This is a genomic window from Saccharococcus thermophilus (assembly GCF_011761475.1).
Classification (GTDB): domain Bacteria; phylum Bacillota; class Bacilli; order Bacillales; family Anoxybacillaceae; genus Saccharococcus; species Saccharococcus thermophilus.
This window is the reverse complement of sequence record NZ_JAASRS010000001.1, coordinates 575,070-805,755: the sequence shown is the minus strand read 5'-3', so window position 1 is coordinate 805,755 and position 230,686 is coordinate 575,070. Positions and strand designations below refer to the sequence as shown.

Here is a 230,686-nt window from a genome sequence, read left to right as displayed (position 1 = left end):
TTTCATTAAATCGTCTAAATAACTATTGCTAATTCCCGAATAGACCGTGCAATGTTTTGGTGTTTTCAGCAGCATTTCTTCGGTAAAAGGAATTTGCTCATGCGAAAATACCGTATTCACTTTTCCTTCTGGCGTCGTTCCATGAACTGGTAAAATGATCGCATCTAAATCGGCAAAATCGACTTCCTCGATTTGCATCTTCGTCGCTCCTGTAAAGTGGTGGGCTAATTGATCAAAACCGACTAAAGACAATTTCGCATCCAGCTCTACCAATTTACGAATTACTTCTAATTGCCGGGCATCCCCGCCGATAATGGCAACATGCATGCCTGTCAGCATCATTGCGTACGCTCACCTTCTTTATATGAAAACTTAATATGCCTCTGCCTCATTTCCTTTCACATCTTATGTAAAACAAGAAACATAGGTGAATATCCAAGGAAAGAAAAATGACCGCCATGTGGCGGTCACTGCGGTTTTTTTCTTATTCCTCGGGAAAATCAATAATCACCATATCGGCCCCGATTTTTCTAATATATTTCCACGGAACGCGAATTTCGCTCCCTTCTTTGCGAAAGCCAAACCATTTTCCTGTCGGAATCAATAGCGCCTGAATTTGCCCTGTTTGCTCGTTGATCTCCAAATCCGTCTGCCCCAGCACGCCAAGCCGTTCGGCCCGCCTTACATCGACGATCTCTTTGCCGCTTAACTCGCTTAGCCTCACCGCTTTTTCCCCCTTCCTTCTCCTTACTTATTATTGTAAGAGGACAAAAACAAAAAAATGCCTGCATTTTTGCAGGCTTTTTGGCTTCACGACGCCTCTCTGTTTCGCTACGAACCGATTTGATCCGGCAATTGGCCGCTTGGGCTAATCAAGGCAAGCGCGTAGTCTTCACTGAAAATCGCGCGCGCCAGTTCATTGACTTTTTCTACCGTTACACTATTAATTTCCTCAATCATTTCATCGAGGGTCCGGTGGCGTCCGAGCAACAGTTCATTTTTGCCGTTGCGGCTCATGCGGCTGTTTGTGCTTTCTAAACCGAGCATTAAACTTCCTTTCATCTGTTCTTTGCTATTTTGTAGTTCTTTTTCTGTAATTCCGTCTTCTTTTAATTTAGCAATCGTCTCTTGAATCGTTGCAAACAACAAATCGAGCTGATTGCTGCCTGTTCCAGCGTAAATCGCTAGTAATCCGCTATCTTGGTAAGAGGAGTGGTACGAAAAGACCGAGTACGCCAAGCCGCGTTGTTCGCGAACTTCCTGGAAGAGCCGGCTGCTCATGCTGCCGCCTAAAATGTTGTTTAAAATAATTAATGTGTAAATATCTGGATGACCGACAGGAAGACCATTAAAGCCGATGCATAAATGCGCTTGTTCCGTATCTTTTTGCCGCGCCAGCTTTTGCGTCTGAAAGGAAGGGGCTTTTGTTTCGCTCGCCTTCCGCTTCGCCGTAAAGGAGCCAAAATAGCTTTCCACCTGCTGGATAAAGCTTTCATCGACATTGCCGGCCACGGAAATAACGACGCGATCCGGCGTATAATAATCGGCCATATATCCGCGCAGCGACTCACCCGTAAACGTACGCAACGTTTCTTCCGTTCCTAAAATCGGGTAGCCAAGCGGGTGGTTCGCATAACACGCCTTGCTTAGCAAATCATGGACAATATCATCTGGCGTATCTTCATACATTTTAATTTCCTCAAGTACAACATTTCGTTCTTTTTGCAATTCTTCCTCCACAAAGGTGGAATGGAAAAACATGTCCGCTAGCATTTCGAGGGCAAATGGCGCATGCTCATCTAATACTTTCGCATAGTAGCAAGTATATTCTTTTGACGTAAACGCATTGACTTGTCCGCCGATGCTGTCAAACGCTTCGGCAATTTCCCGTGCCGTGCGCGTTTTCGTTCCTTTAAAAAACATATGCTCCAAAAAATGGGAAATACCGTTGTTTTGCTCCGTTTCATTGCGTGAACCTGTGCCAATCCACACTCCGATCGCAACAGAACGCATGGTTGGGATTTGTTCTAGCACGATCCGTACTCCATTTTTACAAGTATATTTGTTAATCAACTCCACGTTCCTCCTATTTTTTTACAATTCTCTTTTCATCTAATAATGTAGACATGCTACCAATTTCATATTTCTGCCGCTGAATCGAAACAATGAGCGGCTCCAACGCCTCGGCGGTTGATAGCGTCGGATGCATTAAAATCATGGCACCGGGATGGACTTTAGACATTACCCGTTTCACTATAACAGATGGCGACGGTTTTTGCCAATCAATTGTATCGACGCTCCACATAATCGTTTTCATTCCTAAATCATCGGCGATGTTAACGACATCGTCGCGGTAGCTGCCGCTAGGCGGGGCAAACCATTTGCATTTCACCCCTGTTGTCGCTTCAATCACTTCGTTCGTCTCTGCCAGCTCCTCGCGAATCTTGGCATTGCTTAACGACTTTAAGTCAGGATGGCTATAGGAATGATTGCCTATTTCGTGTCCAGCATCTACAATCATTTTTGCCATCTCGGGATGATTTTTTACCCAGCGCCCTTCCAAAAAAAAGGTTGCTTTCACATGATGTTTTTTTAACACATCTAGCATTTTCGGGATATATTCCTCTCCCCACGCTACATTGATAAGAAACGCGACCATTGGTTTATCGGGATGGCCGCGGTAAATTGGCGCCGGTGGCAAATCATCCAAATGGACGCGCGGGGGGATTTGTCGGAATACAATCTTTTGTTCGTCAAATTTTCCGTCTCTTTTCATGTTTTCATATGAGGCTTGCACATCGACTCTCAGCCCGTTATAACTCACATTTCGCACCCTCTCGACGAAAATCGGGAGGATTTTTTCGTTCCGATGTCGAATGAATCCTTGACACACAAGGAACGTAAAGGAGTTTTTCACTTATGAACGTTCAAGTCAAAAAGGTCTATCGCAATTCTTATTTGAATATAATAAGTGCCCTATTCAAGAAACTGGGTCTGCCTCAATTGATTGACCATCTCGTGCCCGTCGATCCGCAGTGCCAAACGCGAGTCAGCGATGCCGTTCAGGCCATCCTCTACAATGTGTTTGACGGCCGGCAAGCCCTTGTTCACTTGGAACATTGGGCTCAGGAGGTCGATTGTGAGAAACTCATCCGTCCCGATCTCCATCCTTCCTGGTTGAACGACGATGCGTTGGCCCGTCATCTCGATCGCCTGTATGAGGCTGGCATTCACAACGTCATCAGCACTTGCTTGATTCATATTTATCGAAAAGAAGGCCTTTCCCTCCGAGCCTTCCACGCCGATACGACGGACAAGACCGTTTACGGCGCGTATGAATCGGCCTCGTTAGAGGCCTTACAAATCACACATGGCTACAACCGCCATCATCGTTGGCAAAAACAGATCGGTTTCGGACTGGTCGGCAACGAGGACGGCATCCCGTTTTACGGCGATGTGCACGATGGCAACCTGCCCGATAAAACATGGAATCCCGAGGTGCTGTCTCGTGTCCATGAACAGCTGAAGCAGGCCAAAATCGAAGACGAATGGATTTACGTGGCCGATTCCGCCGCGATGACGAAAGAGACCCTGGCGCAAACCAAAGCGGCCAACGCCTTTTTGATCACCAGAGGCCCTTCGTCGCTCCGGATCGTGAAAACCGCGCTGGCCGAAGCGGATGCTGAGGACACGACGTGGAGCGATCCCTTTACGTTGGCGGAGAGAAACGGCGCCACGTACCGGGTATGGGAAACGGCCTCGACGTATGAAGGCCACCCCGTTCGGCTGATCGTTGTTGAATCGAGCGCGCTCGACCAGCGAAAAGGAAAGACGCTTGAAAAAGAACGAACCAAAGAAGCGGAGCTTCTTCGCGAGGAACAAGCCCGTTGGGAGCGTCACCCCTTCTCCTGCCGGGAAGATGCCGAACAAGCCTTGGCGTCCCTCAAGGCGTCCCTTCGCCCCCGGTTTCATCGGGTTGAGGCCGCGGTCGAAGAGATCGTACGCCTGAAAAAACGGCGCGGACGGCCGAAAAAAGGGGCGGAACCCGAGGTGGAGACGCTGTATTTCTTGCACCTTGACGTCGAATTCGACCAAGACGCGTGGGAACAGGCGAGACGGAAAGCGTCCCGGTTTGTCCTTGTCACGACCGTTCCGAAGGAATGGAAGGGCCAACCCATGGATGCCCAAGAGATCTTGAAGCTGTATAAAGGGCAGATCTCGGTGGAAATGAACTTCGCTTTTTTGAAAGATCCGTTTTTCACGGATGAGATTTACGTCAAAAAACCAGAACGGGTCGCAGTATTAGGCTATTTGTTTCTGTTGGCCTTGGCTATTTACCGCGTTTTTCAGCGCCGAGTGCGTCAGTTTATTACTCCAGAACACCCGTTGAAGGGTCCTGGAGGCCGCAAGCTGACCCGGCCGACGGGACAGGCGATTTTTCAGCTGTTTCAATATGTGAACGTCGTCCTGTTCAAGCTGCCGGATGGGCGCATCCAACGCTCACTGGATCGCTCCCTTACCCCTGATCAGCGAAGGATTCTGCAGGGATTGGGCATGGATGAGAGCATCTACGTGTAACGTGATACGGAACGACCAGCGATGGTAAAAAAAGGATTGCCATCGCTCGTTGTGTTGGTCAAAAAGTTATTCTGAAAAACTAAATAAAAAATCCTTTGTTTTGACCTTGTTAGGGTGCGAAATGTGAGTTATAACCAGGGATGGCCTTCCACACTCTATCGATCACCGCATCTTGCGGGGGAATTTCATACTGCTTTGCCTTTTCGGCAATCTCGGCATACAGCCGATCGTTTCCTTTCATCGCCATAATGCTTTGGGCTTGCAAACTGTTGATGTATTGGCTCACCGGTGGTCGATGAATGATGGCCCAAACAAAGAAAAACATGATGGCGACCGATAAATAGCGGAAATAGTCTTTATTCACATCCGTCCCCTCCTTTTTAATACTACAAATATGTAAGGAAGGGACAAGATAGAACACTCATCCCACAACAAAAGAGCCTTAAGGAACGAAATCCTAAGGCTTCATTTTATGACGCTCTGGTCGCTTTCCTCTTTTTTCCTTTTGCTGTTCTCGCAAAACGGCCTTTCTTGATAAATTCACACGTCCTTGTTTATCAATTTCCATCACTTTTACTAAAATTTCATCGCCGATCGACACAACGTCTTCTACCTTTCCGACACGCTCTTCCGCCAATTCGGAAATATGAACAAGACCGTCTTTGCCATTGAACAGCTCGACAAACGCGCCAAATTTCTCAATGCGTTTCACTTTGCCTAAATAAATTTGCCCGACTTCGACTTCGCGAACAATATCTTCAATAATCTGTTTCGCTTTTTGGTTCATCGCCTCATTGACAGACGAGATGAAAATCGTTCCGTCTTGCTCAATATCGATTTTGACGCCGGTTTCGTCAATAATTTTATTAATTTGCTTTCCGCTCGGCCCAATGACTTCGCGAATTTTTTCCGGATTAATTTGCATCGTTAAAATTTTTGGCGCATATTTGGACAGCTCTTTGCGCGGCTCGCTGATCGTTTGCATCATGTGATCTAAAATTTCCATCCGGCCTTTTCTTGCTTGGAGCAGCGCCTCTTCTAAAATTTCACGAGTCAAGCCTTTAATTTTGATATCCATTTGCAGCGCGGTAACGCCTTTTCTCGTACCCGCTACTTTAAAGTCCATGTCGCCAAGATGGTCTTCGATTCCTTGGATGTCCGTTAAAATCGTATAATGATCGTCACTTTTTACCAATCCCATCGCAATTCCCGCTACCGGTGCTTTAATCGGCACCCCAGCGTCCATCATCGCCAGCGTGCTTGCGCAAATGCTCGCTTGTGAAGTCGAGCCGTTCGATTCGAGCACTTCAGACACGAGGCGAATCGTATAAGGAAACTCTTTCTCCGACGGAACGACCGGTTCTAACGCCCGTTCGCCAAGCGCTCCATGCCCGATTTCCCGGCGTCCCGGACCGCGCATCGGCCCTGTTTCGCCGACGGAAAACGGCGGGAAGTTGTAATGGTGCATAAACCGCTTCGTTTCTTCAATGCCAAGCCCGTCCAATATTTGCACATCGCCAAGCGCCCCTAACGTACAAACGCTGAGCACTTGCGTTTGCCCGCGCGTAAATAGGCCCGAACCGTGCGTGCGCGGCAGAACGCCGACTGCCGAGGAGAGCGGACGGATTTCATCCACTTTGCGGCCATCCGGACGGATTTTTTCTTCGGTAATAAGCCGTCTTACTTCTTCTTTGACTAACTTATGTAAAATTTCATTCACTTGTTTTAACGTTTCTTCGTCCGCTTCTTGTTCTTCGTATTTTGCGATGACGCCCGCTTTTACTTCCTCAATCGCCGCATCGCGCGCTAATTTTTCCGGCACTTGTACCGCCCGTTTAATATCTGCTTCGGCAAGCTGCCGGATTTCCGCTTCAAGCTGCGGATCAAGCTCGTATAAAACGACTTCCATTTTTTCTTTGCCGACTTGAGCGGCGATTTCCTCTTGAAAAGCAATCAGCCGTTTTACTTCTTCATGCCCGAACATAATCGCCTCTAACATGATTTCTTCCGGCACTTCATCAGCGCCGGCCTCTACCATGTTAATCGCATCTTTCGTGCCGGCGACAACGAGATGAATATCGCTTTTTTCCGATTGTTCGACCGTCGGGTTAATGACAAACTCTCCATCAACACGGCCGACCGTAACGCCGGCAATCGGTCCTTCAAACGGAATATCAGAAATCGTTAAAGCAAGAGAAGCGCCAAGTAGCGCCGCCATTTCCGATGAACAGTCTTGATCGACGCTCATGACCATCGAAACGATTTGCACTTCATTGCGAAATCCTTCGGCAAAGAGCGGACGAATTGGTCGGTCGATCAAACGGCTCGCCAAAATCGCCTTTTCGCTTGGACGCCCTTCGCGCTTAATAAATCCTCCTGGAATTTTCCCGACCGCATAAAGACGCTCCTCATAGTTAACGGTTAACGGGAAAAAGTCGACGTTTTTTGCTTCTTTTGACGCTGTTGCTGTACTTAATACAACGGTGTCACCATATCGGACTAGCACCGCTCCGTTTGCTTGTTTGGCCAACTCGCCGATTTCGACCACGAGCGGACGCCCAGCCCAGTCTATGGAAAAAACACGTTTTTCTTGCTCCATATAAATAAGTACTCCTCTCTATGTACAAATCGAAAATAAACGAATGGATATAATATTAGTATGGGCGAATGATCGGCAATGTATCAATTCTCATTATTCATCATAGCGAAAAATCGTTTATATAACTAGCAAAAAAGCGGGAAATGCTCCCGCTTTTTTATTATCGACGTAATCCAAGTTTGTTAATCAGTTCACGATAGCGTGTAACGTCTTTATTGCGCAAATAAGTCAATAAATTGCGACGTTTCCCGACCATTTTTAGCAATCCGCGACGTGAATGATGGTCTTTTTTATGAACACGCAAATGTTCATTCAAATTGTTAATTTGCTCAGTAAGGATAGCAATTTGCACTTCCGGAGAACCTGTATCATTCTCGTGGATTTTGAATTGCTCAATAATTTCGCGTTTGCGCTCTTGGGTTAATGCCATCCTTCATTCACCTCCTCAGCATCGAAACCCCAATTACCTAGCAAGCGTCGGTGACTCGACTTGCCAAGCAATGGTTATTTTGCATACATTCATTAGAATACCTCTTTTTCCGGTAAAATGCAAGTATTTTCGTTGAGACTGCTAAAATATCTTTGCGTTTCTTCCTTATCGCGCTGAATTTGCGCAATCAACTCAGCGACGCTGGCAAACTTTTGTTCGCTCCTTAAACGCCGATGCCACTCGACCGTCACCGTTTCCCCGTAAATATCTTTTTCAAAATGAAAAATATGCACTTCAATATTCGGCAATCCTTCCCGATTCGAATGAAACGTTGGCTTATAGCCGACATTGCATACTCCCGGAAATACGTCGGAACCAATTTTTGCTCTTACCGCATATACGCCAAGCGCCGGCAATAAATAATCATCGTTTAGCGCGATATTAGCAGTCGGAAATCCGATCGTTCTTCCGCGGCGTTCGCCACCTACAACCGTACCCTCGATTTCATAAAAGCGTCCAAGCAAGCGGGGCAGCTGCTCGACTTTTCCGTTTTGCAGCAAATTCCGCACGTATGTAGAACTTATTTTTTCCCCGTCGATTGTTAGCTTTGGAATCACCGTTTGCGTAAAATGGCCGCGCGAATGAAGCGGCATCGTTTCCATCGTTCCTTTTCCGAAGCGGCCATAAGTAAAATCGAAGCCAGCAACGACATGTTTCACATGAAACCCGATGATATATTGATCGACAAACTGCTCCGGCAACAGCTGGGCGAATGTTGGCGTAAACTCAACCACATATAAATAATCGACGCCAAGCGCGGCGACGAGCTCTTCCTTTTTCTTTAACGGCGTAATGAAGCGAATGTGCTGTTTTTGCTTTCCGAGCACGACGGAAGGATGGGGATGAAAGGTCATCACTGCGCTTTTATATCCTCTTTCCGCCGCGATATCGACCGCCGTCCTTATTACTTCCTGATGGCCTAGATGAATGCCGTCAAAATAGCCAAGCACCATCACCGTAGGGGGAAGCGCTTCTTTTTGCAAATGATGCGGATGTGAAATAAATAACGTTTCCATTGCTCTTACTCACCTTCTATTTTTCCACTTTTTTGATCAGCAAAGTACTTTCAGCGGCTTCATCAAATGGGGCTTCGTCGGATGCTTTATATAAAGGGCAAGCGCCTCTCTTTCCTTCGTCACCATTAATACCGGCCCTTCTAGGGAGCGCAAAAATGAGGGAAGCGGCAATAGCGCCCCGTTTTTTACTTTCTCTGCTACTTTATCATTTATTTCATACTTCGGCAAATGAAAAAGCGCTTTTTCAATCGGCAGCAAAAGCGACTGCAGCCCCCCGCACTCAAGGCTCTGTTCAATTTGCGCAAATGTGACGCAGTCCTGTAACGAAAACGGCCCAGCCGCTGTGCGGACAAGATCGGACATATGCGCCGGGTAACCAAGCCGTTCGCCAATCATCACCGCTAACGTGCGGATATAGGTGCCTTTGCTGCAAGTGACGCGAAAACGGAACGAAACCGTGTTTCCGCTAAATTCGTCTTTTTCGTCGAGCAATGTCAGTTCATGGATCGTCACGATGCGGGTCGGCCGTTCGATTTCCACGCCGGCGCGCGCATATTCGTATAGTTTTTTTCCTTTCACTTTAACAGCGGAATACATTGGCGGCGTTTGCGCAATTTCTCCCGTCAGCTGCCGGAATACCGCTTCAATTTCGCTGCGGGAAATCACCCGGTCTACTTTTTGTGCAGCAATTATTTCTCCGCTGCTGTCTTCGGTTGTCGTGGCGATTCCAAGCGTTACCTCACCTTCATACGTTTTCGTCGCCCCTGTCAAAAATTCGGCGATGCGCGTCGCTTTGCCAATGCAAATCGGCAATACTCCCGATACGTTTGGATCAAGCGTCCCCGTATGGCCAACTTTTTTGATTTTCAACAGGCGGCGAATCCGCGCGACACAATCATGTGAAGTCATTCCCACAGGTTTGTCTAATAATAATACTCCGTCCATCAGCGCACCCTTTCTCCTGTAAACTAACCTATGTACATAATGGAAATGGATAGACAAATCGTCTATCCATCTTATTCCTCTTTGTTGGCATTTTCTTTTTTCTCGTCTTCTTGTTCGGTGGAAATTTGCCGGATTAATTGTTCAATACGGTTGCCATATTCGATCGATTCATCGATTTCAAAAAATATTTCCGGCGTTTTCCGCAAGCGAATCCGCTGGCCGATTTCTGAGCGGATAAACCCTTTTGCTTTTTCCAATCCTTTCAGCGTGTTTTGCCGCTGTTCCTCATCGCCTAACACGCTGATATATACTTTCGCTTGTTGCAAGTCGCCGGTGACACGCACATCGGTAACTGTGACAAAGCCAATGCGCGGGTCTTTTAATTTGCGGCCAATAATATCGCTTAATTCCTTTTTCATCTGTTCGCCAACACGAGTAGCCCGTAAATTCATCGCCTATCACCTCGATTAAAACCACTCAAATGTTGTGACCGTCCTTTCCAATTCTGGAAAGGAGTCGATCAAAGCAAGCGCCCGCTGCAGCTCGCGCTCGGTTGTCGCCCGGTTCGACGTAATCGCGACCATTCCGAGCTTTGTCCGCTGCCAGACGTTTTGGTGATCGATTTCGGCCACAGATATATTATATTTTTGTTTTAAGCGTGTCATTATTCGTTGCAGGACGGCCCGCTTTTCTTTTAACGACTGTGCATCATAAATGATGCATTCACAGGCGACAAAGCCGATCACTGTCTTTTCACTTCCTGCATAATGTAGGCCTCAATAACGTCTCCTTCTTTAATATCGTTGAAGTTTTTAATCGTCAAACCGCATTCATATCCTTGCATCACTTCTTTGACATCATCTTTAAAGCGCTTCAAGGAATCGATTTCTCCTTCGTAAACGACAATGCCTTGGCGGATAAGACGCACTTTGCTGTCGCGCGTAATTTTTCCATCGGTTACATAGCAGCCGGCAATCGTTCCGACTTTCGATACTTTAAACGTTTGCCGGACTTCGGCTTGGCCGATGACTTTTTCTTCGTATTCTGGATCGAGCATTCCTTTCATCGCCGCTTCAATTTCTTCAATGACCTTATAGATGATGCGATGCAGGCGAATGTCGACTTTTTCGGATTCGGCGACGCGTTTCGCATTGGCGTCCGGACGGACGTTAAAGCCGATGACAATGGCGTTTGAGGTCGTTGCTAAAAGAATATCCGATTCGGTAATCGCGCCAACAGCAGCATGGATAATTTTGACGCGCACTCCCTCGACATCGATTTTTTGCAACGCGTTGACAAGCGCTTCTACCGATCCTTGCACATCCGCTTTGACAATGATGTTTAATTCTTTCATTTCTCCTTGCTTAATTTGTTCAAACAAATCATCAAGGCTGACGCGCGTTTTGACGCTGCGTTGCTCCATCAATTGTTTTTGTGCGCGCGCTTCCCCGATTTGCCGCGCTTTTTTCTCATCCTCAAATACCATGAAGCGGTCTCCAGCCTGCGGCACTTCGTGAAGGCCGGTGATTTCGACAGGGGTAGAAGGGCCGGCTTCTTTCACACGCCGTCCTGTATCGTTGACCATTGCCCGCACGCGTCCGTAAGTGCAACCGACTACAATCGGGTCGCCGACGTGCAATGTTCCCGCTTGAACCAGCAGCGTCGCCACTGGACCGCGGCCTTTATCAAGTTTCGCTTCAATGACCGTTCCTGTGGCACGGCGATTTGGATTTGCTTTTAGTTCTTCCATTTCACTGACAAGCAAGATCATTTCTAATAAATTGTCGATTCCTTCCCCTGTTTTGGCCGACAGTTTGCAGTAGATCGTATCGCCGCCCCATTCTTCTGGGACAAGATTATACTCCATTAGTTCCTGCATCACGCGGTCTGGATTGGCATCCGGCTTGTCAATTTTGTTAATGGCCACAATAATAGGAACATTAGCCGCTTTCGCATGGTTAATCGCTTCTACCGTTTGCGGCATCACGCCGTCATCAGCAGCGACGACAAGCACGACGATGTCCGTTACTTGCGCACCTCTTGCCCGCATCGTCGTAAACGCTTCATGTCCCGGGGTATCAAGAAACGTAATTTTTTTGCCGTTGACCGTAACTTGATAAGCACCGATATGCTGCGTAATGCCACCTGCTTCTTGCTCCGTCACTTTCGAATGGCGGATGGAATCAAGCAGCGTCGTTTTTCCATGGTCGACGTGGCCCATAATCGTGACGACCGGCGGCCGCTCCACTAAATCTTCAGGGTCGTCAACAATTTCAATCGATTCAAAATTCGTTTCATCAATGACTACTTTCTCTTCTACTTCGACTCCGTAATCGGAACAAATAAGTTCAATCGCATCTTTATCCAAATCTTGGTTAATCGTCGCCATCACGCCGAGCATAAATAGCTTTTTAATAATTTCCGATGGCTCGCGACCAAGCTTTTTCGCCAGCTCGGCAACGGTCAGCGACCCTTCAAAGGTAATTTTTTTCGGAAGCTCTTTTTCTTTTTTCGCCGGCTGTTCTTGTTGCGCTGGCTGTGGCTGATGGACTTTCGCTTTTACTTTGCCTTTATTTTTCTTCTGCTGCTGATGGAAAATTTTCTTTTCTGCTTGTTGTAGCTGCAAATCGTGTTTTTTTCCTTCTTTCTTTTTGTTTGCGCCTTTTTTCTTTGGAACTTTTGCTTTGACTACTTCCTCTTCATCATCAAAATCATCGACATAACTTTTTGCTTTTACCGGAGCCGGACGTTTTTCCTTCGGAGCAGAAGCTTGCGGATGTTCATTTTTTTTATTGTACGTATGGTCCAGTTTCTCCACCACTTCCGGCTCTAATGTCGACATATGATTGGTTACTTCAATATTCATTTCTTTCAATTTATGAATCACATCTTTACTTGGCACATTATTTTTTTTCGCGTACTCATATACACGCATTTTAGACATAGATTCACCCCCATAAAGATCCATCGAGCATTGTTCGGAGTTTGTTTGCAAACCCTTCGTCCATAACGGCGACAACAACACGGGCGTCTTTGCCAATCGCATGCCCGAGCGTATAACGGTCTGAAACTTTCCGGAGCGGAACACCATAGGAAGAGCATTTATCCGTAATTTTTTTGGCCGTATTCTCCGACGCATCTTCCGCCAAGAGGACGAGTTTCGCCTTGCCGCTACGAACTTCCTTGACCGTTAGCTCCTCGCCCGAAATGACTTTTCCTGCTCGATTCGCTAGTCCTAGTAACGATGCCCAGCGTTCATTGCCCATTTTCGGCTTTTGTCTCCTTTTCCGCTAGCTGAAGCAGCTCATCATAGAGCGTATCGGCAATGTCCGCTTTTAAATGATGGGCTAAAATATTTTTCTTTTTCGCCAACAAAATGCACTCTTTATCTAGCGTAATGTACGCACCTCGCCCTGCCTTTTTCCCGGTCGGATCGATGGAAACTTCCCCATCTTTCGAACGGACGATGCGCACCATTTCTTTTTTTGGCTTCATCTCCCCGGTCACAACACATTTGCGCAACGGAATTTTCTTTTGGCTTGCCACGTCGGATCCCCCCTCACTCGATTTCCTCTTGTAAATCGAATGATTGGTTGCCATCATCTTCATTATTGACCGGCGCCTCTTCCGAATCAAGCAAAGTGGATTGCGCATATGGATCAATTCCCATCTCGAGCGCTTCCGATTCGCTTTTAATATCGATTTTCCAGTTCGTCAGCTTCGCCGCCAGCCGTGCGTTTTGCCCACGCTTGCCGATCGCTAATGACAGCTGATAATCCGGTACGATCACCGTCGTCGCTTTTTGTGCTTCGTTGACGATGACACGCAGCACTTTTGCCGGGCTCAATGCGTTGGCGACAAATTCGACTGGATCGGCCGACCAGCGGACGATATCAATTTTTTCTCCATGCAGCTCTTCGACAATGGCTTGCACGCGTTGCCCTTTTGGGCCGACACACGCCCCGACCGGATCTACTTCCGGGTTGTCGGAATGAACAGAAATTTTCGAGCGGTCTCCCGCTTCGCGGGCAATCGATTTAATTTCCACCGTTCCATCGTAAATTTCCGGCACTTCCAATTCAAAAAGGCGCTTGAGCAGTCCAGGATGGGTGCGCGACACAAAAATTTGCGGTCCTTTTGTCGTTTTTTCCACTTTTGTAATATACACTTTGATGCGATCATGCGGTTTGTACGTTTCATTCGGCATTTGCTCGCTCGCCGGCAGCAATGCCTCCGTTTTTCCAAGGCTGACGTAAACAAAACGAGGATCAACACGCTGGACAATCCCGGTCATAATGTCTTCTTCGCGGTCGAGAAATTCGGCGTAAATGACGCTTCGTTCCGCTTCGCGCACGCGCTGGGTAACGACTTGCTTCGCCGTTTGCGCCGCGATACGGCCAAAATCTTTCGGCGTCACTTCTATCTCCACCACATCACCGACTTGATAATTCGGGTTGATCCGCTGCGCCTCCTCTAAAGAAACCTCCAGACGCGGATCTTGGACTTCTTCGACGACATCTTTGCGGGCAAACACACGGATCGTTCCTGTTTCCATATTTAAGTCAACCCGCACGTTTTGTGCTTGCCCGAAATTGCGCTTATAAGCGGAAATAATCGCCGCTTCAATCGCTTCCATTACGACTTCTTTGCTAATGCCTTTTTCGCGGATAATATCCGCTAAGGCATCGAGTAATTGCGTATTCATGAAACGAAAATCCCCCTTTTACCATTAAAAAAAGATAACAGCAAGTCTAGCGTTCGCCACTTTTTCATACGGAATGTTGACAATTTTTTTGCGAGTTCTGTCTTTTACCATAATCGATACGGTAGTTCCGTCAAAATCGGTTAGTTCGCCCTCAAACTCTTTTTCTCCTTCAATCGGTTCATACGTTTTAATATACACATTTTTTCCGATCGCTCTCGTAAAATCTTTCGCGTTTTTTAACGGCCGTTCCGCCCCAGGCGAAGAAACTTCAAGGAAATAGTTATGCGGAATCGGATCGATTTTATCTAATTTTTCACTCAGTTTTTCGCTTACGATGCCGCATTGTTCGATATCGATACCGTGCTCGGAGTCAATGAAGACGCGTAAAAACCAATTTTTCCCTTCTTTTACATACTCGATATCCACTAGTTCCAAATTCATGTCGGCAAGAATTGGCGTGACTAGCTCTTCAACGATCTCTGTCACTTTTTTGCTCATTCTTTTCCTCCTAACGTAGAGAAACTGCATCGCTTCGTTATAATGAGAAAATCCCCTGCACGTTTGCGGGGAATGAAAAATAACCGGCATCCAATCAAGACGAAAGAGTGGGTTTCCCCACTCTTTGCTTACCCATTATCTTTACCAATTCCACTAAAACTATAACATATTGGAAAATATATTGCAATGGGCAAACAGAATAAAGGCCTGTTCGTCCACAATATTGCGACGCTAGTGAAAGCCGCGGGATGACAACGGCAAAACTAGAATAAAGAAAGCTGGTTATGATCTGGCAGCGAATCAAGGCAGCCGCGGCTCTCTAAATATTCAATCAGCGTTTTCGAAAGTTTTCCGCGCTGCTGCAAATCTTCTTTCGATAAAAACTCCCCTTCTTCGCGGGCGCGCACGATGTTGAGCGCTACGTTTGTGCCAAGGCCCGGGATCGCATTGAACGGCGGAATAAGCGAATTGCCGTCAATGACAAATTCCGTAGCCTGCGAACGGTAAAGATCAATATTTTTAAAGGAGAAGCCGCGTTCGCACATTTCTAGGGCGACTTCTAATACCGTCAGCAAGCTTTTTTCTTTCGCCGTTGCATTGATCCCTTTCGCATTGATTTCTTCGATACGCTTGCGAATGGCGGCAGAGCCTTTGATCATCGCGTCCAAATCAAAGTCTTCCGCTCGGACGGTAAAGTACGACGCATAGTATAAAAGCGGATGGTGCACTTTAAAATAGGCGATGCGTACCGCCATCAACACGTACGCAGTAGCGTGCGCTTTCGGGAACATATACTTAATTTTTTTGCATGATTCAATATACCATTCCGGCACGTTGTGCTTGCGCATTTCTTCCTCGAACTCCGGCGTCAGCCCTTTTCCTTTCCGCACCGATTCCATAATTTTAAAGGCAAGCGACGGCTCGAGTCCGCGGTAAATTAAATAAACCATAATGTCGTCGCGGCAGCCGATCACCTCGGAAAGCGTACACGTGCCGTTTTGGATCAGCTCTTGCGCATTGCCGAGCCAGACATCTGTTCCGTGGGAAAGGCCGGAAATTTGCACAAGCTCGGAAAAGGTTTTTGGCTTCGTTTCTTCCAACATCTGTCGGACAAAGCGCGTTCCGAACTCTGGAATGCCAATCGTACCGACGTTGCACATAATTTGTTCCGGCGTGACGCCAAGCGACTCGGTGCTGCTGAAAATTTTCATCACCTCAGGGTCATCGGTCGGAATCGTTTTTGGATCGATGCCGCTTAAATCTTGAAGCATGCGGATGACCGTCGGATCGTCGTGCCCAAGAATATCAAGTTTCAGCAAGTTATCGTGAATGGAGTGGAAATCAAAATGCGTCGTGCGCCATTCGGAACTCGTGTCATCGGCCGGATATTGAATCGGCGTGAAATCGTAAATTTCCATATAGTCGGGAACAACGATAATACCGCCTGGATGCTGCCCTGTCGTCCGTTTTACCCCGGTGCACCCCGCGGCGAGGCGGTCGATTTCCGCTCCGCGCAGCTGCAAGTTTAAATCGCTCGCATACCCTTTGACAAAACCGTATGCTGTTTTATCGGCGACCGTGCCGATCGTTCCCGCACGGTATACGTTATCTTCCCCGAACAGCACTTTCGTATAGTTATGGGCGCGCGGCTGGTATTCCCCGGAGAAGTTTAAGTCGATATCGGGAACTTTGTCGCCTTTAAAGCCAAGGAACGTTTCAAACGGAATATCATGTCCGTCTTTCTTATACTTCGTTCCGCATTTCGGACAGTTTTTATCCGGCAAATCAAATCCGGAGCCGACCGAACCGTCATTGAAAAATTCGGAGTGCTTGCAGTTCGGGCAGACGTAATGCGGCGGCAGCGGGTTGACTTCGGTAATTTCCGTCATTGTCGCCACAAACGAAGAACCGACAGACCCGCGCGAACCGACAAGATAGCCGTCATCCAGCGATTTTTTTACGAGTTTATGGGAAATGAGATAAATGACGGCAAACCCGTGTCCGATAATGCTTTTTAACTCTTTCTCCAAGCGCTGCTCAACAATTTCCGGCAGCGGATCGCCGTAAATTTCTTTGGCGCGCCGATAGCTCATTTCGCGAATTTCCTCTTCCGCTCCTTCAATGCGCGGCGTATACAGCTTATCTTTAATCGGCTTCACTTCGCCGATAAGATCAGCGATTTTTTGCGTATTCGTCACGACGATTTCTTTTGCTTTTTCCTCTCCTAAAAAGGCGAAACACTCAAGCATCTCATCGGTCGTGCGGAAATAGACGTCCGGCAGCTCATAACGGTTGAGCGGATTGGCCCCTCCTTGGGAATGAATTAAAATTTTGCGGTAAATTTTATCTTCCGGATTTAAATAATGAACGTTTCCGGTGGCAACGACAGGAATATTTAATTTTTCCCCGAGCATCACAATCTTGCGGATAATTTCCTTGATCATATTTTCATCTTTTACGTAATCCATTTCAATCAACGGTTTGTACACTTCCGGCGGATGGACTTCAAGAAAATCATAAAATTTGGCGATTTCCTCGACCTCTTCCGGCGCTTTTTGAATCATGTTATCAAACACTTCGCCTTTATCGCAGCCCGAACCGACTAAAATGCCTTCACGGTGCTGCTGCAGCACCGAACGCGGAATGCGGGGAACGCGATAAAAGTATTTGACATGCGATAACGAAACGAGCTTAAATAAATTTTTCAAGCCAATGTCATTTTGAGCAAGAAGCGTGACATGGAACGGCCGCGACAGCCGATATGATGCTTCTTCTTTCGAGTGCGCGTTTAACTCGTCATGATATAATATGCCGCGTTCCCCGGCGTCTTTTAACAGCCGCATCAACAAATATCCGGTTGCTTCCGCGTCATAAATGGCGCGGTGATGCTGGGTCAATTCAATATCAAACTTTTTACAAAGCGTGTTTAGACGGTGGTTTTTCAAGTCCGGATATAAAAAGCGCGCTAATTCGAGCGTATCGATTACTGGATTGGTCACTTTGCCAAGACCGATTTTCGAAAAACCGACGTTCAAAAAGCCGATATCGAAGCTGGCGTTATGGGCGACAAGGGTGCTGTCGCCGATCCAGTCATAAAAGCGGCGCAGCACATCTTCCACATCCGGAGCGTCTTTGAGCATCTCATCGGTGATGCCTGTCAGTTCAATCGTTGTAATGGACAGTGGATGATGCGGATTGGCGAAAGAAGTAAAACGGTCGATGATTTCGCCATCTTTTACTTTCACAGCGGCAAGCTCGATAATCGTGTTATAGACGGCCGACAGCCCCGTCGTTTCCACGTCAAAAACGACGTACGTGTCCTCCGAAAGCAAACGGTGCGCCTCATTGTAAGCGATCGGTACGCCGTCATCAACAATGTTTGCCTCCACGCCGTATAACACTTTCATATCGTATTTTTTCGCGGCGCTGTATGCTTCTGGAAACGATTGGACAACAGCGTGATCGGTCACGGCGATCGCCGGATGACCCCATTTTTTTGCCTGCTCAATCAGTTTTGTCACGGATGTGACGGCATCCATTTGGCTCATCGGCGTGTGCAAGTGAAGCTCTACCCGCTTTTCTCCTTCCGGCGCCGTATCTTGCCGCTCTTTTGCTTTTATTTCGTTAATATCGTTGGCGATGATGACAAGATCGCGGACGAACGTATCGTTTTGCACGCTTCCTCTTACTTTTACCCACATGCCTTTTTTGACATCGGCCATCAGTTCGGCATCTTCTTTATCACGGGAAAACATTTTCACTAAAATCGAGTTCGTATAATCGGTTATTTTTAGTGTTAATAACGTCCGTCCGCTTTTTAATTCGCTCATTTCTACGTCAAAGACATATCCTTGCACGACAACGCGCCGCTCTTCTTCGACGATGCTGTCCAGCGTACGGACTTCCTCGTCCTCTCTGATTGGATAGCCGATCACAAGCGGACCTGCCGGCACATCCGCCGCCTTTTCTGCATTCGCCTCTTTCGTCATCTCTGCAAGCGCTGCTAAAGCGCGCTCAGCATCTTCTTGCTGCTTTTGCGCTAAAAATTGCTCCATTTCTTTTTCCGGCTGCTTTACTTCCGTTTCAAGCTGCAATAACGGAAAGCCAAACGACTGATACACTTCCGCTATTTTTCTCGCAAAGCGACGTTTTACCGCGAGCGCTTCTGCTTCATTGCGGACGATAACAAATAGTTTATTCCCTTTCACCGTTGGAAATTGGTCGTAAAGCCACGATAAAAGCGGGGAAACTCCTTCTTGCAATTCTTTTAGGCAATGTTGCCAATAGCCGCGGACATCCGCTTCCGTAAAGTGCGGATCTACGGTTTGGATCGTATATTTTACGTTTGCGATATGATGAAACGCCTGAACTAATTTTTCCGTAAACAGCTCATACACTTGGAATGGCAAAATTTTCGGAAGCTGGAAGTAAAAATGCCAGCATTTTTGTTCCTTCTCCACTACTAGTTTGAGAATGCCCGCTTCGCGAAAATAAGGCGCGAATTCGTCAGACGTCAATTGCAACTGCTGCAACAATATTTGAAATCGTTCTTTTTGTTCTTTCGTTAACATGACGTCGATCCTTTCTCCTCTCAACGAAATTACCTGTCTCTTTCTATCATAACAAAAGGGCTGTCGGAAAAGTACCTTATCTACTTTTCACCAGCACAGCCCTTGTCCATTTTCTCTCGTTTGTCACTTTAGCAGGCGGCGAATCGTATCAATGAGTTCATTCACCGATACTTCCATCGCTTCGCCAGTTTGCCGCACTTTTACTTCAACGATTCCTTCACTCGCCCGTTTTCCAACCGTCACTCGAATCGGAATGCCAATTAAATCGCTGTCGGCAAATTTGACGCCGGCGCGTTCCGGACGGTCATCATATAACACTTCCAAACCAGCTTGTCCTAACTTTTCGTACCATTCATCGGCAAGCTGGCGTTGCTCTTCATTTTTTGCATTGACCGAAATAAGATGAACGTCAAACGGTGCTACGGCCGCTGGCCAGACAAGACCATTTTCGTCGGCAAACTGTTCGGCAATCGCCGCCACGAGCCGCGAAACGCCGATGCCATAGCAGCCCATAATCATCGTTTGCGAACGTCCATATTCGTCCAAGTAAACCGCATTCATCGCTTCGCTGTAACGCGTGCCTAATTTAAACACATGACCGACTTCAATGCCGCGGGCAAAGCGGATCGTTCCTTTTCCATCCGGCGACGGATCCCCTTCCTGAATAAAACGCAAATCGGCATATTGGGATACGGTAAAGTCACGTTCTGGATTTACGCCGACATAATGGTATCCTGCTTCATTTGCCCCACATACACCGTTGACAATCGCTTTTACCGCATGATCGGCAACGACGACAACAGATTCGCTCACACCGATTGGACCGAGCGAACCGACCTCACAGTTCATTACTTGCTTCGTTTCTTCTGGTGTTGCCAGCTCTACGACCGAGGCGTCAAATAAGTTTTTCACTTTGACGTCATTGGCCTCATGATCGCCGCGGACAAGCACGAGTACGTAGCGGTCATCCACTTTAAAAAGCAGCGATTTGATGCATTTTTCCGGCGTCACTTGCAAATAGGAAGCTACTTCTTCTATTGTTTTCTGCCCTGGCGTATGCACTTTTTCCAAATCGCGAAGCGGCTCATCACTTTTTTCGTATGTAGTAATAACTGGTGCCATTTCGATATTTGCCGCGTAATCAGAGGCGTCGGAATAGGCAATCGTATCTTCGCCGATATCCGATAATACCATAAATTCATGCGTATCTTTTCCGCCGATCGCTCCCGAGTCGGCAATGACGGCGCGGAAATTTAAGCCACAGCGACGGAAAATATTAGAATACGCTTCATACATTTTATTGTATGTTTCATCTAAACTTTCTTGCGATGTATGGAACGAATAAGCGTCTTTCATAATAAATTCACGGCCGCGTAGCAATCCAAAGCGCGGGCGTTTTTCATCGCGGAATTTTACTTGAATTTGATAAAGGGTAAGCGGCAGGCGCTTATATGTTTTTACTTCATCGCGCACGAGCGCCGTGATCATTTCCTCATGTGTCGGTCCGAGCGCAAAATCGCGTTCATGGCGATCCTTCAGGCGCATCAGCTCCGGGCCGTAGGAATACCAACGTCCGGACTGCTGCCATAATTCCGCTGGCTGCAACGCCGGCATAAGCAATTCGATCGCTCCGGCGCGGTTCATTTCTTCGCGAATAATCGCTTCTACTTTTTGCAGCACGCGCTGCCCGAGCGGCAAAAATGTATATACGCCACTGGCGCTTTGCCGGATAAATCCGGCGCGCAACAGAAGCTGGTGGCTTTTTACTTCCGCATCTGCCGGCACTTCTCGCAATGTTGGAATAAACGATTGACTTTGTCTCATCTTCTCGCAACCCCTTTTTCTCTATCTCTTTTGTTTTCCGGAAAGAAGGGAAAACAGGTCCCTTCTTTCACTCGCTTTTATAAGAAAAATTTTTGAATATCGTTCCATGTAACGACTAGCATTAACAACATAAGAAGCGCAAAACCGATAAAATGAACCATTCCTTCTTTTTGGCGGTCAATCGGCTTGCCGCGCAACGCTTCAATGGCGAAAAAGAGCAAGCGGCCGCCATCGAGCGCAGGAAGCGGCAGCAAATTGACAATGCCTAGGTTGATGCTTAAAATCGCTCCCCATTTCATTAAATAATAAATTCCCGACTGTGCGACCTTTCCGGTCGAAACGGCAATGCCGACCGGTCCTGACAGCATATCGAGCTTAAACTGGCCGGTCACTAGCTGCCCAAGGCCGCCAAGGATTTCTTTTGTCCAATAATATGTCTCCAGCATGCCTTGCTTTAATGAGCCAAACACCGATTTTTCCATCGGTCCGTACACGCCGATCAGGCCGATCGTCTCTCCCTGCACTTTTTTGGCCTCCGGTATGACCGTAACATCCATTACTTTCCCATCGCGCTGTATTTTAAACAGCAGCTTTTCTTCCGGATGGGAGCGGATAATATTGACGATTTGCGTCCATGTCTTCATTGGCTCGCCATCAATCGAAAGCACGATATCTCCTTGCCGAAGACCGGCTTCTTTTGCGGCGCCTTCTTTTGTCAGTTCACCGATGATCGGCTTGTCAACCGGATATCCTTGCAGCAAACCAATGATCAAAAATACGGCAAAGGCGAGTACAAAATTCATCAGCGGCCCCGCTAAAATCGTCATTGTCCGCTGTCCTAACGTCTTTGCCACAAATTGGCGATGATAAGGGGCGATTTGAATTTCTTGATGGTCAACAACAAAGAAAGCAGGCTCGTTTACCGAAAAACGTTCCAACTTTTCTTCGTTTTGATCGACATAGCCGGTAATATACATGCGATGCTCTAAATCCGCTTCCTCGACTTCAATCATTCTCGCATTCGGGTACTCGTCTTTATGATTGATAATAATTTTATTGACATTGCCATTACGGTCGAGCTCTAAACCGACCACTTGTCCCGGCTTCACTTCAATCACTTCCGGATCTTCGCCGGCCATGCGGACAAAACCGCCTAACGGAAGCAGACGAACCGTATAGACGGTTTCGTTTTTCTTAAAGGAGAATACTTTCGGGCCGAAACCGATGGCAAACTCACGGCATAAAATCCCTGCCCGCTTTGCGAATATCAAATGGCCAAGCTCATGGAAAAACACTAACGCACCAAAAATAACAATAAATGCAATGATTGGTTCCAATGTTTCAACCACCTTTTTTATAGTAGTGACTGAACGTATTTGCGCGTTTCCGCATCAATTTGCCGAATCTCCTCAAGCGACGGTTTTTGGACAAATTCATGCCGCTCCAGCGCACGTTCGATACATTCTTCAATAGCAAGAAATTCAATACGGCCGGCAAGAAAAGCGGCAACCGCTTCTTCATTGGCAGCATTCAATACCGTCGGCAGCGAACCGCCCCTCTTTCCTGCTTCGTAAGCCAAGTGCAGGCAACGATAACGCGCAAAGTCAATCCGTTCAAAATGCAGCGTACTTATTTCCGCCAAGTCAAGCGGTTTGACGCTATTTAGCGGCAAACGTTTCGGGTATGTTAATGCGTATTGAATCGGCACGCGCATATCCGGTGTGCCAAGCTGGGCGATGATGCTTGTATCGCGAAATTGAATGAGCGAATGAATGACGCTTTCCCGATGTAATAATACATCAATCTGCTCATAAGGCAATGCAAAAAGCCAATGCGCCTCAATTACTTCCAACCCTTTATTCATCATGGTTGCCGAATCAATCGTAATTTTTGCCCCCATCGACCAATTCGGATGGCGCAGCGCCTCTTCAACCGTTACATGTTTTAGCTCTTCCCGCGTCTTGTCACGAAAACTGCCGCCGGACGCCGTTAAAATAATTTTTTCGATATGCTCCCGTTTTTCTCCTTGCAGGCATTGGAAAATGGCTGAATGTTCACTGTCTACCGGCAACAAAGGAACGCCTTGTTTTTTCGCCGCTTCTGTCACAATATGTCCGGCCGTCACAAGCGTTTCCTTGTTTGCGAGCGCAATCGTTTTGCCTGCTTCAATCGCTTTTAGTGTCGGCACAAGCCCAACGCTGCCGACGACAGCCGTTACAACGATATTGGTTTTCGGGAAAACAGCCGCTTCTATTAGTCCTTCTTCCCCATAAATGATTTTTATTTTGCCGGCGTATTCGCTGCGCAGTTTATCGTACGCATCCCGATCGGCGACAGCAACGAGGCGGGGTGCAAACTCTTCAATTATCGCCCGTGCCATATCGACATTTTTCCCAATGGAAGCCGCCGCTAGCTGAAATTCATCTGGATGGGAGCGAATAACATCTAACGTCTGCGTGCCAATCGAACCACTCGCCCCCAATATACTAATATATTTCAATGTCTTCACTCCTAACTCCCTTATAGCGCTACGCTGATAAAAAAGTATAAAATCGGCAAAATAAATAATAAACTATCAAAACGGTCTAAAATTCCGCCGTGACCGGGCAAAATATTTCCTGAGTCTTTCACGCCGTAATGCCGTTTAAAGGCCGACTCAACTAAATCCCCCAGCTGCCCGAAGATAGAAAGAACGATGGTTATCACCAGCACAAAGCCGATGCTGTCAAACAGATTTGTTGTCCATTGGTAAACAACGGCGACGAGGGCGGCGCAAACGACTCCGCCGATCGACCCTTCTACCGTCTTATTCGGGCTGATTTCCGGCCAAAGTTTGCGTTTTCCAAAGGCACGCCCGATAAAATATGCCCCGATATCGGTTGCCCATATGATAAATAAGGCATACACGATATACGCTAAACCGACGGAACGGATTGTAATGAAATAATAAAATCCGCACCCTACATAGAGGATGGATAAAATGATAAACCCTGCTTCATCAAAGGTAAAAGCGTTTTTCGTTACTACCGTATACACCAGTAAAAGAAGGGAGGCCAATAATAAGAATCCGAGTTTGGTTCCATGGAATGTGGCCAGCTCCTTTTCATATTGCTGCGGCATAAGCAGCAGCCATAAAACGACAAAGCCGATCATCCCTTCAGGAGAAACGACGCGCAGGCGTTTCATGCGCAATAATTCAAACAGCCCGATCGTCGCTAATATATATGTTACTATTATAAACGGAAATCCGCCAAAAATAACAACCGGCAAAAATAAAGCGGCGGCAATTACTCCGGTAATAATTCGCTGCTTCATCGTGCTGAAACTCCTCCAAAACGGCGATCGCGCTTTTGAAAGGCAGCAATCGCTTCTAATAAATGTTGCTCGGTAAAATCCGGCCATAGGACATCGGTAAACCAAAATTCCGTATAGGCAAGCTGCCATAGCATAAAATTGCTTAACCGTATTTCGCCGCTTGTGCGAATGAGTAAATCTGGATCAACCAAATCTTTTGTCATTAAGTAAGAGGATATTAATTCTTCCGTAATTGCTTCCGGTGCAAGTTTCCCTTTTTGCACTTCCTTCGCAATCTGCTGCATCGCGCATGTAATTTCCGCGCGGCTCCCATAGTTTAAAGCGAAATTGAGAATAAGCCCTGTATTTTCCTTTGTTTCGCAAATCGCTTTTTCCACCGCTCTGCGGGTATGTTCAGGAAGCTGCTCCGTATGGCCCATAACCCGCACTTTTACATTTTCTTCAACCAATTCAGGAAGAAATGTCGTTAAAAACTGTTCCGGAAGCTTCATTAAATAATCCACTTCGCTTTTTGGCCGCTTCCAATTCTCTGTTGAAAAAGCATATAACGATAATATTTGAATGCCGAGTTCATTGGCAAAACGAGTAATTTTACGAACGACTTGCATCCCTTCGTAGTGGCCGACCGCTCGCGGCAGCGCCCGTTTTTTTGCCCATCTCCCGTTTCCGTCCATAATGATGGCGACATGTTTTGGGATCGGATTTCGCAGTATTTCTTCTTTTGTGTAGCTATCGGGTGAAAAAAATTCTTCCCCTTTATTTTTTCGGATTTTATTAAACATACTAGTCCTCCGCAGAAAATTTTTTACGATTCATCATATAGAGTGCTGAAACGACAATGATTGCCATTGTTCGATTTTTGCCTTTTCATTAATAGCAAAAAAACCTCCATAAACATAGAGGGTTTTTTTCCTTGGTTTGCTTATACTTCCATTACTTCTTTTTCTTTTTCTTTTGTAATGGCATCAATTTTAGCAATATGATCATCGGTAAGCTCTTGAATATCGTCTGTATAGCCGCGCAATTCATCTTCAGTAATTTCGCCGTTTTTCTCGAGCTTTTTCAATTCATCGTTCGCATCGCGGCGGATGTTGCGCACCGCGACTTTGGCGTCTTCTGAATATTTTTTCACCAGCTTCACCAGCTCGCGGCGCCGTTCTTCCGTCAGCGGCGGAATGACGATGCGAATGACCGATCCATCGTTAGATGGCGTCAGCCCTAAATCGGAAGCTAAGATCGCTTTTTCCATCTCTTTAATCACCGATTTGTCATAAGGCTGAATCACCAATAAACGAGCTTCCGGCACGCTGATGCTCGCAAGCTGGTTAATTGGCGTTTCCACACCATAATAATCAACCGTCACTTTTTCAAGCAAACTAGGATTTGCTCTCCCTGCGCGAATCGTCGCTAGCTCACGGCTAAACGCTTGCACCGCTTTATCCATTTTTTCTTTCGCGTTCTTAATCACATGTTGTGCCATCCTTATTTCCCCCTTACGATTGTTCCGATATTTTCACCTAAAACCGCACGTTTAATATTTCCTTCTTCGGTAATGGAAAAAACGATCAACGGAATATCGTTGTCCATGCATAGCGAAGAAGCGGTAGAATCCATGACGCCTAAACCTTGTTTAATGACATCTAAATACGATAATTCCTCATATTTCACCGCGTTGGAGTCTATTTTTGGATCCGCGCTATAGACCCCATCCACATTGTTTTTGGCCATTAAAATGACATCTGCTTCAATTTCCGCCGCGCGCAATGCAGCCGTCGTATCTGTTGAAAAATATGGATTTCCGGTTCCAGCCGCAAAAATGACAACACGTTTTTTCTCGAGATGGCGGATCGCTCTTCTTCGTATATAAGGTTCCGCTACTTGCCGCATCTCAATCGACGTTTGCACCCGTGTTTCCACCCCGAGATTTTCCAGACTGTCCTGAAGCGCCAGCGAGTTCATGACGGTGGCAAGCATTCCCATATAGTCCGCAGTGGCACGGTCCATTCCCATTTCGCTTCCCGTTTTTCCACGCCATATATTGCCGCCGCCAACAACAATAGCAATTTCCACGCCGAGCTCTGCTACTTCTTTCACTTGCTTGGCGATGGATTGAATAACCGCAGGGTTAATGCCAAATCCTTGTTCGCCGGCTAACGCTTCACCGCTTAACTTTAAGACAATGCGTTTATACTTTGGTTTTTCCATGTCAAACCTCCATGCAGCTAATTAGGAAAAACAATGATCATCATTCACAGAAAGAGAGAAAAACGGCTTTCTGATTTTTAAAAATAGGGAACACGGTGTGTGTTCCCTGTTGTTTTCCTTCATTGCTTTCTTACTTGGTTCATTACTTCTTCGGCAAAGTTATCTTGACGTTTTTCGATGCCTTCGCCGACTTCATAACGGACGAATTGTTTTACCGTTGCACCGTTCGATTCAACATATTGGCGTACTTTTACATCCGGATTTTTTACAAACGCTTGTTCTAGCAAGCAAACATCTTCATAAAATTTATTTAAACGGCCTTCTACCATTTTTTCCACGATATGTTCTGGTTTTCCTTCATTCAATGCTTGCTGTTTCAACACTTCGCGTTCATGTTGTACTTCTTCTTGCGGCACTTGGTCACGCGAAACGTATTTCGGATGCAATGCGGCGATGTGCATCGCTACATCTTTCGCCACTTCTTGGTTTGCCGTACCTGCTAATAATGTTAATACGCCGATGCGGCCTCCCATGTGCAAGTACGCACCGAAAACGTCATTATCTCCTTTTTCCATAATTTCAAAGCGGCGCAGCGTGATTTTTTCACCGATTTTAGCGATCGCTCCATTAATATGATCTTGAACGGTAGCTCCGTTGTCCATTGTTTGCCCAAGCGCTTCTTCCAGCGTAGCCGGCTTATGTTTTAACAAATGAGCGGCAAGCTCTTTTACTAACGTTTGGAACGCTTCGTTTTTCGCCACAAAATCTGTTTCTGAGTTCACTTCTAAAATAACGGCAGTGTTGCCATCTGTTTCAATAAGCGTTGTTCCTTCTGCCGCGATGCGGTCCGCTTTTTTCGCCGCTTTAGCGATCCCTTTTTCGCGAAGCCAATCAATCGCTTTGTCCATGTCGCCGTTTGTTTCCATCAGTGCTTTTTTGCAGTCCATCATTCCCGCGCCTGTTTTTTCGCGCAGTTCTTTTACCATTTGTGCTGTAATCGCCATCAAAAAAATCCTCCTTTAAAATCACATGTATGTATCGTTTAAACAAAATTCGCAAAGCAAATTTTGTTTTTTCCCGTATTCATTAGTATAGCCAAGAAGAGAGATTTTCTGTCTCAAAAAAAGGTGATAAAAGGCTTTCCCCTCTTATCACCTTTGTAAACCAATTACTCGGCAGCAACGACTGCTTCTTCGCCTTGTTTTGCTTCTAACACCGCATCAGCAATTTTCGAAGTAAGAAGTTTTACCGCACGAATCGCATCGTCGTTTGCCGGAATGACATAGTCGATTTCATCCGGGTCGCAGTTTGTGTCAACGATACCGATGATCGGAATGTTCAATTTGCGCGCTTCCGCAACTGCGATGCGTTCTTTGCGCGGGTCGATGACAAACAAAGCGTCCGGCAGTTCTTTCATGTCTTTAATGCCGCCTAAAAATTTCTCTAAACGTTCTTGCTCTTTCTTTAAGCGGATGACTTCTTTTTTTGGAAGCACATCAAAGATGCCGTCTTCCGCCATTTTTTCAATTTCTCTTAAACGCTTAATGCGTTTTTGAATCGTGGCAAAGTTTGTTAACGTACCGCCTAGCCAGCGTTGGTTGACATAAAACATGCCACAGCGTTCCGCTTCTTCTTTTACCGATTCTTGCGCTTGTTTTTTCGTACCGACAAACAAAATTTTACCGCCATTTGCTGCTAATTCTTTCACAAAGTTGTATGCTTCTTCTACTTTTTTGACGGTTTTTTGCAAATCGATAATATAAATGCCGTTGCGTTCTGTGAAAATATATTTTTTCATTTTTGGGTTCCAACGGCGAGTTTGATGTCCAAAATGAACACCAGCTTCAAGCAATTGTTTCATCGAAATGACTGACATGTTGGTTCCTCCTATATTTGGTTTTTATTCCTCCGCCCATGTCATCCTTAAGCAAGACTGACGACGTCACGTCAGCACCGTTGCTTAAATCAATGGACGTGTGTATTCACACCATGTAAAAATATATCACAACTGCCGATGACAAATCAAGCAATTATTGGCCTACTTTTGGTGGAATTTTAACAATAGCTCAATTTCCGTTTTTCCTTTATGGAGAATTTTGGCGATTTCTTCAATCGTTTTTCCTTGTTCGTAAAGCTGCCAAGCGTGATCGGCAAGAGAAAGAGCCGGTTGTTGACGTATATCTATAATGTCTTTTATCTCATCGATGTTTGGAAAATAGCTAGGGAGCGCTTCCGTTTCTGTTTCTTCGTTTGGCGCCGCTGTTTCGTTCCCTTCCGCCCGCGTCTTTGCGCTGTCTGCTGGCGGCGAATGATCCGGCCGGGAGCGGTTTGACAATATTGCCGCCAGCTCCGCTAAGAAGCGCTCGTTTTCTTCCTTCCACTCCAATAAATAAGTGGAAAAGGTTTGCTCCATCTCTTCCGTCATTTGCCGGTGCTGCTTTTCGACTTCTTTTACCTTCGCTAATCGCAAATAAAGCAAAATAATGATCCACAAGGAAAGCGCATGAAGAAGAAAACTAATCGTGAGTAAAAATGCAAGCATGGTTTTCCACTATCCTTTAATGTCAATCGTTTTTCCTTTATACGGATGCATATTGCCGCCATGTTGTTTGCGGCCGATATTGGCGCTCGTTCGCTTTTCGGTTACTTGCTTCCGCGCCCGCGCGTCTTGCCTTTTTGTCGCTTCCGCAAGCTGGGATTGCACCATTTGCGGGTGTTGATGCAACACATTTTGCATGTTCCCGGCTTCATATGTTTTCGGGAGAGCGATTTGCAGCTCCGCCAGTTTCATATCCATACCATCCACTTCCTTTCCCGTTTAAAGCGCTGCTTCTAAAATTTTACGCAACTTAAAAATCGCTTTGGAATGCAGCTGGGAAATTCTTGAGGTAGAAAGCCCTAAAATTTCGCCAATTTCCGTAAATGTCAGCTCTTCTTTATAAAATAAACTAATCACAAGCTGCTCCTTTTCACTAAGCTGCTCAATCACTTCCGCCAGTTTTTCGTACATCTCCTGTTTGATGACTTCTTCTTCCGGAGATGGCGTTTTTTCATCGCGAATGGCCAAAAGCGCCGTTTCTTCCTCCTCGTCCGTCATGACATGTTGAAAAGATAACACGTTGGCGAAAAAATCCTCGTTTACTACCGTATATACTTCTTCTTCTGTCATTCCTAATTCAGCAGCGACTTCTTTTGCTGTCACGGAGCGCATATACCGCTGCTCAAGCTTTTCGACCGTTTCCTCAATTTTTTTCGCCTTTTCTCTTATGCTGCGCGGAAGCCAATCCTCTTTGCGCAGTCCGTCCAAAATGGCGCCGCGAATGCGAAAGGAGGCATACGTATCAAACTTTAAGTCGCGGGAGGGATCAAATTTTTCCAAAGCATCATAAAGACCAATTAGCCCGAGGCTGACTAATTCCTGTTTGTTAATATTTTTCGGCAACGACACAGCGATTCGCTGCACATGATAATGAACAAGCGGCATATATAGTTGTACGAGCTTATCTCCAGCTTGCGGATCGCGATGCTCTACCCAACTATCCCAATATTTCCGTTCTTCGTTCACTAACACATGTGCCATATTATTCCACCCCGTTTATTGAAAATGCCGCTGTTTCCTTTGTTATATTTCTTTGATCCCATGATTAACGGTACGAATGGACAGCATTCCTGTCTGCGGATTGAACTCAATCGTTCTGCCGCTGCTGCCGCCGACATCTTCGGCAACGATTGGAATGCGAAAACGGTTTAACTGCCATTTTACCGCTTCGACATTTCTCGCCCCAATCCGCATCATGTCGCTGCTTTGCGAAGGGAAGGAAAACATTTGCGCCCCGCCGGCTATTTTTGCCTTTAACATTCCTTTTCTTCCCCCTGCCTCTAGAACAAGCTTGATGAGCGCCTCCACCGCTGTGTCGGCATATTTAGCCGGATTCATTATTTTCGATCTTGCCAGCGAGGAATCCGGAAGCATTACATGCGCTAACCCAGCCACTTCTTTCATCACGTCAAAAATGACAACGCCGACACACGACCCCAATCCAGAGGTGCGGATTAAATTTGGTGCGCGCACCACATTCATATCAGCAATGCCGACTTTTACGATATGAATCGTTTCGCTCATGGAAGCTCCACACCCAACGATCGAAAAATGGAGATGAACGAATCTGGATCAGGGAGCAGAAAGAAATGCCCATTGACGCTATCTTCCGGACGTCGCTCATCATATACTGCGGTGTCAATCAAAATGGCATAATCGCCGACGCGGGACAATTCAAGCAGCCCATATTGCAAAATTGCTCCAATCATATCGACGGTAAGCATTGGGACGGACGGATAAAGCGCTAACTGGGTAAAGTCTGCCAACGCAGAAAGATAGGAACCGGCAAGGATATTTCCTAGTTCTTGTAATGCTGATTGTCCTAATTCAGTCGGATGCTCGTGAAACGAAAATGTTTCGTCACCGGTCATCTGACGGATAAAGCGTTCCGCCTGCTCGAGCGACAATACGAAAAACATATTTCCCGGCGCGTCTCCTTCAATGCGCAAATATATGCACGCTACGACTTGCTCGGCCCCGCCAATCAGTTCCATGATTTCATCAAATGCAGCAATTTGTACATGCGGAACCGCCATTTCGATTTTTTTATTTAATAGCTTGGACAGGGCCGTTGCCGCATTTCCCGCCCCGATATTGCCGATTTCTTTTAAAATATCAATATGAGTGCCGTTGAGTTTGTGAATATCATCCATAAAGCAGTAGCTCCTCTCCAGTAATGCGGAAAATGAAAGGAAAACGACCTTACTTCTCTAATACTTTTTCTAAATTCAATAGGATCAACAGTCTTCTGCCAACTTTGGCAACTCCATGAATATAATCAACTTCCACTGCTCCAATCGCTTCCGGCGGCGGTTCCACGCTTGATGCTGGGATATCGAGCACATCATTGGCTGCGTCGACGATGAGCCCGACTTCCATATCTTCAATGGATACGATAATAATTCGCGTCTGTTCAGAGTACGGAACAGACGGAAAACCAAATCGCTCCCGTAAGTCAATAATCGGCGTGACGACGCCGCGTAAATTAATCACTCCTTTGACATAATGCGCCGTACGCGGAACGCGGGTAATATGCTGGATTTTTTCAATAGAGCGAACATATTGAACCGGGAGGGCATATTCTTCATCTTTTAGCCGAAAAGCAATGACTTTCCATTCAGTTCCTTGCATCACCGTCATGGCACGCTTCCCCTTCCAAATAAACGAATTATTTAATTAACGCATTGCAGTCAATAATGAGCGCTACTTGGCCGTCACCTAATATCGTTGCGCCGGAAATTGCAAAGACGGAGGTTAAATAGTTTCCTAATGACTTTAACACGACTTCCTGCTGCCCAATAAACGAATCGACAACAAGTCCTGCCATTTTTTCCCCTTTGCGAACGATCACCACGGAAATGGCTTCCTCTTCCTCCGCTGCTGCGGGCACTTCAAAAATGTCTTTTAAAAATACGAGCGGGACTACTTTTCCGCGGAAATCAATCACTTGTTGGTTGTACGCATGCAAAATATCTTCTTTTTTAATAATGGCGGTTTCAATAATCGACGATAACGGAATGGCGTATTTTTCTTGCTGAATTTCTACGAGCAATACAGAAATAATCGATAATGTCAACGGCAATTGAATCGAAAAAATCGATCCTTTTCCTTCCTCCGAATCTACCGTCACCGTACCGCCAAGCGACTCAATTGTGCTTTTGACGACGTCGAGTCCGACCCCACGTCCGGAAATATCGGAAATATGATCGGCGGTCGAAAAACCAGGCGCAAAAATCAGTTCATATACTTGCTTATCCGTTAAATTGGCGATGCCTTGCTGGGAAATAATTCCGCGATCGAGCGCTTTTTGCAACACTTTCTCCCGCCGAATGCCGGCGCCATCATCTTCAATTTCAATGAACACATGATTGCCGCTATGGTATGCTTTTAACTTTACAGTCCCTTCTTCCGGCTTGCCGCTTGCCCGGCGTACATCCGGTGTTTCAATGCCGTGATCAATCGCATTGCGGAGAAGATGAACGAGCGGATCGCCAATTTCATCAATGACGGTGCGGTCAAGCTCGGTTTCCGCCCCGATGATTTCCAAGTTTACTTTTTTTCCCAATTCGCGCGCCAATTGCCGTACCATGCGTGGAAAACGGTTGAACACGGTTTCTACCGGAACCATGCGCATGTTTAAAATAATCGTTTGCAAATCGCTGGAAATGCGCGACATTCGTTCGACTGTTTCGTTTAATTCAGGGTGGTTCAATTCGCGGGCAATTTGTTCTAACCGCCCGCGGTCAATGACGAGCTCCTCAAATAAATTCATTAAAATATCGAGCCGTTCAATATTGACGCGAATCGTTTTATTCGCTGCCGCCGTTTGTTTCACAACTGTATTTTTCTCCGGTGTTTTCTCTCTCTTCTCTTGAACGGTCGCCGCTTGCTGTTCGAGCGCCGCTTCATGTGCGGCTTGTGCAACGCCCGTTTCCTTCTGCTTATCCATATCGAGCGGTACAACGTCTACTTCTTCCACTTCAGAAACTTTCATCAGCCGCTCATATAATTGTTCTGCGGATTGTTTCGTCACCACCGCCAGCAGAAATTCTTGATCAAATTGCTCCTCTTCGAGCATCTCGACAGGGGGAGTCGATTTAATCACTTCGCCAGCCTCGTTTAATGCCTCAAAAATCATATAAACACGCGCGGATTTTAACAAACAGTCTGCCCGTAATTTCACGCGGATTTCATAGACGGAAAAGCCTTGCTCTTTGGCCTGCTGCAGCACATTATGTTCAAACTCCCCGTATGTTTGCGCAAGCGGTACAGAAGAAGTATTGGATGATTGTTCCGCTAAAGAGGCGGGAACTTCTCCTTGTTCAATCCGCTTTAACTGCTCCACCACTTCTTTTACGTCGCGTTTGCCGTCACCGCCTGCGGCAATCGACATAATCATCGCTTCTAAATGGTCGACTGCCTGAAATACAACATCCAATATTTCCGAGGTGACGGAAATTTTATGGTTGCGAATGCCGTCGAGCACATTTTCCATCTGATGGGTTAAATTAGCCAAATCTTCAAATCCCATCGTCGCTGACATTCCTTTTAACGTATGGGCAGAACGGAAAATTTCATTGACGATCTCCATATTTTCCGGTGCTTTTTCCAATTCCAGCAACTGTTCATTGATGGCTTGCAAATGCTCTTTGCTTTCGTCAATGAATACCTCTAAATATTGGCTCATATCCATTTCCTCTTCCCCCTTATCCTTCCACATATTTCATAATGGCTTCGGCGATCTCTTCTAAAGGCACGATAGCATCGACGACATTCGCTTGAATCGCTGCTTTCGGCATTCCAAACACAACCGCCGTCTCCTGCGCTTCGGCGATGACTTTCGTGCCGGCGCTTTCTTTTAGCTTTTTTAATCCCGCTGTTCCGTCTGACCCCATCCCTGTCATAATGACGGCTATTTTTTCGTAATCCGTTACGGTACTGAGCGATTCAAACAACACATCGACGGACGGACGGTGGCCGTTTCGCGGCTGCGACTGTTCGAGACGGGCCGTCAGTGTCCCTTTCGCTTCATGAACTAATAAATGGCAACCGCCAGGCGCAATATATGCCGTGCCGTTTTGCAACGTTTCCCCATCCTCTGCCTCTTTCACCGTTATAGACGAAAGCGCATCAAGCCGTTGCGCTAACGATTTCGTAAATCCTTTCGGCATATGTTGGACAATGACGATCGGCGCCTCAATCGTTGCCGGCAATTTGGTCAGTACATGTTGCAATGCGCGCGGCCCTCCTGTCGAGGTGCCGATGCCGACAATTTTTTTGCGCTGGGACGCCTGCTGGGAAAATGGATTTAGAAGCTGATTGGTAGCGATCCCGGTTGATTGGCTGCTTTTTGAAATGGCTCGTACGTTGGCGTGGTTCGCAAGCAGCACTTTCCTGATAAGCTCCTCCTTTACTTTATATAGATCGAGCGAAATCGAGCCGGATGGCTTTGCCACAAAATCAACGGCTCCGTGTTGCATAGCGGAGATCGTATGTTCCGCTCCTTCTGTCGTCATGCTTGATACCATGACAACCGGAAGCGGATGTTCCCGCATGATCTGCTTGAGCGTCTCAATCCCGTTCATCACCGGCATTTCCACGTCTAGCGTCACGACGTCGGGGTGCAGCTTGGGAATCTTTTCTAACGCTTCTTTCCCGTTTCTCGCCATTCCTACTACTTCGATATGTGGATTTTCCGAAAGGAAATCGGCGATTATTTTTCGCATAAAAGCGGAATCATCGACGACAAGCACTTTCACTTTATCCATGTGTTTTTCTCTACCTTTCTAGCAGAAAGTGGCGCAGTCTTGCAAAAAAGTTAAATGGCTTTGGATGTTTTTCCCGCCCGGTGATGCCGGCCGCTAAATAACGGTCCACCAGCGTATGCATGGCGCGGCTCGCTTTAGCAGCAGGATCAAACAGCAAAAACGGTATTTGTCTTGCTACTGCTTTCGTAACGGCACGGTCTTCCGGCAGCACTCCCAAAGATATGACCTCTTTATGCAGAAATTGTTTGGCTACCTGTTTCAACCGCTCTAGCGTCTCGCGTCCTTCCTTGTCCGTCTGAGCACGGTTTACAATGAGGTAAAGCGGAATCTCCTTTTCCTGCATATGCACATATTTCATCATCGCATACGCATCGGTAATAGCTGTCGGCTCAGGGGTGGTGACAACAAAAATTTCATGAACCGCCTTTAACAGATAAAGGCGATCTTCCGAAATGCCTGCCCCCATATCAAAAAGAAGATAGTCATATTGTACGGATAGCGATTGCAACTCCTTTAAAAAATAATCGACTTTTTCCTCGTCCATCGTAAAAATGTTTGTCAACCCCGTCCCGCCCGCGATAAAGGAAACGTTGTCCGGACCCGTTTTAATCAGCTCTCGCAGTGGAAGCCGTCTATCGAACAAGTCAATGATCGTCAACGGTGACGACTGTCCTAGTAAAATATCGATGTTTCCCATTCCAATATCCATGTCAAGCAATAATACCCGAAAGCCTCGCCTTGATAACATGATAGAAAAATTGAGAGAAAGATTCGATTTGCCAACCCCGCCTTTTCCGCTCGTAATGGCAATCGTTTTCGTGATTCGTTCCGGTACATTTTGCCTGTTTAACCGCAATCGCAAGTTTTCTGCCTGATCTCTCATCTTCCTTCGACCCCAAACAGCATGTTTATCATTTGTTCCGGCGACGCTTCGCTAATATCGTCCGGCACATTTTGGCCGTTGGTTACATAAGCCGCCCCTATTATACTCCATCATTAAATTAAACATTGCCCCGTAGCAAGACGTTTCATCCAGCTTCGTAAAAATAAAACGGTCAATCGGAACGAGCGCAAACTGTTCGTAGATCGTTTTCATATCTTCGTATTTTGCCGTGAGGGCAAAGACGAGAAACGTCTCCATTTCTTCATTAAAATCAATCACGTTTCGCAAATCTTTTACATATTGCGGATTGCGGAAATTCCGCCCTGCCGTATCAATAAAGACGAGATCGCGGTCGGACAATTTTTTCTTCGCCTCTTGAAAATCTTGCAAATTATAGCAAACTTCCAACGGTACGTTTAAAATTTTGGCGTACGTTTTCAATTGATCGATAGCCGCAATTCGATATGTGTCGGTCGTAATAAATGCGATGTTTTTTCCGTACTCCAAAACGCAACGGGCTGCGATTTTCGCGAGCGTTGTCGTTTTGCCTACACCGGTTGGTCCGACGACATTAATATATTTTTTTTGCAGTGAAATTCCTCCAAATGGAACGGATGTTAACGCTTCTTTCACGATTTCTTTGGCCCAGGCAATCACTTGTTTTTCCGACGCCTCTCCTCCATGGATGTACCATTTTTCCAATAAAGCGGCCATGATATCTTGCATAAACGGTGCGGAAATGCCTTGGCTTTCAAGCCGGCGCTGCACCTCGCCAAGCGGCGCCGGATAGAGGGCCGCAGCATTGGCAGAAAGCTGCTTTACCATCGCTTTCAGCTCTTTTAACTCTTGAAGCAGCTCCTGATTTTCTCCTCCTGTTTTTCCTTTAGAAAGCGAGGAAGAAAAGGAAATTTCCTCTCTTTTTCGCTCCGTTTTCGGACGAACCGACTGTGGGTCGACCGCGGCGATGACTTCGATATTTTTTTTCGTAAACAGCCCCAAAAATCCGCCTTTATGAACGACCTTAGAGTTTAAAATAACCGCATCGCTTCCGAGCTCGGCACGAATCATTTTCATTGCTTCCGACATCGACGGCGCAACAAATTTTTTTACTTTCATTCGATATCCACCATCCCAATGCTTTGAACTTCGACATTCGCTTCCAGTTCATTGTAAGACAAAACCGGCAAGTTTGGAAAATACCGTTCCGTCAATTGCCGCACATACATGCGCACAGCCGGGGAACATAGCAAAATCGGTGTTTGATTGGCAAATACGTGTTGTTCGAGCTGTGCGGCAATCGCCTCAATGATCGACTGCGACACCGCCGGATCGAGCGACAAGTAACTGCCATGCTCGGTCTGTTGCACCGCTTCGGCAACGGTTTTTTCCACTTTTCCGGATAGCGTAATCACTCTTAGCGGCTCGCCCGGAATCACATATTGGCTTGTAATTTGCCGCGCCAGCGCCTGCCGTACGTACTCCGCCAATATATCCGTATCCGTTGTCACGCGGGCAAAATCGGCCAGCGTTTCAAAAATAAGCGGCAGATTGCGGATGGACACTTTTTCCTTCAGCAGTTTGGCCAACACTTTTTGCACTTCTCCGACGGAAAGCGGGTTTGGTGTCACTTCTTCCACCAATACCGGATACGACTCTTTTAAATGATCGATAAGCTGCTTCGTTTCCTGGCGCCCTAGCAATTCATGTGCATGGTTTTTCAGCACTTCGGTAATATGGGTGGAAACGACCGATGGCGGATCCACAACCGTATACCCTAGCATTTCTGCTCTATCTTTCATCTCCTCCGAAATCCATTTCGCAGGAAGTCCGAAAGCCGGCTCTACCGTATCGATTCCCTCGATAGAGTCATCTTCGATTCCCGGACTCATCGCTAAATAATGATCTAAGAGCAGCTCGCCGCGCGCTACTTCATCGCCTTTAATTTTTAGACGATACTCATTCGGCTGCAGTTGAATATTATCGCGGATGCGGACAACCGGAATCACGAGCCCGAGCTCAAGGGCAAGTTGGCGGCGGATCATGACGATGCGGTCGAGCAAATCGCCGCCTTGTTTGGTGTCAGCAAGCGGAATGAGCGCATAGCCAAACTCAAACTCAATCGGATCGACATGCAGCAGGCTAATGACGCTTTCTGGACTTTTTAATTCATCCATTTCCGTTTCTTCCTTCTCTTCCTGCGAAGGTGCCGCTTCTTTGTGCGACTCCTGCATGGAGAAGCGGTATCCTCCGAGCGCAAGCAATCCAGCGATCGGAATCGTCAGCACGTCATTAATCGGCGTAAACAACCCTAACAAGAAAATCGTTCCCGCTGTAACGTATAGCATTTTCGGAAAGGCAAACAGCTGTTTCATAATGTCGCCGCCAAGGTTGCTGTCAGATGCTGCTCTTGTCACGACAATGCCGGTAGCGGTCGAAATTAACAATGCCGGAATTTGACTGACGATTCCGTCACCAACCGTCAACAACGTGTAGCGCTGCGCTGCTTCGGAAACGCTAAGCCCTTGCTGGACAACGCCGATGACCATGCCGAAAAGCATGTTAATCACGACGATGATCATCGCGGCAATCGCATCGCCTTTTACAAATTTGCTCGCCCCATCCATCGCGCCGTAAAAGTCCGCTTCTCTCGCTATTTTTTCCCGGCGTTGCCGCGCCTCTTGTTCGGAAATCATCCCCGCGTTTAAATCCGCATCAATGCTCATTTGCTTACCCGGCATCGCATCGAGCGTAAAGCGGGCCGCCACTTCTGATACACGTTCCGCCCCTTTGGTGATCACGATAAACTGAATGATGATTAAAATTAAAAACACAACAAAGCCAACGACAACGTTGCCGCCGACAACGAACGTTCCGAACGTTTCCACGACGCCGCCTGCTTCCCCTTTGCTTAAAATCGACCGGGTGGTAGAAACGTTTAGCCCTAACCGAAATAGCGTGAGCAACAGCAAAAGAGAAGGGAAAATGGAAAATTGCAGCGGCTCTTTCATATTCATCGACGTAAGGAGAACTAACAGCGCAAGCGAAATATTGATGATGATCAATACGCTTAAAAGCCATGTCGGTAGCGGGATGATCAACATTGCGACAATGAGGACGACCATTAATAATACCGATAAATCTCTTGCTTGCATAAAGTTCTCTCCTTACTGTTAAACTTTTCGTTTCAAGCGGTACACGTACGCTAAAATTTCCGCTACCGCTTTGAAAAATTCTTCCGGAATCATATCGCCAACCTCTGTTTGCTGATACAGCGCCTTAGCGAGCGGACGATTTTCCACGGTCACGACATCATGCTCTTTTGCTAGTTGTTTAATTTTTAGCGCTACATAGTCAACCCCTTTTGCTACCACCACCGGAGCATCCATTTTTCCGTCTTCATACTTCAGCGCAACCGCGTAATGCGTCGGGTTGGTGATGACTACATCGGCTTTCGGCACTTCCTGCATCATTCTTTTCATCGCCATTTCCCGTTGCCTTTGCTTTATTTTGGATTTAATTAACGGATCTCCTTCCGTCTTTTTGTATTCGTCTTTAATATCTTGTTTGGACATGCGAATATTTTTCTCAAAGTCAAAGCGCTGGTACAAATAATCGAAAATGGCGACAAACAGCAGCGCTGCGGAAGCATAAAGCCCCATTTTCACTGTTAAACTAGCTAATGAGCTTAATGTCGTGCTTGGCGATTGCGTTGTCAGCGACAAAATGCGGCCGAGCTGAAACCATAGCAAAGCAAATGTCACGATTCCGACAACGCCGATTTTTAAAAGCGATTTTAATAGTTCGACCACCGCGCGCAGCGAGATCATCCGCTTCAATCCCTGTATCGGATTTAACCTGTTCCAGTCTGCCTTTAACGGATCGGTCGTAAATAAAAACCCCACTTGTAAAAAGTTCGCCAAGCAAGCAGCAGCAACGGCCGCGGCAAAAATAGGGGCGACGATCGCCGCTACGCTTTTTAACAAAACGAGAAAAAGCCTGTGCGCCGAATCGATGGTCAGATCAAACCGCGCATATTGCGTAAGCGATTGTGACATAAAATGCAGCAGTTCTCCTTTATAATAAGTTCCCGTAACATCTAAGACGAGAAACACCGCAAGCATGACGATGGCCGTATTCATATCGGTGCTTTTTGCTACTTGCCCTTTCTCCCGCACTTCCTGCCGTTTTCGCGGCGTTGCTTTTTCCGTTTTTTCTCCGGCGAAAAACTGCAAATCAAGGCGCAACCCGTTCATTTATGTGCCTCCTAAAAGCTTCATGAGCCCGCGCATTGATACAAACATGATGTCAAATAAATGATGGACGGCGATAAACAAAGTCGCCATCGTTACGATCAGCAATAATAGCGCCGCCGCAATCTTTATCGGAAAGCCGACGACGAAAATATTCAACTGCGGCACAGTGCGGGCTACGATGCCGAGCGCCACATCGACTAAAAATAAGCAGCCAACCAGCGGAACGGACATTTGAAAAGCGATGGCAAACATCGCGCTCAACGATTTCACGATATATGAAACGGCATGGCCATTGGCGAATTGCGGCCAATGATCAAGAGGGATAAATTGGTAACTGTAAAAGACACCATCAAGCAAAAGATGATGTCCATTGACAGAAAGCAATAACAGTAAGGCAAACATATACAAATACTGCCCCATCAACGGGCTTTGCGCTCCTGTCTGCGGATCGATGACATTGGCAATCGCAAACCCCATTTGAAAATCAATCAATCCGCCAATGATTTGCACCGCCGCCATAATCAGCGAAGCAAACAGGCCGATGCCAAGGCCGACCAGCACTTCTTTGATCACCAGCAGCACATACATGCCATCTAAAGCGACCGTTGGTTTGGAAATGGCAAAAAACATCATCCAGCTAAGAAAAAAGGATAATCCAACTTTATATACTGTCGGAATCGTACGATACGAAAACAGCGGCAAAGTGGCAAAAAAGGAAGAAACACGCGCAAACACAAGCAAAAACGCCGGAAAATATAACAGTAACTGCTCCATCGTGCATCAGCCTATAAATTTTGTTAAATGATCAAAAATATCGTAGGCATAGGACACCATCTTCGATAGCATCCACGGCCCCAAAAAAACAAGGCCAACAAGGACAGCGACAATTTTCGGAACGAACGCGAGCGTCTGTTCCTGAATTTGCGTCGTTGCCTGAAAAATGCTGACTAAAAGCCCGACCGCCAGTGATAATAAAAGCAACGGCCCGCATACGATTAAAATCATATATACTCCTTGTTCTGCGATCCGAATCACCAAATCGGCACTCATCATGGCCACCTACTTTACTGAAAGCTTTCTAGCAGCGATTTGACGACTAAATACCAGCCGTCGACAAGTACAAACAATAAAATTTTAAACGGCAACGAAATCATGACCGGAGGAAGCATCATCATTCCCATCGACATTAAGACACTGGCGACAATCATATCGATGACAAGAAACGGAATAAAAATCATAAATCCCATTTGAAACGCCGTTTTCAATTCGCTGATGGCAAACGCCGGAACAAGCGTAGTCAGCGGAATATCCTGCACCGTTTTCGGCTTTTCGGCGCCGCTGTACGATAAAAACAGCGCCAAATCTTTCTGCCGGGTATGCTTGCTCATAAACTCCTTGATCGGTACGGACGCGCGTTCATACGCCTGCTCTAAATTAATTTTGTTGGAAAATAACGGTTGTAATGCTTGATCATTGATTTCCTTAAATGTCGGCGCCATAATGAAAAACGTTAAAAACAGCGCTAAGCCAATGAGCACTTGGTTTGGCGGCATCTGCTGCGTTCCGAGCGACGTGCGGACAAATGACAGTACGATGATAATGCGTGTAAAGCACGTCATCATAATTAAAATGCCGGGAGCGATCGACAGCACCGTTAACAGCAACAGCAGTTTGATGGATATGGAAACATTTTCCGGCGCAACTTGACTAAACATGCGGACAAACTCATTCATCAGATGCCGTTCCTTTCTGTTTCATCTGCTTCAATAACTCATTCCGCTTTACGGACAGCTCCTGCATTTCCCGTAAAAACATGGTGCGAAACACAGAGCGCGGTTGGCTTGGCTGCTGCCGTCTCGCCGCTAAATAATCGCGCAGCCGTTCTCTCCATTTGCTCGGTTCGAGCATTTGCTCGAGCCGCTCATTGTGCAGCGCTAAAATTTCTTTAATTTCGTCTTCCTCCGCAATCTCCCGCAACAGCTGAATCGATTCGCCGACGCCAATGACAAGAATGCGATTTCCTACTTTGATTAATTGGACGGATCGATTCGTTCCGACGCTTGTCCCGCCAAGGTGCTCGATCACTCCCTTTTTTCCGGAAAACAGCTGGCCGCGGCGATAAAGAAATTTGACCAGCCCATAAATTAACACAATCACAAATAGCGTCGCTCCGATTAAGTGAAGGATGTCGGAAACGGAAAAAGACGATGGCTGTGCTTGCTCTATCGGCGCCGTAGCGCTTTTAGAGGAATTGGTTGGTTGTTCGCATAAACTAGGATGCTGTAAACACTCTTTCACCGTCGGCGATTGCTGCGCAAAAACAGGAAACCCTGTTTGCGCAGCAGCCACGATGATGAAGCATAACCATAATAGAAGAACTCGTGACGGAAACAAATGAATTCCACCTCTTATATTCATCCGAGTGTTTTATTGATCGCTTCAATGACGCGGTCGGCCTGGAACGGTTTGACGACAAAATCTTTCGCGCCCGCTTGAATCGCGTCGATCACCATCGCCTGTTGCCCCATTGCCGAGCACATAATCACTTTCGCATTGCTGTCGATCTTTTTAATCTCCCTTAACGCGGTAATGCCATCCATCTCCGGCATCGTAATATCCATCGTCACGATATCCGGACGGGTTTCCTTATATTTTTCAATCGCCTGCCGGCCGTCAGCCGCTTCCGCTACTACTTCATGTCCATTTTTCGTTAAAATATCTTTAATCATCATTCTCATAAATGCTGCGTCATCGACCACTAATATTCTTGCCATTGCCTATAAACCTCCTAAAATTTTAATCTTTTTAAACGATCGCTCTGGCTAATAATATCGGTAACGCGCACACCAAAATTTTCGTCAATCACGACCACTTCTCCTTTAGCGATCAACTTATTGTTGACCAATATATCGACAGGTTCACCGGCTAGTTTATCCAATTCAATGATCGATCCGGCCGATAAATTTAAGATTTCCTGAACAGAGCGCTTGGTGCGCCCTAATTCAACTGTTACTTGAAGCGGAACATCAAGAAGAAGGGATAAGTTTTTCACTTCTGCATCAACAGGCGGAGAAGGTGCAAATTCGGCAAAATCGGCCGTCTGAATCTGCCTCTCTCCTGCCCTTGCGTTCGCCCCGAAATAGTTCGAAGATTGCGCATCGGACTGTTCTGTATGGCGCTGTGAAGATACCGCCTGCGCGGCATCGTGGGCCGAATGGGACGGCTGTGTGCTATTTGTTTCCGCCATGACAAATGATTTTTCGCTGTCCCGTTGTTCTCCATATACAGCGCTCTCCGAAGGCGCTTCCCCATGGCCATTAGGCTGAAGAAGTTGTTGTACAAGCTCTTTTGCGAAATCAACAGGCAATAGCTGCATAATGCTCGAATCGATTAAATTGCCAATTTTTAAGCGAAACGAAACTTTAATCAATATGTCTTCATCCGGCAAATACTCGAGCCCTTCCCCTTCTTTTATATCCAGCAAGTGAATGGTCGGAGGAGAAATGTCCACACGCTTTCCGAACACGGTGGACATCGCTGTCGCCGCCGATCCCATCATTTGGTTCATCGCTTCTTGCACCGCGCTTAGCTGAATTTCCCCTAAAGAATCGCTTGTGCCTTTTCCGTCCCCGCCTAGCATTAAATCGGCAATAATCGCCGCATCATCCTGTTTAATGACAAGCAAATTCGTTCCTAAAAACCCATCTGTATAATTCACTTGAATCGCTACATACGGCTGCGGAAATTCATTGGCGACATTTTTTCGCTCAATGATGGAAACGCTTGGCGTCGTAATTTCCACCTTTTGATTTAACAGCATCGACAGCGCTGTTGCCGAGCTTCCAAACGAAATGTTGCCAATTTCTCCAAGCGCGTCTTGTTCTAATGGGGATAATACGTCCTCTAATGTTGGAATGTCGTCGTTTCCGCCTACTCCGCGCAGCAGCGCGTCAATTTCATCTTGCGATAACATGCCATCATTCATCATCGTCATGTTCGCCCCCCTTAACCGTGCCTAAAATTTGAACCGCCAGCTTTTTATTTCTCTTTCCGGGTTGCCCAATAAATTTTGGAATATCGCCGACTTTCACTAAAAGCGGTTGATGAATCGACTGCGTAAGCTCAATCACATCGCCGACTTCCAACTGCAAAAATTCTTCAATCGTAATCGTCGCCGTGCCAAGTTCCGCAACAATCGGCAGCTTGGCAAAACGAATCCGTTCCTCGAGCGCTTTTGCTTCCTCGGGGGAGCTTTCTTTTTTCTGCGCCTGCATCCAATAATGAACCGATAATCTTGGCATGATAGGCTCAAGCACAACATGCGGTATACAAATATTCATCATTCCGCTCGTCTCGCCGATTTGTGTGTTCAGCGAAATGACCACCACCGTATCATTCGGCGATATCATTTGCAAAAATTGAGGGTTTACTTCAAAATCAGCTAAAACGGGATCGATGTCGGCAATAGATTCCCAGGCATCGCGCAAATTGGCAAACGCTTTATCAAACAAATTGGACATAATCCGCGTTTCAATTTCGGTCAGGTTATCTACTTTATTCATGCTTGTTCCTCTGCCGCCCATGACGCGATCAAGCATTGCGTACGCAATATTAGGGTTTACTTCCATCAAAATGTGCCCGTTCAGCGGCGGAACTTCAAAAACGTTGATGATCGTCATTTTTGGAATAGAACGAATAAATTCCTCATACGGAATTTGATCTGCCGATGCCACCGATATTTGCACATATGTCCGTAGTTGCGCAGAGAAAAACGTAGTTAATAATCTAGCAAAATTCTCATGAATGCGCGTCAAACTGCGAATTTGATCTTTCGAAAAGCGAAGCGCCCGCTTAAAATCATAGACTTTGACGCGCTTGCCTTCCTCTTCTTTTTTTAACTCCTCCGCGCTCATTTCCCCAGTAGACAGCGCCGCTAAAAGCGCGTCTATTTCGCTCTGTGATAATACTTCGCCCGCCGTCATAATCGTCTTCCCCCCTTTACGGTACAGGCTATTGGAGGATAAAGGAGGTGATGTATACTTGCACTACTTTTCCTTCTTGCATGATTTGATTAATTTGTTGTTTCAACCGTTCTTCTAACGCGACCATACCTTTTTTCCCTTTGAAATTCTCCGCTTTCATTTCCGAAAGTTCTTCAATAATAATATTTTTAATTTGAAAATCGCGTTTTTCCGCCTCATCCTTACCATCTTTACTGTCCATTTGAATTTTAAAGGAAATTTTCACGTAGCTCCCATCTGCTAGATTCGTTGTAACATCCGGAATATCGATCGAACTGGCGACAATTTCATCCGCGCTTGGCGCGCCAGTTTCTTTTTGGCCGGTTAGTTTCATCACCGCAATTAATGCTACAGTACCAATAAGAGCAATAATGACAAGGATCATGATCATCGTTTTAATTAGTTTATTGCTTTTCACTTTCGGATCCTCCTAAATCTCCCAGTAAGCGCAACACCGCCGCTTGCCGATAAAAATCATTGACTAAATCGACAACTTCCTGTACGGATTCGCGGACAACCAATTTCTTTCCATTGGTCAGTGTAATCGTCGTATCCGGAAAGGCCTCCACTTGTTCAATATAAAGCGCGTTGAGCACAAACTTTTTGCCATTGAGCCTAGTCAGTGCAATCATGTATGTATTAGGGTACTAGACGGCGGCTAGTACCCTCCCTCCTTCACTATTTCTTCAAATTGACAAGCTCTTGCAAAATTTCATCCGATGTCGTAATAATGCGGGCGTTGGCCTGGAAGCCGCGCTGGGCGACAATCATTTCCGTAAATTCTTCCGAAAGGTCGACGTTGGACATTTCCAAAGCACCGGAGACGATGGTGCCAGTTCCGCCTTGTCCAGGGTCGTTCAGATCCGTCAAATCTACTCCAGTCGCTCCTCCTTTGTCAATAGAACCAGAGTTTGCTGTTTCTCTAAATAGATTCTGCCCTGCCTTCTCTAATCCATCATTATTCGCAAATTTTGCTAATTTAATTTTTCCTGCTGTTTGTAGATTACCGTTACTATCAACATAAGTCACAGTTCCATCAGAACCGATGCTAAAACTTTTAGCGTTTAGAGGAATGTTAATTTTACCAACAGTTCCTGTAGCTGTATTTGGGCTCGGAGGCTGATTATAAGGTTCTCCCATTAAATATAAACCATCGGCATTAACAATATTTCCTTGTTTATCTAAATAAAAATTTCCCGCTCTCGTATATACTGGATTAACAACTGCATTACTATTTACACCTTCTCCAAGTACAAAAAACCCATCTCCAGAAATGGCTAAGTCTAACGGACGTCCTGTTGTTTGTAAGCTACCTTGGGTATGAACGGTATCAATCGCTGCCAACTGCGCACCCAATCCAACTTGTTTTGGATTAACGCCGCCGCGGTTTGCTGTCGGACCGCTTGCCCCTGCAATTTGCTGACTCACTAAATCTTTAAAAATCGTTCTTCCTTTTTTAAATCCATATGTATTGACATTTGCGATGTTGTTCCCAATTACGTCCAGCTTTATTTGAAAATTTTTCATTGCACTAATTCCCGAATACATAGAACGAAGCATTGTGATTCCTCTCCCTTTCGCTTATTTATTCGATTCGACTTTCACAACCGAATTCGCTGCAACTACGGTGCCGTTATCAAGCTCAAGAAAAATTTGATTGTCTTTTTGCGATACCGATTTTACTGTCCCGCTTTTGATCGCCTCACCGTCTTGCCAATAGACGTTTTTGCCAATCCACTCACTGTAGCGAAGAAGCGCATCATGCTGCGTCGTTTGCATCCATTGCTCCAGCATGTTCGAAATATTGATCATCTGCTCTAACGAAGAAAACGTCGCCATTTGCGCAATAAAGTCTTTATCTTCCATCGGGTTTAGCGGATCTTGATTTTCCAATTGGGCGAGCAATATTTTTAAAAAATCATCTTTTCCTAATATTTGGTTTCCTGTTTTTTGCTCCGGCGGCTTATAGTTGTCAAGCAGCAAGCTTGCATCAATGCCATTTGTCGTCATTTTTCTCCCCCCTATGCTTCCGCATCCAACATTTCCACCGCAAAATGAGAAAGCGGCTGTTTTTTCAGTTTCTCTTCTTTTCGCTGCTGTTGTTGTTTTTGTCCGTGTTCCCGCTCCCCTTGATAAAATCCGGGAGTATGTCGCTCGTCCGTCCATACGTTCCATTTTTCCACGGTGATATTCCCGGTATCTAACATTTGACAGAGCTGCGGCAAATTAGCGTCTAACAGCTCTTTGGCAGAATCGGTCGATACGATGAGCTTCGCTGTTAATGCTCCATGTTCCCGCACTACTTTTACCGTCAACGTTCCTAAATGTTCAGGATAAAGGCGGATAACGAGCTGTGCATTTCCATTTTGGAAACGGGTAAAACGGCTTGATTGGAGCACCTTCGTCAGCTGCTGAAGAAACGATTCGCTTTCTTGCTGTTCTGGCAACGTTTGCTCCACTGTGATCACCGGGATATTCTCTTGTGACGTCACCATCGTTCCATTCAGCGGCGACATAGGAAACAACTGTGCCATGTTCTGTCTTTCTATTTTGCTAGCAGTCGTCGGCGAAGAAGAAAAATCCTTATGGAAATTGCCAGGCGAAAGAGAAAACCGATTCAATAACGAACTGTCCAGTTTTTTGCCTTGACCGAAAACCTCCTCTTCCCCCTTGGCTTGTTCCATCCACTTTTCTAGCAATTGTTGCAAAAAGGATCGCAAATCCTGATTTCCTTTACTTACCTTGTCGGGCAATAACGACATAAGCCAATCTTGTTGCGATTCGCTTGCAAGTTGATCCGTTATCATGCTGCTTAGTTGTCTGGGTGATATGTTAATAGCACCATTATTTATTTGCTGGAGGATGCGCTCGATCGCCTCTTTTTCTCCAGCATAATTGCCTTGTTTGATTGCGTCGTCAGTAAAGACCTTCGAAAAATCTTCCTGCTTCGCAGCTGGCATGCCATTAAGCAGAAAAAGAAGACAAGCTTGCCATTCTTCCGTCCCTCCGTGGCCGACTTTCTCATCTCGCGCTGATGAAGAGCGTCCTTGCGCAAGGAATATGTTTCCTTCGCTATCCTTCGCGGTTGTTTTCATATTCGCAAGCAATTGCTGAAATGGACTGCATGCTTCTTTTTCCCCTGCCAGGTTTGGAGCGGATTTTTTCGACGATCCTGCGATTGGCTGTTCTAATAACGGTAAATATATCGCCGCAAGTTTCACTGTGCCGCCCCCTCCACTGCTTGATTTTCTTCCGCGCGTCTTGCCAGAATGGACGTATACTTCGCTGCCTGATCAGGCGGCATTTTTTCCAAAATCGCCGCCGCTTTGTCGCTGTCTAATGCTGATAAAATCGCAAGCACATCACTTTCCGACATATTGGTTAAAATCGCTGCGGCGTTTTTCTCCGACATCGCTTTATACATATTGGCAACATCGTCCATCGTCATGACTTTGTTTTGAATGGCTTCCGTTTTTGCCGATTGCGCTGACGCTGACTGTTGCTTTTGCAAATTTTCAAGCGATTGTTTCAATTGGTCCACTTCTTGCTGTTTTGCTGATAATTCGTTTTCTAAATGGCGAATCTGCTTTTTTTGGTCGGCAATCGTAGCTTTTTGCTTTTCAATTGTTGCCACTAATTTCTTTTCTATCTTTTGCACATCTATCCATTGCGAAATAATCGGAATATGGCGGCTATACGTTTTGGCTGCATCAACGAGATTGACTCCGGCAATCGCCATAATGACAAAGGCTAATGCCACGGCAAATAATGTCGGGATCACAATAATGAATAAAAACCATTGCCATCTGCTTTCTTTTTCTTCTTTCTCCACTTCTTGATTCGGCATCATCCTCTAATCTCCCCGATGTACAAAACGTTGAACAGAAATTTCATCCATCCATTTATTTTCAACTCTTTTTTCTGCAAGCCGGACAGCTTGCATATATTTTTCTTTTATTTTTTCATACTTTTTCACTTCAATATTGAGCTCCGTCAGTTTGCTTTGTTTACGCTGCATTTGTTCTCTTGCCTGCATGACAAGAATTTGATAATGATGGATCGTTCTCTCTAGACTGGCGATATACTGTTGGAAGTGGCGGATGTCTTGGACGGACAACCCCAATTGGAGCTTTTGCTTATGCATTTCTTCATGCTCCTCTTTTTGTTTCAGCAAATGGTATAATTTTTCCGCCGTCTCCTCAAAGCGCCGCACCGCTTCATTGTATTCTCTCATCGCCAGATTTTTTTCATTTTCTTTCATCGACAACACTTTTTGCAGCTTAAACGCGTACTCCATGTTCTTCACCCTGTTTGAACGAGACGAAACAGCATTTCAATGCTTTCATCCCTCGTCATTTTTTCATTCACATCTTGTTTGCAAAACGACATGATTTTCGGATAAAACCGAATCGCCTCATCAATTTCCCGTGAAGATCCCCGCTTGTACGCCCCTATATTGATTAAGTCCTCCGAATCTATATACGTAGACAGGAGCTGGCGCAGTTTATCTGCCGCTTGCCGATGTTCTGGGGTGACAATATGGTTCATCACACGGCTTACGCTTTTTAATACGTTAATCGCCGGGTATTGCCCTTTATTGGCTAAACTGCGCTCAAGGACAAAATGGCCGTCCAAAATGCCGCGGACCGTATCGGCAATCGGCTCATTCATATCATCGCCGTCTACTAACACCGTATAAAAAGCGGTGATCGTGCCGTGCGAGTTCGTTCCTGTACGCTCTAGCAGTTTCGGCAATATTGCAAATACGGACGGCGTATAGCCTTTTGTTGTCGGCGGTTCACCGACCGCCAGCCCAATCTCGCGCTGCGCCATTGCCACGCGCGTCACTGAATCCATCATAAACATGACATCCATTCCTTGGTCACGGAAATATTCCGCGATCGCGGTGGCGGTATACGCCCCTTTCACGCGCATCAGCGCGGGCTGATCGGAGGTGGCAACGACGACAATGGAGCGCGCTAATCCTTCCGGGCCAAGGTCTCGTTCAATAAATTCACGCACTTCGCGCCCGCGTTCGCCAATTAACGCGATCACATTGATATCGGCGCTCGTGTGACGGGCAATCATCCCCATCAACGTGCTTTTGCCGACGCCGGAGCCGGCAAATATGCCGACGCGTTGCCCTTTGCCAACGGCAAGCAAGCTGTCGATAAGGCGCACTCCTACTTCAATTGGTTCCGCGATCGGCGGTCTTGACAGCGGATTTGGCGGATTGCGTTCGATCGAAATCGGCTGCAATCCTTTCGGCAAAGGCCTGCCATCAAGAGGAAATCCAAGCGGGTCGAGCACTTGGCCGATCAACGAAGCGCCGACATGCACTTGCAGCGGCCTTCCCGTCGCTTCCACCATACATCCCGGCGAAATATGCTGAACGGTCGAAAATGGCATTAACAAGATATGCTGCTCTTTAAATCCAACTACTTCCGCCGCGATTTTTTGTTTTTGTCCGCCGCTGCCGACGTGAATATAACAGAGGTCGCCCACGGAACTTTCCGGCCCTTTTGCTTCAATCATTAAACCGATGACACGCGATACTTTGCCAAAACGTTTATACGTGTCTATCTTGTCCATTTCATCAAGGAGTGCTTGCCAGTTCAGCGGATATCCCTTCTTTCATTCGCGCGGCTAGCTTTTCTTTTATTTGCATGAGCTGTGTATCCACGCTCGCATCGATGCGCCCGAACGGCGTTTCAATGATACACCCATACTCTTGAAGCTGATCGTCTGGATGAATAAATAAATCGACTTCATGAGAAAATAACGATTTTAATTCTTCTTTTTGCTTAGCCACTGTTTCATAGGAAAGCGGATGGACGTAAATCGTCACTTCCGTTTGCTCACGCACTTCTTGCAGGACCCGCTTTACTAGCGATAAAAAATAATCATGCTCTTTTCCTAATGTTTCGCCAAGAATGCGCTCCGCCACTTTGATGCCAATGCGCAAAATCGTTTCTGCCGATGCATTGATTTGTTCGTAAAACTGCGCGTTTGCCAATTCCGTAATATGACGGGCCTCGGCGATCAGCTGTTCATAGTGCTGCAATGCTTCTTGGCGGCCATGCTCAAACCCAGCGTGATATCCTTCCTCACGCGCGGATTGGACCAGCTGCTCCTTTTCGATGCGCCATTCCTCTTTTTCTTTCAGCACTTGCCGGCGCACCGATTCATAATATTGCTCAGCTTCCTGCTTGATTTGCGCCGCTTCCTGTTTTACTTGTTTCATGATCGTTTCGTAGTCTTCCGGCTGTTTTTCCGTTTCATACGGCTGCTCGAGAAAAAAACGTTTAATCTCAATCGTTTTTTTACCCATGCGATTTTTCAGTGACGGTGCTTTAATGACGTTAGACAATGATATCATCTCCTCCCCCACGGGCAACGACAATCTCTCCTGCTTCTTCGAGGCGGCGGATTACGGCGACAATCCGTGACTGCGCTTCTTCGACATCGCGCAGACGGACAGGCCCCATATATTCCATTTCTTCTTTGAACGTTTCCGCCATTCGCGTCGACATGTTGCGGAAGACAATTTCTTTGACTTCATCGCTGGCTACTTTCAGCGCCAACATTAAATCATTGTTATCTACTTCGCGAATGACGCGCTGGATTGCACGATTATCAAGAGTGACAATATCTTCGAAAACAAACATCCGCTTTTTAATTTCTTCGGCAAGTTCGGGATCTTGAATTTCCAGAGCATCGAGAATTGTCCGCTCTGTGCTGCGGTCGACTTGATTCAATACTTCAACGACCGCTTCGATGCCACCCGTCTGCGTATAGTCTTGCACTACCGTTGTCGATAGTTTTCGCTCTAAAATTTGTTCTACTTCGTTTATAATGTCAGGCGAAGTGCTGTCCATTAAGGCGATGCGCCGCGCCACATCGGCCTGCATTTCTTGCGGCAAAGAGGACAAAATCTGTCCTGCCTGCGCCGGTTCGAGATAAGAAAGGATAAGGGCGATCGTTTGTGGATGCTCATTTTGAATAAAATTTAAAATTTGCATTGGATCGGCTTTACGGGCAAAATCGAACGGCCGCACCATCAACGCCGATGTCAGCCGGTTGATGATGTTCATCGCCTTTTCCGGGCCGAGAGCCTTTTCTAACACTTCTTTCGCATAGGCAATTCCGCCTTGGGCAATATAATCTTGCGCCAGTGCAATTTGATGAAATTCTTCCAGCACTTCTTCTTTTTCGTCTGTCGTTACTTGGCGGACGTTAGAAATTTCTAACGTCAGTTTCTCAATCTCTTCTTCCGACAAATGTTTATAAACGGAGGCGGAAACATCGGGGCCAAGGGAAATGAGCAGAATCGCCGCTTTTTGCCTCCCCGTCAGTCCCCCTTTTCTGTCACGCTTTGCCATTTACCGTTCCTCCTACTCTTCCGATAACCACGTTCTTAACAATTTGGCAAATTCATCCGGCTTTTCTTTCGCCAGCCGCTCTAGCTGTCTGCGGCGCATGGTCGCCTCTGTTTCATGCGCTTCGTGAATGTCTGGAACTTGTTGCACAACCGGCTGGTCGAAAATTTCTTCTTCCTCTTCCTCGTCTTCCCGGCGCCGGCGCCACAATAAAACGGCCAGAACAATAAGCAGAACAAGCGCTGCGCCGCCAGCAATATAGACCCACATTGGGATCGTCTGTTTTGGTTGGGTAAACATTGTTTTTCCGTTAAAGTTTTGCACAGAAACGACAACACGGTTATTAATATCTTGATCGGTTAATGTTTGTCCGTACCCTTTATCAATAGAAGTTCTGACAATTGTTCCTAATATTTTTTGAATGTCATTGATCGTCTGCGGAGGCAGCGAACTTGGATTTTTCGGATCAGGCGGCTCTACCATCACTTGAATGCCTAAATCGCGAATTTTATATGGGCTTTCGACAATATGTCTTTTAATTTTATTTACTTCATAATTGACCGTCTCTTCCGTCCGCTCGTAATCGCCGTTTGTTTCGCCTGTACCGGCTTGATAGCTCGGCACTGCGTTTTGTCCTGTACCGACGGTGCCGCCAGGACGGGCGCCGTTGCCGGAATATGTTTCCTTAATGCGCTGCACGCTTACGGCAATGCCTTCGTTATTTTTTCTATCGACAGGGGTGACAAGATCTTCTTCCCGTTTTTCTTGGGTAAAGTCGACATCCGCCGTTACGGACACGACTACTTTATCTTGTCCCATCATCGTTCCTAACATTTGCTGAACTTGCCGCTGGATATCGCGTTCAATTTGTCTTTTTATTTCTTGCTGCGCAGCAAACGTAGTTCCTGTCGAATTTTCTCCGTTATTTTTTAAATCATAATACTCAAAAAATTGATTCATAATGACGATATTATCTGTAGGGAGATTAGGAACGCTTTTCGAAACAAGATGATACAGCGCTCTAATTTGCTGATCGCTAAATTGGTATCCTGGTTTTGTTTTTAAGACGATCGAGGCGGACGCTTCTCCTTTATCGTCCCCAACAAACACACTCGGCTGCGGGAGACTAATCATTACTTTCGCATCCTCAACACCGTCAATACTTTTAATTAAATTGGCGAGTTCATTTTGCATCGCTTCCAGCTTGACCATGTTAAATTCGTTATCAGTCATCCCAAAGCTGGCGTTTTTCCCAAAAAAAGAATAATCAATAACGCCGCTGTTTGGTATTCCTTCTGCCGCTAATTCTACTTTTAGCGAGTCGGCCTGATCTTTTGGCACTTCGATCGTCGTGCCGTTATCAGTTACTTGCGATTTAACACCGCGCTGGTCAAGCGTTGCTTTGATTTGTCCCGCCTCCTGCGGCGTTAAATTGCTGTATAGCGGCACATACTCGGTTCTTGTCGCAAAAAAGACGATCGCGCCAACAGCCGCGATGAAAAGGGCAAGACCGGCAATAGCCATCCATTTTTGTTTTTTTGTTCTTTCTTTCCAAAATAAAGTGAAGCGATTCATCCATTCCTTTAATTTATTTAATATATTGCTCATATTATTCCCCCGGTTATATCACCATCGATGCGTTATATTTGCATTCGCATCATTTCTTGATATGCTTCAATTACTTTATTGCGGATTTCTAATGTAAGTTGCAAGGAAATGCTTGCTTTTTGCGAAGCGATCATTACTTGATGCAAATCGACGTTTTCGCCGTTTACTAGTTTTTCTGTCAGCCTATCGGCCTGCACTTGCTCATTATTGACTTTATTGATCGCTTCTTTTAAAAAGTTGGAAAACTCTTTTTGCGCCGCCATCGGCTTTGTCTGCATGGCAGCATTCGCAGCTTGCGAAAACAATGAGCGCCCAATTCCCTGAATCATCTTGTCCATTCCCCTCTACGATTATTTCCCAATCTCTAACGCCTTCATCAACATTCCTTTCGACGCATTAAATACGGTGACATTCGCTTCATAGGAACGCGTAGCCCCAATCAAATCGACCATTTCCTTTAACGGATCGACATTAGGAAGCCGGACGTAGCCGTCGGGTCCTGCATCAGGATGGGAAGGGTCGTAAACAAGTTTAAAAGGACTAGGATCCTCAACGATTTTCGTTACTTTTACCCCGCTTCCAACAGAATCCGGGCGGTCCATGGCTGCTTGTAAATATGTAGCAAAACCTTCCTGGCGCGGCTCCATCACCACTAATTTGCGGCGATACGGCTCCCACCTTCCATTTACAAGCCGTGCCCGCGTCGTATCCACGTTGGCCATATTGGAGGAAATCACATCCATGCGCAGCCGCTGGGCCGTCAGGGCAGATGCTGTAATATTTAAACTTTGGAAAATAGACATATATTATTTTCCTCCTTTAATGACCGTTTTTAACTCCGTCAACTTTCCGTTTAGCTGCTCCACCAATGCGTTGTAATAAATTTGATTTTCCGCTAAATTCGACATTTCCTGGTCTATATCGACATTGTTTCCATTATGATTGTAAACTAGATTCCCCCTTGTCGTCACGAAAAATTTTTGATCGGTAGTATGGAGAAACGGCAGATGTTTCGGGTTTGTCCGTTTTGCTTCAAACGAACCGATCGCGCGATCTAGTTCCGTCCTAAACTGGACGTCTCTCGCTTTATAATTGGGCGTGTCTACATTGGCAATATTATTGGCAATCACTTTTTGCCGCAATGACGCATAATCAAGACCTTGTTCTAGCATTCTGATTGTATGTGAGAACAGTGACAAAGGTATCCCCTCTTTTATCCTAGTTTTTCGACAATATATGCTAATATTCATTTTACGAGAGTGAAAAAAACTTGCATAGCCGGAATATTGTACTATTTTTCATACTAAAGATAGGGCAAATTGGCGAAATTTGTTTTTTTACTCATTATATTAGCAAAAAAAATGGACCTAAAGGTAGCACATGCCCCTTTAGGTCCATTTATGATCAGCTTGATTTCAATTTTTCTAATTCCGTCAAAAATTTATCATTTAAGACTTTAATATATGTTCCTTTCATGCCAAGCGAACGCGATTCAATAACACCGGCGCTTTCTAGTTTGCGGAGGGCATTGACAATGACCGAGCGGGTAATGCCGACGCGGTCAGCGATTTTACTTGCGACAAGCAATCCTTCCGTACCTTCTAATTCTTCAAAAATATGTTCGATCGCTTCTAGTTCGCTATATGACAATGAGCTGATCGCCATTTGCACAACCGCTTTGCTGCGCGCCTCTTCCTCAATTTCTTCCGCTTTCTCGCGCAAAATTTCCATGCCGACAACGGTTGCGCCGTACTCCGCCAAAATGAGATCATCGTCATTAAATTCACGGTCTAATCTTGATAAAATAAGGGTTCCAAGGCGTTCACCGCCGCCGTTGATCGGCACGATCGTCGTCAAGCCCGTTTTAAATAAGTCGCGATTTTCCACTGGAAATGCGGTATATTCGCTATTAATATCGATATTAGGGGATGTTTCCGTAATGTTAAATAAGTTTTTCGTATATTCTTCCGGGAATTGACGCTCTTCGAGCATTCTTTTCATTCGTTCGTTTTCAATTGATTGCTTAATGGCAAAGCCAAGCAGTTTGCCGCGGCGACTGACGACAAATATGTTTGCTTCGATGACTTCACAGAGCGTTTCCGCCATTTCTTTAAAGTTTACTGGTCGTCCTGCTGCTTTTTGCAGCATTGCGTTAATCTTTCTTGTCTTTTCTAATAAATTCATTGATGGATTCTCCTTCCTTTTTATTGTTACAAAATAAATTCGCTTAAATCTTTGTTTTTGACAATGTTGCCTAATTTTTGTTCCACATACTGTGGTGTAATGACCACTTTGTCTAGCGTAATATCCGGAGCTTCGAACAATAAATCTTCGAGCAGTTTTTCCATGATCGTGTGAAGGCGTCTTGCTCCGATATTATCGGTCGTCTGGTTTACTTCAAAGGCGACTTCGGCAATCTTACGAATAGCATCGTCAGAAAATTCGAGATTTATACCTTCCGTTGCCAAAAGCGCCTTATATTGTTTAATCAGTGCGTTATTCGGCTCTACCAATATCCTTACGAAATCGTCCACCGAAAGTTTTGTTAACTCGACGCGAATCGGGAAACGCCCTTGCAGCTCTGGGATTAAATCGGACGGTTTCGCCATATGAAACGCCCCGGCAGCGATAAACAAAATATGATCGGTCTTTACCGGACCGTATTTGGTCATGACCGTTGAACCTTCGACAATCGGCAAAATATCGCGCTGAACCCCTTCCCTTGACACATCGGCGGAAGACGTCGACGGTCCGCTGCGCGCAATTTTATCGATTTCGTCAATGAAAATGATGCCGGATTGTTCGGCAAGGCGAACCGCCTCTTGCGTGACTTCGTCCATATCAATGAGCTTTTGCGCTTCCTCATTCGTCAGCACTTTGCGCGCCTCGCTCACTTTTAGTCTTCTTTTTTTGCGGCGCTTTGGAATAAGGCTGCTGAGCGCATCCTGCATATTCATTCCCATTTGCTCGATGCCGGCTCCCTGCAGAAAGTCAAACAGCATCGGTTGTTGCTCTTCCACTTCGATGGTCACCATTTCATCCTCTAGCTGGCCGTTGGCAAGCTGCCAGGCGACTTGTTTCCGCTTTTGTTCGATATGCTCGTCTTCATGCCCTTGATTCGTATCTTGCTGATACGATTGCCCGCCCCCAAATAATAGCTCCAGAGGGTTTTTGATCGTTTGCTTTTGTCTTCCTGGCACTAACAGTTCAACAAGCCGCTTATTCGCCTGCTGTTCTGCACGGTCTTTCACTTCGTTCATTTTCCGCTCCTTCACTAGCCGCACGGATGTTTCCACAAGGTCGCGCACCATCGATTCGACGTCGCGGCCAACATACCCAACTTCCGTAAACTTCGTTGCTTCCACTTTCACAAATGGCGCCCCGACTAGCTTTGCCAGCCGTCTCGCAATTTCTGTTTTACCAACCCCCGTCGGACCGATCATCAAAATATTTTTCGGGACTACTTCATCGCGCAATTTTTCGTCAAGCAGACTACGGCGGTATCGGTTTCTTAACGCAATCGCCACCGCTTTTTTCGCTTCTTTTTGCCCAACGATGAACTGATCGAGCTTCTCGACGATCTGCCGAGGCGTGAGCGTTTCCGACATCGCTGTCCCTCCTCCCATTTTACAATTCTTCCACAATAATGTGGTCGTTTGTATACACACAAATATTAGCCGCTATTTCTAGCGCCGCTTTGGCGATCTCCTTCGCCGACAACTGATCCCCCGCGTATTGCTTCAATGCGCGCCCTGCCGCTAGCGCATAGTTTCCTCCAGAGCCGATCGCCAGCATTCCATCATCTGGTTCAATCACTTCTCCAGTTCCTGATATGAGAAGCAAATGACGTTCGTCCATGACAATTAGCATTGCCTCCAAACGGCGCAATACTTTATCACTGCGCCATTCTTTCGCCAGTTCCACCGCGGCGCGCGGCAAGTTGCCATTAAATTCTTCCAGTTTTCTTTCAAACATTTCAAACAAGGTAAACGCGTCGGCCACCGAGCCGGCAAATCCGGCTAACACTTTTCCTTGAAATAATCGCCGTACTTTTTTTGCCGTATGTTTCATGACTACCGCATTGCCAAATGTGACCTGGCCGTCTCCTGCCATCGCCGCTTTTCCATTATGACGGATCGCAAAAATCGTCGTCGCGTGAAACTGTTCCATCGCTTTTCCCTCCTTGCCGGCGGCAAAGTTATGCGCGCGGATGCGTATGTAAATAAATGTGGCGAAGCCTGTCTTTCGTGACATGGGTATACACTTGCGTCGACGAAAGGTGCGCATGCCCGAGCAATTCTTGGACGGTACGCATATCCGCTCCTTCATTTAACAAATGGGTTGCAAACGTATGCCTTAATACGTGCGGGCTAATATGTTGCGTAAGCGCCGCCTTTTTGACGATTTCATCCAAAATATAACGTGCCCCACGAGGTGTCAACGGATTGCCGCGGGCATTGACAAACAAATACGCATGATTCGTTTTCGCGTTTTCAAGAAGCTCGCGCCGCCCTTGCCGGATATAGCGTTCTAACGCCTCTTTCGCAAAACGGCCAAACGGAACATAGCGTTGTTTGCTTCCTTTACCATAAATTAAAATTGTTGAAACAGAAAAATCGATATCGGAAAGCTGAATGTGACAACATTCACTAATTCGGACACCGGTTGCGTAAAGAAGCTCGAGCAACGCTTGGTTGCGCTGTCCGACCGCCGTATTAACATCATTGACAGAAAAAAGGCATTCTAATTCCTGCGGGTATAAAAAATTAGGAATTTTTTGTTCTTTTTTCGGCAGCGCTGCAAGCGCAAACGGATTTTCCTTTACTTTCCCCTCCCGCAGCAAAAATTTATAGAAGCTGCGCAGGCTGGAAATTTTCCGCGAAATGGAGCGGCTTGACTGCTTTTGCTCGTAAAGCTTTGTTAAATAAAGACGAACGTCGCTATATGTTACTTCATGCAAATGCCCGATCCCCTGCTCATTCATAAATTCGAAAAACTGTTCAATATCCCGTTGGTAACACACAATAGTATATTGTGAATAATTTTTTTCGATTTGTAAATATTCTACGAACAATTTTAACGCAATTTTCGAATTTTCCATTCTTCACACCTCACAAGGGCTACTAAATAGTAACATATATTAGTAGTCCTTGCAATCATTTTTTATAAAATTCTGAATTGTGTCCAATGCGCGCTGTGCGTAACGTTCGTTGCGCCGCTGTTTATCTTTGATCTTTTCTCCAAGCGGGGCAAATAAACCGAAATTGGCATTCATCGGTTGGAAATGTTTCGGATCCGCCGACGTGATATAATGGGCCATGCTGCCGATGGCTGTCTCAGGCGGAAAGACGACAAGCTCTTGCCCCAATACGAACCGCGCCGCGTTGATGCCGGCGACAAGCCCAGACGCCGCCGATTCGACATACCCTTCCACTCCGGTCATTTGTCCCGCGAAAAATAAATCGTCGCGTTCCTTATACTGATACGTCGGCCGCAATAATTTTGGGGAATTGATAAACGTATTGCGGTGCATCACACCGTAGCGGACAATTTCCGCATTTTCGAGCCCCGGAATCAAGCGAATCACTTCTTTTTGCGGTCCCCATTTTAAGTGAGTTTGGAAGCCAACGATATTATACAACGTACCTGCCGCGTTGTCTTGGCGAAGCTGGACCACCGCGTACGGCCGTTTTCCTGTACGAGGATCTTCCAAGCCGACCGGTTTCATCGGTCCAAATAAGAGCGTCTGTTTTCCGCGGCGCGCCATCACTTCAATCGGCATGCATCCTTCAAAATAAATTTCCTTTTCAAATTCTTTTAACGGCACTGTTTCCGCAGAAATAAGCGCTTCATAGAAACGATCAAACTCTTCTTCTGTCATCGGGCAGTTGATATAAGCGGCTTCCCCTTTATCATAGCGCGATTTCACATACACTTTTTCCATATTGATGCTATCTTTTTCAATAATCGGAGCAGCAGCATCGTAAAAGTACAAATATTCTTCTCCTGTCAGCTCTTTAAGCCGCTCCGACAAAGCTTGCGACGTTAATGGTCCGGTGGCAATAATCGTTGGACCATCAGGAATGTCTGTGACTTCTTCGCGAACTACCGTTACGTTTGGATGGCCTTGCACAAGATTCGTAACGCGCTCGGCAAACTCATGGCGATCGACGGCCAGAGCTCCTCCCGCCGGGACGGCGCAGGCATCCGCCGCTTGAATAATGACGGAGTTCAGCCGGCGCATTTCCTCCTTCAATACGCCGACTGCGTTCGTCAACGAATTCGCACGCAACGAGTTGCTGCAAACCAATTCAGCAAATTTATCCGTATGATGGGCAGGCGTTTGTTTTACCGGTCGCATTTCATAAAGACGGACATGGATACCCCGGTTGGCAAGCTGCCATGCCGCCTCACTGCCGGCTAGCCCTGCCCCTATTACATTGACTGTTTTTTCGCTCACGTTGTATTCCTCCTTTATTCACTTAAGATTGCGGCTCTTCCACATAGTCACATGCCGCGCATTGCACTTGCACGCCTTTTTTCAGTTTCTTTTCTACCAGTAGTTCTCCACACTTCGGGCAAGGACGAACGAGCGGCTTATCCCATGAGACGAAGTCACATTGCGGAAAACGGTCACAACCGTAAAAAATCCGCTTTTTCTTGCTGCTGCGCTCGACAATATTGCCTTCATGGCATTTCGGGCATTTGACGCCAATCTCCTTGACAATCGGCTTTGTATTGCGACATTCCGGAAAATTCGAGCAAGCAACAAATTTGCCGAAACGACCCATTTTGTATACCATTGGGCTTCCGCATACTTCGCAGTCGATTCCCGCCGGTTCGTCTTTAATCTCGACTTCTTTCATTTCTTTTTCGGCGATTCGCAGCCGTTTTTCAAATTCGCGGTAAAAATCGTCGACCACTTTGACCCATTCTACTTTGCCTTCTTCAATTTCGTCCAAATTTTTCTCCATTTTTGCCGTAAACTCGACATCAATAATTTCCGGGAAAAATTCTAAAATAAGCTCCAACACGATTTCTCCGAGTTCAGTCGGGACGAAACGCTTATTTTCTAACACGACGTAGTTTCGCTTTTGAATCGTATCGAGCGTCGGCGCATACGTCGACGGCCTGCCGATGCCAAGTTCCTCTAGCGTCTTGACAAGCCGCGCTTCCGTATATCGAGGAGGCGGCTGGGTAAAATGCTGCTTCGGTTCAATATTTTGGCTGATCACCGTCTCTCCTTCCTGTAAATCGGGAAGAAACCGGTCTTGCTCTTCCGTCTGATCGTCCGTTCCTTCTACGTACACTTTCATAAATCCCGGAAATTTAACTTTGGAACCGCTAGCGCGAAAGACGACCCCCTCATTTTCGAGTTCAACGCTCATCGTATCCAATACGGCAGCGGCCATTTGGCTGGCGATAAAACGTTCCCAAATCAGCTTGTATAACCGGTACTGATCGCGGCTTAAATATGGCTTTACCTTTTCCGGGTCGCGAAACGCAGATGTCGGGCGAATCGCTTCGTGGGCATCTTGCGCGTTAGCGCTTTTCTTCTCTTTTCGTTTTTCTTGCGTGACAAATTCCTTGCCAAATACCGATTCAATAAAAGTGATTGCTTCTTGTTGGGCGCTTTCGGAAATTCTTGTCGAGTCCGTGCGCATATACGTAATTAACCCGACCGTTCCCTCGCTGCCAAGATCAATTCCCTCATACAGCTGCTGAGCGATCATCATCGTTTTCTTGGTGCGAAAATTCAATTTGCGCGCTGCTTCCTGCTGCAAAGAAGAGGTAGTAAACGGCGGCACAGGATTTCGCTTTCTCTCCTTTTTCGTTACCGTCTTGACGATGAAATGATTGCCGTTTATTCGCTGCAGCACAGAAGAAACGTCCGCTTCCTTTTTCAAATCCATCTTTTCCCCGTCGACGCCGTAAAAAGAGGCAGTAAATGTTTCGTTTCCTTTCATAAACTCCGCTTGAATCTTCCAATATTCTTCCGGCTGAAACTGTCTAATTTCTTTTTCGCGATCGATAATGAGGCGCAGTGCGACAGACTGGACGCGTCCCGCGCTTAATCCTTTCTTTACTTTTTTCCAAAGCAGCGGGCTGATGTTATAACCGACAAGCCGATCCAAGACGCGCCGAGCTTGCTGCGCATCGACAAGATTCATATTGATCGAGCGCGGATGCTGAAACGATTCTTTAATTGCATCCTTAGTAATTTCATGAAAAACAACCCGGCAATCGGAATGTATGTCAAGATCCAGCATGTTCGCTAAATGCCAGGCGATCGCTTCCCCTTCGCGATCCGGGTCTGCGGCGAGAAACACTTTTTTCGCTTTTTTTGCCGCTGTTTTTAACTCTTTAATAATCTGGCCTTTTCCGCGAATCGTAATGTATTTTGGTTCATAGCCGTTATTTATATCAACGCCCATTTGGCTTTTTGGCAAATCCCGAACATGTCCCATGGAAGCTTTTACTTTATATTTTTTTCCTAAATACCGTTCAATCGTCTTCGCTTTCGCTGGCGATTCCACGATGACAAGGTAATCTGACATCCAACTTCCTCCCCTAAGAGGTAAATTTAAATCTTCATTATTATTAATGATTCTTATGATATTTGTCAAACAAGATATGAAAAAAAAAATGCATACGCCCTGTCATAAAAGATAAGGAAATTCCTCCGATATATCGGCTGCGCAATGAACTAATTTTGCCCCTTGCTGGATGAGCATGTTCGGTCCTTTCGATTGCTCTAAAAAAATCGGACCGGGAACGGCAAACACTTCTCTCCCTTGCTCCAGCGCAAAGAGAGCGGTGATTAGCGAGCCGCTTCTCTCTTTTGCCTGGACAATGACCGTTCCAAGCGATAGTCCGCTAATAATTCGATTGCGCAGCGGAAAATGCCATTTTTGCGGCTGGACATGCGGAGGGTGCTCTGCTAAAACGAGATGTTCTTCCATTAATCGGGCTGCTAGTTTTTGATTTTGCCGCGGATATATATGGTCAAACCCTCCGCCAATCACAGCGATCGTCTTTCCGCCGCTTTCGATCGCCATTTCATGGGCCATTGTATCGATTCCAATGGCAAGGCCGCTGACGATGACCCAGCCATCGGCCGCCAGCGGCGGAATTAATTGCCGCAGCGATTCAGCCCCCTCTTTTGTCGGCCGCCTTGTGCCAACAATGCTAATCATTTTTAAATTAGACAAAAGCTTCGTATTTCCTTTTGCATATAGCACCCATGGCGGCTCGTATATATGTTTTAACAAAGGAGGATAGTCCAAGTCAAAAATAGTGATGACGCGAATATTTTTGTCCCTATATGTTTTTATCATACTTTCAATCCGAGGGGAATGTAAATCTTGGAAAAAGAGAGTGCGCTGTTGCGGGGATAAAGGCAGGGATGTTTGCAAAACATCTGGAGATAGGGCGAAGATGGAGAGAAAAGTTGGATCCATGTCAAATAAACGGCGTATCGTTTTCCATCCCGCTCCGCGGCAATGATGCAAATGAATCAGCCGTTCGCGAACAGAATCGTACATCTTATTCTCCTTTCTACCAAGTTTTATATAAAATATCGTCCCGCATGAAAAACAATGCGGGACGATGAATGGTTATTAATGGGTTTTACATTTTTCGTAAAGTCCGCGTTCTTTTAAGACGGAAATTAGCGTTTCCCCGATGACGGCCGGCGTTTCTGCCACTTTAATGCCGCATTCGTTCATTTTCTTGATTTTTTCCGCCGCTGTTCCTTTGCCGCCGGAAATGATCGCACCGGCATGTCCCATCCGTTTTCCTGGAGGCGCTGTTTGACCGCCGATGAAGCCGACGACCGGTTTTGTCATGTTCGCTTTTACCCATTCCGCCGCTTCCTCTTCGGCCGTACCGCCGATTTCGCCAATCATGATGACGGCATACGTTTCTTCGTCTTCGTTAAACGCTTTTAACACATCGATAAAGTTCGTGCCGTTGACCGGGTCGCCTCCGATGCCGACCGCTGTCGATTGGCCGATGCCGGCTTGTGTCAATTGATGAACCGCTTCGTATGTTAACGTGCCAGAACGGGAAACGATGCCAACATGACCCTTTTTATGAATGTAGCCAGGCATGATGCCGATTTTGCATTCTTCCGGCGTGATGACGCCCGGGCAGTTAGGGCCGATGAGGCGCGTTTTTTTGCCTTCCATATACCGTTTTACTTTTACCATATCCAAAACCGGAATTCCTTCGGTAATACAAACGACAAGGTCTAATTCCGCATCGACCGCTTCCATAATCGCATCTGCGGCAAATGGGGCTGGAACGTAAATAACGGACGCGTTAGCTCCTGTCGCCTTTACCGCTTCTTCAACGGTGTTAAATACAGGAACACCTTCCACTTTCGTTCCGCCTTTACCAGGTGAAGTGCCGCCTACAATTTTTGTTCCGTACTCGAGCATTTGTTTTGTGTGGAATAGCCCTTGCGAACCTGTAATCCCTTGAACGATGACTTTGGTGTCTTTGTTAACAAAAACGCTCACATTTCTCCCTCACTTTCTTAACGTACTAGCTCGACTATTTTTTGTGCGCCGTCTGCCATCGAGTCAGCAGCGGTAATGTTTAGACCCGATTCTCGCAAAATCTTTTTCCCTAGCTCGACGTTCGTTCCTTCGAGACGGACGACAAGCGGAAGATTGAGACCGACTTGTTTCGTTGCTTCAACAATGCCGCTAGCGATCACGTCGCATTTCATAATGCCGCCGAAAATATTGACAAAAATGCCTTTGACGTTCGGGTCAGAAAGAATGATTTTAAACGCTTCCGTTACTTTTTCCGCGGTCGCGCCGCCGCCGACATCCAAAAAGTTTGCTGGCTCGCCGCCGTAATATTTGATAATGTCCATCGTCGCCATCGCCAAACCAGCGCCATTGACCATGCAGCCGATATTGCCGTCAAGCGCGATATAGTTCAAATCGTATTTCGACGCTTCGACTTCTTTCGGATCTTCTTCATCTAAGTCGCGGTATTCTAAAATGTCTTTATGGCGGTACAGTGCGTTCGAATCAAAGTTCAGTTTGGCATCCAGCGCCATTACTTTGCCGTCGCCGGTGACAACAAGCGGGTTGATTTCGGCGATCGAGCAGTCTTTGTCAACAAACACTTGGTAAAGCCCCATCATAAATTTTACCGCCTGGTTGACAAGCTCTTTTGGAATATTGATGTTGAACGCTAAACGGCGCGCTTGAAACGCTTGCAATCCCACTGCTGGGTCAATATATTCTTTAAAAATTTTCTCCGGTGTTTTCGCCGCTACTTCTTCGATTTCGGTTCCGCCCTCTTCCGAACCCATTAAGACAACGCGGGAAGTCGCGCGGTCGACGACTAAGCCGATGTAATATTCTTTTTTAATATCGCAGCCTTCTTCAATAAGCAAGCGCTTTACTTCTTTTCCTTCCGGACCTGTTTGATGGGTGACAAGCACTTTTCCTAACAGTTCGCTCGCATATGTACGAACTTCATCCAAGCTTTTCGCTACTTTTACCCCTCCGGCTTTTCCGCGTCCGCCGGCATGAATTTGCGCTTTAACGACGCAGACAGGAGTCCCTAATTCTTTTGCCGCTTCTACCGCTTCCTCAACCGTGAATGCTACGCGGCCGTTTGGCACGCTAACGCCGTAGCTTCTGAGGATTTCTTTTGCTTGATATTCATGAATATTCATGCGCCAACCTCCTATGTATAAACTAAAAAAATTCTAGCGCTTTCATTTTATAATGACCCTTTCTATATTGTCCACCTTTTCGACACAAAATTGAAAAATTTTAAACTAGCAAAATCTCCTATTCCCTTGCTGGAAACAGGTTCATTCCATTTTTGCCTGCCGGTCTAAACGATAAATAAAAGCAAACAATTCGGCAACAAGGGCATATAAATCTTCAGGAATCATTTCATTTACTTCCAATTCGCTTAATAATTGGACGAGGGACGGATCTTCCTGGATCGGAATGCCGTGGTGTTTGGCCGTGGCAATGATTGCTTCCGCGACGTATCCTCTTCCTTTCGCCACTACCACCGGGGCCTCATGCAAGGTTGCGTCATAGGAAAGAGCTACCGCCTGCTTTTTTTCGTTTTTCATATACGGTAATCCACCTCGCTATAGCGCTTGTGAAACGCAACATCAACAGGATTTTTTTCTTGTTTCCATGTCTCGGTTTTTAAAGCGGAGAGCCGATATCCATGCAAAGCAAGCCGCTCTTTTAACATCGGCTGCAAGGCATTTGCCAGCTTAAGCAAACTCGGGGTATGATTAAACACGGTAACATGGACAATCCGTTGCTGAACACGCACATCGACAACCGTTTCTTTTAATTGGTCTAGAAAGAGGCAAAAAACGATATGGCAGTAGTCAGGATCGATTTTCCCGTCTTTTCGTCTTTTCCCTTGCCAGTAAATAGCGGCGTCTGTCTGCTCCGTGCCGAACCGGAACGGAAATTGCATAAATAGATGCTGTATCGGTCCTTCCGCTTGGGATAAGAGCTGTTGGCCGTTAATGTGGTACAGAAGCGTCTCTAGCGTTTCTTTTAATGTCGGCTCATGGACGTTTTCTAACGCCTGTAAAAGAAGCGACTTTAGAGAAGTTAACGCCGACTCGCTTAAAGTGCTCGTTTTTAACGCACGGCGGATCTTCGCTTCATCGCCAAACCCAAGCTTTAAGAGCGATTGTTTCAGCAGATGAAACATCGATAAAGCAATATCCGAGTCAGCCAACGCGGCAGAAAAAAGCCGTTGTTCCTCATCCGGAAGCAGTCCGTCCTGATAGGCGGCAAAAACGGTTTGAAAACGCTCGAAAAATGTTTGTTCGTCAAACGAAGCGAATAATAACTGCAACTGCTGCTTTACTTGCGCGAAATCTCTTTTTTCCATCGCCGCTTGCAGTTTGGCTAGCTCGTCTGCGGCAATTTTCGGTACGGACATCCCCAGCCTGTTCAACAATTGCTGTGCGGCTTTTTGCTCCGGCTGCTGTAATGATTGCAGCAATTTGACAAGACTTTCATAGGCGTAAATCGGGGTGTTTGCAATTTGCCCGACATAGCGGCGCAACGCCTCAACCGGCTCCGGCTGGTGCACAGGCAGCGAAGCGAGGCGGCTTTCAACGTATTGCAGCTGCTGAAAAAGCGGTGGATTCGTTTTCACCGCCAGCAGTGAAAAGAAAATATCTTTTGTCATCGGGAGGCGATGGGCCAACATATATCTGAAAACAGATAGCCCCTCTTTTTTATGTTCAAGCTTTTCTACTAATGAAGCGATCAAAAACAGTTCTTCTTTCGTAATCGGTATTTTTTCCGCCAACGCAAAACGTAAAAGCGGGTATACATCTTTTGGTAATTTCCATTTTTGCAGCAAATATTGCGCCGCTTCCTCGCCTTGCAAAGAAACTGGAAGGCGGCCTTCTAACTGTTTGTCAATCGGTTTCCAATACACGGCGCCGTTTTCGTTTTTTACTTCAAATAAATACGAATCCCCAACTTGCAGCGATGTTTGCAGGCGCGCGGTAACAAGCTCTTCCCCGACGCGCACTAGCGCTTTCTGTTCTTGTCCTATTTCTCCTTGTATGCTCTCAATTTTTCCAATAATCACTTGTCCGTCGCGAAAGCGGTGATAGGTTGCATCATGGGCGGGAGAAACCGGAAAAGCTTTGCCGATGCGCTCCATCATACTTTTTTGTCCCCCCTTGCTTCATGCATCCGCCGCGGCGATGATCTCTTTCACCGGCGAAAAGGAACGGCGGTGCTCCTCAATGGCACCGTACGTCCGAATGGCCTCCAGATGTTGACGCGTGCCATATCCCATATTTTTATCAAATCCATATTGCGGGTAGCGCTTTGCCAGTTGCTTCATAAAGTGGTCGCGCGTCACTTTGGCAATAATCGAACTAGCCGCAATGGACACACTGTTGGCATCGCCTTTAATAATGCTTTGCTGCGGCGTGGCAATCGGGAGAGTCATCGCGTCAATTAATAAATAGTGAGGTTGCGGGGAAAGCTGTTGCACCGCCTTGACCATCGCTTTTTTTGTCGCTTCATAAATGTTAATTTCATCAATTTCTGCCGCAGTGACAACGCCGATGCCGATAGAAATGGCGCATGATTGAATGATATGGAACAATTGTTCCCGCTTTGCTTCCGACAGTTTTTTTGAATCATTTAAGCCGGGAATATAGACATCTTTTGGCAAAATGACCGCCGCGGCAACAACCGGACCGGCAAGCGGCCCTCTGCCCGCTTCATCAATGCCAGCGATCCACTCGATTCCTTGTTCATGCAATTGCTTTTCATAGCGGGTCATTGCTTCCCATTGCCTTTTCGCCTGTTCTTCCTGTTTTTTTCGCTTCCACCAGCGTGCCACCAGCTGCTGCACGCTTTTTCGCTCATCTTGCATAATCTCTTTTAACAATGGATCATGTTCATCATGAATTTGCCGCAACAATGCCTGGATCTCTTTGACCGTATATTGCTCCATGCTGCTTGTCCTCTCTCCTTTTCTATCATTTATATCGGCATCACTGCAAAAAAATAAAGCCCGGGTCAAGCGGGCTTTATACAGTTGGGGATTCGAAACTAATTCTTCCTAGTTTTTCGGTGCGGATATCATGGAGCACAATTTCCGCCACTTTATCGTAATCGACCGCTCCCCCGCTCACGAGACAGCCGCGCCGTTTGCCGATCGCATCGAACAATGCCACGATTTCTTCCGGAATATCAGGAAGCGAATAACGCTCCTTTAATCGCTCTGGGTAATGTTCCTTCAAGAAGGTTAGCGCGTATACCGCCACATCTTGCAAGTTTAAAATCGTATCTTTAATCGCGCCGGTCGTAGCCAGCTTCAAGCCGACCTCTTCCTCCTCAAACTTCGGCCATAAAATTCCCGGCGTATCCAAAAGTTCCATTTCCTTGCCGACTTTAATCCATTGCTGCGCTTTTGTCACTCCCGGCTTATCCCCTGTTTTTGCGATATTTCTGCCGGCAAGACGATTAATCAGCGTCGACTTTCCGACATTGGGGATACCGACAATGAGCGCGCGCATCGGCCGCGGGTTTTTGATTCCTTTTGCCGCCATTTTCGCAAATTTATCTTTCAGCATTTCCTTCGCTGTCGATACAATTTGCCTGATTCCTGTGCCCGTTTGCGCATCGATCGCGAGCGCACGCAGCCGCTCTTGTTCGAAATAGGCAATCCATTGCTCGGTAACCGTCTCATCGGCCATATCCGCTTTGTTTAATAAAACGATGCGCGGCTTGTTGCCAAGAATTTCGTTAATCATTGGATTTCGCGATGATAGCGGGATGCGGGCATCAAGCAATTCAAACACGATGTCGATTAACTTTAGCTTTTCCTGTACTTCTCTTTTCGCTTTGGCCATATGGCCGGGAAACCATTGGATCGTCATGAAGCATCACCTGTGTATCGTTTTATTTCACAATCCCAGCATCAGACAGCGGCCAATAGACGATGCTGGCTTTGCCAACGACTTTGTCCATTGGGATAAATCCGATATGGCGGCTATCTTTACTAAAACGGCGGTTATCTCCCATCACAAACAAGCAGTTTTTCGGCACCGTTTTTCTACCAGTAATTTCTTCCAACGTGAACGGTTCGGTCAGCGGTCCATCAACGACTTTCTTTTTATATTCGTCCAAGTACGGTTCCTTGTACGGCTTTCCGTTTATATACAGCGTGTCGTTTTTGTATTCAATATGGTCGCCCGGCAAACCGATGACCCGCTTAATATAGTCTCTCCCTTCTTCGGCATGAAAAACAATAATATCAAAGCGGTGCGGTGTGCCGATTTTATAAGAGAGCTTATTGACAATCATACGGTCATGGTCATGAAGAGTCGGCATCATCGATAGCCCGTCGACAATAATCGGTGCGAAAATAAAATAACGAATGCCTCCCGCCAGCAATACGGCAATCACGATTGCTTTGATCCATTCCCGAAATTCACTTTTTTTCTTTTCCATCTTTCTCCCACCTAATGACTTTTTATTATTATGACATAAGATATGTGAAAAAAGGAGCTTGCCATCAAGCTCCTTCTTTCTAACGAACCAACTATGTTCCTTATTTAATCGTTTCTTTAATGCGTGCTGCTTTGCCGCGAAGTTGACGCAGGTAGTACAATTTCGCACGACGCACTTTACCGCGGCGAACAACTTCTAACTTGGCGATTTTCGGCGTATGCACTGGGAACGTACGCTCTACGCCAACACCGTAAGACACTTTGCGGACGGTGAATGTTTCGCTGATGCCAGCGCCGCGGCGTTTAATCACAACGCCTTCAAACACTTGGATACGTTCACGGTTTCCTTCGATAACTTTCACGTGAACGCGTACCGTATCGCCAGGACGGAAGTCTGGCAAATCTGTCCGCAGTTGCTCTTTCGTGATTTCTTGGATTAAATGATGCATCATTTTCCACTCCTTCCAACAGATGTTCATGACAATGCTTATTCATCATTGCAGCGGAACATCGTTTTCCATCCTTAAGCAAACCGCTTAAGTCACACAAGGAATATACTAGCATAAAATCACACCGCGCGCAATAGTTATTCCTTCTCTTTTTTCCATTGTTCAAGCCACCGTTTTTGCTTTTCTGTCAACGGGTAGTTTTCCAGTAAATCAGGGCGGCGTAAAAACGTGCGCTTTAGCGATTGCTGCTCCCGCCATTCTTCAATCAGGCGATGATTGCCCGATAAAAGCACATCGGGGACTTTCATGCCGCGAAAATCGGCGGGACGCGTATACTGCGGATACTCCAAAAGTCCCGAGCTGAACGAATCATGGACAGGGGAAGCTTCGTTACCAAGCACGCCCGGGAGAAGCCGGACAACGCTGTCGACAATGACCATTGCACCCAATTCTCCGCCCGTTAATACGTAGTCTCCAATGGAAATTTCATCTGTCACTAAATATTCGCGAATGCGCTCATCATATCCTTCATAATGGCCGCAAATAAGCACCAAATGCTCCTCTTTCGCCAGCTCTTCCGCCTTTTTTTGCGTATAGCGCTCACCTTGCGGGCAAAGCAAAATAATGCGCGGATGCGGAGAGTCTTTTGTGACATGGTGAACGGCGTCAAAAATCGGCTGCGGCTTTAGCACCATTCCGGCCCCGCCGCCGTACGGATAATCGTCGACTGTTTTATGTTTATTGTCAGCGAAGTCGCGAAAATTGACAACATGGATGGAAACGGCTTTCTTCTCTTGCGCTTTTTTTAAAATCGACTCATTCAACACACCTGTGAACATATTGGGAAATAACGTTAATATATCGATTCTCATCATTCCAGCAGCCCTTCCATCGGGCGAATGGTAATTGTTTTGGTGTTTACATCGACACTTTTCACAACGTCTTCTATATACGGAATAAGCACTTCTTTTCCGTTATTCCGTTTTACCACCCATACATCGTTGGCGCCCGGAGTTAAAATTTCTTGCACGGTTCCGATCGTTTCCCCTTCTTCTGTAACGACGGTACTGCCGATAATTTCATGAAAATAATATTCTCCTTCATCCAGCTCGCCAAGCTGGCTTTCCGGCACCTTTAACATTGCCCCTTTGAACTTCTCGACAAGATTAATGTTGTCATATCCTTCAAAGGAAAGTAAATCAAACGATTTATGAACGCGGTGGCTTTTGACCGTCACTGCAATTGGCTCTTTGGATTGTTCGGTGAAAATATAAAGCGTATTGCCTTTTTTATAGCGTTGTTCTGGAAAATCGGTACGCGAAATAACGCGCACTTCGCCGCGGATTCCATGCGTGTTGACAATTTTGCCGACGTTAAACCATCTTTCCATCTCATCCATCCCTTCTTAACGAATTTCTTTGACAATACCGTCTTCAATGATAATCGCACGTTTGGACATGACGTTTTCCCAATTGTCACCGACCTGCACGTCGATGAGCGCCTGCACTTCACGCTCTTTTAATTCGCTTCCTAACGGTAGGATATGTAATTGTTCGAGCTGAAAATCGAGAAGTTTAATTTTCTCCAGCCTCGCATCCATTTCTTTCGCAAAGTATTGCTTTAGAAGCGAAGAGGAATATTTTCCTGTTTTTTCAAGCCGTTTCTGTTCAAACCGCAATTGGTCGCATTCGCGCATGAGTTGCTGTTTTTGCGCCATAAACGCTTTCTCGAGCGTCTGTTTGCTTTTTTCGGTGACGATTTGCCTTACTTCAATCGTTTGAATGATTTTCATAACGTCACTCCCAACAAAAAGGATATAGAAAAAGGGAGAGGAAATGACCTCACCCTTTTTCTTTCACTTGCACGATCACTCTTTTCGGCTGCTTCGCCGAAGCAGCGTAAACGACCGTGCGGATGGCATGAATCGTGCGACCTTGTTTGCCAATCACTTTTCCGATATCTTCTTTGTGCACCGATAATTCATACGTGATAGATTGTTCATCTTCGCTGTTTGTCACTGATACTTCTTCCGGATGATCGACAAGCGCTTGAACGATCGTTTCAATTAATTGTTTCATGCGCATCCCAAACTTTATTTGCCGTATTTTAAGTTATGGAATTTCTCTAAAATGCCTTGTTTGGATAGAAGATTGCGGACGGTATCAGATGGTTTTGCACCGTTTTGCAGCCATTTCAGCGCAAGTTCTTCGTCAATTTTGATTTCCGCTGGTTCTGCAAGCGGATTATACGTACCAATTGCTTCGATGAAACGGCCGTCGCGCGGAGAACGAGAGTCCGCAACCACAATACGGTAGAAAGGTTTTTTCTTTGCACCCATGCGTTTTAAACGAATTTTTACTGCCATGTTAATTTCGCACCTCCGTAAATAGTTCACACAAGATAGTATATTAACAATAATTGTGTAGTTTGTAAAGGGTTTTTTCTTAACACATCATTTCCTACATAAATGGGAATTTAAACCCTTTTTTCTTTCCTTTTGGTATATTGGTCATCATTTTCATCATCTTTTTCATTTCGTCAAACTGCTTTAACAGCCGGTTGACTTCCTGTACGGACGTGCCGCTTCCTTTGGCAATCCGCTTTTTCCGGCTTCCGTTAATAATTTCCGGATATGTTTTTTCTTCTTTCGTCATCGAACGAATAATCGCCTCGACGCGGCTAATTTGCTTCTCATCGATCTGGATGTTGTTCAATCCTTTGATTTTATTGGCACCCGGCAGCATTTTTAAAATTTCGTCGAGCGGTCCAAGCTTGCGCACTTGCCCGAGCTGCTCTAAAAAGTCATCGAGCGTAAATGTCGCCGTGCGCATTTTTTGTTCAAGCTCTTTCGCTTTTTCTTCGTCGACGGCGGCTTGCGCTTTTTCAATAAGGGTCAATACATCGCCCATTCCTAAAATGCGCGAAGCCATGCGCTCCGGATGAAACGGCTCGAGCGCATCTAGCTTTTCGCCCATCCCGACGAATTTGATCGGCGTGTTCGTAACCGCCCGAATCGACAGCGCCGCCCCGCCGCGCGTATCGCCGTCCAGCTTCGTTAAAATGACGCCGGTGATGCCGAGCTGTTCATGGAAGCTTTGCGCGACGTTTACCGCGTCTTGCCCGGTCATCGCATCGACGACAAGGAAAATTTCATCCGGCTTTGCTACTTCTTTCATCTGTTTTAACTCATCCATTAGCGCCTCGTCAATATGAAGGCGTCCGGCGGTGTCAATGAGCACGTAATCGTAATGTTCTTGTTTTGCTTTTTCAAGCGCCTGCTTGGCGATTTCCACCGGACTGACTTGGTCGCCTAAAGAGAAAACCGGCATATTGAGCTGTTTGCCGAGCGTTTCAAGCTGCTTAATCGCCGCCGGGCGATAAATATCGGCAGCGACCAAAAGCGACTTGCGATTATACCGTTTCCGCAGTAAATTCGCTAATTTTCCCGTTGTCGTCGTCTTTCCGGCACCTTGGAGACCAACCATCATAATGACGGTCGGCGGACGGCTGGCGACGGCAATTTTGCTTTGTTCGCCGCCCATCAGTTCCGTCAACTCTTCTTTGACGACTTTAATGACTTGCTGCCCTGGTGTTAAGCTTTTTAACACTTCCTGTCCGACCGCGCGTTCGCTTACGCGCTTGACAAAATCTTTAACGACTTTAAAGTTCACATCCGCTTCAAGAAGGGCAAGGCGAACTTCGCGCATCATTTCCTTTACGTCGTCCTCCGTCACTTTCCCCTTGCCGCGGATTTTGTTCATCACGTTTTGCAAACGTTCCGATAACCCTTCAAACGCCATCTGTTTTCACCTCCTTATTCATTCTAATTCTTCTAGTTCTTTAATCATATCGAAAAGTTGCTGGTCCTCTCCATATTTTTTTAAAACATAATCCTTTAGTTGGTCCATCAGCTGCTTTCGTTTTTGAAACTTCTGAAAGAGCGATAATTTTTTCTCATATTCTTCTAGCATTGCTTCCGTTCTTTTGATATTATCATAAACAGCCTGGCGGCTGACTTCATACTGCTGTGCGATTTCGCCGAGGGAGTAATCATCTAAATAGTAAAGCGACATATAGCTGCGCTGTTTTGGCGTCAGCAATGCCTGATAAAAATCATACAAATAATTCATTCGCGTTGTTTTTTCGAGCATGAAACTCCCTCCTCTCTTGTTAAGTGAAACACCTTTACAGATGATTAGTGTAGCTTTTTTTCTTATTTCTGTCAAGATTTTATCTTTACAAAACAAGGCTGGCTAAAAAGGCGCCATCTCCGCCTTTTCGCCAGCCTATCGCATTTTTCTAAACCACCTTTATTGCTCGCTTTTCTCCTCAAATAAATCGGCAAACAATCCGTATACATATTTTTCTGGATCAAACGGCTGCAGATCATCCATTTTTTCGCCAAGGCCGACAAACTTCACCGGAATATGAAGCTCGTTGCGAATCGCCAGCACGATGCCGCCTTTTGCCGTGCCGTCAAGCTTCGTCAGCACAATGCCGGTGACGTTGGTTGCTTCTTTGAAAATCTTTGCCTGGCTCATTGCGTTTTGTCCGGTTGTTGCGTCAAGCACGAGCAATACTTCATGCGGCGCCCCCGGAACTTCCCGTTCAATGACGCGTTTTACTTTTTCAAGTTCTTTCATTAAATTGACTTTGTTTTGCAAGCGTCCGGCCGTATCACATAAAAGCACGTCAACCCGGCGCGCTTTCGCCGCCTGGATGGCGTCATAAACGACCGCCGCCGGGTCAGAGCCGGCCGATTGTTTAATCACTTCGGCGCCGACGCGCTCGCCCCAAACTTCAAGCTGTTCAATCGCACCGGCGCGGAACGTATCGCCGGCCGCGAGCATCACCGTCTTTCCTTCCGATTTTAGCTTATGGGCAAGCTTGCCGATCGTCGTCGTTTTTCCGACGCCGTTCACTCCGACAAACAATATGACCGTCAAACCGTCTTTCTGGATATTTAACGCCGCTGATTTTTCATATTCTTCGTCATCGCCGCGGTAAATCTCGACAAGCTTTTCGGAAATCACTTCTCGCATTTCTTGCGGGTCCTGTATATTGCGGCGCTTCACTTCCATTTTCAGCTCATCAATTAAATCCATGACTGTCGTCACACCGACATCGGCGCTAATCAAAATTTCTTCCAGTTCTTCAAAAAACTCTTCATCGACTTTTCGATAACGGGCGATTAAGTCGTTGACGCGCCCTGCAAGCGAATCACGCGTTTTCGAAAGACCTTGCTTAAACTTTTCGGTAACCGAATCGGCTTGCTTTGTAATTTTTTCTTTCAGCTTTTTGAAAAAACTCATATCGACGCCATCCTTTCTTGTCATGACTTAACGAGTTGTTTCGAATCTTCCAGACGGACGGAAACGAGCTTCGACACGCCCGATTCTTGCATCGTCACCCCATATAGCACATCCGCTTCTTCCATCGTGCCTTTTCGATGGGTGATGACGATAAATTGCGTCTGGCTGCTGAACTGTTTTAAATATTGTGCATAGCGATACACATTCGCCTCATCAAGCGCCGCTTCAACCTCGTCGAGAACGCAAAACGGCACCGGACGCACTTTTAAAATGGAAAACAATAAGGCGATGGCCGTCAGCGCCCGTTCTCCGCCGGAAAGCAGACTTAAATGCTGTGGCTTTTTCCCCGGCGGCTGCGCGACAATATCAATGCCAGTCTCAAGCAAATTGTTTGGATCGGTCAAGCGCAAATCAGCATTGCCGCCGCCAAACAGCTGACGAAAGACGTCGCCAAAATGGGAGCGAATTTGTTCAAACGTCGATAAAAACCGTTTTTTCATCTCTTGGTCCATCTCGTCAATCACTTGATGGAGCGTTTCTTTCGCCTGCTGCAAATCGGCTTTTTGTTCGGTTAAAAACTGATAGCGCTCCGATACCCGCTCATATTCATCAATCGCTCCTAAATTTACCGTGCCGAGCTCTTCGATCGCCAGCTTGATTAATTTTACCCGTTTACGCGCTTCTTGGACATCGGCCGTCAATGGATAGGCTGCTTTCGCCGCTTCGAACGAAAGGGCATATTCTTCACGAAGGCGGGCTAATAAATTTTCCAGTTCGACATCGAGGCGGTTTAGCTTGACTTCCTCATCTTTTACGATATCGGCGAGCTGTTTATGCTGCCGTTTCTTTTCCTTCCATTCCCGCTCTAAATGTTCCAGCTGTGCCTGGTACTGAAGCCGCTGTTCGCGGCGGCTGGCAATGAGGTCGACCGTTTTTTGCTTATCCTCTAGCTTTTTGTTCCGCAATTCTTCTAATTCTTCTTCGCTAGAATGGCTGGAACTCATCTCCTCCATTAAATCGGCAAGTTCTTGCTTGGCTGTCTGCAGCTGCTTTTTCGTATCGGCAAGCTCACTCGTAAGCTGCTCTACTTTTTCTTGCGTGTTTTTCAACCGTTGCTGCGTTTCGGCAAGAGCGATTTTTTGCTCGGTCATCGCCGTCTGCAACGCTTCTTTTGACGTTTGTTCCGTCTGCTTTTGCGTTTGCAGCTTATTGATTTCCTCATCCATTCCCCGCAATTTTTCTTCAAGATGATGAAGTTGCTCTGCGATAACGGCGAGCCGCTTTGTCATCTGTTTTGCTTCTTGCTCATCATTCGCTTTTTCATGGTCATAAAGGGCGAGGCGTTCGTTCATATTTTTTTCTTGCAATTGCAGCTCGCGCAATTCGCCTTTTACTTCCTGAAGCGTAAAACGTTGCTCCTCTATTTGTTGACGGAGCGCAGCCAAATTCGTTTCTTCCTGTTGAATTTGTTTCTTTTTCGCTTGTACAAACTGTTCGAGCTGTTCGGTTTTTTCCTCCATTTCGCGCAGTTTGGCCGAAATCGTCTCCAGCTCGCGATTTCGGCTTAGCAACGAATTCGTCTTTTTCGCGACGCCGCCGCCAGTCATCGCGCCGCCAGGGCTGACAACATCGCCATCGAGCGTGACAAGGCGGTAACGATAGTGAAGCAGGCGCGCTAATTCATTCGCTCCTTTTAAGTCGGTCGTGATAATGACGTTTCCAAGCAAATTGGCGATGACAGAATGGTAGAGGTTTTCATAATGAATCAGTTCGCTGGCGATTCCGACAAATGCCGGATGCCCTTTCACCAAGGCAAGCTGTTCGGCAGGAACCGTTTTCGCCTGTATGACATTCATCGGCAAAAAAGTCGCACGGCCGTACGCATTGGTTTTTAAATAGTGAATCGCCTTGCGCGCCACTTCTTCATTTTCGACGACAATATGCTGCATCGCACCGCCGAGCGCAATTTCAATCGCTGTTTCGTAGCGGTTTGGAACTTGGATCAGCTCGACAACTGCACCATGGACGCCCGGGAACTGCGCGCGCGCTTTTAACACTTCTTTTACCCCTTGGAAAAATCCCGCATAGTCTTGCTGCATTTCCTCGAGCAGTTCTTTTCTCGATTTTGTCTGTTGCAAATATTGGTACGCTTGATACAGCATCGCTTCTTTCTTTTCTAAATCCGTTTTCAGCGCCGAAACTTCTCCTGTTTTTTGCCTTAGCAGCGCTTCCGCCTGCTCGAGCGCCTTCTCGAGCTGTACACGTTTTTCGTCTAACGCCGCATATTGTTGCCGCAGCTTTGTGCGCTCGTCCAAATATTTGCGGTTTGCTTCAGCAAGTACAGCTTGTTTTGCCTGCAGTTTTTCTAGCAGCGTTTGCAGATGGGCGCGTTCGTTTTTTAAGGCAGCTTGTTCATGGACTAATTCGATATAATCGCTTTTTAATTGTTCGATTTTTTCTTCAATATTCACATCATAGGCCGAAAGGGAAGCTTGCTTTTCCTTTAATTCGGCTTGCAGCGTGGCCACCGCTGTTTGCAGCTCGGCAAGCTGCGTCTGTTCGCTTCTTAACACTTGTTCCATGCGCTCTTTCTTCTCGGCAAGGGAGGCAATCGCCTCTTCGAGCTGTTTCTGGTATTGGGCCGCATTTTTCTTGCGCTCTTTTAATACTTCTTTCTTTCCTTCGAGTTTTTCTAATTCTTCGCTCGCGACAAGCAGCACTTGCTGCAGCCCGTCAATCGATTCATCGAGCGCCGTAATGTGGTCGCGGAGCTGTTCGATGTCCGCTTCCGCTTTTTGCAGCATGCTAGAGAGCTGGATTTCTTCATTTTGATGCTGCTCAAGCTGCTGCTTTAATGATGTCCACTGCCCATAAAGCTGTTCAATGTCGTGCACCATCAGCGCTACTTCAAACCGTTCCAGCTCATCGCGCTTTTCCAAATAGTCTTTCGCGATCGATGCCTGCATTTTCAGCGGCTCTAGCTGCTGCTCCAGCTCGTGTAAGATGTCGCTGACGCGATGCAAGTTTTCCTGCGTTTCGGCAAGCTTTGTTTCTGCCTTTTTCTTGCGGATTTTATACTTTAGCACGCCGGCTGCCTCTTCGAAAATCGTGCGTCGTTCTTCCGGCTTGCTGCTTAAAATTTCTTCGACGCGGCCTTGGCCGATAATCGAAAACGCTTCTTTTCCAAGCCCGGAATCCATCAATAAATCGACAATATCTTTTAAACGGCAAGGCTGCTTATTAATAAAAAATTCGCTTTCCCCTGAGCGATACACCCGGCGCGTGATGCTTACTTCTTGATAATCAAGCGGCAGAAACTGGTCTTCATTATCAAGAGTAATCGTCACTTCCGCGACATTAAGCGGTTTGCGCGAATCGCTGCCGGCAAAAATAATATCTTCCATCTTCGCCCCGCGCAACGATTTTGCGGACTGCTCGCCGAGCACCCAGCGGATCGCATCGGTAATGTTGCTTTTTCCGCTCCCGTTTGGACCGACAACCGCCGTCACTCCGGGAACAAATTCGATGGATACGCGATCGGCAAACGATTTAAATCCAATAATATCTAAACGTTTGAGGAACATTCATACCACGCCTCACAATCTTTCCTATGTTGTGCGATCAATAGCCACAAAAAGGGCTGACTATTGGTAAGAGCCAACCCTTTATTGTTTCTCCAGTGTTCTTAATGTTTCGAGCGCCATCTGCGCCGCATGCTGCTCCGCCTCTTTTTTCGACTTGCCAACGCCGATGCCAAGCTCCTTCCCGTTCAGCGAAACACGGGAAACAAATTCTTTATTATGCGCTGGACCTTTTTCCTCCAAAATCGCATATTCCAGCACACCGATGCCATCGCGCTGCACAAGCTCCTGCAATTGGCTTTTAAAATCCATCACATGAGAAAAAGCACCTTCATCAATTTTCGGGAAAATCGTTTGTCCCAAAAATTGGACGACCGCATCCATTCCTTGATCTAAATAGAGCGCGCCGATAAACGCCTCGAATACATCTGCCAACAGTGCCGGTCTCGTCCGTCCGCCTGTCAGTTCTTCGCCCTTTCCTAACAGGACGAGCTCGCCGAACGACAAAGCGTTGGCAAACTTGACAAGCGAAGGCTCGCAAACAATCGCGGCCCGCAGTTTCGTTAGCTCTCCCTCGCTCATATGCGGGAACTTTTTAAACAAATATTGCGAAACGGTAAGCTCAAGCACCGCATCGCCCAAAAATTCGAGCCGTTCGTTGTCTTCCTGCGGCCGTCTCCGATGCTCATTCACATACGATGAATGAGTAAAAGCCTGAATGAGAAGCTGTTCATTCGCAAAAAAAATGCCGATTTTTTTCTGCAACTCTTTAAATTTCGCTCTCCTTTTTTCATGAGTGCGCTCTTTATCTTTTGGTTTTGACATATAGAAAGCCCTCCGACTTCATTCGACGCAAAAATCAATCGTATACTTCTTTTATTATATCCGCTCATCCGTTCGTTACACAGATAAAAAAGCAGAGAAAGCCCCGTTTTGGGCAACGGGACTTTTCTAGATATTACATGTGGCTTTTTATGTAGTTCACAGCGTCTCCTACTGTGACAATTTTTTCCGCTTCTTCATCGGAAATTTCCATATTAAATTCATCTTCTAATTCCATTACGAGTTCAACGATATCTAGGGAGTCAGCGCCAAGATCATCTTTGAAAGATGCATCTAGCGTTACTTGCGATTCTTCGACACCTAGACGGTCTACGATAATTTTCGTTACGCGTTCTAATACGTCTGCCATTCGATTCACCTCCCTTCATGATTATAGTAGATTCGGCTAGAAAATACTAGCCGCTATTTGAAATTTACATCACCATTCCGCCATCGACATGGAGCGTTTGTCCGGTCATGTAGCTGGCTGCGTCCGATACGAGAAAGGCAACGACTTTGGCGACGTCTTCCGGCTCGCCAAAGCGAGCGAGCGGAATTTGTTTTAACATTTCCGCTTTTAATTCGTCGCTAAGACTGTCGGTCATGTCCGTCGTGATGAACCCTGGCGCGACGGCATTGACCGTAATGTTGCGGCTGGCAAGTTCCCGCGCCGCCGTTTTTGTCAATCCGATGACCCCTGCTTTAGCGGCGACATAGTTTGCTTGCCCCGGATTGCCGCTGATGCCGACGATGGAAGCGATGTTGACGATGCGGCCATAGCGCTGTTTCATCATCGGCCGCGTCACCGCCTTTATACAATGAAATACCCCTTTTAAGTTCGTATTCATCACCTGATCCCATTCTTCCTCTTTCATGCGCATCAATAAATTATCGCGGGTAATGCCGGCATTGTTCACTAAAATATCGATGCGGCCAAACTGCTCTAGCACCGTTTTTACCATGCGCTCGACAGCTTCGGCGCTGGAAACGTCCGCTTGGATCGCCACCGCCTCTTTGCCCATCTTTTTGATTTCTTCGACCACTTCATACGCTTTTGCCTCGCTGCCGGCGTAATTGACGGCTACATTTGCCCCTTGACGGGCAAGTTCGAGCGCAATCGCCCGGCCGATGCCACGCGACGCTCCCGTGACAAGCGCTACTTTCCCTTGCAACATTCTTTTACTCTCCTTTCACAGCCGCAACGGTTGATTTCAATGTTTCTAAATCATTGACAGCATGCACGCGCACGTTGCGGTCAATTTTTTTCACCAGCCCGGATAGCACTTTCCCTGGACCGATTTCAATAAACGTATCCACTCCTAAAGTGATCATCGTTTTTACTGATTCTTCCCAGCGCACTGGAGAATATAACTGTTCGATTAATAAGCGCGAAATCTCTTCTTTTTTCACAACCGGCTCCGCGGTCACATTGGCGATGACCGGAATTTTCGCATCGTGAATAGCAACGCCGTTTAACACTTCTTGCAATTTGCCGGCCGCCGGTTTCATTAAAGACGAATGAAACGGCCCGCTTACCTCGAGCGGAATCACTCGTTTGGCGCCGCGCTCTTTCGCCAGCTGACCGGCTTTTTCCACACCTGCTTTCGAACCGGAGATAACAATCTGGCCTGGGCAGTTTAAATTTGCCAACTGCACCGGATCTCCTTGCGCTGATACTTCGTTTGTTACCGCTTCAAGCGCCGCGGCGTCCATTCCTAATACAGCCGCCATCGTTCCTGTGCCGGCCGGCACCGCTTCTTCCATAAACTCACCGCGTTTTCGCACCGCATAGACCGCATCAGCAAACGAAAGCACGCCTGCTGCCACCAACGCTGTATATTCTCCCAAACTATGGCCGGCAACATAATCGGCTGTAATCCCTGCCTCTTTTACTTTTTCAAGCAGGGCGATACTTGTCGTCAATAAAGCCGGCTGGGCGTTGTACGTTAACGTCAGCGTCTCCTGCGGGCCTTCGAAAATAAGCGAGGAAAGCGAAAATCCTAAACGTTCATCGGCGGCTTGAAACAGTGCACGCGCATTGGCATCGCTTTCGGCAATATCTTTTCCCATGCCTACCGTCTGCGATCCTTGTCCTGGAAAAATAAAAGCGATTTTCCCCATAGATTTCCCTTCCTTTACGAATGGTTTTGTTCGAGCGACTCTTTGATGGTGGCGATAATGTCGTTGGCTACCATTTCCCGCGCCTGGCGCACCGCGTGAAAGATCGCATTGGCATCGGACGAACCGTGCGCTTTAATCACCGGAGCGTTTAAGCCAAACAGCGCCGCTCCGCCATATTCGGAATAATCCATCATCTTTTTTAATTGAACGAGTCTCGGCTTTAACACGGCTGCCGCTAATCTGCTTGATAAACTGCTTGTCAACGCCTGCTTTAACATCGAAAATACGGATATCGCCGTGCCTTCGATCGTTTTGAGCGCGACATTGCCGGTAAACCCGTCAGTAACGACAACATCAGCGACACCTTGCAATAAATCGCGCGCTTCGACATTGCCGATAAAATGAAGGTCCGTCTCTTTCAAAAGCTGAAACGTGCGTTTAGCGACATCGTTTCCTTTTTGATCTTCTGTTCCGACATTCAACAAGCCAATGCGCGGCTGGGAAATGCCTCTTACTTTTTGGGCGTATACATGTCCCATTAACGCGTACTGCAATAAATGTTCCGGACGGGCATCAACGTTGGCGCCGACATCTAAAAATAAAAATCCTTCGCCGCCGACGGTCGGAAGCGTCGGAGCGAGCGCCGGCCGATCAATTCCAGCGATCCGTCCGACAACAAACAGTCCTGCCGCCATTAGTGCGCCCGTATTGCCAGCTGAGATGCAAGCGTCGGCTCGTCCTTCTTTCACTTCTTGCGCCATCAACACCATTGACGCGTTCTTCTTTCTTCTCACCGCCCGCACCGGCTCATCGGTCGCCTCAATCACTTCATCGGTATGAACGATCGTAATTCGTTCCTCATTCGTAAGGTGCGAGCGAATTTGCGCCTCATCGCCAAGCAGCATAATATGTACATCGGTAAAATGCTGCACCGCTTTCATCGCCCCGAGCACGATTTCTTTTGGAGCGTGGTCTCCTCCCATTGCATCAATCGCGATCTTCATAGCTGTCTCCATCCTTTTTCTCATTGTTGGATCGATACATTTCAAACGTTCCGGAAAAAACGAGCTCCTGCCCGACATAGCTGTTGACTTCGACGATCGTCCGGCCGTTTTCTTTTTCCCCAACTACTTTTGCTTTCGCCACAACGCGTTCATTTTCTTTTACTTGCCTCGTAAAACGGATATTTGCTTTGGCCGTCAAGGCAAGTTCATCGTTGATGACGGCAACGGCAAGCGAGTTGGCCTGAGCAAACAAATGATGGCCACGGGCAATGCGGTTTCGTCTAAACACATGTTCCGCTTTCACATCAAAAATAGAAATCGCGCTATGGTCCGGCTCGATATCAATAATTTCACCGATCACTTCCTCGAGCGGAAGCGCCCTTACTTTATCTGCCAGCGACTGCTTTGCAACATGCTTAATGCGTTCGCGCAACTCCGGTATCGACAGCTCCAGCCGGTCCAAGCGGATCGTCTGGACGCTGACCGAAAATTTTTCCGCTAACTCTTCATCGGTAATAAACGGATTTTCACGAATCGTCTCTTGCAAAAGCCGTTGTCGCTCTCGTTTGCTTTTTCTCATCTGTTTACACCGCCCAGTTTTATGACTAGGTACTAAAAGTAATATATAATATCAAAAAAAAGAATGCAAGCAAAAAAAGCGGTCTGCCGTATAAAAAGACAGACCGCACATCTTTTTCTATCAATCTAGTTTTTCGCCGTCCAATACGCCCGACTCTTGCAAATAAAGGCGCAAGCATTGATATGACTCATCATGCCAAAACGCTTTCGATTCAATCAGTTTCGCCGCATCGCCACGAGCGACTTCTAAAATGCGATAATCATGCACGATATCTCCAAATCGAAATTCCGGCATGCCGCTTTGTTTGGTGCCGAAAAAATCACCTGGACCGCGCAGCTGTAAATCTTTCTCTGACAGCACAAATCCATCCGTCGTTTCCGTCATAATGCGCATGCGCTCTTTTCCGATTTCGGATTTCGGGTCGGCGATCAAAATGCAATACGACTGTTCATCGCCGCGGCCGACCCGGCCGCGCAACTGGTGGAGCTGCGCCAAGCCAAACCGTTCGGCATCATAGATAACCATGACGGTAGCGTTTGGCACGTTGACTCCTACTTCTACTACAGTAGTGGAAACTAACACTTGGACGCGGTTTTCGCTAAACGCCTTCATCACTTCTTCCTTTTCTTCCGCGGAAAGACGCCCATGCATCAGTCCGATGTTGTATTTTCCTCTGTAATAATGCGTAAGCATGCTATGGACATCAATCGCATTTTGCACATCCAACTTTTCCGATTCTTCAATCAGCGGACAAATGATATAAGCCTGCCGTCCTTTTTGAATTTCTTTTTCGATAAAATCAAGCACCCGCTCGAACATATGGTGCTTGACCCAATACGTCTTCACCTTTTTTCTTCCTGCCGGCATTTCATCAATCACCGACACATCCATTTCCCCAAACGCGGTGATGGCGAGGGTGCGCGGGATCGGGGTGGCCGTCATCATCAATACGTCCGGCGACTGCCCTTTTTCACGCAAAACGCGGCGCTGCTCGACGCCAAATCGATGCTGTTCATCCGTAATGACTAAACCAAGTTTCTTAAAATTCACTTCTTCTTGAATGAGCGCATGGGTGCCGATCATAATATCAATGTCGCCGGCGGCGAGCTGCTCTAAAATTTCTCTTCGTTTCTTTCCTTTCACCGAACTCGTTAAGAGCGCGACCTTGACGTCAGTGGCGGCAAATAGCTGCCGCATCGAGTGGGCGTGCTGTTCCGCTAAAATTTCCGTAGGCACCATCAGCGCCCCCTGGTAGCCGGAGAGAACGGTGGCGTATAAGACGACGGCCGCCACGACCGTTTTTCCTGAACCGACATCACCTTGAAGCAGCCGGTTCATGCGATATGGGGCGCGCATATCGGCAAGAATTTCCGCGATGACGCGCCGCTGCGCATTCGTTAGCGGAAATGGCAGCTGCCCTATAAAAGCGTCCAGCTTTTCTGTGGAAAACGAATGGGCGATTCCTTGCGAATATTCACGCGCTACTTTGCGCAGCGCATGAATTTTCAGTTGAAACAGCAAAAACTCTTCATATACCAGTCTCCGTCTCGCCTGTTTCAATTCTTCATGCGAACGCGGGAAGTGGACGGAGCGCAGCGCTTCTTGCTTAGAAACGAGCCGGTAGGCGCGCCGGATCGAAAGCGGGAGCGGGTCGTCGATCGCCGCGCCGTATTGCGTAAGTGCCAGCTTGATGAAACGCCGCATTCCTTTCACTGTAATCGAGCCGCGCACGGAATAAACAGGCTCGATTTCTTTTGTTTGCGGGAGCGGCCCGAGCTTCACTTCATAAGCGGTAATCGTCTGGCGGTGCTGATCCCACTTGCCGATAACCGTCACCGTATCATCCATCGCTATTTTTCCTTTTAAATAAGGACGGTTGAAACAAACGACCGTGATTAAATACCGCCCGACAAGGAGACGAAACGTTAGGCGCGATTTTTTTTTCGTATAATACGTAAGAGAAGGCTCGCTATGAACCTTCCCCTCGACCGTTACTTTTTCATCATGTTTGACTTCCGCCAAATCTTTTAGCTCATAATCTTCATAACGATATGGAACATGCATAAGCAGCTGTTCGATCGTGGTAATTCCCATTTCTTTCAGCGCTTCGCTCGTCTCTTCGCCGATTCCTTTGATTGCGGTAACTGGCTGTTGCAACTCGCGATTCACCGTTATTTCGCGGAAACGCCGAAAATTTTCGCCGCTAAGGTGCGGCCTGTCGGCGTTGCTGCTAACCCCCCTTGTGCAGTTTCTTTTAATGCCGTTGGCATCATTTCACCAATGCGGTACATTGCTTCAATCACCTCGTCGCACGGGATGCGGCTTTTAATGCCGGCAAGCGCCATATCCGCCGCCACCATCGCATTTGCCGCCCCCATCGCATTTCGTTTGACACATGGCACTTCGACCAAACCGGCGACAGGGTCACATACTAATCCTAACATATTTTTTAAGGCAATTGCCATCGCTTCTGCCGCCTGGCTTGGCGTTCCGCCGGCCAGCTCAACAAGCGCGGCCGCCGCCATGCCCGCAGCGGAGCCGACTTCCGCCTGACAACCTCCGGCGGCGCCGGAAATCGAAGCGTTATTGGCCACCACATAGCCGAACGCGCCAGCGGTAAACAAAAACTCGATCATTTCCTCGCGCGTCGGTTTTAATTTCTCTTTCACGGCAAAAAGCGTGCCCGGAACGACTCCGGCCGACCCCGCCGTCGGCGTCGCGCAAATAACGCCCATCGCCGCGTTCACTTCGTTCGTTGCCATCGCTTTGCTGACGGCGTCTAAAATCGTTTCTCCCGATAAAAAGTTTCCCTGGCTAATATATCGCTGCAATAATACTGAATTCCCGCCGGTCAGCCCCGACCGCGAAACGACGCCGGCCAATCCTTTTTCCACCGCTTGTTCCATTACTTGTAAATTTTTGTCCATTTGCGCGAAAATGTCCTCTCGGCTTCTTCCCGTCACCTCGATCTCTTGGCGAATCATTACTTCGGCAATTTTAATGTTTTGGCTTTCCGCCAATTCCACCAGTTCTGCAACATTGCGAAACATTCAATTTCCTCCCTTTTGCAAACGCTTTCGTTAGTCGACAAGCTTTGTTACTTGAATAATATGCGGCAATGTTTCGAGCTCGCTGATTACATGCTCGTCAAGCGGTTGATCAACCTCAATCGTCATCAGCGCCTCTTTGCCTTTTTCTTTCCGCGACACTTCCATATGTCCGATATTAATCGCATATTTTGCCAGCACGTTGGCTACCGCGGCGATCGTTCCGTACCGGTCATTATGCATAATCAAAAGCGCTGGGTGATGGCCAGATAATTTCAGTTCAAACCCATTGAGTTCGGTAATTTCAATTTTCCCGCCGCCGATCGAAATGCCGACAAGCTCTAGTTCTCCCTGTTCATCCCCAATCCGCACCCGTGCGGTGTTCGGGTGATTCGGAATCGCTTCTTCTTCATAAAAAATAACTTCCATTCCTTCTTCTTTCGCAATTTCAAGCGAACGCGGAATTCGTTCATCAAATGTATCGAAATCAAGGATACCGCCGACAATGGCGACATCCGTCCCATGTCCTTTATACGTTTGCGCAAACGAACCATAAAAAGAAATGTGCGCCCACTTTGGTTTTCTGCCAAATAAACCGCGCGCCACCCGCCCGATGCGCGCCGCTCCCGCCGTATGGGAGCTCGACGGTCCAATCATAATCGGTCCAATAATATCGAAAACGCTTTTATATTTCATATTTTCTCTGCTCCTTCATTGCACAATAAAATAGAAGGGAAGACTCCCTTCTATTATTCTAACATATTATTCAACAGAAAAGATAAACGGATATAGCGGCTGTTTTCCGTCGTGCACTTCCACTTCAACGTCCGGATACGCTTCCTCAATATAGGAAACGATCGCTTCCACTTCCTCTTCCGTCGCGTCTTCTCCATGGATCATCGTAACGATTTCGCTTTCTTCATCGATTAACGCATCAAGCAATTGCTTCGTTACGGAAAGCTTGTCTTTTTCTGCGACAATAATTTTATTGTCCGCCAATCCCATGTAATCGTCTTTTTCAATTTCTACTCCGTCGATGGTGGTATCACGCACGGCGAACGTTACTTGCCCTGTTTTCACGCGCGCTAAAGCAGCGGTCATCGCTTTTTCATTTTGCTCTTCGGAAAGCGACGGATTAAACGCTAGCAGCGCCGCCATGCCTTGCGGAACGGTTCTCGACGGAATGACGATTACTTTTTGGCTGACGACCGTCGCCGCTTGCTCTGCTGTCATAATAATGTTTTTATTATTTGGCAGCACAAATACGGTTTCCGCGTTTATGCTTTCAATGGCCTTTACGATCTCCTCCGTGCTCGGGTTCATCGTTTGCCCGCCTTCAATGACGGCATGGGCGCCGATGCTTTTAAACAGCTCGGCAACGCCGGATCCCATTGCGATGGTCACGATTCCGTATTTTTCCGTCTGTTTCGGCTTTTCTGCATTGGAAGCGGTCTGGCGGTCTTCGTTTATAATGTTGGCGTGCTGCTGGCGCATATTTTCAATTTTAATGTTGATTAAACTGCCATATCTCTGTCCGTATGTCAATACTTCACCAGGCTGTTCGGAATGAATGTGTACTTTGACGAGCTCATCGTCTGCTATGACGAGCAACGAATCGCCAAACCGGCTTAAATCTTGGCGAAACGCGTCTTCCGAGAATGGATGCTTTTGCAGTTTATCCGGTTCGAGCCGCACCATAAACTCCGTGCAGTAGCCAAACTCAATTTCATCGGTATGAATATGGCTTTGCGCACTTTTATGATGTTCCGCTTTCACTAATTCTTCCATGGAAACTTCCGCCGTTTTCCGTTCGGCAACGTTTTCACCTTTTAGTTCGCTTAAAAATCCTTCATACACGTAAACGAGGCCCTGGCCGCCGCTGTCAACCACGCCTACCTCTTTTAATACCGGAAGCAACTCCGGCGTGCGCCGCAAAGACGATTTCGCTTCTTTCACGACTTCTTCCATGACAACGGCAATATCTTGTTCTTTTTTCGCCACTTCGACCGCCCGTCTTGCCGCATCTTTCGCCACGGTAAGGATCGTTCCTTCGACCGGCTTCATCACTGCCTTATAAGCCGTATTGACACCAGCTTCAAGTGCCGCAGCGAATTCGACGCTGTTAATTTCCTTTTTCGTTTCCACCGCTTTGGCAAACCCGCGGAACAATTGCGATAAAATGACGCCCGAGTTTCCGCGCGCGCCCATCAACAATCCTTTTGCCAACGCGTTTGCGACTTTGCCTATATGGTCGGAAACATTATTTTTTACTTCCTTCGCACCGGAAGTCATCGATAAATTCATATTTGTACCCGTATCACCGTCTGGAACTGGAAAGACGTTCAGCGCATCGACGGCCCTTGCATTGTTCGATAAATGAGCCGCCCCTTGAAAAACCATTTCGGCAAAACGTCTTCCATCAAGTGTCCTAATTGTCACCTACTAATTCCTCCTTACTACGGATTCGTCACCCGAACCCCTTGAACGTAAATATTGATCGATTGGACAGAAAGGCCCAACGTTTGATCAAGCGTATATTTTACTTTTGTTTGTACATTATGGGCTACCTCAGAAATTTTCGTGCCATAGCTGACAATAATGTACATGTCGATATGTACTTCGCCGTTTTCCTCGCGGACGATCACACCTTTAGAAAAGTTTTCTCTCCGCAAAATTTCCGAAATCCCATCTCTAATTTGGTTTTTCGATGCCATTCCAACAATGCCGTAGCAATCGACCGCGGCGCCGCCGGCAATCATCGCAATGACGTCATTAGAGATTTCGATTCGCCCGTATTTCGTTTGCAATTCAATGGACATGCTCGTTTCCCCCTTTGCCATAGTTCGCATAGCTACAAACATTGTACTATAACGCTATCCTTTTTAAAAGTTCCCCCATCACCCACTAGTATTATTTAGCCGAAATTAAAAATATATGTCAAGGATATTTTCTTGAAAGAGAAAACGACATCTATTGCAATCTCATTGTTTGTATGATAAATTATAATAGTGTTTTTAGACGCACAATGGAAAGCAAGACGAGTAAGGAGGGAAAAAGGATGGCAAAATGCTTTGTAACGGGAAAGAAAAAATCTTTCGGCAATTCGCGTTCTCATGCGATGAATGCAAATAAACGCACATGGAAAGCCAACTTGCAAAAAGTTCGTATTTTAGTTGACGGAAAACCAAAACGTGTTTGGGTTTCTGCCCGCGCATTAAAATCGGGAAAAGTACAACGCGTGTAATAAATTTAAAACAAAAAAGCACCAAAGAATGGTGCTTTTTTCTTATCCTTTTTTAAAGGCGTTTAACATGGCACGTACAATTCCGCCAAGGAATTTTGGCAGTTTAATGGTATAAAATTTCATTCCGATTCCCTCCTCACAGCCGTCGTAACGAACTTTCCCTCACTCTTTATTAAGTATATTCTTCAGGCTACAAATCGTACCTATCAGCAACGATGAAAATCACTGCTTCTTATCATCATTAATATGCCTTCGGAAAAGGAAAAAGTACCGGAAGATTGGATAAGTTCATTACTAATACATAGTGTCGAACCGCGAAAAATATGACAATTTGTTAGCGGATATTTAAATCCTTTTAGCGTCAGTCCTTTAATATCGCGGGAAACCGGAATGTAAGAAACATAGCGATACCGCTCATCGTAAGAAATAGTGTACGTGCCAGGGAGATGGACGGTCATCACATTTTGCCGGTCAATCATTTCAATGTCTCGATTGGCATATTTGATCAGCAATTGCACATTGCCAAACAAATGATCCAGCCTGCCGCCGGTCGCTCCGAAAATCCGGATTTTATCCGCTCCTTGCTCGACCGCCCAATCAAGGGCGATTTCCATATCGGTTTTATCTTTTTCCGCCGGCCATATGTCAAGATCATTCAGCGTTTTTTGCAGTGACACCATTTCTTCCTCTGTCAACGAATCAAAGTCGCCAAACGCTTTGACGGGTCGAATGCCTGCCTCAAGCAGCGTCTTTGTCCCGCGGTCCACCCCCAGCCACCGCACCTGTTGGCCGTCATATTGGTGCAAAGAAGGAAGCTGCTCGCTTGGTCCGCCGCCGACAATGTGAATCCACATATGTCTCCTCCTCCCCCTTCTTCAACGGAAAGAAAAGCAGAAGGCGTTTACCCTTCCGCTTTATATGGTCCGCGAAGTGCGCGAATTGCCGCGGCGCGGTCGCGTTTGTTATAGATGGCCGAGCCGGCCACAAGGACATTCGCTCCCGCCTCTACGCACAGACGAGCCGTTTCCGCGTTAATGCCGCCGTCTACTTCAATTTCCACCGATAAATTCCGTTCTTTTACGAATTGCGCCACTTGGCGAATTTTCGGCAATACGGACGGAATAAACTTCTGCCCGCCGAATCCAGGATTGACAGTCATCAATAACACTACATCGACATCTTCGATGATATGTTGAATCATTTCCACCGGCGTGTGTGGATTTAACACCACTCCCGCTTTGACCCCATTCTCTTTAATAAGATGGATCGTGCGATGCAAATGCGGGCACGCTTCCACATGAACCGATAAAAAGTCAGCGCCCGCTTTGGCAAAAGCGGGGATATACCGATCAGGCTGCTCGATCATTAAATGAACGTCAAGCGGCAAGTTCGTGACCGGGCGAATGGCCTCGACAATGAGTGGACCGATCGTGATATTCGGAACAAAATGTCCGTCCATCACATCGACATGAATATAATCCGCTCCGCCCTGTTCGACATCGCGGATTTCCTCCCCTAAAAAAGCAAAATTCGCGGATAAAATGGATGGTGCAATTTTGATCATCGTTCATACCTCGGCTTTCGTTCTTTCATTTCTTCGACAAAACTCAAGTAGTTCTCGTACCGGTAAGAAGGGATTTGCCCTGATTCCACTGCCTCTCTTACGGCGCATTTCGGCTCGGCGACATGCAAACAGCCGCGGAACTTACATGCATCACTGAGCTCGCGGAACTCTGGAAAATAATGCGGCAGCTCCTCGATTTCGATATCATCTAGCTCGAGCGCGCTAAAGCCTGGCGTATCGGCGACGAGACCGCCGCCAATTTCCAACAGTTCAACATGACGGGTCGTATGTTTGCCGCGCCCTAAATGCGCAGAAATATCGTTTGTTTTTAATTGCAAATCAGGACGAAGCGCATTTAAGAGCGACGATTTGCCGACGCCAGATTGCCCGGCAAACACAGAAATTCTTCCGTCCAAATAGGAAAGCAGCCTCTCTACTCCTTCATTGGTGACGGTAGAGGTTACGATAACGTCATAGCCGATGCGCTGATAATCGCGGATATATTGTTCGATCATTGGCTTTGTTTCCTCATTCACTAAATCCATTTTATTTACGACGATAATCGGGGCAATTTGCTTTGATTCGACAAGGACGAGAAAGCGATCGAGAAGTTTAGGACTAAAATCCGGTTCCACGGCGGAAAACACTAAAATCGCCTGCTCGACATTGGCAATCGGCGGACGGACGAGCGAGTTTTTTCGTTCGTATATTTCCAAAATATATCCTTCGTTCTCGCTTGTCGCCTGAAAAACGACGTGGTCGCCGACAAGAGGGGTGATTTTCTGTTTGCGAAATACTCCTCTGCCCCGGCATTGAAACACGTTTCCTTCTGACAACACGTAATAAAATCCGCTTAGCGCTTTAATAATCTTTCCTTCTGCCATAGCCTCACTCCTTTGCGCGATCGTCTGGATACGGAATCGTTCCTTCGTCTTTAACGACATTGTTGACAATGACGCGGTAATATGCCGTCTCCTTATACGGAATTTCAAATTCCACCGTTTCCGTAACCGGCTTCGTTAAACGATACGTTTTATACGGAGTTGTCATATTATGATTGGCATCTTGAATATACAACTGTGCTTCGACAACCTGCCCATTTTCTTCCGGTTCATACGGAATGACGATATCTTTGACGACTGTTTTTGTCGGGATCGGCTCTTTGCCCCGGGAAATTACGACCGTAATCGTATCCCCTTTGTCGACTTTTTCATTCGCTGCTGGTGTCTGCGAAATAACGAGCCCTTCCGGCACCTTGTCGGAATATTCGTATTTTATCTCCACACGCAGCTGTTGTTCGTCCGCGTAATCGCGCACGCTCTTTTCCGTATATCCTGTCAAATCTTTTAACGTAATCTTTTCCGGACCTAGACTGACGGTAAAAATAACTCCCGTTTCATCAGGCACCACTTCATCCCCGGCATACGGGAATTGATCGATAATCGTACCAAGTGGTTTATCGCTATAACGTTCATTGCGCTTAATGTTGGAAAAACCTTCGTTGCGCAACTGCTCTTCGGCTGTGTTGATATCTTCGCCGATAAAGTTGCCAAACTCCACTTTCTTTTTGCCGGCGCTTTTGTAAATAATGACGCCTGAACCTTGTTTCACCGTCATGCCCGCTTCCGGTTTCGTGCGTACGACCTTTCCTTCTTCTATTTTATCATTTTCGACGTCAATCGTATCTTTAATCTCTAACCCTAGCGACGACAGCTGTTCAACCGCCTTGTCATAATCTTTATTGACGACATTCGGCATCGTCACTTCTTTCGGAAAAATCAAGCCTGGAAGCCACGTAACCGCGCTCACTCCAACCGCCACGAGAAATAAAAAGGCTGCCGTAAGCCAGACGATCCACTTCCGTTTTGCTTTCGGCTTTTCCGCTTTTGGGCCTTCTTCCTTTTTTTCTTCGTACACCATCGTTTCCTCTTCGAGTCCGGCGCTTGCCGGATGATCTTTTATAATCGGGATCGCCTTCGTTACTTCCTCATCGTCGGTGGGAATGATAAATTTCTCTTCATTCATCCGTTCTGGATCTAAAGCGGTGCGAATATCCTCATTCATTTCCCGCGCCGAACGGTAGCGGTAAAACGGGTCTTTCGCCGTCGCTTTTAAAATAATATTCTCAACGCTTTGCGGAATGCTAGGGTTCCAAGCTTTCGGCGAAGGCGTTTCCGCCTGCAAATGTTTAAGCACGATCGATACGGCGGACTCTCCGGAAAACGGAAGCCGGCCGGTGACGAGCTCAAACATGACAATGCCAAGAGAATAAATATCCGATTTTTCCGTTGCCACTCCGCCGCGCGCTTGTTCCGGGGACAAGTAATGAACCGATCCAAGCACGGAATTCGTTTGCGTAATGGTGGTGGAGCTAAAAGCAACAGCAATACCGAAATCGGTTACTTTCACATCGCCGTTTTCATCAATCAAAATGTTTTGCGGCTTAATATCGCGATGAATGACTCCATTTTCATGTGCATGGGCAATCGCAGAAGTCAATTGTTCCATAATATGAAGCGCTTTTGAAATCGGCAAAGGGGCGTGCTGCTGAATATATTGTTTTAATGTACAACCGCGCACATACTCCATGACGATATAATAAATCCCCTCATCTTCGCCGACATCATATATGGAAACGATATTTTCATGATTCAAGCTCGTTGCCGCTTGCGCTTCACGGCGAAACCGCTTAATAAACTGTTCATCGTTGGCAAAATCAAAACGCAATACTTTTACAGCGACATCCCGTTCCAATATCATATCTCTGGCCAAATAGACGTTGGCCATGCCGCCGCCGCCGATTAAGCTTATCATTTTATAGCGGTCGTTTAATCGTTTGCCGATGAGCACGCGGATCACCTACTTTCACGTTCCAATGAAAAATCGATAATCGCCAACGTAATATTATCTTCTCCTCCCCGTTCATTAGCTAAATCAATTAGCGCCTGTGCCTTATGTTCAAGCGGATCGTCCGCGGTCAAAATATGTACCATCGTTTCTTCCGATACTTTGTTCGATAGACCGTCCGAACATAACAGCAGCATATCATGCTCATCGATGCTGATCGTTTTGATATCCAGCTTCACGTCCCTTTCCGTTCCAAGCGCGCGCAACAGCACATTTTTCCGCGGATGGTGCTCCGCATCTTCCTTGGAAATTTGCCCGGTTTTTACTAATTCATTGACAAGCGAATGGTCTTCTGTCAGTTGTTGAAATCTGTTCTTGTTGAAAAGATAGCAGCGGCTGTCGCCAATATGGCCGACGGTAACAAATTGATCGGTGCAGATCGCGCTGACAATCGTCGTTCCCATCCCTTGGCATTCTTCATTCTGCAAGGAATGTTCAAACAAAATGCGATTGACCTCCGACACATGATCTTTCAGCCATTGTTCGGCGGCCGCGGGCGATGAAATATGTTCGGACTGTTCCCATTGTTGCTTTAAATACGAAATCGTCATTTCACTCGCCACGTCTCCGGCGCGATGTCCCCCCATTCCATCGGCGACAACCGCTAAATAATGACCATCTTTATTTTGAAAAACACCGCCGCTATCTTCATTGTGAGCACGAATTTTACCGATATCGGTTTGAAAAACGGCTCTCATTCTTTCACCTCGTCTCTTCTTTTCGCTCCTTCGCGCGAAGCTGCCCACATGCTGCGTCGATATCATGTCCTTGTTCGCGGCGAATGGTCACATTAATTCCATGTTTTTTTAGCGCCCGTTCAAAGGCAAAAATTTGATCGCGCGGTGTGCGCACATAATTTCGTTCCGGCACGTAATTGACCGGAATTAAGTTAACATGGCATTTTAATCCTTTAATCAGCTCCGCAAGCTGCTCGGCATGCTCGATCTGATCGTTGACTCCGCCGAACAGCCCGTATTCAAACGTGACGCGGCGCCCCGTCTTTTCAATATAATAACGAACCGCCTCCATCAGCTTTGGCAGCGGATACGCCTTATTGATCGGCATGAGCTTCGTGCGCAGCTCCGTCGTCGGGGCATGCAATGAAATGGCAAAATTCACTTGCATTCCTTCATCGGCAAATTGATAAATTTTCGGGATAATCCCGCTTGTCGACACGGTAATATGGCGAGCGCCAATATTTAACCCCTTTGCATGGTTAACGATTTTCAAAAACTTGATCAGTTCATCGTAGTTGTCAAACGGCTCGCCGATCCCCATCACGACGATGCTGCTTACTCGCTCGCCGTACTCATCGAGCGCTTTTTGCACTTGGACGACTTGCGCGACAATCTCCCCCGCTTCTAAATGGCGTTTCAATCCGCCGAGCGTAGAAGCGCAAAACGTGCAGCCGATGCGGCAGCCGACTTGTGTCGTCACGCAAATCGAATTTCCGTAATGATGGCGCATAAGCACGGTTTCAATCGAAAATCCGTCATGCAGTTCGAACAAAAATTTGATCGTGCCGTCTTTCGACGTCTGTTTGACAATGGTTTTTAACGTGGTGATGGCAAAATGTTCGCTTAATTGTTCGCGCAGCGCTTTTGGCAAGTTTGTCATTTCCGAAAAATCGGTTACCCGTTTTTGGTAGAGCCATTCATATATTTGCGTCGCGCGAAACGGTTTTTCGCCGCGCTCAACAAGCCAATTTTTCAGCTCCTCTAACGTCAGCGAATAAATCGATGGCAAATGCGCTTTGATTTCGTTTTGTTTGCGTGCGGTCGTCTTTGTTGTTTCCAATGAAGCTACACCTTCTTTCGTAATGATGCGATAAAAAATCCGTCCGAGCCAAAATAGTGAGGAAGGAGATGCAGCTGCCCGTTGCGGACGTATGGCTGCACTTTTTCCGGCAACCGCTCCTGCATCGTTTCATCTGGCGCAAATTCCGGATGGTCGTTTAAAAACTGGGAGATCACTCTTTCATTTTCTTCAGGGTCAATCGTGCAAGTGCTGTATACAAGCGTTCCGCCTCTTTTTAAGAGCGGTGCCGCCGCCCGCAAGATTTCTTGTTGCAGCCGGGCGAGGGAAGGAATATCTTCTTCCGTTTTGGTGTATTTAATATCCGGCTTGCGGCGAATGACGCCAAATCCGGAACACGGCGCATCTACTAAAATTTTATCAAACGATTCTTTTTCAAACCGCTCGCCTAAACGCCGGCTGTCAAGCACATAGGTGGAAATGTTCGTCAACTGCAGGCGCTTTGCCTGCTCTTCGATCAACTTGACCTTATGGTCGTGAATGTCTGCCGATACGACTTGCCCGGTATTGCGCATTAATTCGGCGATATGGGTGGACTTTCCGCCCGGTGCCGCGCAGCTGTCAAGCACGCGTTCCTCTTCTTTCGGACCTAGCGCTCTTGCCACCAGCATCGAGCTTTCATCTTGAATCGTGATCAATCCTTCGCGAAATGCCACGGTGTGGGCGAGATTCCCTCTCCCGGCGCAAATCGCCTCCGCGGCGACTTCACCGCGCGCGACTTCCATTCCTTCCTGGCGGAGCCGCTCCATCGCGTCCTCTACCGTGATTCGCGCCGTATTCACTCTTGCTGTTTGCTTTGGCGGAAGCAAGTTTGTTTCACACATCCGTTTTGTTTCGGCAAAACCGTATTGCCCGACCCAGCGCTTGACAAGCCAGTACGGATGGCTTGTCGCAACAGCCAACCGCTTGACTTCATCTTTAATGTTCTCAAGCGGCGGCACACCTTGACGCTGGATCGAGCGCATCACTCCGTTCACAAGCGAAGCCGTTCCTTTATGCCCGCGTTTTTTCGCGATTTCCACCGCTTCAAAAATCGCGGCGCGGTCGGGAACGCGGTCTAAATATAATACTTGATAAAGGGTCAAGCGAAGCAGGATGCGGACCCACCGCTCCAGCTTGCGCGCTTTTGCCAAAAAAGGGGTTAAATAATAATCGAGCGTGTCGCGCCGCTGCATTGTCCCATATACAATTTCCGTCAGCAGCCCGACATCTCTTGCAGACAGATGATTTTCCTCAATGGCTTTATTTAGTTGCAAGTTGCTGTACGCTTCTTTTTCCTCAATCGCCAACAGCGTTTCTAACGCAATTTCACGCACGTTTTTCGTTTTCATGTTCCTCTCCTAGCTTCATTCCGATAGTAAGATGAGCGCCGGCGCCGCGCAAAAACTGCGCCGCTTCCATCCGCTTTTTGCCGGCCGGCTGCAGCTCCATAATTTTGATTGCTGTTTCATTGCCGGTCGCCACAACGATTCCGTCATCGACAATATCGACGATCGTCCCTGGTTCCGCTTTTTTCGGTGCAGGAATTTTTTCCCCCCACCAAATTTTCCATACCTTTCCCTCTTGCGTCGTATAAGCGACCGGCCATGGGTTTAAGCCGCGGATATGGTTATAAATCTCTTCTCCCGATTTTGTCCAATCAATTTTTTCTTGTTCGCGTTTAATATTATACGCAAACGTCGCTTTTTCCTCGTCCTGTTTGACCGGAGTCAGCTTCCCGGCAAGCAGCTGCGGAATGGTCTCTGATAACAGTTTTGCCCCGGCGATGCTTAATTTATCATGCAAGGTGCCGACCGTATCGGTTTCCGTGATCGGCACTTCTACTTGGGTTAAAATATCGCCGGCATCGAGTTTTTCTACCATATACATAATGGTGACGCCTGTTTTTGTTTTTCCCTGCAAAATCGCATAATGAATCGGCGCGCCGCCGCGCAACTCCGGAAGCAAGGAGGCATGGACATTAATGCAGCCATATTTCGGCGCCTCAAGCAACGCTTTCGGCAAAATTTGTCCGAACGCCGCCGTTACAATTAAATCCGGTTTTAGCGCCAGAACTTGTTCGTATTGCTCTTTTTCACGGATTTTTGTCGGCTGCAATACCGGAATTCCATGTTTTTCTGCTTCCACTTTCACCGGCGGCGGCGTCAGCTCCTGCTTTCTTCCTTTCGGTTTGTCGGGCTGGGTGACGACGCCAACGACATCGTATCCATCTTTCATCAGTTGTCTTAATATCGGAACGGCAAAGTCCGGGGTTCCCATAAATACGATTCTTGTCATCCTTCTCATCTACCCTTCTATTTCCTCGGGATCATAATAACGGATTACTTTCGAGGTAAATAATATTCCGTGTAAATGATCGATCTCGTGCTGAAGCGCACGCGCCAAAAATCCTGTCGCTTCAAGTGTAAACGGCCGGCCGCGGCGGTTTTGGGCGCGGACTTTGACATAATCGGCCCGCTTCACTTCCCCAAACAGCCCCGGAAAGCTTAAGCAGCCTTCCGGGCCGGTTTGTTCGCCGCGCGCTTCGAGAATAACCGGATTGATCAGTTCAATGCGGCCGTGTTCATCGCCGACATCGACGACGGCAATTTGTTTAGCAATGCCGACTTGCGGGGCGGCTAAGCCGACCCCGTCGGCATCTACCATCGTATCATACATATCGTTTAACAGTTTGATCAGCTTGCGATCAAAATTCGTTACTCGTTCACATTCCTTTTCTAAAATTTCTGCTGGGTATGTCACAATTGGTAAGACGGCCAATGAAATTCCTCCATTTACATCATCATATATGGATTCGTATCGATCGTGATCGATAAATCACCTTGGGAAACATCATGCTGATAGCGGTCAATAATCGTTTTTAGCACGCTTGTCATGTTTGCCTCCCGCTTGTATTTTATCATGCATTGATAGCGATATCTATCATGAAGGCGGGCAATCGGCGAGGCGACAGGACCAAGAATAATCGCTTCCTTCGACAGCTGCGCCCGCAAATATGCGGCAATTTTTTCCGTGACCGCCACCGCTTTCGTAATTTCCTGGTGAGATACGGTGATCAATGTCAAATAGTAAAACGGCGGATAGCCGTACATTTTGCGGAGCACCATTTCCCGCTGATAAAAAGCGGCGTAATCGTGTTTGGCGGCAAGGGCAATGCTGTAATGCTCCGGCGTATACGATTGAATCACGACCTCGCCTGGAAGCTCATGGCGCCCGGCGCGTCCGCTTACTTGCGTAAGAAGCTGGAACGTTTTTTCCGAAGCGCGGAAATCGGGAAGATGAAGCATCGTATCCGCCGCTAGTACGCCGACAAGCGTCACGTTTGGAAAGTCAAGCCCTTTGGCGATCATTTGCGTGCCAAGCAAAATATCGGCCTTTCCTTCCCCGAATTTCGAAAGCATCTGCTCATGGGCGCCTTTTCGGCTTGTCGTATCGACATCCATGCGAATGACGCGCGCCTCGGGAAGCAATTTCGCCAATTCTTCTTCCACTTTTTGCGTCCCCGTTCCGAAAAAGCGAATATGCTCGCTGCCGCACGACGGACAACGGTGCATCGTCGGTTCTTCATGCCCGCAATAATGGCATTTCAGCCGCTGCCCGGCACGATGGTATGTCAGCGAAATGTCGCAATGCGGACAGCGAATGACATAACCGCAGTCACGGCACATGACAAACGTCGAATAGCCGCGCCGGTTTAAAAACAAAACGGACTGCTCCCCTCTAGCAAGGCGTTCTTTCAACTTTTCGAACAACATCCGTGAAAACATGGAGCGATTGCCGCTCCGCAATTCTTCACGCATGTCCACAATATGGACATCCGGCATTCCGTTGTCGCTAATCCGTTTCGGCAGTGTCAATAGTTCGTATACCCCTTTTTTCGCGCGCGCAAACGTTTCAAGTGAAGGGGTGGCGCTGCCGAGCACAACGGGGCAGCCGTGGAAGCGGGCGCGGTAAATCGCGACATCGCGGGCATGATAGCGCGGATTTTCTTCCTGTTTGTAGCTTGCTTCGTGTTCTTCATCGATAATAATCATCCCTAAGTTTTCAAACGGCGCAAAAATCGCAGAACGGGCGCCGACGACAAGCTGTACTTCTTTGCGATGAATCTTCCGCCACTCATCATATTTTTCGCCGACAGACAGTCCGCTGTGAAGCACGGCCACTCGCGAGCCGAAACGGCCTTTAAAACGCTCGACCATTTGTGGCGTCAGCGAAATTTCCGGAACAAGGACAATCGCTTCTTTTCCTTGGCGCAATACTTCTTCCATCGCCTGCATATATACTTCGGTTTTTCCGCTTCCCGTCACGCCATAGAGCAAAAATACGCTATGCTCGTTGGCTCGCACGCGTTTGACAATGGCTGAAAGCGCCTTTTCCTGCTCCGCGGTGAGCGGCAGCGGCTTCGTTTTCGCAAATGTGCGATGTTCATACGGGTCGCGGTACACTTCGGTTTCCTTTTCCACAACGAACCCCTTTTCGACTAGCGATTTCACCGAAGCATACGAAGCGGATGTCTGTTCGATCAGTTCTTGCAACGGCACCGCCTCGTTCTTAGAAAGAAGAAACGTTAACACTTGCTTTTGTTTCGCCGCTCGCGCTGGCATCGCCTCCATGGCTTGTCGTATTTCTTCCGGCGGCATGGCTAATTGAATATACTTGATTATTTTTTTCCCCGCTTTTTCTTTGACCTGATAGACGACTTCCAAATACCCTTGTTGAATCGCTTTTTGTACCGTCCGCCATAATTTAGCCTGCTCGACATCTTTCCACGCAACGGCGGAACGGCCGGCAAACAGCGCCTGTATTTCTTCCGGCAAAAGCGGCCGGTATTCTTCACGAATGAGATGGATTTCCTTCTCATATTTTGCCTTCATCGCCGCCGGCAGCATCGCCTGATAAGCGGAAATGGCAAAGCAAAGCGTCGTTTCCGTCAAATATTTTCCGAGCTCAAGCAGTTCTTCGTTTAATACCGGCGTCACATCCAAAACGGCCTCGATTGGTTTCAGCCTCTCTACTTCCGAGTGTGATTTAATTTCCACCACAAACCCTTGCAAACGCCGCGGGCCAAACGGGACAGTGACGCGCATACCTGGCTTGAGAATATCTTCCCATTGTTCCGGAATCATATAATCAAACGGACGATCGGTTTGCCTAGAAGGAACATCGACAATGACAGATGCTATTTTCATCGAATCGCCTCGATATATTGATGGATTTCTTTTAAAATCTCTTCCGCCACTTGTTTTTTGGACATCAGCGGCAAGGAACGGACAGAGCCGTCTCGTTTAAAAATGGTGACAATATTGGTGTCGCCGGCAAATCCCGCACCCTCTTGGGCGACATTGTTGGCCACGACCATATCGAGCCGTTTGCTTTCTAGCTTTTGCCGGGCATACTCCTCGAGATGATCGGTTTCCGCGGCAAATCCGACTAAAATTTGCGACGTTTTTCGTTCACCGAGCGTTTTTAAAATATCGATCGTTCTTTCCATTTCAATCACATAGTCACCCGGCTGTTTTTTTATTTTTTTCTCAAACGCGTGCTTCGGGCGATAGTCAGCCACCGCCGCCGATTTAATGACGATATCCACCCGAGGAAAGCGTTCCATCACCGCTTCATACATCTCCTGCGCTGATTCGACGCGAACGGTTTTGACATTCGCCGGCGCCTCCAATTCCGTCGGGCCAGAAATAAGCGTTACTTCCGCGCCAAACCGCGCTGCCGCCTCGGCAATCGCATATCCCATTTTTCCCGTCGAACGATTGGAAAAAAAGCGGACAGGGTCGAGCTTTTCCCGCGTCGGTCCAGCCGTCACTAGCACCTTTTTTCCTTTTAAAAATGGATTGGCGCTAGAAAAAAAGCTTTCGATATTGGCAATAATTTTCTCTGGTTCTTCCAGTCTTCCTTTTCCAACATATCCGCAAGCTAAATATCCTTCCGACGGCTCGATAAAACGGTAGCCGAAGCGGTGCAGCGTTTCGATATTCGCTTGCACCGCCGGATGTTCGTACATATGAACATTCATGGCCGGCGCGATCCATACCGGCGCTTTTGTCGCCAAAATCGTTGTCGTAATCATATTATCGGCGATGCCGTTTGCCAATTTTCCAATTGTATTGGCTGTAGCAGGTGCAACAAGAACCAGATCGGCCCAGTCGGCCAAATCAATATGAGCAATCACCGCTGGATTTTTCTCTGCAAACGTATCGACGTAAACTTCGTTGCGTGATAGCGCCTGAAACGTCAGCGGAGTGATAAACTGACAAGCGCCTTCGCTCATCACCACTTTCACATTAGCGCCGCGCTGGGTTAATTGGCTCGTCAACGCGGCCGCTTTGTAAGCGGCAATCCCCCCGGTCACACATAATAAAATGTTTTTTCCATGCACCATGTTTCAAACACCTCGATTATGCTTTGTAAAAAAATAACAACCTAACAGTTAGGTTGTTATTTTTCTTCTTCTACTAATTCGATATGATCGGCCGCAATTTCCTCCAATGCTTGCCCGACAAATTTTTTCGATACCGGATTTTTAATCGTTAATTCGGCATTGTCTTGAAGCTGGCGAGCCCGTTTTGCAACAACGGTCACCAGTTTATATTTCGAATCCACTTTTTGCATCAATAAGTCGATGGAAGGATATAACATCTTTCATTCCACCTCCAACATTTTTTTGTAGCGTTTGGCCACGCGCTCCCGCCGGCAATGCTCGGCGATCACGATCGCTTTAATTCGCTCGCAAGCGAGCTCGACTTTATCGTTTTCCACGACATAGTCATACGCATCCATCATTTCTAGCTCTTCTTTTGCCGCTTTTAGTCGGTTTTGAATGAGCTCTTCCGACTCGGTCCCACGCGAAATAATTCGCTTTTCCAATTCGCTTAAGCTCGGCGGAGCGAGAAAAATAAATAAACCTTCCGGAAATACTTTGCGCACTTTCATCGCGCCCTGCACTTCAATTTCCAAAAAGACATCTTTTCCTTCCGCGAGCGTCTTTTCTACATAGTCAATCGGCGTTCCGTAATAATTGCCGACGTACTCCGCCCATTCAAGCAGCTTGTTTTCGCGAATCATTTGCTCAAATTCTTCGCGCGTTTTAAAGAAATAGTCGACACCGTCGACTTCCCCTTCGCGCGGTTTCCGCGTCGTGACGGAGACAGAATAGTGCAAATTAATGTCCGGCTGGGAAAACAGCGCTTTTCGCACCGTTCCTTTGCCAACACCAGATGGTCCTGATAAGACGATCAACAATCCTCTTTCACTCATAAATGTATAAAACCCTACCCTTCCTCCGATAAATCGTCGCTTCCATATAAACGGTTGGCTACCGTTTCCGGCTGCACCGAAGATAATATAACATGATCGCTGTCCATAATAATGACAGCGCGCGTTCTCCTTCCATGAGTGGCATCCACTAGCTTTCCGCTTTCCCTTGCATCTTGAATAATCCGTTTAATCGGTGCCGAATCGGGGCTGACGATCGTAATTATCCGAGCGGCGGATACCATATTTCCATATCCGATATTAATAAATTTAATCCCCACGAAACGTCCACCTGCCATAAACATTATTGTTGCCGCAATGAAACCGTTCTAAACAGCTACTCGATATTTTGCACTTGTTCTTTTATTTTTTCGAGCGCGCTTTTCATCTCTACAACTTGCGCGGCGATGCGGCTGTCATTCGCCTTTGCGCCGATCGTATTGACTTCGCGGTTTAACTCTTGTACTAAAAAGTCAAGCTTCCGACCGATTGACTCGTCTGTTTGCAACGTTGCGGCAACTTGCTGAAGGTGGCTGCGAATCCGCTTCAGCTCCTCATTAATATCCGCTTTTTCCGCAAAAATCGCCACCTCGGTTAAAATACGTGACTCATCGGCAGGAAGTGGAACAAGCTCATGGATCCGTTTCAGCAACCGCTCGCGATAATGTTCAATCACATCCGGCGCCCATTTTTCAATCGTCTGCACCCCTTTTTCAATCTGAGTCAGCTGCGTCTTGATATCAGCAAGGAGTGCCTCACCTTCTTGCTTACGCATGAGCGCAAGTTGTTCCGCGGCTTCTTTCACTGCGGCAAGCAAAAGTTGTTCCATTTCCTCATTGGCGCTTTCTTCTTCCATAATTTCCGTCACGCCTTCGAGCTGAAACAGGTGAGCAAGCGTTACACGGTCGTGCAGGGCAAACTCTTCATTCGCCCTTTGCAAGCTATGATAATAATCCTTCATTAATTCCCAATCAATATGTAATTTACGTTTGACTAAGCCTTCGCCTTCGATATTGACAAAAACTTCTACTTTTCCTCGTTTGACGTACGGCAAAATGGCTTTTTTTATTTTATCCTCAAAAGCCATCCATTGTCTAGGGATGCGGATGGAAATTTCACAAAAGCGATGATTTACCGACTTCATTTCCACTGTAATGGTAAGCTGTTCATTTTTTTTCGTGCTGCGTCCAAAACCTGTCATGCTATAAACCATGTCATCACATCCATTTATGTGAAATGCCAAAAAGAAAAGGTCATAGAGTCACCCTCTATCACCTTGGATATTATATCATATCTCCTTATTATTTTCTCGTCAAAAACGAACCGGAAAATAAAAATGTCGGAAGCGCGGCCAAACCAATAATCAACAGCCAATCTAATAAAGTGATCGGCATCGTATGGAAAATTCCTTGCAGCGGCGGATAGTAAATAACAACGAGCAACAATAATATGGAAACCATGACTGCGCCGACAAGATAGATATTTTCGAACGGGTTGCGGTCAAAAATGGAGCGCTCGCAGCGGCAGTCAAACACATGAATGAGCTGCGCCATCACTAATGTCGCAAACGCCACCGTTTGCGCATAAACAAGGTCGTTTCCGCTTCGTCCGTACGCCGTCATAAATGCCGCCAGCGTCACCGCCCCGATGACAAGGCCGCGGCTGATAATCTTCCAGCCAAGCCCGCGGGCAAACACGCCTTCTTTCGGGTGACGCGGCGGACGTTTCATCACATTTTCCTCCGCGCGGTCAAGCCCGAGCGCCATCGCCGGCAAACCATCGGTGACAAGGTTTACCCATAAAATTTGGATCGGCACAAGCGGAAGCGGGAGGGCCAACAGCATCGCAAACAACATCACCAAAATTTCTCCGACGTTGGACGCAAGCAAATAGCGAATAAATTTGCGAATGTTTTCGTAAATGTTTCTGCCTTCATGAATCGCGGCTTGTATCGTCGCAAAGTTGTCATCTAGCAGCACAAGCGAAGCCGCTTCTTTCGCCACATCCGTTCCGGAACGTCCCATCGCCACGCCGATATCAGCCGCTTTAATCGCTGGCGCGTCGTTTACACCATCGCCTGTCATGGCGACAATATGTCCTCTGCGTTGAAGTGCTTTCACAATTTTTAATTTATGCTCCGGCGAAACGCGGGCAAACACGTAAATATCATCGACGACTTCCTCAAGTTCATCCACCGAGAGGCGCGACAATGTTGGTCCGTCCATCACTTTTCCATTCGGCGGCAACACCCCGAGCTGCTTGGCGATCGCTTTCGCCGTCAATACGTGATCACCGGTAATCATCACCGTTTTAATGCCCGCTTCTTTGCATTGCTGCACCGCTCTTTTTACTTCCGGCCGCGGCGGATCAATCATTCCTTGAATGCCGAGAAACACAAGATTTTTTTCCGCTTCCTTTTCCGATGCAATGCGTTCATGCGCGCGCAGCGGGCGATAAGCGATCGCAATCGTGCGCAGCGCCTGGCTCGCCATCGTTTGAATCACGTCTTGAATCGTTTTTTTCCAAGCTGTCGTCATCATTTGTTCGCGGCCGTTCCAATATAGTTGGGTAGAAATATGCAGTAATACATCCGGCGCCCCCTTGGTAATGATAAATCGGCGTCCGCTTTGATCCCTCACGATGACCGTCATCATTTTCCGTTCCGAATCAAATGGAAATTCTTGTTCGATCGTAAATGTATGATGCAGCCGTTCCCTCGCCAATCCAGCTTTCATCGCAGCGACAAGCAAAGCGCCTTCGGTCGGATCGCCATCGATGTAGCGCCGTCCCCCTTTTTCTTTCAGATGGGAGCCGTTGCAAAGCATTCCAAACATGAGCAGCTGTTGCAAGACCGCCTCTTTTTTGATGTCGATTGCGCGCCCGTTTTCATAAAATTGCCCTGATGTCTCCAACCCGGCTCCGCTTATCGTCCACGTTTTGCCATTTGCCCATACATGCGTGACGGTCATCATATTTTCCGTCATTGTTCCCGTCTTATCCGAGCAAATCACCGAGGCGCATCCTAACGTTTCCACCGCTGGCAGCTTGCGGACGATCGCGTTTTTCTTAATCATCCGTTGCACGCCAAGCGCAAGCGCAATCGTGACAATCGCCGGCAGCCCTTCCGGAATCGCTGCGACCGCTAGCGAAACACCGGCTAAAAACATTTCATACAAACTGTGTCCTTGAATGACGCCGATCGCGACGACAAGAACGGTAAGCAAGAGCGCAACGACAATTAAAATTTTCCCGAGCTGTTCCAACCTCCGCTGCAGCGGCGTCATGACGGTATCGGCTTCTTGGAGAAGGTTGGCGATTTGCCCCATCGCCGTTTTCATTCCTGTCGCAATCACAATGCCAACTCCGTTTCCTCTTGTCACCAGCGTTCCCATAAACGCCATATTATGTAAATCACCGATCGCCGCGTGATCATGGAGAAGCGGAGCCGCAGATTTTGCCGTCGGCACCGATTCCCCCGTTAGCGCTGATTCTTCAATTTCCAATCCTTTCGCCTCGATTAAGCGGACGTCGGCACCGATTCTGTCTCCGCTTGAAAACTTTATAATATCGCCGACTACCAGTTCCTGCGACGGAATTTTCACCCATTCACCATCGCGCAATACCGTTGCTTGCGGCGCTGATAACTGCTTCAGCGCTTCTAGCGATTTTTCGGCGCGCCGCTCTTGGAAAAAGCCTAAAATCCCATTCATCAGAACGATGACGATAATTGCAACCGCGTCCACATACTCGCCAAGCAGCCCGGAAATGACCGTCGCCGCAAGAAGCACGAGCACCATAAAATCTTTAAACTGATTCAAAAACAATAAAAGTGCCGACTGTTTCTTTGCTTCTTTTAATTCGTTATATCCGAACCGCTTCAGACGTTTTTTCGCTTCTTCCGCCGTTAAACCCGTCGTGAGATTGGTGTTTGTTTCTTTCGCCACTTCATTCGTCGCGAGCGTATGCCACTGCATGTTCATTTCTCCTCCCTCTTTTCCTTTCTATGAAAGCTTATTCAGACATGTCCGAAAAAATGATATGATATGTTATTGATGAAGTAACAAAACAAACAGAAAGGTGTTTTTTATGTCATTCGATGGAGTGTTTACCTATGCGGTCGTAAAAGAATTACAGCAAACGCTTGCGGGAGGGCGCATCACGAAAATCCACCAGCCAGCTGTCCATGAATTGGTTCTGCAAATCCGCTCGCACGGGCGAAATTATAAATTGTTGCTTTCCGCGCATCCGAGCTATGCGCGCGTTCATTTGACGAACGAAACGTATGACAATCCAGCCGAACCGCCGACATTTTGCATGCGGCTGCGCAAACATTTGGAAGGAAGCATTATTGAAGCGATCCGCCAAGTTGATTTTGACCGGATTATCATCTTGGAAACAAAAGGACGGAACGAAATTGGCGATATTCATACAAAACAATTAATAATTGAAATCATGGGGCGGCACAGCAACATCATCTTAGTTGACAAAGAAACGAACACGATTATCGACAGCATTAAACATCTCTCTCCTGCCGTTAACCGCTATCGTACCGTGCTTCCCGGCCATGAATATATCGCGCCGCCGTCGCACGGAAAAATCAACCCGCTCGAAGCGGCCGAAGAAACGATCGTGAAAAAAATCGATTTTCATGCCGGCAAACTAGCAGACCAGCTCGTCGCCACATTTTCCGGCATCTCGCCGCTGTTTGCGAAAGAAGTGGTATTTCGCGCGGGACTTGCAAACCGGGCGACACTGCCCAAAAGCTTTATCACGTTGATGGATGAAGTGCGCGCGCAACGCTTTTCGCCAACGATGTACACAAATGGCGAAAAAGAATGGTTTTACGTGCTCCCGCTCACCCATCTGCAAGCGGAAGCGAAACCGTTTGCCACGCCAAGTGAACTATTGGACCGTTTCTACTTCGGCAAAGCCGAACGCGATCGTGTGAAACAGCAGGCACATGACCTTGAGCGGTTGATCGCCAATGAAAAAGCGAAAAACGAAAAGAAATTGCAGAAGCTAAAACAAACGCTAGAAGAGGCAAAACAGGCGGATACGTATCGCCTGTACGGAGAGCTGTTGACCGCCAACCTATATGCGGTGAAGCGGGGAATGAAAGAAATCGAAGTGATCAACTATTACGACGAAAGCGGCGCGACGGTGACGATTCCGCTCGATCCGCAAAAATCGCCGTCGGAAAACGCACAAAGTTATTTTCAAAAATACCAAAAAGCGAAAAACTCGCTGCAAATCGTCCAAGAACAAATCGAGCGGACAAAAGAAGAAATCGCTTATTTCGATACGCTTCTCCAGCAGCTTGAAACGGCCGCGCCGAAAGATATCGAGGAAATTCGCGAGGAGTTAATCGAGCAAGGATATTTGCGGGCTCGCGCCACCAAACAAACGAAAAAGCAGAAACAGCGGAAGATCGAGCTGGACCGCTATGTCGCGAGCGACGGCACGGAAATTCTGGTCGGGAAAAACAACAAGCAAAACGATTATTTAACGACAAAACTGGCGCATAAGGACGAGATTTGGCTGCACACGAAAGACATTCCCGGCTCGCATGTCGTCATTCGCAGCAAAAATCCTTCCGAGCAAACGATTGCTGAGGCCGCCAACCTCGCCGCCTACTTCAGCAAAGCGCGCCAATCGGGCTCCGTTCCTGTCGACTACACGCGCATCCGCTATGTGAAAAAACCAAGCGGCGCCAAACCAGGCTTTGTGATTTACGAAAATCAGCAAACGATTTACGTCACGCCGGATGAGGATTTGGTGATTAAAATGAAAAAAAATACCTGACATGTTCAGGTGTTTTTCCCTTCTTCTCTAGATCCTTTGTTCTATCAAACGCTTTTTAACAGTGACAAAAGGATAAGAAACAGACTATATTTGATTGTGAACAAGAAATAAAGAGAGGGAATGCTGCTTAATGCATTTCCTCTCTTACATTTTTTATTTTTGCGCAATGTTTACCTCAAACTGAAATGGCTTAATTTCAATATCATAGTTGTCAGAACTTCCCTCAAAATAAAATTTGACAGCTTTTTTATTCACATTGATAGTCGGGAAAGGTATAATTGCTTCAACGGTCGTATTAGGCAAAATATCAGATGGGATTTCAGGATAAACAGACGCTATAATTTTATGATTTTATACCCGTGGTGCTAGTTGAGTTTTAACACTCAACTAGCCCAAGAACAACAAGGGAGTAAGCCAGTAAAATACCATCCAGCGCCGTTTCAAATCCAGAAACCGAGTTCGCTCGAATCTCGGTGATCCGATACGAATCGACTAAAATCGAAAACACGGTTTCCACCACTTTACGTTTTCGCTTCATCCACTGTTTCCATGCGTCCGATTGGCGAATTCGCTGATTTTTTCGAACGGGCGTCCAAAAAGCGACCCGGTGCTCTTCGTACAGCTTCTTTTGCAGCTTTTGGCTGATATACCCTTTGTCACCGAGGTTATACGGATGTGGAATTTGCGTCATGACGGTTTCAGCGGCCACCCGGTCGTGACAAGACGCTTCGGTGACAACATATCCCATCGGAAGCCCTTGGTCGGTGACCTGCAGGTGAAGTTTCAACCCATAGAAAGTGATCCTTTTGGAAGCACAATAGCCAATATCGGCAATTCCACGGAATCGTTTGACGCGATGCATTCGAGCTGAATGACACAGCTCGATCGGCAAGCTGTCCACGACCGCATACGCATGGTGTTGCCCGCGCTTGGCCAACTGGTGTCGAATCCACTTGATCGCAAAGCTAAGCGCTCGGCAGCGACGGTTGTACCGAGAACGCTCAGGGAACAAGGCCTTGGGAAACAAATTCCCAATCACAAACCGGTGCCAAGCCCGTTCGGAAGTGAAGCCCAACAACTTTCCAAGGACATGGATGGTGATGATGACTTCGTCTTTCTGTTTCAACAAATGACGATTTCGACGTTGAAGATGAATCTGGATACTCGATAGTTGAGCCGATACAAAAAGCAAAATCGATGCATATTGTTTTTGAAGTTTGACACGATCTGTTGTAAAATGAAAGTGCTCTTGCATGGGAACTTCTCCTTTTGATGTTTGGTTGCACTTTCATTTTAAGGAGATCCTCATGCAAGGGCTATTTTTATGCTTGTCTGATTTTATCTAGCACCACGGGTATGATTTTATATATTTGGCTATTGTTTGCAAAACCGTTTCCAAATCTTTTTCGCAAAGGGTTCCGACTTTATATAAAAGATCTCTTTTATTTATAGACCTTAATTTTGTACAGCGAACGATTGCAGGATTTACTAGTCCTGCTTCTTCCCAATACTCAACTACAACATCAAACTCACTTTGCACTGACGAACTTGTCACTTTTTCAGTCGCAACATTTAATTCAACAATAGTAGCACTATCACTGCCGATAATTACTCCAAGTTTCCTTTTTGAATCTCTTTTGTCATGATATATCCAGATTTCTCCTTTCATTAATCTCCACCCTCTTCCAAGTCTTCACGTTCCTTCTTTACTATGAATCGTTCTTTCGAATAATACAAGTGCAATTGGCAGAAAAATTGAAGTTTTAGCTCCTGTAGAAAATTACCGAAATACTTCTTCCAAGTTTAATCCAGCCCTGGAAAACAAACGGATTGAACAACGCCTGTCCCTGCTTTGATATCGGCTTGCTCATATAATCCTTCCTCATTTAACGCATAAACCGTAATCACGTCCTTCATCGGATTCACAGTCCAATATGCTTTCACACCGTACGACTGCTACCAGAAAAATGAAACAATATCACGAAAAAGAGCGCATAGCCTCATGTGCTCTTCTTTGCTTGCATTGATTTTACTTCCCCCACTCTTCCGGGTTTTCCCGCCATTTGCGCAAGGTGGAGAGGTCTTGTTCTGTCACGACGCCTAGTTCGACTGCGGTTTCGATGAGTGTATCGTAATCCGTCAGTGTATACACTTCCACATTATTTTCTGCAAACGCTTGTTTTCCTTTTTCCAATCCGTATGTAAAAATAGCAACAACGCCAAGCACATGGCAGCCCGCTTCCCGCAATGCGCGAACGGCATTCAAAGAGCTTCCGCCTGTAGAAATTAAATCCTCAATGACAACGACCTTTTGCCCTTTTTCCACTTTACCTTCAATTTGCTTCCCTTTTCCATGGCCTTTTGCTTGGCTGCGCACATAGCACATCGGCAAGTTTAACCGTTCGCTCACCCAAGCGGCGTGCGGAATTCCCGCCGTTGCCGTACCGGCGATTGCTTCGGCGCCTGAAAAATGCGCGCGGATGAGCGTGGTGAGCCCATCGGCAATCGTGCTTCGTACGTTTGGATACGCAAGTGTAAGACGGTTATCACAGTAAATCGGTGATTTCAACCCAGACGACCAGGTGAACGGTTCATTTGGCTGCAGCGACACCGCACCGATTTCGAGTAAGTGTGTAGCGATTTCTTTTTTCATTCTTTCTCTTCTCCCTTCCATTCCTGTTGCAAACGTTCGTAAGCCGCAATTGGATTTTCTGCACGGGTAATGCTTCTGCCAACCACAATAAAGCTTGCGCCAAATTTTTTTGCTTCATATGGCGTGACAACGCGGACTTGGTCGTTTTTTTCGTCATCGGCAAAACGAATCCCTGGAGTAACGGTCAAAAAGGCTTCTCCGCAATGTTTGCGGATCAGCGGCACTTCTTTTGCAGAACAAACGACGCCGTCAAGCCCGCTTTTTTTTGCCAGGGACGCGTAATGGAGCACCGTTTCTTCCATCGAACGGTCGATCCAAAGTTCATTGCGAAGCATTTGCTCGCTTGTGCTTGTCAGCTGCGTGACCGCAATGCAATATGGACGGCGCGCTCCGTTTGGCGTTCCTGCTTCTAGCCCCTCCAGCGCCGCCTCCATCATCACCGTTCCCCCAGCGGCGTGGACGTTGACTAAGTCGACACCTAAACGTGCTAAACCTTGCATGGCGCGCTTGACCGTATTCGGGATGTCATGGAGCTTTAAATCAAGGAAAATCCGATGTCCTTGTTCTTTTAAGTAATGGATGATTGCTGGACCTTCTTGATAGTATAATTCCATGCCGACTTTGACGAATAATGATTCACGCGGAAACGATTGTAAAAATGCTTTTACATCCTCTCCTGTTGGAAAATCAAGCGCCACAATAAACGGGGTTTCCATCTTTTTTCCAGCTCCTTCCCGTGCATTCGGAAATGTGATCGATGCCAAGCTCATCCAAAAGCTCTGGCAGTTCGGCAATAATGTTCGGGCAAACGAACGGGTCGATAAAGTTCGCCGTTCCAATTGCGACGGCGCTGGCGCCGGCGTAGAAAAATTCAATGACATCTTCGGCTGATTGAATACCGCCCATGCCGATAATCGGTATCGAAACGGCTTGGCTTACTTCGTAAATCATGCGGATCGCAATCGGTTTAATCGCTGGTCCCGATAACCCCCCGGTCCGGTTTGCTAAAATCGGCTCGGCGGTTTTCACATCGATGCGCATGCCAAGAAGCGTATTAATCATCGTCAAGCCGTCCGCTCCCGCCGCTTCGATCGCCTTCGCCATTTCGACAATGTTGGTCACGTTTGGCGTGAGCTTGACATAGACCGGTACTTTGGAAACTTCTTTCACGCGTTTCGTCAATTCCGCGGCGATTTCCGGAACGGTGCCAAACGCAATTCCGCCTTTTTTGACGTTCGGACAGGAAATATTGAGTTCGAGCGCGTGAACGTTTGGCGCTTTCGAAATAGATTCAGCGACTTCGACGTATTCTTCCATCGTCGAACCAGCAATGTTGGCGATAATCGGCACGTCAAATTGCGCAAGCCACGGTAGTTCTTCTTCCATCACTTTTTCTAAGCCAGGGTTTTGCAGACCGATCGCGTTCAGCATTCCGCTTGGTGTTTCCGCTACCCTTGGCGTCGGGTTGCCAAAGCGGGGCTCCTTCGTTGTCGCTTTAATCATAATCGCGCCAAGCACGCTTAAATCGTACAGCTTTGCGTATTCACGCCCAAACCCGAAGCAGCCTGACGCTGGCATAATCGGATTTTTGAGCGAAAGACCTGGAAGTTCTACCGCTAATCGGTTCATAATACCACCTCCCCGGCTTTAAACACTGGACCGTCGCAGCATACTTTTTTATACGCCGTTTCGCTGCCAGGGACGCGGCAGACGCAGGCAAAACACGCGCCGATGCCGCAGCCCATCCGCTCCTCTAGCGAAAGATATACGTCTTTGTGCGGAAACGCTTGTTCCAGCGCTTTTAACATCGGTTTCGGACCGCACGCGTACAAGACGTCGAATGAAATCGCCCGCTCATGGATGACATCGGTGACAAATCCTTTCGTTCCGTGAGAGCCATCGACAGTGGCGATATACGTTTCCCCGAACTCGGCAAACTCCCGTTCATAAAAGACGACCTCTTTCGTTTGAAAGCCGAGCACACTTGTAACCACTACATCTTTTTCGACAAGCCGCTTTGCTAGTTCATAAAGCGGAGGAACGCCGATGCCGCCGCCGACAAGAAGCGCGCGCTGTCCTTTCTCTACAGCGTCAAGCGGAAATCCGTTCCCGAGCGGGCCGAGCACGTCGACCGTTTCCCCAGGCCGTTTTTCCGAAAGCAATGTCGTTCCAATTCCTTCTTTTCGATAAATGAGCGTACATTCCCTCGCGCCTTGATCGATGCGGCAAAGGCTGAGCGGACGGCGCAGGAGCGGGTCCGCTTGCGAAGTTACTTTCACATGGACAAATTGGCCTGGCTCGTTCATTTCCTCGACTAAATAACCGGTTAATGTGATGGCATAAATGTTTTTAGCAATTTGTTCATGATGAACAATTTTCATCTGTTCCCGTTTGATCATGCCCGCACCATCCCTTGCGTCAGCGCCTTTGTCGAAAACGTCATCGATTCGATGACTTGAAGCATCGCCCGTGCCGTATCCAGCGAGGTTAAACATGGAATACCGTTTTCCACCGCTTCGCGGCGGATGCGGAAGCCGTCGCTTTCCGGCTGTTTTCCTTTTGTCAGTGTATTGATGACGACTTGCGCCTTTCCTTGGCGAATCACATCTAAAATGTTTGGCGATGCGGAATGGATTTTATTGACGACCGTGACTGGAATGTTCACCGCTTTTAACACTTCTGCCGTGCCGTTTGTCGCGAGCAGCTGATAGCCGATTTCGCAGAAACGTCTTGCCAGTTCAATCGCCTCTTCTTTATCTTTATCGGCAACCGTCAATAAGACAGCTCCGTATGGACGAATATGAATTCCCGAAGCAACTAGCCCTTTATATAACGCTTTTTCAAATGTTACGTCTTTGCCGATCACTTCACCGGTTGATTTCATTTCCGGACCGAGCGAGATATCGACGTTGCGCAGTTTCGCGAATGAGAAGACCGGCGCTTTCACATATACTCCTTCGCTTTCTTGTTTCAAACCTGTTTCATAGCCAAGGTCCGCGAGCTTCGCGCCTAAAATGACTCTTGTCGCGATATTCGCCATCGGCACGCCGGTAATTTTGCTTAAAAACGGAACCGTGCGGCTTGAACGCGGATTCACTTCCAGCACGTACACTTCGCCTTGATACATGACAAACTGGATGTTCAATAGTCCAACAATCCGCAAACCTCTTGCCAGTTTAATCGTGTAATCGACGATTTTTTGCTGGATGTCCTTCGTTAACGTTTGCGGCGGATAAACGGCAATCGAGTCGCCGGAATGCACGCCCGCCCGTTCGATATGCTCCATAATTCCCGGGATAAACACCGTTTCTCCGTCAGAAATCGCGTCGACTTCGATCTCTTTTCCGATTAAATAACGATCGATGAGAACCGGGTGCTGCGGGTTCACTTTGACGGCATGCTCCATATAGTGCAATAGCTCTTCTTCTTGATACACGATTTCCATTGCGCGGCCGCCAAGAACGTACGATGGGCGAACGAGCACCGGATAGCCGATTTCTTCGGCAATCCGCACCGCTTCCTCGACGGAAAAGGCCGTTTTTCCTTGCGGCTGCGGGATGCCTAGCTCCGATAACGTTTGTTCAAATTTGTCACGGTCTTCGGCGCGGTCTAAGTCCTCAAGCGACGTTCCTAAAATGCGGACGCCGCGCGCCGCTAATTCGGCCGCCAAGTTGATTGCCGTCTGGCCGCCGAATTGTACGATAACCCCGATCGGCTTTTCTAAATCAATGACATGCATCACATCTTCAATGGTTAACGGCTCGAAATATAATTTGTCCGATATGCTGAAGTCTGTGGACACCGTTTCCGGATTGTTGTTGATAATAATCGCTTCATAGCCTGCCTGTTTAATCGCCCAGACCGAATGAACGGTCGCATAATCGAATTCAATCCCTTGCCCGATGCGAATTGGTCCTGAGCCGAGCACAACGACGCTTTCTCGGTCGGTGACGACCGATTCGTTTTCGTCTTCGTACGTGCTGTAGTAATACGGCGTTTCTGATTCAAATTCCGCCGCGCATGTATCCACCATTTTATATACAGGAATGATTCCTGCTTGTTTGCGCATCTCATAGACGTCGCGCTCACTCTTGTTCCAAAGCTTGGCGATAGCTACATCGGAAAAGCCCATTTCTTTCGCTTTTCGCAGTACTTCGATATCTCCCTTATAGTCACGAACAACGTTTTCAAAGCGGACGATGTTTTCGATTTTGGTTAAGAAAAATCGGTCAATTTGGCTCCACTCGTGAATTTGCTCGACAGTAAAACCGCGGCGAAGCGCCTCGGCAATATAGAAGAGGCGTTCATCTCCCGCTTTGCGAATCCGCTTTTCGATTAACTCATCCGATACATTTTCGGCATCTTTAAGTTCGAGATGGTAGACGTTCGTCTCAAGGGAGCGAACCGCTTTTAACAGTGACTCTTCTATCGTCCGTCCGATCGCCATCACTTCGCCTGTCGCTTTCATTTGTGTGCCGAGGCGGCGGTTGGCCGATTCGAATTTATCGAACGGAAAGCGCGGAATTTTCGTCACGACGTAATCGAGCGCTGGTTCAAAGCAGGCGTACGTTTTTCCTGTCACCGGATTAATGATTTCATCTAACGTTAAGCCGACGGCAATTTTCGCAGCGAGCTTGGCAATCGGATAGCCCGTCGCTTTCGAGGCTAACGCCGATGAACGGCTGACGCGCGGGTTGACTTCAATCACGTAATAATGGAAACTATGCGGATCAAGCGCCAGCTGCACGTTGCAGCCGCCTTCGATGCCAAGAGCGCGAATGATTCTTAGCGACGCGTTGCGCAGCAATTGATATTCGCGGTCACTTAGCGTTTGGCTTGGAGCGACGACGATCGAATCGCCGGTGTGAATGCCGACCGGATCGATATTTTCCATATTGCAGACGACGATCGCGTTATCGTTGGCGTCGCGCATCACTTCATACTCGATTTCTTTATAGCCGGCGATGCTTTTTTCTAACAGGCATTGATGCACCGGACTCAGTTTTAGTCCGGTCGAAACGATATCCACCAGTTCTTCTTCGTTCGTACAAATGCCGCCGCCCGTGCCGCCGAGCGTAAACGCCGGGCGAACGATGACCGGATAGCCGACTTTTTCGACAAAGGCGTACGCTTCTTCTAAACTATGAATAATTTCGCTTTCCGGAACCGGTTCGCCAAGTTCGTTCATGAGCGCGCGAAATTGTTCTCGGTCTTCCGCTTTTTCAATTGCCTCTAATTTTGTTCCTAAAATTTCAACGCCGCATTCTGCGAGCACCCCCGCTTTAGAGAGCTCCACCGCCAAGTTTAACCCGGTCTGTCCGCCAAGCGTCGGCAAAATCGCATCAGGGCGTTCTTTGCGGATAATGCGGGAAACGAATTCAAGCGTGAGCGGCTCCATATATACTTTGTCGGCAATTTCGGTATCGGTCATAATGGTTGCTGGATTGGAGTTTACTAAAATGACTTTGTATCCTTCTTCTTTTAGCGCTAAACACGCCTGTGTACCCGCATAATCAAATTCTGCTGCCTGGCCGATGACAATCGGGCCAGAGCCAATGACTAAAATCGTTTCAATGTCTTGGCGTTTAGGCATGAACGATTTCCCCTTCCTTTTTAAACTCTCGAATCATTGCGATAAACTCATCAAATAACGAGTTGGCGTCTTCCGGACCGGGAGAGGCTTCCGGGTGGTATTGCACCGTAAACGCCGGATAATCAAGATGCCGTAGTCCTTCTACCGTGCCATCGTTTAAAGCGATGTGCGTTACTTCTAATCTTGTGTGTTGCAATGATTCTTTTTTGACAGTATAACCGTGATTTTGCGAAGTGATCGCTACTTTTCCCGTCGCCAAATGCTTCACTGGATGGTTTGAACCGCGATGGCCGAATTTCATTTTTTCCGTATCGGCGCCGCAGGCGAGCGCGAACAGCTGATGGCCGAGGCAGATGCCGAAAAGCGGCACTTTTCCAAGAATTCCGCGAATCATTTCAATCGCTTCCGGCACATCTTTCGGGTCGCCGGGGCCGTTTGATAACATTACTCCGTCCGGATGCAAACGAAGCACATCTTCCGCGGTCGCATTATATGGCAGCACGATCACGTCGCAATTTCGTTTATTTAATTCACGTAAAATGCCATGTTTCATGCCGAAGTCAACGAGGACGACGCGATAGCCGCGCCCCGGGCTTGGATACGGGCTTTTCGTTGAGACACGCTTCACTTGATCTCTCGGCAGTTCTGTTGTTTTTAAGTATTCGACAACCTCCTGCACGCTCACGTCCAAATCGCAGATCATTCCTTTGAGCGTCCCGTATTGGCGGATAATCCGCGTTAATTTTCGCGTATCGATTCCCGATAGCCCCGGGATCCGTTTTTCTTTTAAATACTGATCAAGCGTCATTTCGTTTCGCCAATTCGATGGTGCGCCGCACACTTCTTTCACAATGAAGCCGTGAACATGCGGTTCAATCGACTCAAAATCATCGCGGTTAATGCCATAGTTGCCGATGAGCGGATATGTCATTGTTACAATTTGTCCGCAATAAGAAGGGTCGGTTAAAATTTCTTGATAACCGGTCATTCCGGTATTAAACACTACTTCTCCGACCATTTTTTCCGTGCTTCCAAACGCGTCCCCGATAAAAAATGTACCGTCTTCTAGTACAAGTTGCCGTTTCATTTACTCTCTTCCTTTCTGCCAAACTAGTTTTCCGTTAACAAACGTCATCACCGGCCAACCCTTGCATTTCCAACCGGCAAATGGGGTATTTTTCCCTTTGGATACAAACGTCTGCGGATTAATCACTTCTTCGGCCTCTAAATCTATAATCGTAATATCCGCCCGCTCGCCGACGGCAAGTTTTCCAAGCGGCAGACCAAAGCTTTGCGCTGGCCTAATCGTCAGCAAGTCAATTAACTGTTTTAACATCAATGTGTTCGTTTCGACCAAATAGGTATAAAGGAGCGGAAACGCCGTTTCCAAGCCGACAATGCCAAATGGAGCGGCATTGATTCCTTTTTGTTTTTCCGCTTTCGTATGCGGGGCATGGTCAGTTGCGATAAAGTCGATCGTTCCATCAATCAGCGCCTCAATTAACGCTTCGCGGTCTTCTTTGCTGCGAAGCGGCGGATTCATCTTATAATTCGCGTCCGGATTTGGAATATCCTCATCGCACAAAAGAAGATGGTGCGGCGTCACTTCCGCGGTGACGCGAATGCCTGCCCGCTTTGCATCGCGGACAACGCGGACCGATTCTTTCGTGCTGATGTGGCATACATGGTAGTGACAGCCTGTTGCTTCCGCCAGCAGCACATCGCGCGCGATATGAACCGATTCGCATACGGACGGGATGCCATTTAGCCCGTGGCGGCGCGCAAATTCGCCATCATGCACCACACCGCGATTCGTTAACGTGTTATCTTCGCAATGGGCGACAATCGCCATATCCAGTGCAGCGGCTCGCTTCATCGCTTCATACATCATGCCGGCAGACTGCACTCCTACCCCATCATCGGTAAACGCGAACGCCCCCGCTTCTTTTAATGCGGCGAAATCAGTCAGTTCTTCACCTTGCTGACGCATCGTAATCGCAGCGTATGGAAGCACATGGACATAAGCCGTTTCGCGAATCCGTCCGCAAAGCCATTCCATTTGCTCTTTCGTATCCGGCACCGGATTGGTATTTGGCATCGCCGCCACCGTCGTAAAACCGCCTTTTGCTGCCGCTAGTGTTCCGGTTGCGATCGTTTCCTTTTCTTCGCCGCCCGGTTCGCGCAGGTGAACATGCAAATCAATAAATCCAGCTGAAATCAACTTCTCTTGTACATCGATGACTTCATCCGCTTCTTCTCTATGTAACTCCGGTCCGATTGCGGTAATGATTCCGTTTTCGATTTTTAGTTCCGTCCGTTCGATCACACCATCTTTATTGAACGACTTGCCATTTTTCAAAATAATTGCCATTGGCCATTCTCCCTTCAATTGCTCGTTTTAATACAGCCATTCGCACATAGACGCCGTTTTCCATTTGCTTAAAAATGCGCGAGCGTTCCGATTCAACAAGGCTGCTGGCGATTTCGACATCCCGGTTGACCGGTGCCGGATGCAAAATAATGCTGTTTGCTTTCATCTTTCTCGCCCGCTTCAGCGTCAGTCCATAGCGCTCATGATACTGTTCTTTTGTCAGCCCCATTTTTTCCGCGTGCCGTTCATGCTGGATGCGCAGCAGCATGACGACATCCGCTTCCGCTACTGCTGTATCGATGTCCACGTACATGCCATACGGATTCGCATCGTCTTTCCATTCTTCCGGACTCGAGAATAACACCTTCGCTCCCAGTCTTGTCAACACCTCGGCATTGGAGCGGGCGACGCGGCTGTGACGAATATCGCCGATGATTGCCACAGTCAACCCGGCAAATGCGCCAAACTCTTGGCGGATGGTGAGCAAATCTAAGAGCGATTGGGTCGGATGATGCCCGCAGCCGTCGCCGGCATTAATAATCGGAATACGGATGGAATGACGGAGCGCCTCAAAATACGCATCTTCCGAATGGCGAATGACAACGGCGTTCACTCCGATGGACTCAAGCGTGCGGACCGTGTCGTACAGCGTTTCTCCTTTTTGCACGCTCGACATATCGGCATCAAACGGAATAACATGAAATCCGAGTTTCCGTTCCGCCATTTCAAAACTGCATTTCGTGCGCGTGCTCGGTTCGAAAAACAAATTTGCGACAAAAACGGGTTCTGTTGCTTTCCAATAACCTCCTTTTGAAAACCGCTCCGCTTCATCCAACAACTGGTTAATTTCCGTTATAGATAATTCCGTTAATGTAAACAAATGAGTCATTGTTTCTCGCTCCTTTTTCTATTTCTGCGATCCTAGGAATCTCATAAAAAAACCCCTGTCCAGTGGACAGGGTGTTACGCTGTTTGTGGGGAAAAAGAGCCGCATGCAGATAGATAACGGCTGCTCCTACCTTTTTTATACAGTAACACCCTTTTAAGTCTCTCTGGACTTAATTAAAAGGTGCAATTATGCCACATGATCGTTATTATTTTCCGTTTGCACTTCAAACATGTTTTCTTGCACTTCCGGCCGCCCCGGCAAAATAAGGTTTAAGATCACACCGCAAATCGCCGCCAGCGCCATGCCTTGAATTTGAAAGCTATCGGTGATTTTTAATACGGCGCCACCGATGCCAATGACTAAAATAACAGAAGAGATGACTAAGTTGCGTTTGTCGCCGAAATCGATGCGGCTGTCCACCAGCATGCGCAATCCTGACGATGCGATGATGCCAAAGAGCAGAATCGATACGCCGCCCATGACTGGAGTCGGGATCGAGCTGATCAGCGCAGTTACTTTGCCGACAAAGCCGAAGATAATCGCAATCACCGCCGCTCCTGCGAGCACATAGACGCTGTATACGCGCGTGATCGCCAGCACTCCGATGTTTTCACCGTACGTCGTCTTTGGCGGACCGCCGAGAAGCGCGGAAATCATCGTCGCCGTTCCGTCACCTAAAATAGAGCGGTGCAAACCCGGTTTTTGAATGAGATCGCGCCCGACGACTTTACTTAACACAAGCTGATGTCCGATATGTTCCGATAGCGTTACTACTGCAACTGGCACCATGAGCATAACAATATCCCACGTAACGTGCACCGGATAATCGACAAACGGCAGGAGGAAATCCGGCATTTCGAACCATTTTGCTTCCGCAATTTTCGAAACATCGACCACTCCAACGATCAGCGCGTATATATAACCGACGATAATTCCGACTAATACCGGAACAAGGCTGAGTATGCCGCGCAAGAACACGGAGCAGACGATCGTTGCCGCCAGCGTAACAAGCGCAACCGAAAAGTACGTGAAACTGTATTTGCCATCCGGATTATTCATCGCCATTTTCACTGCGGTATTCGCTAATCCAAGGCCGATCACGATGATCACCGGTCCGACGACAATCGGCGGCAACAGCTTCATAATCCAGCGATAGCCCGCTTTTTTGATGACGAGTGCAACGATGCCGTACACCAATCCAGCGAGAAAGCTTCCGATCATCGCCGCTCCCGGTCCACCTGCCGTTTTCGTCGCGATAATCGGTGAAATAAAGGCGAAGGAAGAGCCAAGATAGGCAGGTACTTGCCATTTCGTAATGATTAGGAAGGCAAGCGTCCCCAATCCGCTCGTAATGAGAGCGATCGACGGGCTTAATCCAACTAAATAAGGCACTAAAATCGTCGCGCCGAACATCGCGAATAAATGCTGCAAACTAAGCGTAAGCCATTGCATGGTCGATGGACGATCTTGAATATCCAATACCGGTTTGTTCATCATTACCAAACTCCTTTCTCGTTTTACACAAAAAACCCTCTTTGCCCTTGAGGGTGCAAAGAGGGTACAGAGATAGCCTACGCGCCTATTCTGCCCTTTTGCAGCCTCACGGGACTGCGCTTAAAAGGGATGACATTTACTTTTCATGAATGCTCACTTGATCCAACTCATCCACTTCGGTTAGCTCGACGACAATCAACTCCGAACTCGAGGTCGGCACGTTTTTGCCGACGAAATCAGCGCGAATCGGCAGTTCGCGATGGCCGCGATCCACCAACACCGCAAGCTGAATTCTCGCCGGACGCCCGAGGTCCATCACCGCATCCATCGCGGCGCGCACCGTGCGCCCTGTAAACAGCACATCATCGACTAAGATGACCTTTTTATTGGTCACCTCAAACGGTACGTTCGTTCCTTTCACCAGCGGCTCGTGATCCGCTGTTTTGACCGTTAAGTCATCACGATACAAGGTGATATCCAACTCACCGACTGGAATGGAACTGCCTTCAATTTGTTCAATCCGCTCTGCCAGCCGTTTCGCTAAATAAATGCCGCGTGTTTTAATGCCGATCAACACACAGTCTTCAATTCCTTTATTGCGCTCGATAATTTCATGGGCAATCCGCGTCAGAGCGCGGCGAATCGCCTGTTCATCCATCACGATGGCCTTTTGCATGTCGCTTCACCTCCACAAAAAAATCCTCCCGCCTGAGAAGCGAGAGGAACCGTTCGTACACACAATAAGGACATGCCATGCCTTTTATTTCCTTGATCCGACCCCTTCTCAGCCTCACAGGACTGAATTTAAAGGTTCTTATTCACTTGATTTCATTGTATGTGGTCTTGACGGCGTTGTCAATCATTTTTTCGCAGCCATTGTAAAATCTCTTCGAATTCAGGCGGAAGCGGCGCTTCAAATTCCAAATATTCGCCGGTGCGCGGATGCGTAAATCCGAGCACGCCGGCATGCAGCGCTTGTCCGTCGATCGGCAGTGTCTTTTTCGGCCCGTATTGCGGGTCGCCGGCAAGCGGATAGCCGATATACTTCATATGGACGCGGATTTGATGCGTTCTTCCTGTTTCCAGCTGGCATTCGATAAACGTATAATGACGGAAACGTTCGAGCACGCGGAAATGAGTGACCGCCTCTTTTCCATTTTCCTCGGTGACCGCCATTTTTTTGCGGTCTCGCTTATCGCGGCCGATCGGCGCGTCAATCGTGCCGTAATCGTGCGGAATCACTCCATGAACAATCGCTTTATACTTGCGCGTCACCGTTTTTTTCACGAGCTGATCGACAAGCGACTGATGCGCTATATCGTTTTTAGCCACCATCAATAAGCCGGACGTATCTTTATCAATGCGATGAACAATGCCTGGGCGCAGCACGCCGTTAATGCCGGACAAATCCGTGCAGTGGGCAAGCAAAGCGTTGACGAGCGTGCCGCGCATATGCCCGGGAGCTGGATGGACGACCATGCCGCGCGGTTTGTTGACGACAAGCACATCCGCATCCTCATAATAAATATCAAGCGGGATATTTTCCGGCTCGACATGGAGCGGCTCCGGCTCCGGCGGACGGATAACGACCACATCCCCTGCTTCGCATTTGTAATTCGCTTTCACAGACCGATCGTTGACGGTGACGAGTCCGTTCTTGATCCACTGCTGTACTTTCGAACGCGACCATTCTTCATTTAACGCGGCAATGACCTTGTCAATGCGTTCGTTGTCGTATTCTTCGTCAATGTGAAACTGAATGACTTCCATTTACTGATTCTCCTTTTCTGGTGTCGCGAAGAAAAACACTTTGATAAAAAGAAGAACAACGCCAATCGTCAGCGCTGAATCGGCAATATTAAATACCGGAAAGCTGTATGTACCAATATACGTATGGATAAAATCGACCACTTCTTTACGGAAAAGACGATCAATAAAATTGCCGAGCGCCCCGCCGAGCATCAAGCCAAGGGCAACGCCAAACAGCCTTTCTCCGCGCGGTAAGCGCTGGATATACACGATGAGTCCGACGACAACAATAACGGTAATCAAATAAAAAAGCCAAAACTGTCCTTGTAAAATGCCCCACGCTGCACCGCGGTTGCGATGGGACGTAATGTAAAGCACGTTCGGAATAATGGCAATGCTTTCCCCGAGCCGCATATACTTCACGATAAGCCATTTTGTCCACTGATCGATGGCGATGATCGCCAGCGCAATGATATAGTATATCACCATAATACCCCCACTCACGTTTATCATACCTAATGCATTGTAGCATAATCAGGTAATGATAGACAATTGAATGATGCGATAAAAATAGCGGAGCCGCCGCAGTTTCGGCAACTCCGCCAGCATTAAGCGGAATAATGTTCTTTCACAATATGGGCGCAACGAGGACATAATGTCGGATGATCCGCATCTTCTCCTACTTCCGGCGTTACCACCCAGCAACGCTCGCATGTTTCTCCTTCCGCCGGTTTGACGACGACGGCCACATTGGCCAATTTTTGCGCATCTTCCGGAGCGTTTTCATAATCTTCCGCAATCGCAAACTCGGATACAATAAACAGCTGTTTTAAATCTTCTTCAATCGATTGTAAAAGCTGGCGCGCTTCTTTTTTCGGATACACGACGACGCTTGCGGTTAACGATTTGCCAATTACTTTTTCATTGCGCGCCACTTCGAGCGCTTTTAGCACATCATCGCGCAAGTTCATAAACGCATCCCATTTGGCGATCAACGCTTCTTCGCCATCGAGCGCCACCGGCTCCGGCATATCGACAAGCTGAACGCTTTCCGCTTTTTCTTTGCGATTTGGAATATGCTCCCACACTTCATCGGCTGTATGCGGCAAAATCGGCGCAACCAGTTTCGTCAACGCGACGACCGTTTCGTACAATACCGTTTGAATCGAGCGGCGGGCATGGTCATTGGCCGCTTCAATATACAAAATATCTTTAGCAAAATCTAAGTAAAACGCGCTTAAATCGACGGTGCAGAAATGGTTGACATCATGGTAAATGGCAGCAAAATCATATGTTTCGTATGCATGTTTTACTTTTGCGATCAACCGGTTTAATTTAGCAAGCATATAGCGGTCCACTTCGCGCAATTTGGTTGTCGCAACGGCATCTGTTTCCGGGTTAAAGTCAAATAAGTTTCCGAGCATAAAGCGGAACGTATTGCGAATTTTACGATACACTTCCGACACTTGTTTTAAAATGCTGTCGGAAATGCGGACGTCGGCTTGATAGTCGACGGAAGCAACCCAAAGCCGCAAAATATCGGCGCCTAGCTGTTCCATTACTTTGGCCGGCACGACCACATTGCCGAGCGATTTGCTCATTTTCCGTCCTTCGCCGTCAAGAACGAATCCGTGGCTCAATACCGCTTTATACGGCGCTTTTCCGGTCACGGCGACCGCCGTAGACAGCGACGAGTTAAACCAGCCGCGGTATTGGTCCGAACCTTCTAAGTATAAATCGGCCGGGCGCTGCAAATCCTCACGTTCCAAAAGAACCGCTTGATGGGAAGAACCAGAATCAAACCATACATCCATAATGTCTGTTTCTTTCGTAAAGATGCCGTTCGGGCTGGACGGATGGGTAAATCCTTCCGGCAACAAGTCTTTTGCTTCGCGTTCAAACCAAACGTTCGAACCGTATTGGCGGAATAAATTCGATACGTGTTCGATCGTTTCATCGGTAATAATCGGCTCGCCGTTTTCCCCATAAAAGACTGGAATCGGCACACCCCATGCGCGCTGGCGGGAAATGCACCAGTCGCCGCGGTCGCGAATCATATTATGGATGCGGACTTCCCCCCACTCTGGGATCCATTTTGTTTCTTTAATAGCTTCGAGCAATTCATCGCGAATTTTATCGATGGATGCAAACCATTGTGTCGTGGCACGGAAAATCGTCGGCTGTTTCGTGCGCCAGTCGTGCGGATACGAGTGCGTGATAAATCCAAGCTTTAACAACGCGCCGACTTCTTCTAATTTTTGTGTAATGGCTTTGTTTGCTTCATCGTAAAACATTCCTTCAAAGCCTGGCGCTTCGCTCGTCATATAGCCGCGTTCGTCAACCGGACAGAGCACATCCAGACCGTATTTCTGCCCAACGATGAAGTCGTCTTCCCCATGTCCAGGCGCGGTGTGAACACAGCCCGTACCGGCGTCAGTCGTTACATGCTCGCCGCAGACGACCAAAGAATCGCGGTCATAAAACGGATGTTTGGCCACGACGTACTCTAAATCTTTTCCTTTGACCGTTTTTGCCACATTCCACTCATTCCAGCCGATTTCTTTGGCAACCGCTTCTAGCAATGCGGCGGCAACAACGTATTTTTGGCCGTTTGTTTCGACGACTTGATAGTCTAAATCCGGATGAACCGCGATCGCCAAGTTGGCCGGAATCGTCCATGGCGTGGTCGTCCAGATGACGATTTTTTCGTCTCCGTCCAATACGCCTTTTCCGTCTTTAACCGGAAATGCAACATAAATCGATGGCGAACGTTTGTCTTTATACTCAATTTCCGCTTCTGCCAATGCCGATTCGCTTGACGGAGACCAATAAACCGGCTTTAAGCCTTTATAAATCAGCCCTTTTTTCGCCATTTCGCCAAACACTTTAATTTGTTGGGCTTCATATTCCGGCTTCAGCGTAATATACGGGTTTTCCCAGTCGCCGCGCACGCCAAGGCGCTTAAATTGCTCGCGCTGGTTGTCAATTTGTTCGTACGCATATTGTTCGCAAAGCTTGCGGAATTCCGCAACGCTCATCGATTTGCGGTCGATGCCTTTTTTCGCGAGCGCCGTTTCAATCGGCAGGCCGTGCGTATCCCAGCCTGGGACATATGGTGCGCAATAACCGCTCATTGATTTATAACGGACGATAATATCTTTTAAAATTTTATTTAATGCATGCCCCATATGAATATCGCCGTTGGCATACGGCGGCCCGTCATGAAGCACAAACAACGGACGGCCTTTTGTCCGTTCCTGCACTTTACGGTAAATGTCCATTTCTTCCCATTTCTTTTGCATTTCCGGCTCGCGTTTTGGCAAATTGCCACGCATTGGAAAGTCAGTCTGTGGCATTAACAACGTTTCTTTGTAATCCATATTCATTCCTCCTTCAATTGTATGATCTATCACCCTATCATCCATATCGAATTTTCATCATATAAGCGGATGATCGTTTTTCCGCGGCGCACCGCCCCCGCCAACCATGGCGGAAAAGCATGCCCTGTTATTTTGCGAGACGCTGAAAAACGGAAAAACCGCCCTCTCCCAAAAAGGGACGAGAACGGTCTCGCGGTACCACCCTTATTGACTATGTATACCATAGCCCACTTTGCATTCGTAACGTGAATGACGCGCCATGGCCTACTTTTCCGTTCGGCATGGAACTCCAGGGTGATCTTCACTCTTTCGCTTATGCCAGGCTTCCACCATCCCCAGCTCGCTGTAATAAGCGGTGAAAGAGCTACTGTCCCTTTCATCGTAAGTACATATGTCCGTTTTATTGGATATTATATGCGAAAAAATCGGCTGCCGTCAAGATTGCGACAGCTCTTCCTTTTTTTCCGCGTCCATTTCCGGGACTTCATATTCCATTAAATCATCCCAGTCGTTGCTATTAAGCATTTCGAGCTGCGCTTCGACAAGCATGCGGAAACGGGTGCGAAGCACTTTCGACTGCCGCTTTAAGTCTTCAATTTCCATCACGATTTTCCGCGACTTTGCCAGCGCCTCGCTAATGATGCGCTCCGCGTTTTTCTCCGCCTCTTTGATGATGAGCTTCGCTTCTCTTTCCGCGCTGCGCTTTATTTCTTCCGCCGTTTCTTGGGCGACGAGAATCGATTTGTTCAATGTTTCCTCAATATTGGTGAAGTAATTGAGCTTTTCCGTCAATTCCGCTACCTTTTCTTCCAGCTGCTTTTTTTCGCGAATCACCATTTCGTAGTCTTTAATCACTTGATCAAGAAACTCATTGACTTCATCTTCATCATAACCGCGAAATCCACGGCTAAATTCTTTATTATGAATATCTAATGGCGTTAAAGGCACAACGGCCACCTCCGTTTGCATAGTTCCTTTCCTTATCATTCGACATTTTTCTATAAATTCCTGCCATTATTCGATTATTTTTGCAGACCGATGCGGACAAGCCACTTCTCTTTTTTTGTCTTCCCTTCAATGTCCATGATTTTACAGCGGCCAAATCCGCGTGCCGAAAGAACATCTCCTTGCCCGCATTCAAAATGTGCCTGCTCGACTACTTTCCAATTTACTTTGACAAGCCCGTTTTCAATGGCGGATTGCATTTTCTGCCGCGAGACGCGAAAAGCTTGGGACAAGATCGCGTCTAACCGCAATGACGAAACGGTAATCAACGCATCTTGCCACGTTTCTTCCAGCATTATGATGTCTGAAAGCGGCTTTTTTTCTAATGAAACAGTCGCTTTGCCAATCGCGTGCAAATGGAGGCGAATATACTCTGCCACTTCATTTGCCGCAAGAAATTGTATTTGTTCCTCCTTGCGCAAAATATCGCCAAATTTTCCACGCCTTAAACCAAGCGACATCAGCGCCCCTAACACTTGCCGATGCTCTAAGCTGACAAATTTGCTCGCATAACGGACTTCAAATAAGGCAATTTCATAATCCTCTTCTCTCGGCTGAAAATACGGCGGGTACAGAAGCGCCCGCTTCCGCTCCACAAACGGGGCGCCGCCAAAAAAGGAAACGCGGACTTCGTCATCGCGGCCGATCACGCTTTGGACAATCTGCTGCTCACGCGGGTCTAAAAAGTCGGTAAGCTTAGGCGCGTACTGGCGCTTAACTGCTTCTTGCCACTCGAGCACCTGGTCAATAAAATGATGCTCCTCTTTGCGAAAATGCTGGTATATTTCCATTGATTCACTCCTAACTTTCATGAAGAAAGGAACCCTCTTTCTGGATTCCTTACACTAAATTTAACATATTAAACAAGGCATGCAGTCCTCTTGTGGCAAATTCCAACACTAAGAAAGCAATGATCGGAGAAACATCAATCATCCCAATCGGCGGAATAATGCGGCGAAACGGTTCTAAATACGGCTCGCAAATCACCGCCAGCATTTGTCCAAATTTGGTGTCACGGGCGTTAGGAAACCATGACATCAGAATGTAAATAATGAGCGCATACGAATAAATTTGAATCAATGTCGTCAAAAACCAAAGCAAGCTGTCCATAAACGGCTACCACCTCTTTATTGTTCTATCGTCCTCGTTATCAATCGAAATCGAGCCACTTACATCGACGTTATCTGGCGTGCATAAAAAAATTTTCGTACCGACTTGCTGAATGTCACCGCCGATGGCATAAACCGTGCCGCTTAAGAAGTCGACGATTCGCTTCGCCTGCTCGTGCTGAATTCGCTGCAAATTGACAATCACCGCGCGCCGGTTTTTTAAATGGTCTGCAATCTCCTGCGCCTCCGCATATGCCCGTGGCTCAATTAACACCACCTTCGATGACTTTTGCACGCTTTGCAAGCTTACGACATTCCCTTTTGCATTTCCTTTTGCAAGCGGCTGCTCCTCTTCTTGCCCGTATTCCTCTTCATATTCTTCTTCATACTCCTCATAATCTTCCTCTAAAAAATAATCTTTAAATTTTTTCATTAACCCCATCGATTCCACCTCCTAAAATTGTTTGCCGACTAGCGATGTGCCAAGCCGAATAAATGTTGCGCCTTCTTCAATGGCAATCACATAATCATTGGACATTCCCATTGACAATTCCGTACATGGCGCATTGGCAATCTGTAATGCTTGTACATTTTCTTGCAATAATTTTAATTGACGGAAACACGCCCGCAATACCGCCTCATCATCGGTATAAGGCGCCATCGTCATTAAGCCAACCACTTGAATATGGGAAAAATCGCTCAGCTGCTCAATAAAAGGAATGACTTCCTCTACAGCTAGTCCATGTTTCGTCGCTTCGCCAGAAACATTCACTTGCACAAAGCATTTCATCGGCTTTGTCGCCCGCTTTTCAATTTCTTTCGCCAGCGACATGCGATCCAACGAATGGATATAGTCGACTTTATCAATGATATTTTTTACTTTTCGCGACTGCAAGGTGCCGATAAAATGCCATGTCGGTTTGTCGCCCAACACGCTATATTTTTGCAGCAGTCCATCATCGCGGTTTTCACCTAAATCGGTAATGCCGGCTTCTAGCGCCTCGCGCGCCCGCTCTACACTTACATATTTCGTTACGGCGACGATGCGAATGTCGGCAGGGTCGCGTCCGGCACGCTGGCACGCTGCTTCAATGTTTTCGCGAATTATTGCTAAATTGTCGCGGACCGTCATTATTTTTCCTCCTTCCTGCCGATAAACGCCATCATTCTTCCCGTTTTGCCTTGATCGCGGCGATGGGAGAAAAACAAATGATCGGCACAGCTTGTGCAGTATGAAGAAACATAAATATGGTCTTTGCGGATTCCAGCCTTCATTAGCAACATCTGATTCAACGCTTTTAAATCAAGCGCATATTGGCCAGGGCTTACTTGCCGATACACAAGCGGCTGTTCTCCTTGCAAAACGCGATCAACATGTATGATCACGCGATCGTCGACAACATAGCAGCAAGCACCAATCGAAGGACCGACCGCCACATAGATGTCGGCAAGCGGAATATGTTCGCGCTCGTGCCAAAGCCGGATCATTTCTCCGGCAATATTTTTTACCGTTCCTTTCCAGCCGGCATGGGCAAGCCCGATCATACCGTATTTTGGCGCCATAAAATAAAGCGGTACGCAATCAGCAAAGCATAAAGCAAGCAACAATCCTGCTTCGTCTGTATATAAACCGTCCGCGTCCGCTATGGCGGATGGATGATCTGTCACCCCTCTTCCGCTTTGGCTAGCCGTTACCTTTTCAATACGAACGCCATGTATTTGCTCGCAACAAATCCACCGCTCGAGCGGAAATTGCAGCAAATCCGCCAAACGCTGGCGGTTGCGGACAACGACAGCACGGTCGTCGCCGACATGTAGCCCCAAATTGAATGTCGCAAACGCGCCGCTGCTCATTCCACCTTGTTTGGTCGTAAAGCCAGCCGTTACTTCCGAGAACGGATACGACGATTGCAGTAACAGCAGCTCCTTGTCTACTTGTTGAAAAATGTCAGGCATTTTCGTCAACCTCATGCTTTTTTGTTGATTTTTATCACTTTTTTTCCTATTTTATCATAGTTTGCTTAAACGTGATAACCATTATTTATCATTTAGCGTAAACGTAAGCATCCATCTCTACTCACTGTCATGCAAACGTACTAAAATAACGTCCGCGCCAATTTTGACGATATTTTGCCACGGGATGACAATTGCTTCTTCGCGTCCGAATAAACCGAGCATTTTTCCCGCTCCTAAAATGATTAACGAGCGGATTTTTCCTGTCTCTAAATCGATATCGATATCGCCAATATTTCCTAGTTTCTTGCCGTTTGCTACATTGACGACGTCTTTCGATTGAAATTCGGAAATTCTCATCATTGTAAATCCCCCGCTTTCTTCTCTTATTCATAACTATATGAATATGTGTAACAGCTTATGTAAAAAAGAAAAGAGCTGCCAGCAGCAGCTCTTATACTTGAATGTTTTTGTTCATTTGCCGAATCGCCGCTTTTTCCAACCGCGATACTTGCGCCTGGGAAATTCCAATTTCTTCGGCCACTTCCATTTGCGTTTTTCCTTGAAAAAAACGTTTGCGGATAATCATTTTTTCCCTTTCGTTAAGGCGCCGCAATCCTTCTTTTAGTGCGATTTCTTCGATCCATTGGCTGTCCCGGTTGCGTTCGTCGCTTAATTGGTCCATCACGTAAATCGGATCGCCGCCATCATTATAAATCGGTTCAAATAAGGAAACAGGGTCTTGAATCGCATCGAGCGCAAACACCACTTCTTCATGTGGAACGCCCAGTTCCTTCGCAATTTCTTCTGTCGTCGGTTCTTTCGATGTCTCACTCATCATCCTTTCGCGCACTTGCAACGCTTTATAGGCAATATCGCGCAATGAGCGGGAGACACGGATTGGATTATTATCGCGCAAATATCGGCGAATTTCGCCGATAATCATCGGTACTGCATATGTGGAAAATTTTACATTTTGACTTAAATCAAAGTTATCAATCGATTTCATAAGTCCGATACAGCCGACTTGAAATAAATCGTCGACAAACTCTCCGCGGTTATTAAAACGCTGAATCACGCTTAACACAAGACGTAAATTACCATTCACTAATTTTTCTCTTGCCTCCAAATCCCCTTCTTGCATTCGTTTAAACAGTTCACGCATTTCTTCGTTTTTCAATACTGGAAGCTTGGATGTGTCTACGCCGCAAATCTCAACTTTGTTTCTTGTCAAGTTGTTCCCTCCTATCAGGAGATGCTAAGTCGTCAGTTTTCAGTATCCCCTGCGGAAGGAAAAATATGCACTTCTGTCCAATGCATAAAAAAGCGACGATCAAACGAATCGCCGCCGTTTTACATCATCTTATTGAATTCCTTGCGAAGCCGCTTAATAATTCGCTTCTCTAATCGCGATATGTAAGATTGGGATATGCCAAGCAAATCGGCAACGTCTTTTTGCGTTTTTTCTTCTCCACCTGAAAGCCCAAAGCGAAGTTCCATAATTTGCTTTTCGCGCTCGTTAAGCTGGTGCAGTGCATTAAATAAAAGACGCCGATCAACATCTGCTTCCAAATCTTTTGTAATTACATCATCTTCTGTGCCAAGCACATCCGACAATAGCAATTCATTGCCATCCCAATCAATGTTTAACGGTTCATCAAACGATACTTCGGCACGGACTTTATTATTGCGCCGCAAATACATTAATATCTCATTTTCAATGCAGCGGGACGCATAGGTGGCCAGTTTAATTTTTTTCTCCGGGTTAAACGTATTTACCGCTTTAATCAATCCGATCGTTCCGATGCTAATTAAATCTTCAATATTAATTCCTGTATTTTCAAACTTACGCGCGATATAGACAACAAGCCGTAAATTGCGCTCAATAAGCAGTGATCTTGCCGTTTCGTCCCCGGCAGAAAGCTTTTCGATCAACATTTCTTCCTCTTCTTTTGTCAATGGCGGGGGCAGCGCCTCACTGCCGCCGATATAATATACTTCATCCGTTTTAATTCCTAACTTCGCCAATAGTTTATAGAAAAAATACGTGATGCGAATTTTCCATGTTTTCATGAAAATCCCCCTTCTAAATTAATAAAAAGTGAGTATGATATAGTAACGAATTATGAAGCAGTAAGCTTTCTTCCCCTTTGCACCATTTTCGGATGTATAATGCACTCGTATTCTCCATCTGTGGACAATTTTGTTTCGTTTAATCCGACGAGCCCTTTTTCGACTTCAAGCCATTGCCTTTCATAGAAAATCATAATGCGGTCCGGTTTCACCGCTATTAAAAATTGCTGCTCGCTTCCGACAACCCGGTACGGGATGATGCGCAGCCGATGCATCCACTTTTCAAACACGGGATGATTCGGCCCATCCAGCGCTGTTTCCAGCCGCAGCTGTTGCACTAATTCCTCTGGCAGCACTTCTTTTACTTTTTCCATCTCCACAATCATGACCGGTATTTTCGATATGGGGTCGTATAGCTGATTGCCGCTGTCAATCAGTCCTTTTAATGAAAGCGGCCTGCCGTCAAATACAATAACGACGTCCACAATATGCTCAAACCGCAGCTTTTTTTCGCGAAGTCCATTGATGCGTGCGCGGGAAAACAGCCATAATGCTGGAAATCCGACTAAAACAAACATCCAGCTGACCGGGTCGCCGACACCGAGCGAATATGTTGTCAGCATGCCGCGGTGAATATCAATTTCCCGCTGTAAAAAATAATGCACTGCGACCATACCTCCACCGACGGTAAAGGTGGCAAAGTAAAACGCAAATAAATTTTCTAAAAAATACCTGATACGCTTAAACCCGAAAGCGGTGAAAACGATCAGAAAGGAACAGAACACCTTTATGACAGGGTGCTGAACATACAAAGAAAACGGAGTAAACATCATAACAACAAGCAGGGAGCCAATAAACGCCCCGGCAAGCACCCGCCACCACACGACATCCCTCTTTAGCATGATCGCCGTCAGCCAAAGTAGCAGAGCGTCAAAGCACAAATTTAACAACCAAATAACATCTAAATAAACGGCCAACCAAATAGCCTCCTTTTTCTTACACCAAACAAGCAGTTTCTGAAAATAGTATATAGTACATCTTATTGGAAAGTCTGTCAATTTATGATGATGAAAAACAGGAATTTTTGTCAAAGAAACAAGAAAAGCGGAGGCGGCTCAATTTCGCCTAAAAGCGGCCCGCGTCCTGCGGGCAACGGCGAAATGTCGCCATCCTGGCTCCGCGAAACGCGCTAAGGAGAAGATTATTTTCATGTAAAACCGATTGGTTGGAGATCAGCCACGGAAAAAAAAAGAGCACGAACCATAAAAGATTCGCGCTCTTTCATTTAACGGCGGCGATTGCGATTGCGGAGAAACGCAGGAATATCAAGCGGATCTTCGACTTGCGCCGAACGCAAAGCCGCGTAATCTTGTGGTGCTTCTTCGCGCTTTTCCCGCTTCGGCGCAGGGGTTACTTTCGGAATGGTGCCGATTCCGATCCGCGATGGGCGCGACTGCGAAGCTACATTTTCATTAAATCCTGTCGCAATCACCGTCACGATAATTTCATCTTTTAAGTTTTCGTTAATCACGGAACCGAAAATCATGTTCACATCTTGATCGGCTGCCGATGCCACGATATCAGCGGCTTCTTGCACTTCATAAAGGCTTAAATTCGTCCCGCCGGTAATGTTCATCAATACCCCTTGGGCGCCGTCAATCGACGTTTCTAACAGCGGGCTCGAAATCGCTTTTTTCGCTGCCTCCGCCGCCCGGTTTTCGCCGCTGGCAATCCCGATGCCCATCAACGCCGATCCTTTTTTGGACATAATCGTTTTCACATCGGCAAAGTCCAAGTTAATTAAACCTGGCACAGCAATTAAATCAGAAATGCCTTGCACCCCTTGGCGCAGAACGTTGTCAGCTTCGCGGAATGCCTCCAACATCGGCGTGTTTTTATCGACGATTTCTAAGAGGCGGTCGTTCGGAATGACAATGAGCGTGTCGACGGCTTCTTTCATCGCCGCGATTCCGCTGGCTGCCTGTGTCGCCCGCTTCCGCCCCTCGAATGTAAACGGACGGGTAACTACCCCAACGGTCAATGCGCCTAATTCACGAGCGATTTGGGCAATGACCGGAGCAGCTCCGGTTCCCGTTCCCCCGCCCATTCCGGCTGTCACAAACACCATATCGGCGCCCTTTAGCGCTTCTTCAATTTGTTCCTTGCTTTCTTCTGCCGCTTTTTTTCCAACTTCCGGATTCGCACCTGCTCCTAAGCCGCGCGTTAATTTCGCCCCAATTTGCAGCTTTGTCGGTGCTTTCGATAAATTTAACGCCTGTGCGTCTGTATTGACCGCAATAAACTCCACACCTTGTACACCATGTTCAATCATCCGATTGACGGCGTTGTTGCCGCCGCCGCCAACCCCAATCACCTTAATCGTTGCCATCTGATCAATCGTAGTGTCAAACTCCAACATGACTAAATCCTCCCAAATTCAATCTCTATTCAAAGAAATATCCGAAAAATCTTTTCACCTTTTTCCCAATATTCGCTTCTTTCTTTTTCTGTTTCGGCTGTTGCTTTTGCGGCTGCCTTTCTACCGGCTCCGCCACGGTAGCAGCAACCGGAACCGATTTTCCCTGCAGCATCGCCTGCCGATAAGCAAACTTAATTAATCCGACTCCTGTCGTATATTGAGGATCGCGAACGCCTATATAATCAGGCATCGCAATGCGGACGCTGCTTCCTAATACGACATGAGCCAACTCCAATATTCCCGGCATATTGGCGACACCGCCTGTAAGCACATAGCCGCCAGGTAAGTCGCGAAATCCTAGCTTGCGAATTTCATGTTGAACCATTTGAAAAATTTCTTCCAATCTCGCCTCAATGATATCAGCAATTTCCAATTGGCTAAACTGCTGATGCTGGTCAGTCCCGATAATCGGCACACTGAACACTTCTTCTTCCGAGGCATGATCATAAAAAGCATGTCCATGCTTTAGTTTAATTTTTTCTGCATCTTCCGTTGTCGTGCGGAGTCCGATCGCTAAATCTTTTGTAATATGATCGCCTCCTACTGGCAAAACGGAAGTGGCCTGCAAAAATCCTTGTTCAAAAACGGCGATCGTCGTGGAACCACCGCCAATATCAATCAATGCGACTCCCAGATTTTTTTCATCATCGGACAATGCGAGAGATCCAGCTGCCAGCGATTGCAAGCAAATATCGCTGATTTCCAAGCCAGCCCGTTCCACGCAACGGAGTAAGTTATGTAAAATCGTTTTCGCGCCGGTGATAATGGTCCCTTCCATTTCGAGACGGACGCCGAGCATACCGCGTGGATCATGGATTCCATCCAATCCGTCAACGATAAACTGCCTCGGGATGACGCCAATAATTTCTCGATCTGGAGGAATCGATACGACTTGCGCGGCATCCATCACGCGAGCAACGTCTTCATCAGTAATTTCGCGGTTTTCACTGGAAACGGCGACGATGCCGTGGCAGTCTTGCAGTTGAACATGATTGCCTGTCACACCGACAATCACGCGGCGAATCGTTAAACCAACCATCCGCTCCGCTTGTTCGACCGCCCGCTTGATTGATTGCACCGTTTTATCTATATCAACAATGGACCCTTTTTTGAGCCCTTCCGATTTTACATTTCCTACTCCAATAATGTTAATGGATTCGTTTAACATTTCTCCGATGATGACTTTAACACTGGATGTGCCAATGTCAAGACTAACGACGATCTCATTGCTGCTCATCTTTTGGTACCTGCCTACTAAAACCGTATATGTACCGCCTCCATCAATCATTCTAGTATTTATGTTTTCGCGGTCTATTTACGTATTTTAGTAAGCAGTGACACCTCCTTTTAGGCTAAAATTTATAGATCCCAGTAGCCAGAATCTTTCAATCTATAACAGTCCGATTATGGATTAGATCATTTGCTATAAAGGCAATGAAATTATTTTTGGTACCGTCAAGAATTTTGTGTAATATAATGGGGGTAGGGTTTCTCTGAAATGGATTTGGAATGAATAGGGAACTAGTTTCCTCCACACAGGAGACTGAATATTCAGTCTCCTGTGTGGAAAGGGAGAATCCCCCTATTTTGTTTATTTACAGTATTTGGTTAATGATAACGTTCTTCAAACATTCGCTCGAGGGCTTCCTGTGCTTCGGCAAATCCTCGCAACTTTCGCCCTGCCCATTTCTCATTAAAATCTTGAATGGTCAAATATACGATTTTTTCAGCGGCTTCTAAACTATTCAAACTGTTCATCGGCTTTAGACGTTTCCGAATCTCCTTGATCGTTCGTTCAATGGCATTCGTCGTGTAAATCACACTTCGAATACTGCTTGGATAATCCATAAATGTAAGGAGGACATCCAACTCATTGGCCCAAGATTGAACTTCTCTCGGATACTTGCTTGACCATTTCGACTCAAACTGTTGAAACATCTGTAACGCCATCTCCTTATTCGGCGCGCGATAAATCAGCCTGAGATCCTCGGCCACTTCAAATTGGTCTTTTTTCCGAACACGATGGAGCGTGTTACGGACTTTGTGAACGACACAACGCTGCACATCGGCTTTCGGATAAACCGCCTTAAAGGCTTCCTCCAACCCTGGTAGTCCATCGAATATGCCCAGAAGCACTTCCTTGGCGCCTCTTTGGTAGAGGTGTTGAAGAATTTCCTGCCATACATAGGCGCTTTCTTGTCCTCCCACAAAGAAATCAAGAATTTCGCGATATCCTTCTTCGTTCACCCCTAACACCACATAAATGACTTCTTTCTCCACGGTTTCGCGACGAAGTTTTACGTATAAACCATCCAAATATAAGACGGAATAACGCTTGTGCAGTGGACGAGTGTGCCATTTCTCGATGTCTTCCTTCACGACATCGGTAATACGGCTGATCGTCGCAGGAGAATAGGTGCTTCCTAGAATTCGTTCGATAAACTTGCCAATTTCCCGTGTACTCATGCCACTTTGGTACATCCTAATGATTGCTTCCTCCAGCCAGCCGGTGTGCCGTTGGTAAGGGGCAAACAACTGTGTTTGAAATTCTCCGTTTCGGTCTCTAGGGACCAAAAGACCTTCAATCCGGCCATATTGCGTATCTAGATTTCGTTGATAGTAGCCGTTTCTCATATTTGATGTTCCGGCCTGTTCTATTTCGAGGAAATTCTTGATTTCTTCCCGCATGATCAGTTCTAATTTTTCCTTTACAAACTGACGAATGACACTTTCCAGTTGATTTGCCCAGTCGACATTCGGTATACTTTTAGACATAGGTAGGGTTCTCCTTTCTCTGGAATGTTTGGGTTCAATCAGAGAATACCCTACCTTTTTTATTTTGATCTAGTAAAATGCTTTACACAAAATTTTATACATCATCTTATTTTTTACTCCATATAATTCAACATGTCAAGAAACTTTCCCTTTTTTCCAATTAACTTTTTTCACGGTTTTGCCGCCTTTCCATCCATTCAGTAAGCAGGAGACGACGGATGACGGCAATATTTTGGAAAAGACGCACCCCAAACGCAAATACAGCTGCTAAATACAAGTCTACACCAAGATGAACACCAAGAAAAGTTAAAGTTGTTGCTAAAATGATGTTAAAAAAGAACCCTGTTATAAATACTATTTCGTCATACGTCTGCTGTAAATGGGCGCGAAACCCACCAATTAATGTATCAAATGCTGCCAGAATTGCAATGGATAAATAATTAGAATATTCGTCGGGAACGCGCAAGTCTGTCCAAAACCCAACGAGGAAACCGATCAATAAGCCGATGAGCGGAAGCCACATGCTATTTCTCCTCCTTTTTGGCCTTTACCGTTTCCATATATTTCACATTCCATTTTTCGTGAGAGGGTGGAATCACGACCATTGCCAACGGCTTCGAAATGGTAAGCTGCAAATTTTCCACAATAAAATCATCTCGGATCGTCGATACATTTAGGCGGTTGTATAACATTTCAGCATCATCGGAAATTACCTTCACTTCAATAGGCAACGAAGAAATTTTGCGGTCCCCAATTTTCGTGATGCCATTGACATCGCGAATCGCCGTTGTGTTTGTAATCCGCTCGTCGGCAATAGCAATTTCTTTCGCACCATACATATTTAATTCATTTATCAGCCGCTGTAACAGCTCGGGAGACACCGTTTCTGTAATCGGGCCGACATAATTGTCGGAATAAAACGGTTCGATCCTCAGCACGACGCCTGGGCCTTCCGCTTTCGTCAAGCCGGCTTCCTGCTCCAATTCCCTTACCGTTTCACGCAAAACCGCTTCTTGGTTTGAGCGCTGCTTTTGCTTATAGTCCCGTAATTTTCCCTCATAGTCTTCCATTTCAAGCAGAAGCTGCCGTTGCAGCTGCTGTTCTGTTTTTAAATCGGCGCGCAATTCCCAAATATCGCGCGTATCGCGAATTTTCGGGTGCGATGTTGTTTGCAGTCCAACAGCGAACATAAACCCAAAAATCGTCGTAATACAAGTGAAATAGATCGTTTTCTTACGCTCCAATCATCTTCACCATTCTTTCTATACAGACCGTTTACGGACGATGAGCCGGAAAAATAGGATCTAGCACAATTTCGTCTTTACTAGTAATCTTCACCGTTATGTTATCTTGCACAAGCTGGTCCATTACCCCGCCGGGAATATTCAACGCGGAAATGAGAACGTCCGGATTGCCAATCGCCGAAATAATAAAAGGGGCGGCATGCTGCGTACCATCCACTTCAATGACAGGGCCGTTGCAAACAATATATGAACGGTGAGAAATCCGCTGGCCGTTAATGGCGATGGCTTCCGCCCCGGAAATAAGGAGTTCGTGAATCACTTTAAAAACGTGCTGTTCATGAACGATGTAGTCGGTCGCGCTTTGCTCCGAAGGGACATAGGAAGCGTCCGATAACGTTACTTCAATTCCTTTCCCTTTCACTTTCGCTTCTCCGACATACATGCGCAAATTTTCCGCTTCTTTAGCCAAACTGGTACGCACTGTCCGCTCGTTGGCTAACGCTTTTTCCATGTCGGTCACTTCGCTTTGTTTTTGCACTAACTCGTTTTTTAATTTCCGGTTTTCTTTTTGGATTTGGATCAGCTGTTGCCGGTACTCATATTCCTTTTGCCATTGCCGGTCCGTGATGTTTCGTCGCGCCGCTTCCTTTTTTGTATACTGATACGAAAACGCGAGCATCATTCCAAATATAAAACAGATGAAAGAAAGGATGACACGATTATTTTTTTGTTTTCTCATTGTCATCCTCCTTTTTTGGCGGTTGATAAGGAGTAAAATAATTGCTCACTTCTAGATGGATGACTCCTTTTACGTTTGGATCCAATTGCCGCACAATAGCCGGGTATAACGACATTTTCTCAGCAAAATTGTGTATGCTCGTGCTTACTTCAAAACCGTCGTTCATATAAACAGTAACATGATCAGGAACATCATTGTTTGGCGTATAATGAATTTCCGAAATGGCATTTAATACCGATGGGGAAAGTTGCGCCAATTGTCCTGTCATTTCTTGTATGTCTTCTCCCTTTTTCCAGTTCACTAAAATTGGCGCATCACTTGGCGCGGTTTTCGATGTATGTTTTTTTAATAGGTAACCATTTTCTAAAAGCGGGAAAAAGGTTTGTCCGTCATAAATATAAGCGATTCTTCGCCATTCGTTCACGCGAATGATGATGGTATTTGGGAAATGTTTTTCTACGGATACACTCTTCACTTCCGGATGTTTCTCGAGATTTTGCTTTACTTCGTCCTCTTTTACTTTCCAAAAGCTTGTCCGTTTCGTTATGCCGCTTAAGGCAATAATTTGCCCAGCCGGGAGATGCTCATTTCCCTTTACTTCAATGTGCCGGACGTTGCTTAATGGAGACTGAAAATAAAGCACGCATAAGATAAAAAGAAAAAAGAAAGAAATATACACAATTAAACGGCGATTTGCTTTTTGCCTACGCCGTTCTTTCAGCTTCGGTACCCGCTCCTCAAGAACAACTACTTTTCCTTTTTCCAAAATGATTCACCGCTTTCTGCCCTAAACTCGAAAGCATGGTTATAAAAACAAACGGCACACGCAGATGCCGTTTGTTAGACAAAAGAAAAACTCGTTTTCATTATATCATAATTGTTTTAAAATAGAGAGCTAGATTTTTACAACTTTCGTCCAATAATCTCCACTTCTGTCTGCAAATGAATCCCATATCGTTCATAAACGGTTGTTTTCACAAACTGAATTAAGTCGAACACATCTTGTGCCGTTGCTGTCCCTGTATTGACAATAAAGTTGACATGCTGCTCGGAAATTTTCGCGCCGCCGATAGCATATCCTTTTAAGCCGGCTTCCTCAATCAGTTTTCCGGCATAATGCGGCAAAGGATTACGGAAAATGCTGCCGGCACACGGCTTATCCCACGGCTGTGTTTCCCGGCGGTAATCTTTGTTTTTCCGCATCTTTGCCATAATTTCTTCGCGATTTCCGGATGCGAGCTGAAGCTCAGCGGCAAGACAAATTCCACGTTTTTTCGTCTGCAGCACAGAAGTGCGATAGGCAAATTCCATTTCCTCGTTCGTTAGCCATTGGATCGTTCCGTCTGAGAATAAAATAAGCGCTCTCTTCACAATTTGCGACATATCGGAACCGTGAGCCCCCGCGTTCATATAAACGGCTCCTCCGACCGAACCGGGAATCCCGCTGGCAAATTCCAAACCGGATAATCCTTGTTTGCTCATTAGCGTAGCGAGACGCACCAATGAATATCCGCCACCGACCGTCACCGTTTCCCCGTCGGCATGCAGCTCATCGAACCCTTCTCCGATTTTCATCACTACTCCTTCCACTCCTGCGTCAGAGACGAGCAAATTCGAACCACGGCCAATCGCGCGCCAAGGCACTTGATGCTGTTGGATAATCGCCATCGCTTTCTTGAGGCTTTCTACGTTGTCCGGTTTAATAAATACGTCGGCTGGGCCGCCGACTTTCATCGTTGTATGATTCGCTAACGGTTCCATTTCTTTTACTTTTCCGACATTGGCGCTTAATAGCTCTTTCACCATCGCCTTCATCACTGTCATCTCCTTTCCTAGCCGCCTATGTATATACGTATGCGCAGTGTATAGTAGAGGCCACCGTTTTCACATATAAACAAAATGAGAGGGTGTCTCCCCGTATTTAGAGAGATACCCTTTTTCTCTTTTTTATGCGCATCCAAAATATTATATCCCGTCTGGCGATATGGCGTTTGTTTGGTCAATATCTTGCATGTTTGCTAATATTTAATAACACGCCGATCGCCATCAACATCAGCGTCAGCGACGAACCGCCGTAGCTTAAAAACGGCAGCGTAATCCCCGTTACCGGCATTAATCCTGTAACAACGCCAATATTAATCATCACTTGAATCGCTACCATACAAATAATGCCGATCGCCAGAAAACTCCCGTATAGATCCGGCGCTCCAAGCGCGATGCGGACCCCACGCCAAAGCAGCAGGCTAAATAGCAACAATACAAGTGATCCACCGATAAAGCCAAGTTCTTCTGCTAGAATTGCAAAAATAAAGTCCGTTTGCGGCTCCGGCAAATAAAAAAACTTTTGCCGGCTTTGTCCTAATCCTAAGCCAAACAACCCGCCAGGACCGATCGCATAGAGCGATTGAATGATTTGAAACCCGCTGCCAAGCGGATCTTCCCACGGATTTAAAAAGGAAGTGATCCGCTTAATGCGGTACGGCGCTGACAAAATAAGAGCAGCAAAACCTGCCAGTCCGAGCACCCCTAGCCCGATAAAATGGCTGATGCGCGCACCGGCGACAAAAATCATCGCAATGCACGTCCCAACCATAACGGTTCCCGTTCCTAAATCGGGCTGAAGCATAATCATTCCAAACGCCGCAAATACCAATGCTAACGCAGGCAACAGCCCTTGTTTAAACGATATAATGTTTTTTTGGTTTTCCGATAAATATTTGGCCAAAAAGGCAATCATGGCAAGCTTCATAAATTCAGACGGCTGGATCGAAAAAGCACCGACACCAATCCAGCTGCGTGACCCGTTACGAACCATGCCGATACCCGGAATTAATACAAGAACAAGCAACACAAAACAGATGATCAGCAATGCTTTCGACCAATCACGCCATGTCCAATAATCGATATTCATAATAAAGAACATGGCAAAGATGCCGACCCCGGCAAACAAAAGCTGCCGCTTGGCAAAGAAAAATGAGTCATGAAACTTATATTCCGCCCAAACGGCACTGGCGCTGTACACCATAATCAATCCAATGGCTAATAAGGAAAACGTAAGGATGATTAACAAAAAATCAGGCGTAGACTTTTTCCGCGGCAATGCCCAACACCTCTGCTTTTTTATACTGGGGGAAAGGCTGTCCTTTCCCCTCTATTTCAACTTATGCACGGCGTTGATAAAAATGTCCCCTCTTTGTTCAAAAGTTTTATATTGATCCCAGCTTGCACACGCCGGCGATAATAAAATGACATCGCCCGGCTGCGATAATCGGTAGGCAACCGGCACGGCTTTTTCCACATTATCGACATATTCAATCGTTTCTATTCCCGCTTGTTTGGCGATACGGGCGATTTTTGGCGCCGTTTGCCCAAACAAGATGATCGCTTTGACATTGCGCAAATAAGGAAGAAGGGCATCAAATTCATTGCCGCGGTCTAGTCCGCCTGCTAACAAAATAACCGCATCATTTTCGAAAGCGGCCAGCGCTTTTTGCGTCGCCAAAATATTCGTTGCTTTCGAGTCATTGAAAAACCGTCTTCCGTCAATCGTGTCCACGTATTGCAGCCGATGTTTCACTCCGGTAAATGTCGTCAACACTTGATGAATCGCTTCATTGTCTACGCCTGCTAATTTGGCTGCAGAAATCGCCGCTAATATATTTTCCAAATTATGTTTCCCTGGCAGAACAATATCGGAAACAGCAATAACCTTCTCATCATTCCAGTAAACCATGCGGTCTTTTATATAAGCGCCGTGTTCGAGCACTTTGGTCGTCGAAAAAAGAATTTTTTGCGCCTGAATGTTCTCGGCAAGCTGCATTACCAGCTCGTCATCTGCGTTGACAACCGCGTAATCTTCCTTTGTCTGGTTTTTAAAAATATTGGCTTTTGCCTGCGCGTAAGCCTCCTTGGTGCCATGGTAATCTAAGTGGGCGTCAAAAATGTTTAATAAGACAGAGATATGCGGGCGAAACTCACGAATTCCCGCAAGCTGAAACGAAGAAAGTTCCGTCACAAGCCATTGATCCGCCTTTGCCTTTTTCGCCACTTCACAAGCAACCAAGCCGATATTTCCGGCAAGCAGCGGCTCTTTTCCGCCTGCCTGCAGCATTTCATAAATTAAAGTGGTAGTCGTTGTTTTCCCGTTCGAACCGGTGATACCGATAAACGGCGCTTCGGAAATGTGGTAAGCTAACTCTACCTCCGTTACCACCGGCAATCCTTTTTCGAGCGCCTTTTTTACTATCGGATTTGTATAGGGAATCCCTGGATTTTTCACAACGAAATCAAACGGCTCATCCAACAGCTCAGGCGGATGGCCGCCGCAAATGACTCGAATTCCTTCTTGCTCTAGCTGCTTCGCTTTCGAATTCTCTTCAAACGATTTTTGATCATTAACGGTGACAATAGCGCCTAGCTCATGAAGGAGCTTCGCCGCCGCAAATCCACTTTTCGCTAAACCGATGACTAACACCCGACGATGTTGATAGAAAGCTGTCTGTTTCAATTAGATCCACACCTCGATATAAATTCCTAGCATTGCAAATAGTAAGCCGACTGCCCAGAACGTAACGACGACACGCCATTCCGACCAGCCAACAAGTTCATAATGATGATGCAACGGGCTCATGCGGAATACGCGTTTTCCCGTTGTTTTAAAGGAGATGACTTGAATAATTACCGATAACGTTTCAATGACAAAAACGCCGCCAATAATGACGAGCAAAATTTCCAGTTTCGTTAAAATGGCGACGGCAGCGATAGCCCCTCCTAACGCAAGCGATCCTGTATCTCCCATAAACACTTTCGCCGGATGGGCATTAAACACTAAAAAGCCTAACACCGCTCCGACAACGGAAACACAGAAAATCGCAATATTATACTGACCTTGGTTCCAAGCGAGAACGGCATAGGCGCCAAAAGCGATCGCCGCTGTGCCAGCCAATAATCCGTCCAGTCCATCCGTTAAATTGACGGCATTCGAACCGCCAACAAGCATAAAAATAAGCAAAAACACATATCCCCAGCCAAGGTTAACGGAAAGATCGGTTCCCGGAATATGTAAGGCAGTAGAAAAACCGTTGTGCTCATAGACAAGGAAAAAGATAATCGCGATAATCACTTGTCCGATTAACTTTTGTTTGCTTGTCAAACCAAGGTTTCGCTTCATCACCACTTTAATCATATCATCTAAAAAACCAAGCACTCCGTAACTGACCGTGACAAACAAAAGCAAATATGTTTCCACAGAAAGAGTAGAGAATTTTTTTGTCATCCATAACGTGGTGACAACGAGGGAAAGCAAAATCATAATGCCTCCCATCGTTGGGGTGCCTGATTTTTTTTGATGCGATTTTGGCCCTTCTTCCCTGATGCTTTGCCCAAATTTTAACCGTCGCAAAAACGGAATAAAAATTGGTGATAATATTACCGTAATGATAAATGAAAGAGCGATGGCAAAAACAATGACTTGTTCTAGCATGAATGGTCACATCCTTCTTTTCCTTGGGCATCCATCCATTTCTGCTGCAGACGTTTTAACGCACCAAACACCGCTATATCATATGAATCATTTCGTCCATTATGCGCAGAAACCGTTAGATGAAATATCGTTTTTTCGACCGCATCACTGTCCCACTGCATATATGAATCTAACAGCTTTTCTAGCGTCTGAAGCGGCGAGGTGACAAAAAAGAGCGGAAATTGATTCGGAATGTAGCGCGGCAATTCTTCTTCTTCCTGCCAAAGCGCTGCAATCGCGCCATTTTCAATGGCAATTTTTAATGTTTCCGCTCCACGCCCAAGCGGAACAAACAACCCTTTGGGCGCATGTTGGTGCGGGTCGACAAAAACATGGCGAAATTGAATCGTATCATCGACAATCCCGCGAGCTTGTTTGCACAGCCGCTTCACCATTTCGTACGTCAACATATGCCCCTTCTCTCCTTAATCACTTCGCGGGCAACGGCGCGATCATCAAAATCCATGATGCGATCGCCAATAATCTGATATGTTTCGTGCCCTTTGCCAGCAATTAAAATAATATCCCCTTCTTCCGCCTGCCCAATGGCATAGCGAATCGCTTCTTTGCGGTCGACCATCGTGACATAGCGCGCGCCGGGAACACCCGCTTCCATATCGCGCAAAATTTGCTCCGGTGGCTCGGACCGCGGATTGTCGGAAGTAAAAATCGCTACATCCGCGTACTTGACCGCTGTTTGCGCCATCAGCGGCCGTTTCGTGCGGTCGCGGTCGCCTCCACAACCGACAACGACATACACGTTTTTCTTGGCAAATTGCCGAATCGTTCGGAGAACATTTTCGAGACTATCTGGCGTATGTGCATAATCGACGATTACTGTAAAGTTTTGCCCTTCATCGACCGTTTCAAACCGCCCGGCAACACCGCTTATGTCTTCTATCGCCTCGACAATGACAGGGAGAGGAAAACCGGATACGAGGCAGGCAGAAGCGGCAGCCAGCAGATTATATACATTAAACAGACCGATTAATTTTGTCCGCACTCGTACCGTACCGTATGGGGTGACAAGATCAAACGCCATCCCATTTGGTGCTATCTCAATCTGCTTTGCCATAATATCACTGTCTGTTTCAATACCGTATGTAATGACGGTTGCTGCCGTCATATGCTTATAATATTGAGAAGCAGGGTCATCATTATTTAATATGGCGAACTTTGGCCGCTTATGGTCATAGCGGTTGCCAAGCTGAGCAAACAACAGCCCTTTTGCGTTGCGGTATTCGTCCATCGTTCCATGATAGTCAAGATGGTCTTGCGTCAAATTCGTAAATACGGCCACATCATAATCACAGCCGTGCACCCGCCCCATATGAAGAGCATGGGAAGATACTTCCATAGCCGCTATCTCCACACCTTCATCGACCATTTGCTTAAACATACGTTGCAACAATAGCGATTCTGGTGTTGTATTTTGCGTCGGATATGCATGGTCGCCAATTTTCACATTTACCGTCCCGATTAATCCTGTTTTTTTCCCTGCTTTTCTGGCGATGTGCTCTATTATATGAGTCGTTGTCGTTTTTCCGTTTGTGCCCGTAACGCCGATTAAATGCAGTTTATGCGTCGGCTGCCCATAAAAAGCGTCGGCGAGCACCGCCATTGCCCGTCGGCTGTCCCGTACAACAACAACAGGCACATCGACATCAAGCGGCCGTTCAGCAATGATCGCTGCCGCCCCATTTTCAACCGCCTGTCTGGCGAAGTCATGGCCGTCAACGGTAAATCCTTTGATGCAAATAAACAACGCTCCTTTTTTTACTTGCCGCGAATCCATTTCGATCGAAGAAATGTCTGGGTTCTCACCGGCATACGCTGTAAAGTCGTGCAAATACGAAAGCAGTGTCTGCAACTTCACTATTGTTCATCCCTTTCGCTTCATCATAGTTCGTTTCTAGCGGAAAACAAACAAGCAGCGGAAAAAGGGGCGAGACAGAATCGATGATGATTTGCATCAGCCGCCCCCTAAAATGTATCCCACGCTTTATTGTGTTTTTTCTTCCGAAGATGGCGTCTTTTTCGCCAAATAAACGCGGATCGTTGCCCCAGCTTTTACTTTTGTCCCCGGCTCCGGGGCTTGTTCCACGACAACGTCGCCTTCTCCACTAACATCTAATTTTAAGTCAAAAAGCTGCTGTTGCAAGTCTTTTTTTGATAAACCGATTAAATTCGGAACTTCAATCATTTTCGGATCATTCCATGCCCGCTCTTTTTCTAGTTGCTCTTTTCGCGGTTTTACGCCAAGCACACGCAAGCTGTCTTCCATAATTTTTCCGACAATCGGTGCTGCAACAACGCCTCCAAATTGCACGGTGCCTTTCGGATTGTCAACGGCAACATACACGACAAGCTGTGGGTCGTCTGCCGGTGCGAATCCGATAAAGGAAACGATATAGTTATTTTTTAAATAGCGGCCATTTTTCGCTTTTTGTGCCGTTCCTGTTTTTCCGCCAACCCGATATCCTTCCACGTAAGCGCCTCTCCCTGTTCCCTGGGCGACCACGCTCTCTAAAGCATAACGGACTTGCTTGGACGTTTCCTCGGAAATAACACGTCGCTTCTCTTTTGGCGTATTGCGGCTAATCACTTTTCCTGTTTCTGGATCGATCCATTGTTTGGCGATATATGGAGTATACAAAATTCCGCCGTTGACCGCTGCGGAAACGGCCGCTACTTGCTGGATCGGCGTCACCGATACCCCTTGGCCAAATGCCGTTGTTGCCAGTTCCACCGGGCCTACACGTTTCAAATCAAACAAAATGCCGGTTCCTTCCCCTTGCAAATCAATTCCCGTTTTTTCACCAAACCCAAACTTCTTAATATAATCAAACAATTTTTTCTTTCCAACCCGCTCGCCGAGCTCGACAAAACCCGGGTTGCACGAGTTTTGTACTACCTCTAAAAACGTTTCACTGCCATGTCCTCCTCTTTTCCAGCAACGCAGCGTAGCACCCGCCACTTTGACATATCCAGGGTCATAGAAATGATCTCTTAATAAATTTACTTTTTTTTCTTCTAACGCTGCTGCCAGCGTAATAATTTTAAATGTTGATCCAGGTTCATATGTACTCCAGATCGGCAAATTGCGGTTGTAAATTTCCTGAGGGACATTGCGATAGTTTGCCGGATCAAATGTCGGCCGGCTCGACATCGCCAAAATTTCCCCTGTATTCGGGTTCATGGCAATCGCAATAATGCCGTCTGGATTATACCTCGCTTCCGCAATGTCGAGTTCCCTCTCGACAATCGTTTGAATGCGTGAATCAATCGTCAGCATCAAATTCAAGCCGTCTGTCGGCGGTGTATATTCATCCGTCATATTTGGCATCCTTTTTCCCTTCGCATCGGAATAAAATTGCACCGACCCACGCTGACCGCTCAATTCTTTATCGTAATAAAGCTCCAGTCCTGTCAATCCTTGATTGTCGATACCGGTGAATCCTAACACATGGGACAAATAGCTGCCAAACGGATAGTAGCGTTTCGTATCCTCGGCAATATATACTCCTTTTAAACCGAGGGCGCGAATTTCTTTTGCTTTTTCGTTTGAAATTTTTCTCCCTTCCGGAATGCGTTCAATCGACGTTTTTTTCGTAATACGTTTATATATCTTCTCGACAGGCGCATTTAACACTTTCGCTAACTTTTCTGCCGTATCGGCCGGATTTTCAATTTGCCGCGGAATCACGTATACGGTCGGAGCGCTCATATTGGTGGCAAGCGGAACACCGTTGCGGTCCAAAATTTCTCCGCGCTTCGGTTCGAACGGGATGTTCCTGCTCCATGAATCTTTGGCCCGCTCAGTCAGCGTATTTCCTAATATAAATTGCACATAGCCAAGGCGAATATCGATAATCGCAAAAATGAGCACCCCAACGAGCAAAACAACCATCAGCCGTTTACGCACGGTGACATGGGAAACGCGCATATAGCAGAACCTCCTTTATGATGGGCTCGTTCCACTATATGCTTGTACTCCCCATTATAGAACGGCCGAAATTACTCCTGTGGACCGTCGCTTTTTCTATCCGCTGCTTCTTTTTGTTTTTGCATTACCGCTTCATCCCATTTGCGCGGCTCTGCCAGTTCGACAATTAAGTAGTCGCCTTTTTTAACGATTGCCCCTGGGCGAATATTTTGGCTCACCACATACCCGTTTCCTTTCACGCTAGTCTGAAGCCCAAGAAGTTCCGCTACCTTCATGACATCACGCAGCGACCAGCCGCGGACATCCGGCATCACCGCTTCGCCGTCCGTTTTTAGCACGACTCGTTCTCTGGCGATAATGCGATCTCCCGCTCGCGGTATATGTTCTTCAATTTGCTGCCCTTTTCCGATGACGACCGGAATAAGTCCTTTTTCTTTTAACTCCTTCACCGCTTCTTCTGTCGAACGGCCGACATAAGAGGCTATTTCCATTCCAACTGCTTGCTCCTTCACCTTCTTATCCTGATTTGGCGAAGGCTGAATGTGCAAATATTGCAGACTGTTTTTCATCACGCTCGTAAAAATACGAGAAACCGGTGCAGCGCCCGTCTCTGTATATGATAATTTCGGCTGCTGGACGGCTACATACATAATGAGGCGAGGATCTTCTTTCGGAGCCATTCCCAAAAAGGAAAAAATATAATTTTCTCGGCCTATTAAATATCCCCCATTCGGTGATGGGATTTGCGCCGTTCCCGTTTTTCCGGCCACCCGGTAGCCTTCGATTTGATATGGACGCCCCGTCCCATGCTCGGAAGTAACGACCGTTTCCAATATATCTAACACTTTATGCGCCGTATCTTCCGTAATCGGTTGGCCGACCACTTCCGGCTCGTGTTTCATTATGACCTTTCCCGTATCGGGATCAACGATACGGTCAATCACATACGGTTTCATCATTTTTCCGCCGTTAGCGATCGCGGTAGCCGCCTGAATTTGCTGAATTGGCGTTACTGACGTCCCTTGTCCGAACCCGGTTGTAATCCGCTCAATCGGATAGCGATAATGAATTTGTCCTACCGCTTCTCCAGGAAGATCAATGCCAGTTTTTTGGTCAAAGTGAAACCGGTGCAAATATTGCAAAAAGCGGTCTTCTCCGAGCTTTTCTTTGACTAAAATCGCAAAAGCGACATTGGAGGAACGCTGGACGCCCTCGTTAAATGTAATCGTTCCCCAGCCTACTTTATTATGGTCGCGGATAACATTCGGTCCTACTTTATAGGCACCGGAGTGGTATTGCTCATTGCCGTTATACACCCCTTCATTAATCGCGGCAGCAAGCGTAAAAATTTTCATCGTCGATCCCGGCTCATACGGATACGAAATCGCATCGTTAAAATAGTTGGTAATATCGCGTTTATTCGGGTCAAAGCTTGGTCTTGTCGCCATCGCTAAAATTTTTCCTGTTTTTGGGTCGGCGACAATCGCAATGATTTTTTTCGGCCTATATTGTTTTTCAACCTCATTCATCGCATCTTCCAAAAACGATTGAATTTTTCCGTCAATTGTTAAATATACATTGTCGCCGTTATTAGGCGGAACGATCTTTTCCTTCGTATTTGGCAGACGGAAGCCGTTTATATCTCCGGCAAAAGAAACGTAGCCGTTCTTTTCACGCAAATACTTATCCAACTTTTTCTCAAGCCCCATTTTTCCGACTGTTTCGTTGTTCTCCATTTTTTGTGCATAGCCAATGACATACGAAGCGAAATTCCCGTTTGGATAAAACCGTTTTGTATCACGGATAAATCCGATTCCTGGAAGATGGAGCGCCTCAATTTTTTGCTTTAGCTCATAACTAATATTTCGCCCATGGGAGCCAAATTCCACTTGTTTGGCATTTTTCGTTAAAATCTTCTCGACTTCATCGACCCCCATGTTTAACAACGGAGCCAGCTTTTGGGCGGTCCTGTGCGGATCGACAACATGTCTTGGATGCTTAGGATCGATCGTCATCTTAGGGTCAAGAATAGCAACAACGGTATAGGACGGCACATCCTCCGCAAGCACCTCGCCGTTCCGGTCAAAAATGGTTCCGCGTTTTGCATCAAGCGTCCGTTTCTGTTTGTATTTTTCTTCCGCCTTCACTGCCAACACCTGGCCATCGGCGACTCCCGTTACTTGTAGCTGAATAAAACGGGCAAATAACACAAAAAAGAGCAGACCGAATAGGAAAAATAATACAGCTGCTCCTTTATGTGTATTTTTATGCTTTTTCATATCCATCGGCAATCATTCCTGTACAACTTTTACATTGTTTTCGTTTAACGAGAGGCCGAGCTCTTTCGCCTTTTGCAAAATCCGTTCGTACGTGCTTAATTGTTGCACTTCGACATATAAATCACGGTTTTGTTTTTGCTGTTCTTGAATCGCTTCTTCCAGCTTTTGAATTTCTTTGTTCGTTTGATAAATCTTCACTTGGTTGGACACCATATGTACAGCCGTGTACAAAACAAACAGGCAAAACGAGAGAAACAAAAGCTTTTCCCCTAACGTAAAACGAATGCGCAGCTTTCGTTGTTTTCTCGTATGGGGACGCGACGATGGGCGCTGCTGTTCGTGAATTTTTACCGCTGTATTGTTCATTCTTTTTCCCTCCTGTTTATAAATGTTTTATCTTCTTTTTCTTTCATACCGGCGATAGATGGAAGCTTTTTTGTTTATAGCTTTTCGGCGATGCGCAACTTCGCAGAGCGCGCCCGATGGTTTTGTTCCACTTCTTCTTCGGAAGGAACGATCGGCTTTTTCGTAATCATTTTTAGTACGGGGCGGTGCTGATCAGGAATAAGCGGAAGTCCGGGAGGAAGCTGTGGACCTTGGCTTGCTTCTTTAAAAGCCACTTTACAAATCCGGTCTTCTAACGAGTGAAACGTAATCACACTAATTCTTCCACCGCGTTTTAATAAATCAATCGCCTGTGCAATCGCTTCTTTAAATGCTTGCAACTCATCGTTGACAGCGATGCGGATCGCCTGAAAAATTCGTTTCGCAGGATGTCCTCCGCTCCGTCTCGCTGGCGCCGGAATCGCTTCTTTAATGATGTTTACTAGTTCTCCCGTCGTTTCAATTCGCCTTTCTTTGCGCACTTCTTCAATTTTTCGCGCCACCTGTTTCGAAAATTTTTCCTCACCATAATGAAAAAAGATATGGACCAGCTTTTCATACGGCCAATGGTTGACGATGTCATACGCCGTTAACGATTGTTCGCGGTTCATCCGCATATCCAATGGCGCATCATAGTGATAGCTAAACCCTCGCTCCGGTATATCCAGCTGCGGCGAAGACACTCCTAAATCAAATAAAATCCCGTCTACTTCTTCCACTCCGCGCGCCGCCAGTTCCTCTTGCAAAAAACGAAAGTTTCTATGAATAAACGTTACTTGTTTCTCGTAACGGGCTAACCGTTTTCGCGCATGTGCGATGGCCATATCATCTTGATCAAAGGCAAATAAACGGCCTTTTTCTGACAATTGCGAAAGCAAATACTCGCTATGCCCGCCGCCGCCAAGCGTGCAGTCGACATAAGTTCCATCCGGTTTGATACAAAGCCCATCTACTGCTTCTTTTAATAGTACGGTTGTATGTTGAAACACATGTTCACCACCTTTATCACTCATTGCTGCGTATTGATCCGCCTCATCGCAGCATAGCTTGTCTCATTTCTAACAGGGCGATCGTTTATTTATTATACCGCAAAACCTAACAAAATTTTAGCTTTTTTTGTAAAAACACGTCTTCTTCTGTTTGTTTTTGTCATATTTCGGCGTAACCCTTATCATTGCGAACATACGTTTTTATTTTACTTTTTTTCCATCAATTGTATGGTGTAACTATTTATTCATTCTAATAAAAAAAAATCCTGCAACAAACAGGATTTTTCTTTTCGACTTTTTCTTTGAAAAAGCCTTATATATATACAATTTTATGCATTCCGTTCCAATGGTCATTCCATTGAAAAAGTTTTTCTACAAAACCAAATCCGTATTTGTTAATGTAATAGAAAATGTTCCAAATCCGTTCCTGCGGCGCTTTATTCGGTCTTAATGCCATTTCCACTCGCAAAAATTTTTGTAATTGCACTTCATATTTCCTCATTAACGCCCGCTGCAACGTTTGCTGAAGAAAATCGATTTGTGCCTGCACAAGAGTAGCATTTTTCGCCAACACTCCCGCTAATCCGCGGTCAATTTCCATACCGATTTCCCTCAGCGGGCGGTGAATCTCCTCGATTTCCTCCTTCGCTTTCGCGAATATGTCTTCAAGCGGATAACGGGTTTTTTCCGCCAGCCATTGTTGTTTTACCGTTTCGATCCGTCCGTTGAGCACATCCATAATATCAATGCCGATGTCGGCTAGATCGGTTTGGATGGAGCGCTCAACAATCGTCATATGAAGGCGTGGAACAACAGGTGGCATTTGTAAACCAAAGATGGAGAACGTCCCTTTCAGCTCAGCCCAGTAAGCGATTTCTCCAGGCCCGGCCACAAACGCCAGCGTCGGCAGCAAAAATTCTTGCATAAGCGGGCGGGTTACGACATTATTGCTTAGATGTGCCGGCTTTGTTTTGGCCAGTTGCATCAATTCCTCTTTCGCAAACAGGACTTCTCCTTTTTTACTGCAAAACATCTCTTTCTGCGGATCATATTCAAGCAGCCAACGTTCCCGTCCATCATAATAAAATAAATTGGCGGAATGTGGATGGATATCGAGCATCTGTTGATATCCGAGCTCGCGAAGCTCTGCTTGTTTTTGCAGCACGGCAGCCGTTACATCGCGATGGCGCTCGATCAAAGCAGCAAAAAAGTCACCCTCAAGCGCGCGCAACCCGGCATCGGCCGCATTCAGCACAACCAAACCTTCCGAAGCAAATAGACGCAAAACGATTGAAGCGAAAAAGTCGACAAATGTTTGCGATTCATCCAAACATTGGAATAGAAAATCGAGCAGCTTATTGGTCGTCTCTGTTTCCCCGTATGTTTTGACAACATTAGCAATCCATTCATAACCGCTTTGACGGTCTAGCGGCACATCCGCCACCATACGTTTTTCCTGTGGGAGGTGAGGATAAACGTATTTTTTCATTTTCCCGCCTTCACTAACGTACACGTGATTGACTTCGGCGATATCATGATCTTCACCGGCAATCCAAAAAAGCGGGACAACCGGCACTCCTAATTGCCTTTCTTGCTCTTTCGCAAGCTGGATGATTGTAATGATTTTGTAAATGGTATAAAGCGGACCGGTCAACAGTCCCGCTTGTTGCCCTCCAACAACCACTACGCTTTCTGGATCAAGCAGTTTTTCGATATTCTCCATCGTTTTGACGCTTGCCGAAAACTGCTTATGATAGGAACGCAAATAGGACACTAGCTCGCGGCGGGAATACGTTCTTTCTTTTATGTCAGAAAGCCGCCTCCGGAACACATTCTCCGCTTCGAGCGAATAAGAAAAGCCTTTTTCTGTTGGAAAAGTACCATTTATGTAATCGGTTGCTAACGGTGTAGTAGCCGCCAAAGGAACCTCGCGAACTTCCATGTGAAAAAACTCCCTTTCTTTATGTATGTTCTTTCATGAGTATAGCATTTCTTTTTGGTAAATGAAAAAATAGTTGCTCACTACTATCCGCCGTTTTTCTTTACAAATTAGCCAGTACTCTCGTCACCATGCCATAGACAAGCAAACCGACATAAAGCGAGGAAAACAATAGAAAACTCGCCCGCCAAAACAGCCGGAAAACCGGGACCAAATGAAAATCTGCTTTTTTCCTCCAATATCCGATCGCAATCAACATATGCATCACTAATAAAAAGAGAATAATATACAATAAATACGATTTTCCCGACAAAATGATAAGCAAATAGTGAACAGCAACAATAAAAAAAAGCGTAGACACGTTTACCGCTGCGTAGAACGATTTTCGTTTTCTTTTCCATACCTTGCGTGCGCAGAAATAGACAAAGAAAAAGGCGAATAATGGCACCGTGACAAATGTCGCGATCAGCCGGGCCAGCAGCTCACCCATTTTTTTCTCCTCCTTCCTCCATCCCCTTTACCGCATAAAACAAAAATCGCACAAGCGGCAGCGATAGGCCAAGTTCGTCCCCTTTTTTTAACACATATCCCAAAATAGCGTCCACTTCCGTTTTGCGCTGTTGTGCAATATCCATCAACATCGATGAATAATTTTTGGCCGTTTTTTGACAAATGCTCACAATATGCTTCCATGCCGCCTCACGGTCCTTAATTGGCAATACTTGTTGCAATTCGGAAAACAACAGTTTCATCATTTCGTAATACGGCGCCACTTGCAGCAACTTTCCGTTTGGAACGCGTAAAAGTGCCGTCAATGGATTAATGACGGCATTAACAATCAATTTTTTTACTAGCATTTGCTCCCAGTCATCAGCAATTTCAAACGAAAAATCAGGAATACATGTTGCTGCTAGAGGAACAACGTCTTGCAATGTGCCATATAAGCTTGCTAGCACAATTTTTCCAATTCCGGTATGCTCTACAGTACGGTCGTCCCGCTTTATTGCGCCATGCTCCACCACACCGACAATCACATTTTTTTCGGCAAAAGAAGCTAGCTTTTCCACATGCCCCATTCCATTTTGTAAAAATACGACGTTGCGAACATGTTGAAACCGATCTTTGCTGTCAAGGACGGCCTCCATATCGTACTGTTTCACCGTGACAAACACAATATCATCATGAATGGCTGCTTGGGCAAACGGCATCGCCCGCAGAGAAATGCATGTCGTTTCCCCTTTTTTTTCAAGCAGCAAACCCTCATCCATTAATCGCTTTGCTTGCAGCGCTCGCCTTGTGTACACAGTGACTTCATATTCTTTGCCTAAATATGCGGCGACTAACAAACCGATCGCTCCACCGCCGACAATGCCAATTCTCACAACATTCCCTCCGCTTTCCAACTAATTCATGTTAGTCCTATTTTAGCAAACAAGCGCTTCCTCCGTTAAGAAAAAAAGCTGACGAGAACGTCAGCTTTTTTGGCTACTCTGCGTTTTCCGGGACGAGATTTTGCTCGTGTTCGTCTTTTTTTTCTTTTTGCCCCTGCTCTTCAAGCACAATCATTTTTCGCGCGCGTTCCATAATGGCAAGCAACGTTTTATACTCTGCTTGAATGGCCGATAGTTCTTTTTGCAGCGTCTCTTTCTCCGTCTGTAATTTCGTAACCATTTGTTGCAATTGCTCCATATCTTTCTTCAAGGCTCTGTTTTCATCTGCTATTCTTTGCCAGTCACGCGCCTTTTGCCCATATGTTTGCAAAAAGGTGATCACATCGGACCATGTTAAGTTTTTCTCTAGTATTGCTTCTGCCTGCTTTTGTCCCTTATCTTCATTAGATGACGCTACTTTTTTGCGCTCCTTTCGCTGCCTTTTTGCCAGCTCAATTTCTTCTTTATACTGCTTTCGCACATAAGAATTCCAGCGAAAACCGCACGCAGCTGCCGTTCGCGACAAACGCCGCCCTACTTCTTCAAAGGCTTGAAGCTGTGTGCCACCTTCGCGAATATAGCGCAAGACCACTTCCGCTAATAGCAAATCTTCCTCTTGCGTCCATGCATCCTGGCGTACACTTGTCATCTTCTTCCCCCCCTAATAGCCGCTTTTTCACTATATGTATGCGGCTAGTAGAAACGATAGAAGGAGAAAATTAGGATTTCTTCAAAAAAGCCTGCACCGCCTTTTCATGTTCTTCCGCGCCCCACAATTCGGCACATCGGCTGATTTCGGCAAAAAACCTCATGCGAAATTCATCGCTTTTCCATTTTCCTATCGCCGCCAGCTTATAAGCACGCAAGACGGCAACCGATTGCGATACGTATGGAGCGAGCAATTGCCGACATTCTTCCCGAAGATCGTTGCCGGGCAACACCGCATCGATCCATCCATATTCTTTCATGGTCTCCGCCTGGATTCTTTCCGCACGCAGCAATATATTCAGCGCTTGCGTATAAGAAAGCTTTTCAAAAAGCATTGTCGCTCCGCCCCAGCCGGTCGTTATTCCCAATTTTCCTTGAATAAAGCCGATTTTGCTTCCCGCCTTCGCATAGCGGAAATCACAGGCAGACGCCAGTTCACAGCCGCCGCCCATCGCTGCACCATTGATCAAGGCAACCGTTGGTTTAGACAGCGTAAGCAACGAATATAAAAGTTCACCCATCCTTTTTAACATTTGTCTTGCGCCTTCAGCTCGCAGATGCTGAAATTGGCTTAAATCACCGCCGGAACAAAACGCTTTCTCGCCCGTTCCGGTGATGACAAGCATTTTTGCCTGCTGATCATTTTCCACCAGATTTATCGTTTCTTCTAATTTGTCCATCACTTCAAAATTAATAGCGTTGCGTTTTTCCGGACGGCAAATCGTAAACCATACAATTCCATTGCGGTCATGCTCTATGATCGCTACAGCCATGTCTTGCTTTCCCCCTTTCTTTACAATCAATTGGGCATTCAGTGCCGATTTTCCTGCTTGCCTATTGACCTTTTCTCCCACTTACTTCTGGCGGAAATGGGGATTCTCGCTTGGTATAAAAAAACAACAAGCACAAGTTTTTACTCTTGTGCTTGTTGTTAATGATTCCATGAATTATTTGTTGACAACTTCTCTTCCTTTGTAAGTTCCGCAAGATTTGCAAACGCGATGCGCTAATTTCATTTCACCGCAATTTGGGCATTCTACCATGCCCGGCACTTGCAATTTAAAGTGAGTGCGGCGCAGTCTTTTTCTTGTTTTCGATGTTCTTCTAAAAGGTACTGCCATGCTTCCCACCTCCTTATCAGCATGTCAAAGTATTAGCAAAAATCCGGATTCAACCCGGGTGCTTCGCTTATTCCTTTTTGTCCTTATCAAAAAACTTCGCTAGGCCAGCCAGACGAGGGTCGATCTTCTGTTTTACTTGCTCTTCTACCATCTCTTCCCAGCGATCTTCCTGAATCACTTCCCAACCTTCTCCGGACTGGGGAGCCCCGTCTTGCGCCGTTCCTTCTTCTGCAAATACTTGCAGCGGAATTTCTAGAAGGATAAGCTCTTTAATAATCGGCAGCAAATCTACTGTTTCATTTTTTACTAAATGTGTATCTTCATCTGATACGATATCGTAATCATTCATAAAAAACGTTTCCGTCGTTTCAATGGAAAATGGATACGAAACGTCAACTAACGTCCGCGAACAAGGCAGAACCATTGTTCCCGATACAGAAAAGTGAAAGGTAAACTTTGTCGAACCGATATCCGCCTTTCCTTGTACATGCACCGGCGAAATATCGCGGATCGATGTATCCATTTGCTTTAGATCGGAAACATCGACATATTCGTCAATCACCATTTCCCTATGATGAAACTGGTGAAGTTGATGAACGGTCCATTTCATAAAAAATCACCTCAAGACAACAAAGAAAATTATACGTTTCGTTTCTTTATTTGTCAATATTTTTTCTTTACAGTATAATTGTTGTCAGTTTCTATCCAATTTATCACCTTGCTTGATCAAATTCATTGATAGGGAGAAGGCAGATGAAAGCGGTTGGAATTATTGTCGAGTATAATCCGTTCCATAACGGACATTTATATCATCTGCAAGAAACGAAAAAACAAACCGGCGCCGATTGTGTCATTGCCGTCATGAGCGGAAATTTTCTGCAACGCGGAGAACCGGCGCTCGTATCAAAATGGGCACGCACGAAAATGGCGCTCTCAGCCGGAGTCGATATCGTGATTGAATTGCCATATACGTTTGCCGTTCAAGCGGCGGAGCGATTCGCTAACGGCGCGGTGATGCTCCTTCATGCTTTACATTGCGCGGAAATTTGCTTTGGGAGCGAAAATGGAGATATAGCGGCATTTCTTGAAGCAGCCGCAACATTTTTTCAGCAAAAAGAGAAACACGACCGTTATGTACAGGAAGCGCTGCAAAGAGGATTAAGCTATCCGCAGGCAAACGCGGAAGCCTGGAAACGATTCCGCAGTGCTGCTCTTGACTTAACAAAGCCAAACAATATGCTCGGCTTCGCTTATGTGAAAGCCATTTTGCAACATGAACTTCCAATCACTCCGCGCACGATCCGCCGCATCGCCTCCAACTATCATGATGAAACCTTTTCCCACCCGTCCATCGCCAGCGCTACAAGCTTGCGGAAAGCGCTGCAAGGGTCGCCGGACAAGCTCGAAATGATCGCTCCATACATACCTGCGGCGACAAAACAAATATTAAAGCAATATCACGACGCATATGGAACCCTTCATGAATGGGAAGCCTATTTCCCTTTTTTAAAATACCGCATCATGACGGCAGAAGAAGCAGAACTTCGCCAAATCGCCGGCGTCGAGGAAGGAATAGAATACCGTCTTAAGCAAGCAATCGCCACTGCCTCGACGTTTTCCGCGTTTATCGATAAGGTGAAAACAAAACGATATACATGGACGCGGTTGCAACGAACATGCACCCATATTTTAACGAATTTTACAAAAGAACAACAGAACCAAACGGAAACGCCGACATACATTCGTCTGCTTGGCATGACGGAAAACGGACGCCGTTACTTGCAGCTTGTAAAAAAAGATCTATCATTGCCGCTAGTCACGAAAGTAGCAAAATTAAAACTTGACTCGATTTACGAGCAAGAAAAAAAAGCGGCCTCTGCTTATGCCGCTATATTCTCCGAACCACTTCGCACACAAGTGCTAAAAGAGGAGTACGCAACCGCTCCGATTCAGCTGTAACAATCGCCGATGAACGCTGAAACTATTGCATATGTTTTAAATAGCGGATCGCATCATCAAACGTATCGACCGGGACAATTTTCATCTTTGTCCCGATTTCTTTTGCCGTTTTCACTGCTTCGCGATAGTTTGAGTCGGCTGCGCCGTGCTCATTAGGGGCAAAGAAAATTTCCGCTCCTTCGCGGTCAGCAGCGACAACTTTTTGCGAGATGCCGCCGATTGGACCGACTTCCCCGTCTATATTGATCGTGCCGGTGCCGGCAATTTTATGCCCTTTCGTAATATCTTCCTTCACTAATTGGTTATAAATTTCTAGAGCAAACATTAGCCCGGCCGACGGCCCGCCAATCTGTTCAGAGTCAATGTGGACAGGCGGATTCGTAACGATGTCATAATCGGTTATAAGCGAAATCCCGATGCCTATTTGTTTCGGATCATGCGGGAATGGCATTAAGGCAAGCGTCGCTTCTTTTTGTTTTTTGCCGCGAACAAATGTAATATGAACTTTATCTCCTTTTTTCTTTGAGCGGATATATTTTATCATCTCGTCCGATGTAGCCATCTTTTTCCCGTCTATTTCCACGATACGGTCGCCGACTTTTAGATGTCCGTGCGCCGGCATATGCGGCAACACGCTCATCACATATATCCCGTTTGTTTTATAGGAAACAGGCTTTCCTGCTTTTTTATACGCAACAGCAATCGCCGCTTCCTTCGACTGTTCCATCATCTGGAGCTGGCGCATCGTATATTCTTCATCGCTTTCCCCATCTTGTTTAATTTCTTCAAGCGGATAAAGTTCATAAAACGGGCGAACGTGGGCGAGAAGATAGGAAACGGCATTAGCCCTTCCCATTTTCACAGTCGTTAACATAAACGTTCCCGCATCATCATCGCCATGTTCGACATGAACAAGCGGTTTTAAATCTTGCGCAGTTCCCGGCATTGTGACATAGTAGGGAAGTTTTATAAAAATCATCAGCAAAGCTACGGTGACGCCAAAGAAAAACGCCACCACATATGTTCGTTTCTTCATCAGCGCGAATGCTCCTTCCACTTTTCAATTGCTTGGCGAATTTTTGCTATGTCTTTTCTTGCTTCCTCTTCTCCGATCGCGATAATCTCTTCGATATCAGTAAATGCGCGTGAACTATACGCCTCCACGCGCGGACGAATCATCACATCCGAGGCAAGCTGCCGATGCGAAACGATTTCATCCTGCAAAATATCAAGGCTTTGTAAAATGACATCAAATATCGAAGTAATTTCGCTATTCACATTCACTGGAGAAACATCGACGGCAATCACTATATCTGCCCCCATCTCACGGGCAACGGAAACAGGAACGCGATCGACCACCCCGCCGTCTACAAGCAACCGTCCATCAACCTCTGCCGGAACAAAAATGCCAGGAATGGAAATGCTAGCCCGCACCGCACGAGCCACATCGCCTTGACGAAACACCACTTTTGCGCCTGTTTGCAAGTCGGTGGCGACAATCGCTATCGGAATTTCTAGTTCCTCTATTTTTTTGCCCTTGGTAAGGAGCCGGATAAACTCAGTAATTCGCTTTCCTGCAATCAGTCCCATTTTTGGAATCGTCAAATCGATGAAATTATTGCGGCGAAACGACTTTGCTAGCTTATATAAACGGTCAAGGCCGAGACCGCTGGCATATAGGGCAGCGACAAGTGCCCCGATGCTGCTTCCGGCTATATAAGAAATCGGGATGTTCTCTTCCTCCAATACTTTCAGCACTCCTAGATGGGCAAACCCTCTCGCCCCTCCTGAACCCAGCGCCAATCCGATTTTCGGAAACACTATGCCTCTCCCCTCTATACGGCAGTCTTGTTTTCATCTTATGGTCTAAAACTCCCCCCTATACTCGTATATTAGATTATATGAGGTTGTACATCGCAATAAGACGTTCAAAGGGGGAGAGAAAATGTGTCTTCACCAGGGGGAAAAACACATATGAAACGAAAAGCCAAAACCGTTTTTCTCGCTTCAGCTGTCACTTTATTTGCTTTTTCCTTAATTTGTTATCCACAGCAATCACTAGAAGCGTCGATCCGCGGTTTAAATATGTGGTGGGAAGTTGTATTTCCATCGCTATTACCTTTTTTTATCGTTTCCGAATTATTAATTAGCTTCGGCGTCGTAAATTTGCTTGGCGTTTTGCTAGAGCCGCTCATGCGCCCCCTTTTTCGCGTTCCTGGCGTCGGCGGATTCGCCTGGGCAATGGGCATGGCATCGGGATATCCATCAGGAGCAAAATTAACAACCCGTCTCTACCAGGAAAAACAAATTTCCGCCATCGAAGCAGAGCGGCTGGCTTCATTCACGAATTCATCCAATCCATTATTTATTTTCGGTGCGGTATCGGTCGGATTTTTCCATGACCCGAATCTTGGTCTTATTTTAGCCGCTTCCCACTATATCGGAAACATCTGTGTAGGCATGATCATGAGGTTTCACGGAAAAACAGAAGAAAAAGCAAAACCAAAGCGGCGGCGTCACATCTTTTCCCTCCCTTACGCTTTCCGTGTCCTTCACGAAACGCGCCTGAAAAACGAGCAACCGCTTGGGAAATTGTTAGGAGATGCTGTACGCTCCTCCGTCCAAACCTTGTTAATGATCGGTGGATTTATTATTCTCTTTTCTGTCGTTAATAAACTGTTTTACATGATGCATATTACCGAACATATCGCTCTTATTTTTCAGTACGTCCTTCACTTGTTTCAAATGCCGAAAGAACTTAGCATTCCAATGATTTCCGGCCTATTCGAAATTACGCTCGGCAGCCAAATGATCAGCCAGACGGAGGAAGCCGAATTGCTGGAAAAAGCGATTGCGACAAGCTTTATTCTCGCCTTTGGCGGATTTTCCGTACAGGCGCAAGTAGCAAGCATTCTCGCGGAAGCGAATATTCGCTTTAAGCCGTTTTTCATCGCAAGAATCATGCACGGATGCTTTGCCTCTTGCTTTACATATGTATTGTGGAAGCCTCTTTATTTGCGCGCCGTTGGCAATAATGCAGGGATCATCCCAGCGTTTTTCGCAGTTCATTCCGCAAGCGGATGGAGCAATTACTGGAAGCTAATGCAGCAGTTCGGCCCGATTGTGACGATCTCCTTTTTATGTCTTTATATATGGCTTACTGCTGCAACTATGCTCAAAAAAAGCAATAGCAACAAATAAAACGAGGCTGACTTAAAAGAAACGTTCTTTTAAGTCAGCTGTTTAGCTGTTAATTGTCATCCCCGTTAGAAGCAATAGCTGCAAATTTTCTTTTCAGCGCTTCCTCGACAACAGGCGGCACTAAATCGGAAATATCGCCGTTATACTTTGCTACTTCTTTTACAATGCTCGAGCTCAAAAAGGCGTATTGGCTATTTGTCATCATAAAAAACGTTTCGATATTTTCATCAAGGACGCGGTTCATCGATGTGATTTGCATTTCGTATTCAAAGTCAGAAACAGCGCGCAACCCACGCAAAATGGCATTGGCATTTTTACTGCGCGCATAATCAACAAGCAGGCCGTGGAACGACTCTACATAGACATTAGGAAACGGCCGCGTGACCTCCCGCAATAGCTCTATCCGCTCTTCTACGGAAAACAGCGGTTTCTTAGAAGAGTTGTTCAAGACCGCCACATACACTTGATCAAACACTTTTGCGCCCCTTTTAATAATATCTAAATGGCCATATGTAACCGGGTCAAAGCTTCCCGGGCAAACTGCAATGCTCGCCATTTTCCTATTCCCCTTTCTCCTCATCCATATACCGATAAATCGAAACTGCGGTAATCCCGTACGTCTCTTGTTTCCATTTGCACAGGCCTCCTACCCGTTCAGGAAGATGTATTTCTGCAGCATGTTCGGCAACGACAACACCGTCTTTTTCAAGAAGATGATGGTTATCAATAAAAGAAAGAAGTGACGGCAACTTTTGCTCTTTATACGGAGGATCAAGAAAAATCACATAAAAGCGAAGCCCCCGTTTGACAACTGCCTTTAACGCCCGCTCGGCATCATTCCGGTATATTTCTGCTTGTTCGTGGAGATCACACATCGCCACATTTTTTTTAATGGTTTGCACCGCTTTGGCGTTATGATCGACAAAAATGACCCGATCGAGCCCCCGGCTTAACGCTTCAATTCCTAGGCCGCCGCTGCCGCCGAATAAGTCTAGGCCAATACCTCCGGAAAAATATGGACCGATCATATTAAATATTGCTTCCTTCACTTTATCGGTCGTCGGTCTCGTTGACATTCCTGGAACCGCTTGCAGTTGTCTACCTTTACATTTTCCAGAAATCACTCTCATCTTTTTCACCACATTTTGGCACTAATTCGCGTTATTTCAACATTTATCGTATCATAAAGTTTATTATAGTAAAACAGGCGAATTTTTCATAGCGGCATGTATAGAAATCGGTAAATTGTCCATAATGAGTAATGACAACATCCATGCGGATGTTGTTGCCAACCACGGAGAAGACTTACGTTTCCCCATAAGTTCTTCCTCCGGTTTCTCCTCTCCCTTTTCTTTTCCTTTCGTTTACTTGTTCCTCCGGTGCGCGGGGGCAAGTAAATGTAAAGGACCCCTGCAGACAAAGTTCTGCAGGGATTTTTTTTGTTTGGAAAGCAAGCGCAAAATTTATATTTGACTCACATTTCGCACCCTCTCGACGAAAATCGGGAGGATTTTTTCGTTCCGATGTCGAATGAATCCTTGACACACAAGGAACGTAAAGGAGTTTTTCACTTATGAACGTTCAAGTCAAAAAGGTCTATCGCAATTCTTATTTGAATATAATAAGTGCCCTATTCAAGAAACTGGGTCTGCCTCAATTGATTGACCATCTCGTGCCCGTCGATCCGCAGTGCCAAACGCGAGTCAGCGATGCCGTTCAGGCCATCCTCTACAATGTGTTTGACGGCCGGCAAGCCCTTGTTCACTTGGAACATTGGGCTCAGGAGGTCGATTGTGAGAAACTCATCCGTCCCGATCTCCATCCTTCCTGGTTGAACGACGATGCGTTGGCCCGTCATCTCGATCGCCTGTATGAGGCTGGCATTCACAACGTCATCAGCACTTGCTTGATTCATATTTATCGAAAAGAAGGCCTTTCCCTCCGAGCCTTCCACGCCGATACGACGGACAAGACCGTTTACGGCGCGTATGAATCGGCCTCGTTAGAGGCCTTACAAATCACACATGGCTACAACCGCCATCATCGTTGGCAAAAACAGATCGGTTTCGGACTGGTCGGCAACGAGGACGGCATCCCGTTTTACGGCGATGTGCACGATGGCAACCTGCCCGATAAAACATGGAATCCCGAGGTGCTGTCTCGTGTCCATGAACAGCTGAAGCAGGCCAAAATCGAAGACGAATGGATTTACGTGGCCGATTCCGCCGCGATGACGAAAGAGACCCTGGCGCAAACCAAAGCGGCCAACGCCTTTTTGATCACCAGAGGCCCTTCGTCGCTCCGGATCGTGAAAACCGCGCTGGCCGAAGCGGATGCTGAGGACACGACGTGGAGCGATCCCTTTACGTTGGCGGAGAGAAACGGCGCCACGTACCGGGTATGGGAAACGGCCTCGACGTATGAAGGCCACCCCGTTCGGCTGATCGTTGTTGAATCGAGCGCGCTCGACCAGCGAAAAGGAAAGACGCTTGAAAAAGAACGAACCAAAGAAGCGGAGCTTCTTCGCGAGGAACAAGCCCGTTGGGAGCGTCACCCCTTCTCCTGCCGGGAAGATGCCGAACAAGCCTTGGCGTCCCTCAAGGCGTCCCTTCGCCCCCGGTTTCATCGGGTTGAGGCCGCGGTCGAAGAGATCGTACGCCTGAAAAAACGGCGCGGACGGCCGAAAAAAGGGGCGGAACCCGAGGTGGAGACGCTGTATTTCTTGCACCTTGACGTCGAATTCGACCAAGACGCGTGGGAACAGGCGAGACGGAAAGCGTCCCGGTTTGTCCTTGTCACGACCGTTCCGAAGGAATGGAAGGGCCAACCCATGGATGCCCAAGAGATCTTGAAGCTGTATAAAGGGCAGATCTCGGTGGAAATGAACTTCGCTTTTTTGAAAGATCCGTTTTTCACGGATGAGATTTACGTCAAAAAACCAGAACGGGTCGCAGTATTAGGCTATTTGTTTCTGTTGGCCTTGGCTATTTACCGCGTTTTTCAGCGCCGAGTGCGTCAGTTTATTACTCCAGAACACCCGTTGAAGGGTCCTGGAGGCCGCAAGCTGACCCGGCCGACGGGACAGGCGATTTTTCAGCTGTTTCAATATGTGAACGTCGTCCTGTTCAAGCTGCCGGATGGGCGCATCCAACGCTCACTGGATCGCTCCCTTACCCCTGATCAGCGAAGGATTCTGCAGGGATTGGGCATGGATGAGAGCATCTACGTGTAACGTGATACGGAACGACCAGCGATGGTAAAAAAAGGATTGCCATCGCTCGTTGTGTTGGTCAAAAAGTTATTCTGAAAAACTAAATAAAAAATCCTTTGTTTTGACCTTGTTAGGGTGCGAAATGTGAGTTGCGAGAAATTAATAACCGCCATAACCACCATATCCGCCTAGGCCCATACAAGAACACCCTACAATAATCAGTAAAACGAATAAAACAACAACTAAGGCAAAAGCGTTACGAATTCCATCACTCATCTATAACACCTCCCATTGAGTATTGGGGGATAGCTAATTTCGATCCCTATTTTTAAGGTATGTTTTTAAAAAAAATTAGATTGGACAAACTCATCAACTGATAAGAAAATTCCACTTTTGTCTATCATTGCACATTTTGTGTTTTTGATTAAAATATCAAACAACAGCAAACCTTTTGTAAACTATTTTTTTCATTAATTTATTAACACGTTATGTGTTTTATCAGTAATGGAGGGATTGCTTGTGAATTTTGTTGCTATCGATTTTGAAACTGCTAACTAATTAAATATTGTAAAAGGTAAAATGTTTGAACGTGGGTATAGACCAGTTGGAATGAAGAAATTTCAACACTCTAATTTAAAAGATCTTGTAGCACAGACAGATGAGTTTTCCCCTGATCATCCGTTTTTTTAATAAAAACGTTGTTTTTACTGGGACGTTGAAGTCGATGGTACGCAAAGAAGCAGTATTCGAGTGATCATGGACATATATGAACATGTCCTCTAGAAAGCAAACGATGAAGCCGCGAATAAATTCAATCTTTATTTGCCAATATACCGTCACAGGTAAAATAAATGGCTGGGTAGTTGTTGACGAAATCCGTCAATGCCCTAAATTACCCTATTTTATTTGAAGCCAATATGGTAAAATCCTTGTGGCAACGGGTTTTTTCCTACTTTACTATTTTGCATCCTACTAGGTGCGTGGGACTGGCAGCGCGAAAGTCGCCGGTTCGAACCCGGTATGTTTAATTGGAAAAATCCTTGCATGGCAAGGGTTTTCTTTTTTGCATACATAACAAAAAGAGGAAAATTGCGCGTTGACTCATATGTAAGGAGGAAAGAAACCAATGAAAAAGTTAGCCAGTTTGCTCGTAGCAGCCTTATTCACTCTCTTTTTTTCAACCAGCAGCTTCGCCCATCGGGGCACACTGGACGAACTAGGCGGACATTTCCGTAACTCGGACTGCATGTACTTGTTGCATGAACCGACAGCGCTCGCGTTGCAGGCCAAAAATAAAACAGAGCTTGTCCAGTTGATCAAAAAATACAATAGCAATGCCAAGTGCACCCGGCAGCTGACGGCGGATAAAATTGACTTAGAAGGGCATACGCTAGGCGGAACGTCTGCAACAAAATCAGGTTTGTCGGCCACATTGCGATTAGGAGAAAAATATCCCGCAACATTAGTGAAGTGCGTTGATGGAGATACAGCCAAGTTTATCGTCAACGGCCGCGAATATACAACCCGCTTTCTATTCATCGATACGCCGGAAAGCACGATCGAAATCGAGCCGTTCGGAAAAGAAGCAAGCCGATTTACTTGTTCCCGCTTAAAACAAGGAAACATTACATTGGAAACCGACGGCAGCACGCTGTTCGACAAGTATCATCGCTTGCTTGCCTGGGTGTGGGTAGGAAACAAATTGCTGCAAGAAGAAGTGACTAAAGCAGGGCTTGTCGAAGATTTCTATGATTATGGAAACTATAAATATGAAAACAGAATCCGCGCCGCCATGGCGGAGGCGAAACGAAACGGCATGGGTATGTATAGCCGTTCCTCCGCGCAAAAATCAAATTCTTCTCATCAGCAGCAAGCGGCGGAAGAGAAAAAGAAAACGGAAGAGGAAAAAACAGCCCCTTCACCAAACTCGTCAGAAAAGAACAGCACGGCGAAACAAGACAACCAATCAAAACAGTCCGATAAGCATCCGTTCCTTTACTTGTTCATTGGACTGGCCTTGGCTGTCATCATTTACGCTGCCGTACGAAAATAACTTGATGCGACTGCCCGCAGCGGCCACGCCGAAAAAACAAAAAAGGAGCTAACGACTAGCTCCTTTTTGTTCTATCATCATGCATAATGGCGTACCAGGACCCGCTACTGCTCCGGCAGCAGATCTTCAATCACGGATTGTTCGAATGATGGCGCCGCGGCAGAAAAAGAAGCGCCGTTTAGTCGCTTAAAACCATATTCCTCTAACCGCTGTATTTGCTCCTCCGTCAAGTCAGTATAAGCAATCACCGAAGGTGTGCCAGATGATTTGTAAATTAAGCTACCCGTTACCGGACATTGAAACGCATCAGCAACAAAGCCTTCGCCATCTTGAATCGTAAATAAACGAACCGGCATGACGTTCATATACTTCCCTCTTTCTGCTGGTATCTGTTATTATGACTGTCCCATTTTTCGCATTTTATACAATTCTTTTTCCGACAATGATTAAATCGCGCTCAATCCCATCCAATTCCGCCACTCGCGGAAGGTGCCCCCACGTTTCGAATCCGAAGCGCGAGAACAGGCGCAAACTCGGTTCATTATGGGCAAAAATAAAGCCTAACAGCGTTTTAATCTGGAAATTTGGCGCTTCCTCCACCGCTTTTTGAAGCAGCTGCTTGCCGATTCCTTTCCCCCGATATGCTTCAGAAATGTAAATGCTGATTTCCGCTGTATGACGATAGGCCGGTCGTCCATAAAACGATTGGAAACTGAGCCAGGCGCATACGCGACCGTCTTGTTCCATCACCCACAGCGGCCGTGTATGCGGGTCATGAGCAAAAAACCACGCCTCTCTGCTTTCTACCGACACCGGTTCGAGGTCCGCGGTAACCATTCTGGTCGGAATCGTTTCATTATATATTTGCACGATTGCTGGCAAGTCTTCTTTTTTCGCATCCCTGATCATCATATCCCCACCTTATTTCAATGTGCACTTCGTTAACGAAAACAGGTTAAGAGGGAGTATAATCATATATATGTAACGAGAAAGGAGAGTGGTTATGAACCGAACGGTAATCGTTTATCTCGTCTCGCTGGCCGCGTTTCTTGGCCCGTTTACGCAAACGATTTACACCCCTATTTTACCAGAAGTAACAGCCGATTTTGCTACTTCTTCGTTTTTAGTGAATTTAACGATTTCGATTTTCACATTTTTCTTGGCCATGATGCAAATGGTATATGGACCGTTGACAGACATAAAAGGGCGCCGCAATGTTCTCTTAGCAGGCATCCTTCTTTATACCGCGGCATCACTCGGCTGCTTTTTTTCAAACTCTATTTATGTTCTTCTTGCCTTCCGAGCGTTGCAGGCAATCGGTATCGCAGTTGGGTCGGTCGTCGCCGCTACCGTGATCGGTGATTTATTTGAAGGAAAAGAACGTGGAAAGGCGATGGGTACTTTCCAAATGATGGTATCGCTTGGCCCAGTCGCCGGGCCGATCGTTGGCGGATTTCTTGGCGGCCGATTTAACTTTCACACCGTATTCCTTGTTCTTGTTTTCGTCGGGATGCTTATATGGCTCGGCAATTTTATTTTTCTAAAAGAAACAAAACCGGAAAGCCAAACATCGAAAGCCTTTCAGCTTCGCGATTTTGCCATGATCCTTCGCCACCGGGCTGGTTCCTCGATTATTTTATTAGGATTTATACAATATTACGCGCTCTATAATTTCCTCGTTTTTTTGCCCGGCATTCTGACGGAGCGATACGGACTATCGGCAGAGGAAAAAGGGATTGTTTATTTGGCAATGTCGTGCATGATTGTCGTCGGCAGCTTTATCGGCGGACGCATCCAAGGCTATTGGAAAGATAGACATATTATTTTAGCGACATCATATTGCACAGTTCTATCCATTTTCCTTTTTCTTCTCGTTTCCTATATATCAATTCCTCTCTTAGTCCTTGCGATCGCGTTGTTTGGCCTGTTTTTAGGAACGTCCTTGCCGGTGCAGACGACGTTGCTTACGTATGTATTTCAAGCAAACCGCTCTACCGCCATTGGCGTCTACAATTTCTTTCGCTACATGGGAATGGCATTCGGACCAATGGTCGGCAGCGTATTATTCTCGTTAGGCGGATACAGGCTCGTATACGGATTTGCCGATGCCGTCTTTTTGGCCTGCTCGCTGCTATTGACCATGCGTGTTATGCGCCTAGGCAAACAATCGCCTTCGATAGAAAAGTCATAAACGAAAAGGGCTGCTCCGTGCAGAAGCAGTTCCTTTTCTTATCTCCATGTTACGGATATCCCGTTATCATACAAACGTTGAAAAATGGAAAAATGAACGACAAATTCCGTAAACGAATACGCTTCACCTGCCAAAAACGCATAGCTCTCAAAAAAAGCCGCCAGCACGTCTTCATCTACTTCTTCCAATAGGCGCGATGACAAGAGCGGATAGTAAATTTCTTCCCACCAGCGCTCATATCCGTATTCGGCAAACATTGACTTTATCTGTCCGTCCGTCATTTTGCACGTCCCTTCCTTCGTTATTTCTTTCTATACCAGTATCGTTTTTTCCAAAAGATGCAAACAAAAAACGCCGAAAACACGGCGTTTTATCGTTCTTCACTTAATTCGGTTACCGGCACGTCGCGCTGCTCACGAAGATGGCCATCACGCAAATGGACCGTAGCCATTTGTTTTTCCTCATCATAGCCGTCAATCCAGACAGATACACCATTATAATAGACAGGAATATCCGCCGGGGATGAAACAATTTGTTTGACGCGATTCATATCCATGAAACCATTCCTCTCCTTTCACCTATTCATCATGTAGTATGAAAGCGAAAAGGAATTTTTATGCAAAAAAAAGAGCAAAACGGTCAACACTAACGTTGTAAAACAATGGACCCAACGGAGGAAAATGATGAAAAACTGGGATATACTCATATCGTATTTACGCCTTCCTGCCTTTGTGCGATTGCTGCTGATGGGAAGTTCGTTGTTAATTCTTTTCGGCCTGCTTATTCATCTCGTCGAGCCGTCCACATTCCATAATGTATTCGATGGAATATGGTGGGCGATTGTCACCGCGGCAACGATCGGCTACGGCGATATCGTCCCAAAAACGACAGCGGGGAAACTCGTCGCCATTCTCCTTATTTTGTTAGGAACAGGGGTGATTACGACGTATTTCGCGTCCGTATCAGCAACCGCCGTGGCAAAAGAGACGGCATTATTGAACGGACAGCTGCGCTATAGAAAAAAGGGGCATGTGATCATCGTCGGCTGGAATGAACGGGCGCGCGAAGTGCTGGTACAATTAACGAAATCCCACCCATCTTTTCGCTGCGTGCTTATTGATGCGACGTTAAACGCGCTGCCGATTTCCTCTAAAAATATCCATTTTATCAAAGGAAACGCCAGCTACGATGACGTACTGCAGAAAGCAAACGTCACTGAGGCGCAAATGATTTTGATTACCGCCGACCCGCATAAAACCGAAGCAGAGGCGGACAAAGACTCGATTTTAACACTTCTGGCCGTCAAAAGCCTGAATCCTTCCATCTATGCCATTGTCGAAATATTAACTGAGCAGTACGTCAACAACGCACGCCGGGCGGGCGCTGATGAAGTAATTCAAACCAACTTGCTGTCCAGCTTCACGATGGCGAACAGCCTTCAGTCGCCGGGCGTATCGAAAGCGCTCGAAATGCTGCTCTGTCAGCTTCACGACAGAAAACTGCAGCTAATCGATGCCGAAGAATGGTGCATCGGAAAAACGTTTTCCGAGAGTGGCCAGTTGCTATTGAAAAAGCAGATGGTGTTAATCGGTATCATGAGAGGGGAAGAAGGACATATGAATCCTCCTCCGCAATTCATGATTGAACGTGGAGACCGCCTGTTTGTGCTCAGTCCTTAATCAAGCAGGCGACGTTCCAATTCTTGAACAAGCACCTTCCCGACGTTAATATATGTTTCCGGAAATGTCGCATCCGGATCTTGCGGCTCGGAAAATTGGTTCAAAGCCGCACCAAGATTTCCGACATCGGCATGGTCATCTAAGCCTTTTTGATATTGATGGGACAATAAAAACGGCCGGCCGATCTCCACCGTTGTCCCATGCGAATCGAGCTGTCCGTCCACCGCTTTAAACGGAACACGCAAAAATTGGTATCCGGCCTCATCGGCAATTTTATAGTCAAAATAACCATGATCATAATCCCAATTGCCGCCAATCATATAGCCGAGCGGTTTTAATTGCTGTTCTAGCTTATACAACTGAAATGTTTTTCCTTCCAAACGCGATGGAATTTCAATCATATCAAACACCCTCCTTTTTCCTTTATGATTTCCTATTTTGCGGCAATTAAAATCAAATTCGTTCCCTTGTATATGCTGGAAATAGATAGGAGATGACAAACAACATCAAACGTCTATACATAACAAAAAAAGCCCTTCCTGCTACGGAAGGACTTTTTGTTTCTGCTTTCTGCAATTTCTTATTTCAACCGCTTTTCTAACTCTGCTCTTTTATCTTCATAACCTGGCTTGCCTAAAAGAGCAAACATATTGACCTTATAAGCTTCCACTCCAGGCTGATCAAATGGGTTAACGCCTAATAAATAACCGCTCATCGCGCACGCTTTTTCAAAGAAGTAAACGAGATAGCCGAATGTATATTCATCTAATTTCGGCAGGGTGATCACTAAATTTGGCACACCGCCGTCCGTATGGGCGAGAAGCGTTCCTTCAAACGCTTTGGTGTTCACAAAATCGACCGTTTTTCCTGCCAAATAGTTCAATCCGTCCAAATCGCTTTCTTCTGCTTCAATAACCAGCTCATGGCGCGGCATTTCCACTTTCAGCACCGTTTCAAACAAATCGCGGCGCCCTTCTTGAATATACTGCCCTAAGGAATGAAGGTCAGTCGAGAAGTTTGCCGAAGCTGGGTAAATTCCTTTTTGGTCTTTTCCTTCGCTTTCGCCAAACAGCTGTTTCCACCATTCTGCGAAATATTGCAGCGCTGGTTCATAGTTGACCAACAGCTCGATCGTTTTTCCTTTATTGTATAAAATGTTGCGGATGGCCGCATATTGGTACGCCGCGTTTTCTTCCAGTTCCGAACTGCTGAAGTCTTCGCGCGCCTGCGCTGCCCCTTTCATCATTTCCTCGATGTTTGCGCCGCTGACAGCAATCGGAAGCAACCCTACCGCCGTCAATACCGAGTAACGGCCGCCAACGTCATCTGGAATGACAAACGTTTCATAGCCTTCTTCCGTCGCCAATGTTCTTAGCGCGCCACGTGCCCGGTCTGTCGTCGCATAAATTCGTTTACGCGCTTCTTCTTTACCGTATTTTTCTTCCAACAGCTTGCGGAAAATGCGGAAGGCAATCGCCGGCTCTGTCGTCGTGCCTGATTTGGAAATGACGTTAATCGAGAAGTCTTTTCCTTCTAACAAGTCGATGACATCTTTCATATAAGTCGAGCTGATGTTATTGCCGACGAAAATAATTTGCGGCGTTTTCCGTTTGTCTTTTGGCAGCGCGTTGTAAAACGAATGATGGAGCATTTCAATCGCAGCGCGCGCCCCTAAATATGAGCCGCCGATGCCGATCACCAGCAGCACGTCAGAATCAGCTTGGATTTTCGCCGCCGCTTTTTGAATGCGGGCAAATTCTTCTTTGTCATAAGCAACAGGCAAATCGAGCCATCCTAAAAAATCGCTGCCTGTTCCTGTTTTTTCATGGAGGGAATGATGTGCCACTTTCACTGCATCACGCAAATAGGTAAGCTCATGTTCACCAAAAAACGCCAAGGCTTTTGAATAGTCAAAGCGAATATGTGTCATATGTTCGATCCTCCAAACGAAAATGTTTTTACCTTCTTTCACTTTAACGAAACAACAAAAAGGAATCAAGTCGTTGCCCCGCTATGTAAACGAATTCATTTTCAACATTTCTATGAATAAAAACGCAAGAAAGAGGCAGTCGTCACTGCCTCTTTTCTGCATTATAGCGATGCGCGCAAAATCGCCAGCACATCATCGCGATTTAATGTTTTGAACTTGCCAAACTCGCCATTCGCCATCGCTTTGTCCGCCATTAACTCGAGATTTTCTTCGCCGATGCCATAATCGGCAAGCCGCGACGGCGCGCCAAGGCTCGACCAAAACTCGCGCAGTTTTTCAATGCCTTCTAACGCCACTTCTCGTTCCGATTTTCCTTCCGGATTGACGTCAAACACGCGCACTGCTAGTTGGGCAAAACGGCTGACATTTTCATCAAGCACATGCTTCATCCAGTTTGGAAACAGTATCGCAAGCCCGCCGGCGTGCGGAATGTCGTATACCGCCGATACGGCGTGTTCGATATTGTGCGTCGCCCAGTCGCCGCGGAGACCCATTTGCAAAAAGCCGTTTAACGCGATCGTTCCACTGTATAAAATCGTCTCGCGCAGCTCGTAGTTTTGCAAGTCATTCACAAGCTTTGGCGCCGCTTCCATCACTGTTTTTAGCACCGCTTCACACATCCGGTCCTGAAGCGGAGTGTTTGGCGTATGGTGGAAATATTGCTCCAACACATGGGACATCATATCGACAATCCCGTAGACGGTATGGTCTTTCGGCACCGTAAGCGTATACGTCGGATCGAGGATCGAAAACTGCGGGAATGTCGCTGGGCTGCTCCAGCCGTATTTTTCTTTTGTCTCCCAGTTCGTGATTACGGAGCCGGAGTTCATTTCCGAACCGGTTGCGGCCAGCGTCAATACCGTTCCAAACGGAAGCGCTTCCGTCACCTTCACTTTTTTCGTAATAAAATCCCACGGGTCTCCTTCATATTTGGCTCCGGCAGCAATCGCTTTCGTACAGTCGATGACACTGCCGCCGCCGACCGCAAGCAAAAACTCGATGCCTTCTTTTTTGCAAATGTCAACACCTTTTCTTACGGTCGATAAGCGCGGATTTGGCTCGACTCCTGGAAGCTCTGTCACTTCTACGTTCAGCTCATTCAATATGCCTATTACTTCGTCATACAGGCCGTTTCGCTTAATACTGCCCCCGCCATAGACAAGCAATACTTTTTTTCCGTAACGCGGCAGTTCCTTTTTCAGTTCCTCAATTTGCCCTTTTCCGAAAATCAATTTCGTAGGGTTTTGAAAAGTAAAATTTTGCATATTTATCGACCTCCTTTTTTTATTATGAACAGTACGTTCCCCGCTTGTAAAGCAATTGCTTTTTCGCAAATGATGCATATTTTCCGTCAATGTTATGCATTCTATAAGTGATGGAAAAATGTGAAGGAGGAATGGACTGATGAGTGTACTTCAGCGCATTGCACTATTCCTTACGATTATCGGTGCCATTAACTGGGGATTAATTGGTTTCTTTCAATTTGATTTAGTAGCGGCAATTTTTGGCGGACAGAATGCTACGTTGGCACGCATTATCTATGGAATCATCGGCATTGCCGGATTGATCAACCTTGCAATTCTATTCAAGCCTGCTGAAGAACTGGGACGTACGGAACCAAAAACGTCTCGCACATAAACCGTAAAGTAAAACACTCACCTATAAAAACGGTGGGTGTTTTACTTTAGTAAATCTTCTTTTTTTGATTGCTCGATCCACTCTTGCAGCTTTTCTTTTAACGTGTTAAACCCTGGATTTAATGACATTTTCACTTTCAAGTGACGTTTTTCTTTTTTATTTCGTTTTTCTAATGCTTTCATCGATAGGCTGATCCGTTTTGTTCGCGGATCGACCGCCAATACTTTTACGGTTATTTCTTCACCGATCTTCACATAATCACGAATATTTTTCACAAACTCATGGGAAATTTCCGAAATATGAACAAGCCCTTGCATTCCTTCGTCTAGTTCGACAAAAACGCCGTACGGCTGAATGCCGGTGACTTTTCCTTTCACAATATCTCCTGCTTCTATCATGGACAAACAAAACACTCCTATTTTAATTTCTGATGTGTTTTTGTATTATAACATAAATTTTTTATGAATCCCAAAAAAATATGTTCTGCTATCCCGCTGATGGGATAGCAGAACATGGAAACTACAACCGCTCTAAAAAACGTTTCATTCGTTTGATCGCTTCTTGCAGCTGTTCGAGGGAAGACGCATAAGAACAGCGGATATACCCCTCCCCGCTTGAGCCAAATACACTGCCCGGAACGACTGCTACTTTTTCTTCAATCAATAATCTTTCGGCAAATTGTTCCGACGTTAAACCGGTAGATTGAATCGACGGAAACGCGTAAAACGCGCCGCCCGGCATATGGCAGTGAAGGCCGATTTCATTTAGCGATTGGACAAAATAATTGCGGCGCCGCCGGTAACTTTTTCTCATATATTCGACATCTTGCTCGCCACTGCGCAACGCTTCTAACGCGCCGTATTGCACCATCGTCGGCGCACACATCATCGCATATTGATGAATCTTTAACATTGCCTGCAAAATTTCTTTCGGCGCCGCGGCGAACCCGAGCCGCCATCCGGTCATGGCAAATCCTTTGGAAAAGCCGGAAATCAAAATCGTTCGCTCCCACATGCCGTCGACAGCAGCGACACTTGTATACTCATCGTCATATGTAAGTTCCGCATAAATTTCATCGGCAACGACAAGCAAATCATATTTTTTTACGATGCGCCCAATGGCTTCTAGCTCTTCTTTTTGCAACACGGTGCCTGTTGGGTTGTTTGGCGAGCAGATGATAAGCGCTTTTGTGCGCTCGGTAATGACTTGCTCGATGTGTTCCGGCCGTAGTTTAAAATGGTCATCGCCATGCGTTTCTACTAAAACCGGCGTTCCTCCGGCGAGCGTCACAAGCGGTTCGTATGCAACAAAGCTAGGCTGTACCACAATCACTTCATCGCCTGGATTGATAATCGCCCGCATGGCCAAATCAAGCGCTTCGCTGGCTCCGACCGTCACCAAAATCTCTGTTTCCGGATTATACTCAACACGAAATTTGCGCATTAAATAAGCGGCAATTTCTTGGCGAAGCTCCAGCAAACCGGCGTTTGCCGTGTAGGACGTATATCCTTGTTCGAGCGACAAAATGCTTGCTTCCCGGATGTTCCAGGAGGTGACAAAATCCGGCTCGCCTACGCCGAGCGAGATTACTCCTTCCATGCTGGAAGCAAGGTCAAAAAAGCGGCGAATTCCCGATGGCTTTAAGCGAGCAACCGTTTCCGACACGTATGACTTTTTCACTTGCTGTTTCATGGCGCCACCACGATGCGGCGATCTTGATCTCCTTGGTCAAATACGGTGCCGTCATGTTTATATTTTTTCAAAATAAAATGCGTCGTCGTAGAAATCACCGAATCAAGCGTCGATAATTTCTCGGAAACGAATTGCGCCACTTCAGACATCGAACGCCCTTCAATGACTACAGATAAGTCATAAGCCCCCGACATTAAATAAACGGATTTTACTTCCGGAAAACGATAAATGCGCTCTGCCACCTCATCAAACCCAACTCCGCGCTTTGGCGTCACTTTCACATCAATCATCGCCGTGACTCCCTCATGACCGTCGACTTTCCGCCAATCGACAAGCGCGGCATATTGGACAATCACTTTTGTTTCTTCGAGCTTTTTCACAATCGCCTCTGTTTCTTCGACCGTCAGCTCCACCATTTTCGCTAGTGTCTCCATTGGAATGCGCGCATCTTTTTCCAATATTTCGATAATTTCAACCTCTTTTTCACTTAGTTTCATGTTGATCTCCCCCCAACAACTATTTTCGCATACATTCGCTCCATTTGCATGAAAAAAATGATAAAAACTAAAATTAAATAGTAAGAGGTGAAGAAGGATGCACACGATCGAAACAAACGGGCAAACAATCGAACTAAATCATATTCGCGTTTATTATGAAACATACAATTGGGAGAAAAAACGACCGGTATTGGTACTGCTGCACGGGTTTCTTTCCTCTTCGTTCAGCTATCGGCGGCTTATTCCGTTGCTTGCCAACGATTTTTCCGTGATTACTGTCGATTTGCCGCCATTTGGAAACAGTGAAAAATCGACGACATTCCGCTATACATATCGAAATCTGGCGCAGCTTGTCATTGATTTACTGCAGCATTTGCATATTCCAACATGCACACTTGTCGGTCACTCGATGGGCGGGCAAATTTGCTTGTATATCGCACGCATGCAGCCGCAGCTCGTACGAGAAATGATTTTGCTTGCGAGCTCCGGATATTTAGGACGGGTCAAACGGTCGCTGACGCTTTCTACTTACCTCCCCTATTTTCATGCCTATGTAAAACATTATTTTTACAAGCAAGGTGTTGAAGCAAATCTACGTCAAGCTATCTATGATTATTCGCTCATCGACAACGAAATGTGTAAAGGCTATGAACAACCGTTTTACCACCCGCAAATGTTTAAAGCGTTGACACGCTTTATCCGCTACCGCGAGGGAGATTTACAAGCCCACGAATTGCAGCGTATCGAAACGCGCACCTTGCTTTTATGGGGAGAAAACGATCGGATCGTTCCGGTAGATATCGGCAAACGGCTCCATGAAGACCTGACTAATTCCGCCTTAGTCACCTTTCCACATACCGGTCATCTGCTGCCGGAGGAAAGACCGCATGATGTATACCGGGAAATCACTGATTTTATTCGCTAACCAGCCTCCTATTACGGCAAGGAGCATGAAGCAGACTGCTTCATCGCTAACAGTCGGTTCGCCATTTTTACACATTCGCGTAAAGGGATTACTTCTTCAAAAGCGAATTCATAAATAGCTTGGATTTTTTCGGCAAGCGTTTTTGCATCATCATGGTCGTAAACCGCCTGCAATACATCGATCGCTTCGGTTTCATAGGCATCGCGGCCGTAACCTAGAGGGTCCCATGCTTGAATGGTATGTAGCAATAACCGGTTTAATTGTTGCGCATCCATCATATGCCTGTCACCTTTCAGCAAAATGGTTAGCATATAAAAATTATAAGCGATAATCTGTCAAAAAAGAAGGGAGAGGGTATTTTTATGTATCGGTTTGACGATGTCATCAACCGCCGCCATACCTTTTCGGTAAAATGGGATGATACAGAGCGAGTTTTTGGCGTCAAAGACGTATTGCCAATGTGGGTGGCCGATATGGACTTTCCGGCTCCGCCCGCGGTGATCGAGGCCTTGCACAAACGGATCCAGCACGGCATTTTTGGCTATACTGTCATTCCTGATTCGTTAAAAGAGGCGATGCAACATTGGCTAAAAGCGCGGCATCAATGGGATATGGACCGGTCATGGTTCGTTTTTTCAACCGGCGTCGTGCCCGCAATTGCGACGGCGATTGAGGCATTTTCAGAGGAGGGGGATCGCGTTGTCGTGTTTACTCCCGTTTATCCACCGCTATTTCAGCTTGTTCGCCAGCATCGCCGCACGCTCGTCACCAGCCCGCTGCAGCTCAAGGAAACGCGATATGAAATCGATTGGGACGATTTTACAAAAAAGATTCAAGGCGCAAAATTGTTGCTTCTATGTAGCCCTCATAATCCTGGAGGGCGGGTATGGACAAAGGAAGAATTAGAAAAAATCGGCCAGCTATGCCTAGAACACGATGTGATCCTCATCTCCGATGAAATCCATGCCGATCTCACTTTCCCACCGAACCGGCACGTGCCGTTTGCCTCCATCTGTCCCGAATTTGCCGAAAGAAGCGTCACATGCATAGCGCCAACGAAAACGTTTAACCTTGCCGGTCTTCAAGCAGCGGCGGCGATCATTGCAAACGAATCACTGCGGCGGCAATTCCGAAAAATCCAGCAGCGGCAAGGATTTTTTACCCTGAACACGTTCGCCGTCGTCGGCACGGAAGCAGCCTACCGCTATGGAGAAGAATGGCTGGATGCACTGCTAACATATTTGCAAGAGAATACTGATTACGTATGCTCTTACATACAGACACATTTACCAGCTCTCCGTGTCATCCGTCCGGAAGCAACATATCTTGTTTGGATCGACTGCCGGCAGCTTGGTATGACAGAGAAGCAGCTCAAGACACTTCTTTTAGAAAAAGGGAAAATCGCTGTAGAGTTTGGAAGCAAATTCGGCGAAGAAGGAAAAGGGTTTATACGCATGAATGTCGCCTGCCCGCGAAAGACGTTGGAAGAGGCGCTTGATCGTCTATCAGCAGCATTGCAATAATCTTTGGCAATGTCACAACCATGCAAAAACGGTAACAAATCGTGACAGACGATGCGAAACTTCAAAAGTTTCACAAAAAAAAGAAAAGGCTCTTCCCGTTTCACCGGCAAGAGCCTTCTTCTATTTTTTAATTTCACCACAAGCAATTCGTCCACCAGCATCTCCAGCCGGCTGTGTCATTCCATCGTCTTTTCCTGCATGAATGACAATCGCCGTCCCGTCTTTTGTCAATAACGATCCTTTCTGTCCTTCTTTTAACGTCACATTCGGCGCCGTCAATTCGGCGTGAACCGTCCCGTCATCTTTGACAATAATATTAGGCAGATCACCGGCATGCGCTCCTTCCGGATGGAGCAATCCATGTTTTTTTCCGTCCGGATTATAGTGATCCCCGGCTGACTGAAAGTCCGGTTTTTTGCAAATTCCTTTTTCATGAATATGAATCGCATGTTCTCCAGGAGGGAGCCCTTCCAAATCAAGCTTCAATTTGACTCCTTTTGCCTGTTCCACTAATTGGATGGTACCGACAGAATCACCATCACTATTAATCATATGGACTTTTAAATTAGTAGCATGTTCATTTTGACAGCCCGCAATGAATAAAAGCATCACCGCTAACAACCAACTTGCCCGTTGAAACACAAAATCCCTCCAGCAATACGTTTTTATCTATTAGTATTGCCAAAGGGGGGCATATTAAACATTTTATTTTTCATCGTGGATGACATTTTTTCTCTTCAACTGCTCTTCTAATTTCTTTGCCTCTTTTTCCTGATGTTTGGAAATCTTTATGATCGCCCGCATCGTTAAAATCGCCGCAATAAAGAAAATAGTGAATGAAATAGCGGCAGGAATATATTCGCGTTTATCTTCCGGAAAGTATAAAAATAAGTTTAATATATTTGGTAGAATCATCGTTCAACAACCTTTCGCAAGAAAATGTCTTATTGTTATTATAGCATAAGCAAAAGAAAAAAGCCGCTATCCGTGCGGCTGTTAAAGGGCAAACTTTTTCCTTAGCTGGGTAAAATCAATCCGTTCTCCAAGCGTCGGTGGCTTTGTTTTCGTCAAATATTTTTTATCATTTTCCACTAACCGGAAGATATTATAGGTAGTGAACGCATCATCCAATGCACAATGGGCTTTTCCGACTCCTTCATTTCCATACTCCTGTATCGCCTTTCGCAATCCGGTCTGATTTTTATTGCCGAAAAACCGTTTATATTCCATTGCCAAATCGCGATGTTCCCCGCTAAATGGGAACGGCACATTCGCCGACATGCAATTTTCCCGCAATACTTTCATATCCATACTGCCCCATGTCACTACCGTGCTTGGCCGCGTCCGATCATATTTGTTTAGCAGCGTCACGAGTTCGTAAAAGCTGATTCCTTGATCGATTTGTTCTTGTGTGATCTTTAAAAAAGATTTGCACCGATCTGTAAGCAGCGGGAAGCGCAGCGGTTTCACATATGCCGAAAACTGGTCGCATACTTCGTCATTGATCACCGCGACAAGACCGACTTCAATAATTTCCGGAAGAAACCCATGCGGCTCCGTTTTCGTCTCCGGCATCGTAAATTCAAAATCAAGGAACAAATATTGTTGTGCGGTCGACATATCTTTTCCCTCCTTTCTTGTGCATTATCACGAATGATCTTATTATTATTATATCACGAGGAAGCGACATTTTATTTCCTTTTTCAGAAAATATCAAAAAAAGGGCGAAAGCCGGAAAAATAGGGTATAATCAATGATTAATTGGTGGCCTACTTGTATTCCAACAAAGCGGCAGCGTTCTTTCAAAAATACGGATTTATCGTCCCTACTAAGTAGTCGTTCGCTGAATAACACTGAAAAGAAATACTATACTGGTTTTATATAACAACAAAATAAGGAGGCGTGACGATGATGTATAAAATTTTGTGTAAAGCATTTTACTAGATCAAAATAAAAAAGGTAGGGTATTCTCTGATTGAACCCAAACATTCCAGAGAAAGGAGAACCCTACCTATGTCTAAAAGTATACCGAATGTCGACTGGGCAAATCAACTGGAAAGTGTCATTCGTCAGTTTGTAAAGGAAAAATTAGAACTGATCATGCGGGAAGAAATCAAGAATTTCCTCGAAATAGAACAGGCCGGAACATCAAATATGAGAAACGGCTACTATCAACGAAATCTAGATACGCAATATGGCCGGATTGAAGGTCTTTTGGTCCCTAGAGACCGAAACGGAGAATTTCAAACACAGTTGTTTGCCCCTTACCAACGGCACACCGGCTGGCTGGAGGAAGCAATCATTAGGATGTACCAAAGTGGCATGAGTACACGGGAAATTGGCAAGTTTATCGAACGAATTCTAGGAAGCACCTATTCTCCTGCGACGATCAGCCGTATTACCGATGTCGTGAAGGAAGACATCGAGAAATGGCACACTCGTCCACTGCACAAGCGTTATTCCGTCTTATATTTGGATGGTTTATACGTAAAACTTCGTCGCGAAACCGTGGAGAAAGAAGTCATTTATGTGGTGTTAGGGGTGAACGAAGAAGGATATCGCGAAATTCTTGATTTCTTTGTGGGAGGACAAGAAAGCGCCTATGTATGGCAGGAAATTCTTCAACACCTCTACCAAAGAGGCGCCAAGGAAGTGCTTCTGGGCATATTCGATGGACTACCAGGGTTGGAGGAAGCCTTTAAGGCGGTTTATCCGAAAGCCGATGTGCAGCGTTGTGTCGTTCACAAAGTCCGTAACACGCTCCATCGTGTTCGGAAAAAAGACCAATTTGAAGTGGCCGAGGATCTCAGGCTGATTTATCGCGCGCCGAATAAGGAGATGGCGTTACAGATGTTTCAACAGTTTGAGTCGAAATGGTCAAGCAAGTATCCGAGAGAAGTTCAATCTTGGGCCAATGAGTTGGATGTCCTCCTTACATTTATGGATTATCCAAGCAGTATTCGAAGTGTGATTTACACGACGAATGCCATTGAACGAACGATCAAGGAGATTCGGAAACGTCTAAAGCCGATGAACAGTTTGAATAGTTTAGAAGCCGCTGAAAAAATCGTATATTTGACCATTCAAGATTTTAATGAGAAATGGGCAGGGCGAAAGTTGCGAGGATTTGCCGAAGCACAGGAAGCCCTCGAGCGAATGTTTGAAGAACGTTATCATTAACCAAATACTGTAAATAAACAAAATAGGGGGATTCTCCCTTTCCACACAGGAGACTGAATATTCAGTCTCCTGTGTGGAGGAAACTAGTTCCCTATTCATTCCAAATCCATTTCAGAGAAACCCTACCCCCATTATATTACACAAAATTCTTGACGGTACCGGCGTGGATGATGTATAAAATTTTGTGTAAAGCATTTTACTAGATCAAAATAAAAAAGGTAGGGTATTCTCTGATTGAACCCAAACATTCCAGAGAAAGGAGAACCCTACCTATGTCTAAAAGTATACCGAATGTCGACTGGGCAAATCAACTGGAAAGTGTCATTCGTCAGTTTGTAAAGGAAAAATTAGAACTGATCATGCGGGAAGAAATCAAGAATTTCCTCGAAATAGAACAGGCCGGAACATCAAATATGAGAAACGGCTACTATCAACGAAATCTAGATACGCAATATGGCCGGATTGAAGGTCTTTTGGTCCCTAGAGACCGAAACGGAGAATTTCAAACACAGTTGTTTGCCCCTTACCAACGGCACACCGGCTGGCTGGAGGAAGCAATCATTAGGATGTACCAAAGTGGCATGAGTACACGGGAAATTGGCAAGTTTATCGAACGAATTCTAGGAAGCACCTATTCTCCTGCGACGATCAGCCGTATTACCGATGTCGTGAAGGAAGACATCGAGAAATGGCACACTCGTCCACTGCACAAGCGTTATTCCGTCTTATATTTGGATGGTTTATACGTAAAACTTCGTCGCGAAACCGTGGAGAAAGAAGTCATTTATGTGGTGTTAGGGGTGAACGAAGAAGGATATCGCGAAATTCTTGATTTCTTTGTGGGAGGACAAGAAAGCGCCTATGTATGGCAGGAAATTCTTCAACACCTCTACCAAAGAGGCGCCAAGGAAGTGCTTCTGGGCATATTCGATGGACTACCAGGGTTGGAGGAAGCCTTTAAGGCGGTTTATCCGAAAGCCGATGTGCAGCGTTGTGTCGTTCACAAAGTCCGTAACACGCTCCATCGTGTTCGGAAAAAAGACCAATTTGAAGTGGCCGAGGATCTCAGGCTGATTTATCGCGCGCCGAATAAGGAGATGGCGTTACAGATGTTTCAACAGTTTGAGTCGAAATGGTCAAGCAAGTATCCGAGAGAAGTTCAATCTTGGGCCAATGAGTTGGATGTCCTCCTTACATTTATGGATTATCCAAGCAGTATTCGAAGTGTGATTTACACGACGAATGCCATTGAACGAACGATCAAGGAGATTCGGAAACGTCTAAAGCCGATGAACAGTTTGAATAGTTTAGAAGCCGCTGAAAAAATCGTATATTTGACCATTCAAGATTTTAATGAGAAATGGGCAGGGCGAAAGTTGCGAGGATTTGCCGAAGCACAGGAAGCCCTCGAGCGAATGTTTGAAGAACGTTATCATTAACCAAATACTGTAAATAAACAAAATAGGGGGATTCTCCCTTTCCACACAGGAGACTGAATATTCAGTCTCCTGTGTGGAGGAAACTAGTTCCCTATTCATTCCAAATCCATTTCAGAGAAACCCTACCCCCATTATATTACACAAAATTCTTGACGGTACCGGCGTGACTATGAAAAACGTGGTGATTCATAAAATTGTTACCTTTATTTTCACGGAAGACCAGCTAAAAGCATACTGGAACAAGCAAAAATCGCATATTCCATTTGCTTCATTAACAAATGAACAATATATGGAACTCGCCGAAGATATGCTGAACCATTCTTCGCACAGCCAGCTCGATCAGCACCTGATTGACAAAGGATGGCGCACCAAGGAGGAAGCGAGCGGTCTTGTGCTTGCCGAAGATGAATCACGCGAGGATATTCATATCGAAATTGTCGATACGTCCCTGCCAACCGAGCCGATGAAGAAATTGTTTATTGACCGCGTGACAGAAATACAATGCCCGCACTGCTCATTTTCTTTCTATTTGCGCAACGCTCACCCAACCCGTAGCGACTGGACATGCCCTGCATGCGGAAATGCCTTTCATACCTCCGTCTAAAACAAAGGAAAGGAGCGTTTACAAGTCATGCATCATACCGCAGCAACGGAAATATCCAATTTTCAATATTATTTTGCCATCGCTATTTTCTTGATTACATACGCCATTATCATCTCCGAAAAAATCAACCGCGCTGTCATCGCGCTGCTTGGTGCGGCGGCAATGATTATTTTTGGCATCGTCGACCTACATAAGGCTTTTACCCATCATATCGAATGGGGAACGATCACCTTGCTTATCGGCATGATGATTTTGGTCGGAATTACAAGTAAATCCGGTTTTTTCCAATATATGGCGATTAAAGCGGCCAAATTAGCACACGGGCGGCCCATCCGCATCTTAGTGATGCTTTCGTTATTGACAGCCGTTTTGTCCGCTTTTCTCGATAACGTGACAACTGTGCTGCTCGTTGTTCCTGTTACGTTTTCGATTACGCGCATGCTGCAGGTAAATCCGGTTCCTTACTTAATCTCGGAAGTGCTGCTATCCAATATCGGGGGAACGGCGACTTTAATCGGCGACCCGCCAAACATTATGATCGGCTCTGCCAATAAACATCTCGATTTTAACGCATTTTTGCTCAACTTAACACCAATCGTGCTCATCATTGCCGCAGTGACAATGGCCATTTTGGTATGGATTTATCGCAAGCAGCTGAAAGCGGATGAAAAACTGATTAGCAAATTGATGAACGTCAATGACGCCGACTATATTAAGGACGCCAAACTACTAAAAAAATCCGTATCCATATTGGCACTGACGATTTTGGGCTTTGTCCTTCATTCGGTCATCCATGTTGATGCTGCCGTCATCGCGATGGCAGGCGCTGTCATTTTAATGTTGATCGCAGTGCCGGAACATGAAATCGAAGATGTATTCGCCTCGGTGGAATGGGTAACCATTTTCTTTTTTGCTGGCTTATTCATCTTAGTCGGCGGGCTGGTGGACATCGGCCTTATAAAAAGTTTAGCGGAAAAAGTGCTCGAAATCACCAGCGGCGATATTTCCGTCGCGGCGTATTTTATCCTTTGGCTATCGGGCATTGCCTCTGCCACGATCGATAACATTCCGTTTGTCGCCACCATGATTCCATTGATTAAAGACATGGCTGTTGGCATGGGATTATCGCCGGATGCCGCGCAAATTGAAGTATTATGGTGGGCATTGTCCTTAGGAGCCTGTCTCGGTGGAAACGGCACATTAATCGGCGCCTCTGCGAACGTCATCGTCGCCGGCATCGCTTCGCGCGAAGGACATGGGTTCAGCTATATGGATTTCCTGAAAATTGGCGCACCGTTGACGTTGATTGCTCTGTTGCTTTCCCACGCCTATTTGTTCGTTCGTTATTTCATGTAGAAGGAGCGAAATTCAAAAGAATTTCGCTCCTTTTCCCATTTTATACATATAGTAGTATAGAAATGATCAACAAGGAGGAGTAACACCGTGATGTTTTACCCTGCATTCCCTCCCCAATATATTGTCAGGCAATATCCACCGGTAAATCCTGCTCTTTTTTCCAAATCGGCGGCGACCGCACAAAGATTGATGAACGATGCCAGCATCATTTTAAAAAAACTAGCGGAATCGAAGTCGTTCGCCACTAGCGTCATGGCAGCGGCACAAGAAGGAAAAACAAAGGAAGTCAGCCGGATGATCCAATCGCTTGGAATTAAATCGAAAGTCGATCTTTATTTTAATCCCGACGGCATCCGCTTCACTTTATCTCCCCCGCCAGGCGCGTTTTCATGCTGTCAGCTCGTCATCGGCCTTCGTTGGAATATATTTCTTTCTACTTAATTCTTGTGAATATGAGCGGGTGGCACCTCATGCAAAGGTGAGCCCCTTTTCTCACTCCATTCATCGCATTACGCGTTTCCATTTTCGTCAAACGGCTGTTTTTTTCCAATTTCCGCCGCATCGCGCAAATCGTACCCATCATCATTTTTGCTTACATGAATGATATCTTCGTTTGCTCCCTTTTTGCTTGCCTGCTTGATCTCCTGCTCTTGCTCCGCAAATTTCATGCCTTTTCTCCTTTCTTTGCGAATAATCATCATACCGCTTTCTTTTTATTATGCGCATGGCGAAAAAAATATAGTTGACATCCCTCTTATTGTTCGATACGATTTTGTTATGTTAACATAAATAATAAGGGGGTTTACATATGGAAACAAAACGTCCGAAATGGCGAGCGATTGATATTACATTGATCGGAATGTTTGCCGCGTTAATGGCGATTGGTGCCAACATTACATCATGGGCGCCGTTTTTGGTCATCGGCGGTGTTCCGATTACCTTGCAAACGTTTTTCTGCGTGCTCGCTGGAGCTGTTTTAGGACGGCGGCTCGGCGCCATGGCGATGATTGTATATATGTTAGTCGGGGTGGTCGGTGCTCCGGTGTTTGCTCAGTTTGGCGGCGGCTTTGGCAGCATTGTTCGCCCGACATTCGGTTTTATTATCTCTTTCATTTTTGCTGCATATGCTACCGGCTGGATCATTGAACGGGGAAAAGGCAATCCGTCTACTGCCCGCTTTATCGTTGCGGCGTTAGTCGGAATGGTCATTAACTATGTCGTCGGTACGAACTGGATGTATGTCGCTTATAAATGGTGGGCAGCAGCACCAAAAGGATTTTCCTACGGCATGGCATGGGAATGGATGATGGTGCCTCTTCCGAAAGACATTATTTTATCGATCGTAGCTGGAGTGATGGCACCACGTATGTATCGCGCCATCCGTAAATCGGCTTCCTATTATCAACATGTCGCCTAATTCCCTGTTCATGGATGCTCTTCTTCTCATGAATAAAGCGCGCATTCCCTTTGGATATGCGCGCTTCTTTATTTAGAAAAATAGTTTTAAAATTTGATATACAAATCCGGCAATCAACGCCGAAACAGGCAACGTAATGATCCATGTCAACACAATGCGCTGTGCGACTCCCCATTTTACGCCTCTCACGCGCTGCGCCGCACCAACTCCCATAATCGACGAAGAGATGACATGGGTCGTACTAACTGGCAACTGAAGAAGGGTAGCCGAGAAAATGACGAGCGCAGACGATAAATCGGCAGCGGCGCCGTTGACAGGGCGGATTTTCATAATCTTGCCGCCAACCGTTTTAATAATTTTCCAACCGCCAATCGATGTTCCAAGCCCCATTGAAAGTGCAGCGGCGATCCGCACCCATTCCGGAATATTGTCGGATGTATGATATTTGGCGGCGATCAGCGCCATCGTGATAATTCCCATCGTCTTTTGTGCATCGTTTGTTCCGTGTGTAAAGGATTGCAACGCTGCCGTTACGACTTGGAACATGCGAAACCCTTTCGTCGTACGGGTCAAGTTGGCATTTTTAAAGATGAAACGGAACAGGCTCATAATGGCAAAGCCTACCGCTAGCGCTAGAAATGGCGAGATAATCAACGATTCCAAAATTTTAAGAAAACCTTTATAATGCAACACATCGAATCCAGCGGCCGAAACCGCAGCTCCCGCCACCGAACCGATTAACGCATGCGAAGAACTGCTTGGAATGCCATAATACCAAGTGATTAAATTCCACGCGATCGCAGCGATCAACGCTGCTAAAATGATGACAGAACCATTATCCAATGCGAATGGATCGACAATGTCTTTTGTAATCGTTTTCGCCACCCCAGTAAAGGTCAACGCACCGATAAAGTTCATCGACGCCGCCAAAATGATCGCTTTTCGCGGCGAAAGCGCCCGTGTGGATACCGATGTGGCAATGGCATTGGCAGTGTCATGAAATCCGTTGATAAAATCAAACGCCAATGCAAAAATAACAATCAAAACCGTAAATACCAATACCATATCCATAAAGACGATATCTCCTTTTATGCGTTGCGCATGATGATCGTTTCAATCGTATTTGCTACATCCTCACAGCTATCGGCGATTTCCTCAAGCATTTCATACAGCTCTTTATATTGAATAATTTTCACTGGGTCTTTTTGCTCAACAAATAAATTTTTAATCGAAGCCCGTAAAATTTCATCGCACTTCGTTTCATAATCCTTAATTTTAATAGCATGTTTCCGCATCTCAAGAAGTTTTTTATGGGATAGCAACTCCAAGGCTTGGGTGATTTCAATCGTGCTTTGATAAATGTTATCGAAAAACTTCACCATATGGTCATCAATTTCGGTAAACGAGAACATCTCAAAACGGGCTGAACATTGTTCCAATCCGTCTAATACATCGTCCATTTTCATTGCTAGTTGATGAATATCTTCCCGTTCAATTGGCGTGATAAATGTTTTATTTAACTCAACAACGAGTTCATGAATATAAGAATCTCCCTTGCGTTCATACTCTTTCATCACGCGGGCGAATTCTTTTAAATCGCTGACATTGTTAATTTTATACTCTACAAAGTATTGTGCCGCCTCTTTCACGTTTTCCGAAATCGTAAATAATAAATCAAAGAAGACATCTTTTTTTGGCGAAAAGATCATTGTGAAAACCCCCATTGATTTTGAACTGATGGAACTCATGCCACCCGTTTTATTTTATCAATTAATGTCGAATTCACAACAAAAGTTTAAAAAAATTTACATTAAATTTACATTATCTTAACAATGTGTACATATAGCGTCCAAAAACAAACCGAAGCCACACAAAGAGGCTTCGGTTTCCAACATCTTATTCAAACCGCTCTACAAATGTCGCCAGCGTGCGCACCATCACCCCGGTCGCACCCGATGGCCCTAGATCATCATCTTTCGCCGCCACCGACGTTCCGGCAATATCGAGATGCACCCATGGCGTATCTTCGGCAAATTCACCGAGAAACGCTCCGCCCATGATCGCATGTCCTTCCCGACCCGGCGAGTTATTGAGATCGGCGATTTTGCTGCTGCGCACGCGTTCTTTATCTTTTTCGGTAATCGGCAGGCGCCAAATAAATTCTCCTGTTTCTGCCGATGCTTCGAGCAGCTGCTCAAATAATGCCTCATTGTTCGTCATCGCCCCCGTCGTATGCACACCAAGCGCGACGATCACACCGCCGGTCAGCGTTGCCACATCGATTAAATAGTTGGCGCCATGGTGCTTCGCATAAGTAATGGCATCAGCCAAAATGAGTCGTCCTTCGGCATCCGTATTTTTCACTTCGATCGTTTTTCCACTCATGGAGGTAATGACATCATCCGGTTTAAACGCTTCTCCGCTGATCATATTGTCGGTAGCAGGAATGACGGCAATCACGTTTTGTTCCGGGCGAAGCTCCCCGATAATCTCCATCGCGCCGAGCACCGCGGCGGCGCCAGCCATATCGGTTTTCATATCGACCATGCTTTCGCGCGGTTTAAGACTGTAGCCGCCTGTATCAAATGTCACCCCTTTTCCGACAAGGCCAATGACGTTTTTCCATTGTTCTTTTCCTTGGTACTTAAGAACGATCATTTTTGGCGGGTTTTTCGATCCTTGATTGACAGCGAGAAACGCTCCCATTCCGAGCCGTTCCATTTCTTCTTTTTCGAGAATTTCATATTCAAACTCATATTTTTTCGCTAATTCTACCGCATATTCCGCTAAATCAGCCGCCGTCAACAAATTGCTTGGCGTATTAACGAGTGTGCGCGCCGAATTGGTCGCTTTGCCATATACCGAACCGACAAAGAGACTTGCTTCGACTTCGGCTGCGTCCGCTTCTGTGTAAATCGTCATCGTCTCTATCCGTTTTTCCGGTTCGTTCTTTTTTTGCTTATATCCAAGAAATTCGTAAGTGGCAAGATAATACGCTTCGGAGAGCGCGTGGGCCGCTTCGTTTTGGTCGATATCGTCCGTTACAAATGTATCCAAAACAACAGCTACCTCCGTCCGCTTTGCTTGTTTTAACGTTTTAAACAGCTTGCCGAACGCTTCGCGCAGCCCATCAAACGTCAATGCTTCCTTTTTGCCCAAGCCGACAAAATACAGCCGTTTTGCTCCCGTTTGATTTAACGTATGTACGTAGGAAATTTGTTTTTTCTTAGCGGAAATGTCTCCTTCTTTGAACATCACAGACAGCTGCCCGCCAAGGCGGCGATCATATTCAGCGACAATGCCGTCTAGCGGCTGGTTTTTTTCAAAAACGCCAATCACCAGCGCCTCATGCACCGTATCGAAAGACAGTTGCTGCTTCACCGTAAACATCATATCATCTCTCCTCGTTTGCATCTATTTTCCTTTTCATTATATCGAAATGCAACTATTATTTCGATATGCTAAAAAATACTTTTTCACAGCAAAAGGAAACCGTAAAAAGCATGTGGAATGAAAAAAGAGAGAAAGTCATAAGGCGTGTTGATAGCAGAAATGGAAAGGAGAATCACGATGAGGCTGATTTCGATTTGTCCGAGCAACACGGAATTGCTCGCCTACCTGGAGATGCTTGACCATTTGGTCGCAGTCGATAACTACTCGGACTGGCCGCCTTCCATTACCCATTTGCCAAGGGTCGGCCCGGACTTGCATATCGATATGGACAAAGTCGAAGCGCTGAAACCCGATTTAGTACTGGCATCATTAAGTGTTCCCGGCATGGAAAGGAACATAGCAGAGCTGCAAAAGCGAAATATTCCACATCTCGTTTTTGCGCCAAATTCATTGGAGGATATCGCTAATGATTTACTTCTGCTTGGCGAAGCACTTGGCCAAAAAGCAAAGGCAAGCGAAGTGGTTCACCGCTACCGCTCTTTCATCGAGCAATACCGCCAGCTTGCGGATATCGTTGCGCAGCCGGCAAAGCTTTATTGGGAATGGTGGCCGAAACCGATTTTCACTCCGGGCAAAACAAACTGGCTTAGTGAAATAAGCCAATTGGCGGGAGGAAGCAATATTTTTGCCGACATACCGCAAGCCAACGTGCAAACGGACTGGGACGAAGTAGTAAAGCGCAATCCTTCGCATATTTGTCTTGTTTGGGTCGGCGTGCAGACAAAGAAAATGAACAAAGAGGCGGTAAAACAGAGACTCGAGGCTGAAAACGTCGACGCCATCCGCACCGACCGCATTTATATACTCGAGGAATCACTTTATTGCCGTCCTTCCCCACGGCTTTTAGCTGGTCTGCAAAAACTGGCAGCTTTGCTGCATCCGTCCGTTTTTCCGCCTGACGACGGGCAAGACCCTTTGCTAACAAAATAAAGGGCGGTGCTTGTCCGCCCTTAGCTTTTCGATTGCAAATATTGCTGTCGAAACACTTGCATCGTTTCATCCTCATTCAGTTGTTTTAACTCTTCTTCCGAAAGCGTCCCATTGCCTTTTTTGACGATATATACTTGTATTTTCTTTTTCCCCCAATATTTGTATACATCCTCTACCGTATCATAATATAAGTCAATGCGATGACCTTTAATCGCTCCACCTTTGTCCGCGACAACTCCATACCCATATCCAGGAATGAACAAAATCGTACCGATTGGAAAAATATCTAGGTCAGCGGCAATCGTTGAATATAAATCCCGCTTTACCCGCACACCGGAATAGGTAATCCCGTATTCCGGATGATCCGGTGTTTTTCCCGTTGACTCTACTCCCGCTGTATATCCTGTCGCGACGACCTCCATGGACGGATATTTCGACCAGTCAAACGCTTCTTCTAAACGAGGCGGTTGATTCGCGCTTTTTTTTGCTAAATTTGGCATGCTTCTTTGTGTCACGTAATGCTTCTTCTGCTGATCTATCGCAACATTCTGCCCATCATTCCATTTATCCAAAAAGTGATAACTGGTTGGATATAATGACGATACATCGTAAAATTTGTTTAAAATCACTTCCGCTTCAACACCTGAAATCGATTGGAATGTCGTCAATAGCGCTATGACGAACAGTAATGACATCGTCATTCTTCTTATTATATTTTTTATAAGAAACATTTCCTCACTCCTCTCACATTTCTATTTATCTCCACGAAAAAATAGAAATATTCATTGTGAGAAAAGTGAGGCAAAAAAAAGACTTTCACCCTTCGATGAAAGCCGTAAACCATCTTCTACTTATTTTTTTAAAACATTTGATATCCTTTCGCCCGCAGCTTGCGAATGGCAAATCCCGCGCAAAGCGCGCCGACAAATCCACTGCTTAAAATTAAAATATCCGCCAAAGCAAGCGACAATATTTTATGTTTCAACGCCGCGAAAGAAGCCGCTGGATTCGTAAAATAGTGCGTCCACGGAACATCATCAATAATAAATATAAATACAATCGGGCATAAAATCGCCATGATCCAAGTCATACGCAATAACATATTCAGCAAAAAGCCAATGCCGAAAAACAACACAAAAAATAAAAGCATGGAAATTAGGACAACCGGCAGACTCATTTGCATCCCTATCTCACCTCCAGTACACCCCTTTTAAGTGTACTGAATCGGCTTAAAGGAGTCAATTTTCAGAAACCGTCTGCTTTTCCTTCTCCGTTCCCTTTCCTAAACATCCGTAGCACGTTTCCGAACCTCCTAATAGCAGCTGGACATATCCATGCCCTTCACAATATGGGCACACGGTTTGGTCTGTATGTTTCATTGTTCATCCCCCATTTTCCTTATCATTTTTGATAAATATATCAAAATTTTCTGTAAAATAAAAGAGAAGATTTTCTTCATTTACAGCTATGTAAGCGGATACATAACCCACGTGCTTCTCTTTTCTCCATATTACCCAATATTACGAATTTTTAAAATAAAGCCGGTATTTGGTATACCCAAACGGTTCTCCTGGATTCAGGCCATCATGAGGAGGAAAATAAGAAAACGGCTCCAATTCTAATAAATAGCGCAACAACCCAGATGTATGCGGATCTTCACGTAATTTTTGCTTGCTTAAAAAAGCGGCGGCAAACAATTCGTCCGTTTGCACCGAAATAGTGTGCGAATGAGGGCGGAGCAAAAAGATCGCCATATTGTCGCTCACTTCATCACGGATGACACCTGTACGCATGCCGAGAAACCCAATCACTTCTGTATCAATTCCTGTTTCTTCCTTAATTTCGCGCATCGCCGCCTCATCAAGCATTTCTCCTTGCTTCACGAATCCTGCTGGCAGCGACCATTTTCCTTTCAATCCCCCATATTTTTTCTTAACGACAAGCCATTCATCCGCTTCATTGATTACCAAGCCTGCGGCTGCAATCCATACGTTGCCACGCTTCTCTCCCATTTTTCTCATCCCTTTTTATTTTGTTGTCTATGTTATATTTCTACAAAGACGAAATATTCCTTCTTGCGTGAAGAGTTTATCCATGAATAAATCATCATTTTGCCTATTGCCAATTTGTTTATATGCCAATAATTTTCATATTAAACAAAGAAAAGGGCAAACAGTGATGTTTGCCCATTGAATTAGAAGAATTTAAATTTTCCTTTTTTCATGACAAGAGAAGAACCGCCGATTAAATAAAGGGCACGGTTGTCAACCACTTTTTTCATAAAGCTTGCTTTTGTTCCCCACATTTTCTTGCCGAATACAACCCCAATCGCATCGTCATGTCCAAGGGAGCAGACGGTTCCTTTAATATCAGGTTTAAACGGCTGCAGTTCTCCTTTCCCGCGGATCAGCGCGGCCAAGTTTTTCGCACATAGTTCGCCTTGTTGCATAGCAATTTGCGCTGTCGGCGGATATGGACGGTTTGTTTCTTCATTAATGACAAGAGAGCAGTCGCCGACAACAAAAATTTCTTCGTGTCCTGGAACACGCAAAAATGGGTCTACTTTCACACGGGCACGCGCCGCTTCAAAACCGGATTCATCGATGACGCGGCTTCCGCGCACGCCAGCCGCCCATACGACCGTACCAGCTTTAATTTCCTCGACGTCATCTCCTTTAGCGACAATAATGCCGTCCGGAGTGCATTCTTTAATCGCCGTGCCGATTCTAAATTCAACCCCTTTACGTTCCAATTGGCTGACTGCATATTCCACCAGTTCCGGATCAAAGCCAGGGAGCGCAGTCGGCGCTGCCTCGACGCAAATAATGCGAACTTTATGCGGATCAATATCATATTCGCGGCACAATTCAGGAACACGGTTAACCAATTCTCCTAAAAACTCGATACCGGTAAATCCAGCTCCGCCGACGACAATCGTCAGGCGTTCATCTTTCTTTTCTTCTTCCGTATTATACGTCGCAAATTGATACTCAATATGTTCTCGAATTTGTCTTGCCGCATCGACATTAGCAATTGAAAAAGCGTATTCTTTTAACCCTTTAATGCCAAATGTTTCGGATTCAAATCCAAGCGCAATCACTAAATAGTCATAAGTAAGTTCTCCGTTTTTCATTAATACTTTCTTTTCATCCGGAAGTATTTTGACAACCGTGTCTTTAACAAAATTCACCTTGCTGCGGTCAATGACACTGCTGATTGGGTAACGAACGCGATCATGATGCAACGTCCCAGCAGATGCTTCATGAAGCCATGTCGTTTCGTAATGGTAGTCGTGTTTGTTTACTAATGTAATGCTCGCCTCATTGACCCCGACAAGTTTTTGTAAACGTACTGTTGTCATTAATCCACCATAACCAGCACCTAAAATTACAACATTTGGTTTTTTCAATTGAATCACTTCCACCCTTTTTAGTTTTTTTGCCGTTTGTTTTTTATAGCTTTTACCACTACGTACATTTTTATTGAATAAAGTTTGTGAAATTATTCACTTTATCCGACAAAAAAATGTCGAATAATTGTTAAAAAAAATTAACATTACGTCCACAAAACATATTAGACCTTTTTTTTAATCTTTTCAAGCGTTTTTTATGTTTTTAACGCTAAAAAATAGCCGTAATAACTAAAGCCTTTTATGGTATGATAAAAATGGTGAAGGTTATTTTAATTTGTGGGGAGGAATCACCGATTATGAAAGAGGACCAAAAAGTATATGATGTCACTATTATAGGCGGCGGACCAATCGGATTGTTTGCGGCTTTTTACGGCGGATTGCGGCAAATGAGCGTCAAAATTATCGAAAGTTTGCCACAATTAGGCGGACAGTTGGCTGCCCTTTATCCTGAAAAATACATATATGATGTCGCTGGATTCCCAAAAATTCGCGCTCAAGAATTAGTGAATCAGCTAAAAGAACAAATGGAGAAATTCTCACCAACCGTCTGCTTAGGACAATCGGTAGAAACGTTAGAGAAATTAGCAGACGGCATTTTTAAATTAGCGACAAACCAAGAAATACATTATTCCAAAACAGTAATTATTACGGCGGGAAACGGCGCGTTTCAGCCTCGGCGCCTCGAGCTAGAAAACGCCTCGCAATATGAAGGAAAAAATCTGCATTACTTTATCAGCGATTTAAATCCATTTCAAGGGAAACGCGTGCTCGTCTGCGGCGGCGGAGATTCGGCAGTTGACTGGTCGCTGATGCTTGAGCCGATCGCGGAGAGCGTCACCATTGTCCATCGCCGTGATAAATTCCGCGCCCATGAACATAGTGTGGAATCATTAATGAATTCAAAGGTGAATGTCAAAACTCCATTCGTCCCTGTAAAATTAATCGGTGATGAAGACGGTATTCGTCAAGTCGTATTGGAGAATGTGAAAGATGGAGCAAAGGAAACGGTTGAAGTAGATGCAGTCATTGTGAACTATGGTTTTATTTCTTCGCTTGGACCGATTAAAAATTGGGGGCTCGAAATTGAGAAAAACTCGATTAAAGTCAATTCGAAAATGGAAACAAACATTCCTGGCGTTTACGCAGCTGGAGACATTTGCACATATGAGGGCAAAATCAAACTGATCGCTTGCGGCTTCGGCGAAGCACCGATCGCGATCAGCAGCGCAAAAACGTATATCGACCCAACGGCAAGAATGCAGCCAGCCCATTCCACTTCGTTGTTCTAGTTTTCCAAGCATCTTTGCAAATGAAAGAGAGTGTCCCAAAAACAGTTACTTTGGGGACACTCTCTTTTTTGTAAGTATCAATATATCCTGCCAGCGTAATAATAAACTTGAGGTGAATCATGGTGACTACTCTTTTTATTTCCATTTTCATCTTCTTCTCCCCGTTTCCAGCGATAACTAAATCAAAGAGTTGGGCCTAACGTCAACTTCGAGTATGGCTTATCGTTTACACCTCTACTTGCCCGCTTTTTTCGCTTTAAAGCCAATAAAAAACTCCTTACAAAAAGTCATTTTAATACTCGATGCCTAATATAATAGTCTCGTCAAGCAATAATATATTGTTTATGGTATTTTTACAAGTTTATGGATTAGCGGGATTTTCCCTTTCATTATTAATCAAACACCTCGCTCTGGCGGCGTACTTGGCTTTATGGGTTTTGATGATTGTTATCGGTAGTATGTTTCAGGATTAATACACGAAAAGAGGGAATGAATAGTTATGTTTTGTCAAAAGTGTGGCACGGAAAATGCAGATGATGCGAACTTTTGTCAATCATGTGGCCATCCAATGAACAATCTCAATCAATCGATGACCACCCTAACAACGAAATATGCAGGTTTTTGGTTACGAATGGCGGCGTACCTTTTGGATTATATGATTGTGTTTGCTGTTTCTTTTGTGTTGGTCTTTATTGTTTTTTTTGCTATAGGGATTTCTAACCCAGATATTACAGATGAATCTATACTGATAATAGATGCTTTGGTAAATCTCCTGTTATCCGTGGGAACTTGGTTGTATTTTGCCATCATGGAAAGCTCGCCCGTACAAGGAACGCTAGGGAAAAAGATTGTCGGTATCAAAGTCACGGACCTTCATGGAAATCCCATTTCTTTTTGGCGTGCTACAGGAAGAAATTTCAGCAAATTATTTTCCGCTTTAATTTTTCTTGTTGGATTTATGATGGCCGGTTTCACGGGGAAAAAACAGGCTTTACACGATATGATTACTGGGTGTCTTGTTGTAAAAAGAAACCATTAAAATTGATAAAAACCTAGTATAAGCCATACCAAGAGAGCGATATGATTAGTCGTTCTCTTTTTAGTTGGTCGAAAAATCTAATAATTACCAAAAACTGGTTTGATATTATGGTGAAAAACAAGTGGTTAGAACAGCCACCACTTGCTCCCAATAGAAAAGAACTTGCATAAGATAAATAAAATATCCCCCACATTAGTGAGGGGGATATTTTTAATTACCTTTTATGGAACGGAATAATCCCCTAAAAAACTGGATATATCACCAACTGTTTAACATTGTTCCGGCGTCCCGGCGTTCGTTGCTGTTCTAAACGACGAACCGCAGCCGCATGTGGCAATCGCGTTTGGATTGTTAATCGTAAAACCGCCGCCGAGCAACGATTGTTTATAGTCAATGACCGTTCCTTGCAAAATCGGGGCGCTTTCTTTATCCACTAAAATTTTAATGCCATGTTGCTCGAATTCATAATCATCCTCATGACGTTCGTGCTCAAATCCCATTCCGTACGATAGCCCGCTGCAGCCGCCGCCTTTGACACCGACGCGAAGGTATGCACCTTCTTCCTCCTGCTCTTTCATCATGTCTTTAATTTGAAACGCCGCCGCTTCTGTCAATGTAATAATATCCGACATGCGTATCCCTCCTTCTTTTATTATAGTATACTGATTTCTCCGGTGATCGCACAAACATTAATAATAATATACACCCGTGCAAATCGTTTCCGCCGGTCCTGTCATCCGTACGTTTCCTTCCTTCGTCCACGTAATGATTAAATCCCCGCCTGCCAAATGGACAAGCGTCTCTTTATCCCGGGCTGTTTTTCCGTTTAAGACGGAAGCAACGACCGCGGCACACGCCCCTGTACCGCACGCTTGCGTCACTCCCGAACCTCGCTCCCACACACGGAAATGAAGCTCATGGTCGTTGACCACTTCCACAAATTCGACATTTACTCCTTCCGGAAAGCGCTTGTCTTTTTCAACAATCGGACCGAGCGTCGTTACCGGCGCTTTTGTGATATCATCCACGTAAAAGATAACATGAGAATTTCCCATCGAAACGGCTGTAATTTCATACCATTTCCCATCCACTTCAAACGGTTCGGCAACCACTCGTTCCGCTTCCGGACCGGCCATCGGGATTTGGCTTCGCTGGAGGCGCGGCTTCCCCATATCGACCGTGACGCTGTTAACTATTCCGTTTTCTACGGTTACCTCCGCCTTAACAAGTCCGGACAACGTCTCAATAAAAAAGGAAGGTTCTTGCACAATGCCGTGTTCATAGACATATTTGGCAACACATCGCAAACCATTGCCGCAATTTTTTCCTTCCGAACCGTCGCTGTTGAAAATCCGCATCTTTACTGGCGCGATATCCGATGGGCAAATAAGAATCATGCCATCCGCCCCGATTCCCGTATTTACGTTCGCTACTTTCACCGCCAGCGGCGACAATAATGACTCGGGAAGCGTTTCTTCAAACAGATTGACATATATATAACTATTACCCAGTCCATGCATTTTCGTAAACGAAAACTGATTCATTGCGACCTCCTAAAAAATTTTTTATCTATAAGTATAAAGAAAAAATAAATGGGACACAATGAGAATATCCCCCGTTTTTTCATATACTCTTTGAAAGAGGATGTCGCGTGAGACATCCTCTTTTTTTTGACCAGCGTTTATCGTTAAAACATCGGGTTTTCCTCTAAGTAGCGGTAAATGTTTTCCACTAATTGTTCAGGAGTTTCCCCGCTGACAAACTCCCCATTTACTAAAGCGAAAAGTTTTTCTGCACACTGGGTGCAGTAACTGAGGCAGCTATACTCAATAATATCTAAATTAGGATCTTTTTCTAATATTTCTAACGCTTTTTGCGATCCGCTCGCCAAATTGCTAATGCAAAACTCAATAATTGGCTTAATCATTGCTTTTCTCACCTTCCCACTGCCTTTCATCGTAACGATTTTTTTCGCCAACGTCAAACGATACACTTCATTTATAAATGGGATAGCAATTTGCCAATTCTTATGACAAAATTGTTGTTATTTTGTCACAATTCCGTTATACTTTTTTATGGCATTTTGCGCTTGATAAAATCATCAAAGGGGATTTTTACGATGAGACATCTTGTATTGCTTGGCGGAGGATATGGAAACATGCGAATTTTGCAACGCCTCCTCCCGAACCATTTACCGGAAGATGTTCATATTACCCTCGTCGACCGTATTCCATATCATTGTTTAAAAACAGAGTATTATGCACTTGCGGCAGGCACGATTAGCGACCATCATATTCGTGTTCCATTTCCAGAACATCCGCGTCTCACCTATCGTTTCGGCGAAGTCGTACACATCGATCTCGAAAAGCAACAGGTGCAATTGCAAGATGGAAGCAGCATTTCCTATGACGATTTAGTCATTGGATTAGGATGCGAAGATAAGTACCACGGCGTTCCAGGGGCAGAAACATTCACGCATAGCATTCAATCGATTGAAAAAGCGCGCGCGGCCTATGAAGCGTTAAACAATCTGCCGCCTGACGCTATCGTTGGCATTGTCGGCGCCGGATTAAGCGGCGTTGAATTAGCCAGCGAATTAGCGGAAAGCCGGCCGGATTTGCACATTAAGCTGTTTGACCGTGGTGAACGCATTTTGCCGATGTTTCCGAAACGGCTCAGCGACTATGTGGAAAGCTGGTTTAACGAACATGATATTGAAATCGTCCGCTGTTCGAACGTGACAAAGGTGGAAGAACAGACGCTATACAATCACGATCAACCGGTTCATTGCGATGTGATCGTTTGGACAGCTGGGATTCAGCCGAATCGAGTGGTCCGTGAGCTTCCGGTGGAAAAAGATAAGCAAGGACGCATCATTTTAACGAAACAGCACCATATTCCTGGCTATGAAAACGTATACGTTGTTGGCGATTGCGCAAGCTTGCCGCATTCTCCGAGCGCGCAGCTTGCCGAAGGTCAGGCGGAACAAATCGTTCAAGTATTGCAAAAGCGCTGGAACGGGGAAGAGCCGCCAAGCGAATTTCCGCCGATTAAACTGAAAGGAATTCTCGGCTCTCTCGGCAAAAAACACGGATTCGGGCTGCTTGCCGATCGCCCGATTACTGGCAGGGTTCCTCGCTTGCTCAAATCAGGGGTATTATGGATGTATAAATACCATAACGGTTATTAACAGAAAAAAGGGATCTTTTCAGCAAAGATCCCTTTTTCCTAACGATAGCCGTACTTTTCCATTTCCGCATAAATAGCCTTTAACTTTGGATTTCCTTCCCCGACAATCACGCCTTCAATCACAACAACGGGGTAAAATAAATCTTCTTCGATGACTTTTTGCGCAAATGCTCTTTTCTCTTCGTCATCTTCCGGCGGGTTGAAAATATCGACATACGTCATGGAAAACGGTTGATCCGGGTATTTTCGTTTAATCGCCGCTTCCAGCCACTCATATGTTTCTTTCGAAGAAGGCAGCTGTACACAAGACGGACAAATGATATCTGCACCATATACGCAGATTTCTATCTGCTTAAACGTCATATATTTCCACCTTTCATACCTTATAAAAATAAATTTATCATTAGATTTTTTTCTTTATCATGATTATAATAAAATTAAAGAAAGGAGTCGATAACAATGACCGATCAAGAAATTAAAGAGCAAGTGCAAGAAGTTTTAGATAAACTGCGTCCGTTTTTACTCCGAGACGGTGGGGACTGCGAATTAATTGACGTCGAAGACGGTGTTGTTAAATTGCGTCTTCTTGGCGCATGCGGAAGCTGCCCAAGCTCCACGATCACATTAAAGGCCGGAATTGAGCGCGCACTTTTAGAAGAAGTACCAGGCATCGTGGAAGTAGAACAAGTATTTTAATGCCAAAATAACAGCGGTTTCCTTTAGGATACCGCTGTTATTTTTCTAGTGCTAGTTTGTATACCTGGCTTCCTTTTTGTTCTACCGTTAATAATTCAACGGAGCAATTTGGAAAATGCGGGAGCAGCTTTTCTTTTACATACTCTCCCTTCCCAGGCTCGGTAAAGGCTAAAACGGTAGGTCCCGCTCCGCTTAACGCCGCCCCGAATGCCCCGTACTCTACTGCCAGCGTCTCTACAAGCGATAGTTGCGGAACCAATTCTTTCCGGTACGGCTGATGAAACAAATCGGCAGCCATCATTTTGCCGGCAAGCTCCCAATTTTTCGTTAATAGCGCCGCAACCAATACGTTGCTGACCGCGCTTGCCTCGACGGCTTTTTCCCGCTCAAACAGCTGTGGCAGTATGCTTCGCGCTTTTTTTGTTTCTAATTCATAGTCTGGAATGACAGCAACTAAATCCAACTGGATATCGGGAATATGGACGATATCCGTCTCTTGCTTACGGTGACAGCCGATGACAAGCCCCCCATATAAAGAAGCGCCGACATTATCGGGATGCCCTTCGTAGCAGCTGGCCAGCCGCATTTTTTGCTCGAGCGTCAGCGCCAAACCAACAAGCGCGTCAGCCAGTTCAATTCCGGCGACGACCGCTGCCGCGCTGCTTCCCAAACCGCGCGTAAAAGGAATATTGCTGTATACATCTACCGAGCAGCTTGGCAACGTATATCCATACATGTCCGCAACTTGCTCTGCCACTTGATAAATTAAATTTTCCTTCCCTTGTGGAATGGTCTTTACTTCCGGAGTGCGAGGAATAAACTTCCATTCCCCTGCCGGCCTGACTTCTAATGTCAAATAGCGAGAGACGGCAAGACCAACCGAATCAAAGCCGGGTCCCAGGTTTGCTGTGCTAGCGGGCACGATAATTTTTAACATCCCATCTTCTTTCATGAATGGACAACTCCTTGGAGATGTTCAAGCACGATCGTCTCATCATTCGGAAGCACCACTGGTTCGATTTCCGCCGTTTCCATCGCAATGGCTGGGTCTTTTAAACCATTTCCGGTTAGAACCGCGACAACGGTGCTGCCTTTTTCAATTTCATTGCGCTTCCGCTGTTTGATGACTCCAGCAATCGCTGCGCAAGAGGCAGGCTCCGCAAAAATCCCTTCTTTTCTTGCCAGCAGCTTATACGCGGCTAAAATCTCCGCATCGGACACTTCATCAATTTTTCCATGCGATTCTGCGGCCGCTTGAACCGCTTTTTCCCAGCTGGCTGGATTGCCAATGCGAATCGCCGTCGCCACCGTTTCCGGATTTTCAATGACTTGATTGCGGACAATCGCCGCCGCTCCTTCCGCTTCAAACCCGCGCATTTGCGGAAGCCCGGTTTGTTTTGCTGCATGATACTCTTTAAATCCTTTCCAATACGCCGTGATATTGCCCGCGTTGCCGACAGGAATCGCCAGCACATCCGGTGCTTGGCCGAGCTGGTCGCAAATTTCAAACGCCGCCGTTTTCTGCCCTTCAATGCGGTATGGATTGACAGAATTGACAAGAGTAATCGGCGCCATATCGCTGAGACGGCGCACCATTTTCAGCGCTTCATCAAAGTTGCCGTCAATCGCGAAAATCTCGGCGCCATACATGACCGCCTGCGCCAGTTTTCCCATCGCAATTTTACCGTTTGGAATGACGACAATACAACGCATACCTGCTCTTGCCGCGTAGGCGGCGGCGGAGGCGGATGTATTGCCTGTCGAAGCGCAAATAATGGTATGACTGCCGGCTTCTTTCGCTTTTGCCACCGCCATCACCATTCCGCGATCCTTAAACGAGCCCGTCGGATTGGCTCCTTCGACTTTCACATACAGTTCGATTCCTAGCTCTTCCGATAAACGCAGCAGCGGAATGAGCGGCGTATTGCCTTCATTTAACGAAAGCAGCGGCGTCGTTTCATTGATGGGCAAAAATGCACGATATTCTTGCAGCAATCCTTTCCATGCCATCATTTTCCCTCTCCTTCAACGCGATACGAACTTTTCACTTCATGAACGATTTCTAAATCGCGCAATTGCTGCAAAATTTCTTCATAATCTTGCTGCGAGGCGCGGTGCGTCACAATAACAATTTCCGCAAGGTTATTGTCTTTTAGCGGTAATTGCAAAATTTTCTCAAAACTCACGCCACGTTCGGAAAATAGGGTTGTAATTTTCGCAAACGCGCCCACTTGGTCTTTGACATGAATGCGCAAAAAATATTTCGAGAAAATTTCCGCTGGAGATTTTAATTGTTTTTCGTATTGCGGAGCAACGGCGTTATATCCATTTGCCCTTAAGCGCATATTTTTCATGACAGCCACTAAATCAGACACGACCGCCGTCGCCGTTGGCAAGCTACCCGCTCCCGGTCCATAAAACATCGTTTCGCCAACCGCTTCGCCGTAGACATAAATGGCGTTGAATTCGTCATTAACCGAGGCGAGCGGATGCGAGTCCGGAAGAAAGGTTGGCTGGACGCTGACTTCTACTTTGTTTCCCTCCCGATGGGCAATGCCAATTAATTTCATGGTATAGCCCAAACGCTTTCCGTAATTAAGGTCTTCTTCCGTAATCGATGTAATTCCCTTGACTTGCACGTCTTCTAAATCAATGTTCATCGAAAAGCCAAGCCGTGCTAAAATCGCCATTTTCCGCGCTGCATCTAATCCTTCCACATCCGCGGTTGGATCCGCTTCGGCATACCCGAGCGCTTGCGCTTCTGCCAGCGCGTCCTCATAAGAAGCCCCGTGTTTGCACATTTTCGTCAAAATATAGTTCGTTGTGCCGTTGACAATTCCCATCATTTTCGTAATGCGATCAGAGGCGAGACCGTCAACAAGGCTGCGTAAAATTGGGATGCCCCCCGCAACGCTTGCTTCGTAGAACAAGTCACAATGGTGTTCCACCGCTACGCTTAACAGTTCTGATCCATACAAAGCCATTAAATCTTTATTAGCCGTCACAACATGCTTTCCTTGCCGTAGCGCCCGCAGCAAATATTGCCGCGTTTCTTCAATTCCGCCCATCACCTCGATAATCACGTCAATCTCCGGATCATCAATGACGTCTGTCGCGTTCGTGGTCAACAGCGATGGATCGACCTGAACATCCCGCTTTTTATATATATCCCGGACAAGGATTTTTTTGATTTGCACCGGACATCCTACTTGATGCATTAGCCGCTCTTGGTGGTTCTCAATAATTTTTACAACTCCGCTTCCAACCGTACCTAATCCTAATAATCCGACTAAGATTGGCTTTTCCATATTCCCCCGCCCTTTCTGTTTCTCTGTAGTAGACATTTGTATTTTTATAGTAGACATTATAAAAGATATTGCTTTTTTTGGCAATCATTAATTTTTCTCAATATAGAAAATGATTAATATAAAGTGAATTCAGATAATTTTTTTGTAAAAAAACAAGCAGCCTTGTGTCCTAGGGCCGCAAGCTCCATTCTTTGTTGACAAGCGTTTCAGGCTGGTTTCCAGTTAATATGGCAATGATATTGCGGCAGCATACCTCCATCATCTTCGTCCGCGTTTCTTTCGTCGCACTTCCGATATGAGGAAGCGCCACAACATTTGGCAGCTTCAACAATGGATGCGAGGCATCAATCGGCTCCTGCTCAAACACATCTAATCCTGCCCCAGCGATCTCTCCGCTGACAAGCGCCTCATATAACGCTTGTTCGTCCACGATTGCGCCTCTTGCCGCATTAATAAATATCGCAGACCGTTTCATTTTGCGAAATGCTTCTTTGTTAAACATATGCCGCGTTTCCTTTGTCAACGGTGTTAGGCAAACAACAAAATCGGCTGTTTCCAACAGTTTCTCAAAAGAACAATATGTAGCTCCAAGCTGTTTTTCCGCTTCGATGTTGCGGGAACGATTGTGATACAACACGTTCATCTCAAAACCGATGGCTCGTTTGGCTACCGCTGTTCCGATGTTTCCCATACCGACAATGCCGATCGTTTTGTGGTGAACATCGACCCCAGCTAGCAGAAACGGGCTCCAGCTTTTCCACTTTCCTTCTTTGACAAATTGTGCTGCTTCCACCATGCGGCGGGCGGTGGCCAGCAATAAGGCAAATGTTAAATCCGCAGTAGTATCGGTTAATACATCAGGGGTATTGCAAACCGCAATTCCGCATTTCGTTGCGGCCGCAACATCAATATTATCAAAGCCGACGCCCATGTTCGCCACTACTTTTAGTGATTTTCCCGCTTCCAATACCGTTTGATCCACTATATCGGACACCATGGTGAACAACGCATCCGCTTTCTTCGCTTCAGTCATTAGGACATCGCGCGGAACCGATACGTCATCATGCGGCCACATCGCTACTTCCGCAATTGCTTTCATCGGCGCGATAATCTCCTCAGGTAACTTTCTCGTAATAAACACATACGGTCTCTTCATATCATATCGCCACCTTCCCCTTCATGTTTTTCCTTATCTTATCACAACTTGCCTACAAAAAAAACGATGACTTTCTCATCATCGCTAAAGCACATAAGATAGCCAATCCACTTTTGGAAGATAAAGCCGGCGGCTTGACAAACCAACAATGTCGGCAAACGAGGCAAGAAATTGCTCATACTCGCGCGAACGGGCGATGATGCTCTGCAGCGCATGCACATATTGATTTTTTTCTCGTTCATCACCTGTCATATAATAACCTTCGACACACTCAAAATAATGAAGCGGAAACAGAAGGCGAGCGTATACAAGCCGCCAAGCAAATGGAGACAAAGGGGTGTGGCGTTCATAATCACGGAAAAATTGCCTTATCTCGCCGGCAGAATCATACTGTCTTTGGACGTATAGGTGGCGGACCCACTCCGCCAAATCCCTTGCACAATGATCGTACACCCAATCGGTTGGCAGCTTCTGCTCCTTCCCTTCCGCCCATCCGGCATTTGAAAACCGTTCATGGCAAAAGGTGGCATAATCAACGCCGACCGGCTCTACATCCAGCTCCGTATCGGCAACATATTGGATCGCGTTTTCGGCAAGTCCAAGATAGTATGGAAACGACTCAACAAAGAGCCGATCAAACATCGTTTCCATCCCCATGGCCATTTTATTTTTCCAAAATCCCTCCATTTGATCGACTCGTTTCCCCCAAAGTTCTTTCCATTGGCCGATCCGTCGGCAGTGAACGAACGGAAGCGGACACGTGCGGCCGCGTTGATGAAATTTCGCTAACTCCCGCCCTACGGAAATATTCCTTGCATACGGCAGGAGCGGCGTACGAACAATAACAATGGGTTGTTCATTTCTATAATAAGCAACGAGCTTGCCTGATTTTGTCTGCACAAACGATGCGACCATCATATCCCCTTTGGATATTAAATAATCGCTCATTTTTTGCAGTTCCTCCAGTTCCGCTTCGCTGCGTCCGTAAACAGGGATAACGGTATAACACTGATTTTTATGGATAAATGTATAATACCGACCGTTTTTTTTCATCCGCTCTGCTGCAATATTATATTCCTGGCGAATCCATGCTTCCATTGCTTCCCCCTCCTTTTAACAGTAATATATGAGACGTTTTGCCAAAAAATCTGTATTTCTTCATCGCAAGCATCTATGTTTACAGAAACGACACATTTATGCCATCATAAACATATATAATAAAAAAAACTTTCTGAAGAAATAGGTGACGCCCATGAAAGAACCAATTATGAACAATCTGGAACAAACCGCTCGCCAATGGCTGGAAGAGCGAGGGGTGACAATCAAAGATATTGCTGAACTTGTATATTACCTACAATCGAAGTACCATCCTAATTTGAAACTGGAAGAATGTATCGAAAATGTAAACCGTGTCATTGCGAAACGCGAAGTGCAAAACGCGATCCTAACCGGCATTCAGCTTGATAAATTAGCCGAAGAGGGCAAATTAGACGAACCGCTGCAGTCCATTATTCATCGCGATGAAGGGCTATATGGGGTGGACGAAATTTTAGCGTTGTCGATCGTTAACGTATACGGATCGATCGGCTTTACGAACTATGGATATATTGATAAACAAAAGCCGGGCATTTTGCAATATTTAAATGACAAATCAACCGGAAAATGCAATACGTTTTTAGATGATATCGTCGGCGCTATTGCTGCCGCTGCTTCAAGCCGCTTGGCGCATCGGGCTGCGAATACGGAATAAGCATGGCTTTATGGGCAAAAAAGCCGCCGCTCTTCGAGCAAAAGAGCGACGGCTTTCAAATGCGGTCCATCCATTCCCGCAATGAATCGACAGTATAAGTCGGTTGTTTTTCATACTGTTTCAGCAATTCTTTTGTCGTCACTCCTGTATGGACAAGCAGCGTATCGATGCCGGCGTTCATCCCCGCCATAATATCGGTATCGTAATAATCGCCGATCATCAATGTTTCCTCTCTTGGAATCCCTAGCACTTTTAACGCCTGTTCCATAATCACTTTCTCCGGTTTGCCAATAAAAATCGGTTGCACTTGCGTCGATACCGCGACAACGGCCGTAAGCGAGCCATTTCCCGGCAGCAACCCTCGTTCGGTCGGAATCGCGATATCAGCATTGGTCGAAATAAACGTCGCGCCGTTGCGCACGGCTAAGCAGGCAATGGCCAGCTTCTCGTACGTAATGCTGCGGTCAATGCCCATCACGACGAAGTCCGCGTCTTCTTTTGCGAACGTAAATCCTTTTTCCTCAAGTGCGGTGCGAATTCCTTCTTCCCCAATTACATAAACAGAAGCATCTGGTTTTCTTTCAAATATATAATTGGCTGTCGCCTGGCTTGTCGTAAAGACATGTTCCGCTGTCGCCGGAACGCCGAAGGACTGCAATTTCTCCGCTACTTGCGCTGGTGTGCGCGATGAGTTATTTGTCACAAATAAATATGGAATGCCTTTCCGATGCAATTCCTTTACAAAGTCGCGGGCTTCCGCGATGCATTCGGTCCCGCGGTACATCGTTCCGTCTAAATCGATTAAATAACCGTTATACTTTTTCAACGTTTTCACCCCTTCTTCATCTTGCACATATACCCAACTTTATAAAAACAAGAGAAAAATGTCAAAAAGTAAACACGCTTCAACAAACTACAGAAGCGTGTTTTCTATGCAATGAAAACGCTGCCGTTTAATTGCGAAACGCCGATACCGGACCAAGCTCATTTTCTAAATAAGTGCGCACGGCTGTTGGATACGCTTGCAGAGCGGCAAAATATTTTTGCATATCCTCCACTAATTTCGCGTGATCGACGTTCGTATAATGGTGCACCAGCATTTTCCGATGGGCAATCATTGCTTTTAATCCCTTGGCATCCTCGTCTGTTATCACCTTTTCGTCGGTTAAAATATCAATGATATCTTCATAACTGCCTGGGTCTCTCATAATAAACCCGTCAATCATCGCATTTCCCACATCTAAAATCGCTTCAATCACTAGATGGACGATCCGTTCCAACGCAAGTCGGGATAATTCGTCATCCCAATCTGCTTTTTCCTTATAAATATGCAGCATTTTTTCCATATAACGTAATGTTTCCTCGATTTTATTGCGGTCGACAAAATACATTGTGACTTCCTCCCGTATTGTTCTTTTTTTATTGTACCATAATTAACAAGACATTTCTCCTACCGTCTGCTATGATGGAAATAAACTTCAATGTTTACTGGAGGTCATGGCCAATGAGTGAGCGTTTTTACTTATATGATGATACCGTCGAAACAAAAACGCGCTTCGTTAGCTTTTTAGGAGAGCGGCAACGGTTCGACTTGGCGATCATCCAAACGGATCGCTTCTACGGAAAATATTTAGTTCTTGACTTGCAAAGCAACCGTTTTGCCATCATCGGTCAAGATGATCTAGAGGAACCGGGATATTTAGAGCACGCTTATCGTCTAAGCGAGGAAGACGCAAACGATTTGCGGGCGTTTTTGTACGAATGCATTTCATAGTCACCTTCGCATTCGGGAACATTATAAACAATCCCGGAAACGAGGAAGGTGAAATGGATGGAAGAGAGAGAAAAATATAGCGACTTCTCCACCGTGGAAAAGCAGAAAAATTTTTTAACGGCGGAAGAATTTCCGGAAGGACCGTATGGGTCGCCGCGCCGCGACGATGAACCGGTCGAAAATAAAAGCACCCCATGGAAAAAAGGGCAGCGCCATTACAGTGCGTTTAACTATGAATTCAAATCATTCCATCAAAATATTCCAAGACGGGATCCTGGGGCACATCCTCCGCATGACGATCCGCGGGAAAACGAGCAATTTCCGTACGGCCAGGATGAATGGATGCGCGGCTACCCTCTTTCATGAGGATAGCCGCGCTTCGTGTTACCGTTTTATTTTGCGAAGCACAAAATAGGCGCAGCCAAAATTGCAATATTCATACAAATATTCCGATAAGGTGCTGATTTTCGTATCATATGTCGCCTTTTGGTTATAGTCATCAAAAAAGCCGCGCAAACGGAGCTGGTTATATCCCCAATCCCCGACAATATAATCATACTTGCTTAAAATGTCGGCATACCGCGCGCGAAACGCCTCTTCATTAAAGGCATTTTTTACGTTTTCCACCAGTTCGTAACAAATATTATTAATGCATATCATCGTTTTCACCTTGCCTTTCCACTTTCATCATAAACGATGAAGCGCTCCCAATCAATTACTGTTATTGAAGTTCAGCAAGAGAATCATCCTAAAGGTGAAGGGGGTGTTGACAATGAGAACTGCATTGCTTGCGGTCACATTAACGACGGCTGTAGCATTAACAGGCTGCGCGCAAATGGCGCGTGATGACAATACTGATATATATAAACGGAGCGGCAATACGATGAATGTCACCGACCGCAACGATTTATATAACGAAAATGGGGTGCCGAATGGCGACGATACGCCAATGAATAACTTTGGCTACGTCCGTCACCAAAAAAGTCCCATTCGCGGCGATGCCAATCTGTATAACAACATGCCGACATTTAACCGTGAACGCGCCGCTGATTTAATCAGCAAGCTTTGTACACAGCTACCAAACGTAAAAGATGTTGCGACATTGGTCACCGATGAAGAAGTGTTAGTCGTCTATGATACCGATACAAAAAATCGCCAGGAAACTGCTGACCAAGTAAAAAGGACCGCGCTTTCCGTCGTTCCCCGTTATTATCATGTATATGTGGCCGATAATCCGCAGCTGATGAAAGAAATTGAACGTTTCGGGCGTTTGGATTCCAACAGCCGGAATATCGATCAAATCATCAATAGCACGATTCGAGAAATGTTGAAATATCCGCAAGGCAGGAAGCTAAGCGATGGGGAAAATGAAAATGGTGAAATGATCAATGAAGCAAATGATCATCTCGATCACGATTTCCATGACGGAACACCAAAACCGACAAAAGCAACCCGATAACAGAAAAAAACGGTCTGTCTTCATCATTACAGAAGGCAAGACCGTTTTTCACGTCTTTATGCTTTCATTTGTCGCGCCGCTGAAGCCGCATTGACTTGTTCATCTGCATGGTAGGAAGAACGAACGAGCGGGCCGGCTTCGCAATGAGTAAATCCCTTGCTCAAGGCAATTTCTTTTAACTCTCTAAACTCATCCGGATGGTAATATTTTACTACTTTTAAATGTTTTTTCGTCGGTTGTAAATATTGGCCAATCGTTAAAATATCGACATGATTGGCGCGCAAATCATCCATTGCTTCAATAATTTCTTCTTTTGTTTCCCCAAGGCCAACCATAATGCTTGATTTCGTTGGAATATCCGGTTGTAATTCTTTGGCACGGCGCAAAAATTCAAGCGAACGTTCATAAGTGGCACGCGCGCGCACTCTTGGCGTCAGACGTCGCACCGTTTCAATATTATGGTTTAAAATATCTGGACGGGCATCCATCAGCGTTTTTAAATTCTCATATACCCCTCCCATATCGGAAGGCAATACTTCAATCGTCGTAAACGGATTTTTGCGGCGGATGGCACGAACCGTTTCCGCAAACACGGCGGCGCCGCCGTCTTTTAAGTCATCGCGGGCGACAGCGGTGACGACAACGTGTTTTAAGTTCATGATGCGGACGGACTCCGCGACGCGTTCCGGTTCTTGCCAATCAAGTTCCGTCGGCAAGCCTGTTTTAACCGCACAAAAGCGGCAGGCACGAGTGCACACGTTTCCTAAAATCATAAATGTCGCCGTTCTCCGCACTGCCCAACATTCATGGATGTTTGGGCATTTCGCTTCCTCACATACCGTATGTAATCGGTTTTCACGCATTAATTTCTTTAACCCGGTATAATTTTCATTTGTATTTAATTTTATTTTCAACCACTCTGGTTTGCGAAGATGCTCTTCTTTTGTCGACATCGTTCTCACTCCAATAAATTTTATTTACACTTTTCATTATAAAAAAAACAAACGCTAAACACAAAAGAATTAGCCGTTTCCATAAACTTACCGCTTTTTTACATTAATGAAAAACGCCATTCTCCTCAAACTAACTATATGAGACGGACGGAAAGGGGGAGAAATGGGTGTGCCGATGGATACTTGTCATATGGGCCGCTGCCTTGCTAATCATGCCAATGAAAACATTGGCGGCAGAAAAAATGGACGAAGACGTAATATATGAAAAACGAATGGAACTATACAAAAAAGCGGAGGCGGTCTCGTGCATTCCTTGGTATTACTTTGCGGCGATCGACCAATATGAGCGCCACGTCCGTCAAGTGCGCCGCGATTTGCCAAAACCGACCGGCGCGCTTGGGATCTATATCAAGCCGGAAATTTGGGCCGGTCCGTTAAATAAAAATCCCTATGATACGAATCCATTTACGATTTCACAATTTGGCGGCCTTGGCATCGATGGCAATGGAGACGGCATCGCCAATCGTAAAGATGATGAAGATGTTATTTTTGCGATCGCCCGTTATTTGCAAATGTACGGAATCGATCATCAGCATATTAAAATGGCGCTTTGGAATTATTATCAGCGCAGCAAAACGGTCGATTTGATTTTAGGAAAAGTAAAAATTTACAAAAAGTATCAAACGCTCAAGTTAGATGGGCATGTATTTCCGCTTCCACTTCGCGCCAATTACAGCTATCGCGATACATGGGGGGATGCAAGGGGCTGGGGCGGACGCCGCATGCACGAAGGAACGGACATTTTTGCCGACTACGGTGTCCCTGTGCGATCCACGTGCTATGGAATCGTCGAATTAAAAGGATGGAACAAATACGGCGGATGGAGGGTCGGCATTCGCGATATTAATAATACGTACCACTATTTCGCCCACTTAAACGGCTTCTCCGCTAACTTGCGTGAAGGGCAGATCGTCGAGCCAGGAATGGTGATCGGCTCGGTCGGCAGTTCCGGCTACGGTCCGCCGGGAACAGCAGGAAAATTCCCGCCGCACCTTCATTACGGGATGTACAAAGATAACGGTTATACGGAATGGTCATTTGATCCGTATCCGCACCTAAAGTCGTGGGAACGCATGGAAAGGCGAAAGACAAAATAGGGAGGTCCACACGAAATCGACCTCCTTTTGCCATTTATCGCGCTACGTATTTTGTTTTGCTTTCCCTACCTAGCAATGAACAATGCATCTTTTTTCCCGTACAGTCCTCCTAAATGGATCATCCAACCAGACTGAGCCAAGATATTGTAAATGGATGTTTCTACTTCGCCCTTATTTTTTGTAAGCGCTTTCTAATACTCTCATCCTGCTTTGGTGCTAGCTTTCCAATTACGGATTTGCGCAAGCAAGAAGTAGCAGAAGGGTTGGACCGCCCGATCGGTGTGGTGCCGACGTGGCTTACGGAACCCATCCAGAAAACTTCCGATGCAGGCATCGAGTAGAAGGAGACCTTTTTCTTCTACGCAGAAGCTTCTTCGATGGAGGTGGTAAGAAACTCCCACCTCTTCATGGAATGAAGGTGGGAGAGGTTCATTGTCCTCCTAAATACGCTTTCTTCACCTGTTCGCTTGCATTTAGTTCCTGTGCGGTTCCTGACAGGACGACCCGCCCTGACTCAATGACATATGCCCGATCTGCTATGGACAGCGCCATATTCGCGTTTTGCTCGACTAATAAAATAGTCGTCCCGAAGGAATTAATTTCTTCAATGATGCGAAAAATGGTTTTCACCAACAATGGCGCCAATCCCATCGATGGTTCATCCAGCAACAGAAGGCGAGGACGGGCCATTAAAGCGCGGCCGATCGCCAGCATCTGTTGTTCTCCGCCCGATAAAGTTCCGGCGAGCTGTTTTCTCCGTTCATAAAGGCGTGGGAACAGCTGGTACACCTTTTCGAAGTCTTGCTGAATTCCAGGCTTATCTTTTCGTAAAAAAGCACCCAGTTCCAAGTTTTCTTCCACGGTCATATTGGCAAAAATACGGCGGCCTTCTGGAACATGGGAAATCCCTTGTTTCACAATCGTTTGCGCGGCTTTGCCTGCAATAGACTTTCCTTCGTATAAAATATCTCCTTTTTTCGGTTTTAACAGTCCGGAAATCGTCTTTAGCAATGTGCTTTTGCCGGCGCCATTCGCGCCGATTAAGGTAACGATTTCGCCTTTTTTTACTTCGAGCGAAACCCCTTTTAATGCTTGGATATTTCCGTAAAATACATCGATGCTTTCGACTTGTAGCACGTTAAGAAACCTCCTCGCCAAGATATGCCTCGATTACTTTAGGATTATTTCTTACTTCCTCCGGTGTGCCATGCGCGATCATCTGTCCATGGTCAAGCACATAAATTCGTTCACATATCCCCATCACGAGAGACATATCATGCTCAATAAGCAAAATGGTCAAACCAAACTTCTCTCTGATAAAAGCAATCAAGCTCATTAATTCTCTCGTTTCCTGCGGATTCATGCCTGCCGCAGGCTCATCAAGCAAAAGCAGCTTCGGATGCGCGGCAAGAGCTCTGGCAATTTCTAAACGGCGTTGCTGTCCATATGGCAAATTTTTCGCCTTTTCATACATAACATGTTCGAGCTTAAAAATCTTTAAAAATTCTACCGCTTTTTCTTCTATTTCTTTTTCGCCAGCAAAATGGGAAGGAAGGCGAAAGATCGAGCTAAAAATAGAATGGCGAGCGAGAGAGTGATAGGCGACTTTTACATTATCCAATACGGAAAGCTCCCCAAACAGCCGAATATTTTGGAATGTACGGCTGATTCCTTTGCGTGTAATTTTATATGGCGGCAGACCGTTTAGCTTTTCGTTGTCAAGCACAATGCTTCCTTCGGTCGGTTCGTAGACGCCTGTTAACAAGTTAAAAAAAGTGGTTTTCCCTGCCCCGTTTGGTCCTATGAGTCCAACTAATTCTCCCTTTTTCAATTCCATATTGACGTCAGATAAAGCTCTCAGCCCGCCAAATTGAATGCCGACGTGTTCCGCTTTAAGCAACGGTGTGCTTGTTGTCATTTCCGATTCCCCCTTCCGTCGCTCTGCGCAGCTTAAAGAAAGATGTCAATTCTTTTGTGCCTAACAATCCTTTCGGACGGTACAACATAACTAAAATAAGAACAATGCTATAGATAATCATCCGAGTTTCTGGATAATCTTGCAGGAATGTCGAGACAACCGTTAATAAGATAGCAGCGATCACCGCGCCAGACATGCTTCCAAGTCCGCCAAGCACGACAAAAATCAAAATATCAAATGATTTCAAAAAGCCAAAGTTAGTCGGCTGAATAATATAAAAATGATGGGCATAAAGACATCCCGCAATTCCAGCAAAAAAAGACCCGATGACAAAAGCGGCTACTTTATAATACGTCGTGTTAATTCCCATCGAATCCGCCGCGATTTCATCCTCTCGAATCGAGATGCAGGCCCGTCCATGGGTCGAATTCGTAAAATTGGCAATGACAATAATCGTAATAAGCAGGCAGGCAAACACCCATGGCCAAGTTGTGAGGTTGGTTACCATCATACCGCTGGCGCCGCCAACATAATCCACGTTTAGCAAGGTGATTCGTACGATTTCCCCAAAACCAAGCGTAGCAATCGCTAAATAATCGCCCTTTAACCGAAGGCTAGGAATACCAATCAAAAGCCCGGCTACCGCAGCAGCAATGCCGCCAACAAGCAATGCAAGCGCAAACGGCATCTGCAGCTTCATTGTCATAATCGCCGATGCATAGGCTCCCACGGCAAAAAATCCCGCATGGCCAATGGAAAACTGCCCCGTGACCCCGATGATTAAATGAAGGCTGACAGCGAGTATAATATTAATGACCATGAAAAATAACGTATTGATATAAAAAGAATTGAGTATTTGTCCAGATATTAACACCTGAACCACAACAAAAAAGATCAGTGCCAATACAATGGAGATCCAAAATCCACTTGTCCGCTTCCAAGTTGCCATTGCTCCCTACCATCCTTTACACTTTTTCTCTTACGTTTTTACCGAATAATCCGGCCGGCCGGAAAATGAGAATTAAAATAAGAATGATAAAAGCCGCTCCATCGCGCCAAAGCGAATAACCAAGGCCGCTTACGAGTGATTCGATGACGCCAAGCACCAGGCCGCCAACCATTGCACCTGGAATAATGCCGATTCCACCTAACACCGCAGCTACGAAAGCTTTTAACCCAGGTATAATTCCCATTAGCGGTTCGATTTTGATATAGTAAATGCCAAAAATAACGCCTGCTGCGCCCGCCAAAGCGGAACCGACAGCAAATGTGGCTGATATCGTATTATCCACATTAATCCCCATCAAGCGGGCGGCTTCTGCATCATGCGAAACAGCGCGCATCGCCTTTCCTATTTTTGTTTTATACACGATCAGCTGAAGGAGAATCATTAGTACAATGGACGTCCCAAGGATCAATAGCGATTGACTGTTGATAATGACGCCAAATATCTCCAGTTTTTTATCAGGAAGCAATGTGCTAGGATACGCTTCTGGCTGAGCACCACGCAGATAAATGGTTCCGTATTCAATCAAAAGCGAAACTCCGATCGCAGTGATCAGCACCGCTATTCTAGTGGCGTTCCGTAACGGTTTATAAGCTATCCTTTCAATGCATACCCCTAAAACCGCACAAGCGGCCATTGCTAGGAGAAGTGCTGGAAAAAACCCTACATGCAAGGCTGTGACAGCATAAAATCCAACGAAAGAACCGATCATAAATACATCGCCGTGCGCAAAATTAATGAGGCGCACAATTCCATATACCATCGTATATCCAAGCGCAATCAGTGCATAGATGCTTCCGAGTGAAATCCCGTTAACTAGTTGCTGAATGAGTTCCATATTCGCACTCTCCTTAAAGAAGACTGTTTCTTTTGTTTAGAAAAAATTTGGAATAGGGGGCGTACCCCCTATCCTCTGCATGATATTATGGATTCACTTTTGTTTTGAATTGTTGCTGACCGTCCTTATATTCGAGAATCGTAACAGATTTCACTGGATCATGGTTTTTATCCAGCGTCAACATTCCCGATACAAGGGAGAGATCTTTCGTTTGCGCAAGAGCGTCTTTAATTTTCACCGGGTCTGCGCTTCCGGCACGTTTGATGGCGTCAGCAAGGAAATATGCCGTATCATATCCAAGCGCATTGAAGGCATCTGGAGATTTATTGTATTTCGCTTTAAATGCTTTTACGAAATTTTGGATTTTTTGATCTGGGTCATTCGAAGAATAGTGGTTTGTAATAAACGTATTATTCAATGCGTCTTTCCCAGCGATTTCCACCAATTTCGGTGAATCCCATCCATCACCGCCCATAATCGGCACATTAATGCCGAGCTCACGCGCCTGTTTGACGATAAGGCCTACTTCTTCATAATAGCCAGGCAAGAAAATGAATTCCGGATTAGCCGCTTTGATGCGGGTAAGCGTAGCGCGGAAATCCGTGTCTTTGGCGACGTAAGCTTCTTCCGCTACAATTTTGCCGCCTTCTTTTTCAAACACTTCTTTAAACGCAGCAGCAAGCCCTTTCGAATAGTCGCTGGAGCTGTCAATCAGCACCGCGGCATTTTTTACTTTTAAATTATTGAGCGCAAATTTCGCGGCGACTTTCCCTTGGAAAGGATCAATAAAGCATGTCCGGAATACGAAATCATTTACTTTGCCGTCTTTATTCGTAATCGTAGGGTTTGTTCCCGTTGGCGTAATTAACGGAATTTTGTTGTCTTGTGCCACTTGGACTTGTGCCAGCGTGTTGGTGCTTGTTGCCGCCCCAATAATCGCTGCTACTTTGTCCTGGCTAATGAGCTTGATCGCGCCGTTCGTCGCTTCGGCTGCATCCGATTTGTTGTCTACTTTCACAAGTTCCAGTTTCTTTCCATTGACACCTTCTTTGTTTATTTCTTCCAAGGCTAGATCCAATCCTTCGGCAATCGACTGTCCAAATGAAGCAACTCCGCCGGATAATTCAAGATCGGCGCCAATTTTAATCGTATCGCCGCCTCCTCCACTGCTGCCGCCTAAGGAGTTGTTTGTCGCCTGCTGTCCTGAGCATCCTGCCATGACACCAGCAGTTAATGCCAGTGATAGAAAAATACTAGCTAATCTTTTCTTCTTCATCCTTTGTCCCCCCATTGTAATTTTTCAAAAAATTCAGTTTAATGAGTGCGTTTTTTCTCTCTTTTGCCACACCCTTTCTATATATTTTTTCAAATAACACAATAATAAAACTATTTTTAATTTAATATAATATTACAAAATTTTTTACTCCTCGTCTAGTTGTTTTCTTCCTCACATTTCGCACCCTAACAAGGTCAAAACAAAGGATTTTTTATTTAGTTTTTCAGAATAACTTTTTGACCAACACAACGAGCGATGGCAATCCTTTTTTTACCATCGCTGGTCGTTCCGTATCACGTTACACGTAGATGCTCTCATCCATGCCCAATCCCTGCAGAATCCTTCGCTGATCAGGGGTAAGGGAGCGATCCAGTGAGCGTTGGATGCGCCCATCCGGCAGCTTGAACAGGACGACGTTCACATATTGAAACAGCTGAAAAATCGCCTGTCCCGTCGGCCGGGTCAGCTTGCGGCCTCCAGGACCCTTCAACGGGTGTTCTGGAGTAATAAACTGACGCACTCGGCGCTGAAAAACGCGGTAAATAGCCAAGGCCAACAGAAACAAATAGCCTAATACTGCGACCCGTTCTGGTTTTTTGACGTAAATCTCATCCGTGAAAAACGGATCTTTCAAAAAAGCGAAGTTCATTTCCACCGAGATCTGCCCTTTATACAGCTTCAAGATCTCTTGGGCATCCATGGGTTGGCCCTTCCATTCCTTCGGAACGGTCGTGACAAGGACAAACCGGGACGCTTTCCGTCTCGCCTGTTCCCACGCGTCTTGGTCGAATTCGACGTCAAGGTGCAAGAAATACAGCGTCTCCACCTCGGGTTCCGCCCCTTTTTTCGGCCGTCCGCGCCGTTTTTTCAGGCGTACGATCTCTTCGACCGCGGCCTCAACCCGATGAAACCGGGGGCGAAGGGACGCCTTGAGGGACGCCAAGGCTTGTTCGGCATCTTCCCGGCAGGAGAAGGGGTGACGCTCCCAACGGGCTTGTTCCTCGCGAAGAAGCTCCGCTTCTTTGGTTCGTTCTTTTTCAAGCGTCTTTCCTTTTCGCTGGTCGAGCGCGCTCGATTCAACAACGATCAGCCGAACGGGGTGGCCTTCATACGTCGAGGCCGTTTCCCATACCCGGTACGTGGCGCCGTTTCTCTCCGCCAACGTAAAGGGATCGCTCCACGTCGTGTCCTCAGCATCCGCTTCGGCCAGCGCGGTTTTCACGATCCGGAGCGACGAAGGGCCTCTGGTGATCAAAAAGGCGTTGGCCGCTTTGGTTTGCGCCAGGGTCTCTTTCGTCATCGCGGCGGAATCGGCCACGTAAATCCATTCGTCTTCGATTTTGGCCTGCTTCAGCTGTTCATGGACACGAGACAGCACCTCGGGATTCCATGTTTTATCGGGCAGGTTGCCATCGTGCACATCGCCGTAAAACGGGATGCCGTCCTCGTTGCCGACCAGTCCGAAACCGATCTGTTTTTGCCAACGATGATGGCGGTTGTAGCCATGTGTGATTTGTAAGGCCTCTAACGAGGCCGATTCATACGCGCCGTAAACGGTCTTGTCCGTCGTATCGGCGTGGAAGGCTCGGAGGGAAAGGCCTTCTTTTCGATAAATATGAATCAAGCAAGTGCTGATGACGTTGTGAATGCCAGCCTCATACAGGCGATCGAGATGACGGGCCAACGCATCGTCGTTCAACCAGGAAGGATGGAGATCGGGACGGATGAGTTTCTCACAATCGACCTCCTGAGCCCAATGTTCCAAGTGAACAAGGGCTTGCCGGCCGTCAAACACATTGTAGAGGATGGCCTGAACGGCATCGCTGACTCGCGTTTGGCACTGCGGATCGACGGGCACGAGATGGTCAATCAATTGAGGCAGACCCAGTTTCTTGAATAGGGCACTTATTATATTCAAATAAGAATTGCGATAGACCTTTTTGACTTGAACGTTCATAAGTGAAAAACTCCTTTACGTTCCTTGTGTGTCAAGGATTCATTCGACATCGGAACGAAAAAATCCTCCCGATTTTCGTCGAGAGGGTGCGAAATGTGAGGTACCAATGTTTGCCGGTCTATTTCAACACTCTTTTATAATAAAACACTAAAATGTTTGCGTTCACCGCCATAAATCTCTACAATTATTTATTTGAAGAAACAAATTTGGCTAAAGCGAGGTACATACCGTGAACAACATGAATCCGAAATCATTAATCGTGATTTTTGGCGCTACGGGGGATTTGGCAAAGCGCAAACTATTCCCCTCCATTTACCGCTTATACGAAAAAGGAAATTTGTCTGAGGAGTTTGCGGTTGTCGGAGTCGCACGCCGACCGCTGTCCAATGACGAATTTCGCAACTATGTCCGCGAATCGATAGAAAACGCGCTCCAGCAAGAGCTAAACCATGAGCAATTCGTATCCCATTTTTATTATCATCCGTTTGATGTGACCGATACCGCCTCCTATCAACAGCTAAAGTCGCTGCTTGAGGAGCTTGATGGCATATACCATAGCGATGGAAACCGCATTTTTTATTTGGCGATGGCGCCCGAATTTTTCGGTACGGTTACATCGCGTCTAAAATCGGAAGGCCTCACGGCAACCAACGGCTGGAAGCGCCTCGTCATTGAAAAACCGTTTGGTCATGATTTCGAAAGCGCCCGCAAACTGAATGAAGAAATTCGCCAAGCATTTTCGGAAAACGAAATTTACCGGATCGACCATTATCTTGGCAAAGAAATGGTGCAAAACATTGAAGTCATCCGTTTTTCGAACGCGATTTTCGAACCGCTTTGGAACAACCGTTTTATTTCCAACATTCAAATTACCTCAAGCGAAACGCTTGGCGTCGAGGACCGCGGTCGCTATTACGACCATTCAGGGGCGCTGCGCGATATGGTGCAAAACCATATGCTGCAGATGGTCGCGCTCTTGGCGATGGAGCCGCCGATTAAACTGACGACCGATGACATCCGCAACGAAAAAGTGAAAGTGCTGCGCGCGCTTCGCCCGATTTCCCATGACGAAGTAGATCAATATTTTGTGCGCGGTCAATACGGCAGAGGCGTGGTGAACGGAAAAGAAGTCATCGGCTATCGCGAAGAGAACAACGTCGATCCAAACTCCAACACCGAAACATTTGTTGCTGGAAAGCTGATGATCGACAATTTCCGCTGGGCCGGCGTGCCATTTTACATTCGCACCGGCAAACGGATGGCGGAAAAATCAACGAAAATTGTTGTTCAATTTAAAGATATACCTATGAACTTGTATTATCGAACAAATGAAAAAATCCAGCCAAACTTATTGATTATTCACATTCAGCCGGATGAAGGCATCACCCTTCATTTAAACGGCAAAAAAAGCGGCGAAATCATGAAAACAGCTCCGATTGAATTAGACTACTGCTACAACTGCATCGATGGCATTAACACGCCGGAAGCGTATGAAAAACTGTTGTATGACTGCATGCGCGGCGACGCCACCAACTTTACGCACTGGGACGAAGTAGCCGCGTCGTGGCAGTTTGTCGATCCGATTTCCGAAGTATGGGAAAACACAAAAGCCGATGATTTTCCAAACTATGAAGCTGGCTCGATGGGACCGAAAGCATCCGATATGCTTCTAGCAAAAGACGGATTTCATTGGTGGCCGATTTACCACCCTAAACAATAACGAAGGGAGCTAATAAAACGATGAAATTTTATGACGTGACCGCACCGATTTTTGAAGGAATGCCGGTGTATAAAAACAAAACGGAAAAACAGCCGAAACTGACGAGCGTGACTAATGATTATGTGACCGAATCGCGCATCGACATGGATGTGCATACCGGCACGCACATTGACGCGCCGCTCCATATGGTCAAAGGCGGCGACACGTTTGAAACGATTTCCCTCGACCGCCTCGTCGGTCCATGCAAATTGTTTGATTTGACGCATGTGAACGACAAAATTACAAAAGACGACATCGCAGCGTTAGATATTCAAGAAAACGATTTTGTCTTATTCAAGACGAAAAACTCGCTAGAAGACGCGTTTAATTTTGAATTCATTTACGTTGCCGAAGATGCAGCGCGATACCTTGCCGATCAAAAGGTACGCGGAGTTGGCATCGACGCCTTAGGCATTGAACGGAGCCAGCAGGGGCACCCGACGCATAAAACGTTATTTTCCGCGGGAGTGATCGTCATTGAAGGGCTGCGGCTAAAAGATGTACCAGAAGGTTCGTACTTTATGGTCGCCGCCCCGCTCAAACTCGTCGGCACGGACGCCGCGCCAGCGCGTGTACTATTATTTACGGAAAGTTTATAAAAGAAACATGAAGCACCCTTAGCCTGAGCCAAGGGTGCTTTCTCTTTTTGGCCGCAATGACGCTAAAACGTCTTTACAAAAAACATAACCCCAACCGCCAAACGGTTGGGGTTTTCCTCTATTATTTTTTCAGCCACTCTGTATGGAAAATGCCTTCTTTATCAATGCGCTCATACGTATGCGCACCAAAATAGTCGCGCTGTGCCTGAATTAAGTTTGCCGGCAATGTTTCCGTCCGGTAGCTGTCGTAATAAGCTAATGCGCTTGAGAATGCCGGAACCGGAATCCCGCGCATCACGGCCACCGCAATAATTTCGCGCAGCGCTTCCTGATAATTTTCAACGATGTCTTTGAAATACGGGTCGAGCAATAAGTTTGGCAGCTGCGGATCGCGGTCGTACGCCTCTTTAATTTTTTGCAAAAATTGCGCGCGAATGATGCAGCCGCCGCGGAAAATCATCGCGATATTGCCGTACTGCAAGTTCCAGTTATATTCCTCAGACGCTGCTTTCATTTGCGCAAAGCCTTGGGCATACGAACAAATTTTGCTCATGTACAGCGCGCGGCGCACCGCTTCGATAAAGTGATCGCGGTCGCCTTCAAACGGCTTCACCGCCGGACCGGAAAGGAGCTTGCTTGCTTTCACGCGTTCATCTTTCATCGCTGAAATAAAGCGGGCAAACACCGATTCTGTGATGATTGGAAGCGGCACTCCTAAATCAAGCGCATTTTGGCTTGTCCATTTTCCCGTGCCTTTTTGACCCGCCTTGTCCAAAATGACATCGACAAGCGGCTTGCCTGTTTCTTCATCGATTTTCGTGAAAATATCAGCCGTAATTTCAATTAAATAGCTGTTTAATTCGCCTTTATTCCATTCAGCAAATACTTCATGCAATTCTTGCGCGTTTAAACCAAGAACATGCTTTAATAAAAAGTACGCTTCGGCAATAAGCTGCATATCCCCGTATTCAATGCCATTATGCACCATTTTTACATAGTGGCCGGCGCCATCCGGACCGATGTACGTCGTGCATGGCTCGCCGTCCACTTTCGCGGCGATCGCTTCAAAAATTGGGCGCACAAGCTCATGTGCTTCTTTTTGGCCACCAGGCATAATCGACGGACCTTTTAACGCGCCTTCTTCGCCGCCGGAAACGCCCGTACCGATAAAATGAATGCCAAGTTCCGCTAATTCTTTATTGCGGCGTTGTGTATCTTTGAAATACGTATTGCCGCCGTCGATTAAAATATCGCCTTTTTCTAGATATGGCTTTAATTGTTCAATTGTTGCATCCGTTGGTGCGCCTGCTTTCACCATTAACAAAATTTTACGCGGCTTTTCAAGCGCATTGACAAATTCTTCGATGCTATATGTACCGACAATATTTTTTCCTTGCGCTTCTTGCAAAAATTCGTCCGTTTTTTCCCGAGAACGGTTGTACACGGCAACGGAATATCCCTTGCTTTCGATATTTAACGCAAGGTTTTTTCCCATTACTGCTAACCCAATGACGCCAATTTGTTGTTTTGCCATCGTCAAACGTTCCTTTCTATAACTTTTTATTTGTTCATGAAAGAACATACCACAGTTCATTTGGTACCGTCAAGAATTTTGTGTAATGTAAATGGGGTAGGGTTTCTCTGAAATGGATTTGAATTGATAGGGGACTGATTTTCTCCACACAGGAGACTGAATATTCAGTCTCTTGTGTGGAAAGGGAGAATCCCCTTATTTTGTTTATTTACAATATTTGGTTAACAATAACGTTCTTCAAACATTCGTTGAAGGGCTTCCTGCGCTTCGGCAAATCCTCTTAACTTTCGCCCTGCCCATTTCTCATTAAAATCTTGGATGGTCAAATACACGACTTTTTCCGCGGCTTCTAAACTGCTCAAACTGTTCATCGGCTTTAGACGTTTCCGAATCTCTTTGATCGTTCGTTCGATGACATTCGTCGTGTAAATCACACTTCTAATACTGCTTGGATAATCCATAAATGTAAGGAGGACATCCAACTCATTGGCCCAAGATTGAACTTCTCTTGGATATTTGCTGGACCATTTCGACTCAAACTGTTGAAACATTTGTAACTCACATTTCGCACCCTAACAAGGTCAAAACAAAGGATTTTTTATTTAGTTTTTCAGAATAACTTTTTGACCAACACAACGAGCGATGGCAATCCTTTTTTTACCATCGCTGGTCGTTCCGTATCACGTTACACGTAGATGCTCTCATCCATGCCCAATCCCTGCAGAATCCTTCGCTGATCAGGGGTAAGGGAGCGATCCAGTGAGCGTTGGATGCGCCCATCCGGCAGCTTGAACAGGACGACGTTCACATATTGAAACAGCTGAAAAATCGCCTGTCCCGTCGGCCGGGTCAGCTTGCGGCCTCCAGGACCCTTCAACGGGTGTTCTGGAGTAATAAACTGACGCACTCGGCGCTGAAAAACGCGGTAAATAGCCAAGGCCAACAGAAACAAATAGCCTAATACTGCGACCCGTTCTGGTTTTTTGACGTAAATCTCATCCGTGAAAAACGGATCTTTCAAAAAAGCGAAGTTCATTTCCACCGAGATCTGCCCTTTATACAGCTTCAAGATCTCTTGGGCATCCATGGGTTGGCCCTTCCATTCCTTCGGAACGGTCGTGACAAGGACAAACCGGGACGCTTTCCGTCTCGCCTGTTCCCACGCGTCTTGGTCGAATTCGACGTCAAGGTGCAAGAAATACAGCGTCTCCACCTCGGGTTCCGCCCCTTTTTTCGGCCGTCCGCGCCGTTTTTTCAGGCGTACGATCTCTTCGACCGCGGCCTCAACCCGATGAAACCGGGGGCGAAGGGACGCCTTGAGGGACGCCAAGGCTTGTTCGGCATCTTCCCGGCAGGAGAAGGGGTGACGCTCCCAACGGGCTTGTTCCTCGCGAAGAAGCTCCGCTTCTTTGGTTCGTTCTTTTTCAAGCGTCTTTCCTTTTCGCTGGTCGAGCGCGCTCGATTCAACAACGATCAGCCGAACGGGGTGGCCTTCATACGTCGAGGCCGTTTCCCATACCCGGTACGTGGCGCCGTTTCTCTCCGCCAACGTAAAGGGATCGCTCCACGTCGTGTCCTCAGCATCCGCTTCGGCCAGCGCGGTTTTCACGATCCGGAGCGACGAAGGGCCTCTGGTGATCAAAAAGGCGTTGGCCGCTTTGGTTTGCGCCAGGGTCTCTTTCGTCATCGCGGCGGAATCGGCCACGTAAATCCATTCGTCTTCGATTTTGGCCTGCTTCAGCTGTTCATGGACACGAGACAGCACCTCGGGATTCCATGTTTTATCGGGCAGGTTGCCATCGTGCACATCGCCGTAAAACGGGATGCCGTCCTCGTTGCCGACCAGTCCGAAACCGATCTGTTTTTGCCAACGATGATGGCGGTTGTAGCCATGTGTGATTTGTAAGGCCTCTAACGAGGCCGATTCATACGCGCCGTAAACGGTCTTGTCCGTCGTATCGGCGTGGAAGGCTCGGAGGGAAAGGCCTTCTTTTCGATAAATATGAATCAAGCAAGTGCTGATGACGTTGTGAATGCCAGCCTCATACAGGCGATCGAGATGACGGGCCAACGCATCGTCGTTCAACCAGGAAGGATGGAGATCGGGACGGATGAGTTTCTCACAATCGACCTCCTGAGCCCAATGTTCCAAGTGAACAAGGGCTTGCCGGCCGTCAAACACATTGTAGAGGATGGCCTGAACGGCATCGCTGACTCGCGTTTGGCACTGCGGATCGACGGGCACGAGATGGTCAATCAATTGAGGCAGACCCAGTTTCTTGAATAGGGCACTTATTATATTCAAATAAGAATTGCGATAGACCTTTTTGACTTGAACGTTCATAAGTGAAAAACTCCTTTACGTTCCTTGTGTGTCAAGGATTCATTCGACATCGGAACGAAAAAATCCTCCCGATTTTCGTCGAGAGGGTGCGAAATGTGAGTTCTTCTTTAAATTGAAAAGCTGTTTCGCAGATAGATAACCTATCTGGAAAACAGCTTAATAGAAACAGCAAACAATAACGTTTTTTATATATAATTTTTCATTCTCACTACATAAAAGCGGCCGATTGTCTGGCATTTACGACAAACAAATGGCTCAATGTGATGGTATACTGAAAGAAGAGCCACCATTGCCGCCGTTATTATAAAATTGCGGAACCTCTCCTTGAATCACGTGCATCGCGATCGGAACATTCGTGGAAACCGTTGTCGCTTTTGACGCAAATGGAATGACTACTTGAATATCGACAGAAACGTGAATATCTATTTCAATCAACGCGCTGTTAATCCCAAATGGTTTAATTTCTTTCGTCACTTGGGTTTCTACATTGCCAATGACTTGAAACTGCACGGGAATACGCGGCCCGAGATTACCGAGAAGCGAATTGTTCGTGATTTGGCCAAAAGGAATATAGTAAATAATCCCTCTGCTTTCCCCTTTTTTCTTTTCCACTTCAGGAAGCACGAGCCTTTCTATTCTTCCTTCCGTTGCCGCCTTTAAACTTTCCATCACGTAGTCGTCCGTCTTTGCGTAAATCCGATTCACCACAGCGGTATTAAAATCAACCGAAGCGATTTTGCCGTCAGAGTCTTTATGTACGATGACCAAATCGCTCATTTCTTTATCTTCTTTTAAAAACTGCCGTTCGATCGCGTTACTAATCACTAAATTAGCAATCCGCTTTGTTTCCGTTTCGGCAATTTCCATTAAAATCGGCTGGATCTCTTTATTTACAATCCAAAGGCTTAGCGCAGTGGTAAACATAAAAAACACAAACGTCAGCAAAAACACATAGCGAAAGGGAAGCGGGCCTCTTTTTGAAAACCGAAGGCGAATGGGAAATCTAGGCAAAATAAAATCCCTCCTTTACAAGCTATATGTATGCTTGAAAAGAGGGAGATAACGCAAATTTATATAATTTTTCACCGCATCTTCAATAACGCATCTTTTCCTTTCATGCCGACCGTAATTCCCAGCTCTTCGGCGGCCACCGTCACCGATTCCAAAGGCGCCTCAAGCAGTTGTTCAATCGTACGGACGCCGACCGCTCTTCCGGCAATAATTCCGCGGTCGCGCAACTTTTCGTTCAATAGCGCCACATCGAGCGCACCGCACATGATGTACCCTTTTTCATTTGCTACGGCAAGCAAGTTTGTTTTTGGCAATTGGACAGAAATCGCGATGAATGGATGATGATCGATCATAATCGGAGTTACGTTAATCATCGTAACTTCACGCTCCTTTCCCTACTTCAATGTATGAAGCAAGGAAAGATGTGTGCTTATTTTTGATTCGCTAGCTTCCATGCCAACACATCCCGTAAAAACTCCGGCATGTAATATTTTTTGTTTGGCGCATGCTGGATTTGCGGATAAAAATTTCCGATCGTAAACATATCGATCGTGGCCACCTCATATAGTTGTTCCGGGTTTAACGGCTCGCCATTGATCGTCATGTGGCGGATATACTCCGCACCATCTTCTTCTCTTTCCATCTCGAACTCAACCCCGTCATAAACCATTTGCCCCATCACTTTGCCGCGAAAACCAAACCCTTTAAATTGTAAGTATTTCATTCTGTCTGT

Annotated in this window: 239 protein-coding genes, 7 pseudogenes and 1 other annotated feature (2 of these 247 only partly in view); of the genes and pseudogenes, 32 read left to right on the top strand and 214 right to left on the bottom strand. The window is 46.3% G+C overall.

Features of this window, described 5'->3' with window-relative positions:
• The 4 genes and pseudogenes from dpaA to BDD39_RS04285 all read right to left on the bottom strand — a co-directional run.
• Nucleotides 1–342, bottom strand: the start of a protein-coding gene (gene dpaA / locus BDD39_RS04300) for a dipicolinic acid synthetase subunit A (protein ID WP_166908447.1). It extends 561 nt beyond the left edge of the window; 342 of the gene's 903 nt are visible here — the first part of the coding sequence; the start codon lies at nucleotides 340–342; its stop codon lies off the left edge, out of view.
• Nucleotides 343–484: 142 nt separating this feature from the next.
• Entirely contained in the window at nucleotides 485–724 is a 240-nt protein-coding gene (locus BDD39_RS04295) for a YlmC/YmxH family sporulation protein (RefSeq protein WP_166908445.1), read from the bottom strand.
• A 107-nt stretch (nucleotides 725–831) separates the two neighbouring features.
• A complete protein-coding gene (locus BDD39_RS04290) occupies nucleotides 832–2,073 on the bottom strand; it encodes a M16 family metallopeptidase (protein WP_166908443.1) in 1,242 nt (413 codons plus the stop codon).
• 13 nt (nucleotides 2,074–2,086) lie between these two features.
• A pseudogene (locus tag BDD39_RS04285) lies at nucleotides 2,087–2,818 on the bottom strand (polysaccharide deacetylase family protein); the annotation flags it as partial.
• A gap of 101 nt (nucleotides 2,819–2,919) precedes the next feature.
• On the opposite strand from BDD39_RS04285, the gene BDD39_RS04280 reads away from it, so the two are divergent.
• On the top strand, nucleotides 2,920–4,578 hold the full coding sequence (locus BDD39_RS04280) for an IS1634 family transposase (RefSeq protein WP_015863777.1): 1,659 nt from the start codon (nucleotides 2,920–2,922) through the stop codon (nucleotides 4,576–4,578).
• A gap of 109 nt (nucleotides 4,579–4,687) precedes the next feature.
• Here the strand turns inward: BDD39_RS04280 and BDD39_RS04275 are convergent, their stop codons facing one another.
• The 90 genes and pseudogenes from BDD39_RS04275 to BDD39_RS03830 form a co-directional block, all read right to left on the bottom strand.
• Nucleotides 4,688–4,942 (bottom strand): hypothetical protein, encoded by a 255-nt coding sequence (locus tag BDD39_RS04275; protein ID WP_243845983.1) that lies wholly within the window; start codon nucleotides 4,940–4,942, stop codon nucleotides 4,688–4,690.
• Between the two features lie 93 nt (nucleotides 4,943–5,035).
• Nucleotides 5,036–7,177, bottom strand: a complete 2,142-nt coding sequence (gene pnp, locus BDD39_RS04270) for a polyribonucleotide nucleotidyltransferase (protein WP_166908441.1) — start codon at nucleotides 7,175–7,177, stop codon at nucleotides 5,036–5,038.
• 160 nt (nucleotides 7,178–7,337) lie between these two features.
• Nucleotides 7,338–7,607: a 30S ribosomal protein S15 gene (gene rpsO / locus BDD39_RS04265; RefSeq protein ID WP_166908439.1), complete on the bottom strand. Its 270-nt coding sequence runs from the start codon at nucleotides 7,605–7,607 to the stop codon at nucleotides 7,338–7,340.
• Between the two features lie 92 nt (nucleotides 7,608–7,699).
• Nucleotides 7,700–8,683, bottom strand: coding sequence for a bifunctional riboflavin kinase/FAD synthetase (gene ribF / locus BDD39_RS04260; protein ID WP_166908437.1), 984 nt, complete (start codon nucleotides 8,681–8,683; stop codon nucleotides 7,700–7,702).
• A 36-nt stretch (nucleotides 8,684–8,719) separates the two neighbouring features.
• Nucleotides 8,720–9,628 (bottom strand): tRNA pseudouridine(55) synthase TruB, encoded by a 909-nt coding sequence (gene truB, locus BDD39_RS04255; protein ID WP_166908435.1) that lies wholly within the window; start codon nucleotides 9,626–9,628, stop codon nucleotides 8,720–8,722.
• Between the two features lie 71 nt (nucleotides 9,629–9,699).
• Nucleotides 9,700–10,080 (bottom strand): 30S ribosome-binding factor RbfA, encoded by a 381-nt coding sequence (gene rbfA, locus BDD39_RS04250; RefSeq protein ID WP_166908433.1) that lies wholly within the window; start codon nucleotides 10,078–10,080, stop codon nucleotides 9,700–9,702.
• A gap of 15 nt (nucleotides 10,081–10,095) precedes the next feature.
• Complete coding sequence (locus tag BDD39_RS04245; protein ID WP_166908431.1) at nucleotides 10,096–10,374, bottom strand: DUF503 family protein; 279 nt, start codon at nucleotides 10,372–10,374, stop codon at nucleotides 10,096–10,098.
• Complete coding sequence (gene infB, locus BDD39_RS04240) at nucleotides 10,371–12,572, bottom strand: translation initiation factor IF-2 (RefSeq protein WP_166908429.1); 2,202 nt, start codon at nucleotides 12,570–12,572, stop codon at nucleotides 10,371–10,373. The genes BDD39_RS04245 and infB overlap by 4 nt, the downstream gene beginning before the upstream one ends.
• Nucleotides 12,573–12,576: 4 nt before the next feature.
• Entirely contained in the window at nucleotides 12,577–12,894 is a 318-nt protein-coding gene (locus BDD39_RS04235; RefSeq protein WP_166908427.1) for a YlxQ family RNA-binding protein, read from the bottom strand.
• Nucleotides 12,884–13,174 carry an RNase P modulator RnpM gene (gene rnpM, locus BDD39_RS04230; RefSeq protein ID WP_017437047.1) on the bottom strand — a complete coding sequence of 97 codons (291 nt, stop codon included), beginning with the start codon at nucleotides 13,172–13,174 and terminating at the stop codon, nucleotides 12,884–12,886. Before rnpM ends, BDD39_RS04235 begins: the two co-directional genes overlap by 11 nt.
• A 13-nt stretch (nucleotides 13,175–13,187) precedes the next feature.
• Nucleotides 13,188–14,333, bottom strand: coding sequence for a transcription termination factor NusA (gene nusA, locus BDD39_RS04225; RefSeq protein ID WP_166908425.1), 1,146 nt, complete (start codon nucleotides 14,331–14,333; stop codon nucleotides 13,188–13,190).
• 24 nt (nucleotides 14,334–14,357) lie between these two features.
• Entirely contained in the window at nucleotides 14,358–14,831 is a 474-nt protein-coding gene (gene rimP, locus BDD39_RS04220; protein ID WP_166908423.1) for a ribosome maturation factor RimP, read from the bottom strand.
• A 263-nt stretch (nucleotides 14,832–15,094) separates the two neighbouring features.
• Entirely contained in the window at nucleotides 15,095–19,402 is a 4,308-nt protein-coding gene (locus tag BDD39_RS04215) for a PolC-type DNA polymerase III (RefSeq protein ID WP_166908421.1), read from the bottom strand.
• A 123-nt stretch (nucleotides 19,403–19,525) separates the two neighbouring features.
• A complete protein-coding gene (locus BDD39_RS04210) occupies nucleotides 19,526–21,226 on the bottom strand; it encodes a proline--tRNA ligase (protein WP_166908419.1) in 1,701 nt (566 codons plus the stop codon).
• 77 nt (nucleotides 21,227–21,303) lie between these two features.
• Complete coding sequence (gene rseP, locus BDD39_RS04205) at nucleotides 21,304–22,563, bottom strand: RIP metalloprotease RseP (protein ID WP_166908417.1); 1,260 nt, start codon at nucleotides 22,561–22,563, stop codon at nucleotides 21,304–21,306.
• Nucleotides 22,564–22,580: 17 nt separating this feature from the next.
• On the bottom strand, nucleotides 22,581–23,726 hold the full coding sequence (gene dxr / locus BDD39_RS04200; RefSeq protein WP_166908415.1) for a 1-deoxy-D-xylulose-5-phosphate reductoisomerase: 1,146 nt from the start codon (nucleotides 23,724–23,726) through the stop codon (nucleotides 22,581–22,583).
• A 20-nt stretch (nucleotides 23,727–23,746) separates the two neighbouring features.
• Entirely contained in the window at nucleotides 23,747–24,541 is a 795-nt protein-coding gene (locus BDD39_RS04195) for a phosphatidate cytidylyltransferase (protein WP_166908413.1), read from the bottom strand.
• Nucleotides 24,538–25,323, bottom strand: a complete 786-nt coding sequence (locus BDD39_RS04190; RefSeq protein ID WP_166908411.1) for an isoprenyl transferase — start codon at nucleotides 25,321–25,323, stop codon at nucleotides 24,538–24,540. The genes BDD39_RS04195 and BDD39_RS04190 overlap by 4 nt, the downstream gene beginning before the upstream one ends.
• Before the next feature lie 140 nt (nucleotides 25,324–25,463).
• Nucleotides 25,464–26,021, bottom strand: a complete 558-nt coding sequence (gene frr / locus BDD39_RS04185) for a ribosome recycling factor (RefSeq protein ID WP_166908409.1) — start codon at nucleotides 26,019–26,021, stop codon at nucleotides 25,464–25,466.
• Nucleotides 26,022–26,023: 2 nt separating this feature from the next.
• On the bottom strand, nucleotides 26,024–26,746 hold the full coding sequence (pyrH, locus tag BDD39_RS04180) for a UMP kinase (RefSeq protein WP_166908407.1): 723 nt from the start codon (nucleotides 26,744–26,746) through the stop codon (nucleotides 26,024–26,026).
• Between the two features lie 119 nt (nucleotides 26,747–26,865).
• Nucleotides 26,866–27,750 (bottom strand): translation elongation factor Ts, encoded by an 885-nt coding sequence (gene tsf / locus BDD39_RS04175; protein ID WP_166908405.1) that lies wholly within the window; start codon nucleotides 27,748–27,750, stop codon nucleotides 26,866–26,868.
• A gap of 164 nt (nucleotides 27,751–27,914) precedes the next feature.
• The gene (gene rpsB / locus BDD39_RS04170; protein ID WP_166908403.1) at nucleotides 27,915–28,622 is read right to left on the bottom strand and encodes a 30S ribosomal protein S2; all 708 of its coding nucleotides are present in this window, start codon (nucleotides 28,620–28,622) and stop codon (nucleotides 27,915–27,917) included.
• Between the two features lie 162 nt (nucleotides 28,623–28,784).
• Nucleotides 28,785–29,288, bottom strand: a complete 504-nt coding sequence (locus tag BDD39_RS04165; protein ID WP_166908401.1) for a hypothetical protein — start codon at nucleotides 29,286–29,288, stop codon at nucleotides 28,785–28,787.
• 9 nt (nucleotides 29,289–29,297) lie between these two features.
• Nucleotides 29,298–29,543, bottom strand: coding sequence for a hypothetical protein (locus BDD39_RS04160; RefSeq protein WP_166908399.1), 246 nt, complete (start codon nucleotides 29,541–29,543; stop codon nucleotides 29,298–29,300).
• A 21-nt stretch (nucleotides 29,544–29,564) separates the two neighbouring features.
• Nucleotides 29,565–30,326, bottom strand: coding sequence for a FliA/WhiG family RNA polymerase sigma factor (locus BDD39_RS04155; RefSeq protein ID WP_166908397.1), 762 nt, complete (start codon nucleotides 30,324–30,326; stop codon nucleotides 29,565–29,567).
• A gap of 42 nt (nucleotides 30,327–30,368) precedes the next feature.
• On the bottom strand, nucleotides 30,369–30,869 hold the full coding sequence (locus tag BDD39_RS04150) for a chemotaxis protein CheD (protein WP_166908394.1): 501 nt from the start codon (nucleotides 30,867–30,869) through the stop codon (nucleotides 30,369–30,371).
• On the bottom strand, nucleotides 30,866–31,498 hold the full coding sequence (locus BDD39_RS04145; RefSeq protein ID WP_166908391.1) for a chemotaxis protein CheC: 633 nt from the start codon (nucleotides 31,496–31,498) through the stop codon (nucleotides 30,866–30,868). Before BDD39_RS04145 ends, BDD39_RS04150 begins: the two co-directional genes overlap by 4 nt.
• 49 nt (nucleotides 31,499–31,547) lie before the next feature.
• Nucleotides 31,548–31,985 carry a chemotaxis protein CheW gene (locus BDD39_RS04140; protein WP_166908388.1) on the bottom strand — a complete coding sequence of 146 codons (438 nt, stop codon included), beginning with the start codon at nucleotides 31,983–31,985 and terminating at the stop codon, nucleotides 31,548–31,550.
• 28 nt (nucleotides 31,986–32,013) lie between these two features.
• Nucleotides 32,014–34,038, bottom strand: a complete 2,025-nt coding sequence (locus BDD39_RS04135; RefSeq protein WP_166908385.1) for a chemotaxis protein CheA — start codon at nucleotides 34,036–34,038, stop codon at nucleotides 32,014–32,016.
• A gap of 13 nt (nucleotides 34,039–34,051) precedes the next feature.
• Nucleotides 34,052–35,113: a protein-glutamate methylesterase/protein-glutamine glutaminase gene (locus BDD39_RS04130; RefSeq protein WP_166908383.1), complete on the bottom strand. Its 1,062-nt coding sequence runs from the start codon at nucleotides 35,111–35,113 to the stop codon at nucleotides 34,052–34,054.
• A gap of 10 nt (nucleotides 35,114–35,123) precedes the next feature.
• The gene (locus BDD39_RS04125) at nucleotides 35,124–35,996 is read right to left on the bottom strand and encodes a MinD/ParA family protein (RefSeq protein ID WP_166908380.1); all 873 of its coding nucleotides are present in this window, start codon (nucleotides 35,994–35,996) and stop codon (nucleotides 35,124–35,126) included.
• A pseudogene (gene flhF, locus BDD39_RS04120) lies at nucleotides 35,993–37,112 on the bottom strand (flagellar biosynthesis GTPase FlhF). The gene BDD39_RS04125 and the pseudogene flhF overlap by 4 nt, the downstream one beginning before the upstream one ends.
• Nucleotides 37,109–39,148 (bottom strand): flagellar biosynthesis protein FlhA, encoded by a 2,040-nt coding sequence (flhA, locus tag BDD39_RS04115; protein WP_166908378.1) that lies wholly within the window; start codon nucleotides 39,146–39,148, stop codon nucleotides 37,109–37,111. Before flhA ends, flhF begins: the two are co-directional and overlap by 4 nt.
• An 18-nt stretch (nucleotides 39,149–39,166) precedes the next feature.
• On the bottom strand, nucleotides 39,167–40,249 hold the full coding sequence (flhB, locus tag BDD39_RS04110) for a flagellar biosynthesis protein FlhB (protein WP_166908375.1): 1,083 nt from the start codon (nucleotides 40,247–40,249) through the stop codon (nucleotides 39,167–39,169).
• Nucleotides 40,250–41,023: a flagellar biosynthetic protein FliR gene (gene fliR, locus BDD39_RS04105; protein WP_166908373.1), complete on the bottom strand. Its 774-nt coding sequence runs from the start codon at nucleotides 41,021–41,023 to the stop codon at nucleotides 40,250–40,252.
• Between the two features lie 6 nt (nucleotides 41,024–41,029).
• On the bottom strand, nucleotides 41,030–41,299 hold the full coding sequence (gene fliQ / locus BDD39_RS04100; protein ID WP_166908370.1) for a flagellar biosynthesis protein FliQ: 270 nt from the start codon (nucleotides 41,297–41,299) through the stop codon (nucleotides 41,030–41,032).
• Nucleotides 41,300–41,313: 14 nt separating this feature from the next.
• Complete coding sequence (gene fliP / locus BDD39_RS04095) at nucleotides 41,314–41,982, bottom strand: flagellar type III secretion system pore protein FliP (RefSeq protein WP_166908368.1); 669 nt, start codon at nucleotides 41,980–41,982, stop codon at nucleotides 41,314–41,316.
• Nucleotides 41,975–42,643, bottom strand: coding sequence for a flagella biosynthesis regulatory protein FliZ (gene fliZ / locus BDD39_RS04090; RefSeq protein ID WP_166908366.1), 669 nt, complete (start codon nucleotides 42,641–42,643; stop codon nucleotides 41,975–41,977). The genes fliP and fliZ overlap by 8 nt, the downstream gene beginning before the upstream one ends.
• Nucleotides 42,644–42,663: 20 nt before the next feature.
• Nucleotides 42,664–43,023: a response regulator gene (locus tag BDD39_RS04085; RefSeq protein WP_017437076.1), complete on the bottom strand. Its 360-nt coding sequence runs from the start codon at nucleotides 43,021–43,023 to the stop codon at nucleotides 42,664–42,666.
• A gap of 14 nt (nucleotides 43,024–43,037) precedes the next feature.
• Nucleotides 43,038–44,237, bottom strand: coding sequence for a flagellar motor switch phosphatase FliY (fliY, locus tag BDD39_RS04080; protein ID WP_166912260.1), 1,200 nt, complete (start codon nucleotides 44,235–44,237; stop codon nucleotides 43,038–43,040).
• On the bottom strand, nucleotides 44,227–45,231 hold the full coding sequence (gene fliM, locus BDD39_RS04075; protein ID WP_166908363.1) for a flagellar motor switch protein FliM: 1,005 nt from the start codon (nucleotides 45,229–45,231) through the stop codon (nucleotides 44,227–44,229). Before fliM ends, fliY begins: the two co-directional genes overlap by 11 nt.
• A 28-nt stretch (nucleotides 45,232–45,259) precedes the next feature.
• Nucleotides 45,260–45,688: a flagellar basal body-associated protein FliL gene (gene fliL, locus BDD39_RS04070; RefSeq protein ID WP_166908360.1), complete on the bottom strand. Its 429-nt coding sequence runs from the start codon at nucleotides 45,686–45,688 to the stop codon at nucleotides 45,260–45,262.
• Nucleotides 45,675–45,902: a flagellar FlbD family protein gene (locus BDD39_RS04065; protein ID WP_166908358.1), complete on the bottom strand. Its 228-nt coding sequence runs from the start codon at nucleotides 45,900–45,902 to the stop codon at nucleotides 45,675–45,677. Before BDD39_RS04065 ends, fliL begins: the two co-directional genes overlap by 14 nt.
• Nucleotides 45,903–45,948: 46 nt before the next feature.
• Nucleotides 45,949–46,830: a flagellar basal body rod protein FlgG gene (gene flgG / locus BDD39_RS04060; RefSeq protein ID WP_166908356.1), complete on the bottom strand. Its 882-nt coding sequence runs from the start codon at nucleotides 46,828–46,830 to the stop codon at nucleotides 45,949–45,951.
• A gap of 21 nt (nucleotides 46,831–46,851) precedes the next feature.
• Nucleotides 46,852–47,280: a flagellar hook assembly protein FlgD gene (flgD, locus tag BDD39_RS04055; RefSeq protein WP_166908354.1), complete on the bottom strand. Its 429-nt coding sequence runs from the start codon at nucleotides 47,278–47,280 to the stop codon at nucleotides 46,852–46,854.
• 11 nt (nucleotides 47,281–47,291) lie between these two features.
• The gene (locus BDD39_RS16660) at nucleotides 47,292–48,491 is read right to left on the bottom strand and encodes a flagellar hook-length control protein FliK (RefSeq protein ID WP_341801442.1); all 1,200 of its coding nucleotides are present in this window, start codon (nucleotides 48,489–48,491) and stop codon (nucleotides 47,292–47,294) included.
• Nucleotides 48,488–49,120: a MotE family protein gene (locus BDD39_RS04045; RefSeq protein WP_166908352.1), complete on the bottom strand. Its 633-nt coding sequence runs from the start codon at nucleotides 49,118–49,120 to the stop codon at nucleotides 48,488–48,490. The genes BDD39_RS16660 and BDD39_RS04045 overlap by 4 nt, the downstream gene beginning before the upstream one ends.
• 3 nt (nucleotides 49,121–49,123) lie before the next feature.
• The gene (gene fliJ, locus BDD39_RS04040) at nucleotides 49,124–49,567 is read right to left on the bottom strand and encodes a flagellar export protein FliJ (protein ID WP_166908350.1); all 444 of its coding nucleotides are present in this window, start codon (nucleotides 49,565–49,567) and stop codon (nucleotides 49,124–49,126) included.
• 5 nt (nucleotides 49,568–49,572) lie between these two features.
• Nucleotides 49,573–50,862, bottom strand: a complete 1,290-nt coding sequence (gene fliI, locus BDD39_RS04035) for a flagellar protein export ATPase FliI (RefSeq protein WP_243845982.1) — start codon at nucleotides 50,860–50,862, stop codon at nucleotides 49,573–49,575.
• Nucleotides 50,863–50,866: 4 nt separating this feature from the next.
• Nucleotides 50,867–51,649 carry a flagellar assembly protein FliH gene (gene fliH / locus BDD39_RS04030; protein WP_166908348.1) on the bottom strand — a complete coding sequence of 261 codons (783 nt, stop codon included), beginning with the start codon at nucleotides 51,647–51,649 and terminating at the stop codon, nucleotides 50,867–50,869.
• On the bottom strand, nucleotides 51,633–52,652 hold the full coding sequence (gene fliG / locus BDD39_RS04025) for a flagellar motor switch protein FliG (protein ID WP_166908346.1): 1,020 nt from the start codon (nucleotides 52,650–52,652) through the stop codon (nucleotides 51,633–51,635). The genes fliH and fliG overlap by 17 nt, the downstream gene beginning before the upstream one ends.
• Before the next feature lie 12 nt (nucleotides 52,653–52,664).
• Nucleotides 52,665–54,248, bottom strand: coding sequence for a flagellar basal-body MS-ring/collar protein FliF (gene fliF, locus BDD39_RS04020; RefSeq protein WP_166912254.1), 1,584 nt, complete (start codon nucleotides 54,246–54,248; stop codon nucleotides 52,665–52,667).
• A 41-nt stretch (nucleotides 54,249–54,289) separates the two neighbouring features.
• Entirely contained in the window at nucleotides 54,290–54,586 is a 297-nt protein-coding gene (gene fliE / locus BDD39_RS04015) for a flagellar hook-basal body complex protein FliE (RefSeq protein WP_166908343.1), read from the bottom strand.
• A gap of 21 nt (nucleotides 54,587–54,607) precedes the next feature.
• A complete protein-coding gene (gene flgC, locus BDD39_RS04010) occupies nucleotides 54,608–55,060 on the bottom strand; it encodes a flagellar basal body rod protein FlgC (RefSeq protein WP_166908341.1) in 453 nt (150 codons plus the stop codon).
• Nucleotides 55,061–55,063: 3 nt separating this feature from the next.
• On the bottom strand, nucleotides 55,064–55,456 hold the full coding sequence (gene flgB, locus BDD39_RS04005) for a flagellar basal body rod protein FlgB (protein ID WP_166908339.1): 393 nt from the start codon (nucleotides 55,454–55,456) through the stop codon (nucleotides 55,064–55,066).
• Nucleotides 55,457–55,661: 205 nt separating this feature from the next.
• Nucleotides 55,662–56,441: a GTP-sensing pleiotropic transcriptional regulator CodY gene (gene codY, locus BDD39_RS04000; RefSeq protein WP_166908337.1), complete on the bottom strand. Its 780-nt coding sequence runs from the start codon at nucleotides 56,439–56,441 to the stop codon at nucleotides 55,662–55,664.
• A gap of 26 nt (nucleotides 56,442–56,467) precedes the next feature.
• Entirely contained in the window at nucleotides 56,468–57,865 is a 1,398-nt protein-coding gene (hslU, locus tag BDD39_RS03995) for an HslU--HslV peptidase ATPase subunit (RefSeq protein ID WP_166908335.1), read from the bottom strand.
• Nucleotides 57,866–57,884: 19 nt separating this feature from the next.
• On the bottom strand, nucleotides 57,885–58,427 hold the full coding sequence (hslV, locus tag BDD39_RS03990) for an ATP-dependent protease subunit HslV (protein WP_166908333.1): 543 nt from the start codon (nucleotides 58,425–58,427) through the stop codon (nucleotides 57,885–57,887).
• Between the two features lie 28 nt (nucleotides 58,428–58,455).
• Nucleotides 58,456–59,358, bottom strand: coding sequence for a tyrosine recombinase XerC (xerC, locus tag BDD39_RS03985; protein WP_166908331.1), 903 nt, complete (start codon nucleotides 59,356–59,358; stop codon nucleotides 58,456–58,458).
• Nucleotides 59,359–59,397: 39 nt separating this feature from the next.
• On the bottom strand, nucleotides 59,398–60,717 hold the full coding sequence (gene trmFO, locus BDD39_RS03980; RefSeq protein ID WP_166908329.1) for an FADH(2)-oxidizing methylenetetrahydrofolate--tRNA-(uracil(54)-C(5))-methyltransferase TrmFO: 1,320 nt from the start codon (nucleotides 60,715–60,717) through the stop codon (nucleotides 59,398–59,400).
• 22 nt (nucleotides 60,718–60,739) lie between these two features.
• Entirely contained in the window at nucleotides 60,740–62,815 is a 2,076-nt protein-coding gene (gene topA, locus BDD39_RS03975; protein ID WP_166908327.1) for a type I DNA topoisomerase, read from the bottom strand.
• A gap of 102 nt (nucleotides 62,816–62,917) precedes the next feature.
• A complete protein-coding gene (gene dprA / locus BDD39_RS03970; RefSeq protein ID WP_166908325.1) occupies nucleotides 62,918–63,802 on the bottom strand; it encodes a DNA-processing protein DprA in 885 nt (294 codons plus the stop codon).
• A gap of 75 nt (nucleotides 63,803–63,877) precedes the next feature.
• Nucleotides 63,878–64,780, bottom strand: a complete 903-nt coding sequence (gene sucD, locus BDD39_RS03965) for a succinate--CoA ligase subunit alpha (protein WP_166908323.1) — start codon at nucleotides 64,778–64,780, stop codon at nucleotides 63,878–63,880.
• Nucleotides 64,781–64,797: 17 nt separating this feature from the next.
• A complete protein-coding gene (sucC, locus tag BDD39_RS03960) occupies nucleotides 64,798–65,958 on the bottom strand; it encodes an ADP-forming succinate--CoA ligase subunit beta (RefSeq protein ID WP_166908321.1) in 1,161 nt (386 codons plus the stop codon).
• 141 nt (nucleotides 65,959–66,099) lie between these two features.
• Entirely contained in the window at nucleotides 66,100–66,372 is a 273-nt protein-coding gene (locus BDD39_RS03955; protein WP_166908319.1) for an EscU/YscU/HrcU family type III secretion system export apparatus switch protein, read from the bottom strand.
• Nucleotides 66,369–67,952 carry a hypothetical protein gene (locus tag BDD39_RS03950; protein ID WP_243845981.1) on the bottom strand — a complete coding sequence of 528 codons (1,584 nt, stop codon included), beginning with the start codon at nucleotides 67,950–67,952 and terminating at the stop codon, nucleotides 66,369–66,371. The genes BDD39_RS03955 and BDD39_RS03950 overlap by 4 nt, the downstream gene beginning before the upstream one ends.
• 21 nt (nucleotides 67,953–67,973) lie before the next feature.
• The gene (locus BDD39_RS03945; RefSeq protein WP_166908317.1) at nucleotides 67,974–68,756 is read right to left on the bottom strand and encodes a ribonuclease HII; all 783 of its coding nucleotides are present in this window, start codon (nucleotides 68,754–68,756) and stop codon (nucleotides 67,974–67,976) included.
• Nucleotides 68,757–68,832: 76 nt separating this feature from the next.
• Nucleotides 68,833–69,684 (bottom strand): ribosome biogenesis GTPase YlqF, encoded by an 852-nt coding sequence (gene ylqF, locus BDD39_RS03940; RefSeq protein ID WP_166908315.1) that lies wholly within the window; start codon nucleotides 69,682–69,684, stop codon nucleotides 68,833–68,835.
• 22 nt (nucleotides 69,685–69,706) lie between these two features.
• Entirely contained in the window at nucleotides 69,707–70,258 is a 552-nt protein-coding gene (gene lepB, locus BDD39_RS03935; RefSeq protein WP_166908313.1) for a signal peptidase I, read from the bottom strand.
• A gap of 100 nt (nucleotides 70,259–70,358) precedes the next feature.
• Nucleotides 70,359–70,706, bottom strand: coding sequence for a 50S ribosomal protein L19 (rplS, locus tag BDD39_RS03930; protein ID WP_166908311.1), 348 nt, complete (start codon nucleotides 70,704–70,706; stop codon nucleotides 70,359–70,361).
• Between the two features lie 137 nt (nucleotides 70,707–70,843).
• A complete protein-coding gene (gene trmD / locus BDD39_RS03925) occupies nucleotides 70,844–71,578 on the bottom strand; it encodes a tRNA (guanosine(37)-N1)-methyltransferase TrmD (protein WP_166912250.1) in 735 nt (244 codons plus the stop codon).
• A complete protein-coding gene (rimM, locus tag BDD39_RS03920) occupies nucleotides 71,578–72,096 on the bottom strand; it encodes a ribosome maturation factor RimM (RefSeq protein WP_166908309.1) in 519 nt (172 codons plus the stop codon). Before rimM ends, trmD begins: the two co-directional genes overlap by 1 nt.
• Before the next feature lie 15 nt (nucleotides 72,097–72,111).
• Nucleotides 72,112–72,498: a YlqD family protein gene (locus tag BDD39_RS03915; protein ID WP_166908307.1), complete on the bottom strand. Its 387-nt coding sequence runs from the start codon at nucleotides 72,496–72,498 to the stop codon at nucleotides 72,112–72,114.
• 49 nt (nucleotides 72,499–72,547) lie between these two features.
• Complete coding sequence (locus BDD39_RS03910) at nucleotides 72,548–72,784, bottom strand: KH domain-containing protein (RefSeq protein WP_043904091.1); 237 nt, start codon at nucleotides 72,782–72,784, stop codon at nucleotides 72,548–72,550.
• A 14-nt stretch (nucleotides 72,785–72,798) separates the two neighbouring features.
• Nucleotides 72,799–73,071, bottom strand: a complete 273-nt coding sequence (gene rpsP, locus BDD39_RS03905; protein ID WP_166908305.1) for a 30S ribosomal protein S16 — start codon at nucleotides 73,069–73,071, stop codon at nucleotides 72,799–72,801.
• Nucleotides 73,072–73,165: 94 nt separating this feature from the next.
• Entirely contained in the window at nucleotides 73,166–74,506 is a 1,341-nt protein-coding gene (gene ffh / locus BDD39_RS03900; RefSeq protein WP_166908303.1) for a signal recognition particle protein, read from the bottom strand.
• Between the two features lie 18 nt (nucleotides 74,507–74,524).
• Nucleotides 74,525–74,857 (bottom strand): putative DNA-binding protein, encoded by a 333-nt coding sequence (locus BDD39_RS03895; RefSeq protein WP_166908301.1) that lies wholly within the window; start codon nucleotides 74,855–74,857, stop codon nucleotides 74,525–74,527.
• A 159-nt stretch (nucleotides 74,858–75,016) separates the two neighbouring features.
• Complete coding sequence (ftsY, locus tag BDD39_RS03890) at nucleotides 75,017–76,018, bottom strand: signal recognition particle-docking protein FtsY (protein WP_166908299.1); 1,002 nt, start codon at nucleotides 76,016–76,018, stop codon at nucleotides 75,017–75,019.
• 20 nt (nucleotides 76,019–76,038) lie between these two features.
• A complete protein-coding gene (gene smc / locus BDD39_RS03885; protein WP_166908297.1) occupies nucleotides 76,039–79,602 on the bottom strand; it encodes a chromosome segregation protein SMC in 3,564 nt (1,187 codons plus the stop codon).
• A gap of 81 nt (nucleotides 79,603–79,683) precedes the next feature.
• On the bottom strand, nucleotides 79,684–80,424 hold the full coding sequence (gene rnc / locus BDD39_RS03880; RefSeq protein WP_166908295.1) for a ribonuclease III: 741 nt from the start codon (nucleotides 80,422–80,424) through the stop codon (nucleotides 79,684–79,686).
• Between the two features lie 133 nt (nucleotides 80,425–80,557).
• Nucleotides 80,558–80,791, bottom strand: a complete 234-nt coding sequence (locus BDD39_RS03875; RefSeq protein ID WP_003251806.1) for an acyl carrier protein — start codon at nucleotides 80,789–80,791, stop codon at nucleotides 80,558–80,560.
• 64 nt (nucleotides 80,792–80,855) lie between these two features.
• Nucleotides 80,856–81,596: a 3-oxoacyl-[acyl-carrier-protein] reductase gene (gene fabG, locus BDD39_RS03870; RefSeq protein WP_166908293.1), complete on the bottom strand. Its 741-nt coding sequence runs from the start codon at nucleotides 81,594–81,596 to the stop codon at nucleotides 80,856–80,858.
• 4 nt (nucleotides 81,597–81,600) lie between these two features.
• Complete coding sequence (fabD, locus tag BDD39_RS03865) at nucleotides 81,601–82,542, bottom strand: ACP S-malonyltransferase (protein ID WP_166908291.1); 942 nt, start codon at nucleotides 82,540–82,542, stop codon at nucleotides 81,601–81,603.
• Nucleotides 82,543–82,556: 14 nt separating this feature from the next.
• Nucleotides 82,557–83,546 carry a phosphate acyltransferase PlsX gene (plsX, locus tag BDD39_RS03860; protein ID WP_166908289.1) on the bottom strand — a complete coding sequence of 330 codons (990 nt, stop codon included), beginning with the start codon at nucleotides 83,544–83,546 and terminating at the stop codon, nucleotides 82,557–82,559.
• Nucleotides 83,530–84,126, bottom strand: a complete 597-nt coding sequence (gene fapR / locus BDD39_RS03855; RefSeq protein ID WP_166908287.1) for a transcription factor FapR — start codon at nucleotides 84,124–84,126, stop codon at nucleotides 83,530–83,532. The genes plsX and fapR overlap by 17 nt, the downstream gene beginning before the upstream one ends.
• A 120-nt stretch (nucleotides 84,127–84,246) precedes the next feature.
• Entirely contained in the window at nucleotides 84,247–86,295 is a 2,049-nt protein-coding gene (gene recG, locus BDD39_RS03850) for an ATP-dependent DNA helicase RecG (protein ID WP_166908285.1), read from the bottom strand.
• Between the two features lie 2 nt (nucleotides 86,296–86,297).
• Nucleotides 86,298–87,176, bottom strand: coding sequence for an L-serine ammonia-lyase, iron-sulfur-dependent, subunit alpha (sdaAA, locus tag BDD39_RS03845; RefSeq protein WP_166908283.1), 879 nt, complete (start codon nucleotides 87,174–87,176; stop codon nucleotides 86,298–86,300).
• Between the two features lie 30 nt (nucleotides 87,177–87,206).
• Nucleotides 87,207–87,869 carry an L-serine ammonia-lyase, iron-sulfur-dependent subunit beta gene (gene sdaAB / locus BDD39_RS03840; RefSeq protein WP_166908281.1) on the bottom strand — a complete coding sequence of 221 codons (663 nt, stop codon included), beginning with the start codon at nucleotides 87,867–87,869 and terminating at the stop codon, nucleotides 87,207–87,209.
• 66 nt (nucleotides 87,870–87,935) lie between these two features.
• Complete coding sequence (locus BDD39_RS03835) at nucleotides 87,936–89,612, bottom strand: DAK2 domain-containing protein (protein ID WP_166908279.1); 1,677 nt, start codon at nucleotides 89,610–89,612, stop codon at nucleotides 87,936–87,938.
• A 17-nt stretch (nucleotides 89,613–89,629) separates the two neighbouring features.
• Entirely contained in the window at nucleotides 89,630–89,992 is a 363-nt protein-coding gene (locus tag BDD39_RS03830; RefSeq protein ID WP_017437126.1) for an Asp23/Gls24 family envelope stress response protein, read from the bottom strand.
• Between the two features lie 239 nt (nucleotides 89,993–90,231).
• Between BDD39_RS03830 and rpmB the strand changes: the two genes are divergently transcribed.
• Nucleotides 90,232–90,417 carry a 50S ribosomal protein L28 gene (rpmB, locus tag BDD39_RS03825; protein ID WP_043904077.1) on the top strand — a complete coding sequence of 62 codons (186 nt, stop codon included), beginning with the start codon at nucleotides 90,232–90,234 and terminating at the stop codon, nucleotides 90,415–90,417.
• A gap of 42 nt (nucleotides 90,418–90,459) precedes the next feature.
• Here the strand turns inward: rpmB and spoVM are convergent, their stop codons facing one another.
• From spoVM to BDD39_RS03740, 17 genes are all read right to left on the bottom strand, one after another.
• Nucleotides 90,460–90,540, bottom strand: coding sequence for a stage V sporulation protein SpoVM (spoVM, locus tag BDD39_RS03820; RefSeq protein WP_017437127.1), 81 nt, complete (start codon nucleotides 90,538–90,540; stop codon nucleotides 90,460–90,462).
• Nucleotides 90,541–90,623: 83 nt separating this feature from the next.
• A complete protein-coding gene (locus tag BDD39_RS03815; protein ID WP_166908276.1) occupies nucleotides 90,624–91,271 on the bottom strand; it encodes a thiamine diphosphokinase in 648 nt (215 codons plus the stop codon).
• Between the two features lie 47 nt (nucleotides 91,272–91,318).
• Entirely contained in the window at nucleotides 91,319–91,981 is a 663-nt protein-coding gene (gene rpe, locus BDD39_RS03810; RefSeq protein ID WP_166908274.1) for a ribulose-phosphate 3-epimerase, read from the bottom strand.
• On the bottom strand, nucleotides 91,978–92,865 hold the full coding sequence (gene rsgA / locus BDD39_RS03805; protein WP_166908271.1) for a ribosome small subunit-dependent GTPase A: 888 nt from the start codon (nucleotides 92,863–92,865) through the stop codon (nucleotides 91,978–91,980). The genes rpe and rsgA overlap by 4 nt, the downstream gene beginning before the upstream one ends.
• Nucleotides 92,866–92,869: 4 nt before the next feature.
• A complete protein-coding gene (pknB, locus tag BDD39_RS03800; RefSeq protein WP_166908269.1) occupies nucleotides 92,870–94,831 on the bottom strand; it encodes a Stk1 family PASTA domain-containing Ser/Thr kinase in 1,962 nt (653 codons plus the stop codon).
• A gap of 5 nt (nucleotides 94,832–94,836) precedes the next feature.
• Nucleotides 94,837–95,586, bottom strand: a complete 750-nt coding sequence (locus BDD39_RS03795) for a Stp1/IreP family PP2C-type Ser/Thr phosphatase (protein ID WP_166908267.1) — start codon at nucleotides 95,584–95,586, stop codon at nucleotides 94,837–94,839.
• 4 nt (nucleotides 95,587–95,590) lie between these two features.
• On the bottom strand, nucleotides 95,591–96,685 hold the full coding sequence (rlmN, locus tag BDD39_RS03790; protein ID WP_166908265.1) for a dual-specificity RNA methyltransferase RlmN: 1,095 nt from the start codon (nucleotides 96,683–96,685) through the stop codon (nucleotides 95,591–95,593).
• Between the two features lie 5 nt (nucleotides 96,686–96,690).
• Nucleotides 96,691–98,034, bottom strand: coding sequence for a 16S rRNA (cytosine(967)-C(5))-methyltransferase RsmB (gene rsmB, locus BDD39_RS03785; RefSeq protein WP_166908263.1), 1,344 nt, complete (start codon nucleotides 98,032–98,034; stop codon nucleotides 96,691–96,693).
• Nucleotides 98,012–98,980, bottom strand: coding sequence for a methionyl-tRNA formyltransferase (fmt, locus tag BDD39_RS03780; RefSeq protein WP_166908261.1), 969 nt, complete (start codon nucleotides 98,978–98,980; stop codon nucleotides 98,012–98,014). The genes rsmB and fmt overlap by 23 nt, the downstream gene beginning before the upstream one ends.
• A 9-nt stretch (nucleotides 98,981–98,989) precedes the next feature.
• The gene (def, locus tag BDD39_RS03775; protein WP_166908259.1) at nucleotides 98,990–99,463 is read right to left on the bottom strand and encodes a peptide deformylase; all 474 of its coding nucleotides are present in this window, start codon (nucleotides 99,461–99,463) and stop codon (nucleotides 98,990–98,992) included.
• 14 nt (nucleotides 99,464–99,477) lie between these two features.
• Nucleotides 99,478–101,892, bottom strand: coding sequence for a primosomal protein N' (priA, locus tag BDD39_RS03770; RefSeq protein WP_166908257.1), 2,415 nt, complete (start codon nucleotides 101,890–101,892; stop codon nucleotides 99,478–99,480).
• Nucleotides 101,889–103,094 carry a bifunctional phosphopantothenoylcysteine decarboxylase/phosphopantothenate--cysteine ligase CoaBC gene (gene coaBC / locus BDD39_RS03765; RefSeq protein ID WP_166908255.1) on the bottom strand — a complete coding sequence of 402 codons (1,206 nt, stop codon included), beginning with the start codon at nucleotides 103,092–103,094 and terminating at the stop codon, nucleotides 101,889–101,891. The genes priA and coaBC overlap by 4 nt, the downstream gene beginning before the upstream one ends.
• Nucleotides 103,095–103,150: 56 nt before the next feature.
• Nucleotides 103,151–103,351 carry a DNA-directed RNA polymerase subunit omega gene (rpoZ, locus tag BDD39_RS03760; RefSeq protein WP_017437139.1) on the bottom strand — a complete coding sequence of 67 codons (201 nt, stop codon included), beginning with the start codon at nucleotides 103,349–103,351 and terminating at the stop codon, nucleotides 103,151–103,153.
• 3 nt (nucleotides 103,352–103,354) lie between these two features.
• Nucleotides 103,355–103,969, bottom strand: coding sequence for a guanylate kinase (gene gmk / locus BDD39_RS03755; RefSeq protein ID WP_166908253.1), 615 nt, complete (start codon nucleotides 103,967–103,969; stop codon nucleotides 103,355–103,357).
• 14 nt (nucleotides 103,970–103,983) lie between these two features.
• Nucleotides 103,984–104,247, bottom strand: coding sequence for an extracellular matrix/biofilm regulator RemA (remA, locus tag BDD39_RS03750; protein WP_015863391.1), 264 nt, complete (start codon nucleotides 104,245–104,247; stop codon nucleotides 103,984–103,986).
• A 56-nt stretch (nucleotides 104,248–104,303) separates the two neighbouring features.
• The gene (locus BDD39_RS03745; protein WP_166908251.1) at nucleotides 104,304–105,179 is read right to left on the bottom strand and encodes a YicC/YloC family endoribonuclease; all 876 of its coding nucleotides are present in this window, start codon (nucleotides 105,177–105,179) and stop codon (nucleotides 104,304–104,306) included.
• A gap of 88 nt (nucleotides 105,180–105,267) precedes the next feature.
• Complete coding sequence (locus BDD39_RS03740) at nucleotides 105,268–107,940, bottom strand: cation-translocating P-type ATPase (protein WP_166908248.1); 2,673 nt, start codon at nucleotides 107,938–107,940, stop codon at nucleotides 105,268–105,270.
• Between the two features lie 112 nt (nucleotides 107,941–108,052).
• Between BDD39_RS03740 and BDD39_RS03735 the strand changes: the two genes are divergently transcribed.
• On the top strand, nucleotides 108,053–109,768 hold the full coding sequence (locus tag BDD39_RS03735) for an Rqc2 family fibronectin-binding protein (RefSeq protein WP_166908246.1): 1,716 nt from the start codon (nucleotides 108,053–108,055) through the stop codon (nucleotides 109,766–109,768).
• A 376-nt stretch (nucleotides 109,769–110,144) separates the two neighbouring features.
• Here BDD39_RS03735 and BDD39_RS03730 read toward each other — a convergent pair whose 3' ends face one another.
• From BDD39_RS03730 to BDD39_RS03485, 50 genes and pseudogenes are all read right to left on the bottom strand, one after another.
• The gene (locus BDD39_RS03730; protein WP_166907142.1) at nucleotides 110,145–111,023 is read right to left on the bottom strand and encodes an IS982 family transposase; all 879 of its coding nucleotides are present in this window, start codon (nucleotides 111,021–111,023) and stop codon (nucleotides 110,145–110,147) included.
• 87 nt (nucleotides 111,024–111,110) lie between these two features.
• Complete coding sequence (locus BDD39_RS03725) at nucleotides 111,111–111,437, bottom strand: type II toxin-antitoxin system PemK/MazF family toxin (RefSeq protein WP_166908244.1); 327 nt, start codon at nucleotides 111,435–111,437, stop codon at nucleotides 111,111–111,113.
• 111 nt (nucleotides 111,438–111,548) lie between these two features.
• Nucleotides 111,549–111,721: pseudogene (locus tag BDD39_RS03720) on the bottom strand (Uma2 family endonuclease); the annotation flags it as partial.
• A gap of 76 nt (nucleotides 111,722–111,797) precedes the next feature.
• Nucleotides 111,798–112,421, bottom strand: a complete 624-nt coding sequence (pyrE, locus tag BDD39_RS03715; protein ID WP_166908242.1) for an orotate phosphoribosyltransferase — start codon at nucleotides 112,419–112,421, stop codon at nucleotides 111,798–111,800.
• Nucleotides 112,418–113,137 carry an orotidine-5'-phosphate decarboxylase gene (gene pyrF, locus BDD39_RS03710; RefSeq protein WP_166908240.1) on the bottom strand — a complete coding sequence of 240 codons (720 nt, stop codon included), beginning with the start codon at nucleotides 113,135–113,137 and terminating at the stop codon, nucleotides 112,418–112,420. The genes pyrE and pyrF overlap by 4 nt, the downstream gene beginning before the upstream one ends.
• Entirely contained in the window at nucleotides 113,109–114,050 is a 942-nt protein-coding gene (locus BDD39_RS03705; RefSeq protein ID WP_166908238.1) for a dihydroorotate dehydrogenase, read from the bottom strand. Before BDD39_RS03705 ends, pyrF begins: the two co-directional genes overlap by 29 nt.
• Nucleotides 114,047–114,820, bottom strand: a complete 774-nt coding sequence (locus BDD39_RS03700) for a dihydroorotate dehydrogenase electron transfer subunit (protein WP_166908236.1) — start codon at nucleotides 114,818–114,820, stop codon at nucleotides 114,047–114,049. Before BDD39_RS03700 ends, BDD39_RS03705 begins: the two co-directional genes overlap by 4 nt.
• Nucleotides 114,817–118,014, bottom strand: coding sequence for a carbamoyl-phosphate synthase large subunit (gene carB / locus BDD39_RS03695; RefSeq protein WP_166908234.1), 3,198 nt, complete (start codon nucleotides 118,012–118,014; stop codon nucleotides 114,817–114,819). Before carB ends, BDD39_RS03700 begins: the two co-directional genes overlap by 4 nt.
• Nucleotides 118,007–119,101, bottom strand: coding sequence for a carbamoyl phosphate synthase small subunit (locus tag BDD39_RS03690; protein WP_166908232.1), 1,095 nt, complete (start codon nucleotides 119,099–119,101; stop codon nucleotides 118,007–118,009). Before BDD39_RS03690 ends, carB begins: the two co-directional genes overlap by 8 nt.
• Nucleotides 119,102–120,385, bottom strand: a complete 1,284-nt coding sequence (locus BDD39_RS03685; RefSeq protein ID WP_166908230.1) for a dihydroorotase — start codon at nucleotides 120,383–120,385, stop codon at nucleotides 119,102–119,104.
• Complete coding sequence (locus BDD39_RS03680; protein ID WP_166908228.1) at nucleotides 120,348–121,274, bottom strand: aspartate carbamoyltransferase catalytic subunit; 927 nt, start codon at nucleotides 121,272–121,274, stop codon at nucleotides 120,348–120,350. The genes BDD39_RS03685 and BDD39_RS03680 overlap by 38 nt, the downstream gene beginning before the upstream one ends.
• A gap of 186 nt (nucleotides 121,275–121,460) precedes the next feature.
• Nucleotides 121,461–122,768, bottom strand: coding sequence for a solute carrier family 23 protein (locus tag BDD39_RS03675; RefSeq protein ID WP_166908226.1), 1,308 nt, complete (start codon nucleotides 122,766–122,768; stop codon nucleotides 121,461–121,463).
• Nucleotides 122,769–122,904: 136 nt separating this feature from the next.
• Nucleotides 122,905–123,444 (bottom strand): bifunctional pyr operon transcriptional regulator/uracil phosphoribosyltransferase PyrR, encoded by a 540-nt coding sequence (gene pyrR, locus BDD39_RS03670; protein WP_166908224.1) that lies wholly within the window; start codon nucleotides 123,442–123,444, stop codon nucleotides 122,905–122,907.
• Nucleotides 123,445–123,623: 179 nt separating this feature from the next.
• Nucleotides 123,624–124,538 (bottom strand): RluA family pseudouridine synthase, encoded by a 915-nt coding sequence (locus tag BDD39_RS03665; RefSeq protein WP_166908222.1) that lies wholly within the window; start codon nucleotides 124,536–124,538, stop codon nucleotides 123,624–123,626.
• Nucleotides 124,539–125,006, bottom strand: a complete 468-nt coding sequence (gene lspA / locus BDD39_RS03660) for a signal peptidase II (RefSeq protein ID WP_208404331.1) — start codon at nucleotides 125,004–125,006, stop codon at nucleotides 124,539–124,541.
• A gap of 119 nt (nucleotides 125,007–125,125) precedes the next feature.
• On the bottom strand, nucleotides 125,126–127,897 hold the full coding sequence (gene ileS / locus BDD39_RS03655) for an isoleucine--tRNA ligase (RefSeq protein WP_166908218.1): 2,772 nt from the start codon (nucleotides 127,895–127,897) through the stop codon (nucleotides 125,126–125,128).
• Between the two features lie 171 nt (nucleotides 127,898–128,068).
• Nucleotides 128,069–128,286 (bottom strand) — a binding site (T-box leader).
• A gap of 46 nt (nucleotides 128,287–128,332) precedes the next feature.
• Entirely contained in the window at nucleotides 128,333–128,845 is a 513-nt protein-coding gene (locus BDD39_RS03650) for a DivIVA domain-containing protein (protein ID WP_341801438.1), read from the bottom strand.
• A 74-nt stretch (nucleotides 128,846–128,919) separates the two neighbouring features.
• Nucleotides 128,920–129,693, bottom strand: coding sequence for a YlmH family RNA-binding protein (locus BDD39_RS03645; protein WP_166908214.1), 774 nt, complete (start codon nucleotides 129,691–129,693; stop codon nucleotides 128,920–128,922).
• Between the two features lie 49 nt (nucleotides 129,694–129,742).
• Nucleotides 129,743–130,012 carry a YggT family protein gene (locus tag BDD39_RS03640; protein ID WP_166908211.1) on the bottom strand — a complete coding sequence of 90 codons (270 nt, stop codon included), beginning with the start codon at nucleotides 130,010–130,012 and terminating at the stop codon, nucleotides 129,743–129,745.
• 6 nt (nucleotides 130,013–130,018) lie between these two features.
• Nucleotides 130,019–130,453, bottom strand: coding sequence for a cell division protein SepF (locus BDD39_RS03635; protein WP_166908209.1), 435 nt, complete (start codon nucleotides 130,451–130,453; stop codon nucleotides 130,019–130,021).
• A gap of 12 nt (nucleotides 130,454–130,465) precedes the next feature.
• Nucleotides 130,466–131,143 carry a YggS family pyridoxal phosphate-dependent enzyme gene (locus tag BDD39_RS03630; protein ID WP_166908207.1) on the bottom strand — a complete coding sequence of 226 codons (678 nt, stop codon included), beginning with the start codon at nucleotides 131,141–131,143 and terminating at the stop codon, nucleotides 130,466–130,468.
• A complete protein-coding gene (gene pgeF, locus BDD39_RS03625; RefSeq protein ID WP_166908205.1) occupies nucleotides 131,143–131,967 on the bottom strand; it encodes a peptidoglycan editing factor PgeF in 825 nt (274 codons plus the stop codon). The genes BDD39_RS03630 and pgeF overlap by 1 nt, the downstream gene beginning before the upstream one ends.
• Nucleotides 131,968–132,084: 117 nt before the next feature.
• Nucleotides 132,085–132,327 carry a YlmC/YmxH family sporulation protein gene (locus BDD39_RS03620; protein WP_166908202.1) on the bottom strand — a complete coding sequence of 81 codons (243 nt, stop codon included), beginning with the start codon at nucleotides 132,325–132,327 and terminating at the stop codon, nucleotides 132,085–132,087.
• Between the two features lie 91 nt (nucleotides 132,328–132,418).
• Nucleotides 132,419–133,198, bottom strand: coding sequence for an RNA polymerase sporulation sigma factor SigG (gene sigG / locus BDD39_RS03615; protein ID WP_166908200.1), 780 nt, complete (start codon nucleotides 133,196–133,198; stop codon nucleotides 132,419–132,421).
• Nucleotides 133,199–133,317: 119 nt separating this feature from the next.
• Nucleotides 133,318–134,037, bottom strand: coding sequence for an RNA polymerase sporulation sigma factor SigE (gene sigE, locus BDD39_RS03610; RefSeq protein WP_166908198.1), 720 nt, complete (start codon nucleotides 134,035–134,037; stop codon nucleotides 133,318–133,320).
• A gap of 50 nt (nucleotides 134,038–134,087) precedes the next feature.
• A complete protein-coding gene (gene spoIIGA, locus BDD39_RS03605; protein ID WP_166908196.1) occupies nucleotides 134,088–135,014 on the bottom strand; it encodes a sigma-E processing peptidase SpoIIGA in 927 nt (308 codons plus the stop codon).
• Nucleotides 135,015–135,322: 308 nt separating this feature from the next.
• Nucleotides 135,323–136,456, bottom strand: a complete 1,134-nt coding sequence (gene ftsZ, locus BDD39_RS03600; protein ID WP_166908194.1) for a cell division protein FtsZ — start codon at nucleotides 136,454–136,456, stop codon at nucleotides 135,323–135,325.
• A gap of 25 nt (nucleotides 136,457–136,481) precedes the next feature.
• A complete protein-coding gene (ftsA, locus tag BDD39_RS03595; RefSeq protein ID WP_166908192.1) occupies nucleotides 136,482–137,753 on the bottom strand; it encodes a cell division protein FtsA in 1,272 nt (423 codons plus the stop codon).
• A 371-nt stretch (nucleotides 137,754–138,124) separates the two neighbouring features.
• Nucleotides 138,125–139,291 carry an IS256 family transposase gene (locus BDD39_RS03590; RefSeq protein ID WP_166907797.1) on the bottom strand — a complete coding sequence of 389 codons (1,167 nt, stop codon included), beginning with the start codon at nucleotides 139,289–139,291 and terminating at the stop codon, nucleotides 138,125–138,127.
• A 160-nt stretch (nucleotides 139,292–139,451) separates the two neighbouring features.
• Nucleotides 139,452–139,814, bottom strand: coding sequence for a small basic family protein (locus BDD39_RS03585; RefSeq protein WP_166908190.1), 363 nt, complete (start codon nucleotides 139,812–139,814; stop codon nucleotides 139,452–139,454).
• Nucleotide 139,815: 1 nt separating this feature from the next.
• The gene (locus BDD39_RS03580) at nucleotides 139,816–140,535 is read right to left on the bottom strand and encodes a DUF881 domain-containing protein (RefSeq protein WP_208404330.1); all 720 of its coding nucleotides are present in this window, start codon (nucleotides 140,533–140,535) and stop codon (nucleotides 139,816–139,818) included.
• Nucleotides 140,536–140,566: 31 nt separating this feature from the next.
• Nucleotides 140,567–141,274 (bottom strand): DUF881 domain-containing protein, encoded by a 708-nt coding sequence (locus BDD39_RS03575; protein ID WP_166908188.1) that lies wholly within the window; start codon nucleotides 141,272–141,274, stop codon nucleotides 140,567–140,569.
• Nucleotides 141,255–142,040 carry a cell division protein FtsQ/DivIB gene (locus BDD39_RS03570; RefSeq protein WP_208404329.1) on the bottom strand — a complete coding sequence of 262 codons (786 nt, stop codon included), beginning with the start codon at nucleotides 142,038–142,040 and terminating at the stop codon, nucleotides 141,255–141,257. The genes BDD39_RS03575 and BDD39_RS03570 overlap by 20 nt, the downstream gene beginning before the upstream one ends.
• Before the next feature lie 137 nt (nucleotides 142,041–142,177).
• On the bottom strand, nucleotides 142,178–143,089 hold the full coding sequence (murB, locus tag BDD39_RS03565) for a UDP-N-acetylmuramate dehydrogenase (protein ID WP_166908186.1): 912 nt from the start codon (nucleotides 143,087–143,089) through the stop codon (nucleotides 142,178–142,180).
• A gap of 184 nt (nucleotides 143,090–143,273) precedes the next feature.
• On the bottom strand, nucleotides 143,274–144,374 hold the full coding sequence (gene spoVE / locus BDD39_RS03560) for a stage V sporulation protein E (RefSeq protein WP_166908183.1): 1,101 nt from the start codon (nucleotides 144,372–144,374) through the stop codon (nucleotides 143,274–143,276).
• A gap of 51 nt (nucleotides 144,375–144,425) precedes the next feature.
• Complete coding sequence (gene murD, locus BDD39_RS03555; protein WP_166908181.1) at nucleotides 144,426–145,781, bottom strand: UDP-N-acetylmuramoyl-L-alanine--D-glutamate ligase; 1,356 nt, start codon at nucleotides 145,779–145,781, stop codon at nucleotides 144,426–144,428.
• A complete protein-coding gene (gene mraY / locus BDD39_RS03550) occupies nucleotides 145,782–146,756 on the bottom strand; it encodes a phospho-N-acetylmuramoyl-pentapeptide-transferase (protein WP_166908178.1) in 975 nt (324 codons plus the stop codon).
• Complete coding sequence (locus BDD39_RS03545) at nucleotides 146,750–147,205, bottom strand: hypothetical protein (protein WP_166908176.1); 456 nt, start codon at nucleotides 147,203–147,205, stop codon at nucleotides 146,750–146,752. Before BDD39_RS03545 ends, mraY begins: the two co-directional genes overlap by 7 nt.
• Nucleotides 147,199–148,671, bottom strand: coding sequence for a UDP-N-acetylmuramoyl-L-alanyl-D-glutamate--2,6-diaminopimelate ligase (locus BDD39_RS03540; protein ID WP_166908174.1), 1,473 nt, complete (start codon nucleotides 148,669–148,671; stop codon nucleotides 147,199–147,201). Before BDD39_RS03540 ends, BDD39_RS03545 begins: the two co-directional genes overlap by 7 nt.
• A gap of 126 nt (nucleotides 148,672–148,797) precedes the next feature.
• Nucleotides 148,798–150,741, bottom strand: coding sequence for a stage V sporulation protein D (locus BDD39_RS03535; RefSeq protein ID WP_166908172.1), 1,944 nt, complete (start codon nucleotides 150,739–150,741; stop codon nucleotides 148,798–148,800).
• A 71-nt stretch (nucleotides 150,742–150,812) separates the two neighbouring features.
• Entirely contained in the window at nucleotides 150,813–153,026 is a 2,214-nt protein-coding gene (locus tag BDD39_RS03530; protein WP_166908170.1) for a penicillin-binding protein, read from the bottom strand.
• A gap of 6 nt (nucleotides 153,027–153,032) precedes the next feature.
• Nucleotides 153,033–153,386 (bottom strand): cell division protein FtsL, encoded by a 354-nt coding sequence (ftsL, locus tag BDD39_RS03525; RefSeq protein WP_166908167.1) that lies wholly within the window; start codon nucleotides 153,384–153,386, stop codon nucleotides 153,033–153,035.
• Nucleotides 153,387–153,460: 74 nt separating this feature from the next.
• Nucleotides 153,461–154,393 (bottom strand): 16S rRNA (cytosine(1402)-N(4))-methyltransferase RsmH, encoded by a 933-nt coding sequence (gene rsmH, locus BDD39_RS03520; protein ID WP_166908164.1) that lies wholly within the window; start codon nucleotides 154,391–154,393, stop codon nucleotides 153,461–153,463.
• 313 nt (nucleotides 154,394–154,706) lie between these two features.
• Nucleotides 154,707–156,335 carry a bacillithiol biosynthesis cysteine-adding enzyme BshC gene (bshC, locus tag BDD39_RS03515; protein WP_166908162.1) on the bottom strand — a complete coding sequence of 543 codons (1,629 nt, stop codon included), beginning with the start codon at nucleotides 156,333–156,335 and terminating at the stop codon, nucleotides 154,707–154,709.
• A 100-nt stretch (nucleotides 156,336–156,435) separates the two neighbouring features.
• Nucleotides 156,436–156,822, bottom strand: coding sequence for a DUF3397 domain-containing protein (locus tag BDD39_RS03510; RefSeq protein ID WP_166908160.1), 387 nt, complete (start codon nucleotides 156,820–156,822; stop codon nucleotides 156,436–156,438).
• Nucleotides 156,815–157,714: a 2-dehydropantoate 2-reductase gene (locus tag BDD39_RS03505; protein ID WP_166908158.1), complete on the bottom strand. Its 900-nt coding sequence runs from the start codon at nucleotides 157,712–157,714 to the stop codon at nucleotides 156,815–156,817. The genes BDD39_RS03510 and BDD39_RS03505 overlap by 8 nt, the downstream gene beginning before the upstream one ends.
• A gap of 103 nt (nucleotides 157,715–157,817) precedes the next feature.
• A complete protein-coding gene (locus BDD39_RS03500; RefSeq protein WP_166908155.1) occupies nucleotides 157,818–158,411 on the bottom strand; it encodes an RsfA family transcriptional regulator in 594 nt (197 codons plus the stop codon).
• 70 nt (nucleotides 158,412–158,481) lie between these two features.
• A complete protein-coding gene (locus BDD39_RS03495) occupies nucleotides 158,482–159,243 on the bottom strand; it encodes an enoyl-CoA hydratase/isomerase family protein (protein ID WP_166908153.1) in 762 nt (253 codons plus the stop codon).
• 174 nt (nucleotides 159,244–159,417) lie between these two features.
• Nucleotides 159,418–159,591: a 50S ribosomal protein L32 gene (rpmF, locus tag BDD39_RS03490; protein WP_003251950.1), complete on the bottom strand. Its 174-nt coding sequence runs from the start codon at nucleotides 159,589–159,591 to the stop codon at nucleotides 159,418–159,420.
• A 67-nt stretch (nucleotides 159,592–159,658) separates the two neighbouring features.
• A complete protein-coding gene (locus tag BDD39_RS03485) occupies nucleotides 159,659–160,201 on the bottom strand; it encodes a YceD family protein (RefSeq protein WP_166908151.1) in 543 nt (180 codons plus the stop codon).
• Nucleotides 160,202–160,344: 143 nt separating this feature from the next.
• Between BDD39_RS03485 and BDD39_RS03480 the strand changes: the two genes are divergently transcribed.
• Nucleotides 160,345–161,550 (top strand): nucleotidyltransferase, encoded by a 1,206-nt coding sequence (locus tag BDD39_RS03480; protein ID WP_166908149.1) that lies wholly within the window; start codon nucleotides 160,345–160,347, stop codon nucleotides 161,548–161,550.
• Nucleotides 161,551–161,572: 22 nt separating this feature from the next.
• On the opposite strand, the gene BDD39_RS03475 is transcribed toward BDD39_RS03480, so the two are convergent.
• Both BDD39_RS03475 and BDD39_RS03470 read right to left on the bottom strand, forming a co-directional pair.
• Entirely contained in the window at nucleotides 161,573–162,586 is a 1,014-nt protein-coding gene (locus BDD39_RS03475) for a SepM family pheromone-processing serine protease (RefSeq protein ID WP_166908147.1), read from the bottom strand.
• A complete protein-coding gene (locus BDD39_RS03470; protein WP_166908145.1) occupies nucleotides 162,586–163,371 on the bottom strand; it encodes a patatin-like phospholipase family protein in 786 nt (261 codons plus the stop codon). The genes BDD39_RS03475 and BDD39_RS03470 overlap by 1 nt, the downstream gene beginning before the upstream one ends.
• A 153-nt stretch (nucleotides 163,372–163,524) precedes the next feature.
• On the opposite strand from BDD39_RS03470, the gene ylbJ reads away from it, so the two are divergent.
• Nucleotides 163,525–164,751, top strand: coding sequence for a sporulation integral membrane protein YlbJ (gene ylbJ / locus BDD39_RS03465; RefSeq protein ID WP_166908143.1), 1,227 nt, complete (start codon nucleotides 163,525–163,527; stop codon nucleotides 164,749–164,751).
• Between the two features lie 49 nt (nucleotides 164,752–164,800).
• Here ylbJ and coaD read toward each other — a convergent pair whose 3' ends face one another.
• Together coaD and rsmD are read right to left on the bottom strand one after the other, a co-directional pair.
• Nucleotides 164,801–165,307, bottom strand: coding sequence for a pantetheine-phosphate adenylyltransferase (gene coaD / locus BDD39_RS03460; protein ID WP_166908141.1), 507 nt, complete (start codon nucleotides 165,305–165,307; stop codon nucleotides 164,801–164,803).
• A 4-nt stretch (nucleotides 165,308–165,311) separates the two neighbouring features.
• A complete protein-coding gene (gene rsmD, locus BDD39_RS03455) occupies nucleotides 165,312–165,881 on the bottom strand; it encodes a 16S rRNA (guanine(966)-N(2))-methyltransferase RsmD (protein ID WP_166908139.1) in 570 nt (189 codons plus the stop codon).
• A 443-nt stretch (nucleotides 165,882–166,324) separates the two neighbouring features.
• Here rsmD and BDD39_RS03450 point away from each other — a divergent pair, with 443 nt between their 5' ends.
• Nucleotides 166,325–167,983, top strand: coding sequence for an IS1634 family transposase (locus BDD39_RS03450; protein ID WP_015863777.1), 1,659 nt, complete (start codon nucleotides 166,325–166,327; stop codon nucleotides 167,981–167,983).
• A 138-nt stretch (nucleotides 167,984–168,121) separates the two neighbouring features.
• Here the strand turns inward: BDD39_RS03450 and BDD39_RS03445 are convergent, their stop codons facing one another.
• Complete coding sequence (locus BDD39_RS03445; protein WP_166908137.1) at nucleotides 168,122–168,238, bottom strand: YjcZ family sporulation protein; 117 nt, start codon at nucleotides 168,236–168,238, stop codon at nucleotides 168,122–168,124.
• A gap of 850 nt (nucleotides 168,239–169,088) precedes the next feature.
• Here BDD39_RS03445 and BDD39_RS03440 point away from each other — a divergent pair.
• Nucleotides 169,089–170,015 (top strand): thermonuclease family protein, encoded by a 927-nt coding sequence (locus BDD39_RS03440; protein WP_166908135.1) that lies wholly within the window; start codon nucleotides 169,089–169,091, stop codon nucleotides 170,013–170,015.
• Between the two features lie 104 nt (nucleotides 170,016–170,119).
• Here BDD39_RS03440 and BDD39_RS03435 read toward each other — a convergent pair whose 3' ends face one another.
• Together BDD39_RS03435 and BDD39_RS03430 are read right to left on the bottom strand one after the other, a co-directional pair.
• A complete protein-coding gene (locus tag BDD39_RS03435; RefSeq protein ID WP_166908133.1) occupies nucleotides 170,120–170,380 on the bottom strand; it encodes a hypothetical protein in 261 nt (86 codons plus the stop codon).
• Nucleotides 170,381–170,435: 55 nt separating this feature from the next.
• A complete protein-coding gene (locus BDD39_RS03430; RefSeq protein ID WP_166908131.1) occupies nucleotides 170,436–170,924 on the bottom strand; it encodes a GNAT family N-acetyltransferase in 489 nt (162 codons plus the stop codon).
• A gap of 94 nt (nucleotides 170,925–171,018) precedes the next feature.
• On the opposite strand from BDD39_RS03430, the gene BDD39_RS03425 reads away from it, so the two are divergent.
• Nucleotides 171,019–172,206, top strand: a complete 1,188-nt coding sequence (locus BDD39_RS03425; protein WP_166908129.1) for an MFS transporter — start codon at nucleotides 171,019–171,021, stop codon at nucleotides 172,204–172,206.
• A gap of 38 nt (nucleotides 172,207–172,244) precedes the next feature.
• Here the strand turns inward: BDD39_RS03425 and BDD39_RS03420 are convergent, their stop codons facing one another.
• Nucleotides 172,245–172,487, bottom strand: a complete 243-nt coding sequence (locus BDD39_RS03420) for a hypothetical protein (protein ID WP_166908127.1) — start codon at nucleotides 172,485–172,487, stop codon at nucleotides 172,245–172,247.
• Between the two features lie 89 nt (nucleotides 172,488–172,576).
• Entirely contained in the window at nucleotides 172,577–172,762 is a 186-nt protein-coding gene (locus BDD39_RS03415; RefSeq protein WP_166908125.1) for an H-type small acid-soluble spore protein, read from the bottom strand.
• 127 nt (nucleotides 172,763–172,889) lie between these two features.
• Between BDD39_RS03415 and BDD39_RS03410 the strand changes: the two genes are divergently transcribed.
• Nucleotides 172,890–173,885: a potassium channel family protein gene (locus BDD39_RS03410; protein ID WP_166908123.1), complete on the top strand. Its 996-nt coding sequence runs from the start codon at nucleotides 172,890–172,892 to the stop codon at nucleotides 173,883–173,885.
• On the opposite strand, the gene BDD39_RS03405 is transcribed toward BDD39_RS03410, so the two are convergent.
• The 3 genes from BDD39_RS03405 to BDD39_RS03395 form a co-directional block, all read right to left on the bottom strand.
• Complete coding sequence (locus BDD39_RS03405) at nucleotides 173,882–174,286, bottom strand: YugN-like family protein (RefSeq protein ID WP_166908121.1); 405 nt, start codon at nucleotides 174,284–174,286, stop codon at nucleotides 173,882–173,884. The genes BDD39_RS03410 and BDD39_RS03405 overlap by 4 nt on opposite strands.
• Before the next feature lie 179 nt (nucleotides 174,287–174,465).
• Nucleotides 174,466–175,815 carry a glucose-6-phosphate isomerase gene (locus BDD39_RS03400; RefSeq protein WP_166908119.1) on the bottom strand — a complete coding sequence of 450 codons (1,350 nt, stop codon included), beginning with the start codon at nucleotides 175,813–175,815 and terminating at the stop codon, nucleotides 174,466–174,468.
• A 161-nt stretch (nucleotides 175,816–175,976) separates the two neighbouring features.
• The gene (locus tag BDD39_RS03395) at nucleotides 175,977–177,140 is read right to left on the bottom strand and encodes an iron-containing alcohol dehydrogenase (protein WP_166908117.1); all 1,164 of its coding nucleotides are present in this window, start codon (nucleotides 177,138–177,140) and stop codon (nucleotides 175,977–175,979) included.
• A gap of 139 nt (nucleotides 177,141–177,279) precedes the next feature.
• On the opposite strand from BDD39_RS03395, the gene BDD39_RS03390 reads away from it, so the two are divergent.
• Nucleotides 177,280–177,513 (top strand): DUF378 domain-containing protein, encoded by a 234-nt coding sequence (locus BDD39_RS03390; protein ID WP_166908115.1) that lies wholly within the window; start codon nucleotides 177,280–177,282, stop codon nucleotides 177,511–177,513.
• Nucleotides 177,514–177,554: 41 nt separating this feature from the next.
• Here BDD39_RS03390 and yugI read toward each other — a convergent pair whose 3' ends face one another.
• The 3 genes from yugI to BDD39_RS03375 all read right to left on the bottom strand — a co-directional run bounded on the left by yugI (nucleotide 177,555) and on the right by BDD39_RS03375 (nucleotide 179,702).
• Complete coding sequence (yugI, locus tag BDD39_RS03385; RefSeq protein ID WP_166908113.1) at nucleotides 177,555–177,917, bottom strand: S1 domain-containing post-transcriptional regulator GSP13; 363 nt, start codon at nucleotides 177,915–177,917, stop codon at nucleotides 177,555–177,557.
• A gap of 115 nt (nucleotides 177,918–178,032) precedes the next feature.
• Nucleotides 178,033–179,205: an aminotransferase gene (locus BDD39_RS03380; RefSeq protein WP_166908111.1), complete on the bottom strand. Its 1,173-nt coding sequence runs from the start codon at nucleotides 179,203–179,205 to the stop codon at nucleotides 178,033–178,035.
• Nucleotides 179,202–179,702: an Lrp/AsnC family transcriptional regulator gene (locus BDD39_RS03375; RefSeq protein ID WP_166908109.1), complete on the bottom strand. Its 501-nt coding sequence runs from the start codon at nucleotides 179,700–179,702 to the stop codon at nucleotides 179,202–179,204. Before BDD39_RS03375 ends, BDD39_RS03380 begins: the two co-directional genes overlap by 4 nt.
• A 97-nt stretch (nucleotides 179,703–179,799) precedes the next feature.
• On the opposite strand from BDD39_RS03375, the gene BDD39_RS03370 reads away from it, so the two are divergent.
• Nucleotides 179,800–180,627, top strand: a complete 828-nt coding sequence (locus BDD39_RS03370) for an alpha/beta fold hydrolase (RefSeq protein WP_166908107.1) — start codon at nucleotides 179,800–179,802, stop codon at nucleotides 180,625–180,627.
• An 11-nt stretch (nucleotides 180,628–180,638) separates the two neighbouring features.
• Here the strand turns inward: BDD39_RS03370 and BDD39_RS03365 are convergent, their stop codons facing one another.
• Nucleotides 180,639–180,905, bottom strand: a complete 267-nt coding sequence (locus tag BDD39_RS03365; protein WP_380630379.1) for a DUF1871 family protein — start codon at nucleotides 180,903–180,905, stop codon at nucleotides 180,639–180,641.
• An 84-nt stretch (nucleotides 180,906–180,989) separates the two neighbouring features.
• On the opposite strand from BDD39_RS03365, the gene BDD39_RS03360 reads away from it, so the two are divergent.
• Nucleotides 180,990–182,150: a MalY/PatB family protein gene (locus tag BDD39_RS03360; RefSeq protein WP_166908105.1), complete on the top strand. Its 1,161-nt coding sequence runs from the start codon at nucleotides 180,990–180,992 to the stop codon at nucleotides 182,148–182,150.
• 120 nt (nucleotides 182,151–182,270) lie between these two features.
• Here the strand turns inward: BDD39_RS03360 and BDD39_RS03355 are convergent, their stop codons facing one another.
• The 3 genes from BDD39_RS03355 to kapD all read right to left on the bottom strand — a co-directional run bounded on the left by BDD39_RS03355 (nucleotide 182,271) and on the right by kapD (nucleotide 183,770).
• Nucleotides 182,271–182,759, bottom strand: a complete 489-nt coding sequence (locus BDD39_RS03355) for a superoxide dismutase family protein (protein WP_208404453.1) — start codon at nucleotides 182,757–182,759, stop codon at nucleotides 182,271–182,273.
• Nucleotides 182,760–182,855: 96 nt separating this feature from the next.
• A complete protein-coding gene (locus tag BDD39_RS03350) occupies nucleotides 182,856–183,065 on the bottom strand; it encodes a hypothetical protein (protein ID WP_166908101.1) in 210 nt (69 codons plus the stop codon).
• Between the two features lie 81 nt (nucleotides 183,066–183,146).
• Nucleotides 183,147–183,770 (bottom strand): 3'-5' exonuclease KapD, encoded by a 624-nt coding sequence (gene kapD, locus BDD39_RS03345; protein ID WP_166908098.1) that lies wholly within the window; start codon nucleotides 183,768–183,770, stop codon nucleotides 183,147–183,149.
• Between the two features lie 393 nt (nucleotides 183,771–184,163).
• Between kapD and BDD39_RS03340 the strand changes: the two genes are divergently transcribed.
• From BDD39_RS03340 to BDD39_RS03320, 5 genes are all read left to right on the top strand, one after another.
• Complete coding sequence (locus BDD39_RS03340; protein WP_166907797.1) at nucleotides 184,164–185,330, top strand: IS256 family transposase; 1,167 nt, start codon at nucleotides 184,164–184,166, stop codon at nucleotides 185,328–185,330.
• A gap of 272 nt (nucleotides 185,331–185,602) precedes the next feature.
• On the top strand, nucleotides 185,603–186,769 hold the full coding sequence (locus BDD39_RS03335) for an IS256 family transposase (RefSeq protein WP_166907797.1): 1,167 nt from the start codon (nucleotides 185,603–185,605) through the stop codon (nucleotides 186,767–186,769).
• 169 nt (nucleotides 186,770–186,938) lie between these two features.
• Nucleotides 186,939–187,373: a hypothetical protein gene (locus BDD39_RS03330; protein ID WP_166912240.1), complete on the top strand. Its 435-nt coding sequence runs from the start codon at nucleotides 186,939–186,941 to the stop codon at nucleotides 187,371–187,373.
• A 27-nt stretch (nucleotides 187,374–187,400) separates the two neighbouring features.
• Nucleotides 187,401–188,729, top strand: a complete 1,329-nt coding sequence (locus BDD39_RS03325) for an ArsB/NhaD family transporter (RefSeq protein ID WP_166908096.1) — start codon at nucleotides 187,401–187,403, stop codon at nucleotides 188,727–188,729.
• 90 nt (nucleotides 188,730–188,819) lie between these two features.
• On the top strand, nucleotides 188,820–189,170 hold the full coding sequence (locus BDD39_RS03320) for a YuzC family spore coat inner layer protein (protein WP_166908094.1): 351 nt from the start codon (nucleotides 188,820–188,822) through the stop codon (nucleotides 189,168–189,170).
• Between the two features lie 68 nt (nucleotides 189,171–189,238).
• Here the strand turns inward: BDD39_RS03320 and BDD39_RS03315 are convergent, their stop codons facing one another.
• Nucleotides 189,239–189,397 (bottom strand): hypothetical protein, encoded by a 159-nt coding sequence (locus tag BDD39_RS03315; RefSeq protein WP_166908092.1) that lies wholly within the window; start codon nucleotides 189,395–189,397, stop codon nucleotides 189,239–189,241.
• A gap of 140 nt (nucleotides 189,398–189,537) precedes the next feature.
• Between BDD39_RS03315 and BDD39_RS03310 the strand changes: the two genes are divergently transcribed.
• A complete protein-coding gene (locus BDD39_RS03310) occupies nucleotides 189,538–190,146 on the top strand; it encodes a biotin transporter BioY (protein ID WP_166908090.1) in 609 nt (202 codons plus the stop codon).
• A gap of 72 nt (nucleotides 190,147–190,218) precedes the next feature.
• On the opposite strand, the gene BDD39_RS03305 is transcribed toward BDD39_RS03310, so the two are convergent.
• The 3 genes from BDD39_RS03305 to BDD39_RS03295 all read right to left on the bottom strand — a co-directional run bounded on the left by BDD39_RS03305 (nucleotide 190,219) and on the right by BDD39_RS03295 (nucleotide 193,536).
• Nucleotides 190,219–191,217: an inorganic phosphate transporter gene (locus BDD39_RS03305; RefSeq protein WP_166908089.1), complete on the bottom strand. Its 999-nt coding sequence runs from the start codon at nucleotides 191,215–191,217 to the stop codon at nucleotides 190,219–190,221.
• 17 nt (nucleotides 191,218–191,234) lie between these two features.
• Nucleotides 191,235–191,855 (bottom strand): DUF47 domain-containing protein, encoded by a 621-nt coding sequence (locus BDD39_RS03300; protein ID WP_166908086.1) that lies wholly within the window; start codon nucleotides 191,853–191,855, stop codon nucleotides 191,235–191,237.
• A 187-nt stretch (nucleotides 191,856–192,042) separates the two neighbouring features.
• Nucleotides 192,043–193,536 (bottom strand): leucyl aminopeptidase, encoded by a 1,494-nt coding sequence (locus BDD39_RS03295; protein ID WP_166912238.1) that lies wholly within the window; start codon nucleotides 193,534–193,536, stop codon nucleotides 192,043–192,045.
• Between the two features lie 180 nt (nucleotides 193,537–193,716).
• Between BDD39_RS03295 and BDD39_RS03290 the strand changes: the two genes are divergently transcribed.
• Complete coding sequence (locus BDD39_RS03290; protein ID WP_166908084.1) at nucleotides 193,717–194,529, top strand: cobalamin-binding protein; 813 nt, start codon at nucleotides 193,717–193,719, stop codon at nucleotides 194,527–194,529.
• Nucleotides 194,530–194,549: 20 nt separating this feature from the next.
• Here the strand turns inward: BDD39_RS03290 and BDD39_RS03285 are convergent, their stop codons facing one another.
• From BDD39_RS03285 to BDD39_RS03265, 5 genes are all read right to left on the bottom strand, one after another.
• Nucleotides 194,550–195,260, bottom strand: a complete 711-nt coding sequence (locus BDD39_RS03285) for a 3D domain-containing protein (RefSeq protein WP_166908082.1) — start codon at nucleotides 195,258–195,260, stop codon at nucleotides 194,550–194,552.
• A gap of 128 nt (nucleotides 195,261–195,388) precedes the next feature.
• Nucleotides 195,389–195,712: a YuiB family protein gene (locus BDD39_RS03280; RefSeq protein WP_166908080.1), complete on the bottom strand. Its 324-nt coding sequence runs from the start codon at nucleotides 195,710–195,712 to the stop codon at nucleotides 195,389–195,391.
• Nucleotides 195,713–195,767: 55 nt separating this feature from the next.
• A complete protein-coding gene (locus BDD39_RS03275) occupies nucleotides 195,768–195,908 on the bottom strand; it encodes a YuiA family protein (RefSeq protein WP_166908078.1) in 141 nt (46 codons plus the stop codon).
• A gap of 141 nt (nucleotides 195,909–196,049) precedes the next feature.
• Nucleotides 196,050–196,541: an NUDIX domain-containing protein gene (locus BDD39_RS03270; RefSeq protein ID WP_166908076.1), complete on the bottom strand. Its 492-nt coding sequence runs from the start codon at nucleotides 196,539–196,541 to the stop codon at nucleotides 196,050–196,052.
• A 182-nt stretch (nucleotides 196,542–196,723) separates the two neighbouring features.
• Nucleotides 196,724–197,947: an FAD-dependent oxidoreductase gene (locus BDD39_RS03265; RefSeq protein ID WP_166908074.1), complete on the bottom strand. Its 1,224-nt coding sequence runs from the start codon at nucleotides 197,945–197,947 to the stop codon at nucleotides 196,724–196,726.
• Nucleotides 197,948–198,237: 290 nt separating this feature from the next.
• Between BDD39_RS03265 and BDD39_RS03260 the strand changes: the two genes are divergently transcribed.
• From BDD39_RS03260 to BDD39_RS16820, 4 genes and pseudogenes are all read left to right on the top strand, one after another.
• Nucleotides 198,238–199,230 (top strand): NAD(P)/FAD-dependent oxidoreductase, encoded by a 993-nt coding sequence (locus BDD39_RS03260; RefSeq protein ID WP_166908072.1) that lies wholly within the window; start codon nucleotides 198,238–198,240, stop codon nucleotides 199,228–199,230.
• 499 nt (nucleotides 199,231–199,729) lie between these two features.
• Nucleotides 199,730–199,792 (top strand): annotated as a pseudogene (locus BDD39_RS16730) (zinc-ribbon domain-containing protein); the annotation flags it as partial.
• 6 nt (nucleotides 199,793–199,798) lie between these two features.
• Nucleotides 199,799–200,269, top strand: coding sequence for an RDD family protein (locus tag BDD39_RS03250; protein WP_166907057.1), 471 nt, complete (start codon nucleotides 199,799–199,801; stop codon nucleotides 200,267–200,269).
• 71 nt (nucleotides 200,270–200,340) lie between these two features.
• Nucleotides 200,341–200,439: pseudogene (locus BDD39_RS16820) on the top strand (DUF3231 family protein); the annotation flags it as partial.
• Between the two features lie 99 nt (nucleotides 200,440–200,538).
• Here the strand turns inward: BDD39_RS16820 and BDD39_RS03245 are convergent.
• The 3 genes from BDD39_RS03245 to BDD39_RS03235 form a co-directional block, all read right to left on the bottom strand.
• Nucleotides 200,539–200,901: a HesB/IscA family protein gene (locus tag BDD39_RS03245; protein ID WP_166908070.1), complete on the bottom strand. Its 363-nt coding sequence runs from the start codon at nucleotides 200,899–200,901 to the stop codon at nucleotides 200,539–200,541.
• A 57-nt stretch (nucleotides 200,902–200,958) separates the two neighbouring features.
• Entirely contained in the window at nucleotides 200,959–201,813 is an 855-nt protein-coding gene (dapF, locus tag BDD39_RS03240; protein WP_166908068.1) for a diaminopimelate epimerase, read from the bottom strand.
• 143 nt (nucleotides 201,814–201,956) lie between these two features.
• Nucleotides 201,957–202,196 (bottom strand): YuzB family protein, encoded by a 240-nt coding sequence (locus BDD39_RS03235; protein WP_043905911.1) that lies wholly within the window; start codon nucleotides 202,194–202,196, stop codon nucleotides 201,957–201,959.
• A 192-nt stretch (nucleotides 202,197–202,388) separates the two neighbouring features.
• Here BDD39_RS03235 and BDD39_RS03230 point away from each other — a divergent pair, with 192 nt between their 5' ends.
• Entirely contained in the window at nucleotides 202,389–203,459 is a 1,071-nt protein-coding gene (locus BDD39_RS03230) for an NAD(P)/FAD-dependent oxidoreductase (RefSeq protein ID WP_166908066.1), read from the top strand.
• Nucleotides 203,460–203,497: 38 nt separating this feature from the next.
• Here the strand turns inward: BDD39_RS03230 and BDD39_RS03225 are convergent, their stop codons facing one another.
• The gene (locus tag BDD39_RS03225; protein ID WP_166908064.1) at nucleotides 203,498–203,821 is read right to left on the bottom strand and encodes a YuzD family protein; all 324 of its coding nucleotides are present in this window, start codon (nucleotides 203,819–203,821) and stop codon (nucleotides 203,498–203,500) included.
• Between the two features lie 22 nt (nucleotides 203,822–203,843).
• Between BDD39_RS03225 and BDD39_RS03220 the strand changes: the two are divergent.
• Nucleotides 203,844–204,154: pseudogene (locus BDD39_RS03220) on the top strand (NifU family protein).
• Nucleotides 204,155–204,191: 37 nt separating this feature from the next.
• On the opposite strand, the gene thrB reads toward BDD39_RS03220, so the two are convergent.
• The 5 genes from thrB to yutH form a co-directional block, all read right to left on the bottom strand.
• A complete protein-coding gene (gene thrB / locus BDD39_RS03215) occupies nucleotides 204,192–205,106 on the bottom strand; it encodes a homoserine kinase (protein WP_166908062.1) in 915 nt (304 codons plus the stop codon).
• Nucleotides 205,103–206,164, bottom strand: a complete 1,062-nt coding sequence (thrC, locus tag BDD39_RS03210; RefSeq protein ID WP_166908060.1) for a threonine synthase — start codon at nucleotides 206,162–206,164, stop codon at nucleotides 205,103–205,105. The genes thrB and thrC overlap by 4 nt, the downstream gene beginning before the upstream one ends.
• A complete protein-coding gene (locus BDD39_RS03205) occupies nucleotides 206,164–207,462 on the bottom strand; it encodes a homoserine dehydrogenase (RefSeq protein ID WP_166908058.1) in 1,299 nt (432 codons plus the stop codon). Before BDD39_RS03205 ends, thrC begins: the two co-directional genes overlap by 1 nt.
• Nucleotides 207,463–207,631: 169 nt before the next feature.
• Nucleotides 207,632–208,618: a 2-hydroxyacid dehydrogenase gene (locus BDD39_RS03200; protein ID WP_166908056.1), complete on the bottom strand. Its 987-nt coding sequence runs from the start codon at nucleotides 208,616–208,618 to the stop codon at nucleotides 207,632–207,634.
• An 84-nt stretch (nucleotides 208,619–208,702) separates the two neighbouring features.
• Entirely contained in the window at nucleotides 208,703–209,716 is a 1,014-nt protein-coding gene (gene yutH / locus BDD39_RS03195; protein WP_166908054.1) for a spore coat putative kinase YutH, read from the bottom strand.
• Between the two features lie 154 nt (nucleotides 209,717–209,870).
• Between yutH and BDD39_RS03190 the strand changes: the two genes are divergently transcribed.
• Nucleotides 209,871–210,368: a phosphatidylglycerophosphatase A family protein gene (locus BDD39_RS03190; RefSeq protein WP_166908052.1), complete on the top strand. Its 498-nt coding sequence runs from the start codon at nucleotides 209,871–209,873 to the stop codon at nucleotides 210,366–210,368.
• A 55-nt stretch (nucleotides 210,369–210,423) separates the two neighbouring features.
• Here the strand turns inward: BDD39_RS03190 and BDD39_RS03185 are convergent, their stop codons facing one another.
• Together BDD39_RS03185 and hepT are read right to left on the bottom strand one after the other, a co-directional pair.
• Nucleotides 210,424–211,194, bottom strand: a complete 771-nt coding sequence (locus BDD39_RS03185; protein WP_166908050.1) for a TIGR01457 family HAD-type hydrolase — start codon at nucleotides 211,192–211,194, stop codon at nucleotides 210,424–210,426.
• A 127-nt stretch (nucleotides 211,195–211,321) separates the two neighbouring features.
• Nucleotides 211,322–211,759, bottom strand: a complete 438-nt coding sequence (gene hepT, locus BDD39_RS03180; RefSeq protein WP_166908048.1) for a type VII toxin-antitoxin system HepT family RNase toxin — start codon at nucleotides 211,757–211,759, stop codon at nucleotides 211,322–211,324.
• A 113-nt stretch (nucleotides 211,760–211,872) separates the two neighbouring features.
• On the opposite strand from hepT, the gene BDD39_RS03175 reads away from it, so the two are divergent.
• Together BDD39_RS03175 and BDD39_RS03170 are read left to right on the top strand one after the other, a co-directional pair.
• A complete protein-coding gene (locus BDD39_RS03175; protein ID WP_166908046.1) occupies nucleotides 211,873–212,142 on the top strand; it encodes a DUF3055 domain-containing protein in 270 nt (89 codons plus the stop codon).
• 57 nt (nucleotides 212,143–212,199) lie between these two features.
• Nucleotides 212,200–212,508, top strand: a complete 309-nt coding sequence (locus BDD39_RS03170; protein ID WP_166908044.1) for a cytosolic protein — start codon at nucleotides 212,200–212,202, stop codon at nucleotides 212,506–212,508.
• 18 nt (nucleotides 212,509–212,526) lie between these two features.
• Here BDD39_RS03170 and BDD39_RS03165 read toward each other — a convergent pair whose 3' ends face one another.
• Nucleotides 212,527–212,802 carry a YutD family protein gene (locus BDD39_RS03165; RefSeq protein ID WP_017434790.1) on the bottom strand — a complete coding sequence of 92 codons (276 nt, stop codon included), beginning with the start codon at nucleotides 212,800–212,802 and terminating at the stop codon, nucleotides 212,527–212,529.
• 112 nt (nucleotides 212,803–212,914) lie between these two features.
• Between BDD39_RS03165 and BDD39_RS03160 the strand changes: the two genes are divergently transcribed.
• Nucleotides 212,915–213,601 (top strand): YhcN/YlaJ family sporulation lipoprotein, encoded by a 687-nt coding sequence (locus BDD39_RS03160; protein ID WP_166908042.1) that lies wholly within the window; start codon nucleotides 212,915–212,917, stop codon nucleotides 213,599–213,601.
• Nucleotides 213,602–213,657: 56 nt separating this feature from the next.
• Here BDD39_RS03160 and lipA read toward each other — a convergent pair whose 3' ends face one another.
• The gene (gene lipA / locus BDD39_RS03155) at nucleotides 213,658–214,554 is read right to left on the bottom strand and encodes a lipoyl synthase (protein WP_166908040.1); all 897 of its coding nucleotides are present in this window, start codon (nucleotides 214,552–214,554) and stop codon (nucleotides 213,658–213,660) included.
• A 212-nt stretch (nucleotides 214,555–214,766) separates the two neighbouring features.
• Between lipA and BDD39_RS03150 the strand changes: the two genes are divergently transcribed.
• A complete protein-coding gene (locus BDD39_RS03150; protein ID WP_208404452.1) occupies nucleotides 214,767–215,711 on the top strand; it encodes a M23 family metallopeptidase in 945 nt (314 codons plus the stop codon).
• Nucleotides 215,712–216,140: 429 nt separating this feature from the next.
• On the opposite strand, the gene BDD39_RS03145 is transcribed toward BDD39_RS03150, so the two are convergent.
• The 6 genes from BDD39_RS03145 to BDD39_RS03120 all read right to left on the bottom strand — a co-directional run bounded on the left by BDD39_RS03145 (nucleotide 216,141) and on the right by BDD39_RS03120 (nucleotide 222,706).
• Nucleotides 216,141–216,848: an ATP-binding cassette domain-containing protein gene (locus BDD39_RS03145; protein WP_166908036.1), complete on the bottom strand. Its 708-nt coding sequence runs from the start codon at nucleotides 216,846–216,848 to the stop codon at nucleotides 216,141–216,143.
• Nucleotide 216,849: 1 nt separating this feature from the next.
• Nucleotides 216,850–217,629, bottom strand: a complete 780-nt coding sequence (locus BDD39_RS03140; protein WP_166908034.1) for an ABC transporter ATP-binding protein — start codon at nucleotides 217,627–217,629, stop codon at nucleotides 216,850–216,852.
• Nucleotides 217,604–218,578, bottom strand: a complete 975-nt coding sequence (locus BDD39_RS03135; RefSeq protein ID WP_166908032.1) for a branched-chain amino acid ABC transporter permease — start codon at nucleotides 218,576–218,578, stop codon at nucleotides 217,604–217,606. Before BDD39_RS03135 ends, BDD39_RS03140 begins: the two co-directional genes overlap by 26 nt.
• A gap of 16 nt (nucleotides 218,579–218,594) precedes the next feature.
• On the bottom strand, nucleotides 218,595–219,473 hold the full coding sequence (locus tag BDD39_RS03130; RefSeq protein ID WP_166908030.1) for a branched-chain amino acid ABC transporter permease: 879 nt from the start codon (nucleotides 219,471–219,473) through the stop codon (nucleotides 218,595–218,597).
• Between the two features lie 85 nt (nucleotides 219,474–219,558).
• A complete protein-coding gene (locus BDD39_RS03125; protein ID WP_166908027.1) occupies nucleotides 219,559–220,749 on the bottom strand; it encodes an ABC transporter substrate-binding protein in 1,191 nt (396 codons plus the stop codon).
• 298 nt (nucleotides 220,750–221,047) lie between these two features.
• On the bottom strand, nucleotides 221,048–222,706 hold the full coding sequence (locus BDD39_RS03120; protein WP_015863777.1) for an IS1634 family transposase: 1,659 nt from the start codon (nucleotides 222,704–222,706) through the stop codon (nucleotides 221,048–221,050).
• Nucleotides 222,707–222,944: 238 nt separating this feature from the next.
• On the opposite strand from BDD39_RS03120, the gene zwf reads away from it, so the two are divergent.
• Together zwf and BDD39_RS03110 are read left to right on the top strand one after the other, a co-directional pair.
• The gene (gene zwf, locus BDD39_RS03115; RefSeq protein ID WP_208404451.1) at nucleotides 222,945–224,426 is read left to right on the top strand and encodes a glucose-6-phosphate dehydrogenase; all 1,482 of its coding nucleotides are present in this window, start codon (nucleotides 222,945–222,947) and stop codon (nucleotides 224,424–224,426) included.
• A 20-nt stretch (nucleotides 224,427–224,446) separates the two neighbouring features.
• Nucleotides 224,447–225,064, top strand: a complete 618-nt coding sequence (locus tag BDD39_RS03110) for a cyclase family protein (protein WP_166908023.1) — start codon at nucleotides 224,447–224,449, stop codon at nucleotides 225,062–225,064.
• Between the two features lie 121 nt (nucleotides 225,065–225,185).
• Here the strand turns inward: BDD39_RS03110 and gndA are convergent, their stop codons facing one another.
• From gndA to BDD39_RS03080, 6 genes and pseudogenes are all read right to left on the bottom strand, one after another.
• Nucleotides 225,186–226,598, bottom strand: coding sequence for an NADP-dependent phosphogluconate dehydrogenase (gndA, locus tag BDD39_RS03105; protein WP_166908021.1), 1,413 nt, complete (start codon nucleotides 226,596–226,598; stop codon nucleotides 225,186–225,188).
• 221 nt (nucleotides 226,599–226,819) lie between these two features.
• Nucleotides 226,820–227,155 (bottom strand): annotated as a pseudogene (locus BDD39_RS03100) (transposase); the annotation flags it as partial.
• A gap of 128 nt (nucleotides 227,156–227,283) precedes the next feature.
• The gene (locus BDD39_RS03095; protein WP_015863777.1) at nucleotides 227,284–228,942 is read right to left on the bottom strand and encodes an IS1634 family transposase; all 1,659 of its coding nucleotides are present in this window, start codon (nucleotides 228,940–228,942) and stop codon (nucleotides 227,284–227,286) included.
• A 255-nt stretch (nucleotides 228,943–229,197) separates the two neighbouring features.
• Nucleotides 229,198–229,953, bottom strand: coding sequence for a sporulation protein YunB (yunB, locus tag BDD39_RS03090; protein WP_166908019.1), 756 nt, complete (start codon nucleotides 229,951–229,953; stop codon nucleotides 229,198–229,200).
• 71 nt (nucleotides 229,954–230,024) lie between these two features.
• Nucleotides 230,025–230,327 (bottom strand): YunC family protein, encoded by a 303-nt coding sequence (locus BDD39_RS03085; RefSeq protein ID WP_166908017.1) that lies wholly within the window; start codon nucleotides 230,325–230,327, stop codon nucleotides 230,025–230,027.
• A 56-nt stretch (nucleotides 230,328–230,383) separates the two neighbouring features.
• Nucleotides 230,384–230,686 carry the 3' end of a 5'-nucleotidase C-terminal domain-containing protein gene (locus BDD39_RS03080; RefSeq protein ID WP_166912236.1) on the bottom strand. 1,071 nt of this gene lie beyond the right edge of the window, so 303 of the gene's 1,374 nt are visible here — the last part of the coding sequence; the start codon falls outside the window, past its right edge — the gene reads right to left on this strand; the stop codon is at nucleotides 230,384–230,386.

Bases quoted from the DNA above. Each gene is read 5' to 3' on its own strand.
- fliQ (WP_166908370.1), bottom strand. From the start codon at position 41,299: ATGAGTGCCGATTTGGTGATTCGGATCGCAGAACAAGGAGTATATATG.
- BDD39_RS03130 (WP_166908030.1), bottom strand. From the start codon at position 219,473: ATGGAACTCATTCAGCAACTAGTTAACGGGATTTCACTCGGAAGCATC.
- BDD39_RS04085 (WP_017437076.1), bottom strand. From the start codon at position 43,023: ATGGCAAGAATATTAGTGGTCGATGACGCAGCATTTATGAGAATGATG.
- smc (WP_166908297.1), bottom strand. From the start codon at position 79,602: ATGTTCCTCAAACGTTTAGATATTATTGGATTTAAATCGTTTGCCGAT.
- BDD39_RS04235 (WP_166908427.1), bottom strand. From the start codon at position 12,894: ATGGGCAATGAACGCTGGGCATCGTTACTAGGACTAGCGAATCGAGCA.
- lepB (WP_166908313.1), bottom strand. From the start codon at position 70,258: ATGGAAAAGAAAAAAAGTGAATTTCGGGAATGGATCAAAGCAATCGTG.
- ftsY (WP_166908299.1), bottom strand. From the start codon at position 76,018: ATGAGTTTTTTCAAAAAGCTGAAAGAAAAAATTACAAAGCAAGCCGAT.
- BDD39_RS03675 (WP_166908226.1), bottom strand. From the start codon at position 122,768: ATGAACAAACCGGTATTGGATATTCAAGATCGTCCATCGACCATGCAA.
- BDD39_RS03200 (WP_166908056.1), bottom strand. From the start codon at position 208,618: ATGAAGAGACCGTATGTGTTTATTACGAGAAAGTTACCTGAGGAGATT.
- xerC (WP_166908331.1), bottom strand. From the start codon at position 59,358: ATGGAAAATTCGAAAATTGCGTTAAAATTGTTCGTAGAATATTTACAA.
- codY (WP_166908337.1), bottom strand. From the start codon at position 56,441: ATGAATTTATTAGAAAAGACAAGAAAGATTAACGCAATGCTGCAAAAA.
- BDD39_RS03640 (WP_166908211.1), bottom strand. From the start codon at position 130,012: ATGGACAGCTTGCTTTGGTTTTTGACGACATTGATTCAAATTTATTCG.
- flgD (WP_166908354.1), bottom strand. From the start codon at position 47,280: ATGACGACAAATGGCATTGATGCAAGCTTGCTGCTTGACAACTATAAG.
- BDD39_RS03340 (WP_166907797.1), top strand. From the start codon at position 184,164: ATGTCTAAAAGTATACCGAATGTCGACTGGGCAAATCAACTGGAAAGT.
- BDD39_RS03915 (WP_166908307.1), bottom strand. From the start codon at position 72,498: ATGAAAATCATTCAAACGATTGAAGTAAGGCAAATCGTCACCGAAAAA.
- BDD39_RS03730 (WP_166907142.1), bottom strand. From the start codon at position 111,023: ATGCAAGAGCACTTTCATTTTACAACAGATCGTGTCAAACTTCAAAAA.
- BDD39_RS04065 (WP_166908358.1), bottom strand. From the start codon at position 45,902: ATGATTGCACTGACTAGGCTCAATGGCAAAAAGTTTGTGCTCAACGCG.
- rsmB (WP_166908263.1), bottom strand. From the start codon at position 98,034: ATGAAAACGAAAAACGTGCGTGAAATTGCGTTAGAAACGCTGTTGGCG.
- BDD39_RS03430 (WP_166908131.1), bottom strand. From the start codon at position 170,924: ATGATCAGGGATGCGAAAAAAGAAGACTTGCCAGCAATCGTGCAAATA.
- BDD39_RS03680 (WP_166908228.1), bottom strand. From the start codon at position 121,274: ATGACTCATTTGTTTACATTAACGGAATTATCTATAACGGAAATTAAC.
- flhB (WP_166908375.1), bottom strand. From the start codon at position 40,249: ATGAACGGGTTGCGCCTTGATTTGCAGTTTTTCGCCGGAGAAAAAACG.
- BDD39_RS03795 (WP_166908267.1), bottom strand. From the start codon at position 95,586: ATGAGAGCCGTTTTTCAAACCGATATCGGTAAAATTCGTGCTCACAAT.
- BDD39_RS03645 (WP_166908214.1), bottom strand. From the start codon at position 129,693: ATGGAAATATACCAGCATTTTCGCAAAGAGGAGCATCATTTTATTGAC.
- fliR (WP_166908373.1), bottom strand. From the start codon at position 41,023: ATGGAGCAGTTACTGTTATATTTTCCGGCGTTTTTGCTTGTGTTTGCG.
- BDD39_RS03270 (WP_166908076.1), bottom strand. From the start codon at position 196,541: ATGGGAGAGAAGCGTGGCAACGTATGGATTGCAGCCGCAGGCTTGGTA.
- BDD39_RS03510 (WP_166908160.1), bottom strand. From the start codon at position 156,822: ATGGGTGAGCTGCTGGCCCGGCTGATCGCGACATTTGTCACGGTGCCA.
- BDD39_RS03875 (WP_003251806.1), bottom strand. From the start codon at position 80,791: ATGGCAGACGTATTAGAACGCGTAACGAAAATTATCGTAGACCGTCTA.
- BDD39_RS03135 (WP_166908032.1), bottom strand. From the start codon at position 218,578: ATGGCAACTTGGAAGCGGACAAGTGGATTTTGGATCTCCATTGTATTG.
- rsgA (WP_166908271.1), bottom strand. From the start codon at position 92,865: ATGGCAGAAGGAAAGATTATTAAAGCGCTAAGCGGATTTTATTACGTG.
- fliG (WP_166908346.1), bottom strand. From the start codon at position 52,652: ATGGCAAAGCGTGACAGAAAAGGGGGACTGACGGGGAGGCAAAAAGCG.
- BDD39_RS03535 (WP_166908172.1), bottom strand. From the start codon at position 150,741: ATGCGCGTTTCCCATGTCACCGTGCGTAAACGGCTGATGGTTGTTTTG.
- flgG (WP_166908356.1), bottom strand. From the start codon at position 46,830: ATGCTTCGTTCTATGTATTCGGGAATTAGTGCAATGAAAAATTTTCAA.
- BDD39_RS03365 (WP_380630379.1), bottom strand. From the start codon at position 180,905: ATGATGGATGCGCAACAATTAAACCGGTTATTGCTACATACCATTCAA.
- BDD39_RS04280 (WP_015863777.1), top strand. From the start codon at position 2,920: ATGAACGTTCAAGTCAAAAAGGTCTATCGCAATTCTTATTTGAATATA.
- coaBC (WP_166908255.1), bottom strand. From the start codon at position 103,094: ATGGTGCATGGAAAAAACATTTTATTATGTGTGACCGGGGGGATTGCC.
- BDD39_RS03740 (WP_166908248.1), bottom strand. From the start codon at position 107,940: ATGCAGTGGCATACGCTCGCGACGAATGAAGTGGCGAAAGAAACAAAC.
- rnc (WP_166908295.1), bottom strand. From the start codon at position 80,424: ATGTCAAAACCAAAAGATAAAGAGCGCACTCATGAAAAAAGGAGAGCG.
- fabG (WP_166908293.1), bottom strand. From the start codon at position 81,596: ATGTTGCAAGGGAAAGTAGCGCTTGTCACGGGAGCGTCGCGTGGCATC.
- zwf (WP_208404451.1), top strand. From the start codon at position 222,945: ATGAATCCGAAATCATTAATCGTGATTTTTGGCGCTACGGGGGATTTG.
- BDD39_RS03690 (WP_166908232.1), bottom strand. From the start codon at position 119,101: ATGAAACGGCAACTTGTACTAGAAGACGGTACATTTTTTATCGGGGAC.
- BDD39_RS03335 (WP_166907797.1), top strand. From the start codon at position 185,603: ATGTCTAAAAGTATACCGAATGTCGACTGGGCAAATCAACTGGAAAGT.
- BDD39_RS03280 (WP_166908080.1), bottom strand. From the start codon at position 195,712: ATGCAAATGAGTCTGCCGGTTGTCCTAATTTCCATGCTTTTATTTTTT.
- BDD39_RS04165 (WP_166908401.1), bottom strand. From the start codon at position 29,288: ATGCTTGCATTTTTACTCACGATTAGTTTTCTTCTTCATGCGCTTTCC.
- BDD39_RS03635 (WP_166908209.1), bottom strand. From the start codon at position 130,453: ATGGGGTTAATGAAAAAATTTAAAGATTATTTTTTAGAGGAAGATTAT.
- BDD39_RS03160 (WP_166908042.1), top strand. From the start codon at position 212,915: ATGAGAACTGCATTGCTTGCGGTCACATTAACGACGGCTGTAGCATTA.
- BDD39_RS04145 (WP_166908391.1), bottom strand. From the start codon at position 31,498: ATGGATGATATTCACAAACTCAACGGCACTCATATTGATATTTTAAAA.
- BDD39_RS03735 (WP_166908246.1), top strand. From the start codon at position 108,053: ATGTCATTCGATGGAGTGTTTACCTATGCGGTCGTAAAAGAATTACAG.
- BDD39_RS03360 (WP_166908105.1), top strand. From the start codon at position 180,990: ATGTATCGGTTTGACGATGTCATCAACCGCCGCCATACCTTTTCGGTA.
- hslV (WP_166908333.1), bottom strand. From the start codon at position 58,427: ATGGAACAGTTTCACGCGACGACGATTTTTGCGATCCGTCATAATGGA.
- ftsZ (WP_166908194.1), bottom strand. From the start codon at position 136,456: ATGTTGGAGTTTGACACTACGATTGATCAGATGGCAACGATTAAGGTG.
- BDD39_RS04190 (WP_166908411.1), bottom strand. From the start codon at position 25,323: ATGTTTAATAAAATCCGAAAAAATAAAGGGGAAGAATTTTTTTCACCC.
- BDD39_RS03400 (WP_166908119.1), bottom strand. From the start codon at position 175,815: ATGACACATATTCGCTTTGACTATTCAAAAGCCTTGGCGTTTTTTGGT.
- ylbJ (WP_166908143.1), top strand. From the start codon at position 163,525: ATGAAACGAAAAGCCAAAACCGTTTTTCTCGCTTCAGCTGTCACTTTA.
- BDD39_RS04160 (WP_166908399.1), bottom strand. From the start codon at position 29,543: ATGGATATGAAACTGGCGGAGCTGCAAATCGCTCTCCCGAAAACATAT.
- topA (WP_166908327.1), bottom strand. From the start codon at position 62,815: ATGTCAGATTACCTTGTCATCGTGGAATCGCCAGCGAAAGCGAAGACG.
- BDD39_RS03590 (WP_166907797.1), bottom strand. From the start codon at position 139,291: ATGTCTAAAAGTATACCGAATGTCGACTGGGCAAATCAACTGGAAAGT.
- BDD39_RS03955 (WP_166908319.1), bottom strand. From the start codon at position 66,372: ATGAAAAACGAAAAAAAGCAGGCGGTAGCTCTTTCCTATGACGCAACC.
- fliJ (WP_166908350.1), bottom strand. From the start codon at position 49,567: ATGGAGTACGCGTTTAAGCTGCAAAAAGTGTTGTCGATGAAAGAAAAT.
- BDD39_RS04045 (WP_166908352.1), bottom strand. From the start codon at position 49,120: ATGATGCCGAATCAAGAAGTGGAGAAAGAAGAAAAAGAAAGCAGATGG.
- trmD (WP_166912250.1), bottom strand. From the start codon at position 71,578: ATGAGAATCGATATATTAACGTTATTTCCCAATATGTTCACAGGTGTG.
- BDD39_RS03350 (WP_166908101.1), bottom strand. From the start codon at position 183,065: ATGATTCTACCAAATATATTAAACTTATTTTTATACTTTCCGGAAGAT.
- BDD39_RS03815 (WP_166908276.1), bottom strand. From the start codon at position 91,271: ATGTGGATTCACATTGTCGGCGGCGGACCAAGCGAGCAGCTTCCTTCT.
- BDD39_RS03425 (WP_166908129.1), top strand. From the start codon at position 171,019: ATGAACCGAACGGTAATCGTTTATCTCGTCTCGCTGGCCGCGTTTCTT.
- flgC (WP_166908341.1), bottom strand. From the start codon at position 55,060: ATGTCTATTTTCCAAAGTTTAAATATTACAGCATCTGCCCTGACGGCC.
- sigE (WP_166908198.1), bottom strand. From the start codon at position 134,037: ATGAAAACATGGAAAATTCGCATCACGTATTTTTTCTATAAACTATTG.
- BDD39_RS04125 (WP_166908380.1), bottom strand. From the start codon at position 35,996: ATGAGAGATCAGGCAGAAAACTTGCGATTGCGGTTAAACAGGCAAAAT.
- BDD39_RS03170 (WP_166908044.1), top strand. From the start codon at position 212,200: ATGGAAGAGAGAGAAAAATATAGCGACTTCTCCACCGTGGAAAAGCAG.
- BDD39_RS03405 (WP_166908121.1), bottom strand. From the start codon at position 174,286: ATGATTGAAATTCCATCGCGTTTGGAAGGAAAAACATTTCAGTTGTAT.
- BDD39_RS03250 (WP_166907057.1), top strand. From the start codon at position 199,799: ATGAACAATCTCAATCAATCGATGACCACCCTAACAACGAAATATGCA.
- fliP (WP_166908368.1), bottom strand. From the start codon at position 41,982: ATGAATGAGTTTGTCCGCATGTTTAGTCAAGTTGCGCCGGAAAATGTT.
- BDD39_RS03480 (WP_166908149.1), top strand. From the start codon at position 160,345: ATGAAAGCGGTTGGAATTATTGTCGAGTATAATCCGTTCCATAACGGA.
- rplS (WP_166908311.1), bottom strand. From the start codon at position 70,706: ATGCATCATTTAATCCAAGAAATCACGAAAGAGCAACTGCGGACAGAT.
- thrC (WP_166908060.1), bottom strand. From the start codon at position 206,164: ATGGCATGGAAAGGATTGCTGCAAGAATATCGTGCATTTTTGCCCATC.
- carB (WP_166908234.1), bottom strand. From the start codon at position 118,014: ATGCCTAAACGCCAAGACATTGAAACGATTTTAGTCATTGGCTCTGGC.
- BDD39_RS03165 (WP_017434790.1), bottom strand. From the start codon at position 212,802: ATGATATGCATTAATAATATTTGTTACGAACTGGTGGAAAACGTAAAA.
- tsf (WP_166908405.1), bottom strand. From the start codon at position 27,750: ATGGCGATTACAGCACAAATGGTAAAAGAACTGCGCGAAAAAACAGGC.
- BDD39_RS03230 (WP_166908066.1), top strand. From the start codon at position 202,389: ATGAGACATCTTGTATTGCTTGGCGGAGGATATGGAAACATGCGAATT.
- BDD39_RS03120 (WP_015863777.1), bottom strand. From the start codon at position 222,706: ATGAACGTTCAAGTCAAAAAGGTCTATCGCAATTCTTATTTGAATATA.
- ileS (WP_166908218.1), bottom strand. From the start codon at position 127,897: ATGGATTACAAAGAAACGTTGTTAATGCCACAGACTGACTTTCCAATG.
- BDD39_RS03575 (WP_166908188.1), bottom strand. From the start codon at position 141,274: ATGAGAAAACAAAAAAATAATCGTGTCATCCTTTCTTTCATCTGTTTT.
- frr (WP_166908409.1), bottom strand. From the start codon at position 26,021: ATGGCACAACATGTGATTAAGAACGCGAAAGAAAAAATGGATAAAGCG.
- BDD39_RS03895 (WP_166908301.1), bottom strand. From the start codon at position 74,857: ATGCTCGAAAAAACAACGCGAATGAATTATTTGTATGATTTTTATCAG.
- rsmD (WP_166908139.1), bottom strand. From the start codon at position 165,881: ATGAGAGTGATTTCTGGAAAATGTAAAGGTAGACAACTGCAAGCGGTT.
- rimP (WP_166908423.1), bottom strand. From the start codon at position 14,831: ATGAGCAAAAAAGTGACAGAGATCGTTGAAGAGCTAGTCACGCCAATT.
- rpmB (WP_043904077.1), top strand. From the start codon at position 90,232: ATGGCAAAATGCTTTGTAACGGGAAAGAAAAAATCTTTCGGCAATTCG.
- BDD39_RS03320 (WP_166908094.1), top strand. From the start codon at position 188,820: ATGTTTTACCCTGCATTCCCTCCCCAATATATTGTCAGGCAATATCCA.
- ftsL (WP_166908167.1), bottom strand. From the start codon at position 153,386: ATGAACAATACAGCGGTAAAAATTCACGAACAGCAGCGCCCATCGTCG.
- fliE (WP_166908343.1), bottom strand. From the start codon at position 54,586: ATGATTCAGGGAATTGGGCGCTCATTGTTTTCGCAAGCTGCGAATGCT.
- BDD39_RS04210 (WP_166908419.1), bottom strand. From the start codon at position 21,226: ATGAGACAAAGTCAATCGTTTATTCCAACATTGCGAGAAGTGCCGGCA.
- priA (WP_166908257.1), bottom strand. From the start codon at position 101,892: ATGAAAATAGCATCTGTCATTGTCGATGTTCCTTCTAGGCAAACCGAT.
- BDD39_RS03125 (WP_166908027.1), bottom strand. From the start codon at position 220,749: ATGAAGAAGAAAAGATTAGCTAGTATTTTTCTATCACTGGCATTAACT.
- BDD39_RS03370 (WP_166908107.1), top strand. From the start codon at position 179,800: ATGCACACGATCGAAACAAACGGGCAAACAATCGAACTAAATCATATT.
- bshC (WP_166908162.1), bottom strand. From the start codon at position 156,335: ATGGAAGTTCGCGAGGTTCCTTTGGCGGCTACTACACCGTTAGCAACC.
- BDD39_RS03290 (WP_166908084.1), top strand. From the start codon at position 193,717: ATGAGGCTGATTTCGATTTGTCCGAGCAACACGGAATTGCTCGCCTAC.
- pnp (WP_166908441.1), bottom strand. From the start codon at position 7,177: ATGGAGCAAGAAAAACGTGTTTTTTCCATAGACTGGGCTGGGCGTCCG.
- BDD39_RS03475 (WP_166908147.1), bottom strand. From the start codon at position 162,586: ATGAAGAAACGAACATATGTGGTGGCGTTTTTCTTTGGCGTCACCGTA.
- gmk (WP_166908253.1), bottom strand. From the start codon at position 103,969: ATGAGTGAAAGAGGATTGTTGATCGTCTTATCAGGACCATCTGGTGTT.
- BDD39_RS03665 (WP_166908222.1), bottom strand. From the start codon at position 124,538: ATGGAAGTCATTCAGTTTCACATTGACGAAGAATACGACAACGAACGC.
- rbfA (WP_166908433.1), bottom strand. From the start codon at position 10,080: ATGAATTTACGGGCTACTCGTGTTGGCGAACAGATGAAAAAGGAATTA.
- BDD39_RS03745 (WP_166908251.1), bottom strand. From the start codon at position 105,179: ATGGTTTATAGCATGACAGGTTTTGGACGCAGCACGAAAAAAAATGAA.
- hepT (WP_166908048.1), bottom strand. From the start codon at position 211,759: ATGTATTTTGTCGACCGCAATAAAATCGAGGAAACATTACGTTATATG.
- BDD39_RS03440 (WP_166908135.1), top strand. From the start codon at position 169,089: ATGAAAAAGTTAGCCAGTTTGCTCGTAGCAGCCTTATTCACTCTCTTT.
- BDD39_RS03395 (WP_166908117.1), bottom strand. From the start codon at position 177,140: ATGCAAAATTTTACTTTTCAAAACCCTACGAAATTGATTTTCGGAAAA.
- pyrE (WP_166908242.1), bottom strand. From the start codon at position 112,421: ATGAAAAAAGAAATCGCTACACACTTACTCGAAATCGGTGCGGTGTCG.
- BDD39_RS03305 (WP_166908089.1), bottom strand. From the start codon at position 191,217: ATGGATATGGTATTGGTATTTACGGTTTTGATTGTTATTTTTGCATTG.
- fabD (WP_166908291.1), bottom strand. From the start codon at position 82,542: ATGGGGAAAATCGCTTTTATTTTTCCAGGACAAGGATCGCAGACGGTA.
- dprA (WP_166908325.1), bottom strand. From the start codon at position 63,802: ATGTACGATTCTGTTCGCGAACGGCTGATTCATTTGCATCATTGCCGC.
- hslU (WP_166908335.1), bottom strand. From the start codon at position 57,865: ATGTCGGAAACGCTCACGCCTCGGCAGATCGTCGAGAAGCTCGATCAG.
- plsX (WP_166908289.1), bottom strand. From the start codon at position 83,546: ATGAAGATCGCGATTGATGCAATGGGAGGAGACCACGCTCCAAAAGAA.
- BDD39_RS03300 (WP_166908086.1), bottom strand. From the start codon at position 191,855: ATGATCTTTTCGCCAAAAAAAGATGTCTTCTTTGATTTATTATTTACG.
- coaD (WP_166908141.1), bottom strand. From the start codon at position 165,307: ATGGCGAGCATTGCAGTTTGCCCGGGAAGCTTTGACCCGGTTACATAT.
- BDD39_RS03295 (WP_166912238.1), bottom strand. From the start codon at position 193,536: ATGTTTACGGTGAAGCAGCAACTGTCTTTCGATACGGTGCATGAGGCG.
- BDD39_RS04140 (WP_166908388.1), bottom strand. From the start codon at position 31,985: ATGACGGTGATGCAAGGAACTGAATGGAAAGTCATTGCTTTTCGGCTA.
- ylqF (WP_166908315.1), bottom strand. From the start codon at position 69,684: ATGACGATCCAATGGTTTCCCGGCCATATGGCCAAAGCGAAAAGAGAA.
- murB (WP_166908186.1), bottom strand. From the start codon at position 143,089: ATGAAGGCGATGGTGAAAGAGCTATTAAGCGCCAATGTCGGAAAAGTA.
- BDD39_RS03225 (WP_166908064.1), bottom strand. From the start codon at position 203,821: ATGACGTTTAAGCAGATAGAAATCTGCGTATATGGTGCAGATATCATT.
- kapD (WP_166908098.1), bottom strand. From the start codon at position 183,770: ATGTCGACCGCACAACAATATTTGTTCCTTGATTTTGAATTTACGATG.
- rimM (WP_166908309.1), bottom strand. From the start codon at position 72,096: ATGGAAAGATGGTTTAACGTCGGCAAAATTGTCAACACGCATGGAATC.
- fapR (WP_166908287.1), bottom strand. From the start codon at position 84,126: ATGAGAAAAAGCAAACGAGAGCGACAACGGCTTTTGCAAGAGACGATT.
- mraY (WP_166908178.1), bottom strand. From the start codon at position 146,756: ATGCTAGAACAAGTCATTGTTTTTGCCATCGCTCTTTCATTTATCATT.
- BDD39_RS04195 (WP_166908413.1), bottom strand. From the start codon at position 24,541: ATGAAGCAGCGAATTATTACCGGAGTAATTGCCGCCGCTTTATTTTTG.
- BDD39_RS03630 (WP_166908207.1), bottom strand. From the start codon at position 131,143: ATGACGGTCCGCGACAATTTAGCAATAATTCGCGAAAACATTGAAGCA.
- thrB (WP_166908062.1), bottom strand. From the start codon at position 205,106: ATGAAAGAAGATGGGATGTTAAAAATTATCGTGCCCGCTAGCACAGCA.
- BDD39_RS03500 (WP_166908155.1), bottom strand. From the start codon at position 158,411: ATGACAAGTGTACGCCAGGATGCATGGACGCAAGAGGAAGATTTGCTA.
- BDD39_RS03315 (WP_166908092.1), bottom strand. From the start codon at position 189,397: ATGAAATTTGCGGAGCAAGAGCAGGAGATCAAGCAGGCAAGCAAAAAG.
- fliH (WP_166908348.1), bottom strand. From the start codon at position 51,649: ATGATATCATTGTCTAACGTCATTAAAGCACCGTCACTGAAAAATCGC.
- lipA (WP_166908040.1), bottom strand. From the start codon at position 214,554: ATGTCGACAAAAGAAGAGCATCTTCGCAAACCAGAGTGGTTGAAAATA.
- BDD39_RS03085 (WP_166908017.1), bottom strand. From the start codon at position 230,327: ATGATTAACGTAACTCCGATTATGATCGATCATCATCCATTCATCGCG.
- fliM (WP_166908363.1), bottom strand. From the start codon at position 45,231: ATGACGGCGGGCGAAGTATTATCACAGAGCGAAATAGACGCGCTTTTA.
- BDD39_RS03830 (WP_017437126.1), bottom strand. From the start codon at position 89,992: ATGTCCATTGAATTGCAAACGAAATACGGGCGAATCGAAATCTCTAAT.
- sdaAA (WP_166908283.1), bottom strand. From the start codon at position 87,176: ATGTTTCGCAATGTTGCAGAACTGGTGGAATTGGCGGAAAGCCAAAAC.
- BDD39_RS03410 (WP_166908123.1), top strand. From the start codon at position 172,890: ATGAAAAACTGGGATATACTCATATCGTATTTACGCCTTCCTGCCTTT.
- BDD39_RS03275 (WP_166908078.1), bottom strand. From the start codon at position 195,908: ATGAAACATACAGACCAAACCGTGTGCCCATATTGTGAAGGGCATGGA.
- rpoZ (WP_017437139.1), bottom strand. From the start codon at position 103,351: ATGTTATATCCTTCCATCGACTTATTGATGCAAAAAGTGGATTCGAAA.
- BDD39_RS03705 (WP_166908238.1), bottom strand. From the start codon at position 114,050: ATGAACCGATTAGCGGTAGAACTTCCAGGTCTTTCGCTCAAAAATCCG.
- pgeF (WP_166908205.1), bottom strand. From the start codon at position 131,967: ATGCCTGACATTTTTCAACAAGTAGACAAGGAGCTGCTGTTACTGCAA.
- BDD39_RS03310 (WP_166908090.1), top strand. From the start codon at position 189,538: ATGGAAACAAAACGTCCGAAATGGCGAGCGATTGATATTACATTGATC.
- BDD39_RS03585 (WP_166908190.1), bottom strand. From the start codon at position 139,814: ATGTGGCTTCCGCTCATCGGCTTATTGATCGGTTTCCTCGTTGGGTTT.
- sucC (WP_166908321.1), bottom strand. From the start codon at position 65,958: ATGAATATTCATGAATATCAAGCAAAAGAAATCCTCAGAAGCTACGGC.
- BDD39_RS03725 (WP_166908244.1), bottom strand. From the start codon at position 111,437: ATGAAAGGAGAAATCTGGATATATCATGACAAAAGAGATTCAAAAAGG.
- BDD39_RS03140 (WP_166908034.1), bottom strand. From the start codon at position 217,629: ATGACAACAAGCACACCGTTGCTTAAAGCGGAACACGTCGGCATTCAA.
- BDD39_RS04130 (WP_166908383.1), bottom strand. From the start codon at position 35,113: ATGGATAAAGTGAAAGTGCTTGTCGTCGATGATTCCGCTTTTATGCGA.
- BDD39_RS03910 (WP_043904091.1), bottom strand. From the start codon at position 72,784: ATGAAACAATTAATTGAAACGATCGTTCAAGCGCTTGTCGATCATCCG.
- rpmF (WP_003251950.1), bottom strand. From the start codon at position 159,591: ATGGCAGTACCTTTTAGAAGAACATCGAAAACAAGAAAAAGACTGCGC.
- BDD39_RS03110 (WP_166908023.1), top strand. From the start codon at position 224,447: ATGAAATTTTATGACGTGACCGCACCGATTTTTGAAGGAATGCCGGTG.
- infB (WP_166908429.1), bottom strand. From the start codon at position 12,572: ATGTCTAAAATGCGTGTATATGAGTACGCGAAAAAAAATAATGTGCCA.
- spoVM (WP_017437127.1), bottom strand. From the start codon at position 90,540: ATGAAATTTTATACCATTAAACTGCCAAAATTCCTTGGCGGAATTGTA.
- BDD39_RS03495 (WP_166908153.1), bottom strand. From the start codon at position 159,243: ATGGCTGTAGCGATCATAGAGCATGACCGCAATGGAATTGTATGGTTT.
- BDD39_RS03620 (WP_166908202.1), bottom strand. From the start codon at position 132,327: ATGATGAGAATTTCCGAATTTCAATCGAAAGACGTCGTCAATGTAGCA.
- BDD39_RS03175 (WP_166908046.1), top strand. From the start codon at position 211,873: ATGAGTGAGCGTTTTTACTTATATGATGATACCGTCGAAACAAAAACG.
- BDD39_RS03095 (WP_015863777.1), bottom strand. From the start codon at position 228,942: ATGAACGTTCAAGTCAAAAAGGTCTATCGCAATTCTTATTTGAATATA.
- rpsO (WP_166908439.1), bottom strand. From the start codon at position 7,607: ATGGCATTAACCCAAGAGCGCAAACGCGAAATTATTGAGCAATTCAAA.
- BDD39_RS03190 (WP_166908052.1), top strand. From the start codon at position 209,871: ATGAAAGAACCAATTATGAACAATCTGGAACAAACCGCTCGCCAATGG.
- BDD39_RS03235 (WP_043905911.1), bottom strand. From the start codon at position 202,196: ATGATTAAGCCAATTATTGAGTTTTGCATTAGCAATTTGGCGAGCGGA.
- BDD39_RS03355 (WP_208404453.1), bottom strand. From the start codon at position 182,759: ATGCTTTTATTCATTGCGGGCTGTCAAAATGAACATGCTACTAATTTA.
- ftsA (WP_166908192.1), bottom strand. From the start codon at position 137,753: ATGAGCAGCAATGAGATCGTCGTTAGTCTTGACATTGGCACATCCAGT.
- sdaAB (WP_166908281.1), bottom strand. From the start codon at position 87,869: ATGAAATATAAAAGCGTTTTCGATATTATTGGACCGATTATGATTGGA.
- fmt (WP_166908261.1), bottom strand. From the start codon at position 98,980: ATGACAAGAATCGTATTTATGGGAACCCCGGACTTTGCCGTTCCGATA.
- BDD39_RS03415 (WP_166908125.1), bottom strand. From the start codon at position 172,762: ATGGATATGAATCGCGTCAAACAAATTGTTTCATCCCCGGCGGATATT.
- BDD39_RS03950 (WP_243845981.1), bottom strand. From the start codon at position 67,952: ATGATGGAGCGCATCGGCAAAGCTTTTCCGGTTTCTCCCGCCCATGAT.
- BDD39_RS03285 (WP_166908082.1), bottom strand. From the start codon at position 195,260: ATGTTTCTTATAAAAAATATAATAAGAAGAATGACGATGTCATTACTG.
- gndA (WP_166908021.1), bottom strand. From the start codon at position 226,598: ATGGCAAAACAACAAATTGGCGTCATTGGGTTAGCAGTAATGGGAAAA.
- BDD39_RS03260 (WP_166908072.1), top strand. From the start codon at position 198,238: ATGAAAGAGGACCAAAAAGTATATGATGTCACTATTATAGGCGGCGGA.
- BDD39_RS03435 (WP_166908133.1), bottom strand. From the start codon at position 170,380: ATGAACGTCATGCCGGTTCGTTTATTTACGATTCAAGATGGCGAAGGC.
- dapF (WP_166908068.1), bottom strand. From the start codon at position 201,813: ATGAATCAGTTTTCGTTTACGAAAATGCATGGACTGGGTAATAGTTAT.
- BDD39_RS03700 (WP_166908236.1), bottom strand. From the start codon at position 114,820: ATGATCAAACGGGAACAGATGAAAATTGTTCATCATGAACAAATTGCT.
- rpsP (WP_166908305.1), bottom strand. From the start codon at position 73,071: ATGGCAGTAAAAATTCGTTTAAAACGCATGGGTGCAAAGAAAAAACCT.
- yutH (WP_166908054.1), bottom strand. From the start codon at position 209,716: ATGGAAGCATGGATTCGCCAGGAATATAATATTGCAGCAGAGCGGATG.
- rpe (WP_166908274.1), bottom strand. From the start codon at position 91,981: ATGATCAAAATTGCACCATCCATTTTATCCGCGAATTTTGCTTTTTTA.
- BDD39_RS03545 (WP_166908176.1), bottom strand. From the start codon at position 147,205: ATGTTGACGTACGAAATGGTGAAGCGGCTGTGCAAACAAGCTCGCGGG.
- nusA (WP_166908425.1), bottom strand. From the start codon at position 14,333: ATGAATACGCAATTACTCGATGCCTTAGCGGATATTATCCGCGAAAAA.
- BDD39_RS04215 (WP_166908421.1), bottom strand. From the start codon at position 19,402: ATGTTAACGAAAGAACAAAAAGAACGATTTCAAATATTGTTGCAGCAG.
- BDD39_RS03375 (WP_166908109.1), bottom strand. From the start codon at position 179,702: ATGAAACTAAGTGAAAAAGAGGTTGAAATTATCGAAATATTGGAAAAA.
- BDD39_RS03205 (WP_166908058.1), bottom strand. From the start codon at position 207,462: ATGGAAAAGCCAATCTTAGTCGGATTATTAGGATTAGGTACGGTTGGA.
- pyrR (WP_166908224.1), bottom strand. From the start codon at position 123,444: ATGCAAAAGGCCATCGTGATGGATGAACAGGCGATTCGCCGCGCTCTG.
- BDD39_RS04135 (WP_166908385.1), bottom strand. From the start codon at position 34,038: ATGGATATGAGCCAATATTTAGAGGTATTCATTGACGAAAGCAAAGAG.
- BDD39_RS03945 (WP_166908317.1), bottom strand. From the start codon at position 68,756: ATGGAGCAATATACGGTCAAAGAGATCCAGGCATTGTTGCGGCAAATT.
- BDD39_RS03325 (WP_166908096.1), top strand. From the start codon at position 187,401: ATGCATCATACCGCAGCAACGGAAATATCCAATTTTCAATATTATTTT.
- BDD39_RS03485 (WP_166908151.1), bottom strand. From the start codon at position 160,201: ATGAAATGGACCGTTCATCAACTTCACCAGTTTCATCATAGGGAAATG.
- fliI (WP_243845982.1), bottom strand. From the start codon at position 50,862: ATGGACAAGATAGACACGTATAAACGTTTTGGCAAAGTATCGCGTGTC.
- BDD39_RS03150 (WP_208404452.1), top strand. From the start codon at position 214,767: ATGCCAATGAAAACATTGGCGGCAGAAAAAATGGACGAAGACGTAATA.
- BDD39_RS03530 (WP_166908170.1), bottom strand. From the start codon at position 153,026: ATGGATATGAAAAAGCATAAAAATACACATAAAGGAGCAGCTGTATTA.
- BDD39_RS03685 (WP_166908230.1), bottom strand. From the start codon at position 120,385: ATGGCAATTATTTTGAAAAATGGCAAGTCGTTCAATAAAGATGGTGTG.
- flhA (WP_166908378.1), bottom strand. From the start codon at position 39,148: ATGCAAGCAAGAGATTTATCGGTATTATTAATGGTCGTCCTCATTGTC.
- BDD39_RS04155 (WP_166908397.1), bottom strand. From the start codon at position 30,326: ATGGCACATGTGTTAGTGAACGAAGAACGGAAATATTGGGATAGTTGG.
- BDD39_RS04150 (WP_166908394.1), bottom strand. From the start codon at position 30,869: ATGAGCGAAACGATTCATATCGTAAAAGTCGGCATTGCTGATATGAAT.
- ribF (WP_166908437.1), bottom strand. From the start codon at position 8,683: ATGGAAACGTTATTTATTTCACATCCGCATCATTTGCAAAAAGAAGCG.
- rpsB (WP_166908403.1), bottom strand. From the start codon at position 28,622: ATGTCAGTCATTTCGATGAAACAATTGCTTGAAGCTGGTGTTCATTTT.
- lspA (WP_208404331.1), bottom strand. From the start codon at position 125,006: ATGGTGATATACTATATCATTGCGCTGGCGATCATCGCCATCGATCAG.
- fliY (WP_166912260.1), bottom strand. From the start codon at position 44,237: ATGATGAATGATGGCATGTTATCGCAAGATGAAATTGACGCGCTGCTG.
- BDD39_RS03380 (WP_166908111.1), bottom strand. From the start codon at position 179,205: ATGAAACAGCAAGTGAAAAAGTCATACGTGTCGGAAACGGTTGCTCGC.
- BDD39_RS03245 (WP_166908070.1), bottom strand. From the start codon at position 200,901: ATGTCGGATATTATTACATTGACAGAAGCGGCGGCGTTTCAAATTAAA.
- truB (WP_166908435.1), bottom strand. From the start codon at position 9,628: ATGGACGGAGTATTATTATTAGACAAACCTGTGGGAATGACTTCACAT.
- pyrH (WP_166908407.1), bottom strand. From the start codon at position 26,746: ATGGAAAAACCAAAGTATAAACGCATTGTCTTAAAGTTAAGCGGTGAA.
- ffh (WP_166908303.1), bottom strand. From the start codon at position 74,506: ATGGCGTTTGAAGGGTTATCGGAACGTTTGCAAAACGTGATGAACAAA.
- pyrF (WP_166908240.1), bottom strand. From the start codon at position 113,137: ATGGAAACCCCGTTTATTGTGGCGCTTGATTTTCCAACAGGAGAGGAT.
- BDD39_RS03390 (WP_166908115.1), top strand. From the start codon at position 177,280: ATGAGTGTACTTCAGCGCATTGCACTATTCCTTACGATTATCGGTGCC.
- BDD39_RS03450 (WP_015863777.1), top strand. From the start codon at position 166,325: ATGAACGTTCAAGTCAAAAAGGTCTATCGCAATTCTTATTTGAATATA.
- BDD39_RS03330 (WP_166912240.1), top strand. From the start codon at position 186,939: ATGAAAAACGTGGTGATTCATAAAATTGTTACCTTTATTTTCACGGAA.
- BDD39_RS03420 (WP_166908127.1), bottom strand. From the start codon at position 172,487: ATGACGGACGGACAGATAAAGTCAATGTTTGCCGAATACGGATATGAG.
- BDD39_RS03445 (WP_166908137.1), bottom strand. From the start codon at position 168,238: ATGAGTGATGGAATTCGTAACGCTTTTGCCTTAGTTGTTGTTTTATTC.